The sequence below is a fragment of the Acinetobacter kookii genome (assembly GCF_900096895.1).
Lineage (GTDB): Bacteria > Pseudomonadota > Gammaproteobacteria > Pseudomonadales > Moraxellaceae > Acinetobacter > Acinetobacter kookii.
Map to the genome: position 1 here is coordinate 57,672 of NZ_FMYO01000002.1, position 230,686 is coordinate 288,357.

Sequence of the window (230,686 nt, forward strand, 5' to 3'; positions counted from 1 at the left end):
CTTCCCGATTGTTGCTGGTGCCTGACACCCTGCAACAAAAATAGCGGACATACAAATTGTTGTAATAAAAGCTAATTTATATGTGGGCTTTCTCAATTGACATCCCCTTTTATTATCCCTGAGTGCGCAGAATCTCATTTTGCTGCGCCACTTTCTTTTTCCACTGTTCCGCACGACGGGTACGGTCAGCAACTTGTCCAACCAACTGTCCACACGCGGCATCAATATCATCGCCACGTGTCTGACGAATCGTACACACAAAACCGGCATCAGACAAAGTTTTTTGGAAAGAAATAATCCGGTTACGGCTTGAACGCCCATAAGGTGCATGCGGGAACGGATTAAACGGAATCAAATTAATTTTGCTCGGTAAATTTTTAAGCAGTTTCAGCATTTGTTGAGCATGTTCTGGTTGGTCATTCACGCCATCCAGCATGACATATTCAATGGTCACATGTTTACGCGAACTTTCATTACCATCTTTGGCAATATAACGCTGACAGGCAGCAATCAGCTGTTCTAATGGATATTTTTTATTGATCGGCACCAGCTCGTTACGCAGTTCATCGTTCGGTGCATGAAGTGAAATCGCCAAAGCCACATCAATATCTTGCGCCAACTGGTCGATTTTCGGCACTACACCTGAAGTCGATAAAGTCACACGGCGTTTTGACATGCCATAGGCAAAGTCATCCAGCATAATGCGCATTGAGTTTAATACGGCATCATAGTTCAGGAGGGGTTCGCCCATGCCCATCATCACCACATTGGTCACTGAACGCTCACGCTCTGCCACAGGTACTTCTTCCATATAAGAGAAGTTTGCCATCCACAGCTGACCAATAATTTCGGCTTGAGTCAGGTCACGCTGAAAACCCTGCTTACCTGTTGAGCAAAATGAACAGTCCAGTGCACAACCTACCTGTGAAGAAATACACAAGGTTTTACGTGAACCGGTTTTATCTTCTGCAGGAATCAGGACGGTTTCCACCAGAGAACCTTCGCCATCGCCGACACGGAACACCCACTTACGGGTGCCATCTTTGGAATAGTTTTTATGCACCACTTCCGGCGCTTTAATTTCGCAGATTTTTTCCAGTTTTTCCCGCAGCTTGCCGGAAATATTGGTCATTTCGGCAAAATCTGTGACAAAAAACTGATGAATCCATTTCATCACCTGCCCGGCACGGAATTTTTTTTCTCCCATCTCTTCGAAGAATTTTTCCATTTGCGGACGTGACATGCCAAGTAAGTTCACTTTTTCCACAGAATTTTGCTGCGTCGGAGCGGATGGAGATGGTTGCTGTGCATCAGAAATTGCTGATGTAGCGACTACTTCAGTACTCATGTGTATTACCTAAACCATGCCTAAAGATGAAAGGAGAAGCTCAATATCTGAGCAGAGAATTATTCAGAGAATAAAAAAACCAGATAAGCAGTATACCACTTATCTGGCTTGAATACTGCGTATTAACGAGTACGTGGAGCAATCTCAGTTTGCGCGAAGAAATAGTTAATTTCGCGGTCAGCAGATGCTACAGAGTCAGAACCGTGAGCAGCATTTTCGTCGATGCTTACAGCAAAGTCTGCACGGATTGTACCAGGAGCCGCTTCTTTAGGATTCGTTGCACCCAAAATTTCACGGTGAGCAAGAACTGCGTTTTCGCCTTCAAGAACTGAAACAACAACTGGACCAGAAGTCATGAACGCAACTAAATCACCAAAGAAACCACGTTCTTTGTGCTCAGCGTAGAAGCCTTCAGCTTCAGCTTGAGTCAAGTGTTTCATTTTAGTTGCAACGATTTGAAGACCAGCTTTTTCGAAACGAGCAAAGATGTCGCCGATGTGGTTTTTAGCAACTGCATCTGGTTTAACGATAGATAAAGTACGTTCAATAGCCATTGATTGGCTCCTTAAGTCAATTGTTGACATGAAAATTTGCCGCATTATACCGAATAATGGGCTTTTTTCCGCTTTTGATATGTAAAAAAATTGCTTTTTTCGATGTAGCGCTTAACGCACTTCATCAATCCAGGCCATTTGAATTCCTTCCAGCAAACCTTCAGTGGATTTGGTTGGGTCATCACTAAAGTCTGGCAATGCACACACCCAGGCATGCAAGTCGGTAAAACGAATCCATTGCGGATCCACATCTGGATGTGCTTCAGAAAGCTCAATCGCAATATCAATAGTATCTGTCCAACGCAAACCCATGGCTATTCCTAATATGTTCAAATCAGTGGCAGTACTTTAGCAAATTTTGGAAAAATCGCGTGAGTTTCCTGATTCATCCGCATGCATTTTTATAACATGATATTAAAAAAGGGTGCACTCTCAATAATGCCACTGGCAATCACGACACCAATCAATGCACCGACCAGCACGTCGCTGGGATAATGTAGCCCCAATACCATCCGTGATATCGCCACCAGAATGGTAAAAGGAAGCATCAGAATCAATAACACGGGCTGAATATAACCCAGAACCGTACTGGCCATGACAGCATGCAGGGTATGACCAGAAGGAAAACTAAAATGGTCGAGCGGTTGTTCGTGTAGCCGGATGACTTGATGGACTTGATAGGGTCGTGGGCGTACAGTTTTTTGTTTTAGGATTTTATAAATGACGGTACCTATCGATCCGCTAATCAACAGATATAACAACTGGACAATATAAAACACCCCTTCCAGCACCCATAAACTGGCGAGCATAATAAACCAGAACAAACCATTGCCAAAACGGCTGATGATTTTGAAAAAGTGGGCTACCGCATGTGAATGAGAAAGATTATTCAGATACAAGCAACCTTTTAAATCCAGATCCAACATCGTTATTTTTGCTTTTTTTAAATTCATGATGATGCTCCTTTAAGCTGTTGCTTAAAATTCAGGATGTCATTTCTGTCCCCATCGCCACACTATAGAGTGCTTGTTCAAACTGTTGCACAGGGTATTGCCAGCCGATATGCTGCACCGCCTTTCGGGCTTCCAGCCCCATACGTTTCAATTGCTGATTGCCCGGCAACTGATACATTGACTGCATAAAACCGGTCTTATCTCCTAATGGACTCAACCAGCCCGTCTCGCCATTTTTGACATGCAAATGCGCACTGGCATAATTATAGGCAATCACAGGCAAACCACTTGCCATTGCTTCCAGCACCACATTGCCAAAGGTTTCAACCTGGCTGGCAAATACAAAAACATTTGCACTTGCGTAAGCCTGAGCAAGTTTCGGGCCAGATAAATTTCCTGTAAAAATGACATCCTGTCCTTGGCATAACATTTCGAGACGACCCCGCTCCGGACCACCCCCCACAATCACCAGTTTGACATCCTGGTTATTTTTCTTCATAGAGAGATAGGCTTGAACAAGAACATCTATCTCTTTTTCAGGTGACAAGCGTCCCACATACAACATAATCTGAGTGTTCGACGTTGCCTGCCATTGTTGACGCAAACCGCTGGAATAATGTTGTGGCGAAAAATGCGTAACATCCACACCACGCCCCACTACAACCAGAGGGCAACAAATGCCAAATTCTCTTAAAATATATTCCGTATCTTTACTGGGAATACAGGTCAGTTGTGTATTATTGTGAAACCAACGTAAATAGCGCTGAATCGGCTTAATTAAAAAGGCCAAATCGAAATAACGACTAAACTCTTGAAAAGGTGAATGGAAAGCACTTGAAACAGGGATGTCCTTTGTCTTAGCCGCCTGCAAAACGCTTAATCCCAACGGCCCTTCTGTAACAATATGCACGACATTTGGCGCAAACTGATCCAATGCTTGAGAGACTTTTAAAAATTGTGGCCAGCCAAATTGCAGGCTTGGATATTGAGGAATAGCTTGGGCTTTAACTAAACATTCCTGATTTGGCAAAAATTGAAAACATGTCTGTTTTTGTTCCGGCCTAATCAGTAAAATTTTATGCCCCTGTTTTTGCAAACCTTTGCAGAGTTGCAATAAAGACAGTGCCACGCCATTAATTTCTGGAGACCAGGTTTCTGTCACAATCGCAATTTTCAGCCGCGGACGAATTAAATCATTGAGTATCGCAATATCATCACAAATTTGGTCTTGCTTATTCTTTTTAAAATAAAATTGGAAATTTTCTGGAAAATTTTGTTCTTTGAGCAGGCTGGTCGCATACAAAGTTGCCATACAACACCTATATCGTTATTTTAGTTTTAGCTTAGAGGTTAATTCTTTCAGTTTGATGATTTTTAGATGACTGTTTAAATTCCCATCTCACCCCTCTATAAATTTATTAATAGATTCCTTTCATCAATCAAAAAGTGACACACTTTGCTTATTATGTATACCGTAGAATTTTAAGCATTCATACATAATTTATGCATGAAATACATCGGTTCAAAGCAGCTTTTTGAAGTACAGTGCTGAGTGTTATCGCAACCGAGGCAAAAGACTGATGTTGAGATTCCATTTAATTGCCGGAATTTACAACATGGAATTGAGCGAAAAATGATTTACAAAAGAAGCCTAATATCTTATTAATTATCCTCAACCCGACTTAATAAACCATCTTTTACTTGATAGACCTGCCCATAACCAAAATCAATTTGTTGTTTTTCTCCCTGAATAGCAGGAAATCCAGCAATATTTTCTAATTGGGGAGAACGCTGGAATTGATGGGTTTTAGGATTATACATCCAGTAGATAAAGCGCTTATCTTCAATTTTCCGTTCATTGGAAGTATCTGAAAGCACGATGTCATAGTAGCCATCAAGATTAATATCCATATAGCCAATACTTTTGGGATAAGCAGTAAACCCTGACAAACTTTGCACGACTGTATTGGTGGTTTTATTCCAGACCTCCACTTGTTTTAAGGCTCTTCCGTAAGGCTGCTGGGCATTTTCAAGACCATAAAATTTAAATATGAACAGCGGCTTTTCTACTGCTGTAAATGCAGGCCCAAATTGAATTGGAATACTTTCATTATTCTTTGCTGTAATCAAAACTGATGACATCTGTCCTGTATTGGCATTCAAGTTTCCATTTAACTGATATTGTTCAGATGCTGTCACCTCCCCATTTACACTAACAGACTTAAGATTCAGCTGATCGCCCTTTTGCAAGCCTTTAAAAGCAACCGTTTTTTGCTCGTTCAAATCATGAAGTTTACCGTGTGGATTCCAGATCCCTGCATATAAATCCAGAAAATAGCGTCCATCGTCTGAGCGTAGCATTCGCTGCATAGACACCCGAACATTTGTGAAAGGTTTAAGATGGTCCGTCCTGGTTGCAGGCACTATTTCTGCAAAACTTAAGCATGCAAAAGATAAAGTGGTAAGACATAGCAGGATTTGAGTTTTCATTGCTCAGCCACACTTAACAATAGATTATGTCTACTCTATCACACTTAAAATTACATCTAATCTATCTTCAACCGCTGTGTTTTGTTGCGAATTATTAATAGACTGGTCTTCATATAAAAACTAAAAATACTTTACGCAATAAAAAAACCTACTCAAACTGAGTGGGTTTTCGCATTCAAATCAATTGATTCAAGACATTAGTTTTTCTCTTTATCAACGATTTTGTTTGCTTGAATCCAAGGTATGAGCAAGCTCAAAACACTGTTTTGAGTGAAGCGCAAGGAGGAAAAGCATCACTTTGTATAAAAAAAGCCCCTGTATAAAACAAGGGCTCTTTTGACTTAGAAATTAGAACTTAGTTCTTTTCTTTATCTACGATCTTGTTCGCTTGGATCCAAGGCATCATTGCACGCAACTTGTTACCAGTTACTTCGATACCGTGAGCCGCGTTTTGACGACGACGAGCAGTCATAGATGGGTAGTTCAATGCACCTTCCTGGATGAACATCTTCGCATATTCACCAGACTGGATACGTTTAAGCGCATTACGCATTGCTTCGCGAGACTGTTCATTGATAACTTCAGTACCAGTTACATATTCGCCATATTCAGCATTGTTCGATACTGAATAGTTCATGTCCGCGATACCGCCTTCAAACATCAAGTCAACGATCAATTTAAGTTCGTGTAGACATTCGAAATAAGCCATTTCAGGCGCATAACCCGCTTCAACCAAAGTTTCGAAGCCCATTTTAACCAGTTCAACAGCACCACCACAAAGAACTGCTTGCTCACCAAATAAGTCAGTTTCAGTTTCTTCACGGAATGAAGTTTCGATGATACCTGTACGGCCACCACCTACGCCTGAAGCGTAAGAAAGTGCTACGTTACGCGCGTTACCAGAAGCATCTTGGTGAATCGCAATTAAGTCAGGCACACCTGAACCACGCTGGAATTCAGAACGTACAGTGTGACCTGGTGCTTTAGGCGCAATCATAATTACGTCTAAATCAGCACGTGGCACAACTTGGTTGTAAAGAACAGAGAAACCGTGAGCAAATGCTAGAGTCGCGCCTTGTTTAATGTTTGGCTCGATCACGTCACGGTAAAGTTGAGATTGGAACTCATCTGGAGTCAAAATCATGACTAAGTCAGCTTGAGCAACAGCAGCAGGAACTTCTGAAACTTTAAGACCAGCATTTTCAGCTTTTTTCCAAGAAGTCGAACCAGCACGTAAACCTACAGTTACGTCAACGCCAGAGTCTTTAAGGTTAAGCGCATGCGCGTGACCTTGTGAACCATAACCAATGATCGCTACTTTCTTAGATTGGATGATCGATAAGTCTGCGTCTTTATCGTAAAAAATTTGCATTGCTGTCTCCGCTTAAATGCTTATGTTTCCTTTTATCCAGGTCAATGATGTTATTGGTATTCATTGACCTAGATCCTCATCTCCACGATGAGTAGAATGTGTTAAAAAATTAGACTGTTAAAACTTTTTCGCCACGTGCGATGCCCGATACACCTGAACGCACCACTTCAAGAATGGTATTTTCTGCAAGTGCATCAATGAAACCATCAAGCTTTTCAGTTGTACCAGCAATCTGAATGGTATAAGTCGTCGGGGTTACATCCACAATTTGTGCACGGAAAATGTCAGCGGTACGCTTGATTTCTGCACGTGCCGATCCAAGTGATTTCACTTTAATCAGCATTAGTTCGCGCTCGATATGCGCACCCTCAGACAAATCAACCACTTTCACCACTTCAACCAGTTTATTCAGCTGTTTGGTGATTTGTTCAATTTTATGATCATCACCATACGTGGTCAGCGTCAAACGTGACATGGTTGGGTCTTCGGTTGGCGCAACGTTCAAAGTCTCAATGTTATAACCACGTTGAGAAAACAATCCCACCAAACGTGAAAGTGCACCCGCTTCGTTTTCTACGAGAACAGAGATGATATGTCTCATTGAGTGCGCTCCCCTTTTCCTAACCACATATCTTGCATAGACTGACCGGCAACCAGCATTGGATATACATGCTCGCTACGGTCAACCATTACGTTAATAAATACGCATTTATCATTAATTGCCATGGCTTCTTCAAGCTTGGACTCAAGCTCATCGGCATGGTTAATCTGGATGCCGACATGACCATAAGCTTCCATCAACTTGGCAAAGTCAGGCAAGGATTCAACATAAGAGCTTGAATGGCGACCTTCGTAGTTCATATCCTGCCACTGTTTCACCATACCCAAGGCACGGTTGTTGAGGCAAAGAATTTTCACATTTAAGCCATATTGCTTACATGTTGATAATTCCTGGATACACATCTGAATCGATGCTTCACCAGTAATACACACTACTTGCTGGTCCGGGAACGCAAGTTTTGCAGCCATGGCATAAGGCAGGCCTACACCCATGGTTCCCAAGCCACCTGAGTTAATCCATTGACGTGGACGCGTGTATTTGTAATACAACGCACCAAACATCTGATGCTGACCAACATCAGACGTAATAATGGCCTGGCTATTGGTGATTTTATCTAAAGCGGCAACGACTTGTTGTGGCTTCATAGAGCCATCAGTTGGTGCTACAACTTTTAAGCCGTGTGCTGCACGCCACTCATCAATCTGTTTCCACCATGCTGCAATATCTTCCGGATTCGGTTTTGAAACATTCATTTGTTTCAACTGTACCAGCATCTCCTGAAGTACCGGCTCAACCGCACCCACAATTGGAATGTGCGCCATGATGGTTTTAGAAATGGTTGCCGGGTCAATATCAATATGAATAACCTTGGCATTTGGACAGAACTTAGCCGGATTATTGGTCACACGGTCATCAAAACGTGCGCCTACACACAGGATCAAGTCCGCATTATGCATACTCATGTTGGCTTCATAGGTACCATGCATACCGAGCATCCCCAAAAATTGAGGATCGTTACCCGGGAATGCACCCAAGCCCATCAAGGTATTGGTTACCGGATAGCCCAACAAGTGCGCAAGTTCAGTCAATAATGCTGATGCATTACCCTGCACTACACCACCGCCCGTATAAATCACTGGACGTTTGGCACTGATCAATTCGTCAATTGCTTTACGAATCTGGCCTGAGTGACCACGATGCGGTGGCTGATAAGAGCGCATCTTCACTTTTTCAGGATATTCGTAAGCAAATTTTTCTGCAGGATTAGTCGCATCTTTAGGAATATCGACAACCACAGGACCTGGACGGCCTGAAGAAGCAATATAGAATGCCTTTTTAATAATCGCAGGAATTTCGCTGGCATGACGCACTTGGAAACTGTGTTTTACGATTGGACGAGAAATACCGACCATATCGGTTTCCTGGAACGCATCCTCACCGATTAAATGGCTTGCAACCTGACCAGACAAAATCACCATTGGGATTGAGTCCATATAAGCCGTTGCAATTGGCGTTACGGTATTTGTCGCGCCTGGACCTGAGGTGACGAGTACCACACCAGTTTTACCTGTTACACGCGAATAAGCATCTGCCATATGACCGGCAGCCTGTTCATGACGTACAAGGTAATGATTGATTTTGTCTTGTTGAAAGAGCGCATCGTAAATATGCAATACTGCGCCGCCTGGATATCCAAAAACATGTTCAACGCCTTCGTCCGCCAATGCGCGAACAAGCATTTCACCACCAGATAAAAGTTCCAACGTGATTCACCCTAATCTTTTTTCACGCACAAATGGAGGGCATTTGTGGTGATTCATTCATTCACTGTGCGCTCTGTTATAGCACACAAATTTCATAGTTTTCATAGCAATAAGAAAAAAATCTGACCTGGTTGCCGTTTAAGCAATATGAGGTCTAAAACATGTTGGGATAAACATATTTTGTTGGCTTTGTTCAGCTTCTCGGCTAGAGAAGAAGTCCATTGCTAAAAGGCTCTTATTCGAAGGGTGATCGATCTAAGGCATATAAAACTAAAGCAGCATTTTTGTGGTTTCGAGTATTAAAGTCAAGTTTAAAAATTAGCTTTTTATAGCTTAATTTTAAATTATTCATTTTTTATACATCTGTTTTGTCTTTCGCTGTGCATGCAACCCTCACAAAAAATTAAAATATTATTATTTTTCAAAAAATTAAAAATATTTTCATAAAAAATAAATATAAAAATTATAATAAAATGGAATGAATATTTATTTTATCAAAAAATGTTTTTATTAATTTCAATCTATTTTTCATCCGCTGATTTTGTATCTTGATATATTTTTATATTCAGATTCACGCTACCGCCTCGGATCTGGGAGAATTCTTTCTGATTAAATGAAGATCAAAGAGTACGATTGCCTAAATACAGTTCATTTATCTGCATTTTGGGACAGTTTATCTTTTTTCTCTGCAAAACGATCTAGATCATATAAAATACTGAAGCAATCAGGAGTTCTATTTCTCCCCACTCTATCCAACTGATTATGACAATAAGGACTTGATTATTATGGCATCATCTTTCATCAAAATTGGATTTATAGCGACTGGCTTAATCTTAAGTTTAAGTTCAACCACAAGCTTTGCCAAAGAATATTACAAATGGGTGGATGCCAAAGGGTCTACGCATTACACCACAACGCCCCCACCGAAATCGGCAAAGAAAAAAGGAAAAGTGGACACTTATGGCACGGCACGTTCTGCTAGTCTTGCATCTCAGGACAATAATAATGCCGCGAAAGAAGCCAAGGATACCGCTCAAGAAAACAAGCCTGTTAATCCAACAATTCCCGCAATTCCAGAAGGCAGCATTCCTGCAACACCTAAAGTCCAATAATATTATATTGTGAGCAAGAGTGATTACGCATCGGGTAATCACTCTATAGGAACTAAAAATCATAGAGATGAAAAAAGCGGCAACAAAGCTCATATATTCACCCTATAAAAATCGTGGCAAGTGTTTACCTTTATTCGCTATGGTAAATAAATGAATTTTTTCTTTTTATTTAGCTATCCAGTATTGAGCCTCATATTATTATCTCCCATCCAATCATGCTGAAGATATAAAGGAGTAGATACCAAGGATTCAACACATGCTAGCAACGCATCTCCGCTGAACAAGCATAGAGACCAGACTTATATCAACCTTTCAGCATAAAACTGAACAAGCTGAAAAATCAGCATTGTCCAGACGACATATAACAAAGGTTGAATTAACAACAGCAGAACGAACTGCAATTAAAGTGAAAGTTAAGCAGCAACTTCAAGAAAATAAGAAAGATCCTGTATGCAAGCATGGTTGGTGCAGGCACAGACCAAGACCTCCGCTTATCATTAGAATTAGCTTATTTACAAAACAAAGAGAAACTTACGAATTCAAAGGCATCCCAGCATTAAATGACATTTCCAAAAGTTTCATTTCTAATGACCAGGAAGATAAAATCCTGATCTGGAAACTGACATTGCATAGCATTTTGCGCTATGCTGTGTGCTAAATTTTTTAACCGTTCTCTTGTATTACGTATATGACTACTCACATTGACTCAGAATACCAAGCCAGTGCGATTGAGCCTCAAGTCCAACAGGACTGGGAATCTCGCAAAGCCTTTAAAGTTGCCGACACTGTAGAAGGTCCACATCGTTATATCCTCTCGATGTTCCCTTACCCAAGTGGCAAACTGCATATGGGTCATGTGCGTAACTATACGATTGGTGACGTGATCAGCCGTTTCCACCGTTTAAAAGGTGAAACTGTGCTACAACCGATGGGTTGGGATGCGTTCGGTCTTCCTGCTGAAAACGCAGCGATTGCGCATCAGGTTGCGCCTGCAAAATGGACCTTTGAAAACATTGATTACATGCGTAATCAGTTGAAAAAGCTTGGGCTGTCTATTGATTGGGATCGTGAATTTGCTACCTGTACACCAGAATACTATCGCTGGGAACAATGGTTATTTGTTCAGCTTTATAAAAAAGGCCTGATCTACCGTAAACTTTCAACCGTGAACTGGGATCCAGTGGATCAAACTGTACTTGCCAACGAACAGGTTGAAAATGGTCGTGGCTGGCGTTCAGGTGCATTGGTAGAAAAACGCGATATTCCAATGTACTACTTCCGCATTACCGACTATGCGCAAGAATTACTGGACGATTTAGACACGCTTAAAGACGGTTGGCCACAACAAGTATTGACCATGCAACGTAACTGGATTGGTCGCTCACAGGGTATGGAAATCACCTTCCCTTCAGCAAATCCAGACATTTATGCAGACGGTTTAACGGTATTTACCACACGTGCCGATACTTTAATGGGTGTGACCTATGTTGCAGTTGCAGCAGAACATCCTATGGCGCTGAAAGCGGCTGAAACTAACCCAGAACTTCAAGCGTTCATCGAAGAATGCCGTATGGGTTCAGTGGCAGAAGCAGACCTTGCCACTGCCGAGAAAAAAGGCATGGCAACAGGTCTTTCTGTTAAGCACCCTGTAACAGGCGAAGAAGTGCCTGTTTGGATCGCAAACTACGTGTTGATGTCTTACGGTTCTGGTGCGGTGATGGCAGTGCCTTCACACGATGAGCGTGACTTCGAATTTGCCAACAAGTATGGCTTAACCATCAAGCAAGTGATTGATGCCAAAGGCGCAGACGATGCTGACTTTAACTCAACTCAATGGCAAGAATGGTACGGTTCAAAAGAAGGTAAACTGGTTAATTCAGGTGAATTTGACGGTTTAGACTTCCAAGGCGCATTTGATGCATTCTTGGCAAAACTTGAACCACAAGGTCTTGCTAATGTAAAAGTTCAATTCCGTTTACGTGACTGGGGTGTCTCTCGTCAGCGTTATTGGGGTTGTCCAATTCCAATGATCAACTGTGATACTTGTGGTCAAGTGCCAGTGCCTGAAGATCAACTTCCTGTGGTACTTCCAACGGATGTCGTTCCAGACGGTTCAGGCAATCCATTGAACAAAATGCCTGAGTTCTATGAAACGAAATGTCCATGCTGTGGTGGCGACGCACGTCGTGAAACAGATACATTGGATACCTTCGTAGAATCTTCTTGGTACTATGCGCGTTATGCATCGCCAGACTTTACAGATGGCATGGTGAAACCTGAAGCGGGTCAAACCTGGCTGCCTGTAAACCAGTACATCGGTGGCGTTGAACACGCAATTCTGCACTTGCTCTACGCACGTTTCTTCCACAAATTGATGCGTGATGAAGGTGTGGTACAAGGCAACGAACCATTCACGAACTTGCTTACTCAAGGTATGGTACTTGCCGATACCTATTACCGTGAAGCGGAATCTGGTAAGAAAACATGGTTTAACCCTGCCGATATCGAATTAGAAAAAGACGAAAAAGGCCGTATTCTTTCTGCCAAATACAAGGAAGATGGTCAAGAAGTCACTGTTGGCGGTCAGGAGAAAATGTCGAAATCGAAGAACAACGGTATCGACCCGCAAGCGATTATTGACCAGTACGGCGCAGACACTGCACGTGTATTCATGATGTTCGCTGCGCCACCAGATCAATCACTTGAATGGTCTGATGCGGGTGTGGAAGGTGCTAACCGCTTCTTGAAACGTGTATGGCGTTTAGCAACCGGTTTCCTTGAACAAGGCAATACTGCTGCAACGATCGATAAAGCTGCACTTTCTACAGCTGCGCAAGACCTACGTCGTAAGACACACGAAACCATCCAAAAAGTGGGTGATGATATCGAACGTCGTCACGCATTTAACACTGCAATTGCAGCGATGATGGAATTGTTAAATGCAAACAACAAGTTTGAAGTGAAAGATGACAACGACGTTGCTGTTGCACGTGAGTCGATCACCACACTTCTGACTTTGTTGGCTCCATTTGCGCCACATTTAAGCCAGACTTTATTGGCTCAGTTCGGTATTGAATTGACTCAAGCTCAATTCCCACAAGTGGATGAGTCTGCGTTAACACGTAATACACAAACCATCGTGGTTCAGGTAAATGGTAAGCTTCGTGGTAAGTTAGAAGTCTCTGTAGATGCCTCTAAAGATGACATTTTGGCACAAGCCAAAGCATTGCCTGAAATTCAACAATTCTTGACTGGTTCAACCAAGAAAGAAATTGTAGTGCCGAATAAGTTGGTGAACTTGGTGGTTTAATCTCCTTTAAGCCCCCCCTTTACAAAGGGAGGTTTGGAGGGATTTCATAAAAGGAATCTCCCCTAACCCCTCTTTAAAAAAGAGGGGGACATAAGGATTTCACAATTCCCAAACAAAGCCCGTTGCCAGTCAACGGGCTTTGCACATACAATCACTACATATTTTTAGATCTTCCTTTTTTGCTTTGAAGAACAATACAGAGGACAACACATGCATTTGGGCAAACGTTTAGCAGCAATTGTTTTAACTTGTGGTCTAAGTGCAGGCCTAGTGGGCTGTGGCTTTCATTTAAAAGGCACCAATCCGGCGACGGCTCCTGTGGCTTACTCTAAAATGAAATTGGCATTGCCGGATAATGCAGGACAATTGCATGAAAAACTTGCAATTTATTTGGGTGCAACAGGCATTCAGCTGAGCAATAGTCCCGATGCTTATGTGTTGCGTGTACTGGATTACACTCCACAGCGTCATGAATTGAATGGCAAACTGGTCGAAACCTTGCTGCGCTTAACCGTGACTTTCCGTATTGACGATGCGCAAGGTAATCCTGTAACTGAACCGCGTACCATCACCGCTTCACGCAGCTATCAATATGACGTGGCCACGGTCAACACGGATGACCAGGAACAGAAGTATCTTAATCAGGTGATTGTTGATGATGTGGCACAGCAAATTGTGCGCCAGATTTCATCCAACCGTTTACCCCAAGTCGTGACCAAACCAGCGGCTTCTACAACCCAACCTTAAATATAGAAAATCGCGCGATGAAACTTGACTATCCCCAAGCACTCAAACGTGTTGATGAAGCTCGCGGTGCCTGGATTATGTATGGTCAGGAACCCCTGCTCGAACAAAATTTACTTGATGCTTTCCGGCAGAGTTGGCAAAAGCAGGAAATTGAACGTCAGCGTTATGACATAGGCAATGTCAGTGACTGGAAAAATGTGTTTAATGCTTTAAATAGCCTGTCCTTATTTTCCACGCAACTGGCTGTTGAAGTACATGGCAATATCAAGCCCGATGCCAACGGCATCAAGCAGCTGAAAAGCTATATCCAGCACAATGAACAAAACCTGCTGCTGGTGGTAATGCCCAAACAGGACAGCAGCAGTCTGAAATCCAGTTTTTTCCAGGTGGTGGATGCCAATGGGGTCACTGTGCCGCTTACGGCCAATTATCCGCAAGACCGGCAGCGGATTTTAAGCATTGAGGCAGAAAAGCTGGGCATTAAACTGGCGAATGATGCCTGGGCCTGGCTGGAACAGCACCATGAACACAACTTGCTGGCAGCCAAAAACAGTTTAATGCGTGTCAGCGATACTTTTGCCGATGTGGAAATCATCCAGATTGAACATTTGTATTCATGTCTACAAGACCAGTCGCGCTATACTACCTATGACTTAAATGATGCCCTGCTTGCAGGAAATCTGGCTCAGGCAGTTAAAATTTTCCAGTATTTAATTGCTTCGGGTGAACCGATGAGCCTGATCTTGTGGAGCATCAGCAAAGAAATGCGCTTGCTGATGCAACTGTTTGAACAGCCACAGAATGCCTTACAGCTGGGCATCTGGAAAAATAAAGTCAGCCAATATCAGCAGGCTTTAAGACGGCTCAATCCGAACTGTTTTCTTAGCTGGCCGTCACTTTTGTTACGCATTGACGCTTCAATAAAAGGTTTAGGCAAAGAAAACCCTGAACATCTGGTTCTGCAAGCCATTAGCAGCATGTGCGGTCAAACCTTATTTTTATCGCCAAGCGTTTAACTAAAGAAACGTGCAAACCAGCCTTTGCCTTTTTTCTGTTCTTGTTTACGTAGATAGCTCAACATATTGTCTCGCACTGCATCGACATAGTCCTGATCATCATGCTGAATATGGTTGATCAGCCACTTGGACAGCAGACGATACAAGTCGTTTTCAATGGCTTCACCTTTTTCAAATTTCAGGCGGTAATCATTCAGACGCTTTACAAATAATTCATGGATGCCACGATGTGATGGTAAATATTGATAACTGACCTGCTCCAGCAAATTTTCTTCAAAGCTAAAATGCGACTGGGTGTAGTCAATTAAATCCTCCAAAACCTCTTTAATTTTATCGCGCTGCCCGGTGTTTTTTACCTGCTCCAAAGCATTAATGTAATCCAAGATCTGACGATGCTGATTATCAATCACATCAATCCCAATGTTATAAGTTTCATTCCATTCCATCATTCTACCCCTTACAAATTTTCATATTAAAGTTATGATCTTTTTCGCATAATCATGGGGATTAATGCTTTTATTATTAAACCCATAATTATTTTATGGATTTAATACTACAAACTTTTTTTATTTAAATCTAGAGATAAAACAAAGATTTTTAAAATTATGTCTACCAGTTGGAAACTCAGGGGGCGGAGAAAAAAAGAAAACCACACCTCGATCATAAAAAATTATTTAAATAAAAATCATTAAATAAATCCATTATCATCAGGCTAAAATCAAATACATCTTGATAGCCCGGATCAGTGAAAAAAAGTTCTGTTTTCTCAGCAGTGTTTTGAAAACTCAAGCATCAGGCTGAAAATCATCTTTCAGAAAATTGATGGAATTAAAATTGAATAACATGTCTATCCTCTATTAAGTCATGCTAAAAAGTTTGTTAAAAATGACTTCATCCTCTGTCTAGAAAATTTTTCAAGACAACCTAAAAAGAAAATAATTCTCATTTGTTTTTAAAAAGTTCACGTTTTATCCTTATTTAGCTTTTATAATTGCTGCAATTTTCCTCATTTATCAGCTCACTATGCCAAAAATAAAACCGTCCAGAATAGTTGTCGCCATAGTCAGTATTCTTGCTATTGCAGTCACCGCCTGGTTCTTTTTAAAACCCAAAGAGCAAGCACCGCAATACATTAGCAGTGAAGTCACGCGTGGTGATATTGAAGACTCAGTTCTTGCAACTGGTGTGCTGGAAGCCACCAAAATGGTCAGCGTCGGTGCACAGGTTTCGGGTCAGGTGAAAAAGATGTATGTACAATTGGGAGACCAGGTGAAACAGGGTCAGCTGATTGCGCAAATTGATTCGATCCGTCAGGAAAATGATCTGAAAACGGCTGAAGCGAGTATTAAAAACCAGCAGGCTCAACTGGCAGTCAAGCAGGCAAACTTGGCGAAAGTCCACGCTGAATATCAACGCCAGCAAGCCATGTATGCGCAAGATGCGACTTCGCGTGCAGAACTTGAGGCTGCATTGGCCAGCTACAAAACGGCACAGGCGGAAATTTTGGCGATTAATGCCCAGATTGAACAGTCCCGTTTAACCCTGGCAACGGCCAAAGAAGATTTGGGCTATACCCGGATTGTTGCGCCTATGGATGGCACCATTGTGGCCATTGTGACTGAAGAAGGCCAAACCGTAAACGCCAACCAAAGCGCACCGACCATTGTCAAACTGGCCAAGCTCGACAACATGACCATTAAAGCTGAAATTTCAGAAGCTGACGTGATGAAAGTCGAAGAAGGTCAAACCGTGTATTTTACCACCTTGGGCAATAGCGACAAAAAACATTATGCCAAACTACGCCAGGTAGAACCGGCACCGAACTCCATCAATACGGAAAGCAATAACTCATCCACTTCGTCTTCAAGTACGGCGGTGTATTACAACGCCCTGTTTGATGTCCCCAATGAAGATGGCAAACTGCGTATTGATATGACTGCGCAGGTGTATATTGTGCTGGCTGAAGCAAAAAATGTATTGACTGTACCTGCAGCAGCCTTGCAAAGTTCAAACCGTCCGCAAGGCAAACGTGCTGATCGTAATGCAGACCAGGCAAAACAACAAAATCCGCCTGATCATGATCAGGCGCAAACTGAGCGTCCAAAACGCTTGCAACTGTCTGCCGAAGAAAAAGCACTGATTGAACAAGGCAAAGCCTCTATGTCGATGGTTCGCGTAATTCAGGCAGATGGTACAGCCAAACCGCAACCGGTCCTGGTCGGCTTGAACAATCGTGTCACTGCTCAAGTGATTAAGGGCTTAAAACAGGGTGACAAGGTGGTCATAGCCGATGCTTCGGATACCTCAAACGATGCTGCCAAACGCAGTAACCGTGTAGGTGGTGGTGCCGGTCCAGTGAGAATGTAATCATGAGCCAAGATCAACAGCCTTTGCTCAAGGTCACAGATCTGACCCGTGAATTCCCCGCCGGGGAAAGCACCATTCAGATTTTAAAGGGCATTAATCTGGAGATTTACCCGGGAGAACTGGTCGCGATTGTCGGGCAGTCCGGTTCGGGGAAATCCACCCTGATGAATATTTTGGGATGTCTGGATCAGCCAAGCTCAGGAAGCTATCAGGTCAAAGGGCGTGAAACACGTCAATTGGAAGCGGATGAACTGGCTCAACTGCGCCGTGAATATTTCGGCTTCATTTTCCAGCGCTATCACCTGTTGGGCGATTTAAGCGCGGCAGGTAACGTTGAAGTTCCGGCCATTTATGCAGGTGTCGATGCTTCCGCCCGTCAACAGCGCTCGACCCAGCTGCTCTCGGACCTGGGTTTGGCCGAAAAGACCCAGAACCGTCCCAGCCAGCTTTCCGGTGGCCAGCAGCAGCGTGTATCGATTGCCCGTGCATTGATGAACGGCGGCGACGTGATTCTGGCCGATGAACCGACCGGTGCACTGGATAAAAACAGCGGCATTGAAGTGATGCGTATCTTGCGCGAGCTGAATGCCAAAGGTCATACCATCATCCTGGTTACCCACGATCATAACGTTGCCAAAAATGCCTCGCGTATTATTGAAATTAGTGACGGCAACATTATTTCAGATAAACCGAATGTGCCTGAAGTAGCCGCAGATGAAGTTTTAGAAAAACAGACCTTGCAACAAACCGCACAGAAAAAAACGCCTTCCTGGCGCTCTGCTGCGGACCGGCTAGGCGAAGCTTTCCGTATGGCGCTGCTGGCCATGAACGCCCACCGCATGCGGACCTTCCTGACCATGCTCGGGATTATTATCGGGATTGCCTCGGTGGTGTCTGTAGTGGCTTTAGGTAACGGTTCACAGAAACAGATTCTGGAAAATATCAGCAGCCTCGGAACCAATACCATTACCGTCTATCAAGGCCGTGGCTTTGGCGACAATTCCAAAACAGCCCAGGTCAAAACACTGGTTCCTGCCGATGCGGATGCCCTGGCAGAACAGCCCTATGTTGATGGGGTCAGTCCATCGGTCACCAGCAACATCACCGCACGTTTTAAGGATACCGAAGCATCTGCAACGGTGAATGGCATCAGTGAAGACTTCTTCTATGTTCGAGGGATGAACTTTGCTTCAGGACAGCCTTTTGACAAAGAAGGCGTGACTGAACGTGCCCAAGACGTGGTCATTGATGACAATACCAAAAAGACGTTTTTTAGTGATGGTACCAACCCTGTCGGTCAGGTCATTCTGTTGGGCAGTGTTCCCAGTCGTATTATTGGCGTAGTTGAAGCACAAAAATCAATGATGGGAAATTCAGACAGCCTGAATGTTTACTTGCCCTACTCTACGGTGATGAGCCGCATGTTAGGCCAGGCGAATGTACGCAGCATCATTGTCCGGGTCAAAGACGAATACCCAAGTGCGGCAGCTGAAAATGCCATTTTAAATTTATTGGTACAACGCCACGGCGCACAAGATGTGTTTACCCAGAATGCAGACAGTATCCGTGAAACCATTCAGCAAACCACGCAAACCATGACCCTGTTAGTCTCTGCGATTGCAGTAATTTCCCTGATTGTCGGCGGTATTGGGGTCATGAACATCATGCTGGTCTCTGTGACTGAACGAACTCAGGAAATTGGCGTGCGTATGGCTGTGGGTGCCCGGCAAAGTGACATCTTGCAGCAGTTCCTGATTGAGGCGGTACTGGTCTGTATTTTAGGTGGGATCTTGGGGGTGCTTTTATCTTTAGGCATTGGACAGCTGATTAGCCAGTTTGCCAGCGGTACCTTCCAGATGGCCTATTCCACCACCTCCATTGTGGCGGCCTTCGTCTGCTCAAGCATGATCGGGATTATCTTCGGCTTTATTCCTGCCCGTAATGCAGCACAGCTTAACCCTGTGGATGCACTTTCTCGCGAATAAGGATAAATAGAATGCAAATGAATTTTACCAAGCTTATTGCTAGCCTTATTTTAACTGGTTCTCTGATCGGTTGTGCAGCGGTGGTAAAAACACCGTATGAACAGCCTGCCGTGAATATTCCAGGCAGTTTCCAGAATAGCAAAGCCATGAGCCAGCAGGTGCATGCCGATATCTATGCCGATCAATGGTGGACCTTGTTTGGCGATGCGCAGCTGAACCAGCTGGTCAATCAGGTTTTAGCCAGCAATACCGATCTGGCGGTTGCCGGCATTAATTTGCAGCAGGCACGTTTACAGGCCGGCTTGGCGAAAAACCAGCAAGGCCCTCGGGTCAGCTCCAGTGTTTCAGCTGGACATACGGTTGACCTCAATTCAGGTGATGATGCTTCGCGTGGCCTGTCTTTAAGTAGCGGCGTGAGTTATGAACTGGACTTGTTCGGAAAGCTGGCTCGACAAACTGAAGCCAGCCGATGGGAAGCCTTAGCAACTGAACAGGACTTGCAAGCCACTGCACAAAGCCTGATTGCCACTACGGCAAATTTATATTGGCAGTTGGGTTACTTGAATGAACGCTATCAAATTGCCAGTCAAAACCTGGCCAGCACACAAAAAGTCTTTGAGCTGGTCCGCAGCCAATATCGTGCCGGTGCGGTTTCCGGTCTGGACTTAACCTCAGCGGAACAATCTGTACAAAGCCAAAGAGCGACATTAAGCCAGATTGAGCAGCAGAAAGTCGAAACCCGAACAGCATTGGCAGCGCTGATGCATCAACCTGTACAGCAACTGAACATTCAGGAGCCTTCTCGTTTACCGCGTATTGCCCTGCCGGCTATTTCTGCAGGTTTACCGGCAGAGCTGTTGTCACGCCGTCCGGATTTACAGGCCAGTGAACTGCGTTTACGCAAGGCCCTTGCCACTAAAGATGCGACCAAGGCCAGTTATTATCCTTCCATTAACCTGACCGGAAACCTGGGCTCTTCCAGCACATCTTTAACCAGTCTATTGCAAAATCCGGTATTAACTTTAGGTGCCAATCTCAGCCTGCCGTTCCTGCAATATAACGACATGAAAAAAGATCTGGCGATCAGTGACCTGGATTATGAAAAAGCGATTGTGCAGTATCGTCAAAGTTTGTATCAGGCCTTTGCCGATGTGGAAAATGCCTTATCTGCCCGCACCGAATTAAACAAACAGGTGGCCCTGCAAGAACGCAATGTACAACTTGCAGAGAAAACCGAGCGTCTAACTGAAGTACGTTACCTTAACGGAGCAATTGCCCTGAAAAACCTGCTGGATGCGCAGGAAACCACGCGTAACGCCCGTTTGTCTCTGGTTCAAACCAAACAGAGCCAGTACAATGCCTATGTCACCTTGATGCAGGCTTTAGGCGGCAGTCCAGTCAAACAGCTGCATTAAGTTAAAGGTAAAATAAAAAAGATGCCATTTCGGCATCTTTTTTTATTTCAGAAAAATTCCTGAGAAAATGTTCTGTTTGGCTATTTTTAACTTTTTACAGGTTAAAAACTCGGGCGGTAATATTTATAGGTCAGTCCTTTTTCATTATAAACATCATAACTTTTTTGCTTAAAGTCAGAGACCCATTGCTTGCCGTTAAATCCGGCAATGTGGCCATACACATGCTTGCCGGTTCGATCAATAATATAAATATCACCTTCTTTAGGTGCATCGAACTTGGGATTAATTTGTCGATAACCAATTTTCGTCAGGGTATTTCCCCAGTCTGCCGCAGCAACGGGATGACTTTGAAACCTTGCACCAGCCGATTCCAAAGCAAGTCTGATACTTTTGGCACATTTTTGTGAACTGCTGGTTGAAGAAACGGCCTGCAAGAAATCGGTAAATTTACTGATATCAATTCGCTGTCCGTTCTTTGCCAGCATATTCTTTTTGGTTATGGCCTGGTCAGTCTGAAATTCCGAAGATTTTTTTGAATTTTTACCCGATTGGGAACGAATTATGATGTTTGCCTGAACAGGAGCGTGAACTTCACTCATGTTTACATTATGATCATAAACCATTCTTTAACAAACACTCCTAAGCTTAAGACTAACAGCTTTTCACTCATTTCGACGGCAAGATGGTAACCTCTAAAATGTGATTTTTCATATAACAAATGTAATTAAATATAAATAAATTATCGATAAGTGAGTTAACTGACTATTTTTTGTTGATTTTTATAACCAGCTGCGACTAAAAATTTATTTTATGCTTACCCGATCAATAAAGGTCATCATTGGTTTTCAGGCCAAACCATAATGGAATGAGGATGAGATTGAACAGCAAGGTGCAAGATCTGCTCTTGACTGCATTTTGTAAATCTTTCTTAAACCATGCTTATTTCAGCAGGATCACAACCCCTATTTTTAGTCTTTGATACTGTCAGACCTATAAAGTTTTTTGGAGCTTAGAAAAATACATTCAATAAAATGCAATCCATTTTCCTCCTCCTGATCATTTCTAACCAAACCCCATCAAGATTAAGCCTTATGATTTATATGGCTTTAAAATCATAAATATAAATCATATATTTATAAAAATTATCACCAAGATTCACACTTACTTTCCCTCTCAATGGATACAGTTCCCTCCCCGGAAAAAAAAAGCTAATATGTAAGGTTAGCCAACAGATTCTAAAATTAGAATTAGCAAACAGATTCTAATGACAGAGACATGAACCAGATTCTAATGAGAGAGACATGCGTCAGTATTTAGACCTTTTACAACATATCCTCGACAACGGTGGCGATAAAGGCGACCGTACCGGTACAGGGACGCGTTCAGTGTTCGGTCACCAAATGCGCTTTGATCTTTCCAAAGGTTTCCCTTTGTTAACCACCAAAAAAGTACACTTCCGTTCCATCGTGATTGAACTGTTGTGGTTTTTAAAAGGTGATACCAACGTTAAATATCTGCAAGACAACAAAGTTACGATTTGGGATGAGTGGTCCACTGCAGAACAAACGGCGCGTTTTGGCCGTCCTGAAGGCGAATTGGGTCCGGTTTATGGTCATCAGTGGCGTAATTTTGGCGCAACCAAAAAAGAAAATGGTTTATATGAACAGGATGGTTTTGACCAGATCACCTGGCTGATCAATGAAATTAAAACCAATCCCAATTCACGCCGTTTAATTGTGTCAGGCTGGAACCCTAAAGAAGCAGGAACGGTTGCCCTGCCACCCTGCCACACCCTGTTCCAGTTTTTTGTACAGGATGACAAACTGTCTTGCCAGCTTTATCAACGTAGTGCCGACGTGTTTTTGGGCGTTCCCTTTAACATTGCCAGCTATGCCCTGCTCACGCACATGATTGCGCAAGTTTGCGGTTTGGGTGTCGGCGACTTTGTCTGGACCGGTGGCGACACTCACTTATATGTGAACCACTTTGAACAGGCTCAATTGCAACTCAGTCGTCAGCCTCTACCTCTATGTCAGCTTAAATTAAACCCTGAAATCAAAGATATATTTGATTTTAAATTTGAAGATATTGAAATTGTCGGCTATGAATCGCATCCCGGCATTAAAGCGCCAGTAGCGGTTTAATTTTCCTTATTAGAGTTCCCTCTCCTGAAGAATTGTTTAAGCACTGCTTTAAACAATTCTGTCAGTGAGGGTTAGGGAGAGGTAAATTACCCCTCATCCTCTTACGGAATATATTCCCATCCCTGAGCCATATATGGCGCAAGAGAAGGAATTGGAAATCAAAACTTTAAATCCCTCTTCCCTCCTTTACTAAAATGGAAAAATTGTAGGAAGGATTTTGGAATTATTCACAAGGATTAAATAAATGAGCTTCCAAAATTTAGAAGTTGTGCATGTTGTGGCCATGGATCAACAGCGCTGCATTGGTAAAAATAATGACCTGCCTTGGCACATTTCAGCTGACCTGAAACACTTTAAGGAAATCACCCAAGGCGGTGTGGTGGTCATGGGACGCAAAACCCTGGAGTCTATGGGCCGCACTTTGCCAAAACGGGTCAACTGGGTGATTACCCGGGACAAGGACTGGTCGTTTGAAGGCACCAAAGTGGCCTACTCGATTGAAGATGCCTTGGCTCAAGCCATTGCCGATGTCAAGGCATCAGAAAAACCCGAAGCAATCTTTGTGATTGGCGGTGGTGAAATTTTTAAACAGACCATGAACATTGCCGACCGCCTGGAACTGACCCATGTTGAACTGGATGTTCAAGGCGATGCCTACTATCCGGAAATTCCGGCTGAATTTAAAAAGGTCGCCTCAGAACAACATATTGACGACAAAACCGGGATTGCTTTTAAGTTCGCAACTTACCGAAAATAAAGGCAATAATTACTTATAACAGTCAAATATGCATAATACTGGAACAAGAGAATTCCTTCTTGCCTTGGGCATGGTATTAGTCCATACCGTGTTCGGTTTGTTCGTTATTGTGTCCTCTATTTGGCTGTGTCTGGCCTTATGGTTTCAGGAACCTTTGGGCAGCTTTGGCACCCGCATACTGATCGGTCTCTGGATCGCTTTTGCCTTAAGCATACTTGGCATTTATCTCACCCAATTTGTCTTGAACCGTCAGACCGATGTGCTGATCTATGTTCTGTTTTTTCTTGTCGGCTTATTCTGGTATTTTAGCCTAGAAGCCCGGCAAGATCGCGAGTGGAATCCGGAAGTTGCCCAAGTGCTGTCTTATCGGCAGCACGGCGATCAAGTGACATTAAACAATGTACGCAATTTTAACTGGCATGCAGATGGCAGTTATGATGAACGTTGGGAAACCCGTCAGTTTGATTTAAACCAGATCACGGGGGTAAATATTATTACTTCCTACTGGATGGGTCCACGCATTGCACATACCCTGGTCAGTTTCGATTTTGCCAACAGTCCGCCGCTGACCTTTTCAATTGAAATTCGCAAACAAAAAAATGAAGAATTTTCAACATATGGAGGATTTTTCAGAAAATATGAACTCAGCCTGATTGCAGCAGATGAAAAGGACCTGATCTATACGCGCAGCAATATCCGTGGTGAACAGGTCTATTTCTTCCCGATTAATATGTCAAAAAGCGAAAGACGCGCCCTGTTTGAAGAATACCTGCACAAAGCCAACGAATTAAGGCAGCAGCCGAGATGGTACAACAGCCTGACCAGCAACTGTACCACGCTGGTATTTGACATGGTGCAGACCATATCAAAAAGGCCTTTTCCGGCAGATTACCGCCTGCTCGCTTCTGGCTATTTGCCGAATTATCTTTATGACTTAAATGCCATTTCACATGACTTAAGCATCACGCAATGGTACAACATTGCTTATATCAACCCGCGCGTGAGTCAATTTAAGCATCTTTCCAGTAGCCAATATTCAACATTGATTCGCCACGGCATCCCCCAGCCAATAACGGATGAATTAACTGAATTTTAAAAGTAAAAATATAAAAACATTCCATTTAATCCTAGTGAAAAGCCTATTTTTTTGTTTATATAGACTCCAAGTTAAACCAAGAATGAGAACTCAAATATGTTAAAAAAAATGTTTGCTGTCGGCATACTGGGCGCTGCAATTGCTTTTACCGGATGTCAAACCACACCGAATGCCGCATCTCCTATTGAGGCTGCAAACTTGGTACAACTGCAAAACCGTACCTGGATTGCCACCCATATTGGCAATACCGAAATCAAGACAGCACCGACTGCCCACAATATTCCAAGCTTGCAGTTTGATGCTGCCAGCAAACGGGTCAGCGGTGCCGATGGTTGCAATCGCATTATGGGCAGCTATGAAGCAGGGCGAGATACGCTCGTGCTCGGTCAAATGGCAGGCACCAAGATGGCCTGTCTGGATAGCAACGATGTAGCGTCACAATTTAATGAAGCCTTGGCGAAAGTCGCAAACTATCAGGTGTTTGGAAAAACGCTTAAACTGCTGGATCGTCATGGCAATGTAGTGCTGCAATTTACAAGCCCAGTGCAACCACGTTAATTGTTTAAATAAAAGCCTGAAATCTCAGGCTTTTGTGTTTAAAATGTATAAATTCATTGTCGCTTCATAGAAAGCCCCTATATTAAAAATAATAAGCAAATACAGGATAAGATCATGCAACAAGCGTTATTGGGTGGTGGATGTTTCTGGTGTGTCGAAGCCGTTTTTTTACAGTTAAAAGGTGTGGAAAAAGTGGTCAGCGGTTATGCCGGCGGTCATACTGAACATCCCAGTTATGAGGATATTTGCCGTGGTGACACCCAGCATGCGGAAGTGATTCTGATTGATTATGATGAAACGCAAATTAGCTTTGCCCAGCTTTTGGATGTATTTTTTACCACCCATGATCCAACGACCTTAAACCGTCAGGGTAATGACATCGGCACTCAATATCGTTCAGTCATTTATTATTTTAATGACGAACAGCAGCAGCAGGCAGAACAGGCCATTGAGCATTTAAAAGCGCAAGGTTTAAATATTGTGACCGAGCTGAGCCCTGCACCGCAGTTCTACTCTGCGGAAGAATATCACCAGAATTTTTTTGCCCGCAACCCTTCCCAAGGCTACTGCAATTTCACCATTCCACCGAAACTAATGAAATTGCGCAGCAAGTTTCAGGACTTGCTGAAATCTGAATAATCTGGTCCAGCCAATATTAGACATAAAAAAAGCGACCTTAACGGTCGCTTTTTTAAAAGATCAGATTAGTTATCGGTTGCAAAAGCAATATCGCTGAGCCCGGCTTCACTCGCACGAGACATCACTTGAGCAACAGTGTCATAACGTGATTCTTTATCTGCTTTCAGTACAATTGTCGGTTGGCGTTCTTCTTGACCAGCTTCGTTAAATTTTGTCTGTAACTCATCAAGCGTGAGCACCTTGCCATTCCAGGCAACTTCTCCACCTGCATTAATACTGATGGTGACGTTTTTAGGTGGCAAATCCATAATATCTGCCGTGGTTTTAGGTAAGGTTAATGGAATTGATGGGTTAGCAACGGTTGCTGTCACCAGGAAGATGATCATCAATACCAACATAATATCGATCAGTGGAATGAGATTCATCTCATTCATACCTACATCGTTGTCTTCGCCCAATTGAAAGCCCATTAAGCTTGACCTCCAACCAGATTGTTTGTTGTTGCTTGAGTCGCTACCTGAGCTGCACTGTCCTGTTGCAACATGGTGTCAATCAACAGACTGTGTGCCTGATCTTGTAACTCATGTGCCAAACCACGGTTCACACGGGTACAAATGTTATAAGCCAGTACTGCAGGAATCGCGACAGCCAAACCCAGACCGGTCATAATCAGGGCTTCACCCACCGGTGTTGCCACTTGCGCCAGACCAGCCTGACCACTTTTACCGACCGCAACCAGCGCGTGAAAAATACCCCAGACCGTACCAAACAAACCTACAAACGGTGCCAGTGAAGCAATGGTACCCAACACTGCAACACCTTTTTCAGCATTGGCTTTTTCAGCTGAGATTTGACGCAACAAAGCCTGTTCTGCAACAGCTTTACGCTGTTCAAAATTTAAAGGCGCAAATTTTGCCTTTAACTTGCTTAACGCTTGAGAGAGTTGAGCATAAGCTTGTTGCTTCAGTTGGCGAGTCCCCATTATACGTAAAACGAAGATGGTCCATGTCGCAATCGACATTGCCAATAACACGAAATACAGGGTTTTACTCACTGCATCTGCATGTTGCCAATAAACTGAAAAGTTCATACTCGAACTCCTGATAAATGTTAGCCGCGTGGATTCACTGTCAATTCCAATGGTAGGTTAGCCTTGATTGGATAAGCCACGCCATTTTCTTTGTACGGTTTGAATTTGGAACTACGCACTGAGCGTAAAATCTTTTCATCTAAAGCAGGAACACCGGTCGAACGGACCATACGTACTGAAGTAATTACACCTTTTTCATTCGCTTCAATATACACCATGGCAGTACGCGTTTGGCCTTCCAAGTCGCTGTTGCTATAGGATGGCTTTGGCGAACGACTCCATTGTACTCCTGAACCACCAATCGAAACATTTTTTGGTGATGGCGGCGCAGGAGGCGCTACCGGAGCTGGTGGTGCAGGCGGAGTTGGCGCAGGTGGTGGTGTCACCGGAGCAGGTTTCACCACTCTCGTTTCAGAAATCGTCGTGCTCACTGTAGGTTTAGGCGGTGCTTCCACCGGTTTGATCACGGGTTTCGGTGCTTCTGCTTTTTTAACTTGTTGAACCTTTTCTACCTTCTTCGGTGGTGGTGGAAGCTGTTTTTTTACAATTTCAACCTGTTTCACTTCTTTCGGTTTTGGTGGTTCTTTTTTGGGTTCCGCTTTAGGCTTCGGTGGTAACGGTTTTGGTGGTTCTTGAATTTTTACAAAACGTACCTTTAACGGTTCTTTTTCAATCGGTTTGAGTTCCGGGGCTTTCATTTGCCCTACCGCCCACAACACACCCATGTGACCCACCACCACCGCAAGCAAGGCAGTGATCACTTTCTTTTTCATTGGATTGGGAGTTTGCATATTTAGAGCGGAAGATTGACTCATTAAAATCAGTTACCTAATTTAAGCGATTGTAGATCTATAAAGATTTTAGCAATCAGGCTCATCGGTTAGTACAATTAAAGCACGCCAATAATAAATGAGAAGTGTTTTCATTTGCAACTATTAAAATGCCCGTTTTGATGAGTTTTTTGAATCAAAAACGAAAAAGGCATGCCTAAAACATGCCTTTTTAATCAGTATAAATGGCAATACTTATTGAAAAACAACCGTTTTGTTGCCATCCACAATAATACGGTCTTCCAGATGCCATTTCACGGCACGGGCCAAAACATTTCGTTCCACATCTTGTCCGAGTTCACGCAGCTGCTCAACGGTAAAATCATGATTCACACGTTCCACATCCTGTTCAATAATCGGTCCTTGATCAAGGTCAGCAGTCACATAATGCGCTGTTGCACCAATCAGTTTCACCCCTTTGTCATACGCCTGTTGATACGGGTTTGCACCGACAAAGGCTGGCAGGAAGGAATGATGAATGTTGATGATTTTCATTTCCCACTTTTGCACGAATTCTTCGTCCAGAATCTGCATGTAACGCGCGAGGATCAGTAAATCGTTGCCCTGCATGATTTCATCAATTTTGGCATAGGCTTCACGTTTATTTTCTTTATTCACCGGCACCACTTCAAATGGAATGCCGAAGTTTTCCACCGCTTCACGCAAAGTTTCATGGTTGGAAACCACTTTGGTAATTTCACACGGTAAACCGCCACGCGCATGACGCCATAACAGCTCAAGCAATGCATGATCCACTTTAGAAACCAGAATCCCGACTTTTTTCACATCACTGACCAGTGCCAGACGCCAGTGCATGTCATAGCGTTCTGCCACATTGCTGGCAAACGTCTGGGTTAAACTTTCTTTACGACTTTGCAAGTTGTCCAGTTCAAATTCAACACGCATGAAATAGCGCCCGCCCTGAGCTTCAGTCGCGTATTGATCAAGTGCGGTAATATTTGCTCCCTGATGATACAAAAAGCTCGAAACAGCCTGCACGATACCTGGTTTATCTTCACAAGTAATCAGTAAACGTGCTGTGTTAGCAGTGGACATATTCATGTTGGTTAATATCACTAATCAGTTAAATTGAAAAACAAGCCGAGTATTCTAACGCTTTTTTCAGGCTTTCTAAATAGGCTAGCCTGCATCGTGTTTTTTACTGGACGATAAACTTTCAAAAAGCTCTGAAGGGCCGAGCGTTTCAAGTAAATGTTCATAGGTTTGACGGCTTTCACCACGCAGGTAAGCCCCTTCCAGAAATACCATCTGGCGCAATGCCTGCCAGACCCATTTTTCTTCCAGATGGTTCGAATCGGTAATATGACCCGACATGTACAGGAAGTTGGTCCAGTTGGTCAAAACAATCCACAAGTTAATAATCAGGGCTTCAATTTCTGAATCGGTCATTTCCATTAGGCCCGCATTCACGAAAGCTTTATAGATTTTTTGCCCCTGCTGCATCACCTGCCCGGCAAAGCGCGGATACATTTTGCGAAAATCTTCATTATTTTCAACAAGATGATAAACATCACGATGCAAAAAGCGATACGCCCAAAGCTGGCTGCTCAGCACCTGAAAATAACGAATTTTATCGTTGGCATCAAGCGGACGATCATCAGGCAATGCCAGCATCTCCAGAGTTTCGCCTTGATACTGCTCCATCAACTCTTTGATGATTTCGTTCTTATTGCGAAAGTGGTAATACAAATTACCTGGACTCATATTCAGTTCAGCTGCAATATGATTGGTTGTTACAGAACGCTCACCGCGCTCATTAAATAACTGTAAGCTGAGCTGTAAAATACGTTCTTTGGTTTTCACCGTTTTGGAGTGAGACATCCTAAAGTAACCATTCATTCAATAGGTTAGCGAGCTAACACATAAAGTAACTTGACTATTTAGAGCTTTTACTCTAAAAATTAAATTAATCGCTTTTTATTTAATGGTAGCAGGTCATGAACAGTCAAACAAAAACAACTTCAATGACACCACATTCGTTTAATATTCAGCACTTATACGACGTGCTAGAACAGCAAAAGCACGCTTATCTACGTCATTCTTTTCCATCGGCAAAAGAACGTATTGACCGTTTAGCGCGTCTCAAGCGTATCTTAGTTAAATATCAAGATCAATTTGCCGAGGCAATTAATCAAGACTATGGTAACCGTTCTGTGGGTGAAACCAAAATCGGCGAACTGCTCACCTGTCTTGAACAGATTAAATATTATAGCAAGCATTTGACCGGTTGGATGAAACCATCGAAACGCCATGTTGGAATTATCCATCAGCCGGCAAAAGCCTGGGTGCAATGTCAGCCCTTGGGCGTGATCGGGATTATTGCCCCGTGGAACTATCCTTTATTATTGTCGGTGGGTCCGCTGATCTGTGCAATTGCAGCCGGTAACCATGCCATGATCAAAATCTCCAGCGCCTCTAGCCATTTTGGCCGTGCCTTGGAAAAAGCCTTAGGCGAAGCGTTTCCGACCGAACTGGTGGCCGTGATTAATGGTGGCGGACCCGTTTCCGATGCCTTTAGTCATTTAGCCTTTGATAAAATTGTTTTTACCGGTTCAACCGAAATTGGTAAAACCGTGATGGCAGCAGCCGCAGAAAACCTGGTGCCGGTAATTTTGGAGCTGGGCGGCAAATCACCGGTACTGGTTCATCCTTCTATTGATTTGCAAGATGTGGCACAGCGCCTGGCTGCAGGTAAACTCTGGAATTCAGGTCAAACCTGCGTGGCACCGGACTATATGTTCCTGCCTAAAGGTAAAACGGCCGAATTTATTGAACATTTTAAAGCCTGTGTAGAAGAGATGTATCCGAGTATTGAGTACAATCAGGATTACACCTCGATTATTAATGACAAACAATACAACCGCCTGCAGGGCTATCTGGAAGATGCTCGTACCCAAGGTGCTAAAATTATTGAATTAAATCCGGCACATGAAGATTTAAGCAAAGTTCGTAAAATTGCGCCAACCATCGTGACCGGTGTCACCACGGAAATGCGGATTATGAAAGAGGAAATTTTCGGTCCGATCCTTCCTATTCTGGAATATGATCAAATTGACGATGTAATTGACTTTATTAATAGCCGTCCTCGTCCACTTGCATTATACTATTTCGACTTTGATCAGGCGCGTGCCGACTATGTCGCACAGCATACTCATTCAGGGCATTTCGGGCAGAATATGGTATTGACCCATGTGGCACAGGATGACTTACCTTTTGGTGGAGTCGGTGCTTCAGGTATGGGCAAATATCATGGTCCAGAAGGTTTCTTCAGTTTGTCGCATGAACGGTCAGTGATGTCTAATCCAAAGCTGTATAGCTTAAAATTCATTCTCCCACCGTTTAACAAGCCGATTCACAAACTGATTTCCAAGACCCTTCTTCGATAACTGATCAAGGCATGATCTATTACACATGATCATGCCGCGTTTTTCTTAAATTCGCTTGTCTTTTAAGCGTATTTTTGGTATAAAACGCCCCTTGAATGATTTCATCCGTTTACTTTTAATGACTAGCCGCACAATCGGTGCTGTCTAGCAATGGAGTTCACCATGTCTAAGGTTTGCCAAGTTACCGGCAAGCGTCCAGTCGTTGGAAACAATGTCTCGCACGCCAATAACAAAACCAAACGCCGGTTCGAGCCGAACCTGCATCACCACCGTTTCTGGTTAGAAAGCGAAAAACGTTTCGTACGTCTTCGTTTAACCACTAAGGGTATGCGTATTATCGACAAATTGGGCATTGAAAAGGTTGTTGCTGATCTTCGTGCTCAAGGTCAAAAGATCTAAGGAGTCAGTACAATGCGTGATAAAATTCGCCTAGTTTCTTCAGCTGGTACAGGTTATTTCTATACTACGACTAAGAACAAACGTACTATGCCGGAAAAAATGGAAATCAAAAAATTTGATCCAAAAATCCGTCAACACGTAATCTTCAAAGAAGCTAAAATTAAATAATTTTGACTTCTTGAAAAAAGCGACCCTCCGGGTCGTTTTTTTTTGCATTTTTTTTATTCGACTTGCTACACTTCTTGTTATTCTTTTTTTTGGCATTTTTTATGCTTATTCTTTTTTACCCTTAACTTTGGCTCAAGCTTAAGGAGTTTTTAGTGCCTCATGATGTAGATCTGATTATATTACTTGCCGTTGGCTTTGGACTGGCACTCATTTTTGGCTATATTGCTGCGCGTATTCGTCTCCCCCCTCTGATTGGCTACTTAGTTGCTGGTATTGTGATTAGCCCGAATACCCCCGGTATCGTAGGGGATATTCATCTTGCTAACCAGCTGGCTGAACTGGGGGTCATGTTCCTGATGTTTGGTGTCGGGATGCACTTTTCCCTAACCGATCTGATGCAGGTACGGCGTATTGCCTTACCGGGTGCAGTACTGCAAATTGCGGTAGCGACCTTACTGGGCATAGGCGTTTCCATGATCTGGGGCTGGAACTTTGGCTCGGCCCTGGTGTTTGGCCTGAGCTTGTCCTGTGCCAGTACAGTGGTGTTACTCAAAGCTTTGGGTGACCGAGGCTTAATCAACTCCGTAAACGGTAAAATTGCGGTGGGCTGGTTATTGGTTGAAGATCTGGTCATGGTGCTGGTTTTGGTCCTTCTTCCTGCCACTGCTGTTTTACTGGGTGGAACAGCAATTTCCGGCTCAGACCCGAATGCCAATATCTGGATGACCTTAGCTGTCACACTATTGAAAGTGGCTGGCTTTATTGCCTTTATGCTGATTGTGGGTAAACGTCTGGTTCCCTGGATTATGCAGATCGTTGCCCGTCTGGGATCACGTGAACTGTTTACCTTGACCGTAGTGGCCGCTGCGGTTTCAATTGCCTTTGGTGCTTATAAGGTTTTTGGCGTGTCGATGGCACTTGGCGCATTTTTCGCCGGAATGGTGGTTAAAGAATCTGATTTCAGCCACCGTGCAGAGGAAGAAACGCTCCCGCTACGCGAAATTTTTTCCATTTTATTCTTTGTCTCGGTGGGCATGCTGTTTGATCCCATGATCTTAGTGCAGCAGCCTTGGCATGTCCTGGCCGTGGTGGCGATTATTATGGTGGGGAAAACCATCGCAGCAATGGCACTGGTACTGTTCTTCCGTTATCCAATTAACACCGCTTTAACCGTGGGTGCCAGCCTTGCACAAATTGGCGAGTTTTCTTTTATTTTGGCGACCTTAGGCGTTTCACTACATCTCTTGTCTTTAGAAGGACAAAACCTGATTTTGGCCGGCGCACTTATCTCGATTACGCTAAATTCATTTGTGTTCTCTGCCATTGAACCGGTACAGAACTGGATTCGTGAACGCTCGCATTTGGCCCGCTTGCTTGAACGTAGCGGTGACCCGCTGTCCATGTTGCCAGATGAAGTTTCACAAGAATATTTGCGTGATCAGGTGGTGATTGTCGGCCATGGTGAAGTCGGTCGTCGCATTACCAAAGCCTTAATGAAGCAGGATATCAAGGTAGTGATTGCCGAAGAAAACCGCGAGATCGTTGAAAGTTTGCGTGACAAAGGCATTGCAGCGGTATCGGGACGTGCAACCGAAGCTGGGGTACTCATTCAGGCCCATATCCAGCATGCCCGCCTGCTGGTGCTGTCTCCGATGGATATTCTGGATATTCATAAAATTGTCGATATTGCCAAAACATTGAATCCACAGATCCAGGTTCTCGTCTGTGCCGAAAGCAAGGAAGAAGCTGAAGTGATTCGCCGTGAAAATATCGGTCAGGTTTATTTTGCCAAAGAAGAAATGGCCATCAACATGACCAATCATATTTTAAACCAGATCCAGATTGCGCATCATCAGGCACCGACACACTAATCTTTATTGCATAAAAAAAGCGCACTTCAGTGCGCTTTTTTTAGGTTCAAATAAGCTTAGCTCATATACTTCGGCTGTTCATCCACAATTTCAGCCTGCCATTCATTGACCTGCTTTTCCATCATGGCAAACAGAGCCGCCTGCATCATGTGCTGGGCAATCACCGGCGTTTGATCACCAAGTAACGCTTTGACCTGATCATTAAACTGAATCTTAACCAGCGGTTCTTTTTCAGAGCCTGCATTTCGCAATGCCAACTCACCACCTTCAAGTTGAACAAGTTCTAAAATCGCTTCTTGACTACCAAATAATTCTTTCAAATGTTCTATAGACATATATCCTCCATGTTCAACATGGTGGCAAAGGGCTGTTGCACTTTGCATTACTTAGACTATTTATATAAGGTCAATGACAGAAACTTCAAGAGCACTGGTCGTAAAGTTTAAAATTCAACCATTTCATTGCGAAAACCGTCAATTAACTGGGTCAGGTCACGATGCCATTCACGCAGGATTTTGGTATCCGGCAACCAAGCTTGAGGGGTTTGAGTCACTTTAATAATCAGATTGGAAGAGGTTTCATCTTCAGGTTCTGGCGCACTCGGTTCCGGTGCATATTGACACATACGGTAGGCACGTTTTAGCTCGGCAATAAAACCCTGTTTCGCCAACTGCTGCATTACAGTCACTTCAGGCGAGACCTGCCCTTTTTCTGCCATATGTTCTTCAATGGATTTCAGGGTCGGAGCAAAGTCATTTAAACGGTAGTAACGCACCAACTCTTGTAAAAATGCCAATACTGCACCATGCAAATGAAATACAGCGGCTTCACGATGTGCCTGAGCCTGCTGAATGTGATCGGTCTGTTCCGCTTGTTGACATGCAAGACGTGCAAAATACAGTTTTTGATTGGTACGATCGGCATGAAAGCGAGCAACACGAGACATGGTGATTTCCTAAGTTTTGGCGTGATTACACTGTTAAGATTAAACGGTCTTTCAGAAAAATGACATTAAAAATTCTGGAAGATTAATTTCAATAAGTGAGAGATCTGCTGTCACTTCAATGATCATGGATGATTTCAGCCAGAATAATTTACGTCCTTCCAGATTAAGAGATGGGGATTCAATAGACCAATTCAACCTGATTAAAGCCTGGTCATTTTGTCCATAAAAAAAGGAGCCTTGCTCCTTTTAATCTTTAGTTTGCTGCCGGCTTGTCTTCTGCCTGTTTCACACGAATCCCTTGTCCATGCAAACGCAAAGTATTTAAGCCTTTAATCGCTTTCACCGCTTCACGGCCATGTGGCATTTCCACAAAAGCAAAGCCTTTTGATTTACCTGTTGCAGCATCTAAAACCAAAGTGCATGAATCTACCGTGCCATATTGCTTAAACAATTCCAGCAATTCAGCTTCTGTCACTGTACGTTCTAAATTACGAACTAAAATTTTCATCTGATGACCTTTAAATAGGCTAAAAAAACCAAAAAGCACTCGCCTACTTACTTTTTGCACTTCACTATTGAGATAGTTTAATCGAGATCGATACCAAAATCTAAATTAATCGCTTGCCGCTCAATCAAGGCACTTTTTACGGTTTGCTGACGCGGCTTGTAATGGGTCTCGGTCGTGCACAGGTTACGAGTCAGGTCATTCAGAAAATAACTTTCAATTTTTCGTCCCTGTTCATCGACCTGATCGCGCGCCCAGAGATTCAGATTTTGCTTGGTTAAAATCAGTTCATTTTTAGCACGGGTTAAAGCCACATAGAGCACCCGGCGCTCTTCTTCCACTTCATCAAAATTACCCTGAGAGCGTGCATGCGGATACTGTCCCGCAGACACATTCGCGACATAGCAAATCTTCTGTTCTGTCCCTTTGGCAGAATGGATGGTAATCAGCGTCACCACATCATCTTCAGACTGGCGTTCAATTTCAGAAATCGAGACCGGGTCGAGCACATATTCTTCCAGAAATTCACTCAGCTGATCATGCTTGGTGGCCAGCTGCTTAACCAGGTCAAAATCGCCCAGGCGTTTCGACCAGTCTTTCTTGGCATAATTTTCCTCAAGCTGCTCCAGCAGTGCTTCAATTCCCAAAGTCACACAAGCCTGCACCTGATTTTTTAATACCGACATCTGCTTCATGATCAGCAGCGTTTTTTCGGGAATTCGTCCGAATTTTTCCAGTTTCTCGAAAATCAGGTCCTGATCCGGCTGATGCAATAATTGCTGCGCCAGCTTGCTGGCCCCGACATCTCCCACACCGTTCCACAAGGTCAGGAAACGCATCCAGGCAATATCATCCAGCGGATTGGCAATCACCCGCAATAAACTGAGCAGATCTTTGACATGTGCGGTTTCCAGCAGTTTCATGCCACCTATAAAACGGTAAGGCACATTGGCCTGAATAAAGGCCGCTTCGATGTGGCGTGCCGCAAAACTGGAACGCACCAGCACCATATGGTCATGCCACGGCGTACCTTGCAGAAAATGCCGCTCTTTGATATCAATGGCAATCCATTTGGCTTCATCAAACTCGTTCGAGAAGATATGCAGTTTGGGTTTAATCCCCTCGCCACGATGTGCATCCAGACGCTTGTCATATTTGATTGAGCTTTGACCCAGCAGCCAGTTAGACAAGTCTAGAATTTGCTGGGTAGAACGGTAATTCTGTTCCAGTTTAAAAATCTGTGCATCCGGTACGCGTTCTTTAAAATGATGAATATTTTCAAAGTCCGCACCACGAAAACCGTAAATGGACTGGGCATCATCCCCGACACAGAACAGGCTGACTTTATCCTTTAAAGGTTCCAGCAATGCCCATTGCAGTGGATTGGTATCCTGCATTTCATCCACCAGCATATGCTGGCAAATCGAGGCCACATAATCAGTAAGACCTTCCGATTGCGTCAGTGCAGAAGCCACCACCGCCAGAATATCATCATAATCCAGAAAGCTGCGCGCACGTTTTCGTGTTTCGTATTCTTTCATGATGTCAGCAATCTGATCTTTATATTCCAAAAATTCAGGATGCTGTTTCTCTAAAGCAATACTGAGTTTTTGTCGGGTATTGCGGGCAAAGGAATACAGGTCACACAGCTGCTGCGGCTTGGGCAAGGCATTGGGATTTTTTTTATCATCCTTACCGCGAATTAAGCGAAACATCATCAACTGATCATCACGGTCGATAATTGAGAATTGCTCCAGACCAAAAGCTTTCGGAATTCGGCGCAGCAGATACATGCAAAAGGTATGAAAGGTTGAAGCACGCAAGCCTTTGGCTTGTTCACCCAACGCCAATTCGACCCGTGCCACAATTTCACTGGCTGCACGGCGGGTGAAGGTCAGAATCTGGATTTGATTGGCCGGCACGCCTTGATCAATCAAGTAAGCTGCACGAGCCACAATGGTTTTGGTTTTGCCACAGCCTGCCCCTGCAAGTACCAGACTATGCTTTGCCTCAGTAGTGGCAGCCTGTTTTTGTTGCGGGTTTAATTCATTAATCAGGGTGGCTAAACTCATGGTGTCTCATCGTGTTTAATAGACGAATAGTTTAACAGAGCTAACCATAAATCTGAGATTGATCTACTTAAAAATTAAATCTATCCCTATATTCTGCCATCCAGAAAGGCGACATGGATGTCGCCTGTTGAACAGTGAAACAGGGATGTTGAATGAGTTAAATACAGGATTTTTGTTACTTTTCATCCCTGAAAAGTAAAATTTGCCTACGCACTAGTATTTACCTATTCACATCCTTTCGGGGCCGTGATGCTCTCCGCTTTTAGAATTTAGCATGATCACTTTTCAAGTTTGTTTAACACTGTAACTACTGTATCTTCCAAATGCCTTTCAGCATTTTTCATCGCAGCTTCTAAATCAATATGAGGTGGATTAATCCCGATAATTTGACTAAAACCCAAGTCATATAGTTCCTCAATACCCTCACCAACTACACCCGCAAAAGCAATCACTGGCTTATTCAGTCGCTTCGCGACCTGCGCCACCCCAAACGGTGTTTTGCCAAATTTGGTTTGAAAATCAATTTTGCCTTCACCCGTCAACACATAATCGGCTTGGGCAATTTTTTCAGCCAGATGAGTTTCTTCTATCACCAGTTCAACGCCGGATTGAATGGAAGCACGGGCAAAAGCCATCAGACCAAAACCCAGACCACCTGCCGCACCTGCTCCTACGATATTTTGTTTACTGACGTTTAATTCTGCTTCAACCACATCGGCAAAATGTGCAAGGTTCTGATCCAATAACCTCACCATTTCAGGGGTAGCGCCTTTCTGCGGGCCAAAAATATATGATGCGCCATTTGCACCACACAAAGGATTATTCACATCAGAAGCAATCAGGATTTCAACCTGTGTTAATCTTGCATCCAAGCCTGAAAGATCAATCTTTTGAATCTGGTCAAGCTGACCACCACCTACAGCAACATCGCAGCCTGCAGCATCGAGAAATTTCACACCCAAGGCCTGTGCCATACCGGCACCGCCATCATTGGTCACGCTGCCGCCCAAACCGATCATGATTTTAGACACGCCTAAATCCAGTGCAGTTTTAATCATCTCCCCAGTACCCAAAGTACTGGTAAATAAAGGATTACGCTGTGATTTATCTAATAGATGAATGCCATTGGCTTTGGCCATTTCAATGACCGCCGTTTTACCTTGGTGCACCAGACTGAAATAGGTTTTTATTTTGTACTCTGCTAAAGGGCCACTGACTTCACAATCAACCTTTTGTCCACCTTGTGCAGCAATTAAGGCATCCACGGTACCTTCACCCCCATCTGCCATGGGCACCGAAATACACACCGCATCTGGACATACATTCTGAATGCCACGCCGCATGGCCTGACAGGCCTGCTCGGCAGTCATACTTTCTTTAAAGGAATCGGGGGCAAGGACAAAGGTTTTAGGCATAATCAACAAAAGATGAAAGCAATAAATCTTTATACAATAAAAAAGAGCGCTCTATGCGCCCTTTTCTCCCAGTTCACTGTTATACATCTGCCGAACTTTGCGGTACTTCATGTTTGATATAAGACGCCAAGGTCAGATAATTAATTCCCTGGAACAAAATATCTATAGCAAGAAACAGTCCCAATACCCAGAAGGATGCATCCGGTGACATTAAAATAATGATGCCTGTAATCAGGGTCAGCAGGCCCGAAAATAAGATCCAGCCCCAACCTTGATAGGCTTTAAAAATAATGGCACTAAAAATACGGATGATACCTGCCACAATTAATACAATGGCCAGCAGATTGGTCAGCACAACCGCGGTTTTTACAGGTGTGCTAAAAGCATAATAACCAGCGACCAGATACAGTACGCCAAACAATGCCCATAACCAGCGAGTGCCCCCTTCAAAAATTTTAAAAGCTGCAACAAAGTGCAGAATACCGCCAATCATCATCAGTATGCCGAACAGGAACACCACAGAAAGCGTGGCAAAAGGCAGCGAAGCAAGCAATACCAGACCAAACAGGGTCAGCACAATGCCCAGACCTAAATACCACTTTCGATTTTCATGCAGCTGATGTCGAACCAAATCATTTCCTACTGTTCTCATGTTTTTTCTCAAGTCTTTTGTTTAGGAATACCTGTAGTTTTAGCTGATTTTCGGTCAAAAGTCTGTTATTTCTCTGCATTTTAATCCACAGCCCCGCGTTCAGCTGTGGATAAAAGCATCGTTATCCCCAAGGATTATTTTTTCCAGCCCAATTCAATTGCGGTCATTTCATTAATTAAAGTCTGCTTCAATGAATCCGGCATTTTGCTTTTTTGTTCCGAAACCGGGATATATCCCGCCATCAACTCTGCTTTGACTTGCGGAAATAAAGGCTGCTGCTTTGGATAAGCATAACCCAGTGGATAAATGGGCTGACCTGTCGTTAAATCATATTTGTCACTTGCACCAAAAGCATGGAGCAACTCATGCACCAGTACAATCTTGTTTTGTTCAGCCTGCTTTTTCGATGCAAATAAATTCACCGAAGCAATCCGGCCTTTTTGCAAGGCAGTGGAATGTTTCAACTCTTTAATTTTTTCGGGATCATAATAATTTAAATACAGGGTCACACTGGGTGAACCGTCAGCACGTTCATGCTGTTTCCATGCATAAAAACGGAATTTCAGACTCCATAAAATATTATCCAGCATGGTTGCCTGTTGCGGCACTTTCGGGGGCAATTGTTTCAGTTCACGTCCCAACTGAAAATAAATGGCAATTGGCTGTCCGCGATACTGTGCCGACATCTGCTGGAGATATGCTTGTGCTCCATTCAGTTCAGACAAATTCAGCGATTGAATATAGCTTTGAGTCGCAGCTCGCCCATCTGCATTGACAGGATGCAGCATGACTATAATGGGTTTGGACCAGTCCTGGTTCTGGTCACGGTAGGCATTGACTGCAACAATCAACAGAATGAGTAATAAAATAAAAATTCGTATTTTTTTCCACATGTTATGCTATGCTCTGCTTTTTTATTTTTCTTAAATACATTTGACTCATTTCAATTTTAGTTTCAAACAAATTGAGTGTTTTAATGAGGCCAGATAATTTAGCTCGGCCATAATTTCGAGAATCAAAATCAGGTTTTACCGCACTAATATACTGCCCAACCATACCAAGATTTGCCCAGCCATTTTCATCAGCATTGTCTTTAACAGCTTTATAAATCAAATTTAAAGTTGCCCGATCTATAGCTTCTGGTAGAGCAATTTCTTTAGTTTGTTGAACAGCTTTAGAGTCAGTTGTCTTTATTGCTTCTGCTATTTTTTTATCCTGTACTAACGTTAATTCTTCATCTTCACCATTTTTAACTTCTGGGTCGACTACGAGGTTTTCAACATAAATAAATTTATCACATGCCTTTTTAAATGCTTCTGGAGTCGATTTTTTACCAAATCCATAAACACTCAAACCATTTTCGCGAATACGTGAAGCCAAGGGAGTAAAATCACTATCACTTGATACAATACAAAAACCGTCTAATGCACCTGCATACAGTAAATCCATAGCATCAATAATTAAGATCATATCTGTGGCATCTTTGCCTTTTGTATAAGCAAATTGCTGAACAGGAGTTATTGCATGAGGCAGTAGAACATCTCTCCATTTTTTTAACGCTTCACTACTCCAATCTCCATACACTCTTTTTACGCTTGCTATCCCAAATTTTGCAATTTCTTCCAATATGAATGAAATACTCGAAATTGAAGCATTATCTGCATCAATAAGAACTGCTAATTTTTTACCTTGATTTTCCACTATTGCCCCAAAAAAGAAATTTTTGCATTTTTATAGAAATCATTTAATCATAAAAAATGCCGACCCAAGTCAGCATTTTTTGCATTTCTTAAAACTTAAGCTTCAACCCATTTTCCATCATTGAAAACCAGTGACCATTTGGTTTGCTTGCCTTCAGGCGTTTCCGAACCAATATATTGCGCCTGATTCTTACGACTGAATTTCACCAAGGTTGGGTTGCCTTCAGGGTCGACATCCGGTGCTTGCAAAATAAACTGGTATTTTGGATCCAGCTGCTCGGCCACGGTACGGAGTTCAGCCACTTTCGGTGCGCGGGTTTCACGCACTTTCGGGAATTTGCTGGCCGCCAGGAATAAACCTGCCGCACCATCACGAAGGACAAAGAAATCATCATACTTGGTCGAACGCAGGTGTTCCATTTTAATTGGATCTACACGCGGAGGTGCAGGCTGACCATTCTTTAACACTTTACGGGTATTGTCACAGCTGGTGCAGGCAAAATAAGGACCAAAACGACCGGTCTTGAGCTGCATCTCGCCATGACATTTATCACATGGAATGGTTGGACCATCATACCCCTTGATCTTGAACTCGCCTTCTTCCAGTTCAAAACCGGCACAGTCCGGATTGTTCCCGCATATATGCAGTTTACGACCACCATCAATTACATAGCTGTCCATGGCTGTACCACAAATCGGACAGCGTTTTTTCGACATCAAGTCAGCCGTTTCTGCTGCATCGTCATCCGAGAGCGCAGCCAGAGATTCAACCGGGGTTAAATTCAGCGTGCCTTTACAGCGCTCTTTAGGCGGCAGGTTATAGCCTGAACATCCCAAAAATACGCCTGTGGTTCCAGTACGAATCTGCATTGGACGCGAACATTCAGGGCAATGCACTGCTTCCACTTCCACAGGCAGGTTACGGCGCATGCCATGTTCACCTTGAGCAGTAGTGAGACGTTTCTTAAAGTCGCCGTAGAAATTATCCAGCAACTCTTTCCAGTTCCGCTGACCATCGGCCACTTTATCCAGCTGACCTTCAAGATCTGCGGTAAAGTCATAGTTCATCAGGTTATTGAAACTTTCATCCAGACGATCGGTCACAATTTCACCCATCTTTTCGGCAAAAAGACGACGATTATCCAGCTTCACATAGCCACGATCCTGAATGGTGGAAATAATGGCGGCATAAGTCGAAGGACGACCAATACCTTTTTTCTCTAATTCTTTTACCAGTGAGGCTTCAGTGAAACGTGCCGGCGGTTTGGTGAAGTGTTGCGATGGATCCAGTTTTTCCAGTTTCAGTATTTCACCCACTTTCACGGCAGGCAACAACACATCATCATCCGACTTGTTTTGTCCGCGCACTTTGGTGAAACCATCAAAGACCAGAGTACGGCCTTTGGCTTTCAGTTCCACACCGTTGGCATCGACTAAAATGGTCGAAGACAGATATTCTGCCGGAGTCATCTGACAGGCGACAAACTGGCGCCAGATCAGGTCATACAAACGCTGTGCATCACGTTCTACGCCTGCAAGGCTGTCGCCTTTCAACGCCACATTTGAAGGGCGAATGGCTTCATGGGCTTCTTGTGCACCCGCCTTGTTGCCATAACGGTTTGGCTTGGCAGGCAGATATTTTGCACCAAACTCAGATTCAATATGACCACGCACCATATTGACTGCATCATCGCTCAGGAAAGTGGAGTCGGTACGCATGTAGGTGATAAAACCTGCTTCATACAGACGCTGCGCCAGCATCATGGTTTTCTTTACAGAAAAACCTAAACGTGTGCTTGCAGCCTGTTGCAGGGTTGAGGTGATATATGGTGCGCTTGGGTTGACCTTGGTCGGTTTATCTTCACGACTGGCAACTTTATATTCAGCATCTTTAATCAGATTCAATAAGGCATCGGTTTCAGCCTTATTGTGCAGCTTGAGGGTTTTACCGCCCTGCTTCACCGCTTCAAGACGGATATCATCTTTTTGGGATTTGGTGTCTGCAAAAACCTGCCAGTATTCTTCAGGAATGAAGGCACGAATTTCACGTTCACGTTCCACCACCAGTTTGACTGCAACCGACTGTACACGACCTGCAGACAAACCGCGGGCAATTTTTTCCCATAACAGTGGCGAGATCATGAAGCCCACAACACGGTCCAAGAATCGACGCGCTTGCTGCGCATTGACCTTATCGATATCCAGGCGTGCCGGCTGTTTAAAGGCTTCCTGAATGGCATTTTTGGTAATTTCGTTAAACACCACACGCTGATAGCGTGAATCATCTCCACCAATCACTTCTTTTAAATGCCAGGCAATGGCTTCCCCTTCACGGTCCAAATCCGTTGCGAGGTAGACTTCATCGACTTGCGATGCCAGTTTTTTCAGTTCCGCTACGACATTTTCTTTGCCCGGAAGCACTTCATAGTGTGCTTTCCAGCCATGCTCAGGGTCAACGCCCATACGGTTGACCAAAGCCTGTTGCGCTTTTTCCGCTTTTTGTTCATCGGTCAGTTTGGTACGGGTTGCCGGTTTTTTCTCTGCCGTTTTCGAACCGCCAGTCGGCAAGTCACGGACATGGCCCACCGATGATTTTACGATGTAATTTGGACCCAGATATTTGTTGATTGTTTTCGCTTTTGCAGGCGACTCCACAATCACTAAGGCACGTTTGTTCGCAGCACTCGGTGATTTTGCTGGGGTGCTTTTGGATGTGGACCGAGGAGCGTTCGCCATAGTTAACCGTTAATCCTGTTTGATGGAGTTATAAATTAAAGTTCAGCCAAAGACGTTAAATAAGCTTTGATGTCATCTAACTGAGTTGCCCGAAGGTCTGATTCTTCATCCCAATAGAGTCCTACACAGTTTGCCTGCATATCAATAGCATAAATGCCCTTTAATGCAATGGGCAAATCGTTAAACTTTTCATCGCCCTGCACAACTTTGAGTTTTTGATCTTCGACCCGTGCACGCATCAATGGCAGTCGGGCATCTGGAATTAAGACACTGTAATAGGCCACCATGCTGGCGCGTTTTTCCGTTGCCATGGGCACTTTGGTCCAATCGGGAGCGGCCACTAAACGCGGATGCAAAGCCATCTTGCGCGCTCTTTCACGCATCAGACCTAATGCTTTCTCTCTTGGGCTGACACGTAGCCCGAAAATTGAGCCGAGCACAAACAGCACGATGAAGACTGTAATCCAAATTCCAGTATTTTCCATAGTACAACCTTTTTATTCCTTTATTAGAGTTGCATAAGCTGAATATAAAACGCAAGTATCGACATACATTTAATTCGGTAACAGGATTGAACTATAGCTTATCTGACGCTTGCTATTTATTTGAATTAGATCATATTTCTTGAGTAAGCTAATAGCTTCATCCACATCTTGATCTGGAATACATTTCTTTAAAACGCTGGTGAATCCAGTTAAAGATTTGGGACGAGGATGATTTACTGTTGCTAGATAAGAGACTAATCTAATTTGAATCATAGTTAGTTTTTTTTCGATTTCTTCAGCAGTTTCAGCAGTTTCAGCAGTTTCAGCAGTTTCAGCAGTTTCAGCAGTTTCAGCAGTTTCAGCAGTTTCAGCAGTTTCAGCAGTTTCAGCAGTTTCAGCAGTTTCAGCAGTTTCAGCAGTTTCAGCAGAAAAAACTTTAACTACTTTTAAAATAGAAGCAACATTATAACTAATTTTATTCGCATCAATTTTAATCACTTTTTTCTTTTTCAGCTCTTCAACTACAACTTTTGCTACCTCTTCTTCCACTTTTAAATTAGCTTTTAAAGAATTGATTAAACTTTCTAATTTTGCAGGTTTGCTAAAATTTTGTTTTTGTAAATTTTCACAATAAAGATAAACCATTTTATCTACATTAAACTCAGCTTTTAACTCCTGTACAATATGAGGAGCGACCAGCGGTTTTTCTTGAATAATAGTCACATCAAATTGTGCAATTTTAAGTAAATCAGCAATATAATCCATTGAATGATCATTCGACATTAGCTCAAAATTGAATTCTTTTGCACTGACTTGTGTTGATAATTGACCCGCAATAAATGCTAAACCAAAATCCGCAGCATCCTTACCAACTCTCGGCATTTTAAGCACTTTCAATTTACCATTCATCACATAGGGTGAGATTTTTACTACCCCATCTAAGCTGAAATTCACTGGAGATTTTGCATAAACCAAATAAATGGAGTGATATTGGGATAAATATCGCAATAAATCTTTTTCTGTTTTATGTAAATTCTCTATATCCAATAATAATATTTTTTTCATGCTTCCCCTCATGCGATGAAATTAATTCAGGAACAGCTCATGACTATACAGGACCTCACTGCCATTCCAGTAAATATATCCCTTTTCAATCAATTCCTTAAGCAACAATCGCACATCCGACTTCGGGAAAAGCTGCTCCAGCAAATCGCGCAAGGCATAAATGTCTTTGGGTTTGTCGGATTTTAATTCGCGTAGTTTTTGCGCCACAATCACCTGCACCGGATCAATCTTGGAAAAGTTTTTAAATAACTCTTTTTGCGCCTGATGCAAGGTTTTGGCCTGTCCGTCCTGCACTTCTTCTACGTCTTGTCGTGAAGATTCAGGGGATAACTCCGCAAAAGCAGCAGAAATATTTGGAGATTTTTCTACCGATGTTTTCTGCTCCAAATCCAGTTGCATCCATTGCTTAATGACTTTTTTACGGAAACTGATTTGCTGGTCAAAACGTTTCACAATTTTTAGATTAATCAATAAGCCAGTGAGATGCTGAAGCTGATCATTTTCGACTTGCAAAATATTCGCCAGCGAGTTCTTCAGTTTCTCCAGCGTATTCGGTTTGCCCTTCATTTTCCCCAAAGCGTCACAATACTTTTTGACTAAGAGCAAATCAGGTTTTTGCAGAATGGTCTCGACACTGGGAATTTTGTATTTTGAATTTAAAGCCGGTTCTTCAGCCTGAACCTGAATCAGGCTACAGTTCAGGTTGGAAGACTGCAACATTTCCAGCAGCGTTTCACTGCTTGGCATGGCAGATATGAGTTCAATAGAGGTATCAGCATCTAGCAGCGCAAGCAATTGTCCAACCACAACTGCGTATTCAAACTCTTTATGCTCGACTTCTGCCGTTTCCAGAATGACCACTTGCCCGCTGCTGACCCAACTTGAAAACTCTGTTAAATCTTCCAGAGAATATTCAAATTTTCCCTGGCAATTAAACAGGTAAATTGCCGCGTAATGCGGAATGATGTTACGTAACAATTGCGCAGTCGGCATATTATTTTCAAGATCAAGAAGAACGACTTTATGACTCATATCTTCGAATAGACAGTTCGGCTAGGCAGATGCGGTGCATTAGAACGGGAACCATGGCAAAGGTCAAATATTTTATGCTTGAGGTTTTCTATTCTGCGCCATGACTTAACCGGAATACCCTGCGTTTAGAAGGTTATTCAATGGCGCAGCAAAGGATAAGTTAAGTTCTTTTTCAAATAAAAAAGCCCTGATCAATACCAAGGCTTTAATACACGGACGGGTCCGGCTCAATAATGCGGTGGGCGGTTGGTCATCGGGTCAAAGGCGGCAATGCCTTCCGATAAATCGGCCGATTCCACACGCTGATAAAGCAGCTGCATTTGCTTCTTTAAATCCATAATTTCAATATGTTGGCGTGTCACCTGTTCATTGAGTTGTTCAACTAAATCATCTAAAAATGTAATTCGGACTTGCAAATCTTCCAAGTGTGCGGAAAATGACGCCTGATCATTAAGATTTTTTTGTTTAGTCATTTTAAGTCCTCATTGGGGATTTCAGGAAACAGTATGGCCTATATTACTTTAAGGGATGTCCAACTTGCGTTTGGCGGACCGTCCCTGCTCGACGGCGCGAACTTTAATCTGGAACGCGGTGAACGGGTCTGTTTGATTGGCCGTAATGGTGAAGGTAAGTCTACCTTACTTAAACTCATCGAAGGAAGTTTACTGCCTGATAGCGGTGAAGTTTCGTTGCAAAATGGCATTACCATCTCCATGCTGGCTCAAGATGTCCCGATGGATTCCGGCAAAGTCGCTGATATTGTTGCCGAGGGTGCAGGTGAAGCTGCCGAAGTATTAAAAGCATATCATGAAGCCAGTGATGCCTGTGTACTGGGAGATATGGAAGCCTGCGACCGTATGGGTCATTTGCAACACAAGATGGATCAGCTGGACGGCTGGGCTTTAGAGACCAAAGTCAATTCCATTTTAAGCAAGATGGGGCTAGATCCTGAGGCAGATCTGGCTGATTTGTCCGGTGGTCGTAAACGTCGTGTACTGCTCGCCCGTGCTTTGTTGATGCAACCCGATGTGTTGCTGCTGGACGAACCGACCAACCATCTGGACGTTGAAAGTATTGAATGGCTGGAAAAATTCCTGCTCGATCAAAATAACCTGACCCTGTTATTTATTTCGCATGACCGTTCATTTGTCGACAACATTGCCACCCGTATTGTAGAACTGGATCGCGGCATTTTACGCAGCTATGAAGGTAACTATTCACGTTATCTCGACTTAAAAGCGCAGCAGATGGAAGCCGAAGAAAAACAGAATGCGCTGTTTGATAAAAAACTGGCCGAAGAAGAAGCCTGGATTCGCCAAGGCATTAAAGCGCGCCGTACCCGTAACGAAGGCCGTGTCCGTGCCTTAAAAGCCTTACGTGAAGAATCCAAGGCACGTCGCTTCCAGCAAGGCAAAGTCAGCATGGCGACTCAGGAAGCCAGCCGCTCAGGTAAAGTGGTGTTCGAAATTGAGCATCTACGTGTGGCATTTGGCAATCAGGAACCGATTATCAAGGATTTCTCAGCGCTGGTCTTACGTGGCGACCGCATTGGTTTAGTCGGTGATAACGGTGTCGGCAAAACCACCCTGATTAAAGCCATTTTAGGTGAAATTGAACATGGCGGTTCGGTGAAAACCGGTACCCAGCTTGAGGTTGCCTACTTTGACCAGCTGCGTAATGCACTGGATCTGGAAAAATCCGTGGCGGCAAACGTCTCTGAAGGTTCGGACTTTGTTGATGTCAACGGTGGGCGTCGTCATATCTATAGCTATTTACAGGACTTCCTGTTCTCACCTGAACGTGCGCGTACCCCGGTCAAAGCGCTTTCCGGTGGTGAACGTAACCGTATTCTGCTTGCCAAACTGTTGCTCAAACCATCCAACCTGATTGTGATGGACGAACCCACCAACGACCTGGATATGGTGACGCTTGAACTGCTGGAAGAAATGCTCGGCGATTATAAAGGTACCCTGTTGCTGATTTCGCATGACCGTGCCTTTATGGACAACGTCGTGACATCCACTTGGGTATTTGACGGTAAAGGCAATATCGATGAATACATCGGCGGCTATCAGGATTACTTGCAACAACGCCCTGATCAGACTGTGGTGGATCAGAAAAGTGATGTCAAAAAAGCCGTGGCCAAAGCAGAAGCCAAAGCCGCTGAACCTGCTCCAGCAAAGAAAGTGAAACTCAGCTATAAAGATCAGCGTGCTTTAGAGCAACTGCCTGCTGAAATGGAAGCGCTGGAAAAAGAGCAAGCTGAAATTAACGCTCAACTTGCCGATGGTTCCCTGTTTGTGAGCGATGCAGACAAAGCCATGAAACTTTCCAACCGCCTGACTGAAATTGATGACCTGTTACTGGAAAAATTAGAGCGTTGGGAAGAATTGGAAAATCTTGTTAACGGCAATTAATCTGGTTCATCATGCGGGCACCTGTAATTGACTTTACAGGTGCTTTTTTATTTAAAAAATAACTTCATGTTACACTTGCAAAAAACTTTTGTTCAAAATGGTCACTATGAGTAAAAAGCCAGATTACACTCCCGGAGAATTCCAATGGTCTTTCCTGCTGCCTCAATACTGGGGCATCTGGATTGGGATTGTATTTCTGATGATTTTGGCGATTTTACCCTGGGCGATTCAGTACCGTCTGGCCACTTTTCTGGGCAATTTGGCGTTCAACAAGCTGAAATCTCGGCGTAAAACCACAGTCCGTAATCTGGAAGTCTGTTTTCCTGAATGGACGCCTGAACAGGTACAGGAACATGCGCGTCAGGTTTTTATAGACCAGATGATTGGGATCTTTGAAACCTTGAATGCCTGGTACTGCCCGCACTGGTTTAAAGGCCGCGTCACGATTGAAGGTCTGGAACATATTCAAAATGCCCAAGCCGCAGGAAAAGGGGTTTTATTGCTCGGAACGCATTCCACCTTGCTTGATGCCGGTGGCTACCTGTGTGCCCAGTATTTCGAACCGGATGTGGTCTATCGTCCGCAGAACAATCCCCTGCTCGACATGCTGATTTACCGCTGTCGTGCCACCATTTATGCCCATCAAATTGACCATGACGACATGCGTGGCCTGATCCGCAATCTGAAAGAGGGACACGCGATCTGGTATAGTCCGGATCAGGATTTTGGTTTAAAGCAGGGCGTGATGGCACCGTTTTTCGGTACGCCTGCTGCCACAGTCACGGCACATCGCCGTTTACTGAAAATCTCCAAAGCCGTACCCATTCCTTTATATTTTTATCGCACGGGTGATTTAAAGGATCCGCGTTATCACGTGCTGATTGAACCCGTTGTGGATAATCTGCCAAGTGATGATGAAGTGGATGATGCGACCCGGGTCAACCAGATTATTGAACGTCAGCTGCGTATTGCCCCGACCCAATACATGTGGTTCCATCGTCGCTTTAAGACCCGTCCGGAAGGCTTTGAGGAAATCTATTGATATAGATGCAATGATTTTAAATTGGCAGTGAACACAGCCTTGATTTAAGGTGATATACAAATACTTTCGAATAGGCATACCTTACTTTTCAGGGATGAAAAGTAAGCAACAATCCTGTGTTCCGCTGATGTTACATCCTTGCAACACAGCGAAACGGCGACATCCATGTCGCTATCACGATAGTAAATTTCGAATAAAAATTTATTGTTTAAGATGATGTACCTGTGAATTATTCATCTTTATGAACATATAAGGCAAAAAACCATGAAAGTGATGCAACTTCTTCCTGAACTGAATAGCGGTGGCGTAGAACGCGGTACTTTAGAAATCGCCCGCGCCCTGGTTGCAGAGGGTCATGAATCTTTAGTGGTGTCGAATGGTGGGCGGCTGGTGGCCCAGCTTGAAGCCGAAGGCTCAAAGCATCTGACCTTGGCCATTCATAAAAAAGCCCTGTCGAGCTTATGGCAAATTCGTCCACTGCGTCAGCTGATCGAGCAGCACCAGCCCGACATCGTGCATGTGCGTTCCCGCGTGCCTGCATGGCTGACCCATTTTGCTTTAAAAGGCATTCCTGCTACGCGTCGTCCACATTTAATCAGTACCGTGCATGGCTTCTATTCGATTAACCGTTATAGCCAAATTATGACCCGGGCTGAAAAAGTCATTGCCGTATCTGACAGTGTGGTCAAATACATCACTGACAATTACAAAAACTGCCCAGCGCAGGATATTGTGCGGATTTACCGTGGCATAGACCCTGCTGCTTTTCCGCATGGTTATCAGCCGTCTGTACAATGGCTGAATCAAACCTTTAAAGATTTTCCCGAGCTGGAAAACAAGTTTCTGCTTTGCCTTCCAGGACGGATTACCCGTTTAAAAGGCCATGAAACCCTGATTGAATTGGTCGAAAAATTACAGCAACACTACCCGAATTTGCATGCAGTGGTGGTGGGCGGCGCTGACCCGAAAAAAGCCGCTTATTTGAAAGAAATGCAGGACACCATTCAAAGCAAGGGCTTAACTGACAAAATCACTTTCGTGGGTCATCGCTCAGATATTCGTGAATGGCTGGCATTTAGCGATGTGGTGCTCTCCCTTTCCAATCAGGCGGAAACCTTTGGTCGTACAGCTTTAGAAGCCCTGTCTGTCGGTACACCGGTGATTGGCTGGAACCGTGGTGGCGTGGCAGAAATTTTATCGCAGGTCTATCCACAAGGTTTAATTGCCGTGGATGATCACACTGCACTGTTCAATGCGGTCAAGCAGCATCTGGATGAACCGCAACAAGTGAAGCCGGTCACAATGTTTAGCCTGAAAGAGATGTGTGATCAGACGCTTAACTTATATAAGCAAGTCTTGAAATAGACTGCATTGATAGGGCATTTTTCAAGGGCGACACGCGGTGAGCAATACCGAAACTAAAAACAAATTTTAGTAACTATTGGATATAGGAGGATGGCAGGCATTGAGATTGCAAAAGTCATCATAGAATTAACCCCTCGATACGCTTAACCCTTCCACAGCCGAAATCGTGCCATGAGCCAAATGAGCAGCGGCCAGAAAATGGTGTTGATGATATCGTGCAGACTGGCACCAATGCGCCACAGCCCATGATTGATTAAATCATCACGGGCATCAAACAGCTCTGCAGCAATTGCAACAATGAGTACAGTCCAAATCGCCCACTTCGACTTCAACTGACGATGGTGGAAAAACGCCACGATAAAGAATAGCGTCAGCCCGGTATAAATATGTAAAGCATCACGTGATAGTTCCGTAAAATTTACGATATAAATTTTAAGTTCTTGAAATTTTGATAAATACATGACTGAAATTTTATTTTTAGGATGTTCTATAAAACCATAAACCCGAGTTCTGCGTCCTGCAAAACTCGGGTACATGAGGTTGTGCTTCCAAGTGTTATTTTTATTCTGTTATTGCTGTCCATTGCTGCATCATATCCATGATGACTTTCTCTCAGCCACCTGTTTCGTCTTCCATAATGGGATGTTCCTTTCCCGGCTCCTTGGCTGATGAGTTTAGATTAAATGAGTTTAGAAAAAAGAACTATTCGCAATTGACCTAAATCGGTGTAAGCCATTTCGTACACTTTTCTATTATTTATTCAGTCTGCTTTATCCCATTTTTATAGGCCTGGGCAATTTCATCGGTGACTGGTTTTTCTTCTTTTTCAGCTTTTTCAATACCTTCTTTTATTGTTTCGTGTGCCTCCCGCTCATCGGCATCCGTTTGCTCCAACTCCTCTTGCAGCTGTTCAAAAATCCGTCCTGTCTGTAAAACCACATATACCGGAAAATGGTCTGAACCGATATGGGACAACCTTTTCATGCGCACCAAGGCAAAATCGGTACTGTGAAAAATATGATCCAGTGACCAACGCAATAAGGGATAATCGGCATGGAAGGTGTTCACAAAGTGCCGCCCCACCCGTGGATCGAGCAGGCCACTTATCCGCTGAAACAGTCGGGTTGTTCTCGACCAGGCCACGTCATTCAAATCTCCCATCACAATGCAGCTTTCATCCAGATCCTTGATCTGGTCACCCACAATTAATAGTTCCGCATCCCTTAGCGTCGAATCTTTCGCTTCAGTGGGGCTGGGCGGTTTGGGATGCAGGCAATAAAGCTGTACCGGCTGACCTGAACGTAAAATGACTGTGGTATGAATGGAAGGGATCTCATCACTTAAGATGAACTTGACTTCGGTATCTTTCAGCTCTAAACGGCTATACAGATGCATACCGTATAAATTATCCAGAGGTACAGGCACCCGGTAGGGATAATCTTTTTCAATCACGGAAAGTGCTTTTTGCCAGACCCGGTCTGATTCCAAAGTTAATACCAAATCAGGTTGATATTTTTGAATCTGCCCAAGCAGCAACTGGTATTTGTTGTTTGTCGTCAGGACATTGGAAATAATCAGGGAAATTTGCCTGTCCAGATTCAGCTGATGTTTGCGAACATGCTTGACCTGCTTTTTCCAGATAAAGGTATAAGGCAGCACCATTTTGAGCTGGTACGCCAGTGCCGCCATCAGACCGATAAAAATAATTTTCCGTGTTAAATTCCAGGGCTGATCCCAGACCAGCAGCAGAATAAAAGCAATCACTCCTAAAAACAGAATTTGCAAACGTGGAAAATCAGCACCTCGAATCCACCATTCATTCCGTGGAATCAGTGACCAGAATGTCAGCCATATCACCAGAACTGCAATTATTTCCACCCAAATCATCAGCTTTACTCTTTTTATCTTGGTAATTTGATCTGCAGTTGAAAAACTTTATCAATTTTGTATGTAACATAAACAAGATATTTCGCTCAATAATATTGATGTTTTCATTATGTAGTACTTGCAGTCACGTCCCTTTTTGATACACTCGAATCCCTTTTGATTTTTTTAACGCACCGAGGCGAAGTGGCATGAAAGTAGGTCTGGTCGGTTGGCGCGGGATGGTGGGTTCCGTCCTTATGCAACGTATGGTTGAAGAGAATGATTTCGCTCATTTTGAGCCATTCTATTTTTCTACCAGTAATGCAGGTGGTGAAGCGCCTGCGTTTGGCGGTAAGACTGCCCCAGCACTTATGGATGCATCAGACATTAACAGTCTGAAGCAAATGGATGTCATTATTACCTGCCAGGGTGGTGATTACACCACTGAGGTTTTCCCGAAACTGAAAGCTGAAGGCTGGAATGGTTACTGGATTGATGCGGCATCTACCTTGCGTATGGCGGATGAAGCCATCATCGTGCTTGACCCTGTTAACATGAACGTGATCAAAGAAGGTTTGGTGAAAGGTACTAAAACTTTCGTTGGCGGTAACTGCACCGTTTCCTTGATGCTGATGGGCTTAGGCGGTCTGTTCCAGAACAATCTGGTGGAATGGGCAACCTCAATGACTTACCAGGCCGCTTCGGGTGCGGGCGCGCAAAACATGCGTGAACTCATCAACGGTATGGGCTATCTGTATAACAACACCAAAGACTTGTTAGACGATCCACGCTCTCCAATTTTGGATATCGATTCTAAAATTGCGGCATTACAACGCGGTGAAGGTTTCCCATCAGCAAACTTTGGCGTGCCTTTAGCAGGTTCCTTGATTCCGTATATCGACAAACAGCTTGAAAGCGGTCAGTCGAAAGAAGAGTGGAAAGGCCAGGTTGAAACCAACAAAATCCTGGGTAACTCGCAGATTGTTCCTATTGATGGCCATTGTGTACGTATTGGTGCAATGCGCTGCCATTCTCAAGCACTGACATTGAAACTGAAAAAAGATGTACCGCTTGATGAAATCGAAGATATCATCGCAAGTGCAAACGACTGGTCTAAAGTTGTGCCGAACACCCGTGAAGCATCGATGACTGATCTGACTCCGGTAGCAGTCACAGGTACCCTGTCTGTTCCAGTAGGCCGTTTACGCAAGCTGAACATGGGTAAAGAATACCTGGGTGCATTCACTGTAGGTGACCAATTGCTCTGGGGGGCTGCAGAACCTTTACGCCGCATGTTACGTATCCTGATCGATTACAAAAATGCTTAATTGCTAAATGAAAGAAAAGCCGGTCACAATTGATCGGCTTTTTTTATGTATCCTTTATGTTAAATGTTTTACAATTCTTCAACACCTCGTTAATCTATAACTTTCGCAGTGCGATAAAAAAACCGAGCTAAAGATTAAGATGACCGTATATAACAAATTAAAGATAGCCATTTTAGCCATTATTGCTTCGCAGAATATTCATGCGATTACTATTGATCCTATTCAAGTTCAATCTGCAGCAGGTGAATTACTGTATGCAGAAATGAATTTCCGCAATGCTGATCCGCAGGCACAAATTCAGGCCAGCCTGGCTGATGCGGAAGATATCGCAACTTTAGGTGTTGCCTATCAAGCTCCCGGACATCTCAATTTCTTTACCCGTCGCGATAGCTCGGGCAATGGTGTCATTACCATTACCTCGTCACGCCCATTAACGGATGCTGAACTGAACATTATTATTAAAATTCAGGAAGGCAATGCGACACGTTTACAGCATATCAGGACCCCGCTGAAACGCAGCCAGGCAAATATTCAGGCCCGACTCTCAGGCAATGAAAAACCGTTAACCCCAATCACCATTGTCAGTGAAAAGGATATTGCATTACAACTGCCTGAAAGTACACAATATCGGATTGAAAAACCACAAACGGCACTTCAGCAATCATTTGAAGCGCCATTAATGCTCCATAAAGCTGCTCCACCGAGTTTAAACAGTTCTGCTGCACCTGTGGTTATTTCTGCAATGGCAGTGCCATCTGTACAGCCGGTTCAAACTCCGCAAAATGCTCCGACTGAAAGCAAGAGTACCATTCCGGCAAAAATTTCAACAAAAAATGAAGCAAAAATTTCAAATAATTCAAATGCTTTAAACCCTAGTATCTCGGCAGATCCTTTAGTCAGACAATATGCAGCATCTGCACATCAACAAATGGCTAAACCCAAAGTAGCAGCAGAACCTGTAGCAGCTACAGCACCGAAAAGCAAACCGGAAACAGCACCTGCAACATCGCCTCAGCCTACCGTGACAGCACAGGCCAGCAAGCATGTGGTGCAGTCAAATGAGTCACTCTGGGCAATTGCATCACGTGTGGCCACTGAGCAAAATCGTCCGATTGGCGAAGTCATGAAGCAAATCAAGGCCAATAATGAGCATGCGTTTATTCAAGGTGATGTGAACCGTTTGCGTCGCGGCGCCGCTTTGAATTTAAATACTGGGGCCACCCCAAAAGAAGAGCCAAAAGCAAAAGTTGCTCATTTAGCCAAAGCACCTTCCAAACCGTCCAATCAGTCGGCTAAGGCCAAATATCGCTTGAATCAGGCAGAAATGAGCCTGGTTGCAGAGAAAGAACAAGATTCAGCCAGCGGTTCTGCCAAAAAGAACACAGAAAAAAAACAAACTTCTAATGAGTTATCATTAAAAGTTATGACATCTCGCGAAAAAACCGTTAGATTACAGAGAAACGTAACTCAATTAGAATTGGCACTAAATCAGAAGGATCACAGAATTCAATTATTAAATGCCCGTCTAGCCCAATTGCAGCAACAATTGAAAGCTCAACAGGCAGATAAGAAGCCAATACACTAACTCAATGTTACATACGATGATTTTTTGAGTAGGCACATCTCTAAAGTCCTACTCTCTAGGGGTTAAAACATGCTGATTTATGTGATTCCATTAGTAATATTAATTATTGTTTTGGTCGTTTTCAAAAAACGTCAAGACAGCCAAGAATCAGGTAAAACAACAACAGCTAAGGGCAAAACTCAAAAAGTAAGCTCAACTAAAAAAACAGTGACAAAAACAAAAGAAGTTGCTGATACTGTTGTTGCAAAGAAAAAAACAACCCCTTTAGCTGCCGATGTCCGCAGTAAAATTGAAGCCCTGATTCGCGAAAACAATTTTTTCTCTGCCGAAGCACAAATTAACCAGGCTTTAAATAAAGACAACTCACAGCATGAGTTGTATTTGCTGTTGCTGGACATTCACATCCTGCAGAAAGATGAATTTGCCATCAGCCAGCTGATTAATCACCTGCGCTCATTAGAACTGGATGATTTTCTGGAACAGGCGCTTGCTAAAAAAGCAGCCTATGATCAAGAAAGTGTCACCCCTGCCTCAAATCATGAAAGTGTAAACGCTAAAGATACGATTGAGTTTAAGCCATCATCAACTGTTACTAAAGCAGCTGAACCAGCGGTTGCAGAAACAAAAACTACGGCTGCTTTTGATGCTTTAATGAGTGATGCTGTACCCGCTGCAACAAAAAATGATCTTGCCTTTGATCAGTTACAGCAGGAATCGCTTTCGACTCAGCCGGAAGTCGTTAAGGAAATCAAACCTCTTGATTTCAATTCTGTATCTTTAGATACAGCCCCAAAAGCAGAAATAGCAGCTACTCCGGTTGAAGAAATCAAACCCCTTGATTTTAACACCCTATCTTTAGATACAGCAGCCAAAGTTGAAGCTACCCCTGCTCCTGCTGAAGAAATCAAGCCGCTAGATTTTAACAACCTCAATCTTGATCCTGCACCTGTAGCAGAAAGCCAACCAGAAGCTGCCCCGGTTCAAGAAATCCAGCCTTTGGATTTCTCATTTAGTTTAGACACTCCAACAACCGAACAACCGGCAACTGAGAAAGCTGCCAGTATTGAACCTGCGGTAGAAGAAAAACCTGAATTTAATTTTGATTTTTCCATTGCAGAAGCGCCAGCAGCTGAAACAAAAGTTGCAGCTGAAGAGACCACGCCAAGTCTGGATCTGGACTTTAATTTAGAGCCTGCAAGCACGATTAAAGAACCAGCTGCGGAAGTAGTGCCAGCAAAAGCTGCAGGCGTAAACTTTGATATTAGCAATATCAGCTCATCTGCAGCCAAAGCAGATAAAAATGATCCATTGGTTCAATCCTTCCCTGAGCTGACTGAAGTGGATGAAATCAACCTGAATCTGGAGCTGGCACAGCAATACATTCAGCTCGGCGCATTGGAATCGGCACGCGAATTACTGTCAGAGCAAGAGGCTGGCTATACGCCTGAACAACGCCAGCAGGCAGATCATTTACGCAATCAAATAGCATCTTAAGCGATTTCGATCTACTATAAAGCAGTGATCCTTGGCTGCTTTTTTTATGATGAAAAAAATAGCATTAATCTATATGGGCGGTACATTTGGCTGTATTGGTGATCCACTCAGCCCGATGCCGGCCGGGCAATTTATTCCGAAACTGCAACATGTTCTCCCTCTCGATCAGCAGATCGAATGTTTTGTTGCACCGGCCATTCAGGACAGTAGTGCCTGTACAGCCCCAGACTGGCTGAAACTGGTTCAATCTATTCAACAGCTTCAGCTACAGCATTTTGAACATTTTGTGATTATTCATGGAACGGATACCCTCAGTTATGCCAGCGCCGTCCTGTCACGCTTTTTGGGCCAATCTGCACATGTGGTCATGACCGGTAGCCAGTATCCCCTGTTAAATACGGCGGGAGACAATACCCGCGAATTTACCGATGCGATTGACAATTTGAACTTTGCATTAGACTGTGTAGTTAAATATCCGGTAGGGGTTTATCTGGCTTTTCATCATCATTTGGTTCATGCCCAGACCGCATTAAAAATTCATACCACAGAACTGGATGCCTTTAGCGGAATCAATGCAGCCGAACCTATTGCCCATAGCCCCAGCTATATCGTCCATGAGGATGATATCAGCAAGGCTGCGACCTTTAACTGTTTAAGCCTGATGATGCAGCCCCTGAATTTGTTCCAGCAGATTGCCAATCTGCAAACCATTTGTCAGGCCCCACCCAACTTCCTGATTCTGCAAGGCTTTGGCACAGGAAATCTGGCAGTGAATGATCAACTGATTGCTTGCATTCAAAAACTGCAACAAGCCGGCTGTGCGGTGATTTTAACCACTCAAGTGCCTTTTGGGGGAATTGACCAGCGTTATGCCATTAGCCAATGGACACTGCAAGCCAATATCATCCTGAGTGATTGCCTGGGACATGCAGATCTTTATGCAAAAGCACTGAAAATGTATTTACAATACGACACTGTAGACCAATGGCAGGCTCATTGGCATGATCACGTGTAATTTGAGGTAAATATGCAACGTTTTGCGGTCGGTATTGAGTTTTGTGGCGTTCGATATAGAGGCTGGCAAACTCAGCAGCCTGGCGTTCCAAGCGTGCAGGAAACCATTGAAAAAGTGCTGAGCAAAATTGCCGATGAACCGATCATTTTGCACGGTGCAGGTCGTACCGATGCTGGAGTGCATGCCACCAATATGGTGGCCCATTTCGATACCCATGCCATCCGCCCGATTCGTGGCTGGCTGATGGGTGCAAACAGCCAGCTGCCTAAAGATATCGCCTTTCAGTGGATCAAGCAGATGGACCACGATTTCCATGCCCGCTTTAAGGCTCAGGCACGTCGTTATCGTTATGTAGTCTACAACAATCCGCAGCGCCCCGCGCTTCTGCATAAACAGGTCACGCATGCCTATTATCCGCTAGATGTAGAAAAGATGATTGCAGCGGCGAAAAAGTTTGAAGGCACGCATAACTTTGAAAGTTTCCGTGCCGCAGCCTGTCAATCTAACCAGCCGGTTCGTCATGTCAAGCATTGTCGCCTGATTCAACATGGTTGCTATCTGATTTTAGATATTCAGGCAGATGGCTTCTTGCACCATATGGTACGCAACATCATGGGCTGTTTACTGGAAATTGGTCAGGGCATGTATGATGTTGATCATATTGATAGCATTTTTGCTGCTGAAGACCGCAAGGCAGCAGGAATCACAGCTCCCCCGGATGGCTTGTATTTTATCCATGCCGATTACCCTGAGCAGTTTGAGCTTCCTAAAATGCCTTTGGGCCCGCACTGGTTAAATATGCCGGAGTGATTTAATCCCTCCCCACCTCCCTTTTCCAAAGGGAGGTGCTCCATTTCGAGGCTTTAAAAACGAAAGTCCCCCTTTGAAAAAGGGGGATTTAGGGGAATTTTTTAATCAAAGAACTTAACGCTGCTTGCGCTTACGATACTCCACCGGTGTTTCATTGGTCCAGCGCTTAAAGGCACGATAAAAAGTGCTCGGCTCGGAAAATCCAGTGAGATAAACAATCCGTTCTACACTTTCCGCTGTATTGGCCAATAATTTCTTTGCCAAACGACAGCGATAATCAGACAGAATTTGCTGAAAACTGGTATTGGCTTCACTCAGCTGGGTACGTAAACGGCGCGGCGTAATATTTAAATGCGTGGCTACGGTTTCCAAAGTGGTTTCACCACTTTCTAAAGTCGAACCAATCGCGCGGCGCACTTCACCAACCAGATCATAACGCGCTAGCTCTTGCAGCTTTTCAATTGCCAGTTGCTCATGTAACTGCAACAGTTCCGGCTCTGCTTGCCATAACTGGTAATCTAAAATCGCAGGATCAAAATATAAACGGGTTTCTTTTTGCCCCAAGCTGACTGGACATTCATAGACCCGGAAATACTCATCATCGGGTGCGCCCTGACTGAAGTTAAAATCGATATAGATCGGCTGAAAACGACCTTCAGTAATAAATTTGAAAAAACGCAATACACCTGAAAGCGCACATTCCGAAAAATGACGGTTGACGATATTTTCGCCCCAAGGTTGCTCGCCATTGGTTAAATAGCAGCGGTCATCTTCAATTACCAGTGTGGCATGAAAGGCATCACTGATCAGACGCTGATAGGCCAGTGCGCGCTTCAGCCCTTCACCAAAGTTTTCACTGGAAATAAACAGGTGTTCGATCACCTGACCACGATATAAAGGCAGGTGTTCACCCAAATGCAAACCTATATCAGGATCTTTACTGACCTCTTCCGCAGCCACCCAAAACGCATATTGGGCACTGAGCGGGGTACGATCATTGGTTTCGACCTGATTTAAGGCTACACCAGCTTTCATTAAAATTTCTTCAGTTGGCAAACCTGCACGACGAATGGCTTGATAACCCAATCGTAAAACAACTGATGCATCCGTTAGCTGACCCACGCAAAGACCTTCCTTGTATGTTCTTCATTTATACTTAAAAAGATTGATTTTAGATTAACTGTGATTGACCAAACTGACAACAGAACAATGCGCTTTTTACAGAAAATCTTTATACAGAGAGTTCGCTTATTTAACTGACAGATGAACGAGCAAAGCCGCATTCCGCCTTGTTTTATGCAAAAAAATTGACTATAATTTGCGCCTTTCCAATTTATTCATTCAGGTAGGCTATGGCCAATAAAGAGGAACTCATCGAGTTCGAAGGCGTTGTCACCGAGACGCTTCCTAATACTATGTTCCGTGTACGTTTAGAGAACGGTCACGAAGTGATTGCCCACATCTCTGGTAAAATGCGTAAACACTATATTCGTATTTTAACTGGCGACAGTGTGAAAGTAGAAATGACGCCTTATGATTTGACCAAGGGTCGTATTACTTATCGTGCACGCTAAGTTTTAGCGTAAGCAAAAGCCACTTAAACAGTGGCTTTTTTTATTGCGACTCCACTTACTGACCGTGTATCAGATCACAACATTCATTCAAGTTTCTCTGTTTAAAATAAAGTTTTATTTCAATGGAGAAAAGGTAATGTCATTTCTTCATTCTCTAGGTCTTTTTGCAACTCTGGGCTTGATATATGGTTGTAGTACCACATCCTCCCTAACCAGTGCACAACAACGTGATGCCTATTTACAGCAGTTTATCGGGCAGACCAGTCAAAGCATTCAAGCCAGACTGGATTTGAACAGCATAGGTTACCAGCAGGTGTTAGCACCTGTCGCAAATGACCAGACACTCACATATACGGTGATACGTCCTGTCACCATTCCGGTACCGATAGCACAGAATCCTGCCGATATTGATGCTGGCAATATTCCGATACCCGTGACACCTCGGGCCCAAAGCTATGATGTGAACTTGCAATGCAAAATTATTTTCCGTTTAGAAAACAACATGGCCAAATCAGTTTATTACACTGGCCGTACCTGTTAACTCAGCAAACAACGCAATAAAAAACGCAGCTCAAGGCTGCGTTTTTACGGCTCAGCGAACTTAGTTCAATGCTGTTACCACCGCTTGGCCCATTTCCACTGTACCTACTTGGGTATTGCCTTCAGACATGATGTCACCAGTACGTAAACCTTGGTCCAGTACATTGCCTACTGCATCTTCAATAGCTTGTGCGGCTGTTTCTTCACGGAAGGTATAACGCAGCATCATGGCAACTGAAAGAATGGTGGCTAATGGGTTGGCAATATTCTGACCTGCGATGTCAGGTGCTGAACCATGACATGGCTCATACATGCCTTTACCGTTTTCATCCAGCGAGGCAGATGGCAACATGCCGATAGAGCCCGTCAGCATCGCTGCTTCATCAGACAGGATGTCACCGAACAGGTTACCCGTCACGATCACGTCAAACTGCTTAGGCGCACGTACCAGCTGCATCGCTGCATTGTCGACATACATATGCGACAAGTTGATTTCTGGATATTGCTCTTCTTTCAGTGCAGTTACTGTTTGCTTCCAAAGCTCGGTCACTTCAAGAACATTGGCTTTATCGACTGAACATACTTTACCGCCACGTAAGTTCGCCATTTCAAAGGCAACTTTGGCAATGCGTTTGATTTCTGACTCTGCATATACATCAGTGTTGAAACCCTGTTTTTCACCATTTTCCAGTTCACGGATGCCACGTGGCTGACCGAAGTAGATCCCCCCGGTGAGTTCACGAACAATCAGGATATCCAGGCCTGATACGATTTCAGGTTTCAAGCTTGAAGCACCGGCAAGTTGCGGGTAAAGAATTGCTGGACGCAAGTTTGCGAATAAATTGAGTTCGCTACGTAATTTTAATAAGCCACGCTCTGGACGGATTGAACGTTCAATCGTATCCCATTTTGGACCACCGACAGCACCCAATAAAATGGCATCGGCTTTTTTCGCCTGTTCAGAAGTTACTGCTGGGTACGGTTCGCCATGCGCATCAATCGCTGCACCACCCAATAACCCCTGTTCCCAAGTCAAACCCAGATTAAATTTTTCATTCACGCGTGCAAGCACCTGTTCAGCTGCTTTTACGATTTCAGGACCAATACCATCACCTGGTAAAATCAAAATATGTTTTGACATGAGTGTTTCCATTTATGAAGTCGATGCATTCCATCGACGGGATTTTAAATTTTCTTTTCCACAAACTCACCCAGACCGGTCAAGGCATTGTAGGGTCTGCAGAAACGTCGGATTGTCTTGTGTTCTTGCAGGAGATCTACACACAAGGGTTCAGGTGCAGATACATTCAGCAAGCTGCCCTGCTGTTTATTGCGTTCACGGTACATTTTAAAAATGTAACGCTGCTTCGGCTTAAACTGGTGAAAAACATGAAGGGTTTCGGCACGATCCCTGGAAATCGGATAAAAGCGGATCACCACTTCATGTTGCCCCGGAGGGATTGAAAGATATAACGCATTCGGCTGACTTAAGGAGTTTGCCTGTAAACGTAAAATACCCGATTCAACCGCGGCACTATTTACACGGCGCTGGGCTGCATCAATAATTTGAATTTTATTTAAACGTTCAAATTCACAGTTTGCAGTACCCGCACAGTAAATCAAGGCATTCGTTTTGCTACTTTCAGTTTCTTTTACATGTTTAATCCGTACTGTATCAATGCTTTGGCACGCACTTAAAAATGCGGCCACAAGACCCAGTACAGCAAGCTGACCATAAACTTTTGTCATTGTTTGAGCCCAACCCTCACCAATTAAAGCCAACTAAATATTTTTATGGATCCGATATTAGCAAGAGTTAGGCCTGGATACTACTAGCGCTGAAAATTCAAGTAATTAACCATGAATTTCCTGAAATACCCAAGGACGTGACTGTTTGGTCTTTTCTTCATAGGCACGAATATCATCCGCAGCCTGTAAAGTTAAGCCAATATCATCCAGACCATTCAACAGGCAGTGTTTGCGGAATGGATCGACTTCAAATTTAAAGCTCTCACCCGATGGCGTACGTACTTCCTGCGCTTCCAGGTCGATGGTTAACTGGTAGCCTTCAGTTGCCGCACATTCTTTAAATAACTGATCGACGATTTCTTCAGACAAGATCACCGGCAACATGCCATTTTTAAAGCTGTTATTAAAGAAAATGTCGGCATAGCTTGGTGCAATCACGGTACGGAAACCGTATTCGTTCAACGCCCATGGCGCATGCTCACGGCTTGAACCGCAACCAAAGTTGGCACGTGAAATTAAAACTGTCGCACCTTGATAACGCGGCTGGTTCAAGACGAAATCTGGATTCTTAGGACGTTTTGAGTTGTCCTGACCCGGATAGCCTTCATCCAGATAACGCAATTCATCAAATAAGTTTTCACCAAAACCGGTACGTTTGATCGATTTCAAAAACTGTTTTGGAATAATTAAATCTGTATCGACATTGGCACGGTCTAATGGTGCAACGATACCTTGTTCAACGGTATATTTTTTCATGTTTATTTCCCAATAAATCCGTAACCTCTCCCTAACCCTCTCCTACAAGGAGAGGGAACTCCTTCTCTTGCGCCATGATATGGCGCAGGAAGAAGGTTGGGATGAGGGCTTAAACTAGAACGTACGTACGTCAACGAAATGACCGGCAATCGCTGCAGCAGCTGCCATCGCAGGACTCACCAAGTGCGTACGACCGCCATTGCCCTGACGACCTTCGAAGTTACGGTTAGAAGTTGAGGCACAGTGCTCGCCCGGTTGCAATTTGTCAGCATTCATGGCCAAGCACATTGAACAGCCCGGTTCACGCCATTCAAAACCTGCATCCAAGAATACTTTATCCAGACCCTCAGCTTCAGCCTGCTGTTTTACCAAACCAGAACCCGGAACCACCATGGCCTGTTTAATTGAAGCAGCCACTTTACGGCCTTTAATCACTTCAGCAGCAGCGCGAATATCTTCAATACGCGAGTTGGTGCAAGAACCGATAAATACGCGGTCTAACTGAATGTCTGCCAATGCCTGACCGGCATTTAAACCCATATATTGATAAGCACGGGTCCAGTCATTGCGTTGCACGTCATCTTTGGCCTGTTCCAAGGTTGGCACCGCTTGGGACACCGGAATTACCATTTCAGGAGAAGTCCCCCAAGAAACTTGCGGTTCAATTTCTTCACCCTGCAACACCACCACAGTATCGAAATGCGCGCCTTCATCAGAGTGCAAGGTATTCCAGTAGGCTACAGCGGCATCCCACTGCTCACCTTTCGGTGCATAGTTACGGCCTTTCACGTATTCAATGGTTTTGTCATCAACAGCGACCATACCGACACGGGCACCGGCTTCAATCGCCATGTTACATACGGTCATACGACCTTCGATAGACATGTCACGGAACACCTGACCGCCAAATTCAATCGCGTGACCGGTACCGCCTGCAGTGCCGATTTTACCGATAATCGCCAATACCACATCTTTTGGTGTAACGCCCTGACCCAATTTGCCGTCAACACGCACCAACATGTTCTTCATTTTCTTTTGAACCAGGCACTGGGTTGCCAATACATGTTCAACTTCTGAAGTCCCGATACCGTGCGCCAAACAGCCAAATGCACCGTGAGTTGCCGTATGCGAGTCACCACACACCACAGTCATGCCCGGCAAGGTCAAACCTTGCTCAGGTCCAACCACGTGCGCGATCCCTTGGCGAATATCGTTAATATCAAATTCAACAATATTGAAGGTTTTACAGTTGTCATCCAGGGTCTGTACCTGGATACGCGAAGTGTCATCTTCAATACCGGCAATACCCTGCTCGCGCTCGGTTTTTGAGGTGGGTACGTTATGGTCTGGCGTGGCCACATTGGCACTTAAACGCCAAGGTTTACGACCTGCCAGCTGCAAACCTTCAAAAGCTTGGGGCGAAGTTACTTCATGTAATAAATGACGGTCGATATAAAGTAAGGCTGAGCCATCATCGCGTTGTTTTACTAAATGGTCATCCCACAATTTATCGTATAAAGTCTTTGCTTTTGGGGTATTGCCTGCCATGTCGACGCGCTCCATAGAACTGGGTAATGCTTTCATTAACTTCGATTATAACCACGTATTTACATAAATCTAATTTATCATTTTTATTAGTTTAAAAACTTTTTGGAATTAATTTTGACCGTATTTAAACCCTGCATTTTGGCAAAATTTCATCCCTTCAGTTTTTAAACCAGACGGCAATCTCCTTATGCTCATGCTCAACAAATGAAAGGCTTTAACGCTGCCTGCAGGGAGTACCCATGCTGAATTTAACCCGACGGTTTTTGTTTCGCTTCTATCAGCTGTTCAATTGCCCGGATGAGTTCTGCTTTCGCTGCACCGCATTGGGCAGCCGCCTGATTCTCGTCATCTTCATCATCGGCAATTTCATAGACCTGACTGCGTTTTTCTACCGCTTCTTCAAAAATATCAAGAAGGTATTTGATGTGTTTAATATCCATGATGTTCACCCTTCCAGAAAAGTATCTCTAGACATATCTCTCTAGGCGATACCGTTCCCCTGTTGTTGTATTGATTGTTCAGTTGAACCAGCCAAACAATTTATAAAACCGATTAAAAACATAAAAATGTTCGTTTTTACAAATTAAATAAGACTGATTATCATTTAGCCATATCCCGAGGCAAAGATTGAGGAACACCCCATGGCTCATATCCAAAAATTTGTGAATAACAACCAGCGTATGTTCAAGAAAACCTTTAGCTATTACATTATGCACATCACCATTGCCATGTTGGTCGGTTATTTCGTCACAGGAAGTATCTGGATGGCAGTGACCTTGAGCTTGCTTGAGCCGACCATTCAGGCAATCGCGTTCTTCTTCCATGAAAAAATCTGGGAAGCCAAACCGGTGAAAATGCAGAACAGGAACAACGCGGCCATCTAAATATTTCCGGGTTATAAAAATATCATGGGTTCCTGTTTTCCGCTTTACAAGCATCACTTCATTGGCATGAGGTGATGTTTTATTTTTACCTGTTAAGTTCACATCTGCATACATTTTTTCCGGTCTTTTTTAAGATGAAACGCCTCTTTGATATAAAAATATTTTATAATAATTTAATTTTCATATAACCAGATATCTCCTTATGAATCTTGCTGCCTTTGAAGCATTCATTAAAGTCATGGAAACCGGTTCTATTTCTATGGCTGCCGATTTATTGTTTATTACCCAGCCTGCTGTGACCAAACGCATTCATAGCCTGGAAGAATATTTTGGCGTGAAACTGTTTGAGTCTGCCGGTCGTGGCGTTCAGGCGACGCATGCTGCACATTCTTTATTGCCGAAAGTGAAAAACTGGCTCAATGAACTGGGCGATATTCACCATACCCTCAGTCACGAACAGGAACAGGTGCAAGGCAAACTGAAAATTGGCACCAGTCATCATATTGGTTTGCATCATCTACCGCAGCACCTGCGCAATTATGTGCAAAAATTTCCTGACGTCACTTTAGACGTGCATTTTGTTGACTCGGAACAGGCGCATGAACAGGTACTGGCGGGTGACCTGGAACTGGCCTTTTTAACCCTCCCGCCGAAAGGGGATGAACGCCTGAGTTATGTGACCATCTGGAATGATCCGCTGGTCTTTGTGGTGGCACCTTTTCATCCGCTGGCGCAAAAAAAGCATCTCAGTCTGGAAGATTTGATTCAATATCCGAGCCTCTTGCCCGCCTCGCAAACCTATACCACGCAAATCACCTTGGCAGAATTTGAAAAGCAAGGCGTTAAACCGAAAATCACTATGAGCAACAATCCGCTGGAATCCATCCGCATGCTGGTTTCAATTGGTTTGGGATGGTCGGTATTACCGAAAACCCTGCTAAATCAGGACCTGCAAATGCTGGATATCAATGTGCAAATGCAGCGTCAACTGGGCATGGTCTGGCATCCAGGGCGCACCCAGTCACGTGCCGTACAAGAACTGGTGGCCATGATGCAAAACTCCCATCTCAACTAAAACCGGCTTGAGCGCTGCATCTGCCTGGATGCAGCATTTTGTTACCTTAATCCTCAGCATAGCGGCACAGCTTTCGGGTACTTTTAAATAAAACACATAGAACCCGATGGCTTAAATGTGCAAAAGAATTCGAAGGAGTATGGGGCTATGCTGAGGGATTCATCACCAACCCTATCTATAACTAATTCACCTGAAACAACCCAGGCTAAAACACACCCAGTCAAAGCCGATGTCGATGCTCCAAATCTATGGCAAAGCGCTAAAATTTCTTTGTTGCCTACGCCCGATTTAAACTTTGCTGATGAAGCCACGGCACGGCATAGCTTGCGTGATTATTTTCTGAATACTTTTGACAGCTATGAACGGCTGTTTGACTGTCTGAAAAATGATGCAGCCTATTACCTTAAACCGATCTCTTTACGTCATCCTCTGATTTTTTATTTTGGTCATACGGCGACCTTTTTTATCAATAAACTGCTGCTCAGCAAGCTGATTCACGCACGTTTGAACCCAGAGCTGGAAAGTATTTTTGCTGTCGGGGTCGATGAAATGAGCTGGGACGACCTGAACGAGCAGCATTATGACTGGCCGAGTGTAGAAGAAGTCCGGGCTTATCGTGGCCAGGTACGGACACTGGTCCTGAATCTGATTGAGCATGTCCCCCTGACATTACCCTTGAACTGGAACCATCCGTGGTGGTCGATCCTCATGGGCATTGAACATGAACGGATTCATCTTGAAACCTCCTCGGTCCTGATTCGCCAGCAGCAGCTGGACTATGTATACAATCATCCGCAGTGGCGTGCCGAGGTCATCACAGACATTGCACCCGAAAATACCCTGATTGCTGTTCCTGCAGGACAGGTCAACCTAAACAAGACTTTCGACAGTAACTTCTATGGCTGGGATAATGAATATGGCCGGCATCAGGCAGATGTGGCCGCTTTTGAGGCTTCACAATATCTGGTCTCCAATCAGGAATTCTTCAGTTTTGTGGAAGATGGCGGTTATGCCACTGACCGTTACTGGACCGTAGAAGGACAGGCTTGGCTGAAATTTTCTCAAGCCCAGCATCCCAGCTTTTGGCGAAAAACACCTTCGGGCTGGTCACTGCGTTTGATGCTGGAAGAAATTTCCATGCCTTGGGACTGGCCGGTAGAAGTGAATTATCTTGAAGCCAAAGCGTTTTGCAACTGGAAAGCCGAGAAAACCGGTCAAAGCATTCGCTTGCCCACAGAAGATGAGTGGTACCGGCTGTATGATGTGGCAGGTTTAGATGCCGATCTGCCCAGTCCTGAACAGGCCAATATCGAACTGAAATACCGAACCAGTCCCTGCCCGGTGAATCATTTTCAGCAGGGTGATTTTTTTGATATTCAGGGCAATGTCTGGCAATGGACTGAAACCCCGATTTACCCTTTTGACGGTTTTCAGGTACATCCTATCTATGATGATTTCAGCACCCCAACCTTTGATGGGCAACATAATTTAATCAAAGGCGGTTCCTGGATTTCTGCCGGCAATGAGGCTTTGCACAGCGCACGCTATGCCTTCCGCCGGCATTTTTTCCAGCATGCCGGATTCCGCTATGTCGCTGCTTCTCAAGAACTTCAGCAGTTTCAGTCGCAGTATGAAACGGACCAGATGATCTCGCAATATCTGGAATTCCAGTACGGCGCAGACTATTTTAACGTGCCCAATTTTGCCCAAAGCCTGATGGATCTTGCACGGCCCTATTTTAAGGATATTGCTACCGAGAAGGCATTGGATATCGGTTGTGCCACGGGTCGGGCCAGCTTCGAACTGGCAGCTTATTTTAATCAGGTCACAGGCCTGGACTTTTCCGCACGCTTTATTCAGCTGGCGGTACAGCTGGCGCAAGGAGAAACTATACGCTATACCCTGCCGATTGAAGGGGAACTGGTGGAATATAAAGCCTGCAACTTAAAAGAGTTGGGCTTAGATCAGCTTGCGCATAAAGTCGATTTTTTCCAGGCTGATGCCTGTAATTTAAAACCTCACTTTAACGATTACAATTTTATTCTGGCTGCCAATTTAATTGACCGCCTGCATCATCCGAAAGATTTTTTAACCCACATCCATCAACGCTTAACCCTGGGCGGAATTTTAATGCTGGCCTCGCCCTACACCTGGCTAGAGGAACATACTGCACGTCATGAATGGCTCGGCGGTTTTAAAAAAGATGGCGAAAACTTCACTACGCTAGATGGCATGACTGAACTGTTAAAAGCGCATTTTGAAATGCTTGATGAACCTCAGGATGTGGCATTTGTCATTCGTGAAACCGCGCGTAAGTATCAACATACCCTGTCCCAAGTCACCTTATGGAAACGGGTCAGGTAAATTCTTTACAAAAATAAAGCCAATCTGAGAATTGGCTTTATTTCGCTTTGCTCTTTATCGGATCACTGAATCTTCATGCAACGATTCATTCAACTGGTCAACAATAATCGCCCATGAACCATCGGACTTGATTTTTTCTGCCAAAAACTGGCGCTGCGCTTCGGTCCAATATTCGGCTTCGGTAATCTGGGTCTGGGCATTGAGTTGATGCGTAGCAATAAACAGGGCAATCGCCTCTTCACTGGAATCTAATCCTAACTGCTCAAAAAGATTGGTCATTCTTGGACGTGTTTGGCTCATTTTGATCTCCTGTTCTTGTTCAATTTCAAACAATAATTTTTTGTCTTTTACCCTTGTGCTTTCATTCTAATATACGGCAAAGGCATACTCATAGTAAGGCTTATTTTATCGTCCCTTAGTCGATATAGCCCCTTCAATCCAGTTCAGCAGATCGGTAGCAACCCTCTTCCAACATGCAAGGATTTCGGTGCAATCCATTTTTTATTTTTCACGTTTAAAGTGGAGAGAACCGCCCTATTCCGTAGGCTCTCCCCTCCGTCAAAACAAATTGCCTAAATTGACCAGTCCTGAATTTCCCAGTTTTGTGCTTTGGCCAAAGCCTCTAAACGCTCATCCGGATTGACCACAATGGCATGGTCGGCATATTCCAGCAAGAAACGGTCATTGAATGAATCTGAATACGCCCATGACTCATCAATATCGCGCCCTTGCAGCCATTGTTCCAGACGGATCAATTTCCCTTTTTGATAACAGGCAGTGTTAATGACTTTACCGGTATATTTGCCATCCACCACCTCTGCATTGGTGGCAATAATTTCAGTAATGCCAAACTCGTGAAAAATCGGTGCGGTAATAAAATCCGAAGTTGCAGTAATTCCCACCAGCTCATGTCCGGCATCCTTGTGACGTTGAATGGCAGCAAAACCTTCTGGACGCATTTGCGGACGAATAATTTTTTTCATGAACAATTCATGTAATTCGGTCAAATAATCATTGTCATGCTGGGTTAAAAATTCAAAGACGAATTCGTTATAGGCAATCGGGTCAAGTTGCCCTGCTTTATAGTCCTCATAAAATTTGTCATTCATTTGACGATGTCGGATTGGATCGACTAAACCTTCGTTTACTAAAAACTCACCCCATGAATAATCTGAATCGGTATTTAATAGGGTGTGGTCGAGGTCAAATAAAGCCAATTTCATGAAAATACTCGTAAAAACTGAAATTTAAGAAAAAAATTGTAAATCTATCTCCGCTAGTCGATAGAAATTCGTTAAGATCATAGCAATTTTTAACATTTAAGCTGTGCTTTTTTTCGAGATGGATATAGAAATAACAATCCCCGAACAAAAAGCCATACATTACAGAAAATTTAGGTAGCCAAATGATCGACTCAGAAGGTTTCCGACCGAATGTCGGGATCATTTTGGCAAACGACATTGGACAAGTTTTATGGGCAAAACGCATTGGACACAATGCTTGGCAATTTCCGCAAGGAGGGATCCAGTTTGGAGAATCCCCCGAACAGGCACTTTATCGTGAGCTGAGAGAAGAAGTTGGCTTATTGCCCGAACATGTTCAAATTGTAGCGCAAACAAAAGGTTGGCTGCGTTATCGTTTGCCGCAAAGATATATACGTCCGGATTCGGACCCGGTGTGTATTGGTCAAAAACAGAAGTGGTTTTTACTCCGGCTGACAGCGCCAGCAAAGCATATTCAGCTGGACCTGTCAGACCCACCCGAGTTTGACCAGTGGCAATGGGTAAGTTATTGGTACCCATTGGGTCAGGTCGTGAATTTTAAACGCGATGTATACCGGAGGGCGATGGTGGAACTGTGTCAGCAGTTACCCTCGCTCTAGCTCGAAAAAATTGCATGAAAATGCAGATTTTTTAGTAGCATGTTGTTATAAATAAAAACAGTTTTAAACTTATTTTGGAGCAGATTTTATGTCGAATATGCAACTGGACACCTTAAGACGCATTGTGCAAGAAATCAATGCGTCCACCAGTTTGCATGAGTCACTCGACATCATGGTCAATCAGGTTGCTGAAGCCATGCACGTGGATGTCTGCTCCATTTATCTGCTGGATGAACGAAACCAGCGTTATCTGCTTATGGCTTCTAAAGGGTTAAATCCTGAAGCTGTGGGACATGTCTCCTTACATACCAGCGAAGGTCTGGTGGGACTGGTGGGACAACGCGAAGAAATCGTCAATCTGGATAATGCACCAAAGCATGAACGCTTTATGTACCTGCCGGAAACCGGAGAAGAAATTTATAATTCCTTCCTCGGTGTTCCGGTGATGTACCGCCGCAAGGTGATGGGCGTATTGGTGGTGCAAAATAAGGAACCGCAAGATTTTAGCGAAGCAGCGGAATCATTCCTGGTCACCCTGTGTGCCCAGCTGTCCGGTGTGATTGCCCATGCCCATGCCGTGGGCAATATTGATGTATTCCGCAAGCCAAGCAATTTACCTGCTTATAAAACCTTTCAGGGCGTTTCCGGTTCAGGCGGGATTGCTTTAGGGCGTGCCGTAATTCTCTATCCGCCTGCCGATCTGGCTGCTGTGCCTGATCGCGAAGCAGATGACATCAGTGAAGAACTGGCTCTTCTGGATGCCGCATTAAATGCCGTGCGTCAGGAAATTCAGGCACTGGATGAAAAAATGCAGGATGCCTTAATGGCTGAGGAACGGGCTTTATTCAGCGTGTTTTTGCGCATGCTGGATGAAAACTCCCTGCCTGCTGAAATTAAGGCTGAAATCCGCGATGGGAACTGGGCACAGGGTGCTGTACGTATTGTCATTGATAATCACATTGCCCTGTTTGCGCAAATGGAAGATGACTATTTACGCGAACGCGTGTCTGACCTGAAAGATCTAGGGCGTCGTATTCTGGCCTTTTTGCAGGAAGCCGATGCCAGCCATCGTGAACTGACCGATGAAAGCATCCTGATCGGGGAAGACATTTCAACCGCGGCACTGGTGGAACTGCCGGTGGATAAAATTGCCGCAATTGTCACCACCGAAGGTGCCATGAATTCACATATGGTGATTGTGGCACGTGCCCTGGGCATTCCAACCGTGGTCGGTGTGACTGAACTGCCAATCAATACCCTGGATGATGTCGAGATGATTGTCGATGCCCATCAGGGACGGGTGTTTATCAATCCACCACGCCGTTTGCGTACCCGCTATAAAGAAATCCAGAAAGAAGAAGAACAGCTGGCGAAAGACTTAAAGCAATACGAAACCAAAGATGCCATCACCCCGGATGGCATTGCGGTCAAACTGTTTGTCAATACGGGTTTAATGATTGATGTCGTTCGCGGCGTACAGCGTGGCGCCAAAGGCGTCGGTTTATACCGCTCTGAAATTCCGTTTATGCTGCGTGACCGCTTTCCCGGCGAAGAAGAGCAGCGTGCCATTTACCGCCAGCAACTCAGCCACTTTGCCAATAAACCTGTGGTGATGCGTACCCTCGACATTGGTGCAGATAAAGATTTACCGTATTTCTCGATTGAAGAAGAAAACTCGGCGCTGGGCTGGCGCGGTATCCGTTTTACCCTGGATCATCCAGAAATTTTTTCTGCCCAGATTCGTGCCATGCTCAAAGCCAGTATTGGATTGAATAACCTGCACATTTTACTGCCCATGATCACCAGTGTCAGTGAAGTGGAAGAAGCCCTCTATCTGCTGGACCGTGACTGGACCGCAGTGCAGGAGGAAGAACAGGTCAAAATTACCAAGCCCAAAATTGGCATTATGGTTGAAGTTCCGAGTGTGCTGTTACAGATTGAAGAGTTTTCCGAACTGGTAGATTTTTTCTCGGTCGGTTCAAATGACTTGACCCAGTATTTACTGGCGGTTGACCGCAATAACCCTCGGGTTGCCAATGTCTACTCGCACTTCCATCCGGCTATTTTACGCGCTTTAACCCGCTTGGTTCAGGAATGTCATAAATATGATAAACCGGTGAGCATTTGTGGAGAAATGGCTGGCGACCCATTGGCAGCGGTACTATTGATGGCGATGGGCTTTAATACCCTGTCGATGAGTTCAAGCAATATTTTGCGGGTGCGTAAAGCCATTTGCCATGTCCCTATGACCGATGCCCAGGAACAGCTGGAACGTGTATTAAAAATGAGTAACCCACTAATGGTGAAAAGCTGGATGGAATATTACTTCAAGACCCATGGTCTGGGGGATATGGTGAAATCTGCAACCCGTATTTTGGGTGCTTAAAATGGGGTTATAGCACAGCAAATACCGTGCAAGAAAAAGGGAGATAATCATTTGAGTATCTCCCTTTTTTGTGCTTGTCATAGCCACGTTTTGCATTTTTCTTGCGGTCTACAAAGACCTGGCTTTTATTGACCTCATGCATGTGTTTTGCCACAAAGTTATGAATCACCACCTCTGGCAGTGCTTTTTTCTTTGCCATTTTACTCACCTTTTTGAATTCACCATCCAGATGGGATAGCAAGCTGATATTACGCTTTTCCGTACAGAATTCAAGCGGTTTTTCAGGCTGGAGAAATTTATTAAAAAACGATTTATTTCATATACTTAAAATCATATCTTTAAGTGTTTACCCCGACTCAGTATTAGAATTTCTGCATATTTAAAAAATGCATGGCCAAATAGCCCAAAAAAAGCAGCCAGATTAAAATAATCACCCCTGCCGCCCAACGGTTGACCGGCCGTTCTGACAATAGCGAGGCACGAATTCTGCAATCGTCTAGAATTTCTTGTGGCGTCAGCTTGATCACCAATAACAGTCCCAAGGGCACAATAATAATATCATCCAGATAGCCCAGTACCGGAATAAAATCGGGAATCAGGTCAATCGGCGATAGCGCATATGCCGCAATAATCAGCGCCAGTATTTTGATCCAGACAGGTGTGCGCTGGTCTTTAGCCACCAGCCAAACCACCCGAACATCTTTTTTGATGGTTTTGGCCCATTGTTTAATTTTTTGGTACATACAGGTAATGAAAATCAAAATTTCATAATGACATCTTAAATAGGTTTTCTTAAATGAATATAAATTTTGCAGCTTCAACCTTATTTTTATGTAAGTGGCAGCTAAAGTAAAATTAGGGAAAAATCAAAAGATATCTGCTGAATTTATCAGTGAATCCTGAACTCGAAACGAAAATTCCCTCTCTCCTTTAAAAGATCAAACACCCTCAAATATTTTGAGTATACAAAAGAGAGATTCTTTGATTCATATTTTCATCCCTCCTTCTCCCTGAGCCATATATGGCGCGAGAGAAGGAGCTTTCGTCGCGAAATTATTTTTCTTTAGCCAACGCCCTTTCCAGCACCCGTTCCACATCAACCTGCTGCGCAGCAAGCATACCTACCACTCGGCCATGAAATTCGCTATAACGCGTTTGAATAAAAGCATCCGCCACATAGTCCGGCGCATAACGTTTCAGTAAAACCGCTTGAGCCAAAATGACCAGACGGCTGACCAGGCTGCGCCCCATAAACTGCAAGTCATCAGCAGATTGCTGCAACAGTTTGAACAGGCTTTGTAATTCATTTTTCAAGGTTTCATCTTCTAATGCAGTTGATGCCAGATCTTTAAACAATAGCTCAATCGATTCAGGTTCACGACCGATTGCACGCAATACATCGAGGCACATGACATTGCCCGAACCTTCCCAAATGGTATTCACCGGGGCTTCTTTAAAAATACGCGCCATGATGCCGTTATCGACATAGCCATTGCCGCCAAACACTTCCATCATCTCGCCAGTCAATTCAACAGCACGCTTGCAGATCCAGAACTTGGAAGCCGGGGTCATGATTCTTTTCCATGCCAAAGACAGGGCATCTTCAGTTTCATAACAATGTGCCAAATGGAAACTTAAGTGCATGGCCGCTTCGGTTTCCAGGGCTAAATCCGCGAGTACCGCACGTATTAAAGGCTGTTCGGCTAAATGTTTACCAAAGGCTTTGCGTTGACGGGTATAGGCAATGCATTGCACTAAAGCCTGACGCAGCATGGCGGTACTGCCGACGGAACAGGTCAGGCGGGTGTAATTGGCCATTTCAATAATGGTTGGAATGCCGCGTCCCGCTTCACCGATCATGATGCCCCAAGCGTCTTTAAATTCAACTTCGGAACTGGAATTACTGCGGTTGCCGACTTTTTCTTTTAGTCGCTGCACATGAATATTATTTTTTGTGCCATCTTCCAGCCAGCGCGGCACAAAGAAACAGGCCAAGCCATCCTGCTCGGTTTTTGCCACGACCAAATGTGCATCGCACATCGGCGCGGAGAAAAACCATTTATGCCCAGTCAGCAAATAGGCCTGGCCACGGCCTGATTCAGCGACAGGAACAGCTAGGGTTTCATTGGCACGCACATCGGAACCGCCCTGCTTTTCGGTCATGCCCATGCCCAGCCAGATGGATTTTTTCTGGGCAATCGGCAGGTCACGCTCATCGTATTCGGTGGATAATAATTTTTCGCCAATTTTGGCCCACAGTTCAGGTTCAAGCTGCATTAAGGGAATGCTGCCCAGCGTCATCGATGTTGGACACAGACTGCCGCATTCGACCTGTCCGCTTAAGTAAAAACGCGCTGCCCATTCCACCCATTTGGAGGAAGATGCCGCATGGTTAAATGGATGGGCATGGCTGTCGAATTTGCGGTTTAAAGCCATCCACTTGTGCCAGGCAGGATGAAACTCAATGTAATCTTTACGGCGGCCACGGGCGTCAAAGGCATGCAGAATGGGCGTGTGCTTATTGGCTAAATCGGCATATTGATAATATTCGGCTGATCCCACCACTTTGCCCATATCACACAAGGTTGCTTGGTCATGGCTGCCATAACGCTTCAATATTTCATGTAAAACCGTATCGGATGAAAATAAATTGTAATCTTGCAGTTCATCAAACTGGTTGCTGATTTGATGGGTCATCCATGTCTGATTCGATGTATTCATCGTCTATATTTCCTGCTTGTTGTTCTGGGCTTTTCATTCCAGTATAGAGAAAAATTCGCCACAGCATGTTCGGCTTTATTGAGTCTAATTTTTTTATGAAAAATCCACAGATACAGGTACGGCGTAAGCCACGCCAGTCACGGGCCAAGCTGACTCAGGAAGCCTTGCAGGACAGTTTTGTTCGGCTTTTGCATGAGCGTGCTGCACATGACATTACCATTCGGGAGATTACCGATTTAGCCGGTGTAGGCTTGGGTACGTTTTATGAATATTTTTCCAAAAAGGAAGATTTGATTGCGCTGACCATTCACCAACATGTGAAAAACAATGCTGAGGACTTAAAAACTTATGCACAAAGCCTGATCAAGTTATCCACAGATATGGCTCTGGATGATTATTTAAAGCAGGTGATTCATTACCAGCTTGAGCAGATTCAGGCACAGCAGTTTTTATGGGCGCAGACTTTTTTGCTGGAACGGCAGATTTCCAATATTGAGAGTTATCGCAAAAGCTACGACATGATGCTACAGATGTGGCAAAGCATTTTGTTACCTTTTATTGAAGATACTGAACAGCTCACGCGGATGAGTTTAAATGTACAACGGGTGTGTTATGGCTTTGTGTCGCAGACGTTGTTGGTAGAGCCTGAGTTTGGGGAATGGAAAATTTTAGAGGAGGACATTATTCAAACTTTTGCCAATATAATTTTTAATTAAAAATGTCCTTTTTTGAAGTTAAATATCCGTTTTTAATTGACAAAACACATCAAAATCGCTCACAAAAAAACCGACTTGTTTCCAAGCCGGGATTCTGCTGATCTTTTAACTTTTTATTTTGTCTTAACATGTTGATATTAAAATATTATTTAAATTTAATTTCGTATAACGGCCATTATGTTAAATGGGATACTCATCATGGATATTAGAACCAAAAACTACTCTTCTATGATGAATGTATAGTCCCCAATTTAGGCTATTATCAAAAATTGATATCTCATCAGAAGAGTAATAAAAATCATCGAAAAACTTTACGAAAATTTTCCAGTTAGTACTAACAGCAATATCAGGTTGCCAAACGACATAAATATCTTTTTGAAAAGCTAACCCTGTATGAAATAACCATTTTTTTATTGTTTTATCTTCGGCATTAATTTCTCTAAAACAATTAAAATTCTTTTTTTCTATCAAGTTTTTAGTAATTTCAGAACTATAATTCCAAAGGAAATTTGAAGCCTGTGGAGTCATAGGCTTTATTTGATCTAAATGTATCTGATTAAGCTGATTATAAGAATCATCGTCAAATCTCCAATGTATTGGAAATTGATCAAATGACATTATGAAATTGTTTAAACTTTTTAAATCCATAGTTATTAGAAAGTCTTTAACTTATTCTAAAATTAACATAATACACCTTATACGAAATTCAATATAAGTTAAATAAGATCAATATTTTAAAATCTATAAAAAGCTAAGTGAGTAGAAATTCAGCTTTTTACATGACATTTCTACGTTCATTAAAAAACCGCCCTTTCGAGCGGTTTTTTAATCTCAATGCAAATTATTTCTTCACATCAAAACGGTCTGCATTCATCACTTTGGTCCAAACGGCAACAAAGTCCTTGACGAATTTTTCTTTGTTGTCATCTTGCGCATACACTTCTGCATAAGAGCGTAGAATCGAGTTCGAACCAAACACCAGGTCCACACGTGTGGCAGTCCATTTCGCTGCGCCCGTTGCACGGTCTACAATCTCATAACGGTTTTTGCCGACTGGTTTCCAGTTATATGCCATGTCAGTCAAGTTCACAAAGAAGTCATTGCTCAACACGCCTTCACGGTCTGTGAACACGCCTTCTTTCGCACCCGCATAATTGGTTCCCAGTACACGCATACCACCGACCAGTACCGTCATTTCAGGTGCAGTTAAACCCAGTAACTGAGCACGGTCTAACAGCAATTCTTCAGGTTGAGCCGTGTAGTCTTCTTTTAGCCAGTTACGGAAACCGTCGTGTTTTGGCAACAAGTCTTCAAATGAATAGACATCGGTTTGCTCTTGAGTGGCATCCCCTCGTCCCGGCGTGAATGGAACTTGAATGTCCACACCCGCAGCCTGCGCCGCTTTTTCCACCGCAGCCGTACCGCCCAGTACAATCAGGTCGGCAATGCTGACTTTCTTCTCAAGACCAGCCTGAATTTCTTCAAGTTTCGCCAATACTTTCGCCAGACGTTCAGGTTCATTGCCCACCCAGTCTTTTTGCGGAGCGAGACGGATACGTGCACCGTTCGCACCGCCACGGTAGTCCGAACCACGGAAAGTACGCGCGCTGTCCCATGCGGTGTTGATTAACTCGGCAGTGCTTAAACCGCTGTTTAACAGTTTCGCTTTAAGTTCTTCAACTTCTGCTTCAGACAACACGTAGTTCACCGATGGAATCGGGTCTTGCCAGATCAGCTCTTCATTCGGCACATCGGCACCTAAATAACGCGATTTTGGTCCCATGTCACGGTGCGTCAGCTTGAACCAGGCACGAGCAAACACTTCCGAGAAGTACGCAGGGTCTTTGTAGAAACGCTCTGCAATTTTACGGTATTCCGGATCGACTTTCAGCGCCATATCGGCATCGGTCATCATCGGGTTACGGCGCACATTTGGGTTGTGAGCATCAACAGGTTTGTCTTCCTCTTTGATGTTGATCGGTTCCCATTGTTTCGCGCCTGCCGGGCTGATGGTTTTTTCCCACTCATAGGTGAACAATAAATAGAAGAATTCATTGTCCCATTTGGTTGGATGCGTGGTCCATGCCCCTTCCAGGCCACTGACCATGGTATTGGCGCCATTGCCCGTACCTTCAGGGTTATGCCAGCCTAGGCCCTGGAATTCGACATCCGCACCTTCAACATCTTTACCCAGCAATTCAGCCTTGCCGTTACCGTGCGCTTTACCAATGGTGTGACCACCTGCCGTCAATGCCACCGTTTCTTCGTCATTCATGCCCATGCGGTCGAAGGTCACGCGCATATCCTGTGCAGTACGCAGCGGATCCTGTACACCATCCACACCTTCAGGGTTGACGTAAATCAGGCCCATCTGCACCGCAGCAAGCGCATTGTCCAATGACTTACGGTCCTGGTCATTTTCATAACGGTTTTTGGTGGCATCCAGCCATTTCTCTTCAGCACCCCAATTGATATCTTTTTCAGGATGCCAGATATCTTCACGGCCACCGCCAAAACCAAAGGTTTTCAGGCCGGCTTCTTCATACGCCACTGTACCGGCCAGGATGATCAGATCGCCCCAGGAAATTTTATTGCCGTATTTACGTTTAATCGGCCAAAGCAGACGGCGGCCTTTATCGGTGTTCACGTTATCTGGCCAGCTGTTGAGTGGCGCAAAACGCTGGTTACCGGTATTGGCACCACCGCGACCGTCCTGCTTACGGTAAGAACCGGCCAGGTGCCAGGCCGTGCGCACGAACATGCCAATATAGCTGCCATAGTCCGATGGCCACCAGTCCTGGCTGCTGTTAATCAGTTCGCGTAAATCCTGTTTCACTGCTTCCAGGTCCAGTGAATTGAATGCCTTGGCATAATCAAAATCGGGATCTAGCGGATTGGTTTTTTTATCGTGCTGAGAAAGAATGTCGAGATTGAGCGCATTCGGCCACCAATCCCGGTTTGAGCGGGCAGCGCGGTGATCCGTACCGGATTGGTGAAAAGGACATTTTCCAGCAGCTTGTGTGTCATTATTCATATCTAAGCTCCAAATCTAATCACAAAACCATTATTGTGATGAACCGTTAAAAATTTCTAACTCATCTTCAAAATAGCTGTTTTTTATGACAATAGAAAGCAAGTTATATGAATGAAAACAATCGAAAAAGCCTATTCTAAAACGGGAATAAAAACAGGATTGATCAACCTTCACAACCAGAAGTCAAATTTTTAGAACTGCATTATCAATTTGCGATAAAGACCATCAGAATTTGAGATTTTGGACCATATTTCTGATTAAAAATAATGTGCTATATTGAGGCCATAACAAGCAAGAATCCTCCAGCATGTTGATCAAGCAGGATCGCTACTGCTGAGAACAGACCGCATATTCTGGAACCTGCCATTCGTGAATCATAAGCCCGTCTTGGAAAAACCGCTTCGACTGATTCAAATCACCCTTGCTGTTCTTTGGATTTATCAGGGATTGATACCCAAAATCCTGTTTCATTCTCATGCAGAAATCGCCATCTGGCAGAGCATGGGCGTAGAACTCCCTCTGGCAAAAATGGCGGTTAGCCTGTCGGGCGTGATTGAAATGGCATTTGGCTGTAGTTTTCTGCTTTGGCAAAGAGCCGTCATTTTGCATCAGCTGAATATTATGGGTTTAGCCGGATTATTAGGGCTGATTGCCCTCACCGATCCTATGCAACTCAGCACGGCGTTTAACCCGGTCGTGATGAATATCGCCATGCTCGTTCTTTCAATGCTTGCCATTCAACTTTTAAATGTGAGCAAACAGCAAGCTTAGCAAAAATCAAACCACCAGACGCCGTCCTTCCCGTATACAGATAAACGGTGTCATCAATTTGGAGGTATTTTTCATGGCAATCTTTAAATCAATTTCCGGTTGTTCCCGACGTTCATCGGTCAGTTGAAAGGTTCGGTAATGAATGGCCAGCGAACATTTGGAATGCAAATCCTGATGCGCCTGGAAAGACTCCTGCGGGTTCATGTGTGTATAGCCCATCAGCGCACGCGGTTCATACGCCCCTATAGGCAACAGCGCGACACGCGGTGCTCCCAAACGGTTTTGAATCTCTTTAAAATGCGGTGAGTAGCCAGTATCTCCAGCAAAGAAACAGTGATCTTTGCCATGCAGCACTGAAAAACCGCCCCAGAGTGCCCGGTTTTGATCACGCAAGCCGCGACCTGAAAAATGCTGTGCCGGCGTATAAATAATTTTTAACTCATGCAATAAAGACGATTGCCACCAGTCCATTTCCAGCACATAAAAACTTTTCGGCAAATACCACGCGTTGCCCAGCCCGGTATAAATCGGCATGGCAAATTTCTCATGCAGCCACTGCAAGCTGGCCAGGTCCATATGGTCATAATGGTTATGGCTGAGCAATACCGCATGAATGGTCGGCAATTCTTCCAGAGCAATGCCCGCCGGAATCACCCGCTTGGCCCCTTTGCCTGGTGCAGGGCCGGCATATTCGCACCAGACCGGATCGGTTAATAAATTATAAGGCCCGATCTGCAACAGTACCGTTGCATGGCCCACAAACCACACTTGCCAGTCATCCATACTGGCGTTGGGACGGTTCTGGGGAATGGCGCGTTTGCTGGCATGGAATTCGGCATGTTCTTTGTTGATATCGACATTCCAGGTCGATGACTTGCGGGTGAGCAGCCATTTGATCAGCTCGGCCCGTCCACGTCCTGCTGGACTGGGCAAGGCATTGAAGAATCGATCACCGTTATGATGATTCGAATACATAAACTTGAATGAAGGCTGACGCCAGGTATGTGACCAGCATGATTTGGTCGGGAGTTGAAAGTGTAATTGCTCAGGCTTCTGCTTCATGTCCATTCAATTTCTTAGTGTGACCTCAACCTTCAGAATCCGATATTCTGAATGCTGCGCCATATATATCACGTTTTATTCCAAACGTCCTTGCATACGTTCCAACCACACCTGTTTAGTTTGCGGTTTGATAAACAATGCCACAATTTCCGGATGAATCTGTTTGATTTTCGCTTCAATTCTGTTGACGCAGGCTTCGATGTCATCCGAACTCAAATTGTCTTCAAATTCCAGACTTAAGGAAGCAAGCACCTGATGCGCGCCCATCTGTTCGGTCAGCACACCATTGGCCGACTGTACCGCCTCATCTCCCTGCGCAATCAACAAGATGTCATTACGCAATTTTGGATCGGCCGTTTCACCCATCAATAATCCCTTGGTTTCACGGGCCAATAAAATGGCAGAAATTGCCAATACTATCCCAATCAGGATCGAAGCCACGCCATCCAGTTCAGGAATATTCAAGGTATGGGCCAGATAGATCCCGATCAGGGCAATCAGCAGACCACATAACGCGGCAGTATCTTCAAACAGTACGGTAAAGGTGGTGGGGTCTTTGCTGTGCCGAAAAGCCTCGAAATAACCTTGCTTGCCTTTCACCTTGCGGAATGCTTTTAAGGCCACCAGCCAGGAGGTGCCTTCACACAAGATGGCGATGATTAACACAATATAATTGATGGTGGGATTCAGCATTTCTTCAGGATGCAGCACATGCTGTATGCCCTGATAAATCGACACAACCGCGCCCAGTGCAAACACCATCAGCGCCACAATAAAGGCCCAAAAATACAGCTCACGGCCATAACCAAAGGGATGCCTGTAGTTTGCCGGCTGCTGGGATTTTTTCATGCCATAGAGCAGCAGAATTTCATTCAGGGTGTCCACCACCGAGTGCACGGCTTCACTGAGCATGGCCGAACTGTTGGTGATATAGGCCGCCACAAACTTGACCAGCGCAATCGCCAGATTACCTGCCAGTGCTGCATAGACCACAATCTTATTCGAATCAGACATTCAAATTTGTCCCGGGTGTTTTTGTTAAGCGTTATTGTTATCAAATAGATCTATTTGATTTTTATAGCTCTTTGCATAGTACTGAATGTGGTTGTGGTGGTGGTTTATTGTTTTGTTGTTTTTAGCGCGACTGCTGATTATTTCACCAGTGCGTATATAAATGTTCCATGTGAAACGCTGTGGTGAAATATGATGCATTTGTACGATTTGCACAGATTGCAAGCTCCTAAAAAGGAAGCCTAAACTCAGTACTGTCCCATAGTTCTGTTAAGGGCTTTTATTTTGCTGAAAACGGTTAATTTCGAATTAGAATCATATAAATGAATTTTCATGAAGTCTGTTTGTAGACATTTGTTTGTTAATCCAGTATTCGTTATTTTCTTTAATTCTTTACTGATGAGAAAGCTTAAAATTTCATAGATAAGTTAAAGTCTTTCACAGCCACAATTTTTCAATAAAATCGAAATGTATTTGTGTAGGCGATATCTTACTTTTGACAGGCCAAAAGTAAGCAAAAGCCTTTGTTACCCACACATAACATCCATGTTATGGTGGGTAACATGTGGCATCCCTGCCACATTCGTCAATCCAAAGTTTACTTAAATTAAATTATGGGACAGCAGTGGCCTAAACTTCCTTTTCAATCCTGTTGTATTAACGCAGTTTAGAAAAATACTGCTCACGCCATTCTTTCCAGAAATACATCACAATACCGAACATCACCACCACAATCCCGAAAAAGGCATTCGGACTGATATGTTCATTATTCAAGGTGGCACCCAAAACCAGGGCAATCACCGGCGTCATGACATTACTCAAGGACACGGTCGAGGCATTCAAACGCTTGATCAGCCAGAAATAACACAGCATGGCCACAATGGAAGACATGATCATGGTAAAGATAAAACCAATCATCGCCCGTCCGCCAGGCATAGCCGTTGGAAAATGCTGCCAGATAAACGGAATGATCAGCAGCGAACCCAATGCAGATACAATGAGTGAACCGGTCGCCTGGGACATCGGTTTGAGTGGAGCATTAATCTGTTTGACCCAGAAAATCGAGCTGATATAAGACACCATGCTAATCAGCATCAGCACCACACCAAGCGGATTGATTTTACTGTCGGCAGAATCGGCAAAGACAAAGGTCAGGCCGGAAACCGCTATCGCCATACCGACCCATTGCAGCCAGATCAGCCTTTGGGTTTTTAAAATCACATGTCCGATCAAGCCTGCAATCAGCGGTGAAAAACCGAAGATCAGTGCCATTAGCCCTGAAGTCAGATAATTGGCGGCCAGATAGATAAACAGCTGTGCACCAATTAAATTAAGGCTGCCTGCCACATAACTTTTCAAAGAAGTCGAATCAAAAGGCAGCGGGTCACGCATCAGCTTTAACAGGAACAGGGCAATGACCGACGCGCCAAAATAGCGGATGATCAGCACCCACATTGGATGGACTTCCTGCACGCTCCAGACAATTGCCAGTGGCGTAGTGGCCCAGATAAATACCAATAAAGCGTAAATACTTGCCATGACCGGCAGTGATGATTTCATATCATTCTCAAAAAGAATTTGAATAGAATTGATAATAAAGGCGTTCGAAATATACAGTGCCAATAGAATATCGTGACTAGCGGCAAGGATACCGCTCGCTGAACTGGGGTATAGGGATATACCCTCAGTTCAGCAAAGGATTTTTGTCACCTTGCGCCATGTATGGCTCATCCTTCAAAAGTGAAATACTACCTACGCAAAGTTTTAACAGACTATGAACGTCAATTGCGGTTGTGCTGTTTTTTAAACCACGCATAAAAAACAGACCTATGCAAGCATAGGTCTGTCCAGAAATATCTCAATAAAACTTAAGCAACTTTGCGTAAATCAAGGCTTAAATCAAGATGTTTTTCTGCTTCAAAAGCGGTATTTTTGCTGATCATTTTTTTCAAATGACGCATTTCTTTCGCGGCATTGACCGTAATACCGGCAACGATTTGACCATCGGTCACACCGTACATGACGAATGAATTGTCTGCACCTTTGGCTGCGTCCATTTCACCGCGAATATGCCATTCAGCTGCAGCCATATCACCCACGAACTGGAAGTTGATATTGAGCTGATCGGTCCAGAACCAGGCCGGATTGGCTTTCGGATGCTCTACACCCATCACGTGACGTGCGAAGATGCCTGCCTGAAGGTTGGCATTTTCCCAGGTTTCAACACGACGGTGTTGGCCATCTTCACGAAGTTGGGTCGCAACGTCACCTGCTGCATAAATGTCAGCATTTGAAGTCTGGCAGTTTTCATTGACCTGAATCGCAACATCCACGTCCAGACCGGCATCCACAGCAAGCTGTGCATTTGGCACAATTCCGATACCGTACACCACCGCGTCGGCACGAAGTTCTTCGCCACCTTCAAGAGTCACAACCACTTCTTCACCGTCTAACTTGCAGTCTGCAATCTTGGTTTCAAGACGTACATCCACACCATTTTGACGATGCTGCTCAAGCAGGAATTCGCTCAGGATACGTGGTGAACAACGACCCATGACCATAGGACCCATTTCAATCACAGTCACCTGGCAGTCTTTGTAACGTGCCGATGATGCCAGCTCAAGACCGATCACACCACCACCGATCAGAATCAAACGACGGCCCGGTTGCAGCACAGGAACCAGCGCTTGAGAATCTTCAAGGTTACGCAGGGTATAAACGTGTTTGCCCAAAGCATCGAAGTTCGGTAAACGGCGCGCTGCACCACCGGTTGCAAGAAGCAACTTGTCATAAGCAACAAGGTCACCATTTTGAAGCTCAACCGTTTTCGCCTCGGCATTGATTTTCACCACGCCATTGCCACGAATGGTTTCCACACCCAAATCTGCCAGTTTTTGTTCTGACAGAATTTCGATTTTGGTTTCCTCTGGCTTTAAGATCACGTCTTTAGACAAAGGCGGACGCTCATAAGGCAGATGTGTTTCATCACCCACCAAAATGATTTTGCCTTCGTATTTGTTGGCACGGAGTTCTAAAATGGCGCTAGCACCAGCTTGACCAGCACCGACGATAACGATGGTTTCGATAGCATTTTGGCTCATGGGTTTAATCCTTATTTCAATTCTGCAGATACAATGCCGAAGCCCGCAATCCACTCACTAATATCTTCGTAGCAGTGAGTTGTCATTTCATACTCACCGACTTCATGTAATGCAGCAAAAGCAGCCATCCAGGAACGGACTTCCTGACCACCACGGCCACCCTCGACACGAATTTCAGCTTCCGTCATCGCTTCAATGGCCGCAAAGTCTGCTTTCTTGAAGGTTTCAAGCAATGCACGATCCCACTCAGGGTTCAACGGCACTGCAACAGATTTATCACCTGCAGCCAATTTTTGACCCACTGCGATAATTTTTGCCTGACGGTTCTGGCGCGACTCTTCAGACGGGTTACGACCTGCAATCAGGAATTCTTCAACTTCAGGAGGAACCGAACCCATTTGCGGTGTTGGTGGATCATGTGACAGACCACCCGTACCCAGTACCAGTACGCGTTCATTTTCCAGGTTCAGAGACTTGATGAACTGACCTACCGCACGGCCTAAAGCCACAGTACGTTTAGTCGTTGGCATTGGTGCTGCTGCACCATTGATGAAAACTGGAATTGTTGGGTAACGGTCGAGCTGACCATCACACAAGAAATGTAAAGGCTGAGTCACCCCGTGATCGGCTTGCATACGGTATGAGTACGCAACGTCCACACCTTCATCCAATACGCGACGAACCAGGTTCAGCGCAGTTTGTTCAGGCACATTGATTTTGGCGTTGTCTTTACCATAATCCCAGTCCCCTGCAGCAGTGGCACGAATGCCGACGCAGAAACTTGGCATCAGGTCGTAGAAGAAACCATTGAAATGGTCAGGACCAAAAGTGATGATCAGGGTTGGGTCGTAAGCTTTAACTTCAGCAGCAAGTTTGTCAAACGCTTCGCGAACGGCTTGTTCTTTACGTTGTTCTTGCGGTGAAGCAAATTCCATTAACGGGCTGTGCGATGCACAAATAAGTTTAACGGCCATGAGAGACTCCAGAACGGAAGGTAGCCCAGAACAGGCTACCGAGTAAGTCCATTACATTTCAGACTGAATTTTATTCGTCAAAGAAACCTGCACGTGGCTGACGCAAACCACGAATACCCAGACCACATTCTGCGTTGATCAGAACGCCAGTCAAAGGACGGTTGTTTTGACGAGATGCCAAGAGCACGTAGGAACCTGTCATGTCTTCCGGTTCAGGTAAGAAGTTCAGTGGCATGCCACGTGCAATTTTCTCAGGATCGCGTGCATCGAGTAGACCAAGATTTTCTTGACCCAGTGACGCAGCACCTTTGATGTTCACATTCATACCTGACGGAGCAACAGCGTTCACTCGTACTTTAGGCGCAAGCTCGTATGCCAGTTCTTTCATAATCCCCACACCCGCATGCTTAGATGCTGTGTATACGGGGCCTCCGCCTGCTGAGTACAGCGCAGAGTTAGACAAAGTAAATATGATAGAACCTTCAGAAGCGATCAATGCATCCAGTGCAGCTTTGGCACCCAAGATGAGCGACTTGGTATTAATGCCCATGATTTCATCAAAGGCTTTTTCCAGCTGCTCACCAGAAGTATTGACGATATCTGCGTAATGATCCCAGATACCAGCATTACCGACGAAACAGTCAAGCTTGCCGAAGCGCTCAACTGTTGCGTTTACAGCACGGACGTTGTCTTCATAGCTGGCTACGTCACCGGCAATTGCTAAAACTCGATCACCGAAATGTTCTTTCAATGCATCAACTTTCGCTTGTGAACGCTGAAGAACCGCAACTTGTGCACCCTCTTCAAGGAAACGCTCAACCAAAGCCCAGCCTAAGCCTGAACCACCACCCGTAATAAGTGCAACTTCGCCTTGTAGCCAACCCATGATTACTCTCCTGCCATCTCTACAAATAACTGACCATCTTCAACCACTACAGGGAAGGTTTGGATTGGATCAGTTGCTGGTAAACATAATGCTTGACCAGTTTTCAAACAGAAACGTGCTGAATGAAGCGGGCACTCTACAGTACCGTCATCTTCAAGGTAACCTTCTGACATAGAAGCGTTACCATGTGAACAACGGTCGTTCATTGCGAAGAACTCACCGCCATTGTTGAAGACTGCAAGCGCTTCGATACCGTTTACGCCGCAATCCACTTTCAATGCTTCGCCTTCGTCTAATTCGTCAACTTGGCAAACAAAAATCTTATTCATTAGAAGAACACACTCAGGTTATGTGAGTTATAAGTCACCTGATCAAGGGTGATCTTACGGTTGAAGATCTGGAAGCCTTGAGCAGTATCGACTTTACGGATTTTGTCGTGACGCTTACCACAGTAGATCGTTACATCTTTCTCTTTCTGGGTGCGGTACAACAAGTAAGTAACGTACACGTCGTATTCGCCTTCAACTTCCGTTGCCTCAACAATGATGTTAGACACCATGTGAGTGGTACGTGAAGGAGGTTCTTCGGCCCATGCCATACCTGTCTCAAGACGGGCAACACGGCGTTCCAGCAGGTCTTTGGTATCGTTAAATACCCAAGTTGTAGGTGGCTCGATCGAACGGCGACGGTCACGTGTTTGAGCGTTTGGTGTGGTACGCAGTGTGTAAGAAATATCTTCTGACAGCACAGCTAACCAATCGCGGAATTTCCAGTCGTCAAGCAATTTTGCTTCACGATAGAGGAACTGACTAATTTGATATTGAAGTTCTAAACTGATCTGACTCATTTCATAAGCTCCTTCTCGTATTCGTCAGCTGCTTTTTCCACGTCTTCCCATTTTTCATGGATCAATAAATCTGCCCAGCGGCGATACATGCCACGTGCTGCAGTTTCAGAGAAAATATAGTTGGTGATACCCGGGATACCATCTTCACGAACTTTCTCGTTGCCTTTACCCATTTCCATAATCAACTGGTTCTTACGCGCTTTATAACCACGTAAAACTTTTTGGATTTCGATCCAGTTTTCAGAGTCATCTTGCTCTAGGAAACCAGCAGGACCGAAGGCACGAGTTGCAGAACGTTCAAATGCTTCTTTCACTTCTTGAGACGCTTCAGCATCGGCAATACAGAATGCCCAAACTTCAGTTTTGTTAGGACCACGTGGGTGCCATACGCGAAGTGTTGCAGTACCGTTCAACCAAGACAATGTTGGGAACATGGTGTTGTGACCTGCCAGACGCAGCGCACGAACTTCACCAAGACGTTCCTTCACTTCTTCGTAAGTTTCACGGAAGTAGTTGGCCACTTCACCATCAACCCATACGTTAGCGTCTGGTTTTTCTGTGAAGAAGAAGCCTGAACCGTGACCACGTGAACCGTACTGGATCGCGTCTTTGGCAGTTTCCCAAACTGGGCGGGCAGTTTGTGCAGCACCTAATTTCTTGGTTGAATCATCATCTGGTTTTGCACCCAACACCTGAATTGCAGATGCGTGAGAGAACAATGCGTGATATTGGTCAGATGCGAACTGTTCAGCTGCAAATTTCCAGTTACACTCGATTTCCCATTTGTGCACACCACCGATGATTTCAGTACCACCCGGACGACGGTCTAATACGCCATCGAGGTACCAAGCGATATCACCCATGTATTCTTCTAGATCTGGAGTCGTTTCATCCCAGCATCCGAAGATTAAGCCTTTATAAGATTTAACACGGTTAACTTCTACCAGACCCCATTGCTCTTTGCATGCGCCTTGCGGGAAAGCACGCTCTTCAAGCGGGATGTCTTTTAAAGAACCATCAATACCGTAAGACCAGCCGTGGTATGGGCAAGTGAATGCACGGGTATTACCACAGTCCGCGAAGCTCACACGCATAGAGCGGTGACGGCATTGGTTTAAGAATGCTTTGATTGAACCGTCTTTTTGACGTGCCACAATAATTGGATCTTCGCCCATGTAGGTATTGAAGAAGTCACCAGCCTTAGGAATCTGGCTTTCATGGCAAAGGAACAACCAGGTACGACCGAACACACGTTCAAGTTCTAGTTCGTATAGATCTGGATCTGTATAGATCGACGGCGAGATACGTCCATTTTGTGCATCGACTAAAGCGTCGATTTCGCGCACATCAATTTTTCCACTCATGAAAAGCTCTCCTGTGACCAGTAACGGCACAAAGTAAATAGACTCAACTTTTCAGCGATAATGGATTTTTAGCCAGTTTTGGTGAAATATTTTTTTTGTTTCAATTAAGATATTTTATGGATTATTTAAAACTGTGCTTTATATATTTAAACACTAATAGAAAATGCAAGATCATTTATTTTCTAAATGGCAGAATAATCTTCACCTCATAGTTGTTTATAGATTATACTGCTACAAAAATATAGTAAGACATTTTTTGGATTACTCTTTTGGACGAGTTATATGGAATTACGACACCTACGCTATTTTATCACCGTTGCAGAAGAACTTAACTTCAGTAAGGCTGCACTAAAGCTTTATACCGCTCAACCCTCTTTAAGCCAGCAAATTAAAGACCTGGAAGAAGATGTCGGGGTAAAACTGCTTTATCGTACCAAACGTAAGGTTGAGCTGACTGAAGAAGGTGCCGTATTTCTTGAGCAGGCGCGCTTAACCCTGGCACAGGCAGATAAAGCGATTGCCATGGCACGCCAGGTTTCGCAAGCCAAACAGCAAATGCTGCGTATTGGCTTTGTTCCGGTGGCGGAAATGAAAATTTTCCCTTATGTACTACCAAATCTACGGGTGCAAAACCCTGATTTAAAAATCGATTTGCTCAGCTTAAACAACAGTGAACAAATGAAGTTGCTGAAAAAAGGGGAACTGGATATCACCTTTACCCGACACAACTTTAACAGTGATGAAATTGAAAGTTTATTCGTGCTACGCGAGCCGCTGATCTTTATTTTACCGAAAGACCACCCTTTGGCTAAGTATGAACGCATTCCCGTTAAAGAATTGAATGGTATAGATTTTATTATTCCTGCTGCCGAGCAGTCCTTAACCTTGCATGATGCCATTATGGATTTTGCCCATGCCAATGGGATTGAATTCAATATTGTGCAAAAAGCCGACAACATCCTGTTTAACATCAACTCTGTAGGGATGGGTTTGGGCTGCACCATTCTGCCGGGCTATGTTGCGCCACTGACCATGGAAAATACCGTGATTCGCCCCTTGGATGTGGAACTGCCTTACCTCGACCTGTATGTGAGTTACCATAAAAACAGCAGCTCTGTTGCAGTGAAGAAATTTATTGAATTGCTGACCCATGTGTTTTATCTAAACATTAACCGCAATTAAAAAAACTTTTACACTTTTGCACTGAATTAAAGCCACCATTATTTTGCTAATAAATAATGGTGGCTTTTTTTATTACAATTTGTGTATTTTTAGACCACACTAGACTTAAGTCTTACGCTTTTTTTCTTATCGGCAATGCTGAATTGATAGGGAATAACGTACAACCTGTTGCTTTCACCCCTTATAAATGCCATTTCATCCTCGCAAATTACAACTTAAGTCTAATAAATTCCCCACAACTTTTTTAAAATGTTAAAAAACAACAATAACAATAAAGGGTTGATCATTATGCATCCGCTACGCCGTATAAAAACCGGGATTCAGCACCATCTTTATTTCTTTCTGACCTTTCCCTTTATTGCTGTGCTGTATGCTGCTTTTCAGTTGATGACTTCATGGAGCTGGTCCACCCGCCTGTTAATGAGCTGGAATATTGTCATTTATGCTTATTTATTTTTCACCCTGAAAAAACTCTGGCACATTGACCATGCGCATATCCTGCAACGTGCCAAGGAACAGGATGCCAGTAAATGGCTGATTCTTTTTCTGGTCCTGCTGACCTTAATCATCTGCTTCATCGCGCTGATTATTGAAGTGAATAATTTGCCGAGCAACACGCTCATTCAAACCGCTCATATCGTTTTATCCATGGTGACCATTACCTCTGCCTGGTTCCTGATGCATACCATTTTTGCGATTCATTATGCGCATGACTTTTATCTGGCACTCGACAGGAATAATGAAGGCGGGCTGGATTTTCCCAAAACCCCCAAGCCCACTTATCCCGACTTTTTATATTTTAGTTACATCGTCGGGACTTCCGCACAAACGGCGGATGTTTCCATTACTCACTCTTCAATGCGGGTGCTAAACACCCTGCACCTGCTGCTGGCCTACGGATTTAATACCACCATTCTGGCCATCACCATCAATGTGGCAGCGAACTTTATCAGTCCCTGAGCAGCAACAAAAAAAGGATGACCGAAGTCATCCTTTTGATTTGCCAGATGGCGGAATTAAACGCCGCGGGCAGTCAAATAGTTTTTAATTACTGTATTGAACTCTTCAGCTTTTTCCACTTGTGACCAGTGGCCACACTGGCTGAAAATGTGTGCATCAGCATTTGGTACAATGTTCAGGATATCCCAGCTACGAGAAACTGGAATCACCACGTCTTGAGTACCATGAATCAACAATACAGGCACAGTGATGTCTTTCATTTTTTCGAAATCAAGCGGGAATTCGAAACGGTCACGGTCACGTGCGCCCACGACGTCCATCAAACGGTTCGATGCATAGTCATTTGCAGCAGAAGCAAAACGTACTTTTACCAGCTCGTCTGTGATCAGGTCTTTGTTTACCACGAACATCGACAATGTTTTCTTGATGCCTTCTTCAGTCAATACCGGGTTGGCATGTGCTTTCAGCGCAGCAGTCTGTTTTGCACCGCCTGTACCCATAGATACAATACCAAGTACACGCTCAGGGTAGTCTAAAGCCAATTGGAATGCCAACCAGCCACCGAGTGAGTTACCGACCAACCAGGTTTTTTCAATGCCCAGTGCATCTAAAGTACGCACCGCATGGTCCACCCAGGCACGGATACCGTAAGCTGTACCTGGCGCTACTACAGTTTGACCATAACCAATAGTGTCGATAGCGATACAACGTGCCTGTTCACCAATTGATGGCAAGTTTAGCCACCAGTTTGCCGCAGCAGATACACCGGTACCTGAACCGTGCAAGAACAGGATAGGCGTACCCTCACCCACTTCGTGATAGTGAGTCAACTCACCTTCTGCAGTTTCAATCCATTTGTCTTCTAAGCCAAAGAATGGATCTGTTGTATATTCAGGGATTTGAACAGTGCTCATACATACTCCTCGTACAGTCTTTAGCTTGCGTTTCCATCTTGATTCAGAATTTAACGTCAAGTTGACTCGGTGAAATTTACTTTTTTACCGCCTTATATTACCTGTTCAAAGCGGTCAAACTGATACAAATTTACGATCAAATACTATAAAAAAACGATAATTTAACTATTTGTTTTTAAAGACTTTATTAAAGAACAAACCCTTATTTTTATTAAGGCATTTAATAAAAAATAGCTTTCTACACAGCAAAAAAAAGCGACTGATTTAAAGCCGCTTTTTTATGACACCGATTAATTAGAACTTATAAGTATAAGTTGTTGCCACACGGTACTCTTTTAAGTCTGATTTCCAGTCAAAATCGGTATCGATATACATCGCCTGGAAGCCTAGGCCTTTAAGTTTACCTTCTGGAACCGTGTAGTTTACAATTGCATTAAACTCTTCAGAGTCTTGATTTTTCAGTGCACCAACAGTTGCATCCTGCCCCATCATATACACAGCTGTTGCTGATAAACCTTTGGCACCCAGTTCAGAGAAATCATAGCCGTATATTAAACCAATTGATTTTTCATCAGGGTAAGTAAATGTTGCTACACCCCAGTTTACCAAGTAAGGCTGTGGTACCCAGCCACCCAATGTAGGGAACGAAGAATCACCAAACATTTGCTGGTAGCCCAAACCAACGGTATGCGCACCATAATTCACTTTAGCACCCACAGATAATGCCTGATTATCAATAGGACCATACAGCTTGTCACCAGACTCCGAGTTATCAAAGTAACGGATATGGCTGTCTAATTTGGCTTTTTCACCCAGCTTGGTTTTGTAGCTTGCACCGACATAATGCTGCTGGTAAATATCTTCAACATCTGCATACCAGTAGCTGCCGCCAATTTCTGGCGTGAATTGGTGATCAACACCTGCAATCCACATTCCATCAGTAGCTTCACCATTATCGTAATACTTTTTGCCCTTAGCAGGTGCAAACAAGGTTAAGTCACGGAACTGGTTGTCATAACGGTTATTGATCTTATCAATATAAGCCAAAGTCAGTTTGGTGTCTTTAATGTCTTTCGACTCCAACCATGCACCGCTATAAGTCGTCAACAACTGACGTGATGGATCGAATACCAGTACTGGAGATACCGGTAATAACTCACCCACTTTCAATTCAGTTTGTGAAACTTTGGCTTTTAAGGTCGCGCCAACTTTACCAAAATTGTCTTTTGACTCTTTGCCATCATGTGGCAAAATCCAGTCCGGATTTTTATCACGGCCATTTAATTTAAATGCATGCTGCACCAAAAGGTCTGCACCCACTTGAATACCGCCACCAATATCCTGATAACCCGATTTGGCATCCAGTGTAATGCCTTGAGACCATGAGCCCCAGTTGTTTTGCGGAAGATCCGCATACTGACGGTCTAAATAAAAGTTTTTAAATTTTAATTGGACATTACTGTCGTCAACAAAATCTGCATTCGATGCAGTTGTTCCTAAAGTTGCTGTCGCAGCAAGCATTGCTATCCATAAGTTTTGACGACGCATGGCTGAATTCCTTAGTAATCAAATTAAGCTATGGCGCCATCATGCTCAACAATCACAAGAAACGAAATCCGACCAGAGTATTAAGATTTATTGCCTTTATGGCTATTTCCGCTGGTTTTTATTTTAAAGATTAAGCCCACGTTAAGAACTTTAAACAATAAGTCATTTTATCTTCCTTTCATTTCACTATTGTTAAACCTTTGTTTCAGTGTTTATTTTCAAAGAATTTAGGCTTTTTAACCGCAAAAAAAAACTGATTAATCGCTTTTAAGTTTAACCCAGTCGAAAAATCACTTAAGCAATTGATTATATTAATATATTACAGCTATTTCATGATATTTTTTATCTATAAAGCCAAGTGTCAAATCAAGGTCCAGCCATAAAAAAAGCGCCCTTTCGGACGCTCTTTTTCGCTGTGACTTAAAATAAATTAAGCATTGGCTTCTTTTGCTTTAGACATGGTCAATGCCAAGTCTTCAATCATGTCTTCCTGACCGCCGACTGTGCCACGACGACCAAGTTCCATCAGGATTTCACGTGCAGACACGCCATATTTCGCTTCGGCACGTTTAGCAAATAACAGGAATGATGAGTAAACACCTGCATAACCTAGAGTTGCTGCATCACGGTCAGCACGAATCTGATGGGTCATCATTGGAATGATCAGATCTTCCGCAACGTCTTGAACCTTAAACAGGTCTACACCGGTTTCCATCTGCATACGGTTGGCAACCGCAACAAACAGTTCAAGCGGTGTATTACCCGCACCCGCGCCCAGACCGGCAGAAGCCAAATCGACACGTTTTGCACCCGCTTCAACCGCTGCAACCGAGTTTGCTACACCCATGCCCAGGTTATGGTGACCATGGAAACCGATTTCGATGTCTGAACCCAGGTTGGCACGTAAAATACCCACGCGATCCGTTACATCTTTAGGCAACATATAGCCTGCAGAGTCAGTCACATAGATACAGTTTGCACCGTAAGACACCATTTTTTGTGCTTCTTCAAGCAGTTTTTCTGGAGAAGCCATGTGCGCCATCATCAAGAAGCCCACAGTGTCCATACCGAGTTTACGCGCAGCAGTAATGTGCTGTTCAGAAACGTCAGCTTCAGTTGAATGCGTTGCAACACGAATAGTTGCAACACCAACATCATGCGCCATTTTCAAATGGTCAACGGTACCAATACCTGGCAGTAAAAGTGCAGACACTTTAGCCTGTTTCAGGTTTGGAATCACCGCCTTCAAATATTCTTCATCGGTTGCCGCAGCAAAACCGTAGTTCACAGAGTTACCGCCTAAGCCGTCACCGTGAGTCACTTCAATTAAAGGTACACCTGCATCATCCAGAGCCGTTGCAATCGCAACCATTTGCTCAGGTGTAGTTTGATGGCGCATTGGGTGCATGCCATCACGTAAAGTCATATCATTAATAATAATCTTAGACATGAAGATGCTCCTTATGCTTCAACTGCGCTTAAAACACGTTCTGCAAACATTTCTGCGGTACGCGCAGCTGCTGCAGTCATAATGTCGAGGTTACCGGCATATTTAGGCAGGTAATCGCCCAGACCTTCAACTTCCAGGAAGATAGATACACGGTTACCGTCAAATACAGGACCGTTCACCAGTTTGTAACCTGGTACATATTTTTGAACTTCCTTGATCATTGCATGCACAGATTCTGTGATTGCAGCCTGATCTGGCTCACCTTCAACCAGGCAGTGAACCGTATCACGCATCATCAGTGGTGGCTCTGCCGGGTTAATGATGATGATCGCTTTACCCGCTTTAGCACCACCAACTTTTTCAATCGCACCGGCTGTAGTACGAGTGAATTCGTCGATGTTTTTACGTGTACCTGGACCTACAGATTTAGTCGATACAGTAGCAATGATTTCACCATATTCAACTGCTTGAACACGTGAAATTGCTGCAACCATAGGAATCGTTGCCTGACCACCACAAGTTACCATGTTTACGTTTGGTACTTCGCCCGCGTCTAACAAAGCTTCCAGGTTTACTGGTGGTACACAGAATGGACCGATCGCAGCAGGCGTCAAGTCAATCATCAACACGCCAAGTTCATTCAACTTGCGGCTGTTTTCAGCGTGAACGTAGGCAGAAGTTGCATCGAATGCAATTTTGATGTCGTCTTCCAGAACGTGAGGAAGTAAACCGTCTACACCGTCAGCAGTGGTTTTTAAACCCATTTTCGCAGCACGTGCCAAACCTTCAGAAGTAGGGTCAATACCCACCATCCATACTGGCTCTAAAAATTCGCTGCGTTGTAATTTATACAGCAAGTCAGTACCAATGTTACCTGGACCGATCAATGCACATTTAATCTTTTTCATGAACAATTTCTCTTAAAAAACGCTCTTAAAATCTGGACTTATTCAGCAGCGAATGCAGCAGTTACAGAACCAAAACCTTCAATTTCAACCACGAATTCATCACCCGGGTTAGCGACAACCATAGGACCTAATGCACCCGTCAGGATGATGTCGCCTGCAAGTAAAGGACGGCCACGGCGTACCATTTCATCTGCCAGCCAAACCGCTGCGTTTAACGGGTTAGCCAGACATGCTTTACCCACACCTTGAGACACGATTTCTTCGCCGCGTTTCATGATCATTTTGCAGTTAACGAGGTTTAAATTTTCCAGTTTCACAGGACGTGAACCAAGAACATAAGCCGCAGAAGATGCGTTATCTGCCACAGTATCAATTAAACTGATTTTCCAGTTTTCGATACGGCTATCCACAACTTCTACAGCTGGCAGTGCATATTCAGTTGCACTGATAATGTCTGCATAAGTGTGTTTTTCTTGGGTTAAATCTTTGTTGATGATTAACGCGATTTCTGCTTCAACTTTAGGTTGAATCAACAGGCCGGCTGGAATCGCTTCGCCATCGCCATAAGCCATGTCAGCAAACAACATACCGAAGTCCGGCTGGTCTACACCCAGCTGTGCTTGCACAACTTTAGAGGTTAAACCGATTTTACGACCGGTTAAACGGCGGCCTTCAGCCTCTGCACGTTTGGTATTTACTTCCTGAACTGCGTATGCGATATCCACATCAGCACTTTCACCGCCAAGTTGCGGGCGAATCGGTGCAATCGCAGTTTTTGATAATTCAGCGTCACGTAATGCTTGCGCAACTGATTCAACAACAGCAGAATTCGACATCAATGTTTCCTTAAACTGCAAAAATTGGACTTATACCGTTATCGATGGAAATGCGATGAACAACGAGAAAAAAAATCTGTGAACTGATCAAAGCCATCAGCAAATGGGTGCTGCCCATCTTGGCAAACGCGTATATGTATAAACGGTTTTAGAATCGGAAAATTGCGCTTTTTATGCCAATACTTATTTTATTTATGACAATAGCTAATTCCTATAAATTGACTTGGTTTTATTTTAAAAAAACAGTCATATGAACTAAATATAAAAACCGCTTTCTCATCCAAGCTTCGGCTCAGATTGCCAGATTTCTAAAAGAGCCATCCATCTACGACTAAAAGACTAGATACTTTGCCCATTTTTAATACAGCTCATTTATTCGAGCGGGCAGATATAAATAAAATTTATTAAAGATTAATATTTTAAATTCTAGTGATTGATCAGCATCAGCTTTAGTTTATTTACTGCCAAAAACTTTTTTACACTGCCTTTTTCTATTCCCTCACGACCCATTTGAATATCAAGATAAACCTGTCCACCTGGCAACGGAACATCATGAGCCTTCATTTTTTAAGGGACTATTCGCATTAGATGAAATGAAATAAGAATAAAAAGGAGAATCTAAATCCTCCTTTTAACCGATTACACTGAGCTCAAACCGCCTGTTTTAAATTCACCTGGTTTAATAAAAGCTGATGCAAATCTGCGACATCCTCTGCAATGGCCAGCGGATGATAGCGGGCAAGGACTTCAGGCGTATGCACGCCATAACTTACTCCTATACGCGGCATGGCAATATTTTGTGCCATTTCCAGATCATAGGAAGTATCACCAACCATAATCGCATGTTCAGCCTGGACACCCGTTTGGGTCAAAATTTCTTCCAGCATTAAAGGATGGGGTTTAGATCGGGTTTCACTGGCCGCACGTGTCGCCGCAAACAGCTCCATGCTTTGTGTCTGCTTCAAGACACGATCCAGGCCTTTACGGCTTTTGCCTGTGGCGACTGCCAGTTTTACATCCGCTTGAGCCAATGCTTCCAGCATGTTGGCAACACCAGCGAACCATTGATCACCCGTTGAGTTGGCAACATAGTGCTCTGAATAAGACTGTAAAATATCGGCATGCAATTCAGGCACTGCCGGAAATAAACGCTGTGCGACTTCCGGTAAACCTAGCCCGATAATACTTTTGGCATCTTCATCGGTTAAGGGTTGCTGGAATTGTTGTGCTGCGAACTGCAAACTCGCCACGATTTGACCGACCGAATCAAATAAAGTGCCATCCCAATCGAAAATGACCAGTTTTACAGGTGTGTTCATAAATGCTTTCCTAGTATTTGATTCAGTGCATTAAAGCCCTCTCCTTTCATGAAATGAACAGCGCTGCTGTGCAAGGGAGAGGTTAAATTAATTCATAACCACAATTAGCTTCAATAACCAACTGTTTTTGCGTAGGTAATACCTACTTTTCAAGGATGAAAAGTAGCAAAAATCTTTTGTTACTCTGATGATACGTCCTGAACAAGCTTTAAGCACTGCTTTAAAGCGAAGTACAAGACAGAGTAACGGCGACATCCATGTCGCCTTTCGCGTAACCTTATAGATATTAAATTTAAATATCCCCTAGCTCCTCTTCTAAGAAAGAAGATGAATTCACCATTGAGAAGCTAGACATCATTTATTATCACAACATTCCCTCTCCAGAACGAGTTTAAAGCACTGCTTTAAACGACGTGCAAGAAAGGAGACTTGCGCAGCAATGCTGCTCAGGGAGAGGATTAAAATTACTAGTCGTCAAAAGTAACGACTGGCTTATCCTTCTTCTGTGCTCTAAGCTGCGCCACCAGACTCTGCATATCTTCCGGCAATGGCGCTTCAATCACCGGGTAGCCCGGAATTTCCAGACGCATGGCATGTAAACATAAACGACGCGGCTTTGGCCCCTTATATTCAGTCTCATGACCGTATTTATCATCTCCAATTAAAGGATGACCAATACTTAAGCCATGCACACGAATCTGATGGGTACGGCCAGACAGCGGTGAAGCATAGACCAATGTGCCATGCATGAAACGCTCAGCCACATTCCACTGGGTTTTACTGTCCTTGCCTTCTTTAGACACACGAACCCGGCGTTCGCCATTGGCCAGTTCATAACGGTGCAAAGGTGCATCAATCAGCTGTTGATCCAGGCTCACCTGCCCTTTAACAATGGCAGCATAGGTTTTTTTGATTTTATGTTCACGCAGCATATCCTGCAGCGTTTTTAAAGTGCTGCGCTTTTTACTGATCATCACCAGACCAGAGGTGTCGCGGTCAATACGGTGAATTAGCTCCAGATATTTTTTGCCGGTAGCCGCACGCAAGCCTTCAATCAGCCCATAAGCCACACCGCTACCGCCATGCACCGCAATTCCTGAAGGCTTGTTCACCACCATCAGCCCTTCATCTTCATACACCACACGGCTGAGCAGGCTTTGTGCCACCTTGTCCGAGACCGGTGCCGCCGTTTCATCTTTCGCTTCAAAACGAATCGGTGCAACGCGAATCTGGTCGCCAATATTCAGTTTGGTTTCTGCCTTGATGCGCTTTTTATTGACCCGCACCTGTCCTTCACGGATTAAACGATAAATCCGACTTTTAGGCACACCTTTCAGTCTGGAAAATAAAAAATTGTCGATGCGTTGACCCAATTGATGTTCGTCCACTTCAAACCAGGTGACACTTTGCCATTCTTGCGTAGAATTCATACAGTTACGATGACCCAAAAAATACTAAAATTGATTAAAAACTGATCACTTAGGCTATGCTTTACACAAGAAAGATAAGCTTAGCCCATAGGCAGATGATGCAAGGTTTGATATAGTCAGCGCACGGATACCGCCGTTAGTGTGAAAAAATTTAATTACTTCAATCTTTTTTGAAGCTCAATATTAAATTTCACCATTCACATTAAATACGGAAAGGTCCCTAAAGAATATGCCGACGCCGAAGGCTTATTATATCGGCAAAAAAGCAAACTGTTGCGTTTAATTGTACTTCGTACATAAATCAGTTTGCCCTAAAAAATATGTCGCCAACCTAGTTGGTTTTTAAACGTAAACTGATACACATCAGATTAGTCGCACCCTGAAGTCGCATTCAGGCTACAACGTTGATGCATTGGATCTGCACATAAAGCAAAGATACGATGATAATTCCGTATCAAGACGCCCGATCATGAATTAATGAAGGGACGATCTTCAAGCTACGTGACAGTGAAAGTTACTCACATCCAATGCACCGTTTGTCCGCCAGTGAATCGTCCAGGTGACTTTAATCGTTTATAAGATTGAAGCCGTATTGCCATCTTCAATACGTGAATCAAAAACCGAAGCCCAAAAAAAGGCCGGTAAAAAAGCTCAGACCACAATTGCGTCATTTTGAGATCTGGGTGTTGATCCGTAATGTATGATGTTCGCTACGTGTATAGCGATGTCCTGCTGTGTATCACTATTAGGTGTTACACCCATGAAACGTATGTTGATTAATGCAACACATGCCGAAGAGATTCGCGTTGCACTTGTCACTGGTCAGCGTCTTTACGATTTCGATCTAGAAAATCGTACCCGTGAACAAAAAAAATCCAATATCTATAAAGGTCACGTGACTCGCGTTGAACCTTCTTTAGAAGCTGTTTTTGTAGAGTATGGTGCAGGCCGTCAAGGCTTCCTGTCCATGCGTGAAATCGCAAACTCGTATTACAAGGCAGATCCTCGCCAAACTTCAAATATCCGTGAATTGATCACTGAAGGTACCGAACTTTTAGTACAGGTGGAAAAAGAAGAGCGTGGCAATAAAGGTGCTGCCCTTTCTACCTTCATTTCGCTTGCCGGCCGTTATTTGGTGCTTATGCCAAACAACCCGAAAGGTGGCGGTATCAGCCGTCAGATTTCCGGTTCAGTGCGTGAAGAACTGAAAGAAATGTTGGCTTCACTGAATATTCCGCGTGGCATGAGCGTGATTGTGCGTACCGCAGGTATTGGCCGCTCGCAAGAAGAACTGCAACTTGATTTACAGCACTTGATGGATCTTTGGGCGCAAATCCAGAATACGGCAAGTTCAGGTCCGTCCCCAATGCTGGTCCATCAAGAAGCCGGTGTAGTGACTCGCGCAATTCGTGACTATTTACGTGATGATGTTGCAGAAATCCTGATTGACTCGGAACAAGCCTATAACGAAGCCTATAACTTCGTGAAAGCAGTCATGCCACGTCAAATCGACAAGTTAAAAACCTATACTTTAAATGAGCCTTTATTTGCTCACTTCGGTATTGAAAGCCAGATTCAAACGGCTTATGAACGTGAAGTAAAACTTCCTTCTGGCGGTTCAATCGTGATTGACCAGACTGAAGCTTTGGTTTCAATCGACATTAACTCGGCTAAATCGACCCGTGGTCATGACGTTGAAGACACTGCTTTAAACACCAACCTGGAAGCAGCAGAAGAAATCGCACGTCAACTGCGTTTACGCGATATCGGTGGCCTGGTGGTGATCGATTTTATCGACATGACCAAAGACCGCAACCAGCGCATGGTGGAAGCCAAACTGCGTGAAGCCACCCAAAGCGACCGTGCCCGCATCCAGTTTGGTCAATTGTCCCGTTTTGGCTTGATGGAAATGAGCCGTCAACGCTTGCGTCCATCGCTGGAAGAAGCAACAGGTTACGTTTGCCCACGCTGTCATGGTACCGGTATGGTACGTGACTTGCGCTCTTTATCACTTTCAATCATGCGTAAAGTGGAAGAAATTGCACTGCGTGAACGTCACGGTGAAGTTCAGGTTGAAGTTCCGGTTGAAATTGCAGCATTCTTATTGAATGAAAAGCGTCACAGCCTGGTTTACTTAGAACAAACGTCAAATGTCCGTGTAACCGTATTGCCTCACCCGCACCTGGAAACACCACATTACGAAATTTCGTATAACCCTGAAGGTTTTGCCCCAACCAGCTATGAACGTACCGAAGCCACCCGTTCAAGTGAAAAAGAGTTAGGTTATGAAGCGTCTGAATGGCATTTAGGTGAAGAGCAACCAGCCCAGCAAGCTGCTCCACAAGCTTCAAGCCAGCCAGAGCGCAACAACAAGAAAAAACAGCAGCAACATGCTGTTCAACCACAAACTCAAGCCGCTGCCCCTGCTGCACCGTCGACCAGTCCATGTGCCTGGTTAGAAAACCTGTTTGTACAAAAACAGGCCGCAACTGTAGATCAGGCGCGTACTGCAAACAACGCTGCTGCGGCTATTGAACAAATGGTCAATGCTGGCGCCGTAAGCCGTGGTCAATTCGGTCAGGTGGTAACAGCTGCTGCACCTGCACCTGCTGCGACAACAAGCAGTAATGCTTACTTAACGCCAAATGCTCCTGCAAGCAACAAGCAGGAACCTCGTGAAGTTGCAGATAAATATTCTGACAAAGAAGAAAAATCGCAGCGTCACAATAAAAAGCGTAACAAGCCTAAAGAGCAACGCGAACAAGTTCAGCATGACAATCAGCAAAATCAGGTGCATGAAGAAATTGTTCAGGTTCCCCGTCATGAGCAACGCCAAGAACAGCGCCAGGATTCACGTGAAAACAAGCGCCCTTCTCGTCGCCAACAGGCTGATCAGCAAACCGAGCAAAATGCTGTGCCACGCCGTGACCGTCGCAACCAGCAACGTCCGGAACGCCCAAATCGCCACCGCGATCAAAGCGTATTGAACGAACAGGCAGCACAATCAGCTGCACCTACTGCAATTGTGAATGAACAGCAACCTAAAGTCGAAGTGATTGATACACCTCGTCAGGAAGTTCTTGCAACCGCATTGGTAGTTAATGTCGATCAGGCGAAAAGTGAAATTGTTGCGTTAGATTCAGCACCTGCTGTGATTGAAGCATCTATTCCTCCAGCAGCTCCGGTAGCAGCTGAAGCGCAAGCACCAATCATCGAGAAACCAGTCGTCGCGAAGGAAGAAAAACCTGCTGCAACTGAAACTCATGAGCCACACAAACCACGTCCTGCAGACAAACGTGCCAGCAACGACCCGCGTATGCGTCGTCGCCAAAAACGTGAAGCTCAGGCAAAACAGGCTCAGGCACCGAAGCTAAGCCCTTCTCAGGTTCCAACTTTGGGTCAATACACCGTGATCAGTCTCATTCGCCATGTTTATGGTGAAGATTGTTCCGTGCTGATTGAACAGTTCGGTTTAATTCCAACATTCAACCGTGCCTTGGTTAAATTTACCGAGCAGTATGCTGCAACGCTTTCTGTTCAGGCAACCGAAGCTGAAATACCAGCACAACCGGTAACACGTGATGTAGCAGTCACCAAAGCCGCCCCTGAAGCAGAACCTGCACCCGTGCTTGACTTGACGCCGCCAAAACCGGTGTCGGACAAACGCGTGGCAAATGATCCACGTGAACGTCGCCGTTTGGCAAAACAGGCTGCAGAACAGGCTTTAGAGCAAGCAAAGCAGGCGCATAACCAACCTGAAACTGCTCCAGCCGAAACTGTTGCTGTAACAGAAGCAGAAACGCCGACCGCCGAAGTGGCTGAACCTGAAGTAACTCAAGCAGTCGTTGAACCTGTAGTAACTGAGGTAGCAACTGAAGCAGTGGCTGAACCTGCTGCAGAAACGGTAGCAGCACCAGTGGAAACTGAACAGGCTGCAGAAACGGTAGCAGCACCAGTGGAAACTGAACAGGCTGCAGAACCGGTACAAGCTGAATTGGCGGTAGAAGCTGCTCAGCAGGATGTACAAACTCAGGCCGAAGCTACAGCAGAAGCTGAAAAAACCGAAGGTGAAGAAACGGATAAACCTGTCCGTCCTCGTCGTCCTCGCGGCCGTCCACCAAAGAAAGCAACCTCTGCAAATGAGTCATAATTTGTTCTAAAATTAGCTCTGATGCAGTGAAATAAAAAAACCTAGTCATTCCGGTGACTGGGTTTTTTTTGATACTTTTGTCAGATTAGGTTGATTGCACTAGACTGAAACGATTAAAAGACAAGTGTACAAATCATAGCAAGCATATTGCGAACAAATAGACTGTATTGGATTACGAAAAATAATAGGATTCATATGAACCACACTACACCGAGCGATCTTATCGGTATTGCGGATGTTGCAGCCAAAATACCTAAATTTATCAGCAAAGTCCCTCATTTATTGAGTGGTCTCAAACAGGCCTATTTGCGTACATCCAATACTCCAGCAGGCTTGGGAATTGCCTTTGAAAAAGCGGTAAGACACAATCCGCACGGCACGGCTTTATTATTTGAAGATCAGAAATTCAGTTACGAAGCACTGAATGAATGGGCCAACCAGATTGGACACTTTTATTTATCGCTCGGTGCCCAAAAAGGCGACGTGATTGCGGTGATGGTAGAAAACCGTCCAGAGCTGATTGCTACCGTTATCGCCCTGGCAAAAATTGGCGTTACCTCTGCTTTGGTCAATACCTCACAAAGCGGCAAGGCCCTGACCCATAGCATAAACCTGGTCAAGCCAATTGCCGTGATTACCGGTGAAGAATGCCGTGCAGCTGTAGAAGAGGTTCGCCAAGATCTGGAACTGGCAGCAGACCGTTTTCACTGGTTCGCCGATCAGGCCACGCAGGTGGATGCCGGCACAGCACCGCAAGGCTGGACCAATCTTGCAGAAAAAGCGGATCAATTTCCGAAATTCAATACCCCGACTACACACACCATTCAAGGTAAAGATGGTCTATTCTACATCTACACCTCAGGCACGACCGGCCTGCCTAAAGCGGTCATTTTCACCCATAGTCGCTGGACTTTGGCTTATGGCACCTATGGTCACGTGCTGGATTTAAAACCTGATGATGTCATGTATTGCACCCTGCCGCTGTATCATGCCACCGGCATTGTGGTGTGCTGGTGTGGCGTGATTGCAAGCAGTGCAACTTTTGCATTGCGCCGCAAATACTCGACCTCTGCTTTCTGGAAAGATGTCAAAAAATTTGATGCTTCAGCCATTGGTTATGTCGGTGAACTCTGCCGCTATTTAATGGATGCCCCCCCGTCTGAACTGGAAAAAGGTCACCGTGTCACTAAAATGATCGGCAACGGCATGCGCCCGAATATCTGGGACAAATTCAAGGAACGCTTCGGGATTGAAGAGGTACTTGAGCTGTATGCATCCAGTGAAGGCAATGTGGGTTTTAGTAACGTGTTTAACTTTGACAACACGGTCGGCTTCTCTCCAACCCCTTATGCGATTATTGAATTTGATAAGGAAAGCAATCAGCCGGTGAGAGATGCCAAAGGCTGGTGTAAAAAAGTCAAAAAAGGTGAAGTCGGCTTACTGGTGGGAAAAATTACCCGCCGTTCACCTTTTGACGGCTATACCGATCCGGAAAAAAACAAATCCGTGATTATGAAAGATGTTTTTAAACATGGAGATGCGTTCTTTAATACCGGTGATCTGGTACGCGATATCGGTTTCCGTCATGCCCAGTTTGTAGACCGTCTGGGCGACACTTTCCGCTGGAAAGGCGAAAATGTGTCTACCACTGAAGTTGAAAATGTGGTCAGTGAATATGAAAAAATTGCTGAAGCCGTGGTTTACGGCGTGGAAATCCCCCATACCAATGGACGTGCCGGCATGGCAGCCATTACCTTGAATGAGGGTGTAGAATTAACCGCCCAAGACTTGAAGCAGATGGCAAGCGAGTTTAAAAAATGTTTGCCGGCTTATGCAGTTCCGGTATTTTTACGTGTTCAGGCACAAGTCGAAACCACAGGCACATTTAAATATCAAAAGAACAAACTGAAAGAGCAGGCTTTTGATCCCGACAAGACCGATGAGCGTTTGCTGGTACTCCTGCCAAATGCAACAGAATATTGTGATTTAACTGCGGAGATATTCAACAATATTCAAGCCTATCAATACCGTTTTTAATTGCAGAGCCGTTGTTTTTTTACGAGATTAAGCAAATTTGTTGTATTTATAATCAAACATCAACAAGTTTGCTAATTTTTACTTGCGCTCGTTTGATAACTTGCTACAATACGCTCCATCAAAACAAAGTGGTGTTTAGAAAGCTTTTATTTTCTTGCACTGCACATTCAGACAAGCGCTGAATGTTGGTTCAGGGTCGTTAGCTCAGCTGGTAGAGCAGCGGACTTTTAATCCGTTGGTCCCGCGTTCGAATCGCGGACGACCCACCACTTATTTTGATTGATCTAGAGATGGGTCGTTAGCTCAGCTGGTAGAGCAGCGGACTTTTAATCCGTTGGTCCCGCGTTCGAATCGCGGACGACCCACCATCTTCTTGAAGGCTTCTGACATGAAGCTTTTTTAGCTTTTAAAGCACTCTTTCTGAATGGGTCGTTAGCTCAGCTGGTAGAGCAGCGGACTTTTAATCCGTTGGTCCCGCGTTCGAATCGCGGACGACCCACCATTCTTTCTTAGGGCTTCTTTCTGTACTACACTTTCCGTATTACAATTGAAACGAAACCTGCAATATTCCGACCAAGACAAACCACACCGTTTCGGTTGATTCGCCATTCTCGAAATTTTGCTACACCGATGCTGCAAAACACAATGCTTGAATGCATTTTTAAAAAATCTTCGATTTTTTTCTTGCACTCGGGTGAACCCTTAAAGTAATGCTTTAGGTTCACTAATCCTTACTCAGGGTTGTTAGCTCAGTTGGTAGAGCAGTAGACTCTTAATCTATTGGTCGAGGGTTCGAGCCCCTCACAACCCACCAAATTTCTTTATTATTCATCTTATTTCTACACGTCAATATAAAAAAAATACTGCACTTTTAAAACATTTTTTTATCCGTCTGGTTTGCTCAAACCTGCACCCCTGCTTTAACTGGCTTTCTCCTTAAGCAAACGGTAAGCCTGTTGTGGAAAAGGATTGCCCTCGGCAAAATATTGCTCGTTTAAGGCGGATGCATGTGCAATCTTGTCCAGATCCATGACCAGATTTTGATCTTTATCAATATTATAAAAAAATTCTACGCCATTTGAGCGATACAAAATCACCTGATGATTTTGCATATCATAAGACCAGCGATCTTGACGGTGATAGGGATTTGAAGCGAAGCTGATTTGCCCTGAATGGATCAGGTTGCGATGGGCAATTCCATCCTCCAGCAAATTAATCACATAATCTGCTGTACCCTCTTTACATCTGACAAAAGGGTCATCACAGCTGATCGTAGCTTGATAGCGGCCAATATAGGGCTGGGCACTTTGCGGCAGGGTATTTTTAAGCCCTGACTCGGTTTCCCCTACCGGAACAGTCGCCCGCCCCGCAACATCGGTCAGGCTTTTAGCCTGCTCACCACTCTGAGCTGACGTTTCTTTTCTGATTTGTTGTGCGACAGAATCTTCCAGGGGTTTATTGCAACCCATTAAAGCTGCACACATCACCACCAAGAAACAGCCATAATAATCCGTTTTTTGAAACACCTTTTCCCTCCTGGGCGTTAAATGCTCTTTGGCTGTCCCTAGCCATATTTGCCACTACAAAAAATAAGCTACAACGAAATGATCTTTATTTTACACTCATACATTAAAGCTTATTTATTGATTTTTATTGATATAAATCAACTTATTTAACCGAAGAACATTTTAAATCACGACATCGCAATACGCACTTACATTTACATAACTTAACTATTTTTTATGGTGTGTCCCTTTAAAAAGAATCATTCATCTCCATTTTTTATTTATAAGCGAGTTGTTTTAACTGCTTTGCTATTTTCTATTAAGGAGACCTAGATGGCCAATGTTGGTTTATATCGCTCTAAGCGTCAAAACATGATTGCAGGTGTAATGGGTGGTATTGCTGAACGTTTTGGTTGGAATGTGACTTTACTGCGCATTATTTTTATTCTTGTTTCTGTCATGAGTGCAGCATTCCCGGGAATCCTGGTGTATTTAATTTTATGGCTTGTGATCCCCAAACAGCCCAATACTATGTTTGGTCAGACACCGGCGTATAACAACCCGATCCGTACGGTAAATCCGGATCAAAATCGCTAACAACCCGTTGAACTCCATGAGTTGAGTTCGTTTTATGCTACGACTTTTACCCCAATCAGTCGTAGCTTTTTTTTGCTTTGTTTTTTGCTTTATGCCGCCACATTCAGCTGCTGGTTCAATGCCGCAATCATATCGGCACGGCTAATAATGCCCACCATTTTCTGCTTTTCCACCACAGGAATATAGTTAAACGAGCGCTCGACAAAATAAGGCACCAAATCCTGAATCGGTTGCTCCGGCTTTACGGTGATGACCTGCCGAACCATAATGTCCTTGACCTGACGCTGCCATGTGGTTCTTAAATCGGTTGCACGTTTAAACCATTCCACCACTTCGTATAAAGCCAGCGTGCCGACCAGTTGCTGCTGGGCATTAATCACCGGTAGGCTCATTAAATTCATGTGCTTGAATTTATCCAGGGCAGAATGGATATCCTCATTTTCATTCAAGCTAATCACGTCTTTGGTCATGATGTCCTGACACTTAAACTGGCTTATGCCGCGGGCATTGGCTTTCTCCTGGGCTGCCAGAATGATTTTTTGCAGGTCATATTCACTAATATCCAGCAGCTCGGTCTGCTGATCCAGCGTTGCCTGAATATCCTGCGGTTGAATGGTGACTTTTTGCGTTGGTGTCGGATCTTTAGAACGCTGGTTGATCTGGGCCATTTGCGGATATTGTTTTCCAAGCAGGCGGTTAAACACAATTGCAATCACCAGCAACAACATGGAGTTTAATAACACCGGATAAAAGATAAAATGATATCCCAGCTCATGGACTGCCTCTCCCCCCAAAACGGCAGTAATGGCCACTGCCCCACTTGGCGGATGCAATGAATCGGTAGTCATCATCAAGATAATAGACATCCCCACCGCCACGCTAAAAGCTTCGGTCAGGTTAGGAATATACATGGCGCAGGTTACCCCAATAATCCCGGCAATGATATTTCCCACCACCATATTCCATGGCTGTGCCAAAGGACTGGCAGGCACGGCAAACAGCAACACCGAAGATGCCCCCATCGGCGCGATATACCATGCATTGATATCCCCCAGCACCCACCAGCTTATGAAAGATGAAAGTGCCAGTCCAAGCAATGCACCCAGACCGCACAGCAGGCGCTCTTTGAGGGGAAGAACCTTGAAATTGGGTTTTAGGGTATTCAGCCATTCAAGTCGGGAATGAAACACAGCACGCCTTTTATTGTTTTGGGGAAGAAGCTGCAAATTATAGAAGGTTGACGATTAAAGGTGTATTTATTTTATATCTTATATTTATCAATAAATCTGTGAAGCATTTTTAAACAACTGATTTCTTATCCTGAAACCTTTGCCACACCTTTGCAAAATCCTTATACTTAGAGCCAATTTTTCTCTAATTTTAATGGATGCTACATGAGTCGCGCCATATCGCATATTGATACATTTCAAGGCTTAATTCTTGCCTTACAAAACTACTGGGCTGAACAAGGTTGTGTGGTGTTACAACCTTACGATATGGAAATGGGGGCAGGGACATTCCACACTGCCACTTTCCTGCGTGCTTTAGGGCCAGAAACATGGAACGCGGCTTACGTACAACCTTCACGTCGTCCCAAAGACGGCCGTTATGGTGAAAACCCGAACCGTTTGCAACATTACTACCAGTTCCAGGTGGTGCTTAAACCCAACCCGGACAATATCCAGCAGCTTTATCTCGATTCTTTAAAAGCCATTGGTATTGATACCCTGACTCACGACATCCGTTTCGTGGAAGACAACTGGGAATCGCCAACACTGGGTGCCTGGGGCTTAGGCTGGGAAGTTTGGCTGAACGGTATGGAAGTGACCCAGTTCACTTACTTCCAGCAAGTCGGTGGTGTGGAATGCTATCCGGTGACTGGTGAAATCACTTACGGTCTGGAACGTCTGGCGATGTACCTGCAAGGTGTAGACTCGGTGTACGATCTGGTCTGGACCAAAGGTCAGTTCGGTACGGTCACTTATGGCGACGTATTCCATCAAAACGAAGTAGAGCAATCCACTTACAACTTTGAATACGCCCCGGTCGACAAACTGTTTGAACTGTTCGACTTCTACGAAGCTGAAGCAACGCGTTTAATGGAAGCAGAACTGCCATTGCCTGCCTATGAACAGGTGGTCAAGGCATCGCATAGCTTTAACCTGCTGGATGCCCGCGGTGCGATTTCAGTCACTGAACGTCAGCGTTATATTTTGCGTGTCCGTACTTTGGCACGTTCAATTGCAACAAGCTATGTGGCAGCACGTGCGAAACTGGGTTTCCCGATGGCGGAACCGCATCTACGTGATGAAGTATTGGCGCAGTTAAAAGCACAAGTTGAAGCAGAAGCAGCTCAAGCAGAAAAAGCGGCGGAGAACAAATAATGTCTAAACATACTGTTTTATTTGAACTTGGCTGTGAAGAACTTCCACCAAAAAGCTTAAAAAAATTACGTGATGCCCTTCAGGCCGAAACCGAAAAAGGCTTAAAGGATGCTGGTCTTGCATTTGACGCAATTGAAGCCTATGCAGCACCACGCCGCCTCGCATTGAAAATTGTCAATGTTGAAGGCGCACAAGCCGATACACAAAAACGTTTTGACGGCCCTGCGAAACAAGCCGCTTTTGATGCGGAAGGCAAACCAACCAAAGCTTTGGAAGGCTTTATGCGTGGTCAGGGCATCACGGTTGATCAAGTTTCGACTTTCCAGGCCGGTAAAGTTGAAAAAGTTTGCTATTTAAAAGATGTCAAAGGTCAAAGCCTGGATGTACTTTTACCGCAAATTTTACAAAATGCGTTGGACAACCTGCCAATTGCAAAACGCATGCGTTCTGCGGCCAGCCGTACCGAATTCGTGCGTCCGGTAAAATGGGTAGTGTTGCTTAAAGACAACGATGTGATTGATGCAACGATTCAAGATCATAAAGCAGGCAAAGTGACTTATGGTCACCGTTTCCATGCGCCTGAAGCCATTACGCTGAACCATGCTGATGAATATCTGCCTAAATTAAAAGCAGCGCACGTGGTAGCGTCTTTTGAAGAGCGTCAAGCCATCATCGACCAGCAAGTAAAAGCTTTGGCTGATGAAGTCAATGCGATTGCCATTGTCCCAAGTGACCTGCGTGACGAAGTGACTGCACTGGTGGAATGGCCTGTTGCGTTACGTGCAAGCTTCGAAGAGCGTTTCCTTGCGGTGCCTCAAGAAGCACTCATCACCACCATGCAGGACAACCAGAAGTATTTCTGTTTGGTAAATAGCGACAACAAACTTCAACCTTACTTCATTACCGTGTCAAATATTGAGTCGAAAGACCCGACCCAAATTATTGAAGGTAACGAAAAGGTAGTTCGTCCGCGTTTGTCGGATGCGGAATTCTTCTTCCTGCAAGACCAGAAGCAACCGCTGGCATCACGTAAAGAAAAACTGGCCAACATGGTGTTCCAGGCAGAGCTTGGCACACTTTGGAACAAGTCTGAACGTATTGCGAAACTGGCTGTTGCACTTGCGCCAATTACAGGTGCAAACCCTGCTGATGCTGAAAAAGCAGCCCTGCTTGCAAAATGCGACTTAACCTCTGAACTGGTTGGTGAATTCCCTGAACTTCAAGGCATCGCGGGTACGTATTACGCGCGCATTGAAGGCGAAAATAATGAAGTTGCGGAAGCATTAGGCGAACAATACTTACCTAAATTTGCCGGTGACGTTTTACCGAAAACTAAAACTGGTACTACGATTGCCCTTGCCGACCGTTTAGATACCTTGACCGGTATTTTCGGTATTGGTCAGGCACCGACAGGTTCGAAAGACCCGTTTGCACTGCGTCGTTCTGCGATTGGTATTTTGCGTTTAGTGACTGAAAACGAGCTTGATGTTTCAATTGAAGCACTCATCAAGTTGGCTTTAGCGGCTTATGGCGATGTATTGAAAGATCACGATAAGACTTTAGCGGATGCTGTTGCATTCCTGGAAGGTCGTTACCGTGCCAAATACGAAGACCAGGGCGTTGCTGTTGACGTGATTCAAGCGGTTCAAGCGTTATCACCAAAATCTCCGCTTGATTTTGACAAGCGTGTAAACGCAGTAAATCACTTCCGTGCATTGCCTGAATCGGCTGCGCTTGCTGCTGCGAATAAGCGTGTTGCAAACATTCTTGCAAAAGAAGCTGCGCCTGAAGGAAGCGTCGTTGAAGCGAACTTGGTTGAAGATGCTGAAAAAGCATTATTCGCTGAACTTGCGAAAATTACGCCTGTGGTTGAGCCGTTATTTGCTGCCAAAGACTACACAGCTGCGTTGTCTGCTTTAGCTGCCCTGCGTGCGCCTGTAGATGCGTTCTTTGATGGCGTGATGGTGATGGCAGATGATGCTAACCTAAAAGCAAACCGTTTACGTATGCTTGCTCAGTTACGTGGCTTGTTTACCAAAGTGGCTGATATTTCAGTGTTGCAGCATTAAGTTCTGATTAATTCAAAAAACCCGCTTTAGAGCGGGTTTTTTATTTCATATTTTTCATCAATTTCAGCCATTAGGCTTTTGAAATAGTCATTTTTTTCATCAAGATAAAAATTATATATACGTGCCGCCTGATCATCATTCTCTAGCATTGATTTTCTCATTAACTCAATTGCGACTAGATAATCTTCAATTTCATTAAACCAATATTCGTTCTGTAATAATCTATTTTCGAGAGACTTTTTCAAGTCAACATATTGCTCTTGGATATGATTTAGAGCCGTATAAGCAAAGAGCTTATTCTGCTCATCATAAATACTATGAATTTTTTCATACCAATAAGAAATCGGCAGCAAGTCAACTAATTTTTCATTTTCAAATTTCTTTTTAACTTCATTTTCCATAACAATTATTTCTTTATTTAGTCTTTTCAACAGAACTATTACTTCATCTAGTTGCTTCTTAAGTAATTTATGAATAGAAATTTCTTCATAAACAGTATGTTCTGCCTTTTTTGAATATCTCAATAAGTCAAAACCTAATTTATTAATAGTGATACGAGAAATAAAATTGTTAAATTCATTCTTTTCTTTCTCGCTTCTTCCTCCTTCATTATTTAGAACTGTATGACCAATCGAAGCATTCCTAACCTTACGGATCTTTTTTAGCTCACTAGTTGTTTCCCACTGAACTTCGAATACTTCATATAGATGCTTCAAACTATCTTGTTGAAGAATAAAACATTGCAAAATTCCATAGCAATAAATGTATTTCAGCCCTGTTTCTTCAGGGAAATCTGTTTGCAAATAATCCTTAAAGGCTATGAAAGTATCTCCTAATACATCTAAAGCACTACATAGCATCCACCACTTGTGCTTATTATTTAATAATGTGTAATGAAGAACTCCACGATTAATATGATCACGCAGCTGATCTTCTAAATTTTCTATTTGATCTAAAGAGTCTAGTAGGTGATCCATATTTATATCTATAGGAATATAGTATTGTTTAAAAATTAGTTTTTAGATCATAGGCAATTTCATCTGAATTTCATATACTCAAACCAACAACACTCAACAAGAAAGAATCACATGAAACTTAAAATGCTTATTTTGACTGGTCTTGCGAGTATTGCTGTTACGGCGTGTACCACTGCTCCCACTATTCCCACCCTTGAAACGGGTGTCCTACAAGAAGTTCAGAATCTGGAAGTCTATCCAAACACCATTGACAACAAAGCCAAACTAACCAAATTTACCAACAAGTGCATGATCGAATTTACCGGCAACCTGCCAGCCGGCAAAGCCATAGAACACTGGTCATTTAAAGGCAATACACTCATCACGGGCAGCTCGACCGTGTTTGCTACAGATGGTACAAGTACAGCCACTAACTTTGAGCTGAATGATGCTACAGTGCAAAAAAACTTCCTTGCGCTACGCCATTATTTTCATAAAGATGCTTTAGCACAATGTAACTAATGCCTGACTCATACACCCAGAATCACTGATTCTATATGGATTCGGTGATTCTTCTTCCCCTTCAATAAAAAGTCTTTCATTCGCTTCATTTCCATTCAAATACCGCTCATCTGTATTTACTCTAAAGTGTTACATATCAATACTTTGTATCCAGGGAAATTTATTTTTTTTTTGAAATTTTTTTTAAATTCAAAAACTAAAAAAGAATAGCCAAAAATCACATTCACATATTTGTCCAGATTGTTAATTCGTTGTTGCTAAAACGTTGGAATTTATTCTTAAATTCAAAATTTAGAAATTGGACCGATTAAGATAGTGATCTTATAACTCGGTAAACACTCGAGTTTTATCATGCAAGGATAAATCGAGCTATGAAAACAATCAGAACAATGTTGATTAGCACTGCACTTTTAGCTTGTACTCCCCTTTTCGCCAACCCAACCCCCAACGCAGCTTCAGAGCTAAAAGCAAAAGACAGTGAGCAAAATACTGCTGATAAAGCGGAAAATGTTAATCAAGAGATGAATCAAACTCAAACTGCGGACGAAAACTTTGTCAGTAAAAATTCACAACAGAGCACGGATAACAACGGTTCACACCCGAGCAATATGGATATTAACGGTAAAACGCATGCAGAGCTGGGCATCTATTCAGGAAGAATATATTCAGGATTTACGATTAAAACGCCGAATCAGTATGAAGAATAAATTCATCTCTCAGATCTCGTGAAAAAAGCTCATGTCAATGGGCTTTTTTCTTGCCTCATGAATCCTAGATTGATCTTAAATGTAATAAATCTGTATTAATTTCGCCACATTTCACGTTTTCTCCTCAATTCATTCTTAAAATAAAATCAAATAGAACAGATTAAACGCATTACCAAAACAGGAATAAAACCCACAATGAAAATGATGAAAACGGTATTAGTGACCAGTGCAATTTTGCTCTCTACTCCACTTTGGGCTCAAACAGGCACAGCCACTCCTGACAGCACTTCAGAGCACAATCAGTCTGCACCCTATGGAGACAACCCTAATATCTTTAAAGTGCTCGGTCATAAGGCACAGCAGAAGGTTCAGAACACGGTGGAAAAGGTGGATACTGCTGCGCAAAAAGGGATCGCCAAGGTAAAACCGAAAGTAGAACATGCGTGGGAAGAAACCAAAGACTTTGCCACTGAAAAATCGGCCATTGCCAAAGAAAAGTCACAACACGCAGCAGCCACGGTCAATCATAAAATAAATGAAACCAAGGATAATATTATTGGCAGTCCAAATGATCAGCCCGCACCGATTATTTCTCACCCGCTAAGCGAATCTTCAACCAATAATTAATTTGCAGCTGCATATGACTGGCTGCTCAAGTACAAGTGGCATAGGTAAAACCAAGCCCAATTTATAAATCAAGCTGACTATAAGCAATCAGCCTCTCATAGAGAGGCTTTTTTAATACAGATTAATTGACCTGTCGAATCGGCTGTCCTGCTTTAAAAGCCTGCACGTTCTGCTGCATCTGCTGCACAATCCGTTGCCGTGCATCCACACTGCCCCATGCACTGTGCGGAGTAATAATCAGGTTGGGAATGTCATCGGCCAAAAGTACATTTCCGTCTTTAGGCGGTTCCACCGTAAGCACATCGGTGGCAGCACCGGCAATTTTGCCCTGGCGTAAGGCTTCGGCAAGGGCGGCTTCATCAACGATTCCACCACGTGCACAGTTAATTAGAAATGCGCTCGGTTTCATGGCATCGAAGGCGTGGGCATCAATTAAATTGTGGGTGTCTTCAGTTAAAGGACAATGCAGGCTCAGGAAATCGACTTGGGGCAATAAATCTGCAAAAGGAATTCGACTGGCATCAGCTGGACGGTTCGGCAATGACCCGACCAAGACCTTCATGCCAAAAGCATCCGCCAGCTTCGCCACAGCCTGTCCCAGTTCACCATAACCGACAATACCCAGCGTTTTGCCGGACAGTTCGATAATCGGGAAATCCAGCAGACAGAATTGCGAAGCCTTATTCCACTCGCCTTGCTTTACGGCATGGTCGTATTTGAGTAATGAGGTTGCCAAAGCCAGCATCAAGCTTAACGTATGCTGAGCCACTGCGGCAGTGCCATAACCCTGACAGTTGCACACCACAATGCCCTGCTTACGTGCCTGAACCAGATCAATATTATTGGTGCCGGTTGCGGAAATTAAAATCAGTTTGAGATTGGGACATTGCTGCATGGTCGCTGCATCGACCACGACTTTATTACTGATAATGACCTCTGCCTCCTGCACTCGCTCGAGGAGCTGTGCCGGAGTCGTCGCTGGAAAAAGTGTCAGCTCATCAAATACAGTTTCAAGCTGACTGAAATCCAGATCATTTTTATCCAGCGATTCATAATCTAAAAATACGGCTTTCATGCTGCTTTCCTTGGCTGAGTTTGATGAATATCTAAAAATTATTGCCCAGACATTAAAAGCCAGTTTTACATTCTTTTTCAACCAAATTTAGAGATTAAAAATACAAAACCCACTATTTGGTGGGTTTGTTGATATGCAGTTGAATTGACTTGCGGATTGCATAGAACACATAGATTGCCAGAACAAACACGACAAGCATGCCCCCGCCCATAATGATATAAGTCGGATATAGACTGTGTGCAAAAGTATAGGAAGGTATGGATATAGAGATGAGGGTTAAAAGTACAGCCGGTATAAAATCACGTTTCATCCTTAAGCACCCGTTATTTGTTTATTGTTTAATTTTGAGTCATGAGAACTTGCCTTACCGCTCTATCTTAGACCGATTTAAAGATAAAGCAAGTGATCAAAATTAAAACAAATCGGGCATATGCTCAACCCTGAATCTGTAGGTTATAGGGCAGATACCGGTTCAGGCTGGGTCACAAATTGCGCCGTTTGCGGAGTATCTTCCAAGAACTCATGACTGCCATATTCGTTATTGCTCAAGTTTAAATGCTTATAACTGAGCAGATAAAAATCACTATATTTTTTAATGACCAAGGGATGCATACCGGCTGTTAAGGCGTCCTGTTCCCTGAACAATTTCATCACCTGCCGGTCATTCATGGCCACAATATAACGTTCATCATTCAATGCAATTTGTACCAGTCCACTGCCTTTGGCAAAGATTGGAATCAGAAATTTATGGTTCAGGGCAATGGCACTGGCGGCATAGCTTTCAATCTTCTGGCTAATCACATTAAATACCAGTCCATGACCAAAACAGTCCAATAACTGGCTACGACTTTCCTGCGGCAAATTGACCTGTATGCCCAGTTTCAATAGATCTTGCTGACTGACCTGTTTATTGCGCAGCAATTCCCTGAGTAAATTGTTTTTGAGCTTGGCATCAAAAAACTGGCTGTCCAGCTGCAAATCATTATTGACCAGAATGGAACCCAAGGCATTGCGGTGCCGGGGCAACAAGTTTTCAATGACTTTGCGATAGTAAAACTTGCTGTTTTTTTTCACCTGACGGATTTTGCGGTAAAAATAGATGGCATCAAACTTGTGCAGCAGAAAGTCACGCAACAATTCCGAGCTGGCCAGAACTGCAATGGCATCGTGTCCGGTGAAAGGCAGGTTCAGGGTCTGAATTTTTGGCAGCACCTGTTCCAGTTTTAAATAATGCGCACGGTCTTCCGGACAATAAGGATCATAGACCACAATATATTCACGTTCAGCTGCAACATCCTGTGGCTGAATGTGCATATTGGCATTCTGTTCAGGATCAAAGAACATGTTGTAGCGCGGGTCTTCGACATCTTTAGGATTGATGGAATACTGCGGCACCAGAGCCACCACGCGTTTTAAATCCAGCAGGTTGGAATACTTGATGACCGCATATCCGCCCATGGAACCGCCATAGCCAATACGGGTTTTAAACGGCGCAATCAGTTCCTGAATCTGGGCAAACATCACGCGCATTGAACTTTCAGGAAACCAGGATTTCTGCTTGGGCATGATGCCAATTACATTAAAGTCATATTTATGCAGGGATTTTTCGGCATTAATCGATAGTCCTTTGGCCCGGGTAATTAAATCGCCAAAAGAGAAAATCAGTTCATCCGATGAGCCTTTAAGAAAGATTGCACGAATTTGTTCGTCTTCAAAAATAATGTGTTTATCCATTTCCACACCGAAGCAAATCGGCCCTTTATCAGATTCAATACTACAAATAGACACCTTGCCTATTTACGAAAAGCGACTATGTTATTTTATAGATGCCATGAAGATTAAAAAGCGCAAAATATGACACAATCACTTCATCCTGCTGCTCAAAAAGGCTTCAGTTCTGCTGCTGAACTTTATCAACAAGTTCGGCCGAGTTATCCACAAGACATCGTCCATTGGCTACGCGATCAGCTCCAACTGGATGAACAGTCGCAGGTGGTTGATCTGGGTGCGGGCACTGGCAAATTCTTACCTTATTTAAAACAGCTGACCTCACACATCATTGCCATTGAGCCAATTCAGGCCATGCTGGCACAATTGCAACATGCCTATCCCGACATTCAAACGCTGCAGGCATCGAGTGAATCTCTGCCGTTAACGGCACATAGTATAGATGCTGTGGTCTGCGCACAATCCTTTCACTGGTTTGCCAATCTTGAATCATTAAGGCAAATTCATCAAGCGCTCAAACCGTCCGGGCATCTGGCACTAATCTGGAATCAGCGCGATGTTCAGGTCGACTGGGTCAAAGCGCTGGCAGACCGCATTCAACCTCTGGAGGGCAATACGCCACGTTATCACAGCGGCCAATGGAAAAAGGTCTTTGAACAGCAAGCACTGTTTCAGTTGGCAAATACCGAAACGTTTCAGCAGCAGCATGTTGGCACTGTGGAACAGGTGGTGTCCAAACGCCTGCTCTCTACCAGTTTTATTGCCACCCTGTCCGCACAAGAACAGCAGCAGTTAAAAGCTGAATTTGAACAGATCGTTTTAGAGTATACAGGCAAGCATCCCCAAGATGAAATTGCATTCCCCTATGTGACCTATGCCTATGACTTTAAAAAAATTGATCAGAAATAAAGGAACCCATCATGATAAAACTTCAACTCAAACACTGTGGTCTTCCTGTTTTACTGTGCTCAAGTGTACTGATGAGTGCCTGTGATCGTAAGCCAGATACCGTATCTCAAGGTGACAAGATTCAGCTTGAAGATAAGGTCATGCAGGAACTGATTACCGAACCAGTAAAAACGTTCCCACAAACCCCGGATGATCAACATGATATTGCCTTACTGACCGACTTCGACCAGCGTTTCAGCCAAATGAGTGACGAGATGGAAGATGAACTGGTCAAAATGGAGGATCAGGGTACACTGACGGATGAATTTGCCTATAACCGTAAACGTGACAATATTTACTCGGCTTTAACCATGCTCAAAGAACTGGATTTGAAAACCGAGCAAGGGCGTTATATTCAAGGGCTGATGGCAGAATACTGGCAGAATCAGGCCAAATTCTATGATGAAAACAAAGAAAAAACAGCAGAGCCGATTAAAAATTCAGCAAATCAAACCAAAGGCTTGGGTGAATTTTTACATGCCCAGGAACAGCTGGAACACTGGCAATCCCAATATCCGGACATGAATCAGGCCCAAGCAAAAAAAGCTGAGGCAGCCAAATCCGAAACCACTGAATCTGGCTACTAAAATTGCGGGCATAAAAAAGGGATCTTGTAATCCCTTGATCTTTTAACCGCAGGTTTCAGCATGACTAAGGTCGTTCATTATATTGTGGCAGGCCATCACAGATGCTATCCCACTCGGCCTTGGACGCCACAAAAATATGTTGCGTTGGCTTTTGCTGCAGCGGTGTATCCAGCGTATCGATTCTCAGGCGATACAAATCAGGGGTATCGGTTTTAATGCTGATAATCGGCGAGCCACAATCGCTACAGAAACAGCGCTGCGTGGTTTCGCTGGACTGAAACTTTTTCAGTAAATGTTCACCTTGCACAATGTGAAAATCGGCTTTTCGAATCGGTGCATTGGTGGCAAAGGCGCTGCCATTGGCCTTACGGCAACGCTGGCAATGGCATTGCACGATGTCGCCAATTTCGCCCCGAATTTCATAGCGCAAACCGCCACACAAACAACTTCCTGTATATCGCTTTTGTTCAGACATAACTGCTGCATTTTTTATCAAAATTGAGTATGCAACTTAGCATGCTTTAAATAGCAGTTCAAAACCGGCCGCATGATGTACTGTTATTTTTGTGCAGCCAGATAGGCATGTACACCCTCACCTGCAGCACGACCTGTCGCAAAACAGGCCGTAAGCAAATAGCCTCCGGTCGGTGCATCCCAATCCAGCATTTCGCCGCAACAAAATACATGCGGGTTGGACTTTAATTGCAGCTGCTCGGATAACACATCGCGTTTTACCCCACCGGCACAGCTAATGGCTTCTTCTATGGGGCGAAATCCCGTTAAAGCAATCGGTAGCTGTTTAATCTGCTGGGCCAAAGCTATTGGATCGTTCCATAGAGGTTTTGCAACCAGTTCACGCACCAGGCTGGCCTTCGCTGCATCCAGTCCCGCCTTACGCCAGACAGTGCTCAATGACTGCTTTTTACCCGGCTGTAATTTTTTCACCAATTGCTCCATGCTTTGCTCGGGAAGCAAATCCAGATACAGCTGCATGGCATGACCATTTTTCACTTGCTGGCGCAGTGCACGCCCCTGCTTATAGACCAGGCCACTTTCCAGACCATAATGGGTAATCACAATATCACCCATGCTTTTGGCTTGACCCTCTACCCAGGCTTCGACACGTTTTAAAGGCTGGCCAAAGACCGGCTGCATAAACTTGGACCAGGTACGCTCCACCCCGGCATTACTGGCCTGAAAGGCTTCAATGTCATGCGGAGAAAGCCATTGCTGCCATGCACCGTCACTGCCGAGTTGCGACCACGATACTGCCCCACAAGCCATAATGATGGCATCAAAATCCTGTTCGCTGTCTTGCTGTGTGGTTAAATCCCGAATACACAGTTGCCGATCTTTTAAATTCACGACCTGATGACGATAGTGAAATATCACCCCCTGTTCAGCCAGACGTTTTAGCCAGGCACGCAGCAAAGGAGCAGCCTTCATTTCTACCGGGAACACCCGTCCTGAGGAGCCGATATAGGATGCAATCCCCAAACCCGTCATCCATTGCTGAATCCATTGGGCATCCCATTTTTTTACCCAAGGAGCCAGCCATTCCGCCTGATCATAACGCTGAATAAACTGCTCAATAGGCTCGGCATGGGAAATATTCAGTCCGGTTTTACCCGCCATCAAAAACTTGCGTGCAGCAGACGGCTTTTGTTCATAGACATGAATCTCATAGCCATCTTGGCTCAAGACTTCTGCAGCCATTAACCCTGCGGGACCTGCCCCAATAATTGCAACACGCTTTTTCATAAACCACTCATTCAGCGTTTTTAATATCAGTTTCTGATGTTACAACTTGAACCGGATTCTGGCCTTGCAAAGGCTTAAAATCATCAAAGCGCGTACTGTAGCCTTCCGGCTTGCTGATGATCAGTTGCTGGCACAACTCCCCCCGTTCCAGATACTTAATTTCAAAATGGGTACGTGCCGAGGTGCCTGGAATCACTTCTTTGACAAAAGGCAATTTCCAGACTTCAATCAACTGCTGCTGTGCTTCTGCAATATATTCAGGAATGTTGCTGGCCAAAGTGACGGTACCACCCGGCTGTAAGCGTGACAGCAGAAATTCAAAAAATGGCATGTTTAACCAGCGCTGTGCCGGATTATGCGGTTCGGGATTTGGATAGAGAATAAAAAACTGCTGTACTTGAGCAGGCAATAAGGCATGCACAATCCACGGCATGGCATCGGCATGAATCGCCTGTAAATTCGTTTGTCCTTCCAGGACATGCTGTTTTTGCATGGCCAGATATTTTTCACGCGTGCGCTCAATGGCAATCAATTTTTTTTCAGGATGTTGAGCTGAAAACAGCAAGGCATGTTTACCTTTGCCGGCACCAATTTCCACACAAACGGGATCCGGGCGAATCATTTGAAAATCACGAGGTGCATGCATACGCTGTGCTTGAAATTGACGAATTGGCATAATCAGATCAAACTAACAAAAATCCGCTCAAGTCTAGCAAGAGCGACTGTATTTGCCTAATTGAATCCTTATTTTTATTCGGAGAATAACATGCCGCGCACTTTTCCGTGTCCACGCTGTGGTAAACCCACTCACTGGGAAGGCAATGAATTTCGTCCTTTTTGTTCAGAACGTTGCAAAATGATTGATCTGGGAGCCTGGGCGAATGATGAATATAAACTGCCGACTCAAGATGCCCCCCAAGCAGATAACAGTGGCGAACAAGATGATTTTTAATCATCTTGCGTGATCCGCAGGAAAATTATCTACAGGTGAATAAAAGGGATTGATTCACCTTAGTCAAATGGATTGGAAAGCATTTTCCTATATTCCAAACCCAAAAGAATAATAAAAAAAATCAGAAGGATACCAATCGCCGTGATGAGCATATCGTGGCTATAAATCCCCAAGCCCAAACACACCAACATTAGAATAGTAAATATAAACAGTGTTATTTTTGTAAATAGTAGCTTCACAATTCATCCCTCAAAATAATAAACCATAAATCACGTGATACAAGTCAGCCTTTTATAGAGAAATGTTCATGTGCCTATAAATTTGTTTCTTATTTTCTTCATTACGTAATTCAAATTTACCCACAAAAACAACTTAAAAACAGTTTTTTACAACTGTTAAATTCATATCGTTTACCGATAAAAAGAATAACCTGTACTCACTTTTTAAACTATAATCCTTCTACAAGAATAGCAATAAAATTTTTCTTAATTGAACACTTAAAACTAAACTTAAAAACAGTACAGTTGGGCTATAACCGCCTTATAACGATAAAAAAACTAACAATGATAAATCTTAAAAATGATAAAAAAAGGAGAACTCCATGGGTCTTTGGTGCTTAAAAGTTCTATTTTTTCTGTTTGTTGGCTTCAGTATTGTGGGGCTGATTTTTGGAATTTATACCCATGATGGCATTATTATTGCGATTGGCATTTTATTCATACTGGCAGCCATTATCATTGCACTGGAATTAAAACAGCTAAGCAGTGGACCCTTTCACCGAGATTGATGCAATAATTCATCAATCTCGTACAGGAAAAACAAAAAAGAATTAACCCGCTTTACCTGCTACGAAGGGATTATGCTTTTTTTCAAAACCAATGGTACTTAAGGGACCATGACCGGAAATAAATTGCGTTTCATCCGGCAAACTAAAACATTCACGTTGAATGGAATCAAGCAGCTGCTGATGATTGCCGCGCGGGAAATCGGTCCGTCCAATAGACCCTTTAAACAGTACATCGCCTGTCCATAACAGGCCATAGTTTTTGTTATAGAACATCACATGACCCGGCGTATGACCCGGAGCAAAACGAACTTCAAATTCTTCCTCTCCCAGCTTTAAAACTTCTCCACCTTCAAGCCATTGAGTCACCTCTACCTTTTCTGGAACAGGAAAACCATAACGTTGAGATACTTCCTGAATCATGTCGAGCCAGAAGGCATCTTCCTTGTGCGGACCAATTACCGGCACATTCCAGACCTTGCTTAAAGCACCTACCGCACCGGCATGATCCAGATGCCCATGGGTCAGCCATAAGGCTTTTACTTTCAGCCCCAAAGCTTCCACCTCGGCTTGTAGTTTTTCCGCTTCACCGCCCGCATCAATCAAAATGGCTTCTTTAGATTCAGCATCCCAAACAATTGAACAGTTTTGCTGAAATGCCGTGACCGGCACAATTTTGACTTGCAGCATGATAATGAAACCTCGGAGAAATTAGTGAGCGAATGTTTGCTTTAATCCATCAAGATTAGCCCGAAGCAGTGTGCTGAGCAAGGCGATATGATCTGGACGACAATTTAAGGCCGGAATGTAGGCATATTCTCCACCACCTGCCGACTGGAATATTTCAGCATTTTGCAGCGCTAACTCTTCCAGTGTTTCCAGACAGTCTGCAGAAAAGGCAGGACTCATGACCTGAACCGATTTCACCCCTTGCTTGCCCCATTCTTCCAGCAAGGCATCGGTATAAGGTTTTACCCACTCCTGTTTTCCAAAACGCGACTGGAAACTGATGGCCCATTGCTCCCCGGATAAGCCCAATGCATCGGCCAATAATTGTGCCGTGACACGGCAGCGTTCTGCATAAGGATCGCCTTTATCGGCATAAGGCTGAGGGATGCCGTGGAATGACATCAACAGTTTTTCTGGCTGGCCATGTACGGTCTGATAGTCCCGGACACTTTGCGCCAGCGCCTGGATAAATGCGGGATGCTGATAATAATCGCGAATAATGGACAGACCGGGCAAATTGCGCTGCGTCAAAATCCATTTTGCCAGGGCATCATATAAAGGTGCTGTTGAGGTGGCTGAATACTGTGGAAATAAAGGCAATAAAATAATGTGATCTGGAATGTCCTGTGATAAGCGATTCAAGGCAGAATCAATGCCTGGATTGCCATAGGTCATGGCAGGAATAATGTTGAGTTCAAATTCAGGATATTGTCCGGTCAATGCTTTCTTTACTTCAATGACTTGATTCAATAGCACTTCACGCATGGGAGAATCTTGCTGCCACACCATTTCATAGGCATGGGCCACACGCTTGGGACGAAAAGGCAAGATAAACAGCCGTAAAATGATTTGCCAGATCGGTTTTGGGATTTCAATGACACGCTGATCGGACAGAAACTGCTTCAAAAACCGACGAACTGCAGGGACCGTGGGTTGGTCCGGCGTACCCAAATTGGCCAAAATAATCGTGACTTTCGTTTTAGGTGCAGAAGACATCAAACCCTTTTCCAATAGAAATGAACTGCTTTACTTTAACAGCTTTCTGCACTTTCTCTATATGGATTAAAACGCAGATTTAAATTGAAAAACACGATCATTATCCAGCAAATTACTTTCAAGTAGCTTTTGTCCCTTGAGGGTCAGCTGCCAGAGCATTCGTTGACGGTCATCCCGGCCTGACGGCACAATCCAGTCATTTTGACGCATTTGCAGCTTAATACTGTGTAAGGCACGAATATTAATTTGTGCACGGGCAACGGCATGGGCACGTGGCATTTCCATCCGGGCATCTGCCAGACCCGTCTCATTCAAATAATCATTGATGCATTTGGAAAAATATTCTTCTGGTGTTGGATTGACAAACATGCTGCCCAAAATAGACAGGAGCTGAGCCCAGGTGAGTTTCTTCTGAATTTTCAGTTCTTTAAAATTACCATCTTGGTAAGCATGCATACGATATTCAAATGAAAACAGTTCATTCATGGAAACTTTAGGTAAAGACAGGAACGGGTCTACTTCCCGTTTTCCGACTTCGGTTTCCAGCTGTTCAATTTTGGCTTTCAGTTGATCAATTTGATCATGTAAAGCCTGGGTGTTTTGCGGTCGAACCCATCCCGATACCGGATAGCGCTCCAGCATTTGCGACATGTTAAAACGTACGGCCATTTCCAGATCACGCAGGCTACGGTAAGTAAAAATCTGATCCACTTCTTGTTGTAATAATTTACGGAATTCTAGAAATTTTTCGCGCAATTCAGGTTTTTGATCATGTAAAGACTCATCACGTGATGCAGGATCTTCATGCATAAAGACAATAATCGGTTTCTGTTTGGTGACCGCATAAATATATTCCAGATGCATATAACCCACACCTGACACAGATTGTTCACCATACTGACTGCCTACCAGCAGGACCACATAATCGCAATCATCAATCTGACGACGTGCAAACGCGGTGCTTAATGGCGTTCGCTGTTCTAATCCCCAAGAAAAGAAACCCATGCCCACTAAAGTTTGAGCTAAAACGATGCGTTCCGGCTGCATTTCACTGCCAGAAGTAGAAATAAAAACCTGATAACGCTTATCGAGCATTGGTTATCCTCTTCCAATTGCTTATTACATCCTGACTGATACATCCTGAGCAGTCCCGATATAATTCAGCGACCCCAATATAAAAATTTTTTAATATATTTCAAAAGACTAGCCGCATTTGTTTATTTATTCAACACCAATATTACGAATATCCCAAGTCAAATCTTCTTGAATCAGGTACTGCAGCACAGTTTTTAAATGTTCTGCATTATTGCCACTCACATAGCACTCGATGCGTAAGCCATTATTTTGTTCTTGCTCAAATAACAATTGATTTTTGATCAAAATACGGGCTGTTTGTCGCGCAACTGCCAGTCCAGAGTCAATTAATGTCAGTTTCTGACCAAATATAGACTGAATTGCAGATTTTAGGAAGGGATAATGTGTGCAACCCAAAACTAAATAATCGGCTCCCTGATCAACCACAGGTTGCAAAATTGCTTTTAAGGTCGCTAAACATGCCTCGCTCATCTGTGCGCCACTTTCCACAAAAGGCACCAAATCCAGACAGGTGACAGGAATAACCTGCACATTGGCGGGAATTGCAAAACGCTGGATCACGTCTTTAATCAGCTGACCACGAAAGGTTGCAGGCGTGGCAAGCACAGCCACGGTTTTGGATTTAGTTTGCAAAACGGCCGGTTTCAGTGCCGGTACCAGACCGATAATAGGAAAATTTTCTCCATAATAATCACGTAAATAATCCAGACTGAATGCAGACGCGGTATTGCATGCAACAACTGCGACTTTACACCCCTTCCGATATAGCCACTCAATGGCATGCGCCGTAAGCTCACGAATTTCCTGATCTTTTCGTGGGCCATACGGTACATGTGCAGTATCAGCATAATAAACAATACGTTCTTTGGGCAAATGTCTGGCAATTTCTTGTGCGACAGACAAACCACCTATTCCAGAATCAAAAATCCCGATGGGTGCATCAGCATGTGCCTTAGGCATTGGATCGATTAAAGGATAAACAGGATGAATGGCTGTCATGGTTTCACTTTCAGCAGTTCAAGAAATCGGAAGATCAAAGCTTAAACCTCAGGTGCCCAATTGCAAGTAAAAATCGCCACTTTGTAAGCTTAAAATGGTTTCATTTTTGTCATTTTCAAGCAGCTGTCCCATTTCAATTAAATGAAAAAAAGCAGAACGTTGAATTAATGCATTGATGCCAAAACGCACGTGTACATATGGACGCAATTCACTTTCATATTCACGCATAAAAATCGGATGCTGCTGATCCACAATCACGATATCCTGAGTGGTCGTGGTGAATTGAATATAAGTCTTTCCATCAATCTCGACCTGATCCACCTGATTGACAAATAAAGGCTCATCTTCTACTTCAATTTCAATCTGCTCAACCGGGGTCTTTAAGTAGAATTTGCCCTGTTCTTTCCAGAGCACGGTTGAGAACAGGTCAATCAGGGCTTGTCGTTTAATCAATTGACCTTCGTGCCACCATTCTCCATTGGCTTTTACCTTTAAATCCATTGTCCCACAATGCTTTGGGTTGAATTGATCCAATGGGGGTATTGACCTTTTGTGACCGGCCTGTGCATCTTTTAAGTATTGTGCAATGCCTTTTAAATTTTTATCATCGGGAATAGCTACTTTTTTCGTCGGATTTGGTGAATTATTTTGATTAATCATGACTAAAGACCCTGCTGACGGAAAAATAATATGATTCAGCCAATTGGCTAGATCGAGGTTTAAAACTATACTAGCCCACAATATAAAAGGCACGATATTAAAATTGTGTCTGGGCACACAGAATACTCATGGCAGCACCGGAATAATGACGGTTGCCACCTTCTAATCATATGAGGAATCCTACATGGAACACATCGAACGTGAATCGATGGAGTTTGACGTCGTCATCGTAGGTGCAGGACCGGCCGGTCTTTCTGCAGCGATCAAGATCCGTCAACTTGCAATTGAAAACAACCTGAACGATCTGTCGGTTTGTGTGGTGGAAAAAGGCTCTGAAGTCGGTGCGCATATCCTGTCCGGTGCAGTACTGGAACCACGTGCCATGAATGAGCTGTTCCCGAACTGGAAGGAAGAAGGTGCCCCTTTAAATGTGCCAGTAACCGAAGACAAGACCTATTTCCTGCTCTCGGATGAAAAATCACAGGAAGCCCCGCACTGGATGGTGCCTAAAACCATGCATAACGACGGCAACTATGTCATCTCGCTGGGCAACGTGGTGCGCTGGTTGGGCCAAAAAGCGGAAGAGCTGGAAGTGTCGATCTTCCCGGGCTTTGCCGCATCGGAAATTCTCTATCATGCAGATGGTTCGGTAAAAGGCATCCAGACCGGTGACATGGGCATTGGCAAGGATGGCGAACCGACACATAACTTCACTCCAGGCTATGAACTGCATGCCAAATACACCCTGTTTGCTGAAGGCTGCCGTGGCCACCTCGGCAAGCGTTTAATTGCCAAATACAACCTCGATAAAGATTCAGATCCGCAGCACTACGGGATCGGCATTAAGGAACTGTGGGAAATCGACCCGGCGAAACACAAGCCAGGTCTGGTGATGCACGGTGCCGGCTGGCCGTTAAACGAAACCGGTTCGTCAGGCGGCTGGTGGCTGTACCACGCTGAAAACAATCAGGTGACTTTGGGCATGATCGTCGATCTGTCCTATACCAACCCGCATATGTATCCGTTTATGGAAATGCAGCGCTGGAAAACCCATCCCCTGATCAAGCAGTATCTGGAAGGTGGCAAGCGCATTTCTTATGGCGCGCGTGCCGTGACCAAAGGCGGCTTTAACTCGCTGCCGAAATTCACCTTCCCGGGCGGTAGCCTGATTGGTGATGATGCCGGCTTCCTGAACTTTGCCAAAATCAAGGGTTCGCATACCGCAATGAAATCCGGCATGCTCTGCGGTGAAGCGGTATTTGAAGCGATTGCTGCCGGTGTAGCAAAAGGCGGTGACCTGGCCGTTGCGCGTGTGACGGAAGGCGAAGACTTGTTTGCCAAAGAACTGACTGCTTACACCGACAAGTTTAACAACAGCTGGCTGAAAGAAGAATTATATAATTCGCGTAACTTTGGCCCGGCAATGCACAAGTTTGGCCAGTGGCTTGGCGGTGCGTTTAACTTTATCGACCAGAACGTGTTTAAGGTGCCATTTACCCTGCACGACCTGGTGACGGATTTCGGTGCGCTGAAAACCGTGGATGCGGTGAACTTCAAGCCGAACTATCCAAAACCGGATGGCAAGCTGACCTTTGACCGTTTATCTTCGGTGTTTGTATCCAACACGGTACATGAAGAAAACCAGCCAGCACACTTGAAGCTGACCGATGCCTCGATTCCGGTGAACGTCAACCTGCCAAAATGGGATGAACCGGCACAGCGCTACTGCCCGGCGGGGGTATACGAAATCATGGAAAATGATGACGGTTCGAAACGCTTCCAGATCAATGCAGCCAACTGTGTACACTGCAAGACCTGTGACATCAAGGATCCTTCACAGAACATCACCTGGGTAACGCCGGAAGGCGGTGGTGGTCCAAACTACCCGAATATGTAATGAGTCTCAGTTGAGATATAAAATAAACCCGCTAAAAAGCGGGTTTATTTTTAGAGATTAAAACACCTTAAAATTTAAGTCGTAAGTGATGAATCAATCTTTCAATCACACATCTCTAATCACGTATTTTAAATAAAAAAATCATTAACCCTTCTTCACCAGATAATGGAACTCTTTATTGCCGTTTTCATCTAAACATTCTTCCTGCAATAACAGCTCATGTCCCAAATGCATGCAGAATTTTGGAATATCCCAAGAAGTTGAATTATCTGTTGCAAATACTTCCACCACATCGCCAGACTTGGATTTACGAATCGCCTGATGCAACATCATCACCGGTTCAGGGCAACGTAATCCACGGGTATTTAATTGAATGCTTGGAATGACAGAGGGTTCAGACATCAGAAAACTCAGGTTTAAAATCTGCGGTTATTTTAGCATAAACATAAAGGTCCGGTGATATGCTGGAAAATGAAGGAGATAGCCTGATTTTATGACCTAATTAACTCTGATTTAGATGAAGATTAGCGATAGACAACTGTATTTTCTACGGTATGATTAAAATTACATTTTTTAGATATTAAGCGTCTTTAGGAAAGATCATGCACGAGGAATCAGGCCCGTCGTGGGGCATGCGCGGCTTACGCAAATGGCTAAGTACAGCACCCGAAACTCGCGACGAACTGTTAAAATTAGTACAAGATTCACGTCGTTTTTTAGAACCCGATACTGTTGCCATGCTTGAAGGCGTGCTTGACCTTCCGGCAACCAAGATTCGTGAGGTCATGACCCCACGAACCGCCATGATCAGCTTGCAAGAAGATGATCAGCTGCTCGATATTCTGCATGTCCTGGTAGAATCTGCACATTCACGTTTTCCTGTTTTTTCATCTGATCAACCGGATAATGTAGTCGGCATTTTATTGGCCAAAGATCTGTTGCCTTTCCTGACCGAACCTACCTCCAAAGTGGATATTCGCGCCTTAATGCGCCAACCGCTGTTTGTGCCGGAAAGCGCCCGTTCCGATCAGGTCATGCGGATGTTGAAAAACACCCAGACCCATATTGCAGTGGTGATTGATGAATATGGCACGACTTCAGGTCTGGTCACTTTAGAAGACATTCTGGAAGAAATTGTCGGTGAAATTGAAGACGAACACGACAAGGTGGATGAAGAAGCCCAGTACATTATTCCCGATAACGATCCGCACACGGCGAATACCTGGCTGGTTCAGGCACTTACACCAATTGAACACTTTAACAATGTTTTAGATGCTGATTTTTCCGATGATGAAGTAGAAACTGTCGGCGGTTTATTGCTTCAAGAAATGGGTCTAGTCAGCGATTTACAAGGTCAAGTGATTGAACTTGAAAATTGGGAATTTACCATTTTAGAAGCAGATGCACGTACTATTCATCTGATTCGAGCTGTCCGTAAATGAGAACTTACTTTGATAAGCTGTTAAATTCATCTCAACAACACAAGCAGCTCCCTTTTATTTATCCCTTTTTAATTTCGCTTTTTTCAGGGGCCGTGTTCAGTTTTGCACTGGCACCTTATTATTACTGGTGGCTGGCCATATTGTCTCCAGCTTTGCTCTATGCTTCGCTGCGTAAACGCTCTGCTCCACAGGCTTTTTTCATTGGCTGGGCTTATGGCTTTGGCTTGTGGTTTGTCGGGGCCTTCTGGCTGTATACCTCAATCCATGTTTATGGGGATACCAGTGCTTTCTTAAGCGTACTGATGATTGCCTTCATGGCCTTGGTGATGGGGCTATTTACCGCGCTGCAAACCTGGATCTATCGGCGCTTTTTCCCAGAAACACCCCTGACTTTTGCACCGCTGTGGATATTCTTCGAGTGGGCCAAAACCTGGGTATTTACCGGTTTTCCCTGGCTATTTGTCGGTTATGCCTTTACCGAACGTTTCCTGGATAGCTATGCGCCCTTATTCGGTATTTTCGGTGTATCGTTTGTGGTGATTATACTGGCCTGTGCGCTGGTGGAAATTCTGAATAAGCGAGTGTTCTGGATCATCCCCTCAGCCATCTTGCTGCTGGGTGCCTGGGGAGCTTCTTATCTTCAATTTGTTGAAAAAAAAGCTGAAAAATCGCTTTCCGTTTCCCTGATTCAGGGCAATATTCCGCAAGACCTGAAATGGCTGACCGAATACCAGATCAAAACCTTGATGATCTATGCCAATCTAAGCCGGACCGAATGGGGACGGGATCTGATCGTCTGGCCAGAGTCATCCATTCCGATGTTCCAGACGGATATTGAACCGTTTTTAGATGCCATGAAAGTTCAGGCCAATAAAACCGGAACAGCGTGGGTGACGGGTATCCCCTACTGGGATTTGAAAGAATCACAAATTGAACAACACCCGATGTACTACAACAGCATTATGGCAAGCGGTGATGAATCGAACGGCCTGTATAAAAAACAGCGTCTGGTTCCTTTTGGTGAGTATGTGCCTTTATCTGGCTGGCTCAGCTGGGTACTGCCTGCATTGCAAAATGATCCGTCCATGAGCGGTTTTTCTCGCGGAGCACGCGACCAGAAACCGTTAAATGTGAAAAATCATGCACTGGGTGCGGCCATTTGCTATGAAGTGGCTTATCCCAACCTGACCCGTCGCAATGCCAGTCAAAGTGATTACTTGGTCACTGTATCCAATGATGCCTGGTTTACTGGAACGGCGGGACCTTGGCAGCATTTGCAGATGGTACAGATGCGTGCCAAAGAAAATGGACGCTGGTTTATTCGTGCAACCAATACCGGGGTGACGGCCTTTATCGATCATCACGGACATATTGTCAAACAGGCACCGACCGATCAAAGTGCGATTCTTCGTGGGGAACTGCCTGCGATGCAGGGTGAAACCCTGTATATGCGCTTCAGTGATTGGCCAGTATTGATTGTGTCATTATTACTATTACTGCTGGGTTGGCGCTTCCGCCCACGTAAGGTGGATGTTTCGTTTAAATCACGGCGTTGAACTTCCATCTGAGCTCCCTTCTTCAAGGGAGAAACAGTCCCCCTTTCGAAAAGGTGAGCAGTACACTGCGCAAGGAGGGGGATTAAATATTTTCACAAGCCCCAACAAACCCCACCCAACCTCCCTTTTTCAAAGGGTGGAGCCTTTTAAAAGTAATAAAAAAACCGAGATATTTATCTCGGTTTTTTTATGCACTGGATTTTATAATTGTGTGACGAGATAAGAAATCATGCTTGCTAAAAACAACATGGGAATGTAACGATAAATGCTCACTATACTTTGTTCTAAAACTGAAGACTGTTCTTGTTTTAATCTTAATACAGTCGCTTTTAATGCAGACCAAAAGCACAGTACAAACAGGGCACTGAATAAACTGATGGCAAAAAATCCGACCATAATCTGGCTACTGCCTTCCGTCGCATTCCATAAGTTTAAAATGCCTTGACTGATGGGAAGTAAGCTCAAAATTAAAAGAACAGACTTGAGCATGGTCCAATGAAATTGGTTAATTTCATCCGATATTATAAATGCTTTCATTCTATTCTCCTTGGCTAAAAAATGCCTTTAAGAATATTATGCTCAGTTTTAATTAAATAAAAAGACTATGTATCTGGATACTTTACAATTATTGTAATCAATAAATATGGGAATCATTCTTATTATAACCCTTAAATCATGATTATTATATAATTTGTTTTAAATTCAATATCTTAATATATATTTTATAATTAAGATTTATTATCACTTCATCCTCTATTGAATAACCAGATGAAGTGAAGTGATATATTTTATACCCTTAAAATAATTAAGGATTTTTAATTAAGGCTGATAATAAATATCGGCATCGGTATCTTCACCGCCTTCTTTACCGTCGGCGCCAAAAGAATATAAATCGAATGCCCGACCTTCAGCACCGGGAATCACATATTGAATATCATTGTCCCAGCTGTCTTTCGGATAACCCCCTTTGACATAACCGCCCTGCATCCAGTTTTTAGCCGAAGCCGGCTGATTTACCAAGGCATCTAAACCGCCATCTTGCATGGACGGATATTTCCCATTATCCAGTTTGTATTGGTCTAAAGCCCCGGCAACGCCTTTCAAGGTAATGGAAGTGGTATCAACCTTGGCTTTTTCACCGCGCCCCATCACATTAGGAACAATCAGTGCAGCCAATACACCTAAAATTACAATCACCACCATCACTTCAATGAGGGTAAAGCCTGAGGCACGATTCATTCGAGTGCCACTCGAGCGTGCCGCAAGTCCGAAAGCTGTGCTTGAGGAGGAGATTTCATTCACAACCGGTTCAGTCTTTTTCATTCAATTTCTCTCATTCATCTTTAGAAAGTTTGATTCACTTTCGATTTTTCGTAGAATTTACTCTATTTCTATTTAAATCATATTATTCATATTCACAATTGGCAGCATCACTGCAATCACGATCACCAGCACAATACTTGCCATCAAGACCAGCATCAAAGGCTCAAGCAATGCCAGCAAAGTAGAAATCAGTGTGGTCACTTCCCGATCCTGCATGGTCGAGGCACGCTCTAACATTCGATCCAGCTCGCCCGATGCTTCGCCACTTTTGATCATTTGTACCATCATCGGTGGGAAATAACCACTACGTTCCAGTTGTGTCGCGAGGTTGCCCCCTTCGGTGACTCGCTCGGCGGCCAAATTGACCGAATCGCGGATGACCCAGTTATTACTCACCGCGGCGCCAATTTTAAGCGCATCCACCAAAGGCACGCCAGACTGGGTTAAAATGGATAAGGTGCTGGCAAAACGTGCTGCATTTATACCACGTGATAATTTACCCAATAATGGCAATTTGAGCGTTAAACGATCAAACGCATAATGCCCGGCGGATGTTCTTAAAAAACGAAGCAAAGTGATAAAACCCAGCACACTGGCTATCAGCAAAAACGGCCAAGCCACACGAATAAAATCACTGGCTTTCATCAGCACGACCGTAATCCAGGGCAATGCCTCCTTGCTCTGATCAAAAGTCTTGACGATGTCGGGCACCACATACGTCATCAGCCCCATCACAATGGCAAAGGACATCAGCATGAGAATAACCGGATAAATCATCGCACCCTGCACTTTCTTTTGCATGGCAAAGCGGTTCTCGGTGTAATCGGCCAGCTGATCCAGAATTAAATCGAGATGTCCCGAGCGTTCGCCCGCTGCAATGGTGGCAATATATAAATCTGGTAAGCGTCCGGCCTGCTGCAGGGCGTTCGCCAGTGAATGCCCCTCCATCACTTTGGAACGCACCGACATCAACAGGTTTTGCACATGGGCTTTTTCATTTTGCTTGCCTACCGCCCGCAGCGCTTCTTCTAAAGGAATTCCGGCTGCCACCAGAACTGAAAGCTGACGGGTAAACAGGGCCAGATCATAAGCCGTGATTTTTTTCTGAAACCAGCGTTTTGAGTTATGCTTATCTTTTTGCTCCACAGGATCAACCGTCACAGGAATAAGCGCTTTGTCTCTGAGCTGTTGACGGATTTGACGTGCTGAATCACCCTCTAACACGCCTTTTTGCTGCTTCCCTGAAGCATCAATGGCAGTAAATTGATATGCAGGCATTGTGATGCTCTAATTTTCTAAAATTTGCTTCAGCGCGGTTGCGTCTGACCACCAAAATCATTCATATTCTTATACATAAATGATTTGCTCACTCTAACATAACTCTATCCTTAGCACGACGAAATTTGATCAGGACCATTTGACCTTTATTTATGCCAAATACACCATCGACTCCAGCCGACATTTATCGCATTCGTGTTGCCGTACCCGTACATCTCTATGACTGTTTTGACTACACCTTAACGGCTGAACAATATCGGCAAGCTGAAGTTGGGGCACGTGTGGCCGTGTCGTTTGGACGGCAAAATCTGGTGGGCATTATTGTTGAAAAATTAACGGCCGATACCCCGATTGATCCGCGTTTTAAGCTCAAAGCCATCACTGAACTGCTGGATGACCAAGCGCTGTTGGATCAAAAAATTTTAAGCTTGCTCACCTGGTCCGCGCAATATTATCAATTTCCGGTTGGCGAAGTTTTTCAAAGCGCCCTGCCGACATTTTTACGTCAGGGCAAACCCTATAATTTATTGGCCCGCATGTGGAAAGTTCTAGATTTACATGCTGAAGACAAGCTGACACGCTCTGAAAAACAGCAACAAGCCTATAAAGTGCTGAAATTACATCCTCAAGGCACCACAGAAAATATTTTAAATTTAGCCGGAATTGAAACGGCGACACTCAAAGCGCTGGAAAAGAAGGCGGTTGTACAATGCATTCTGGAACATCAGGACTTTCGCCCTCAACCGGTCACACTGGCACAAATGCCCTTAACCGCCAATGAAGATCAGAAAAAAGCCATTCAACAGGTGTTGAAAGCCCAGAAAAAATATCAGGCCTTTTTACTGGATGGCTTGACCGGAAGCGGTAAAACCGAAGTGTATTTGCAAATCATGCAAGAGGTGCTGAAACAGGGCAAACAGGTCCTGGTTTTAGTGCCTGAAATTGGCCTGACCCCGCAGACCATCAGCCGGTTCCAGTCACGTTTTCATGGCAACATTGTACTGCTGCATTCAGGACTGAATGATTCCAAGCGCCTGCAAGCCTGGCAGGCTGCACAAACTGGCAAGGCTTCGATTATTTTAGGGACCCGTTCAGCCATTTATACGCCGCTGCCAAATCTGGGGCTGATCATTCTGGATGAAGAACACGACCTGTCGTTTAAGCAGCAGGAAGGCTTTCGTTACCATGCCCGTGATGTCGCGATGTACCGTGCCCATCTGGAAAACTGTCCGATTATTTTAGGCTCGGCGACACCGAGTATTGACAGCTATGCGCTGGTTGAAATGGGGAAAATGACCCGTTTAGAACTGAATCAGCGTGCCGGTGCGGCCGTCATGCCAAAGATTCATCTGATTGACCTGAAAATTGCGCAAAAACAGAATGGCATAAGCCAAAGCCTGATTGATGAAATTCAAAAACGTCTGGATAGAAAAGAACAGGTGCTGGTGTTTTTAAACCGTCGTGGTTATGCCCCGGTGCTGATTTGTGAAAGCTGTGCCTGGCAAGCCAAATGTCCGCATTGTGATGCCAACTTTACCGTGCATCGCCAGCCTTATCAGCATTTGCATTGTCATCACTGTGGCAGCATTCACCGTCTGCCCGAGCAATGTCCGCAGTGCAACCATAGTGAATTAAAGCCGATTGGTCTCGGTACCGCCCAAGTGGAAGAAAACCTGCAACAGCTGTTCCCCCATTTCGACGTGATTCGGGTCGACCGCGATTCTACCAGCCGGGTCGGCAGCTGGCAAAAAATTTATGACAAGATTCAAAAAAGTGAACCGGTTGTTCTGCTTGGGACGCAAATGCTGGCCAAAGGACATCATTTTCCCTATGTCACTTTAGTGGCCATTTTAGATATTGATTCCGGCCTGCTCAGTGTCGATTTCCGTGCCACCGAACGCACGGCACAGCTGATCGTACAGGTTGCAGGGCGTGCCGGACGCGGTGAACGCAAAGGTGAAGTCTATTTGCAAACCCTGAGACCGGATCACCCCCTATTAAATACCTTAATTGACAAGGATTACCGACATTTTGCCAGACAGACTTTAAAAGAACGTCAGGCTGCCTTATTGCCCCCTTTTCGTTATGCCGCTTTAATTCGCTGTGAATCGAAAAGTCAGGAACAGAACCAGGAATTTTTACAGCAGCATGCCCAGGCTTTAAGACAGGCTTCGGAAAACCTGATTGATGTCTGGGGGCCGATTCCTGCCCCGATGGAACGTAAGGCCGGACGTTATCAGGCACATATGGTGCTGTTGTCACAGGACCGGGCCCGATTACACTTTTATATCCGTGGCTGGTGGCAAAATATGTTGCATCAAAAGCCCTCAGCCATGAAACTTACCCTCGATATAGATCCTCAGGAATTAAGCTAAGTCAACGTTCATGCTTTGCTTAAATTTTTTGACATTAAAATAAAATCCAGGATGAACCGATGTCGCTACTGTTACAAATTACGATTTTTCTGGGTGCTTCGCTACTTTTAGTGCCGCTCGCCAAGCGTTTTGGCATTGCCACGGTACTCGGCTATTTGTTTACAGGCATTCTGCTCGGTCCCAGCGTATTCAATATTGCCAGTGATCCGGAAGCGATTCAGGAACTGGCCGAATTTGGCGTGATTTTGCTGATGTTCATTATTGGTCTGGAGCTGCGTCCACAACGGCTGTGGGAAATGCGCAAATCCATCTTCCTGATGGGCAGCCTGCAAGTCGGGATTACCGGGGTGATTCTGGCCATCCTGACTTTTTTTGTCTTAAACCAAAGCCTTTCTGCCAGCTTTGTCATTGGTATGGCGCTGGCACTGTCCTCCACAGCCTTTGTGTTACAGCTGCTTTCAGAAAAGCAGCAACTCAACACCACCTTCGGGCAACAATCTTTTTCAATTTTATTGTTCCAGGATATTGCGGCCATTCCGCTCTTGGCGATTATTCCCTTATTGGCGGGTACCGAATCGACCCATCATGGGGTGGCGTATTTTGCTGCAATTATTGCAACTTTTAGCGGCCTGTTCCTGTTTAGCCGCTACATGATGCGTCCTTTTTTCCGCTTTGTGGCCAAAAGTGGCGCACATGAACTGATTACCGCCGTCGGTTTATTTATTGTGCTGGGCGTGGTGGCATTGATGGATGTGCTCGGCATCAGCACGACCCTCGGCGCTTTCTTAACCGGGGTGTTGCTGGCCGACTCTGAATTCCGACATGAGCTTGAAGCCAGTATTGCACCGTTTAAAGGGCTGCTGCTGGGCTTATTCTTCATGACGGTGGGCATGACCACACAATTGTCACTGCTGGTGGATATGCCCTGGCTGATTATTGGCGGTGCACTCATTTTAATGCTGGTCAAAAGCGTGACCCTGACGACCATTGCCCGCTATCTAAACTATTCATGGCGCAACAGCTTGCTGCTTGCGACCTGTCTGGCTCAAGGCGGTGAATTTGCCTTTGTGGTGCTGAAAGTCGCAATGAGTGAAAAATTACTCACTCAAGCCATGCTTGAGCCGTTGACCTTGATTGTGACCCTTTCCATGGTACTCACCCCAATGTTGTACTGGATCATCAGCAGCTGGATTATTCCTTTAATAGATAAAGAAAAAGCCCCGGTCTATGATGAAATTCCAGACATCCACAACCCGATGATCATTGCCGGCTTTGGCCGTTTCGGACAGATCATTGCCCGTATTGCCCATTTACAGCACCAGTCTTTTACTGCCATTGACAGTAATCTGGAAAAAGTCGATTTCGTGCGCAACTATGGCGGCACGGTATACTATGGTGATGCCACACAACCCGATATTTTACGTTCCGCAGGCATTGAACACGCCAAAGTTTTTGTCCTGGCGATTGATGATATTGAAGACTCCATGAATGTGGCGCGCCATATTCGTTTAAACTATCCCAATCTGAAACTTTTGGTACGCGCCCGAGACCGCCATCATGTGCATTTACTGCGGGATTTGGGGGTCGAACAGATCTGGCGTGAAACCTATTTATCCTCGCTGGGCATGGCTTATCGCGCTTTACGTGAATTAGAGATCAGCGAAGAAGATGCGTATAAGAGTATTGAACTGTTCCGTGATTACGATGAGAAATTATTGCTTCAACAGCAACGGGTTTATACTGATGAACAGAAAATTTATGAAACCCATCGTAATGCACTGGCAGAACTGGAACATCTATTTGAAAGTGATGCGCAAATTCGTCAAGAACCCACTGGCGTCAATTTACAACGCGGTCTAGAACATCAGCGTATTGATGTCACAAGAGATGATAGTAACTAGCTTGTGTTTTACAATATAGACACCATTAACACGGGCTATTGGAGAAATTTATGTCTGAATTACGTCAACGCTTTTATATTGAAAATTGCCCGATTCGTGGTGAAGTCGTCCATCTGGAAAGCGTTTTGCAAACAATTCTCGCGCAGCGTGATTATCCGCAAGCCATTCAAATTCTTTTGGGGGAAATGCTCAGCGCTACCGCCTTGTTAGCGAGCACCCTGAAAATTAAAGGCCGGATCAGCCTGCAAATTCAGGCAGCGGGCACCTTCAAATGGGCAATGGCGGAATGTAATCATTTAGGCCAGTTACGCGCATCAGCCGATTATGAAGAAGATCCGCGTTTTTTTCAGGCGGAAAACAGCAGCACGGTGTTTAATGCCCTGGTCAATCCGGTACTGTTTATTAATATCGAGCCTGAATTTGGTGAACGCTATCAGGGTATTATTGCGCTTGAGCATGATACCTTGGCCGGCTGTTTAATGCAGTATTATGATTTATCAGCACAAATTCCAACAAAAATTGTGTTGGCGAGTACAACTGAACGCTCTGGCGGTCTGCTGATTCAACTCTTGCCACGCAATAGTGAAGAAGAGCAGCAACGTGTGGATGAAGACCTTTGGCCACGTCTCACCATGCTGACCGAAACCTTAAAAGCCGAAGAACTCACAGATCTTGAACCGACTGAAATTCTTTACCGTTTATATAATGAAGAAGATGTGCGTTTACCCGAAGCTGAACGATTAAGCTTTGGCTGTACCTGTTCTAAAGAACGCTGTGCCAATGCCCTGATTCAAATTGGTGTAGAGGCAGTGCGTGAAACTTTAGAGTTCCAGAATCCGATTACCATGGATTGCCAGTTCTGCAGCACTCGCTACACATTTACTGCCGAAGAAGCTTTTGGTTTATTTGGTAAACACCTCAGTTGATTTTATTCAAGTGAACAACATCAGGACAGCTATAATCGCTGTCCTTTTTTTATCTTCGCAAAAAATTAAAAATAAAATCCATTATTTTCTTATCCTTTTTTACCTCATTTTTTTACACTTGTATTTTAAATATTTTAGCGTAAAATTTCATTTCAAAATAAAGCAGAACAATCTCAAATAATGCTTTATTTTTAATGCATAAAAATAAATTAATAATTGGAAATATTGACCACATGAACACAAAAATAATGCTTAGTCTATTATTACTGCTGACCTGTCCTTTTATTCATGCAAAAGCCCTTGATTTAGTGGGTACATGGAAAGCGATTGATGATAAAACAGGATATGCCCGTGCTGACGTTCTGATCACCAAGAAAGAAAATGGAGGGTATCTGGGAACAATTATCCAGGTCCATGCCATTCCAAACCGTACCGCCATTGATCATTGTGAAAAATGCAAAGGTGCACTCAAAAATGCCCCTCTGATTGGCTTACCGATCTTGTCAGGATTTAGGCAAAATCCTAAAAAGACAGATGAATTTATTGATGGTCAGGTACTTGATCCCCTTTCAGGTCATGTCTATCAAGGTAAGGGACGTCTCAATACACGAGGCAATGTCCTGACCTTACGCGGCTTTATTGGAGCCAGTTTGCTCGGCCGGACCGTTTCCTGGATTAGAGTGGATTAACATGCTATTCATTCAGCACAAGTTTTTATCTCTGTCCTGTTAGAAACTTGTGCATCCTCCACATTTACAATCCCAAAATCCAGTGCAACATTCATCTCTATAGCCAATCCATAAATTATTCTTTTTTATTCACTTAGATATATCAAAAGATAAATTTCATGATTAAAACCCATAAAAGTAATAATTTTTTCTCATGAAAAGCCATATTCTGCATTCCGGTAAAATATTAATTGAATAAAATTTTAAATCTTTAATATCAAGTTCGGGTGTTTTTTAATCAAAAGGAAATTAAAAAATAAAACACACAACACTCCCCTTTATTTATGTGACTTATTTAGCAATTTAATCATTTGATTTTATAGATACTTATCGCTATAAATTAGGCGTTTTACTCTAAAAATATAAAACATTCATTTCAACAGGGGGAATTAGTGAAGAATTTATATAAAGGGATTTTGACCGGGGTAATTTTAGCTGCTGTTTCATCTTTCAGTTTTGCTGAAAATGATCCATTGGTGGGCAAATGGAAAACCATTGATGATCGTACTGGTTATTCACGTGCCGATGTAGAAATCAGTAAAAAACCGGATGGCACCTATGAAGGTATCATCGTCGAAACCCGGAATGTGCCGGGTACAGAAAAGATGGTCATCTGTACAAACTGTCCGGGCAACTTAAAAAATAAACCATTTATTGGCTTACCTTTTATTTGGGGATTTAAACAAAATCCAGATAATCCACGCGAATTTAATAATGGTCGCGTACTTGATCCGATTGGCGGCAAAGTTTACAAAGGCAAGGCTCGTTTAAGCAGCAATGGTAAGCGTTTAACCATTCGTGGTTTTGTCGGCGTTTCCGTCATTGGTCGTAGCGTGACCTGGATTAAACATTGATCTTATTCATAATTTTCGAAGGTCCCTATTGAGGGGCCTTTTTTGTCATGATTTGAAACAATAAGGTACAGATCTATACTGTTTCAAATTTATGAAAGGCATAATAATGATTAAAACATAATCAATTTTATCTTCTTATTTATGTCTAAAAGTCATTACGAAGTTCTTGGCATTAGTCGCAATGCCACACAGGATCAAATAAAGAAAGCTTACCGGAAACTGGCCCGAAAATACCATCCTGATGTTAGCAAAGAGAGTGATGCTGAAGAAAAGATGCAAAGCATTAATGTTGCCTATGACACCTTAAGCAACGAAGAAAAAAAAGCCGAATATGATTTTCAGCTGGATCATCCTGAAGCTTTTTATCAATCCGGGGCACAGACAGGAACCGGTGGTTTTGACAATACCCAGTTCTATCGGCAGGGCTTTAATCAGCAACATTCCGGTTTTAGTGGCTTTGAAGATCTGTTTGGACGTTTTGGTTCGGGTTTTGGTGGTAGTAACTATCAATACCAGAACCAGCAAAGACAGCAACAGCGCAGTTATCAAGGCGAAGATCAGCATGCCAGTATAGAAATTGATCCTGAAATTGCTTATCACGGTACAACCCAACGGATTACCTTGCAGATTCCCACTTTAAATGCCTATGGAGAACCTGAAGTTCAACGCAAGACCTTGCAGGTGAAAATCCCCAAAGGCATGAAAGAAGGTCAACACATTCGTCTGAATGGCCAAGGTCAGAGTGGCATTAATGGCGGCAAAAATGGGGATTTGTACATTGAAATTCACTATAAGGATACTGCTCAAATTCGAGTAGAAGGTGCCGATATTTATTACAGCGTGAATATTGCCCCCTGGGAAGCTGCACTGGGGCAAAGTATCGAAATCTCTACGCCCGAAGGTAAAAAAATTCAGGTAAATGTGCCTAAAAATGCCAAAACCGGTCAACAGTTAAGGCTTAAGGACCAAGGGATTCCTAGCAAAGTCCCCGGCCATCTCTACCTGGTTTTAAATATTGTGTATCCAGCTGCACAAACTGAACATGAACAGCAGGCTTATCAAGCTTTTTCCGAAGCTTTTGCAACATTTAAGCCGCGCAATGATTAAGGAGAACATCATGACGACTATTCATTATCGTGAAATTATATCTGATGAGTTTAATCCTGCAGATGTCATTGATGAACATTACAGTTTTGATTTAAAGCATTTTGCTGATGCGTGCGGGCAAAGTCCGGAATGGGTTTTACAACTCCTTGAATACGATATTCTGGACACGCGTCCAGAAGAAAGAATTCATCAATTTTTTGGTGATGATGTTTCGCGTGCACGTCGGGCCTACCGTTTGCAGCGCGACTTCGATGCCAGCTTTTCTGCGGTGGCAATGATGCTCGATTTGATTGATGAAGTGCAACAATTACGTAAACAGGTCAAGCACTTAAATGTAAAAGGCAATTAAGGCTACTTTGCTGTCTCCACCGTACCTTTTATAGATCAGGTATGTGGTGGTTATTTTATTCTGAAATTCAACGCTGGAGAATAATCTAGGCTTATGAAAACCAAAGAATGCAATAAGAAAGTGAAGAGAATGTTTCCTGAACATCAGGAATTGATCCATAAACTACGGCATGATGATCCTCATTTCGCAAAAATATTTGAGAGTCATCAGGAACTCGATAAGGAGATCGCCCAGCTGGAGCTTAATCCGGTGAATTTAATTAATGATGATATTGATTCATTAAAGCGCAAGAAACTTAAAATGAAAGATGAAATTTATAAAATTCTGTCCCAGAATGCTCAAGCAGGGTAATCTTGTCGCAAACAGCCAATGGCCAAGACCATTCTGGATTTAATTGAGCTGTACTGATGGCACAGCAAACACAGTAAGTCTGGATAAAAATATGATAAAAACTGACCTACTATTTAAACTTGGTCAGTTTTTCCACTTCTTTCATGGTTTCTTTGACCGATTGCTTAATCGGCTGATAGTTTAAAAACCAGAACAGGTTCACGTGTTGATCCTGATGCTGTTGGGCCAGTAAATCGATGACGCTCTTTTCCCCACGCCCCACCAGATGGCGACGATAAAAATAATAAACCAGCAGTAGTGTAGTAAGCAGCATCACAATCAGCATGCTCCAGAACCCGGTTGGAGATTTTAAGCCTGGAATAAACTCAAAATTCATTCCATACACCCCAGTCAATAAGGTTAAAGGGGCAAATATTGCGGTAATAATGGCCAGAATACGCATATTTTCGTTGGTCTGGTTGGCAATTGCAGAGAAATGCAAATCGATGGCTGCCTGAATGGAAGCACGCAGTCGAACTGTATGCTTTTGAATTCGTTCAACATGGCTAACTAAATCATTCATCCGCACCAGCATAATGTCTTGCCGTTCAGATTTTTTCTTGCCTTTTAAATGGGGGTAATTATCGACAATTTCATCGCGTAGCTCTTGTAAGGTATCAATCTGTTCTTCGCAGAGATTCTCCACTTGTTGAAAAGACATGCTTTCCTGTAATAACTGATCCCATTTGGTAAATCTGCGATGGCCCTGCAGTAATTCTTGCTGCCAAAACTCTACACGTCGGGTCAAAGGTACACGCAAATCTAAATAGCCATCTACAATGCTATTCAGTAAGCGTAAAGCCAAATCTAAAGGTGTAGTAGAAACTTTACGTGATTTGTTTTGCTCTTGCACAGAACGGGTAAAATTCATTTCTATCCGTGAGATATAATTCTCAACTGCCCTATTGCCTTGTTCACGTACCGTAATCAGCACCTGAGGCGTCATGATAAAACTCACCGGTGTGGTGGCTAGACCAAACATCTTTTCATGCTGTTCCAGCGCTTGTGCTCCGGTTTTTATATCGTCATCCGGAGTGATCAGTTTACGGAAAATCAGCAGGTCATAATCTTCCAGAGTATCGAAGCTGCAGGGATGCTCCAGATTTAAAATATCTTTCACATGAAATTCATTTAATATCAGCTGAGTATATTGATAGATTTCTTTTTGCCACTCATCCGCACGATTTACCACATCTTCCCGAGTGCAATCAATCCACAGGAAGACCGGTTCAGCAGTAGCATTTTGGTCTTTTTGTACAAAAATATGCTGTTCGGTGGGATGTTGGTAGAAATAATAAACCTGCATATCAACAATTCTCTAGGGTGCTTTCTTATTGTCTAATTGATGGAAATTTCACCAATTCAATCTGCCATAAAATTATCAGCGGTGCGAAAGTGTTAAGCAATAACATACAATTGAATTGGCATATTTGAAATCAAATTTTATGACTGCCCACAAAAAAGCCCTGAGCCAACCAAAGGAATTCCTTTGGCAAAGCTCAAGGCTTTTCATCGTTTTGATTCACATGAGCTTAGTCATGTGAAACTCAAACACTTATGCTTGTTCGATGTCTTTCATGGTCAGTTTGATACGACCACGGTTGTCGACATCAGCAACCTGAACCTTGATTTCCTGACCTTCAGACAATACGTCTGAAACATTGGCAATGCGTTCGTTCGAGATTTGAGAGATGTGAAGCAAACCGTCAGTACCTGGAAGGATGTTCACAAACGCACCGAATTCAACGATACGGATCACTTTACCGGTATAGATTGTACCTGGTTCGATTTCAGCAGTAAGCGCCTGGATTTTTGCAACCGCAGCCATCGCAGCAGCTTTAGTTTCACCAAATACGCGAACTGTACCGTTGTCTTCAATGTCGATTGCCGCTTTGGTTTCTTCAGTGATTTGACGAATCGTCGCGCCACCTTTACCAATCACGTCACGGATCTTGTCAGGGTTGATGCTGATCACCTGGAATGTAGGCGCGTGCATCGAAATTTCAGGACGGGCACGTGAAATCACCTGGTTCATCGCATTCAGGATATGCATACGACCTGCATATGCCTGGTTTAATGCAACTTCCATGATCTCTTCAGTGATACCTTCAATCTTGATATCCATTTGAAGTGCAGTAATACCGTTTGCAGAACCTGCAACTTTAAAGTCCATGTCGCCAAGGTGGTCTTCATCACCCAGGATGTCAGAAAGCACTGCGAAACGCTCGCCTTCTTTGACCAGACCCATTGCAATACCGGCAACTGGTGCTTTAAGTGGAACACCTGCATCCATCAGTGACAAAGAAGCGCCACATACAGAAGCCATTGAAGATGAACCGTTCGATTCCGTAATGTCAGATACAATACGGATCACGTACGGGAAGCGGTCAGCTGCAGGAAGAACTGCTTGAACACCACGACGCGCCAGACGACCGTGACCAATCTCACGACGTTTAGGACCAGATTCACGACCTGTTTCACCTACAGAGTATGCAGGGAAGTTGTAGTGCAACATGAAGTTGTCAGTTTTTGTACCTGCAAGAGTATCAACCATCAACGCATCACGTGTATTACCCAGAGTCGTTGTTACCAAGGCCTGAGTTTCACCACGTGTGAACAATGCAGAACCGTGTGCACGGTCTAGAACGCCAACCTGTACGTCAAGGGCACGAACGGTTTTGGTATCACGACCGTCAATACGTGGTTTACCTGACAAGATGTTGTCACGTACGGTACGGTATTTAAGATCTTCGAACAGTTCGTTCAAGTCATCTGCAATACCAGTTTCGTCATTTTCTGGCACGAACTGAGCAACTGCTTCAGCTTGAAGCGCATCCAATGCTGCATAACGGTCTTGTTTAATTGCAATTGTATACGCTTCAGAAATTTTTGCTTCGAACGCTTCTTTAAGTTTCGCGCGAAGGTCTTCGTTTTTAGTAGGAGCAGTCCAAGTCGATTCTGTTGCACCGGCAGCCGCAGCAAATTCTTTAATGGCTTGGATGGCAATTTGCATTTCGTCATGACCGAAAAGCACAGCGCCCAACATTTGGTCTTCAGAAAGTTCTTTCGCTTCAGATTCAACCATCAATACTGCAGATTCTGTACCCGCAACCACCAGGTCAAGGTCAGATTCTTTTAGCTGTTCATTGTTCGGGTTAAGAACGTATTCACCGTTGATTAAACCAACGCGCGCACCACCGATTGGACCACGGAAAGGCGTACCTGCAATGGCAAGCGCAGCAGAAGTACCAAGCATTGCAGCGATGTCAGCTTCCATTGTCTTGTCAGAAGATACAACAGTCGCAGTGACCTGGATTTCGTTGTAGTAACCTTCTGGGAACAATGGACGGATTGGACGGTCGATCAAGCGTGAAATTAAAGTTTCAGATTCAGACGCACGGCCTTCACGTTTACCGTAACCACCCGGAATACGACCAGCAGCATATTGTTTTTCTTGATAGTTAACAGTCAGTGGGAAAAAGTCCTGACCTGCTTTAGCAGTCGGTTGAGCAACCACGGCAACCAGTACGGTTACACCGCCCATAGTAATCAGAACGGTGTTGGCTTGACGCGCAACACGACCTGTTTCTAGTACAACTTGATGTTGACCAAATTGAAATTCTTTACGAACAATATTAAACATTGACATGTATTTTTCTTTCCTAGTTCTTTTGAACAGTTATTCTAGTGGAGACCCCTAAGGTTTGGCATTCACATCAACTGCATAAATGACAAAGCTTAGAAGCCGACCTCACTAGACTATAAAAATGTATGAATACACTATTTTTAAACACAAAGAAGGAGCGAAACAATCGCCCCTTCCCCATTACCTAACCAAAGCCAGGTATATTCTTAATTTTCAGTAATACGGCATTTAACATGCAATAGTCCGAAAAAATAAGTTTAATCGAATTAACGACGTAAACCTAAAGCAGCGATCAAAGCGCTGTAACGAGTAGCATCTTTACCTTTAAGGTAGTCAAGAAGCTTACGACGTTGGTTAACCATACGGATAAGACCGCGACGGCTATGGTGGTCGTGTTTGTGTTCTTTAAAGTGACCTTGCAAATCATTGATTTGGGCAGTTAAAAGAGCTACTTGAACTTCAGGTGAACCAGTGTCGTTTTCAGCGCGAGCAAATTTAGCAACGATCTCTGCGCGATCTGCGTTTGTTAAAGCCATTCGATTTCTCCGAGATGCTTAAAAATTACATTTGATAGAAATCAATTGATTTCTCAATTGACTGCCGTGCATCACTACAGCAAGTGCGTTATTTTAAGGGAAAATCCGGGGGATTGCAAAAAGAGAAACCGCTTTTCATCTTTTTATATCAATCGATTGAAAAAGCTTTATTTTTTTCCTTTCTTTGATTCTACTTTGAATTTATACCTAGCCTGTTAACGTTCATTCAAAAAACCGGGAAAACTGTGTTACAGATGAAAAACACCTATTTTGATTTTTTCTTATGGATGGATGATAGAAAAAAGCCCAAGCTGGGCTTGGGCTTTTTTTTGCGCTGTAGTTTCTTATGTTTTAATTATTATTCTTTTATTTATAGTCATAATTTACGCTTTTCGCGTTTATCGTTATAAACATTCCGTGTGTAAAGCTTTACTTCCTTATGTGGTAGATTCTGCCACAAAACATTGTGTAAAAAAGTCGACTTTCTCGTATCTACTTGTAAGTATTTTCGTACACTAATTATTATTTTTTATATTCCACACAACCCCAAAAACCTGCCTTATGCAATTAAATCAAACACTTAAAATAAAACAAAAATTTAACTTATACAAAAGCGCACCTGTCTGCCATATTTTATTTTGACTTATACCACAATCATTTAATAGTGTTCATTTCAGCCAATCATTTTTGTAATAAATCACCTAATTATGCATATAAAAAAGCCCTGTAGTCTCTCCCAAAACTACAAGGCTTAGCGGCTGTAAGTTTCCTCTTTATCCTTACTTCATTGTAAGTTCGCTGTCTTTCGACATTATTATTATATGATGGCGATTTTACTCAACTTTCCGTGTTGAGCTTTTTATGTGCAGCAATCATCTCAAAAACATTCCTAAAGCTCTATGCGCCAATTTCTCGAATCGTTGTAAGTAATTTCGTACAAAAAACCGGATTATTCATTTATGATTAACAATTTAGTGAATTGTTAATTTTATCTAACACACCACTTTTTCTTATGGTTTTAATGGTTAAGGCTTGTACAAAAGTCTCTTGATCAGCCAGCACACTCACCACTTTTTTGGCACGGGTAATTGCGGTATACAGCAATTCTTTACTGAGCAAATTTTTCGCAGCCTCATCCAACACCACTGCGGTATGAGTAAATTCCGAACCTTGTGATTTATGAATGGTCAGTACAAATGCCGTTTCAATACTTTTCGGTAAGCGGGTTGCAGGCACCCATTTTTCCAGACTCGGGAAATAAACCTCAAACTGTGACTGTCCATCTCGGCTACGCTTAAAACAGATCCCGATGTCTCCGTTCGACAAGCCCAGTTGATAATCGTTATAGGTCATCATGACCGGACGACCGACATACCAGTCGCCTTGCTTGCTCATCAGTAGCGATAAAGCCTCCAGTAAACGCTGTTCAATTTGCTGGTTCAATTGGCCTAAACCGAAGGCACCATGGCGAATAGCCGCCAAAATCCGGTAATCATCAAAGGTCTTGACCACCTGAGCGACCCAAAGCTCAGGTTCATCAGCGGTTAAATAGCTTTTCAGCACTTCAATATAAGGCTGGTAGCCCAACATCAGTTTGTCGTAATACGCTGTCCGGTCAAATTGCCTGGACAAATGAGCAGGAAGATATTCCAGCTGGATCTGATCGGCCATTTCAGCCTGCAAGGACACCGCCCGGATTTCACCCGGAGCAACCACTTGCTTGGCAAACTGCTCGAGTAATGCTGCAGCGTTTAGTCTGGATTCTTGCTCTTGAATAAATTTGGCCATTTGCCCAATCAATGCCCCCGCTTTAAAACGGCGACTGTTCACCAGATGAACACGATTTTCAGCCAGAACCGGGACATTTTGTAAGTCGGCCAACACGGCTCCCACGTCCACTGCGGCCAGCTGGTCAGCATCGCCCAGTAAAATCAGGCGAGCCTGATCCGGTAAGGCCGACAGCAACATATTGGCCAAACTCAAGTCCAGCATGGAGGCTTCATCCACCACAATCACGTCATAGGGCAAAGGCTGCTGGGCATGAAAACGTGGCTGATAACTGTTTCCCAACCCCAATAAACGGTGAATGGTAATGGGGTTCAGCTGCTTGAGCTCATCCGTCACCAGGTCTTGCAGTTTTTCATCATTGAGTGAGTTTTGCAGTGCTTCTTTCATGCGCTGTGCAGCCTTACCGGTCGGTGCTGCCATGGCAATGCGAATATTTGGCATGGCCTGATTCAGCACGGCAATAATTCGCGCCAGGGTATAGGTTTTTCCGGTTCCGGGTCCACCGGTAATGATATTCAGTGCCTGCTTCGCCACCATCTGCAAGGCCTGAACCTGATATTCATCCGTCAATAAATCTGGATAAGCGGCAAGATCAACAGCGGGAATAGTTTGCTGTTTGAGACGGAGCACTTGCTGAGCCAGGGACTGTTCCATCGCCCAGTAACGGTACAGATACAAATGCTGCTGATCGAACACAAAGGGGGCGATATTTTGCTCGACATTTTCAGCCAAAACCACTAAATCATGCAGTGTATCCGCCTGCTGCTGAGTTGCAGAAATACAACTGTCGCCTTGTTGAACTGCTTCCAGAACCTGTTGAATAATGTCGCTACTATTTTCGTCCTGTGGCGCATAACTAAACGGCTGCTGGCGAATAAACCGACTCCAAGTGCTGATCCATTCAGCGCTTTGATCATCTTTATATTGTTTATTTTCCACACAGTTATCCTCAAAGTTATCCACAACTTAATCTATTGTTTACAAGCCATTAAATTTGACAAATCAGGCAATTTTGCTGCTTTTATCTTCAGCAAAACAGCCTAAAATCGCATCAAGCCGCAGTATAAATTCGGCCTCCGGCTTCCAGTGATAAAAGCCCTGTTCCGCCTGTCCGTTCATGCCGCGCAAATACAGATAACTTGCGCCGCCCAAATGTTTTTCAATGTCATAGTCCTGCATGTGGACTGTTAAATAGCGGTGCAACGCGACCAGATACAAACCGGCCTGTAACCAGTAGCTGGCCTGCGACATGCTCTGCCGAATTTCCACCTCCAGATAATGCGACTGATCGGTGCCTAAAAAGTTACTTTTATAATCGGCAATATGATAGTGCTGGCCATCAAAATACACCAAATCGATGGAGCCGGTGAGATAGCGTGCCGAATTGGCCGGGTTAAAATCCAGCATGTCAATGCCATGTTCCGCATACAATTGATGGATACGCTGGATGGCCAGGACATGGTCCGACAGGGACAGATAAAAGGGAAATTCGGCCAGATATTCATGTTCATTCAGCTGATTGAGCTGAAAATCCTGATGCAGAGGCGTTGTTAACACCTCGGCTAGCCATTCACCCATCCAGCCAATCAGCTGTTCTTCATCCACCTGCTGAAACTCCTGCTCATATTTTGCCAAAAGTTCTTGCCATAAAGCGGGATAATCATTTTTAAAACGACGGCGAATTTCTAAAGGCCAATCCTGCTGGTCCTGGAAATCGATATGTTCAAAAATTTCATGCAGAAATGTTCCCGCCACGGTGCCCATCGGGAAATTGCGTTTGATCCAGGACAGCGGTTGGTGGGCAACAGTTTCAAGCAGCTCAACGACATGAATTTCATCTGCTGCACTCGGCATTTGTTCGGTATTCACCGCCAAGGCATCCATGGCCTGCTTACGGCTTAAATGCTGGGCCAAGGCACTGAAACTGGTTTTGGAACGTGGATAAAAGCGCTGACTAGGAAATTGCAAAGCCTGTAAAGGCAAAAGCTCCTGCTGCCTGGCTTGCAGTTTGGGCGGTCTTTCATGGAGCAAGGCTTCTTCAGCACTGGCAGGATGCGCAAAGTCTTGCCCACGCCAGAAAGCCAGACCATGACTGGACTTGCCTTCCTGATCCTGCAGCAGGGCATAGACCCGATGGCTGGCCCGGGTCAGGGCCACATACCACAGCCGATGCTGCTCTGCCACGGCACGGGCATTGTGCTGTTCAATCGCGGCCTGTTCCAGCAGATTCTTGTCATTCACCGCCACCACACGCTGTATGTCCACTTTACCCGTTACCGGATGGACATGTTCGACCGTGGAAAAGTTCAGGGTCTTGTTCATTTCCCGAAAATCTTTATCCGCCCCGAGCAGGAACACAATTTTAAACTCCAGTCCTTTGGACTGGTGGATGGTCATCAGCTGCACCCCGGCCTCGTTGGACAGTTTGCGTTCAAGTTCCCACTCGCGTTCCGCCGGAGATTGCAGCTGTTTCAGATACCAGTGATAGAGCTTTTGCGCGCCCTGATACTGTTCGCTGTGCTGACACAATAATTCGGTCAGATGACGCAGATTGACCACGCTGCGTTCATTATCACGGCTTTGGGTAGCGACCAGATTTTTCCAGACCTGAAATAAATTCAGACAATACTGCCACGCGGTTAAAAAGCCTTTTTGCAGCCACATTTCCCGAATGCAGTCAAAGTCGTAAATGAACTGGCTCAAGCCATCGGCCTGGGCTTCCAGCTGTATCAATTGCTGCAAATTGAAACCCAATAGACGGCTGAGCAAGGCGCGCTTGATTTTGCCTTCGTCATACGGATGCATGATGGCTGCCAGTACCGCCCCCACATCCTTGGCAACTGCATGGTCAAACACACTGCGCTTGGAAGGACGGTTAACCCGAATACCGAGACGTTCCAGTTCATACTGGGCTTTATCCAGACCGTCATGGTTTTTCGATAAAATCGCGATGTCATTTTCAGTCAGGTATCTGGGACCGGTTTTTTCTGCCAGATAGAGTTTTTCTGCAATGCCCTGATTAAGTAAGTCGCGAATTTTCCAGGCCACCTGCAGCGGCTCATGCTTTTTATCATTCAATAATAACCAGCGCAGCGGCTGATGATTTTCACCCTGTGCATCGATGAGTGCCGGATGGGGACGCGAACCGGCTTCAACCGGGCTATAAATCACCTCTTCACCAAAGTCCATTTGTCGCTGAAACAGGGCATCCACAGCCTGCACCAGCACTTTAACCGAACGGTGATTGTGGCGCAGGCTGTATTGCCGTCCCTGTTTGGACAGCACATCGGCACGGGCTTTGTTATAGGTGAGCATGTCGCCGCCACGGAAACCGTAAATCGCCTGTTTCGGGTCACCGACCATGATCATGCAGCCTTGCATATAGCGTTTCTGGTCGCGCCAGATCCGGGCCAGCATATTGTCTTGATCCTGATTGGTATCCTGAAATTCATCCACCAGAATCAAGGGATAACGCGCCTGCACAAACTTGGCAAAGCGTAGCCCCTGCTCGCCTTGCAAGGCTTCTGAAAGGGTACGGATTTGCTGGGCAAAAGTGGTTTCGCTTTTCTGCTGCAGCACTTGCGGCAAGCGTTTTTTGACTTCGCGACTTAAATAAAATTTCAAATAGGCATCCAGCAGGTCCAGATCCAGATTAAGCTGGGACAAAGCCTCGCAAAAACTTTTTAGCGCTTGCATCACCGGATGCTGTTCAAACTGATGCAACACCTCTTCTGCACATTTATTCAGAACCTTTTTGGTTGCCAGATCGGTCAGATTTTTCAGGGTGGTTTCAAAATGCGGGGCAAATAAGGCATAGCAGCGCTGTTCAGCCAAAGCCTGAATAAAAGCCGGTAAATCGTCACACAAGCTGCGTTGCATCAAGCCATCGGTACGCCATTTTTTGCCAATAATGGAATGATATTGTCCCTCTGCCGAATAATAATCGCTCAGGCCAGCAATCAGGCTTAAATCCAGCTGAATAAATTCATCCACCAGTTGCTCAAACCGGTTTAAATCCAGCTCTGGCGGCATGACTTCCTGGAACTGTGCCGAGGCAAAGTTCAGGCTATTTTCCACCACCGGCACATAGGCCTCCTGCGACTTCAGCTTCTGATTCAGCAGCAGATAATCCACCACATTCTGCGGCTGCAACTGAATCCATTCACGCAGCACATCATGAATCAGCTGATAGGTATAGCTTTTGGCATCATCGGTAATATCGGCCCGTTCAATCTTGCCACTTTCAAAGGAAAATTCGCGCAACAGTTTCTGGCTAAAACTGTCCAATGTGCCGACAAACAGTTCATCCAGCTGGTCAATCACCAGTTTTAAACGTTCCCGGGCAAAATCCACTCGCGTGACATACTCGCTTAAAACTTTCTGGAATAAAGGATCGGATTCAGCTGCTAATTTGGCCTGAAGCTCCGCTTGGGTCAGGGTTTGACAGCTGTCGAAATAACGCAGGGTTTCCACCAGACGTGCCCGAATGCGGTTTTTCAGCTCTGCGGCGGCGGCACGGGTAAAGGTGGTGGCAATAACCTGATTGGGCAGATACGGGTCAAGAAAAATCCGCACCATCAGACTGGACAGGGTAAAAGTTTTGCCTGTACCGGCTGAAGCCTCAATCCAGTGCAAGCCCTTGAATTGCATGTCCACAATCGGGTTAAACGACATTGGGTGTATTGTTTGAGGATGGTTCATATTCTTTTTTATTCTTTAATGGCCTGTTGATGCATAAACACCGGTTGATAGAGCTGATAGGAAAATTGTGCGCAGGCATCTTCCAGCAAGGCGGTGGCATCCTGTTCCTGTAAAATAAACTGCCAGTCGCGGTGCATTTGGGTGGCTTCGTTATCCGTCACCGAAAAACCGCTAAACTTGCCATCTTCATGCCAGTCTTTATAGATCACATCCATATCGTCAATGCACATCTGGTTGTGTTCATTCGGCTGCCAGTCATGTTCTTTATCTTTTTCAGCAATTTTCAGCAGCAAGGCGGCTGGCAACACCAACGGCTGGCTTTGCCCATATTTCCAGGCGGCCAGCCAGTGATTCAGCCATTCACGGGCTTTATTCGAGGTCACGCCATGACATAAAATGGTCCGGTCACTGAACACCACAATCCGCGCCAGTTTTTCACCGCCATTCCCTAAATTCAGATAGGCCAGCCAGAGCAGATATTCCAGCCAGACTTTGGCACGACGCTTGGCACGCGCGCTTGAAGCATCCAGGCTGACCCATTTTTCTGCACTGTTTTTCGGTAAATGAATGTTCATATACACATGATCATTCACCTTCCACACTTGCTGTGTGGTCGGGGTCACTTCAGGGGCATATTTCAGCAAGCGGTCTTTTAAACGCTGCTGTTCAACCACACTCATTTGCCAGCTGCTTTGTTGCAGTTTGCCTATCGGCAGCTGATCCATCAGCAATTCAGGCTGTGCCGTACCCTGCTGTTTTTGCAGGAACTGGCGCACGGTATAACGCCCCAAACCATCCAGCAACAAGGGTTCCTGTACGGCAGGCAGATCTTCAGGATGCAGATTTTCCACGCCCAAGGTTTTTAAATATAAACGTGCCGGGAAAGTGACGTCCTGAATCCACTGATGACTGTCCAGCACCAAGACATCCTGCTGCAGATGCTGATAAGGCGTATTCACCCATGACGAACGCTGTCCGCTGGCATGCCGAATCTGTCCCGCCACACAGAACCATTGGTCCTGATAACGCACCGGTCGGGCCGATTCAAATCCCACCGGATCAAAAGGCAATAAAGGGTGCACATGATACAGTGAGCGCAGTTGCTCTGGCACTTCCACGCCATTGATCTCTACAGTGGCATCAGTTTGGTTGTCCGCTTGTTTGCTCTGAACGATAAAAGCCAGATGCTGCACCAGTTCCTGCACCACGGTGGAGGGATCACGCACTTCTCCATCGTTAATGTCAAAGCCGTTATAAAACAGCCACAGGTTGTCCTGAGCCAGCAGCAGATGGTCTAAAAATGCGCCCTGATCATCTTCCAGACGGGAACGGTCGCCGAGCTGGGGCTTCAGCAAATCCATCAAATCGAAAGGCAAATGCTGGCTACGATTGGGAAACTTGCCGCTGTCCAGTCCAAGCATCACAATCAATTTATATGGTACAGGACGAATCTGTCCGATCTGGCTAAAGGTAATCTGCCCGGTCGGTTCGGCATGGTCCAGCCGCATTTCTAAAGTGTTGTTAATTTCTGCCAGCAAATAAGGCAGAGGCAAACTTAAACTGCGCAAGGCATGATGATCGTGCTCATCATAGAAACTGGCCAGGGTCAGCATTCGCTCCTGTTTTTTGATGATTTTATACACGCTCGATAAAGACTCGACACCGCTTTCTTCAAATTCGGCAATATCCTGCATCAGGCGCTTGAGCCATTGCTCCACTGCTACATTCTGGCCTTGCTCATGCGCAATCATCCAGTCCCGGCGTGCATCAAAATCCTGATAAATCTGGATCAGCTTGCCAATCAGCTCAAAATCGCTGGGCAGAACCTGGGCAAAACTCAGCGTGCCCTGAAACAGGCGATGCTCAGGAATGGCAATTCCCAAGGCCAGGCGATCCAGCGCAAATTTAAAACTGAAACGATAATCTTCATCGCCTTCGCACAGGCTACGCTTTAAATGCTGCGCATCCAGTCCGCGTTTAAAGCCGGCAGCAATCAGCAACTCCGTGATGCGTTCAATGGCATTGACCTCTAAGCCATAGCACTGCTGGGTCGCATTCAGGCTCAGCCAGTCGGCAAAATCTTCAATGCTGAAACGCCCCTGAACCAGTTCAATCCGGCCCAGTACCGCTCGCCAGGCATTCAACGCATCCAGCTGGGCCACGCCGGCAATTTGAATCGGCAGATACACACTGTCTCTGGACAGTTGATGACTACTGCCCGCTTTTTGCTGAATCAAGTCGCGTTCACTCGGCGGCGGGGCAAATACGCTGCGGATCAGCGGTTCCAGCTCGCTTAGACTTGGACTGAGGACCAGAATATCACTTGGTCGACGCGGTGCATCTTTCGTGCCCTGTGCCAGCCAGTGAATCAGCTGTTCTTTTAAAACTTCCAGTTGGCGTAAGCTGGAATGACAGACATGAATCTGAATCGAATCATCCTGTTCATCCAGTACATATTGATGCTGCTCTGGTTCTACCAGATATAGAATATCGGACTGGATTTTACCAAGTAAATTCGCTTTATATTCATCAATAAAGGCATCTGCCCAGACCCCATCTTCCCCCGACGACAAGTTTGATAACAGGGAGAAGTGGTCACGCGCCTGCTTGCCAAAACGGGTCAACAAAGGATGACGCGACTCGCGCTGTTCTGCATTGAAATTTAAAGTAAATTCCTGGAAAAACTGTTCAATATCGGCATCACTGGCCTTAGGATTTTTGGCAATAAAGCGCTCTTTTACCCGCAGGTCATAGCGTGCTTTCCAGTTCGGATCGACACTGTCGGCCCAATATTCCTGTGACGGGTTATAGTGCAAAATATAGATATCAAGATACTGTCCCAGACGGCGTAAAAACGCCAGCTGCATGGGAGGCAAATCCAGCAAGGTAAAAATCACCAGCTGTTGCGGCAATCTTTTTAATGCCGCCTTGCGTGTCTCGGAATTATCCAGAACCTCCCAGAACATGGCATCAATACTTTGCATCTGTTCAAAGTCATGATGAAACACTTCCTGCCACAACCAGCGCTGCCAGGCTTCCAGTTCACGAGCCTGATTCAGGGTAAATTCAGAAATGTCGCTATTGGTTTTAAAGAACATGTCCTCAATTGGAAGTTCCTTATTTTGTCCCCAAGCCTGTAACCAGTTAGTTGGACAGCTGCACATCTGCGCGGGACAGTTTTTCTGGCAATGTCCGCGATATTCCATGTAATGGCTAAACAGGCGCGAAACCTGCTCTGCCACCCAATACAGCATGCCCTGCTTTTTCAGCTGTTTTTCGATGCCCTGTTCCAGGCGGTCAGCGCTGTCATAAATGCGCTGGACGATGGAATGCAAAGGATGATCGAGTTGTAAAGGATTCTGTTCACTCTGGATAAAGGCTTTCAGCGCCTGAAACACGCGCCACTTGATAATAATTCGCGGAATATTGGCTTTACGTACCTGTTCTTTTTGATCGACCAGTACCCATTGATAGGCGGACCACTGGAAACCGCGAATCCGGTGATGAAACTGGGTATTGGCACTGATGCCTTTTTGTTCGGCCAGTTTCTGGGTCAGCCAGGCTTCAACCGCATGCGAAGGCACAATAAAATGTTGGGTTTGCAGCACCTGAAAAGGCGTGGTGGCAGGCTTATTCACGGTCGTCAGCATGGCGTGCACCAGCACATCAATACGCTGACTTTGAATCACATGAATGGCCATTATTGAATTACCCCAATATTTTTTAAAAATGAAACGCCTACAAAAGCATAAAGATTATTTACTATACAATGGCATCTGTCTATGTCACTTTTAGGTGGATGCTGAATTTAAAAATGCTTTGAAATTCACACCTTAATGATGGTTGAATAGAACAAATAACACGAAATTTAAGGTATTTACATGATGAAAACAGACAAAACTCCAGACACAATCGACCCTAATTTAAACTTGGAAAGCATTCGGGCAGAATGCCTAGAACTTGTCAAAAAACGTGCTTACTGCTCTGCAGGAGCAGCCGTCATTCCGGTTCCATTTCTGGATGTGGTCATCGATGTCGGAATTTTGTCACAACTCATTCCGGAAGTGAATGCACGTTTTGGTTTGGCTCCGGAACAAATCAGTGTCTATGATCCCAAAACCAAACAAGTGCACTGGCAGGAACTGCGTAAACGTGGGGTAGAATTTTCCGGCCTGGTGGTGGCCCGTACCGCAGTGAAAAAATCCCTCAACAATGTGGTAGCCAAGGTCATCACCAAACAGGTGACCAAATTTATTCCTCTGGGCGGTCAGATTGTGGCTGCAAGTTTAGGCTATATTGTGATGAAAAAAGTCGCAGGCGCTCACGTAGAAGACTGTTACAAAATTGCCAAAGGCATTCAACAAAAACAGCAAGCCCAGATGGCGAGTTAATCCCCCTCTCGATTTCATAAAAAATTCATCCTGCAGCTGAGAGCCTAATTGGCTCTCAGCTGTTTTAAAATGGCTCTTAATATTTCTAAGCGTGCGGTATTTTTGTCATCGTTGGCAATAATATGCCACGGTGCATAATCGGTGCTGGTACGTTCAAACATGTCGGCGGCTGCATCCAAATAAGCATCCCATTTTTCCCGATTGCGCCAATCCTCCGGAGTGATTTTAAAGCGCTTGTTTGGCGTCTCTTCACGGGCTTTAAAACGGGTGGCCTGTTCGTCCTTGCTAATCGCCAGCCAGAATTTGATCACCACGGTTTGACTATTGACCAGATCCTTTTCAAAACGGTTAATTTCCTCATAAGCCCGCTGCCACGCATGCTCGCTGATCAGCCCTTCTACTCGCTCTACCAGCACCCGCCCATACCAGGAACGGTCAAAAATCCGGATGTCTTCATTGGTCTGCAACTTGGTCCAGAAACGCCATAAATACGGATGGCGCTTCTCATACCGTTCTGGGGCTGCAATACTGTGAATATCATATTCACGCGGATCCAGGTTTTTCACCAGCCGTTTAATGGCTCCACCCTTTCCTGCCGCATCCATGCCTTCAAATACAATAATGGCTTTGCGGTCATCAAAACGTAGCGCCTCGGCTACTTTTACCGACAGTTCTTTCAGTTCTTTTTTATAGTCTTCCTTGGTCGTGGGCTGATTTTCAGGATGCAAAAGCAGCTCTGGAACAGCCGCCGGTTTCCATTTGCTTTTCACTTCGCTCACATGCTCTGGACAGTTTTTCATCGCCGCCAAAATGATCTGTGCAAATTGTTGATTACGGGCTTTTTCATCCTCACAATCAATGATGTTCCAATCCTTGATAAAACGCTGGCTGAGCTTTTGCAAACTGTCGTACTGCTTTTTATTACGCCAGTCCAGACCATGTAATTTATGCCAGCGCACTTCATGGGGATCCAGGTTATCCATTCGCTTCTGCAAGGACTTCCAGGACAGGTCAAACCAGACTTTTACCACATCGACATGATTATTTTTTAAGTCCTGCTCAAAGGCCTGCATATCGGCAATATAAGCATCAAACTGCGATTCATCCAGAGGCTTGGACACATGCAAAGCCGTGGCCAGCAAATCGCTATACCAGTTGCCAAATAACACCATGAGCTGGCCTTCGGCAGGAATAGAATTTGCATACGGCTGCCAGTAGGTCTGTTGATTGTTGAACATGTTGGCTGCATCGGCCTTGACCAGCAAATAACGCGGATCGACCCATTCACGCAGCTGCTTCACTGCCTCGCCCTTTCCAGCCAGCTCGATGCCATTGACCAGCACCAGCACACTTTTGGCATTATTCTGACCCCGAGTATTTCTTAGCAGGTATTGGGCTTCAATCAGATTCAGGGAAAGCTCATCTTCATCCAGCAGCGGATTTGTTGTTTTTTTCAGTGTCATCTGTTCCCCGTCCTTTATTCTAAATCTCAGTCTATTCAACCATAATCCAAGGCTGAATTTGAACACATAGTGTTTATGTTGCTCATAATTGCTGCATTTTCTAGCAAACTGACTTAATTTAAATCATTTTTCTGGCTGTTTGTCATAGCGACTTTGTCCGTCTCGCTCTAATATTTAGCCATCTAAAAAATAATAGAGACACAGCATGTCTAAACTGGCTGCATTAGATGATCTTTTAGAGTTGTATTATCAATTGAATTATCATCAAAACCCTGAGATTTTTCGGCGTCTGCAAGATGTACAGGCCTGGCAAAAACAGCGCATGCAGGCCACCCATAGCAAACAGTTTGCTGAAAAGCAGAATGTGTTGATGGCGGAGTATTTCCTGAACCGTCTGTATGGCGGTCCGGATTTTGATGCACTGGCTGAGCAGATTGCCCGTTTGATGAAATATGCGCACAAGGCTGAAAAGCTGATTCCTGAAAATGCAGTGAAAACAGGCACATCAGGCGTATCTTTGGCCATTTTGGCGGTGCAGCTGGATGAACAGGTGGCGATGCAGCTCCTTGAAGATTATCATCCGCACGAAACTTTAAACGATGAAATGATGCGTTTGACTTATCTTAAACTTGATCAGGGGCAATCCCGTTTAAGACAGCTGGATTTACTCGACCAGCTGGGTTTTAGCCTGGATAAGTACATGCGCTCTTTTATGGTTCAGACTGCATTTAAAATGTGTAAAGGTGCAGCCAGCAAATATAATTTCGACATTATGTATGAATTTATGCAGGATGGCTTTTTGGCCATGAAACCGTTAAAGTCAGCTGAGAAATTCGTGAAGGATTTTACCGCGGTTGAACGTCAGATTATCCATAAAGTTCATGCCGGCGATCCTCACCCGTTTTAGTCAATTATGTTGTGATGGAAATAACAAATTGAGCAGTGAATAAAAAATACAGAGCAGATTTCTGTATATTATTCATAACAATTGCATGCTGATTGCTGTACAACGTCCTAGAATCTGTCATCATGCAAGCACTGCAACATTAACCCTATTTTTATGTTAGGAGTGACTCTAATGTCTAACGAAAAGCAAACGCCTACCTCTGCCTCTGAGCTGGCACAAAATACAGACAAAGTGAGTCCTTTCTTAACTGAGCCTCTTCCGCAAGGCACTGCCCAAGGTCAGCAACAATCTTTACAACAACAGTTGACCGATACGCCAGTGACCGGTTCAGTACCCAAATACAATCTGCCGCGTGGCGCCAATACCGGGAATGTCGGTCCGACCACCCACTTCGGTTACCAGACTGTCAGCAGTGAAGATAAAGCCCAGAAAGTCGCTGAAGTATTCCACTCGGTTGCCAGCAAATACGACATCATGAATGACCTGATGTCCTTCGGTATTCACCGTTTATGGAAACGCTTTGCCATTAATATGTCAGGCGTACGCCGTGGTCAGCACGTACTCGATATTGCCGGCGGTACTGGTGACCTGGCCAAAGTCTTTAGCCGTGAAGTCGGACCGACCGGCCATGTGGTTCTTTCAGACATCAATGAATCGATGCTGAATGTCGGCCGTGACCGCTTAATTGATGCCGGCTGTACCAATGTGGACTTCGTTTTGGCCAATGCTGAAACACTGGAGCCATTTGCAGACAACAGTTTTGACCTGGTGACGATCAGTTTCGGTTTACGTAACGTGACCGATAAAGATGCTGCGCTGGCTGCCATGTATCGTGTACTTAAGCCAGGTGGCCGTTTATTGGTGCTTGAATTCTCTAAACCTGTATTCGAGCCATTTTCTAAACTGTATGACCTGTATTCGTTCACAGCTTTACCGATCATGGGTAAAATTATTGCCAACGATTCTGAAAGTTACAAATACTTGGCCGAATCCATCCGTATGCATCCTGACCAGCGTACGCTTAAAGGAATGATGGAAAATGCCGGCTTCCAGAACTGTGATTACCACAACCTGACGGGTGGTATCGTTGCCGTTCACCGTGGTTTTAAACTTTAAGGTTCCCATTCATGTGGTCAATTCTGGCACTGGGTGCCGTTGAACGTGTGATTCACCATTTGATTGATCTGGATGTGATTACCCGTATCCAGTTAAATGCATTGGCTGGCAAAATGCTGCGTGTGGTGATTGCCTCACCGCAGCTTTCTGTAGATGTATTCTTTGATGATGGCAAGGTTCGCCTAGAGCCAACAGCCACTGGACATACTGAAGCTGCTTCGATTTTTGAACAGCGGCCTTATGAAGCCAACAGCTCACAGATTTCTGAAGCCACTGCGACTTTACAAGTCGGCAATGTCGTTGAACTGCTGAAACTGCTGGTTTCAGATGAAATCGGCAATATTCCGCTGCAAGGGGACTACAAGTTATTACAGGAAATCCAACGTATCATGCAACAGGCTGAACCGGATTTGGCTTCGCATTTAAGTCCGTGGGTTGGCCCTGCCCTTGCCCATGAACTGGGCAAAATCCAGCTGGCACCGAAACATTTAAAACGTTCTTTAGAAAGTTATTTATTCTTTGCTGAAGATGCGTTAAAAGAAGATACAGGCTTATTTGCTGCACGTTGGCAAATGGATGATCTGCAACAAGATACCCGAATTTTCAATCAAAATTTAGACCGTGCTGAAGCCAAAATTCAACAGCTTCAGGCACAGATTGATGCTTTAGATACACCTCCTGCTTCACCTCAAGATTAGGTAATTAGATTTATGATTCCGCACGTTTCACGTTTACTCGAACTTTGGCGCATCGCCGCGCACTATAGACTCGACACGTTGTTTCCTGCGGAAGAATTACCGGAAAAAGCCCGTCATGCTTTAAATTTTATTCGCATGCACCCTGCGGCATGGTCAAGCCGTGAACGTAAAAATCCGCTCAAGCTGAAAGAAGCTCTGGAAGAAATGGGGCCGCTGGCGATTAAATTGGGACAGCTGCTTTCAACCCGCCGTGACCTGATGCCACCTGAAGTCTTACAGCAGCTGGTCTTATTGCAAGACCGGGTCAAACCCTTTGACAGCAATGTGGCTAAAACACGAATTCAGCAATCGCTAAAAGCCGATGTCAATACGCTGTTTGCCCGCTTCGATGCCCAACCGCTGGCCGCTGCTTCAATTGCGCAGGTGCATACTGCGGCACTGCATGATGGTCGCGAAGTGGTGGTGAAAGTTACGCGTCCCGACATTCGCACGCAAATTCTGCAAGATTTTAAAATTCTGGAATGGCTGGGTGCAGCGTTGGAAAAACGCCTGGAAGCCGCACGTGCCCTGCATTTATCGGAGATTATTCAGGACTATCGCCAGATCATTCTGAATGAACTGGATTTGACCCTGGAAGCCGACAACACCCGTCGTATGCGCCATTATTTCACCGGCTCAAGCATGATGTATGTGCCTGAAGTCTACATGGACAGCAAAGATGTGATGGTGGCTGAACGCATCACGGGGGTTCCGATTTCCGATACGGCGACTTTTGACCAGATGGGCATGAATCGTGCGGATCTGGCGGAAAAAGGCCTGACCATTTTCTTCACCCAGGTGTTCCGTGACAACTTTTTCCATGCCGACATGCATCCGGGTAACGTATTTGTCGAAACCATCAACCCGGCCAATCCGCGCTTTATTGCGCTGGACTGCGCGATCATGGGTGAGCTCTCCAAGCATGACCAGATGACTGTCGCGCGCATGTTACTTGCGGTCATGAACAGCAACTTTATGCAGCTGATTCAGATTGTGCACCAAGCTGGCTGGATTCCACCAGGCACCGACCAGGATGCCCTGGCACGTGAAATGCGTCGTACCGTAGGTCCAATGGTATCAAAACCCATGAGTGAGCTGGATTTTGCTGGCATTCTGATTCAGGTGATGGATATCGCCCGCCGTTTCCATCTGGAAATTCCTCCGCAGCTGATGTTATTGCTGAAAACTCTGGTGCATGTAGAAGGTTTGGGTACCGACCTTTACCCGGATCTTGATATCTGGAAACTGGCGAAACCGATTTTAACTGACTGGATCAAGGCCAACATGAATCCAGTGAAAAACATGAAGGAAATCGGCCAGCAGATTCCTGACCTTCTGCTGGGTGCACAGGATTTACCAAGTTTGATGATTGACAGCCTGAATGGTTTAAAAAACCAGTCCGCCTGGCATTCCAAACAATTGCATGAACTGCAAAGCATGCGTCTGCAAATGGAACATCAGCAAAAACGCAGCTGGATTTTTGGCAGCATTATGGCCATTTTGCTATCGATTGCGATTATTGCACCGTGGTATGTGTCTATTATTCTGATCATGCTGGCGAGCTTGCTGGCCGTCTGGCGAATTGCGAAATAAGATTCCCTATTCAAAAATAATATCAGCCCGTTTATGATGGGCTGATTTTTTCATAATATCTAAAGTGATTATTCAATTATTATTTATAATGATTTGTTGCATTTAGTTCAATTTAGATGTTTTTTTCACTTATTTTTTAACCATTTTTTTGTTATAAAGTTAAGCATCACTCATAACTAAAACTTAGGCTTTAGGGAATACTATGTTCAATCAGACTTTTAAACTAACAACATTAGCAATTGCAACTTCATTATTAGCGGCTTGTGGTGGGGGCGGTGGTGGTGGGAGTTCTGAAGCACCTTTTGCGCCGAAAACTATTTCTGGTACAGCTGTGGATTTTTATGTAGCTGGCGCAGATGTTGATTTTACTAACCCTGCTTGTCAAGAAGCCTATCCAGATCTGAAAACAGATGAAAACGGTAAATTTACTTTCAACACAACAGAAAACTGTCAGGAAACGGGTTTCATTATCACTGGCGGTATTGATACGGTTACCAAACTTCCATTTGATGGTCAATTGAAAGTTAAAGAAATCAATTATCAAGCTAATTCAACTAATGAAATTGTGGCGAGCCCACTTACCACCTTACAAGCTGAATTACCCGATGCAGAATTTAAAGCCATTCTTACAAATTTGGGTTTTGCTAACGATAAAAACGGACAGGGAATTACAGATATAACGACATTTGATCCAATTACCGAAGGATCGAATCAACAAAAAGCCGCTGTATTTATCTTGCAACAAATCTTAACTCAGCTTGAGAATGCCGGTTTAACTACAACTGAAGCAGCTAAGTCCGTTCAAACCACCATCGCGACAACTCCTCTACTGACTGGTTCAGGCGTAGACTCTGCTGTTATTACAACTATCTTTAATAATGCAGCAACTTCTTCACCTAGTCTTCAAGCAGAAATTCAAGCTAATCAAACCAAAGTAGAAAATGTAACAACCACTATTAATACCAGTTTGACTACAGCAGGCTCTTCTACTCTAGAACAATACTTAGCAGGCAATCCTACGATTGTGAGTGAAATTCAAGAGCAAGTTACTCCTGCCCTGTATAACAACTTTGAAATAGCAGGCTATAACATTACAAGTATTATCAATTCCGATAATACTCAACGTCTGGCGATTAATAAGACTTCAATTGATTCATTAGCACAAGTGAAATTCAATTTAAATAAAGCAGCTACAGGTACCGATTCTATTAAATTAGGCTTCCAGGCTACTGCTGCAATTGGTCAAAATGGCCAGCCTGAAACCTTGACCGCGTATATTAGCGAGGTAAATGTTTCGTTTGATAATACTACTGCTATTAACAAAATCATTATCCCTGCAGGCACTATTATTGAAATTGAAACTACGCTAGCAAATGCACCGAAAGGCTCATTTGAAGTTGCGGAAGATACAGAATTCCTAGGTGATTCAATTGCCCTAACAGATCTGGTCGCAGCTTTCCCGATTTTAAGTCAGCCGTATAATAATTATAAAAACTTGATCGTCTCAAGCAACCAGGTAAACGCTGAGGTATCTGTTTTTGTAGCTCCAACTACTTATCCAGTCTCTGCAACCTTAGGGTTGAACCTGGGTACATTTGGTCTTCCAAATAAAGCTGCAACTGTCTTTAGTGGATTTACTTCTACAGGCTACTTTGTCATCCAATAATCATAATTAAAAAAGCCAGTGATCATCACTGGCTTTTCTCTCACTTCCTATTGGGTAATTCAAGTTGAAAAATCAATCATTACTTTTTATTTCTGCAGCATTCATTATTTCTCATACTTATGCCGCACCCGATGATTTGTTTTTACAAGCCACGCCTGCTAAAAATAAGCTTACGACCAATGCAAGCCTTGATTTGGTTAACGATACTGTCGACTTTTTAGATTTACGAGAAAGCGAAGGTGTTCAAGGAGACGCAGGAGATTATATCGGTGCGCATATAAGTGCCCAATATCAATTTCATCCTGAATGGTCTATCAGTGCTAGCTATTGGCGTCGAGAAATTGAGTTTAGAAAAGATACCAATACGTTAGATTCTGGAGCCTTAGGTATTACCTACTTTCCGGAAAGTCTTTCGACTGATCGATCTAATCTTGCTTTTAAACTGTCTTTCTGGGGCAACCAAGCGGATGAATTAGCAAAAACCTCCCCTACCAATGTGAATGGCCGTACAATTAATGAGGTCGTTGTTTCCAATCCTCGTGACACTCAAATTCAGCTAGATACTATTTATACCCATAAAATTGACTTTATGAATCAAGTGAATTTATTTGGTTCTTTAGGATATAGCAAAGTCAAAGTGGATGAATTGGACTTGATGGTTCATTTGACCGGCAATGGACGCGATTGTAAGGCCAATATCAATATTGACTCGAACAATCAATTAACCGGAACACCCAGTGGTCGCTGCCTGATTGACGGTCTAATCGTACGGGATATTGATATTGCAAACTATGCTGATCGATTTGATCTTGATGTCCAAAAAGATCTTAACTATGATGCTTATTATGCAGGCTTGGGCGGTTCATGGAACTGGCGCTATAAACAATTTGAAAGCCAGCTTGCCTATCACTACCAACGCCTGTGGCGCGACAATATTGATGACCGTGTTGCTAATTTTGGCAATCAGGCGATTAAAGACAATCATACCATTGGGGCCAAGTTCAGTTATGACTTTACCCCTAAATTGACAGCTTACCTACAAGGTCAGATTTTCCAAAATAACTTAATTGGCTATGTACCCTTCTTATATAATGGGGTCACTGCTTCCCGTTTAGACAAACGCTATGGATTGGCTTCTATTGGCATTCAATACCGCGCCTTCTAAGCCTCAAAAAAAGCCTGAGCCCTTCAGGCTTTTTTATTGCCTATATGACTCCAAAGTCACCTTTGGACACTTCTCGCCATTGGGATCACTTGGTTTTCGCTTAAAATGAGTAGACATTTGTATATTTTAATGAGAAGCCATGACGCAAATCTTGCATAAACGCCCTGCTTCATTAAATATCCGTGCTGGCAAATTGGTACGTCAACTGATTGAAAAAGAAGGCTTGCAGGCAAATTTTGTCGATATTGTTCCCGGTGCTGCAGGTGGTCCCAAAGGCATAGGCATTCAAGGCCTCGATCAAGCCATTTTTGGCAATTTCCTGGCACAAGCACCACAGCGCAGAACCCTGATTGGCTCATCCATTGGCAGCTGGCGTTTTGCCAGTATTACGGCCTGGGGCGCAAAAGAAGGGACGGAGCGCCTTGCAGAGCTTTATACCAACCTGTATTTCCATAAAAAAATGTCTCGTCAGGAAGTCGGTAAGATTTGTCGCGACATGCTGCTCAATCTGGTGCAAGGCAAAGAACAGCAACTGGTTGAGCATCCCGACTATCACCTGACCGTCATCTCGGTCAAAGCCCAGCACATTTTCCAGAGTGACAAATCCCTGCCGTTAATGGCATCGGTGGCCGGAATCATCAGCAGCAATGCTTTGGCACGCAAACACAACCGTCTGTTTATGCAACGGGTGATCAGCCAGCCGGAGATGGGAACACAATTTAAAGTCAATGATGAATTTACCACGCATTATCAGCCCCTAAATCTCAGCAATGTTACCTCCTGGCTAATGGCTTCCGCTTCTATTCCCGGCGTGATGGCAGCCATCCGCGATATTCCCGATGCCCCGAAAGGCAGTTACCGTGATGGAGGGTTAATTGACTATCACCTTGACCTGCCGTTTCAGAGCCAAGGCATTGTGCTGTATCCGCATTTTAGCGACAGCATTACTCCGGGCTGGTTTGACAAGATGTTGAAAAAACGCAAGGCCAATCCGGAAAATCAGGCACGCACCTTATTGCTTTCCCCTTCTGCCGAGTATTTAGCGTCCCTACCGCTCGGTCGCTTGCCGGATCGTAAAGATTTCACTTTAAAAGGGCTGGACCAGAAACAGCGAATTCAGATGTGGAATCAGTCGGTAGCAGAAAGCCAGCGCTTGGGAGACGAGTTTTTGGAAATGGTGGAGAAACAGAATTTTCCGCAGTTTATGCAGGACTTATAAAATCAAGTAGAGGAAAAGCGATAGATGATGAGGCTTCACTTGGTGCTTGATGAATGAAGCAGCTGATTTTCCTAGGGTTGGCATATTATAAAACTCTTGGTGAATAAAGCACATGAACCTTTTCAGTCAGAAATCAAAAGGTTCATGCGTATATTTTTTTCTCAAACAGCCGCTAATCACGTACACTATACAGCTGCGATTTTTTATTCGCTGTTTTCCATTTTGAACATATTTTTGGTGAAATTCTCATGAACAACGCGCAATGGCTCGATGAAGTAAAATTTAACGAACAAGGTCTGATCCCTGCCATTGCCCAGCATCATCAAAGCGGCCGTGTGCTAATGGTGGCCTGGATGAACCGTGAGGCTTTGGCGCTCACTGCCGAGAAAAATCAGGCGGTATATTTCTCCCGTTCACGCAACAAGTTATGGCACAAAGGTGAAGAATCCGGTCATTTCCAGACTGTGCATGAAATCCGTCTGGACTGTGATGCCGACGTGATTATTTTGCAGATTGAACAGCATGGCGGTATTGCCTGCCACACCGGTCGTGAATCGTGTTTCTATCGTAAATTGACTGCAAATGGCTGGGAAATTGTCGATGCACAGTTAAAAGATCCAAGCCAGATTTATGCTGAAAAATCAACCAACCCGCATACCCTGGCCATGAATGCCTCGACTGCCCGTTCGGAACAGGTTGAAGTACTGGACTATTTGGGCCAGATGATGGCAGAGCGCAAGAAAGCCGACCCGGATTCATCTTATGTCGCCAAGCTGTATCACAAAGGCTTGAACAAAATTCTGGAAAAAATTGGTGAAGAAAGCGTTGAAACCATTATCGCAGCCAAAGACTTTAAGTCTGAAGCCAATGCAGACAATAAAAACGACCTGATCTACGAAGTTGCCGATTTGTGGTTCCACACCATTGTGATGCTGGGTTATTTTGACCTTGACCCACAACTGGTATTAAACGAGCTGGCTCGTCGCCAAGGCTTATCCGGATTGGTTGAAAAAGCCAATCGTCAGCATTAATTCAGTCTTTTTACCGTGTTAGTAGCTAAAAAGCCCAATCCCACCTATGAGCAAGCACTTGCCATAGATAATGCGCGTCTGGGCAATTCCTTCAAGGTGATTGCCTATGCTGGCACAGGTAAAACCACCACCCTGCAAATGATCAGTGATGCCATGCCCGAGCGCCGTGGCATGTATCTGGCGTTTAACAAGGCCATTGCAGCAGAAGCACAAAGCAAGTTTCATCGCAACATCGACTGCCGAACCTTTCACTCGCTGGCTTTTCGCAGTGTGCCACGCGGCGTCACCGACAAACTTCGCCTGCCACGTTTAAGTCCGAGTTTTATCGCCAAGGAATATCGGCTGCAACCGATTACCCTGCGCCGGATGATGGGCGGCCGTTATGAAAAATATGTCATGATGCCGTCGCGTCTTGCCAGTCTGGTGGCCAATGCGGTCAGCTATTTCTGCTCGACCAGTTCGCAATATCCGGCACCGCGACACCTTCAGGCACCGAGCTGGTTACATCCAGATGATATTGAAGAATTACAGAAACATTTATATCCCGCCATTGAACGGCGCTGGCTGGAATCGATTGATCCCAATCATCAGGCCGGTATTGGGCATGATATTTATCTGAAACTCTGGGCGCTGTCTGAACCCAATATTCCAGCAGACTATGTACTGTTTGATGAAGCACAAGATGCCGATCCATTGATGCTCGGAATTTTGCTGCGTCAAAGAAATACCCAGGTGATTTATGTCGGCGATGCCCATCAACAGATTTATGCCTGGCGTGGTGCGGTCAATGCCATGCAACAGCTGCCGCTGCCGGAATCGCGCCTGACCACCTCGTTCCGTTTTGGTGAAGAAATTGCCTTGAATGCCAACGCCATTTTGGGTGCATTAAATGAAACCGTGCCCTTGCTTGGCAATCCGCAGCTGAATTCTAAAGTGGTGAATAAACCGCATACCAAACAGCGCGATGCAATTTTGTGCCGTACCAATGCCCGTGCCATGGAACTGCTGCTGTCCGGACTGGTGCATGGCGACAAGGTCAGCTTGCAGGCCGATCATGTCAAATTAAACCGTTTTGTCGATGCCGCCAGCATGCTGAAACAGGGTCGCCGCGTGACTGATGTGCCGGAACTGGCCTGGTTTAATTCATGGCACGATGTACATGAATACTGTGAAACCAATGATGGCAGTGACATCAAACCCTTGGTGAAACTGGTGGATGATCACGGAACCGATCCCCTCAAAAGAGCCTTGGCCAAAATCACCCCGATTGAACAGGCTGACTACATTATTTCGACCGCACATAAAGCCAAAGGACTGGAATGGGATCGTGTGCATATCGAAGATGACTATCAATTTAAGGTCAATGAAAAAGACCATAAAATTAGTGACGAAGAGTTAAGATTGCTTTACGTGGCCTGTACACGTGCTAAAGTGAGTTTAAATATTCACCACATTTACGATCTGGTACAACAGCTGAAAAAGCAGATGCCGGTATCGCTGCGTAAAGCTGTGGGAGAATAATTTTCGCTTCGGATGCAAGGCAGGTGTTTTATGAAAATTGACTCCATTCAACTCAAACACGCGCTTCATTTTGCCGATCTCAAGCTGAACTTTAATGACAAGCCCATCACCCTGATTCTGGGCGATCAAAGCTCCGGCAAGACCGGCATTTTAAAATTTACCTATCAGGCACTGACCTGGTTTGCAGCCCGCTATAAAGACCTGCGTTCTGCCGGTGTGGTGATGCTGGATCAGGACATCATGTTTACCCGCCTGCAGTCCAAAATTGATATTCGGGTTCATATTCCTCCCGATATCGGGACTTTAAATGCCGCTAGCGAAGCTGGCGACAAGACCCTGACAACCTGTGACTGGCAAATTTATAAAACTTTAAACAGTCATGGCATTGGCACCAGCAAAGCCGAAACCCAGCAATTAGACAATCTGGTGGAGCTCTATCATAACGCGCTGAAGCACGATCAACAGCAAGGCTTGCCCCTGATTGCCTATTACCCGGCAGAACGCTTTGTCCATGAAATGAATATTCAGAGCAAAAATAATCCGGTGGTGTTTCAGACTTCACATGCCTATGAAATTTCCACCATTCCCTATACCACCTTTAGCCGTTTCTTTGAGTGGTTTCGTGAAATCAGCGATATTGAAAATGCCCAGATTGCGCAGCTGTTTCAGCAGCTCATTACCAATTCGTCCATCCAGAAAAATAAAGACAAAGATTTTTTACAGCACTTGGTCAATGCCCAGAAGCAAATGAATGCGCCAAGTCTGGATGCCTTAAAACAGGCTCTCAGCACCGTTCTTCCCAATTTTGAAGATATTTATGTGCAGTATCAGCCCAAATTGCAGCTGATGGTGAGTTATGCGGGAAAAAGCATGCTTTATCAGCAACTTTCCAATAGTGTTAAAAACTGGATCGCCCTGGTGGGCGATATTGTACGGCGTTTGTGCCTGCTCAATCCCAAAAGTTTATATCCCTGTCTGGAAGGCGATGGCATTTTGCTGATTGACGCGATTGATCACCAGCTCGATCAAAATACTTCGCAAGTGATTTTACAGCGCCTGCATCAGGCGTTTCCGCGCCTGCAAATTGTTGCCACCGGCAACCGCATGGAATTACTGGAACATGCAGCCGAATATCAGTGTTTAAAACTGGAACATAAGCAGCTGTTTGATATGCAATTGCAACCGCTCAAGGAAGAATTTGATTCAATTTATGAAAATCTTGTGTTTAATGAGGAAGTGATTGAAGCCGATGCCTTAAATGAGCCTGCATCAGAAAGTATTACCCCGCAAAGCCTGCTAGAGCAGATCCAGCAGCATTTAACGCCAGAACAACAAGCAGAATTATTGCACTTAATCCAACAACCGGATGACACCTCTTCCTCTCATCCTATTTCCTGACACAAAAGATTGAAAGGTGTTAAAAATACCCGGTATGTTTAAAAAATTCAGTTTCAGCATTGCATCTGGCTAAACACGCTACGCCCCTCAAGCATAGAGGGGCGTATAATAAGTCAGGCAAGTATTTATGAAATGTCAACCAACCCGGGTGTGTGCGCAAAAATAATCGATGTTGTTTTACTCATGCAATAAGATCATGTATATTTAAAGTTTAATAGTAAAATCCGATTCTACTATGACTTTTTTTACAGGTTGCGCAACACAGCTTGTTTTTCATTTTTTAACTCAAACCGGCTTTCAAGATTGAGAAGTTTGGATTGTTCTTTGCAGTCCTGTAATCCTTGAAAGATAAGATTCACGCTTAGGTGTTTATAGCCTAACTCACGACTTTGGATATGAGTGTGCTACCGATTATTATCTTGTTACCGTTAGTACTAGGCACAACCCTTGTCTCGTGGCTGAAATTTTCACGCGGGGTAACTGCTTTAGCGGCTCTAGGGGTCAGCCTGAGTAGTCTGACCCTGTTACTGCTGCAAGCTAAAGAGGTGTTTAATGGCGGAACAGTCACACAAACCTGGGCCTGGTTACCCCAGTTAGGCATCGATTTAAGCTTTCGTCTGGATGCCTTGGGCCTGTTATTTTGCTTGCTGATTAGCGGGATCGGAACGCTGATTTATATTTATGCCTATTATTATTTAAATCCTAGAAACTCCCTAAGCAAACTCTATCTTCTGCTGATGCTGTTCATGGCTTCCATGCTCGGTATCTCTCTTTCTAACAATTTAATTTTATTACTTATTTTTTGGGAACTCACCAGTATTTCCTCTTTCCTGCTGGTCGGTTACTGGAGCAATTATGAGGCTGCGCAGCGCGGTTCGCGTATGGCTCTGACCATTACCGGCATGGGCGGTCTGGCCATGCTGGGCGGCTTCATTCTGCTCGGTCAAATCACCGGAACCTATCAGATTGACCAGATTTTGACGATGAAGGATCAAATTCAAAGTCACTCGCTCTTTGTTCCAAGCTTGTTGCTGATTTTACTTGGTGCCTTCACCAAAAGTGCACAGTTTCCGTTTCATTTCTGGCTGCCGAATGCCATGGCAGCACCAACGCCGGTCTCTGCCTATTTGCACTCCGCCACCATGGTCAAAGCCGGTATTTTCCTGCTGGCACGTTTTACGCCAATTTTTGTCGGTGCGGCGCTGTATCACAATATTGTGACTTTTGTGGGCCTGTTCACCCTGTGTATGGCTGCCTTCTTTGCCATTTTCAAGGAAGACTTAAAAGGCTTGCTGGCGTATTCCACCATCAGTCATTTGGGCCTGATTGTGTGCTTACTGGGGATCGGATCACCCCTGGCCGTTGCAGCAGCCATTTTCCATATTATTAATCACGCGACCTTTAAAGCCGCCCTGTTCATGCTGGCCGGGATCATCGACCATGAAACCGGAACCCGGGATTTGCGTAAGCTTAGCGGCATCTGGCAACTCCTGCCCTTTACAGCCACCCTGACCATGATCACCGCCGCCTCTATGGCCGGTGTGCCCCTGACCAATGGCTTCCTGTCCAAGGAAATGTTCTTTACCGAACTTTTGGCCAACCTCTCTGGTCCGGTGCTCATTGTTTCCGCCATTATGGCAACGCTGGCCGGAATTTTTGCCGTGGCTTATTCGGTGCGTTTGGTGCATGGGGTATTTTTCGATGGTCCGATTGGCTTAGAGGTACCCAACCGACAAGCCCATGAACCGCCGCTGGGCATGCGCGTACCTGCAATCCTGCTGGCAGTTTTATGTATTTTGGTTGGCCTGTTACCGGCGCTGCTGGTGGAAAATATTGTCAATGCAACTGCACGTGCCAGCACTCAAATGCCTGACTTTGCCGGTAGCCATTTAGCCATCTGGCATGGTTTTAACCTGCCTTTGCTGATGAGTATTGTTGCACTCTTGGGTGGGGTAATTTTCTATTTTTCTTTGGCCAAAGGCGGTCGCATCCGGGAAATTGATCTTGATCCTATCTTGGGCAAATTCCAGGGCAGAGTGCTGTTCGATTTATTTTTAAAACATCTGTTACTGAGTTCACGCAAGTTCAAACGGCAAACTGAAAATGGTTCACTGCAAAGCTATCTGATGTGGATTGTGCTGTTCAGTGGCGCTTTGCTGAGCATCCCCTTTATCAATCAGGGCCTGACTACAGGCACACGTGAACTTGTCCATGCTCCCGCGATTGCCATTGTGTTGTGGCTGCTGTTGTTCTCAGCCTGCTGGATGATGCTGTGGTTTCACCATGAACGGATCAAGGCCGTGCTGATTAGCGGTGCGGTTGGCCTTGTCGTGACTCTGGTGTTTGTGACCTTATCGGCACCCGATCTGGCCCTCACCCAAATTACGGTCGATGTGGTCACGACAGTATTGCTGCTGATGAGCCTTTCCCTGCTGCCACAGCTTACCCCTTATGAATCCAGTGTTTCACGGCGCTGGCGCGATGCCCTGATTGCCATTGGCGGTGGTCTGGGCATCGGCTGGATTAGCTGGCTGATGCTGACCCGTGACCACAACTCGATTTCATGGTTTTTCATGCAGCAGTCGCTTCCACTCGGTGGCGGTTCCAATGTGGTCAACGTGATTCTGGTCGACTTCCGGGGTTTCGATACCTTTGGGGAAATTACCGTCTTGGGTATTGCTGCGATTGGCGCACTGTGTCTGATGGATGGCATGCGTGCACACGGCACCACCATCACCCAGGGACTGACCTACCGCTTTAATCCCTCTCCGCTGATGTTCCGTATTACCGCATCCTGGGTATTGCCTCTGGCACTGGTGGTGAGCCTGTATATCTTCCTGCGTGGCCATAACCTGCCCGGCGGTGGTTTCATTGCCGGCCTCATTACCTCTTTGGCCCTGGTGATCCAGTACATTGCCTTGGGACAAGATCAGGCTGAACAGATGCTGAGAGCCAAATCAGGCCGTTTATATGAAATCTGGATTGGTTCAGGTCTAAGCATTGCGGGGCTGACCGGACTGGCTGCCTGGTTCTGGGGACGTCCATTCCTGACCAGTGCCCATGTGCATATCGCTCCGCCCCTGTTGGGGGATATCCATTTGGCCTCTGCAGCATTATTTGATGTCGGTGTCTATGTCACAGTCGTGGGTGCCACCATGTTGATGATTTCAGTTCTGGGTGACTCGCGCCACTCCAGCATGTCCGGTCCTGTATTGAAGGGGGAATAAAATGATTAGTCTAGAATTTTTACTTGCCTCTGCCATTGGTCTACTGGTTGCCACGGGAATTTACCTGATCCTGCGTGCACGTACTTTCCCTGTGGTTTTAGGGCTGGCCATGATTGGCTATGCAGTCAATTTATTCCTGTTTGCCACGGGACGAATTCAGGTCAATGCACCCGCTGTCCTCACGGAAACCAGCAAAGTGACCGATCCTCTACCTCAGGCTCTGGTCTTGACGGCCATTGTGATTGGCTTTGCCACCACGGCCTTTATTGTCCAGCTGGCTTTACGCAGCCGTTATGAAAGCGGTACCGACCATGTCGACTCAAAAGAAGAAATCAACCCGATTGACCCGCGTGAGGATGAGCCTTAATGAATGCCATCATCCAGTTCTGGACTGAACACACCCCAATATTCAGCATTTTAATTCCGGCATTTACCGGTTTTTTACTGGTGCTTTTGGGCAATCCCGGCAAAGGTTCATTAGCCCATGACTGGCGGCAGCCTTGGCGTCGTGGCATCAGTTATGTTTCTTCAATCCTGGGTTTAGGCACTGCCGTACTGTATTTAATTTTGGCCAGCAGCGGGCAAATCACGACCTACAACCTCAGTGAATGGGCGGCACCGTTCGGTATTGTGCTGGTTCTGGACCAGCTTTCCGCACTGATGCTGGTGCTGACCTATGCCCTGGCAACACCCATCTTATGGTTTGCCAGTCACGCATGGGATACCCAAGGGCGTTATTTCCATGCCATGTTCCATTTTTTGCTCATGGGCTTGTGCGGTGCCTTCCTGACAGGCGATTTATTTAATTTATTCGTATTCTTTGAAATCCTGTTGATGGCCTCTTATGTCCTGCTGCTACACGGACAAGGCAAGGCCCGTTTCCAGCTCGGCATTCACTATGTCACCATCAACCTGCTGGCCTCTGCGCTGTTTCTGATTGGTCTGGGCATGATCTACGGCAGTGTCGGCAGTTTAAACATGGCCGATGTCGCACGTTTAATTCCGCTGTTAGAACCGGACCAGCATATCCTGGCCGTTGCAGGCGGCCTGTTGTTATTTGTGGTCTTTGGCATCAAGGCAGCCATGTTGCCGGTCGGCTTTTGGCTACCGAAAACCTATGCTGTTGCCACCACTCCGGTGGCTGCCATTTTCACCATTATGACCAAAGTGGGGATCTATGCCATTCTTCGCGTCAATGGCACGATTTTTGATGACCGCTTAAGTCAGGGCATTCTGGCAAACTGGCTGCTTCCGATCGGTTTGATCACCTCGGTGTATGGGGTGATTGGTGCCATTGGCGCCGAGCGTTTACGCCGTTTTGTCGGTTTTATGATTTTATCTTCCATTGGTACCCTGCTGATTGCCATTTCATTATTCAATACCTTGGCCTGGGCTGCAGGACTGTACTATCTGGTACATAGCACTATTATTGGCGCCGCATTTTATCTGCTCTGCGGCTGGATTACCTCGCAACGCGGTACATTCAAAGACCATTTCAACATCGCCCCGCAAATGAAACAGCACAAAGCGGTGTCACTCACCTTTTTTTTCATTGCCTTGATGATGGCGGGCTTACCGCCTTTTAGTGGCTTTTTAGGCAAGGTTTTTATCTTGCAGGCCACATCACATTCCCCTTATCAGGGTGTGATTATTGCGGTGGTGCTGCTGGTGAGTTTACTCAGCATTCTCGCCTTTACCCGGGTGGGGTTCATTCTGTTCTGGCGTGCCAGCAAACCTGAAAGCCAACCGGAAACCGAAGCCTTCAAAGCGTATCAAGCCATACCCAATCATGCACCAACACGCAATGACCAAACCATTTATCTGCTGTTGTCAGGCCTGGTGCTGTATATGGTTTGCGCAAATCCAATTCAGCAGTACATGTTCAAGACGGCGGAACAGATCCAAAATAATGCTGTGTATGAAGACGCGATTTTGCACCGGGATGACTTGAATCAGGTGATTAGCGTACAGCCCTTCAATCCTGAAAATTTACCTGAAACCAAATATGGTGGTGAAACCGTCGATCCGAATGCGCATCTGATTCCTTACATCATCTCTAAAGAAACTTTAGAAGGTGAGCACATTTCAGAATATAAGCAACGCCAGATCAGGCAGCAGCAAGATCAGCAAGCTGCTGATCCGGATGATGCCAAACTCAAGCCTATGGAGCCTTAAGCATGCAAAAAACATCGTTTTTGGACCGCTGGCTGCCGCATCCCTTCGTCTCCGTGATTGTGGCCTTAAGCTGGATCATGCTGGCACATAGTCTTGATCCGGCAACCTTGCTGATGGCCTTATTGCTGGGCATTACCATTCCACGTCTAGTCAAACCGTTTATTGGCAACACACCCAATATTCACTGGATTCTGGCCATAAAATTATTCTTTGTAGTGTTATGGGACATTATTGTTTGTAATATTAAAGTGGCCAAACAGGTGCTTGGTCCCACCCATAAACTGCATCCGAAATGGTTTCGCGTGCCTTTGGAAACCCAGCATGAACAGGTCAATGTATTGCTGGCCCTGATCATTACCACTACGCCGGGTACCGTGACTGCCGGGATCGATCATGATCGTGGCGATATTCTGGTTCATGCCCTGAGTACCGATAATGCCGAAATCGATATTATCGAAATTAAAAACCGCTATGAAAAAGCGCTGATCGAAATTTTTGATGTGGAATTAGGAGAAGATTCATGACTATTTTGCCTTATGCACTGGGTCTGTGTATGGTCGCAATCACCATTTCCATGTTTCTTTGCCTGATCCGCATGGTGATCGGCCCTTCCATCGTGGACCGGCTTTTAGCCCTCGATACCCTGTTCCTGAATGCGACCTGTCTGGTGGTCATTCTGGGCATCTACTGGACCAGCACCTCCTTGTTTGAAGGCGCGTTACTGGTTGCCATGCTTGGATTTGTTTCCACCGCAGCCTTGGCACGCTACTTTACCACTGGCCATGTGGTCGATTAGGAGCAACAGCAATGCAACTTCTCATGGAAATCCTGGTCTCGATATTTTTGTTGATTGGCTCATTCTTCATGCTGGTGGGCGGCATTGGTATGGTTCGTCTGCCCGATTTATTTATGCGCCTGCATGCTCCGACCAAGTCCAGTACCTTGGGGCTGGGGAGCTTCCTGATTGCTGCCATGATCTTTTCAGCCTTTCAGGGACGCTTCGGTTTTGCCGAACTGTTATTGACCTTGCTGGCGTTCATTACTGCGCCCGTATCGGCAAACCTCATGGCACAGGCAGCACTGCATTTACGTTTACGCTCAACCAGTGGCGAGGTACCTGAAGCACTTGAACGCCCCTTGCCCTGGCAACGAAGTCGTCGTCGCCCTCCGTCTAAAGACCCTCACAACAACTCCCATGATGATCTCGGCTAAACGAAAACTAGAGTCTTTCTTATTTTTAGTGGTTGGGCTATTTTCAATGAAGTCTACGGTAATATGCTGAAATCCAGCTTATTCCAATCAAAATTTCAGCCCATAAAAAAAGCCACCCGAAGGTGGCTTTTCTTTTTAGCGATTATTCATCATCTTTTTTTGCATCATCAGCTGGAGGCAAATCCTTCACTGCTTCTGCAATCAGACCAAACATATAGTTGCCATATGCGTTGGTTTTGTCGTAATGGAAACGCAAGCGAGGCGTTATACGTGTCTTGATACGACGACTCAGTTCGTGGCGCAAGAACCCGGATGCCTTGTTTAAGACTTCCAAAGTATCTTTGTTTGCCGCTTCACTCTGCTCATCGCCCAGCTCACGCCCCATCACGGTCACATAAACTTCGGCATATCCTAAATCTGGGCTAACTTTCACCGCAGAAATGGTCACCAGACCACCCAAGCGTGGATCTTTCAGCTCTTGGCGAATCAGTTCAGACAACTCGCGCTGAACTGAATCTCCCATACGCTTCAGACGTTGACTACCCGCCATTAAAGACTCCGTTTAATCAATTGAACATCATACACTTCGATCTTGTCTTGTGCTTTGATGTCTTTATAGCCTTTCACTGCAAGACCACATTCCATACCGGCACGAACTTCTTCCACCACATCTTTATAGCGACGAAGAGATTCAAGCTCACCTTGGAACACCACCACATCATCACGAAGAACGCGGATTGGCTTATTACGGTGCAACACACCTTCAAGCACCATACAGCCTGCAGCTGCACCGAATTTGCTTGAGTGGAACACTTCACGTACTTCAGCAACACCCAGAATTGTCTCACGGTGTTCAGGAGCAAGTTTACCGCTCATTGCTGCTTTCACGTCATCAATCAATTGATAGATGATGCTGTAGTAACGAATGTCGATACCGTCTTCATCGGCTTTTTGACGCGCAGTATTGTCCGCACGCACGTTAAAGCCAAGCAGTACCGCTTCAGATGATTCAGCCAGCGTTACGTCAGACTCGGTAATTGCACCGACACCTGAACCAATAATACGTACTTTCACTTCATCGGTTGCCAATTCAGCAAGTGCCACGTGCAATGCTTCCAAAGTACCGCGTACGTCAGTTTTGAGTACCACGTTGACAATAGGCACATCTTTTTTGCCCATTGATGCCATGATGTTCTCAAGACGCATTGCACTTTGACGTTCAAGACGTTTTTGACGTTCACGATCCATACGCGCATCGGCAACTTCACGTGCTTTTTTCTCGTCATTCACTACAAGAACTTCGTCACCTGCCATTGGTGCTTCTGGAAGACCCAGAATTTCTACAGGAATTGATGGACCCGCAGATTTGATACGCTGACCATTTTCATCCACCATCGCACGAACACGACCGTAAGATGCACCTGCAAGAACAAGATCACCCACTTTCAATGTACCGTTTTGAACCAGGATAGAGGCAACCGCACCACGACCTTTGTCCACGCGAGCTTCAATGACCACACCTTGTGCAGCACCTTCTTCAGATGCTTTCAACTCTAGCAATTCTGCTTGAATTGAGATCAGGTCTAGAAGTTCATCAATACCTTGACCTGAGTGTGCTGAAACCATGGCAACCGGTACATCACCGCCCCATTGTTCAGGTACGATTTCTTTGGTGGTCAATTCATTCAATACGCGGTCCGGATCGGCAGACTCTTTATCCATCTTGTTGATTGCAACAATGATTGGAGTCCCGGCAGCACGTGCATGGTCAATGGCTTCTGCAGTCTGTGGCATTACACCATCATCCGCTGCAACAACCAGCACCACGATATCTGTCGCTTTGGCACCGCGTGAACGCATTGAAGTGAACGCTGCGTGTCCCGGGGTATCAAGGAAAGTAATAATGCCCTTATCCGTTTTAACGTGATATGCACCGATATGCTGGGTAATACCACCCGCTTCGCCTGCAGCCACTTTGGTACGACGGATACGGTCAAGCAGCGATGTTTTACCATGGTCAACGTGACCCATGATGGTTACGACAGGAGCACGAGTGGTTTGAGCACCACGCGCTTCTTCAGCCGCTTCAAGTAAATTGTCTTCAGCCTGGGTATCAGAAACCAATACCGGATTATGACCCATTTCTTCAACAACAAGCGCTGCAATCTCTTGATCAATCGCCTGGTTCTGAGTAACCAATTCACCCATTTTCATGAGTGCCTTGATCACTTCACGCACCTTCACCGCCATTTTCGCAGCCAGGTCAGCTACGATAATGGTTGAACCGATTTCAACATCATAAATTTGTTTTTTAACTGGTTTTTCAAAGCCATGCTTGTTCGCCTGACTTGATTTTAAACCGCGTTTATGCGAGTTATCACGGAAAGACTGCTCTTCACCACGACGGCCACCTTTTTTCGGTGCACGCGCATTGGTGGTGTTGCCACCACGTTTAATTTCACGGTCTTCTTTAGCAAAAGAGTCTTCATAAGCCTGACCGACAAGACCGGCAGCCAGTGGAGAATCATCAATCACGCGAATTGTTGCCGTGGTATCTTCAGAAGAGTACTTGGAAGCCATTTGACGCATTTGTTCAAGCGTACGTTGTTGTGCTTCTTCAGCCGATTTACGACGTGCCGCTTCTTCAACTGCTTTTAACTGGGCAGCTTGTGCTTCACGTGCTTTCTTCTGTTCTGGTGTTTCAGTCACTTTAACCGGCTGTTTTACAATCGGCTTGTTGTTTGACTTGCGTTTTACCACAACAGCGGCTTTCGGTGCTTCTTGCTTCGCAGTTTCTTGCTTCGCTGCTGCACGCATTGCTTCTAAAGCCTGTTTTGCTTTAGATTCAGGTTGTTGCTTAGGTTCTTCAGCTTTCGCTGCTGGCTTTTGCTCAGCTTCACGCGAATTCTGTTCAGCTTGCGCCTTCGCTAAAGCTTCAGCTTTAATCTGTTCCGGATCTGGCTTAACAAATGTATGCTTCTTGCGAACTTCTACATTAATTGTTTTCGCCTTACCTGATGTACTTGCCACTTTAGCAGTACTGGTTGTTTTACGTTTCAACGTGATTTTTCCTGCATTCCCATCGTCTTGACCATGAACTTTCTTCAAATGGTTAACGAGGGTATTTTGTTGTTCAGTGGAAATAATATCTTCAGCTTTACGTTGCGGTAAACCTGCGTCACGAACCTGCTCTAGGAGCTTCTCAACGGGGCGATCCACGCTGAGAGCCAACTCTTTAATCGACTTGTCCGTCATATATTTCCTCCTAGTTAAACCATGATTCGCGCGCTTTCATAATAAGCTGACCCGCTTTTTCCGCACCTAAACCTTCAATATCTGCGATATCGTCAGTGGCTTGGTCAGCTAAATCATCTACAGTCACCACACCGCGAGCCGCAAGGGCATATGCGATTTCCTGCGTCATCCCTTGCATTGCAACAAGTTCTGCACTTGGCTCTTGGATGTTTTCTTGTTGTTTTAATGCGTCTGCCAATGTAATTTCTTTCGCACGGCTTTGCAATAATTCAACAGTTTCTGCATCCAGTTCAATTTCATCAAATGTTTCAGCTGGTACATAGGCAATTTCTTCAAGCGAAGTAAAGCCCATCTCAACCAAAGCCATTGCCAAGTCTTCTTCAATATCCAGACGGGTGACAAACATGTCGAGATATTGTTGAGCTTCATTTTGTTGACGTGCGTAGAATTCCTCTTCGAGCATCATATCCAGTTTGTAGCCAGTCAATTCAGAGGCTAAACGGACATTCTGACCTTGCGAACCAATGGCACGTGCCAACTGGTCGCTCGCCGCAAAAATGATATCTGCACTGTGAACATCTTCATCAATCACAATACTGGATACATCTGCAGGCTCTAGCGCACTAGCGATGTACTGTGCCGGATCGTCCGACCACACCACCACATCAATACGTTCACCATTGAGTTCTGACTGTACCGCCTGGATACGTGTACCACGCATACCAATACAAGCGCCTACAGGATCAATACGGTGATCGTTGGTTTTCACAGCAATTTTAGCACGAACGCCCGGCTGGCGTGCAGCTGCTTTAATTTCGATGATTTCTTCAGAAATTTCAGGAATTTCTTTCTTCATCAATGCAATCAGCATTTCAGGACGTGAACGTGATAATAACAGTTGTGCACCGCGACCTTCACGGTTCACGCTATACAAAATCGCGTTTACACGTTGCTTCGGACGAAGAATCTCTTTAGGAATCATCTCTTCACGGGCAAGATAAGCTTCCGCATTGTCACCCAAGTCAATAATAAAGCCATCTTTGGTTTGCTTTTTCACTTCACCGTAGATGAGTTCACCGACTTTAGATTCATAGGCATCAGCAACCAGAGCACGTTCAGCTTCACGAATTTTTTGCACAATCACCTGTTTGGCAATTTGCGCAGCAATTCGGCCGAAGTCGATCGATTCCACTTCGAGTTCACGAATGTCACCAATCGACCATTTAGCAGGATCCACATCCGAAATCGCATCCTGACATGCCGGCATTTCGTGATCTTCATCCGCCACCACTTCCCATTGACGGAAAGTACGGTAATCACCAGTTTTACGATCGATTTCCACACGTAAACGTGCTTCTTCCGAGTTTGTGCCTTCATAAAATTTCTTTTTAGTCGCAGCAACAAGCGCTTGTTCTAGCGCTTCAAAGATCGCTTCACGAGGTACACCTTTTTCGTTACTAACCGTTTCTACTACGGTAAGAATTTCACGTGCCATAAGTCACCTATTCGTTCAGATTCTTATTTATTTGGATAAATTAATCTTGGTAAATCAAATTTGCTTTGTCGATATTATGACTGTCAATCTCAAGGACCTGTTGCTTTTCAACTTCCACTTGAATGAGTTCATTTTCAAGATCAACGGCAATCAGTTTGGCTTGAAATTTACGACGGTTATCTACAGCACTGATCAGACGCAGCGCAACGGTTTGTCCGATATAACCCGCCATCTGTTCGAGCTGGAAAAATGGACGATCCCAACCCGGAGAAGAAACTTCAAGTGAATACTCACCAGAAATTGGATCATGTACATCAAGCATGGCACCCACTTGCTGTGTTACGCGAACACAGTCTTGTACGCCGATACCTCGACCCTGCTCAAGCTCGCCATCTTCATTCAGGACAGGTTGCTCGTTATTTTCATCTGCTTTATCGATATAGATACGCAATAAAGAACGTTTACCTTGAGGAAGAAATTCAATTCCCCAAAGATCGACATTGCATGCTTGCACTGCAGGAGCGATTAGGTCTTGGAGTGCTTGAGTTTTATTTGATAGCTTCATTTACTCTCGTCATTATGCTGCGATTTAATGGTCGCGGTGACCGGTTCAGACTAACTCAACTATATTAGTAGTGAAACATGACGATTTGACCAATAAATGTCGGACACTACACGATAGCCAATAAAAAAGGGCGTAATCGCCCCTATTTACACAGAAAAACCAAAGTCCACTGTGCAAAAAGGCCCACCTTTTTGTGAGCCTTTTAGAAACTTGGTAGCGGGAGCTGGATTTGAACCAACGACCTTCGGGTTATGAGCCCGACGAGCTACCAGACTGCTCCATCCCGCATCAACGTGCAAAAATTATATACAATCTGCTGATCATTTTCAATCAAAACTGTTCAGTGATTGCTTGATTAAGTTGCACCTTAATCAAAAACGGTAGCAGGAGCAGGATTAAACCAACAGCCTTCGCCAGTTTATAAAGAGTTGAGCCCGAGGAGCAATCAACTGTTTAATAAACAGCATTTCTACACATTCTAAAAACTTGGTAGCGGGAGCTGGATTTGAACCAACGACCTTCGGGTTATGAGCCCGACGAGCTACCAGACTGCTCCATCCCGCAACAACATTACAAAAATTTTATCTCACCTTAAATAAACAAGGTGCCTATTTCAGTTTGCATCTAAAATAAGATTGATTGGTAGCGGGAGCTGGATTTGAGCCAACAACCTTCGCCAGTTTATGAAGAGTTGAGCCCGATGAGCAATCAACCAATTCTATAAATAGCATTACCAAACCATTAAAAAATGGTAGCGGGAGCTGGATTTGAACCAACGACCTTCGGGTTATGAGCCCGACGAGCTACCAGACTGCTCCATCCCGCATCAACAGATTTGCTGCTTACACCAACTTATGTTCTGGATTATAAGTTGGTGCGGAAGGGGGGACTTGAACCCCCACGCCCGAAAGCACTACCACCTCAAGGTAGCGTGTCTACCAATTCCACCACCACCGCAGCTGTGACGCATTCTAGTCGGATCACACCCAAAAAGAAAGAACTAAATAAATTTATTCGCCAGTTTTTGGTGCAACTGGTGAAGTTTCACTCGAATTTGCCGGAGCTGTGGTTGTTGTTTGTACCGATTTTAAGCTATAGGCATCAGTGGTTTGCTTTTTGGCAAACACAGCTAAACTTAGGCTCGTGACAAAAAATAAAGCGGTTAAAATTGCGGTTAAACGGGTTAAAAAATTAGCCGAACCCGAAGCACCAAAAACGGTTGCCGCGCCACCACCACCAAAGGATGCACCTGCATCGGCACCCTTACCATGTTGTACCAGAATCAATACAATCATTAAAATGGCTAAGATAATATGTACTACCAGCACAAATGCATGCATGCTGAACTCCTAATTATTTTGTATTTGCAAAAGCCTGAGCAATTTTATAGAAAGACTCTGCATTTAAAGATGCACCACCAACCAGCGCACCATTAATATCTGGACAGGCAGCCAACTCTACTGCATTTTCCGGCTTAACACTACCACCATATAAAATTGCCATGCTGGCACCCAAAGGGGTAATTTGGGTTAAACCTGCACGAATTTTGGCATGCATCGCCTGTGCATCTTCAGGTGAAGCGGTTTTACCCGTACCAATCGCCCAAATGGGTTCATAAGCCACCACTATATTTTTCCACTGCTCAGCCTGAACAACTGTGGCAATATCACAGATTTGTTGCAATACCACCTGCTCTGCCTGACCATTTTCACGCTGTTCCAGACTTTCACCTACGCAATAAATAATGGTTAATCCTGCATTTAAGGCATTTTTAACTTTTTCATTCAGGATTGAGGCAGTTTCAGCAAAAAATTCCCGACGTTCTGAATGACCAATCAGTACAAAATCAATTTGCTGGTCTTTCAGCAGTTCGGCACTCACTTCACCGGTATATGCTCCTGTACCGGCAATACGGGAAACATCCTGCGCAACGGGATAAACAGGACGTACTGAACTTGCCAATTCTGACTGAACACTACCCAAGGCCAGCATGGTCGGTGCAATACCTAAATAACAATCTTGTTCTTTAATTTCATTGTTCTGCAATAATTTTTTAAAATCTTGCAGCAACGCTTTTGCATCTGCCTGCATTGGGTTCATTTTCCAATTGCCGACAACCCAAGGAGTAATAGCCGAACCCGACATACAGTAACCTATTAAAAACAATTCATTAAACCGCGCATATTCTACACGGAATTCAGCATTTTTTAGAAAATTTTCATATGGCTTTTTTATACTCTTCTTATTTTTGCAATCGATCTTCTTTTACTCTCCGGAAAAACTTCTCCCTGTAATTACGACTGGTTCAAAGTTTTATCTGATATTAAGTAGATGACAACATTTTAAGATATGGTATTTTTATATAACAAAAGTATAATTCAATGATACCAATTATAAACAGATTGATTAAGCAGGCATATTAAAGCATGGCAGCATTACAAGGATCACCAAGATTTACGGGTTTTATTCGGCGTTTAGTCGAAGATGGCTTAGTTTCTGCTGAAAATATGCAGAGTGCAATATTGAATGCGAAAAAAGCCAATCAAGATATTGTCCCTTTTTTAATTTATCAGTTGAAAATTTCCTCTCTGGATATTGCAGAAAAAATCTCTCAAGAATTTGGAGAACCTCTTTTTGATTTGAGCGCCTATGACTCTGCTCAAATTATCCGGGAAGGGCTGGATGAAAAACTCATTAGCAAACATTGCGTTTTGCCCATTTTTAAACGCGGGAATTTACTCTACGTCGCAACCAGCAATCCCACCAATATAGATGCCATGGATGCGATTCGCTTCAGCAGTAAAATGAATATTGAAGCGATTATTGTAGAACACCAGAAATTACACAAACTCATTGAACAGAACTTTACCCAGGCGGACAGTTTTGAATTTTCTGATGAAGATATCGATCTAGATCTAGAACAAGAAGACCTGAACAAACCAGCTGATGAAGATGATGGTCCCCAAGGGGATGAAGCTCCCATCGTTAAATATATTAATAAACTGTTAATTGATGCCATTCGTATGGGGGCTTCGGATTTACATTTCGAGCCGTATGAAAAGTCATATCGGGTCCGTTATCGTATTGATGGTGTGCTCCGCCAGATTGCCAATCCGCCGTTGCAGCTGTCCACACGCCTGGCATCACGTTTAAAAGTCATGTCGCAAATGGATATTTCTGAAAAGCGCTTGCCCCAGGATGGGCGGATTAAACTTAAGCTTTCAAAAACCAAGGCCATCGACTTCCGTGTCAACTCATTACCTACCCTATTTGGTGAAAAACTGGTCCTACGTATTCTGGATCCTTCCAGTGCCATGCTGGGCATTGATGCATTGGGCTATGAACCCGATCAAAAAGAACTGTTTATGCAAGCGCTGGAAAAACCTCAAGGCATGCTGCTGATTACAGGTCCAACCGGTTCCGGTAAAACCGTATCGCTCTATACGGGCTTGAATATTCTGAATCGTGAAGATACCAATATTTCAACGGCCGAAGACCCGGTAGAAATCAACCTGGAAGGGATTAATCAGGTCAATGTCAACGCTAAAGTCGGTTTAACCTTCTCTGCTGCGCTTAAATCATTTTTACGTCAGGATCCTGATATTGTCATGGTCGGTGAGATTCGAGACCTGGAAACCGCTGAAATTGCCGTTAAAGCAGCACAAACCGGTCATATGGTGATGTCTACACTGCATACCAACAGTGCACCCGAGACCTTGACACGTTTACGCAACATGGGCGTTCCTTCCTTTAACATTGCCACCTCGGTCAACCTGGTGATTGCACAACGTTTAGCCCGTCGTTTATGCTCTCAATGTAAAGTGCCTGCAGATATTCCAGAGCCCAGCTTATTAGAAATGGGTTTTACCGAAGAAGATCTTAAACATCCAGAATTTCAGGTATATCAACCTGTAGGCTGTTCCGAGTGTCGTGAAGGTTATAAAGGTCGTGTCGGTATTTATGAAGTCATGAAAGTAACCCCTGAAATTTCGAAAATTATTATGGAAGATGGCAATGCACTGGAAATTGCAGCAGCATCTGAAAGATCGGGGTTTAATAATTTACGCCGTTCAGGATTAATTAAGGTTATGCAGGGGGTGACTTCCCTTCAGGAAGTCAATCGTGTAACCAGTGAATAAATGAAATTTAAAATAAGGATAAACGCATGGCTGTCAAAAAAGCACAGATGATGCCCGTCTTCAGTTATGAAGGCATTGATCGCAAAGGGGAAAAACTTAAAGGGGAATTACCTGCACGTAATATGGCACTTGCCAAAGTGACCTTACGCAAGCAAGGCATTACCATTAAACATATTCGGGAAAAACGTAAAAATATTCTCGAAGGGTTAATGAAAAAGAAAGTCACCACCCTGGATATCACGATTTTTACCCGCCAGCTGGCCACCATGATGAAAGCCGGTGTACCACTTGTACAAAGCTTTGAAATTGTCGCAGAAGGTCTGGAAAATCCAGCGATGCGTGAGGTGGTACTGGGTATTAAAGGTGAAGTGGAAGGCGGGAATACCTTTGCAGGTGCACTTAAAAAGTATCCACAATATTTTGACAACTTATTCTGCTCACTGGTTGAATCTGGTGAACAGTCCGGTGCCCTGGAAACTATGCTGGACCGTGTCGCGATTTATAAAGAGAAAAGCGAACTCTTAAAACAAAAAATTAAAAAAGCCATGAAATATCCAGCAACCGTTATTGTGGTTGCTGTGATTGTGACCATCATCTTGATGGTTAAAGTGGTTCCGGTATTCCAAGATCTGTTCAGTTCTTTTGGTGCTGACCTGCCAGCTTTTACCAAAATGGTGGTAAATATGTCTGAATGGATGCAGAAATACTGGTTTATTCTGATTATTGCGATTGGTGCCATTATTGCAGGCTTTCTGGAAGCTAAAAAGCGGAGTAAAAAATTTCGGGATTTTCTCGATAAAGCCGCACTCAAAGCCCCTATTTTCGGTGACCTGGTTTATAAAGCCATTATTGCGCGTTACAGTCGTACTCTAGCCACTACCTTTGCTGCCGGTGTTCCCTTGATTGATGCCTTGGAATCCACTGCAGGTGCAACCAATAATGTGGTTTATGAAACTGCCGTAATGAAAATTCGTGATGACGTGGCCACCGGACAACAATTACAATTTGCCATGCGGGTTACCAACAAATTTCCCTCTATGGCGGTACAGATGGTCGCGATTGGTGAAGAATCTGGTGCGCTGGATGCCATGCTGGATAAAGTCGCAACGCATTTCGAAAATGAAGTCGACAATGCTGTGGATGGCTTAACCTCGATGATGGAACCCTTGATTATGGCCATACTGGGTGTATTAGTCGGTGGTCTGGTAATTGCCATGTATCTTCCAATTTTCCAAATGGGTTCTGTGGTTTAATGCAAGATTTCATTTCTTATTTTATGATTAACCCAACTGCTTTATATATTGCAGTTGGGCTTTTTAGTCTGTGTATCGGCAGTTTTCTCAATGTCGTGATTTATCGAACGCCGAAAATGATGGAGCAAGAGTGGCGGCAGGATTGTCAAATATTGCTGCATCCTGAGCAGGCCATTATTGACGAAACAAAAATCACCCTCAGCAAGCCTGTTTCAACCTGTCCGAAATGCCAGACTCCCATTCGCTGGTATCAGAATATTCCTGTCATCAGCTGGCTGGTTTTACAGGGCAAATGCGGTTCTTGCAAAAATCCGATCAGCATTCGCTATCCACTCATTGAATTGTTAACTGCACTCTGTTCCCTGATCATTGTGGCAGTATTCGGCCCTACCCTACAGATGCTGTTTGGTCTAGTTCTCACTTGGGTACTGATTGCGCTGACTTTTATCGACTTTGACACCCAGCTTTTACCTGACCGTTATACTTTACCTCTGGCAGCGCTGGGTTTAGCAGTAAATAGCTATAGTCTCTATACCAGTCCAACTTCTGCCATCTGGGGCTATATTATTGGCTTCCTGTGTTTGTGGATTGTCTATTATCTGTTTAAGATCATTACCGGCAAAGAAGGTATGGGCTATGGCGATTTTAAACTTCTGGCTGCCTTAGGTGCCTGGATGGGGCCATTTCTGCTGCCCCTGATTGTATTGCTCTCTTCCTTTGTCGGCGCTGTGATTGGCATTATTCTGCTCAAAATACGCAAAAAAAATCAGCCTTTTGCATTTGGCCCTTATATTGCGATTGCCGGTTGGATTGCATTCATTTGGGGTGAGCAAATCATGAAAATCTATTTGGGACAGTAATTTTTAGGGATTTATATGACGTTTATCTTGGGTTTAACTGGCGGAATTGGCAGTGGAAAATCAGCCGCCAGTCATTGGTTTGAAACCCAGGGCATTACTGTCGTTGATGCCGATATTGTCGCGCGAGAGATTGTAGCCAAGGGACAGTCCGCCTTACAACAGATTCATGCGGCTTTTGGCGATTGGGTTCTATTAGACAATGGCGAGCTGAATCGTCGGGCTTTACGCGAACATATTTTCAAATATCCTGAAGCACGTAAAACGCTGGAAAGTATTACCCATCCTGCGATTCGAGAGTCTATTATTCAACAGCTGCAGGCTGCGACCAGCCCTTATGTAATCTTGGTCTCTCCCCTGCTGTTTGAAACCAACCAGCATGAACTGACTGATCATACCCTGCTGATTGATGCATCAATTGATTTGCAGATTCAGCGGGCTGCTATGCGTGATCACCAATCAATTGAACAAATTGAACAAATTATTCAGTCCCAGATGCCACGTGAACAAAAGCGTCGTTTGGCTGATGATATTGTGCTGAATGACGGTCATCTTGACCATTTATACAGCCATTTAAGACCGCTGCATGAAGCGTATTTAAAACGCTGAAATTAAAAAAAGCAGTCGATTAGGACTGCTTTTTTTGTTGATCAAGTTGCTGCTGCAAACTGTCTTGATGACCTATCCAGCGCCATGGCTGTAATGCACCGATCGCCATTCCGATCAAGCCACAAATAATGGCTAGACTTAAAGGCTCTCCCAATAGCGGTACCGCTAAAATTGCCGCCATAAACGGGGCCAAAGTCACGATACTTCCCGTTTTGAATGCACCCAGACGCTTAATCGCTTCTACATAAGTCAGTGTGGCCACAATAACCACAAAGATACCGTGAAAAATCACCTGTAGCATTAAATGTGCAGGTTCAGGTGCCGTTAAATTTTTCGGCAAAAACAGCAGATAGATCGGTACATAAACAATTGCCGACCAGATGGCAACACCTGCCATAGAATGCCAGGCAGAAAGTTTCCATTGGCGTAACAATACGGTGAATACACCCCACCAGATCGCACTCAGGAAAAATAGCATGTCACCAAAACCAAAGGCCACACCGGTTTCCTGATACATCAAGAAGCTCATTGCAGTGATCGCACTCAGCATAATCACCAAACTAATCCAGATGTGTTTACCTAAAGGCTGTTTAAATAATACCAATCCAGCTAAAGCTGTACACAGCGGAATACAGCCATTCAGGAAAATGGCTGCATGCGCTGCTGGTACATAATGAAAGGCACTATAAGAGGTCAGGCAATACGCTACCCCGCCAATCATCGCCAAAATAAAAGGTTGTTTTTTCCATAAAAAAGCGGTGTCTTTTTTATAGAGTAAAATGGGCATGAGAATACAAAATGCCAAGGCAAAACGTAAGGCGGTAATATCCCAGGCACTAATTCCCCACTGGGCATTCAGGCGAGAAGTAATGGTAAATCCGCCCCAAATACACATGGTAATGGCGACATAAAGATAACCTTGAGACCGGGGAGACATAGCAAACAACTTTTAAATAGCAAAGAAAAATTACAGGTTACGTTGACGACAGGCTTCATACAGTGCCATACCGGTGGCAACACTGACATTTAAGCTTTGCAAGTTTCCGGCCATTGGAATATAGACCTTCTGATCACATTGTGACTGGGTAATTGGACGCAAACCTGTATCTTCAGCCCCCATCACGACACACACTGCCGTACCGGTAAAATCAAATTGATCAATCGGTAAGGCTTTTTCATCCAGCATGGTTCCAACTACACGTACATTAAATTCATCTTTGATATGGCCCAAAGTACGCGCCAGATTGGTCACCTGAATAAACTTCACTTTTTCTGCGCCACCGGCAGCAACCTTACGTGCAGTTGGCGTTAGGCTTGCAGAACGGTCACGCGAAACCACTACGGCTTCAACCCCCATGGCAGCAGCTGTACGAATACATGCGCCCAAATTATGCGGATCGGTGACCTGGTCCAGTGCCAGCAAAAGTGCTTGAGGATTTTGCTTCAGCACGGCATCCAGATCCTGTTCATTCAATACCGGATGCGGACGCACTGCCGCGACTACGCCCTGATGAAAAGGTTGGCCTGCGAGTTTTTCCAGTTTGTCACGGCTGGCTTGTTGCACGCTAATACCAAAAGGTTCAGCCAGAGCCAAGACGTTTTTCAAACGCTGGTCATCACGGCCTTTCAAGGTAAATAAAGTCAGTACGCGCTCAGGCTCGAGTTCCAATAATGACTCCACCGAGTGAACGCCATAATAATATTCTGGTTTTGCCATGAACAGCCTCTAAAATCTATGGTGACTATGGGTAATTATACAAAAAGAAAAATCCTGCAAAGCAGGCTTTACAGGATTGATGCTTGAATCTAGTTTAACCGATTCAGGTTAAAATTTCTTTGTCTTATCCGGGACGAATGCTTAGCCTTCGAAATGACAGACATAATCGAGCACTTCATCGGTCTCGATTTTAAAACGGCTATTGCCTGGTACATAGAAAGACTGACCGGCACGGAACAGTTCACTTTCTGTTTTGTCGCCAATTTGGACACGACATTCACCTGAAATGATTTCCATACGTTCAGGTACATGTGTTTGAAAGGTCAAAGCCTGTTCTGTTGGCAAAATTACCCCTAAGGTTTTTTTGGTGCCATCTTCAAACTGCACGGTATGACTGATACACAACCCGTCGAAATAAACATTCGACTTTTTGACAACCGAAACGTGATCAAACTGATTTGACATGCGTATTCTCCAGATAATGCGCATTTATAATTTTTGCCCGAGCTAGTTTAAAGCCGAGTATTAAACTAATCAATCGCTGTTTCCTACCGCCAAATCAATATTTTTCAATTTTTTACAAATATTTTTTGCAGGCTGAAAAGAACAACTGGCGATTTGTGCACGAACCTCTGCATGAATGAAATTATAAGCATAAATTGCTGCTGATGTTGCCCCGACCAAAGGCGAATAGCATTCTCCAGCATGGATTAGGTCTTCAAATCATCAACAGTATAGAGTCTCCTATCTGGTCCAGGTTTTGCGCAGCCGGATAAATTTGGACTCCAATTTTCTCTTTTTCTTAAAATAAGCTGCAATTTATTGATGGAAAATTTTATCGGCTATTTTCACACACAGGTTTCATTTTCAGCGCCGAGATAAGGTAAGATATTGATGTTTTAAACCCTTTTAAAATAAAAGCTGTCTTGTGACCAAAACAAAATTTCACTATCTTAGACTAAAACTTTTCGCAGCTTGGATGCGTTTATGCTGACACATTTAACTCTGATCAATTTTGCTTTAGCCGATCACTTAGCCATTGATATTGAAAAAGGTTTCAATGTCCTGACGGGTGAAACCGGGGCGGGTAAGTCGTTATTACTGGATGCCCTGTCTGCCTGCCTGGGTGAACGTACCGACACCAATTATGTACGTTTCGGTTCGGATAAAGCCGATGTGACGGCCATTTTTAGCTATCAGGAACACAGCCCTGAAGCCGAATGGTTAAAAGCACATGAGTTGGATGACGAATCAGGCGAAATTCATTTAAGACGGGTGATTTTTGCCACGGGTCGTAGCAAAGCCTGGATTAATGGTCGTCCAAGTAGTCTCTCTGAACTGAAAGAGATTGGCCGCTTATTGGTACAACTGTATAGTCAGCACAGTCAGCAACAACTGTTAGAGCCGCCCTATCCCAAGCACTGGCTGGATCGTTACAGCAACTTTTATCAGCCTGCGCAAGAGGTCCGTAATGCCTATAGCACCTGGCAAAAAGACATTCGTCAGCATCAAGCGGCTTTAGATGCACAAGCCACCCGCAAACAGCGCATTGAAACTTTAGAGTTGCAACTGGAAGAACTCGAAGACATCACCCAGATTGACTATAAAGAGATTGAACAGGAATTTGACCGTTTAAGCCATCATGAACATATCATGCTGGACTGCGGTTATAGCTTAAATGTGCTGGATGAAGCCGAACAAAACCTGACCCAGGAACTGTCTTCAATTATTCGTCGACTGGAATCGCATGCCGGCCGTAGTGAACAGCTTGCTGAAATCTATAATTCACTGATCAATGCACAAAGTGAAATTGATGATGCAACGGCAAACTTGCGTCAGTTTATCGACCGGCAAAGCTTCGATCCAGAACGGATGGAAGAATTGAACTCACAACTGGAAATTTTCCACCGTTTAGCACGTAAGTACCGCACTCAACCGGAAACATTAAAAGAAGAATATCAGGCCTGGCAGACTGAACTGGAACAGTTGCATCAGCTGGAAGACCCGGAAACCCTTGCTGAACAGGTAGAAGTGTCTCATCAGGAATTTTTAGCCAAAGCGCAATATCTGGATGAAATTCGCCGTGAAGCCGCAATCCCCTTAGCCAAGCAACTGACTGAGCAGGTCAAGCAGCTGGCTTTGCCGGAAGCCTATTTTGAATTCAAGTTTGAACCTTTGGAGCAGGCAGGTGCTGAAGGTTTGAGCTTTATTCAGCTGCTGTTTACTGCGAACAAGGGTATTCCGCCGCAGCCTTTGGCACGTGTCGCTTCCGGAGGTGAACTGTCGCGTATTGCCTTAGTCATGCAAGTCATGAATGCTGAAAAAACCGAAGCAGAAGTGCTGGTCTTCGATGAAATCGACGTCGGGATTAGTGGCGGTACTGCAGAAATGGTCGGCCGTTTGCTGGCTGATTTGGCCCAGCATGTACAGATTTTATGTATTACCCATCAAGCTCAGGTGGCGGCACAATCGGATCAGCATCTGCTGGTGAAAAAGCGTCAAACCGATCCGGCCAGCAGTACCATCATCAATCTTGCCGAAGAACAGCGCATTGATGAACTGGCACGTATGACCGGCGGCGTCGAAATTAATGACACCACACTGCAACATGCCAAGCAGTTACGTCAACTTAAGTTTCAACAGGTATAAAAAACCAGTACAGCATGTACCGGTTTTGAACTTCAATGCAAATAACGTTGCTTTGAGGCCAACTTACCATTTGATCGGTTTTTCACTCGATCCTGGGGTCATGTCATAGGTTGGAGTAAAACCGGCATCTTGATTCTGATAGGAGGCAGGTTTTAGCTTCATCCCCACCAACACCTCTCGGCTCAAGCTTTGCGCAATTTTATCTGTACTGGAATCATTCAATGAATTATTCAGCATGTTTTGAATTGCATTGTCTGCAATAATGCGGTTGAAGGTACCTGCTGCAACAACTTTGCTGGTATTCGCCTCAATCACCCGCCAGGTTAGACGCACTTGATCTGCACCTTGATTCAGACCATACATCTGTTGGCCATTGGCAACCGAGACATCATTGATACGCCCCACCAACAAATAGTCTGCACCCACTTTCTGACCTATACGTGCCAATTCTTGCGGTGCACCATCCCAGTATAAAAACTCATTCTCGGACTGCATTTCGCTTAAATAATGACGATCCACCAAGCTCAATTGACCCGTTTGAGCCAAATAGACACCTAATTGATCAGACAATTCTGATGCAAAATCTTCTGCTGAATCCACCTTGGCAGAACGGTTATTTTTTTCATAAAATTGAAATGGCAGTACAGCAATGCGGCGTAAATGCTGATCTTGAACAGATGACTGGTACTGCACAACATGCGCACGCACTTTCGCACGGTAGTTGTTTTTTGATCCAGTCACGCTGAGCACCTGGAATTTAGTGACAGATCCTGAGCCAGTATTATCTACGCTAAAGACTGGAGAAACTTTACCCGAATAACTCCATTTATTATTGGAAACTGACATATTGACAGTTGTTTCATAATCTACACGTGAGGAAACAGTTGCACCATTCACCGATTGAACCGCAACCAACAAGGCTTCTGAAATCGCTTGATGCTGGGTAGCACCACTACCCGATGCTTCCTTAACCACTTCTTTTAATGCTGCAAATGCAGAAGTGGTCGCAGAACCAGCAAGCAATAAAGCTAAAAATATTTTATTCATCATTATTATCTTCTTAAGCAACTGTGCAATCGCACAGTTGCATATTTGAATTATAAACCGAAGGTCGAACGTTTCGACGATTTACGAATTTCTTTCTCGCTGGTCCATTCCACAATGCCGGTTTGTACATTTTGAAGTTTTAAAGTGAACTTGTAATACACATCACTTTTACCCCCTGCATTTTTTACAATGCTCGACAGGTTGCCGTTTAACATGTATTCAGCGCCAATATGACCACCGGCTTTTACCGAAGTTGCCTGGTTCACCAATCCGCTTTGCTTTTGGTATGCCAACTGCTGCGCTAATGCATTGGCAGAAGTCATATCTACAAAACGGAATTTGCCTGAATTGATGAGTTTGTTTTGAATGGTGTCAGTGATTGATTCGGTATCAATATGTTCTTGCGTTTTATTGCGGATGCGGTCTACAAACATCACTGGGCGGCGGTTTTGGGTCAATTGAACAATCACGGGAAAGGTCAACATGTCATCCACCATTTTGTCCGCAATCATCTGCAAATCGGTAGAACCGAAATCTTTAGTCAGGGTTTCAACTGACTGGGCATCTCCATAACTCACGTTATTCGAAGCACAACCGCCCAAGACCAAAGTAGCCAAAACAGTAGTAGCCAAAGTTAATTTTAATTTCATGGAAAACTTATCCTTAATCTTTTCTCAGATAGACAACAACATCAACAGCAGATGGGTTAGGTGCAATGGATTGAACGGTCTTTATTTCGCGGCCTGTTAACTGAATAGGCTTCCAGCGTGAACCTTCTGGATTCACTTCAAAGCCATTTGCATCTACCCAAACAATTTTGTATTCAAAATTACGGCTCACAAACCAGCGGTCCTTGATTGCAATCGAAGCTTTTTTCAAATCGCCAGCGTATCCCATACTGATCCGATCAACCGCAATTTGCGTGACCAGTTTTGGGTTATTGCTGACGGTTTTTACGCTATAGGTGCCATCGGCTGCAGTTTGGGTTGAGAGTGAGTTGGGTGCGGTACAACCAATAAGTGCAGCAGCCAAAAGGCTTGCCGCCCCCAGTTTTAAACATATTTTCATCATTACACTCTTTTAAAATTAACGAGTTACAGCACTTACACTGGCTGAAATTTTATTATTTATATCACTGACATAAACAAAAACGGTTTGGTTTGGATTTGCCTCAACATTAAGTGTTGTGCTAGAGGATTGTGGTCCGATAATTTTCAGATTATGTTTTCCTGGGCTCACCTCAAAACGTGCCACCTGTGTGTTACTTGGTAGCGTCGACCATGCTCTTAAATCGGCACGTTCAGTGGCAACATTCATTAAGTTTCCAGCCAGCTGCCCTAAAGATCCCAATTGCTGACCTAATTGCTGTTGCATCACGTATTTTGTCGTTGCCCGTACAATCTGACTGGTAACGGTACTGATGGTTTGTTCTTTCAGGTTTTTTACTGCCAATGCACCAATATCACTAACCAGAGCACTTTGCTGTACTTGTCGATCACCCAGCTTAATTTTTAAGCTTTTCGGCGGCATATAAGTACTCGGTTCATAGGTGGCAAATGCAATATTAACCAGCCCATTTGGCATGGGAAAAGCAAGTTTATTTTCAATCTTTTTCGGTACTGTACCCTGCTCAATAAACACAATGACGGGTACTGATTTCTGATTGTTACTTGATACTGTATCAACCCGGGTCACATCTTTGGCAACATTTGAATCACCATGTAATTCATAAGCTTTTTTAAAGTCCACCAAAGCATTATTATAGTCGCCTGTGGCTTCCCACAAATTAGCTGCCATGTAAAAAGCATAACCATTTTGATAGGTATTTTTAATTCGACCTGCAATCGGATCTAAACCAGCAAAAGCTTCATCTAAAGTTGAATAATCAATTTGTTTATCTGTCTTCTGCTTATCTTTTTTCTTAGCAAACTCTTTCTCGTGCGCCAGTTCAATTTCACGCTGAATTTGTTGTGCAACACGCATTTCTACCCCTGCAGCTTCAGCATTATTCAGCAGAATATAATTTTTTGCCTGAGAAATATGCGCTAAAACCTGTTCATAAGGAGGAACCAAATAAGGTACAACGGACTCATTACTCACCATCGAAAGGGCTTTGAACCCCATCCGGGTTACACTCACTTTACTTCTGTTGTTCTGCTGATCGATCAGCTCAAATGCCTTTTTATAAATATCCAGACTTTCTTGATATTGTTGATTGACCTGTAAAATTCTTGCTTGCTCTAAATAATATAAAACCGCATCTTTAGAATTTTTCTTGCTGTCAAACTTCGCTGCTACAGATGAACTGAGTTCTGCATTTAAAGAACTTCTAAAAAGTGATCCCTCTTCTTCATAAGTTCCAAATACCGCTGCATGTGTTTGTACAGCAAACAATGAAGTAAAGCATAAAGTGATAACTTTCTTGTTTATTTGAACCGACATAATAATATTCAACTTACTTTTTATTACATACATCATACAAATCAAAACAATATGGATCAAATCAATATTTTTCTATAAAACATATAATTATTTGACCAAATTAAGATATTTTAAATATTGATCATAAAAATTGTAAAAAATAAATAATAAATCAATATTTTATTAAGTTTTGTTAAATCAAAATAGTTATTTGAATGTGACTTTAATCTCAAAATAAAATCTTAAGCGTGAGAAAAACATAAATTTATATATTCAGCCTATAATTCCTTATAGAAATTTGTAAGGTCAATGTTATAGTCAAGAAAGCTCTAGATAGATTGACAGCTACACCAAATTTCAAACTATTTTTTTCAAATGATAGACTAAAACCCGGAGATGCTTAGATGACTAAACAATATCTGACACATCGCTGTCTCATTGCACCTCCTGATTTAGCCGATGATTTTTTTGCCAATACGGTAATTTATTTGGCACGCCATGATGAAGATGGTGCACAAGGCATTATCATTAACCGTCCATCCGGTCTTTCAATCAAGGAATTGTTGAATGACCTGGAAATTGAAGCGGACAATGTCAATCCCCATGCAGTCTTGCAAGGTGGGCCTTTGCGTCCCGAAGCCGGATTTGTACTGCATACCGGTCAACCGACCTGGCATTCATCCATTGCTGTGGGTGAAAATGTCTGTATCACCACGTCTAAAGATATCCTCGATGCCATTGCCCACAATGAAGGCGTTGGACGCTACCAAATTGCTTTGGGTTATGCCAGCTGGAGCAAAAACCAGCTGGAACAGGAAATTGCACGTGGTGACTGGCTGATCTGTGATGCTGATATGGATTTGATTTTTAACTTACCTTATGACGACCGCTGGGATGCTGCCTATAAAAAAATGGGCTTGGACCGCACCTGGCTGTCATCAGAGATTGGACATGCCTGACTTATCACAACCACACATGATTATGGCATTTGATTTCGGTACCCAAAAAATGGGCATGGCGGTGGGTCAATCCTTGATTGAAAGTGCCAATCCGCTTGCCCTGTTTCCGATGAAAGATGGCATTCCGAACTGGGATGCCTTACTGAAAATTATCAAACAGTATCAACCGACTCTATTCTTAGTCGGTTTACCGCTGAATATGGATGATACTGAATCTGAACTTTCCGCGCGTTCGCGCAAATTTGCCCGACGCTTACGCCATCAGACCAATATTGAAACCTTGATGGTGGATGAGCGTCTGACCACCCGTGAAGCACGTGATGAACTGGATCAATACCAGTCTCAAGGTCGTGGCAAGAAACTGGCGGCTGACAGCATTGCAGCTGCGCTGTTTATAGAAAGCTGGTATCGCAATCCGGTAGGTTTAACGCCTTAAAGATAAAAAAAGCATCTTTCAGGATAGTTAACAAATACCGCATTGCCGCAACAAAAGCCCTGCTCTGCCTAATTTTTTGTTATAAAGTAAGACTTATTCGTTTCTCTTTTATATGCTTTGACCAAGCAGGTACTTATGGCACTTTCTAGTTTTGGTAAGATTCTTACCGTTTTGGATCTCTTTTCAGTGTCTCGCCCAATCATTAATGTCGATATCATTAGTGAGGAATTAGGACTCTCTAAACCCACAAGTTACCGTTATTTAAAAGAATTGGTTTCGGCAGAATTATTACAACGCCTGAGTGGAACTTCAGGTGACTATACTCTCGGCTCTAAAATTGCCGTACTGGATTACATTTCCCGTACCACGGATCCTTTGGTACAGATCAGCATTCCCTTTATGCAGCAAATTGTAGAACGTACCGAATTCGGCTGTCTGCTCACGCATTTAAATTACGATTCATGTATCGATATTCATCACGAACTGTATAAAGACCTGACCACGCTTATTTATGGTCGCGGTTGTCCTCGCCCAATCTATAAAGGCTCTTCTGCCAAGGTGATTCTGGCCCATTTACCCAAACAGCGTATCTTGGATTATTACCAGCGTTTTGCGACGGAACTGTCTGAAGTCGGCTTTGCACAGAGCGAAGAAGAATTTCTGTTGCAAATGAAACAGATTAAAAAACAGGGCTATTATTTCTCGAGTGGAGAGGTCGATCCAAATCTGGCCAGTCTTTCTATTCCAGTGAAATTTTCTGCTAAGGAACCGCCTTTGGCCTTGACCCTGTTAGGCTCCAGAAACCGCTTTGAATTTACCAATTTCCAGAAGTTGATCGAAATATTGCGCGACAATGCCGATTTAATTGAAAAGAAATTTACCACCTTGACCCATCAGGAAGATACATTTTAATTTGAGGAACAGTAATATATTTTAATCTAAAAATGTTGAATTAAACATTATATTCTCATAATATGATTATCGTTCTTCAGCATCCCTTGTTCCATGATAACGTGATGCGATCTTAAAAACTCTCCTCAAGTTAAAAAAGCTCATCACAAGATGGGCTTTTTTATGCGCTTATTTCCAATACCTTACTGCTTCTGATGCGGATAAAAATAACGGAAAGTCAGGTTTATCCGTGGCTCAATAATTTTCACCGATTTTCTTAAAGTATGCTTCCAGTACTGCTGAGTCTTGCCACGCATCACCATCAGCTGACCGCCATGTAACAGCATATCGACTTTGTCTGGCTTTTGCTTGTGCTTAAAACTGAATTTTCGGGTAACCCCGAAACTTAAGGAGGCAATTACGGTTTCCCGATCTGCCTCAGAATATAATGCCGGCTCGTCATCGCTATGCCAGCCCACAGCTTGACTGCCATTTTCATATAAATTGGCAAGGCAGGAATTAAAAGAATGGTCAACCAACTTTTCAATGTGTTGCTTTAAACGAAATAATCCGGGAGTCCAGACATGGGCCTGCTTGAAGGTGCCTGAATAATGATATTGGTAATTTTCATCGCCATACCAGGCCACTTTGCGTGCCGTTTTATAATGTTGCCCATACAGCACCACTTCATCATGCTGCCAGGCCAGATGAGTTAAAAAATACTGTAAATATTGCTCGCTCTGCCCAGCCGTCAAAATCAGGCCAAAGTCTTCTACCACCCCATCACAAGGTAACAGATTGGTCCGGGCTTCTGGCTCAAACAATTCAAAGTTCATCGGCAAAAATGCATCGTCTAAAATAAATGTAAAATTCACTTTATTTTAGCGGATGATTTCTGTTCACAATTCAAAACATTGTATGCGCTTGTGACAGGGGCAGATCGGGCTTAGACTCAAATCAAAATTGAAAATAAAAATTGCATATGAATATATGGCACTTATTTCAAAAACTTCGTCCTTTTGTCCAGCCTTATCGCTCACTGGTCGTCGCCACCCTAATTTTAACCCTGATTGGCTCCCTCACAGCTCAGGTCAATGCACTTACTTTACGCTATGCAGTCGACAGCATTAACCGGCTGATTGAATCCGGTTTGGGACTGGCTGAGGGCTGGCATATTCTGCTCACCATCTCCGCGATTTTATTGGCTAAGGAAGTCATCAATGCCTTGGTGCAGTTTGGACAAAAATTTTATGGCGAAAAGCTGCGTATTTTTGTTTCACAGGACTTGGCTCAAGGCATTATTGAAAAATTCCTGACTTATCGGCTGGCTTTTTTTAATGCAGACAATAACCAGGCCGGTAAATTGCAAACCCGGATTGACCGCGGGATTGGCTCCCTCACCCGGCTGGTTCAGATCTTCTTTATTGATATTTTACCGTTATTTAGCAGCGCAATTGTGGCATTAGGCCTGATGTTTTATGCCAATGCCTATGTCGGTCTGGTTGCGCTGTGTATTGTGCCGATTTACTTTTGGCTGACCTATAAACAGGCACAAAAACTCGGCGGGTGGCGGCGTAATTTACGTGATGGCCGCGAGAAAAAGAGCCAGGGAATCTTAAGTATTATTAACTCGATTACCGTCATTAAATCCTTTAACCGCGAGTCCATCGAGTCAGACAAACAGCTTAAATTACAAAAAGAACTGACCCAGAATCAGATGCAGACCCGGCAAACCAGTTTTTGTTTGATGGCTTAAAAACCTTTATTGAACAGATTGGCATCGTGCTGATTATTATCCTGACCGCTTATTTTGTGCTGAATGGGCAAATGAGTATCGGCATGATCATGTATCACGTGCTGCTATTCAACAATGTTTCTGCCCCAATTCGCTCGTTGCATCGCATTTATGATGAAGTGAATGACGCCATGATTTACTCGGAAAGCTTTTTCAGGATTCTGGAAGCCGATCATGAAATTGAGCCAAGCGGCACTCTAAAGCCCGCCATTCATGGACTATTTGAACTGAAAAATGTCGAGTTTTATTATCCCAATGGTCACCATGCTTTAAAAAATATCAACATGCTGATTCAGCCGAATAAAATCACTGCCTTGGTGGGATTGTCCGGTGCAGGAAAATCCACGCTGATCAGTTTACTGGATAAATTTTACCAGCCAGCTTCTGGACAGATCAAACTGGATGGTATCCATCTGGAACAGATCGATACCCAATATCTGCGCGATCACATTGGTTTGGTGCTACAAAAAAACCATATTTTTCAGGGAAGTATTTTTGAAAATATCCGTTATGGCAAGACCGATGCAAGTCTGGAACAAGTGATGGATGCTGCCAAAAAAGCGTCTATCCATGAACAGATTTTACAGCTTCCGCAAGGCTATGATGCAGATGCCTTGCAGCTTTCCGGTGGACAGCAGCAGCGCATTGCGCTTGCCCGCATGTTCCTGAAAAATCCGCCGATTATTTTTCTGGATGAACCCACGGCCAGTCTGGATGCGATTGCCTCGGAGCAAATCAAGCACAGTCTGGACCAAATCAAGCAAGGCCGTACCGTCATTATTATTTCGCATAGTTTATCGCAGATTATTGATGCCGATTACACCTATGTGATGAAAGAAGGTCATATTGCCGAGCACGGCGAACATGAGGCGCTCTACCATCAGGACGGGGTGTATAAGCAAATTTTTGATGCGATGGCCAAAAGCCTGAATATTGAAAAGATTGCCAAGACCTTTGAAGAAGATGCCGAGGAAGAAACCCATAGCTAAATACCTAAGACGAAAAGCCTTTTCATCTCCAGTATGATCCCTATGGAAAGGTCTTCTCCAAAAATAACTTTCCGCTAGTCAAAACAAGGGAAGCTGGTAAATCGATGACATTCATATCCTGGGCCTGGATTAAAAACGCATAATCCATTCCCCTTTGATATAGCGATAATTGTAATCTGGACCGTAGAAAGAAGCACTGCGGTTGTAACCGGCATTCATACGAAGAAACTGTGACCCGTGAACAGGGCTTTGCAGGTTCAGTTCAAATAACCGGGTAGATTGGCTTGATTCCTGATTGATTTTTTCACGCCCAAAGCCTGCCGTTAAACCTGCTGACCATCCGGCAAAACGCTGACGCCAACCGAGGGCCAGCATTGATTCTTCATAATCCTGAGGGTTGAAATATTGCCTGCCCACATCTTCTTCAGTACTCCGGTAGGTGCGATATCGCGCCTGAAGCGTCAGTCCCAAGTCCAGTGAAGGCTGATAGATCAATCGAAGACGGCCATGATCACGGCGGTTATCATCTGAGAAGAATTGTGTCCCTGCAACACCAACCAGGGTGACATGCTCACCGATTCCCTGATCCAGTGCAGCACCCACAAAGGTAAAATTCGTTCCAGCATCGAGAGCGGCTTGGGTTTCAACCCAGTCACGATTGGCAAAAAGCTCTAATGCCGTCTTTTCTGCAAGCGCTGTACGGTAACTGCCATCAAAGGTAAACAAGGTATGATCCCCTTGGTCAAATACCCCTGCTTCCACTGCCCAGCCATTCGCTGTAGCGGATTCAATGTGACGTCCAATAAATGAAATTTTCTGGCCATCTCGCTGCCATTCATCCGCCCTATACTGATAAGCACTTCCCCGGACACCTAAATAATGGTCAGCATCTTCATATCGAGGCAAAAATTCAGCTGATAATTTACGGGTTTGGAAGCCTTCGCTATCATCACTGAAAAAGAATTCCGTTCCGGCCGCACGTTCACTTGGGGCCTGCTCTTGCTCTAATTCGCTTGCCAGGCTGGGTGTCGTGATGCTGATAAGCAAAGGAACAAGCATATAGATGGTAATTTTTGTGTTTTTCATTTTGTTCCCCATGTTTTTCGTGTTCTTAATAATTCATCCAGATACCCTAAAATACTGGCAGGCTGTAGCAAGAAACTATACATGAGTACATACAGCAAAAAGCCACTGAAGTTTTTCCGTACCTTGAGTTCGAGATCGTCAAACATTCTGCGTTCAATCGAGTAATTTAATAAGCCGAGCAAAAATGCCATAGGTAACAATGCCAGGGTCATAATACCCACAATCCAGTAATGTCCAAAACAGGCCAGAATGATTCCGGGTATGAAGCCAAAGGTAAAAGCAATATCTAACCAGGGGAAAACCAGGTTCCAGTAAATAAAAAACGTGGATAATCTCGGTTTGATTAAAATGGTGGGATGTTTGATAAAGGCTTCAATCATGCCACGTGCCCAACGCTGACGCTGTTTAATAAACACTTTAAGTGTTGTGGGCGCATTGGTAAACATACAGGCATCCTCACAATGCCCCACACGATAGCCGGCCTTCAACAAGGCCCAGGTGAGTACAATATCTTCACCGACACATTCGGGCCATCCACCGACCTCAATCAAGGCATTGCGGTCATAAATAGAGAAAGCCCCTTGAGCCACCAGGGTCCCCTGATACAGGGACTGCATACGCTTGGTCGCCGCAATCCCCAGAAAATAGTCCCATTCCTGAGTTTTGGTCAGCAAATTCTCACGCGAGTTGCGCACCAGAATCTTGCCCGCGACCGCACGTGTGTTGGGTGGATCGGCCTTATAACGTTCGACAATATTGATTAATGCGACTCGATGTAAATAAGAATCGGCATCTACGGTAATCACCAAGTCATGTTCCGCAAGTTTCAGACCTTCATTTAATGCATGCGCCTTACCTGCATTTTTCTTTAAATCAAGTAAAGTCAGCCAGGGATATTTTTGCTGTGCCTTTCGGACAATGGCTGCGGTTTCATCCTGAGAACCGTCATTAATCACAATGACTTGCAGGGGACCCGGGTATTTTTGGAGACCAATACTCACTAAAGTATCTTGTATTGAGGCGGCTTCATTATAAGCAGCGACCAGCATGGTAATACCCGGATAAGTAGACAATGGCTGTCTTTTGGGTCTTCGATCCATCATCAAGCTTAAAGCCGCAAATGAATTCATAAAGCCCGGAATAATGGCAATGCCATAAATCAGGAAAACAGCTGCAAAATGGCCTATATGTCGGCTGAGATCATACATCCAGTTCTGGGCAATCCATATGGAAAAGACTGTCCAAAAACAGGCACCGATGAGAGCGACAATAAACTTTAACTGCACAGAAAAGTAAATTTGAGAAGCTTCTCTTTTACTTTCATCAATGATCATGAATATTCTCTAAATATTTCACCCAATAAAATTTGTGCAGAATTATTTTTAGTAAAGTCCGGAAGTGTTGCAACAGATCATGACTTTAGGTGCCTATAGGGAGTTTTAGATACCCATGAAATCATTATTTCGCCAAGAGCAAATTTTGCTTTCTATTAAAAACAACCTGCATTTTGTATAATAATATATCACTTTGTATATTTTTTGATAAATAAGTCACACTTTTTTAAGATAATTTGTATTGCCTATTTCAAGTTATTGTTTTCTATACACTCTATTAATAAAGATTTTTAAGCTAGGGAGTTATTAAGCCCCCCCCCTGCTGATAAAGAAATTTTTGAAACAAAAAAGCCTGCAAATTGCAGGCTTTTTATTTAATTATTCTAGTAATTAACGCTGAACTTTTTGTTCAATCTCTTCTACGCTGGTATGGCGTACATCTAAACCCTTGACCATATAAATGACTTGTTCAGAAATATTGCGGGCATGGTCGCCAATCCGTTCCAGAGAACGCAGCACCCACATCACATTGATGACCCGGGAAATATGCCGCGGATCTTCAATCATATACGTCATTAAAGTACGGGTCGCAGACTGGTATTCACGGTCAATATCGGCATCGGCCAGCAGCACACGCAAAGCCTGATCGACATCCAGACGGGCAAAGGCATCCAGGGCGTCATGAATCATCACCCGAACCTGATTGCCAATATGACGGGTTTCCATATAACCACGCGGTGAACTGCCCTCTTCACATAAATTTTGTGCAATACGGGCAATTTTTGCCGCTTCATCACCAATACGTTCCAGGTCAGTATTGGCCTTGGACATGGCAATGACCATACGCAAATCAATTGCAGCAGGATGACGGCGTGCCAGAATCAGGGTCAAGGCTTCATCAATCTCGGTTTCCATACGATTGACCACATTGTCCTGAAATTGCACCTCAATCGCTAAAGTGGCATCGGTATCCAACAAGGCATGAATACTGTTGGCCACTTGCTGTTCGACCAGGCCCCCCATGGTCATGAATTTGGTATTTACATCTTGCAAATCTTCATTAAATTGCGAAGAAATATGGTGATTTAACACCGGATTATTTGGCAAGGGACGTACTCCACAACAGCGATTTTAAAATGAATGATTGTGTTCAATATTAAAGCATATCAACTATGAAGTTTTTATGACAAAAACTGCAAGATTAGCCGGCCGGCTTGAACGACTTGTCAACCAGCCAGGCATTCATTTCTTCAAGGTCTTTTTCGGTCAATTTACCGACCGATGCTTTTAAACGCAGCACATTAATCAAATAATCATATTTTGCGTTTAAATAATCCTGTTTGGCAGAAAAAGCATTGCGTTGGGCCAGCAGCACATCGACCATGGTTTTTAAGCCTTCCTGATATTGTGCCTGAGAGGCCCGGGAAACCACTTCCGAGGAATCCATGGCAGCTTTTCGTGCCTGCAATTTGGCTTGATCGGTTTCTACCTGCATATAAGATTTTTTCACATCGGTATTGGCCTTGCGAATCGCAGCATCCAGTTGAGATTCGCTTTTTTTCACGTTCACCGCGGCTTTTTGAATGGATTTCTGTGTTCTGCCCCCGGTATAAACGTTCCAGTTCATCTCTACGCCAATCTGGTCAAACTTGCCATCGCTGGACACCACATTTTGCGGGGACTGCTTGATATAACCATACGTCCCTACCGCCTCAATTTGTGGATATAAGGCGGCTTTTTCTACCCGCTTCTGGTCTTCTGCATAATGCTGCTGTATGCGTGCCTGCTGAACAGAAAGATTCTGGCTGAGTGCCAGCGCTGTCCAGGCATCCAGATCTGCTGGATAAGGCTTCTGAAATTGAAAATCGTCCCGGAGTACGGCTAGACTTTCTTGATAGGGTCCGATTAACTGGGACAGTTGTTCCTGTGCCAAAACCAGTTGCACATGCGTGGCAATTCGGTTGGCCCGGGCACTTTCATATTGTGCATTGGCCTCACTGACATCGCTTTTTGCCACTAGGCCTTCTTTCAGTTTGGCATTCATGACATTCAGCTGTTCGAACAGAGCTTTTTCTTCCTGAAGATTGGCTACGGTTAAACTCTGCTGACGCAATACATTAAAATAACTTTCAGAAACATTTAAAATGTGTTCCTGGCGCTGCAATTGTAAAGTGATTTCACTCAGGCTGACGGACGTTTTGACCTGTTTTAAACCTTCCCAGACATCCCAGCGGAAGATCGGCTGGCGTGCAGTAATGGCAATTTGTCGAGTGGTGGACGATGAAGCCGCAAATGCATCGGAAGGAAAACCCGGTATAGTGCTGTCACTGGTCTGCTGGCTTTTACGCGCCACATTTCCAGAAATAGTCACCGTTGGCAGTAAATTCCCTTTGGCAATGCCGAAATTGAGTTGATCTGCTTCATACTGTAAAAGATTGGCTTGCCAATTGGGATCGCTGTTTTTTGCCCGCTGATAGGCTTCCACCAAATCTAAAGCATGACTCCATGAGCTGAACAACAACGCCCATGCACCAATGAGTATTTTAATATCCATTTTTTATAGTAAATCCCTACTAGCGACCCGCGACCATCCATAGACACGCATATTTATAATAAAAACTATGCAATATTAAAATGATCTTCTCAATTTTCCGTATGATTTTTATTAATTTTTACCTTCTGTACATGCTTGATCCATCGGCCTTCATCGAACTTGTCCATCATCACAGCGCGTAACCAAAACCCTCCACAACACTACAAAAACAAAGACTTTTTCAGTTATACAATACCCGCATACCCTACAAATCATTGCCGCATATACCCGATATAGAATGACTGTGCCTTTAAAAACAAATTTTTCTGTTAAGCAATGCTTTCCTTTGTTTATTTTTATCCTTCTCATCGGGTGTCAAAAACCCGAGCCTCAACCTATCCCAGAACAGGTACAAAAACAATCACAACAAGATGAAACGGTAGATTTAACGTTATTATGCAAAAATCTTGAAAAAAACATGCTGGCCATTAATGCCGAACGCACCACTTTTGCACTGGAACAGATTAATCAGGATCTCAAGTTATGCTTGCCGCTGTCGACATTAGCGGAACAACAACATTTATTAAAACTGTCCAATCAAATGTACGACAGCTTTCTCAGCGTGGATAGAACCGCGTCACAACAAGTCGCTTTTGAAGCATATGCTTTTGATTTATCGCAGCATCCGACCATTCAACAACACCATTTTGAACAACTGAATTTACGTGATCAATATCTATTAAAACATAAAGGGCAAGCCTATATAGAGTTATATGATCGCGGTAAAGGCCAGATTAATTATCGCCGCAGTCCTGAATATTTAGCCAGAATTTTTGCGCCTTATATGCCGCCAGCCGAACAGGTCTTTATCGAAAATTTGGCTAGCCAAAATATGCTACCGGTATTTTCAGATCAAATCCTAATTATTGAACCGCACGAAATTGTGTCCCGAGCTTTATTTTGGGAAGATTATTTAAATCAATATCCAAAGAGCAGCTATCGCAAAGATGCTGAGTATCTTTTACAGATGTATACCCTGTTTTTATTTAAAGGCATGAGTGATTCACCTGTCTCGGATACTTATCTGGATCAATATGCCATCCAAAGTAGTTCGCTGGATGAAATTGAAAAATTAGCCCAGGTCAAAAATTCACATTTAGCCGTTCAAGCGAACAAGTTTCTGCAATTTCTGCAATTATCTGAACAGCAGCGTTTAAAAGAAATTCCAGTCCAGCTCAGCCCTAAAGAACAACAGTCGATGTCTGAAAAGCAGCTTGCACTCAAACAGTTAGATGAATATTTAGGTCTACAAAATCTAAGCCTTTCCAACCCGCGCGACTGTTTTAGTGATGCGGTTTGTCTTTAAGCCTGGGTCGCTCTCCCTGTTCAATACCCCAGGCAAAAGCGATATTTTATGTGAATGTTTTTTTGTGGTTCGGCATGTTAAGATGACGCATAGCTTGACGGAGCGCGAGTAATAACTTGCTGAGATCACCTAAATTCTATATGCAGCTATGGCATTTGATGGTGAGTACCGTTGAACCTGATCAGGTTAAGACCTGCGTAGGAATCAAGCCATCAAAAAACCTAAGCCTTCAATTTATCCATGCTGATTTTTACAATCAATCTATCCGGATAAAACAGCCACGTTTTTGGTCGTGCTTGATTCGTTGATGTCATTCACAAGGATCATTACCATGGACCAATTAACGAATCGCTCTGCAACAGATATTTCCGCTCAACATGAGCAAGATGCCAAAGATCTCACCCGAATTTTACCCGCTTCCAGAAAAGTCTACATTCAAGGTTCACGTAGCGACATTCAGGTTCCCATGCGTGAAATTTCCCTGACCGAGACCCCAACCGGTCTGGGTGGCGAACACAATCCGGCCATTATGGTCTATGACACGTCAGGCGTTTATACCGACCCGAACGTGGCCATTAACCTGAATAAAGGTTTGCCCAATGTGCGTGAAACATGGATTGAGGAACGCCAGGATACGGAACGCTTAGATACACTGAGCTCTGCTTTTGGACAGGAACGCCTGAAAGATATTCGCACGGCAGACATCCGCTTTGCCCATATTCAAAAACCGCGCCGTGCCAAAGCGGGTAAAAATGTGACCCAGATGCACTATGCACGTCAGGGCATCATTACCCCGGAAATGGAATATATCGCCATTCGTGAAAATCAGCGCCAGCAGGAAGGTGTGGATGCACGCCAGCATGCCGGGCAAAACTTCGGGGCCAAAAACCTGACCGAAATTACCCCTGAATTCGTGCGTCAGGAAGTCGCGGAAGGCCGTGCCATTATTCCGGCCAATATTAACCATCCTGAAATTGAGCCGATGATTATCGGGCGTAATTTCCTGGTGAAAATCAATGCCAACATTGGCAACTCTGCCCTCGGTTCAAGCATTGATGAAGAAGTGGCGAAAATGACCTGGGCAACCCGCTGGGGCGCAGACACCATTATGGATTTGTCGACCGGCAAAAATATTCATGAAACCCGTGAATGGATTATCCGCAACTCTCCGGTACCAATTGGTACAGTCCCGATTTATCAGGCGCTGGAAAAAGTAAATGGTGTGGCCGAAGACCTGACTTGGGAAATCTTTAAAGACACCCTGATTGAACAGGCCGAACAGGGCGTGGACTATTTCACCATTCATGCCGGTGTGCTTTTAAGATATGTACCTTTAACTGCCAATCGCTTAACCGGAATTGTCTCCCGCGGCGGTTCCATCATGGCACAGTGGTGTCTGGCGCATCATCAGGAAAATTTCCTCTATACGCATTTTGATGAAATCTGCGAAATTATGAAAGCCTATGATGTGTCCTTCAGCCTGGGGGATGGCTTGCGTCCGGGCTGTATTCAGGATGCCAATGACGAAGCACAGTTTAGTGAACTGCGTACTTTGGGCGAACTGACTCATCGTGCCTGGGAGCATGATGTACAGGTGATGATTGAAGGTCCCGGGCATGTACCGATGCACATGATCAAGGAAAATATGGATCTGCAACTGGAAGTGTGCAAGGAAGCGCCTTTCTATACTCTGGGCCCTTTAACCACCGATATTGCTCCGGGCTATGACCATATTACTTCAGCGATTGGTGCTGCCATGATTGGCTGGTACGGTACGGCCATGCTGTGCTATGTCACACCTAAAGAGCATTTAGGCCTGCCGAACAAGAAAGATGTCAAAGATGGCATCATCACCTATAAAATTGCCGCCCATGCCGCCGATCTGGCTAAGGGACATCCGGGTTCGCAGGTGCGTGATAATGCCTTATCCAAAGCGCGTTTCGAATTCCGCTGGGAAGATCAGTTCAATTTGAGTCTGGACCCGGATACTGCACGCAGTATGCATGATGAAACCATGCCGAAAGAAGCGCACAAATCGGCACATTTCTGTTCCATGTGTGGTCCTAAATTCTGTTCCATGAAAATCACTCAAAATGTGAGAGATTATGCGAAAAATCAAAGTAACGAGGGACAGCGCCAAGAACAGGATACAGAGATTGAAGCAGGTTTGAATGCCATGAAAACCAGCTATCATGAACATGGTCAAAAATTATACCACAAGCTGTAATTCTGAAAAAAAAATCTTTTATTTTCATGAAATTCTCAGTTAGGATGAGTGTATGATTTTCATCCTGACTGAGCTATATGAATATTATTAAACAAGCGACCTATCATCGCGACCAAGTCCAAGTTCAGTCCCGTGAATATCTTTTTCGTGGCTTCATTCAGGTTGAAAAAGTGAATCTCTGTCATCGCTTATTTAACCAGAGCGAATTCACTCCAGTCATGCAGCGCGAACTGATTCACCGACCCGAAGCCGCAGGTGTCCTGATTTATGATGATGCCCAGCAAAAATTTGCCCTGATTGAGCAATTCCGTGTCGGTGCGCTGGATGATCCAGAATCCCCCTGGCAATTGGAAATTATTGCCGGTGTTCTCGATGGCAATGAATCACCAGAGAACTGCTTACGCCGTGAAAGTCTAGAGGAATCGGGCTGCGAGATTGATCAGTTACAGCATTTATTCAGCTTTTATCCTTCAGCTGGGGCCTGCTCTGAACTGTTCCACTTATATAGTGCCCAGGCACATCTTCCGCAGCAAGGCGGAATCTTTGGCATGCCGGATGAAGGAGAAAACATTCAGCTGCATATCATTGATTATGATCAGATCACGATTTTACTGAGTAATGGCCGTTTAAAGAATGCACCGGTCATAATGGCCTTGCAATGGCTGCAACAACATATTAAAACAACAAGGAATGTCTAAGGAGCCAGACATGACTTTATCCAACAATAATCAAGACCAGCAAGACTGGACCATTATTCAAATTTCAGATACACACTTGATGAATCAGGAAGATTTAGAATTTGTGCACATGAATCCAGAACACAGCTTTCAATCGGTTATGCAGCAAATTCGACAGCAATATCCAAATGTCGATGCCATTATCAATACGGGTGACCTGGCTCAAGTCCCGGTTGCAGAAACCTATAGCCGTTATCTGTCTTTTATGCAGCGGCTAGGGATTCCGTTTTATCAGATTCCGGGTAATCATGACAATATTGATATCTTCCCGTTCTACCAAAATAAAGACGAAGCACAGGCCATTCATTTTGGCAGATGGAGCTTTGTGCTATTAAACAGTGCAGTACAAGACAGAATCGACGGCTGGATTAAACAAGAGCAACTGCAACAACTGGAGGTACTTTTAGCAAAACTGCAACAGCAATTCGTCATCGTGGCATGTCATCACCATCCTTTTGAAATGCGATCAACATGGATCGATCAGCACATCTTGAAAAATACTGAAAATTTAACCGATATTCTGGCCAAGCACAGCAATGTCAAAGCGGTTATTTTTGGTCATGTGCATCAGGATTCGTGCCATGAATGGCAGCACATCCAGTTTATTTCTACCCCATCCACCTGTATTCAGTTCAAACCCTTAAGTGAAGATTTTGCCCTGGATGATGAAGCTCCAGGTTTTCGTGTCCTGCATCTGAAAGCCAATGGTGAGCTTGAAACCCAAATTCACCGAGTTCTAACAGCACGACAACAAATTAATCGTGAAATTTCAGGTTATTAACTTTTCATTTTGTTTTTTTTCTATTACTTTATGCCTTCTAAAGGAAGCATGCTCGGTAGAATCCAAGCATCAAAGACTATCAAAAAGCACAAAAAGTCTATATGATGACGACCCTCGAAGGAAAATCTCCTTAGGGTTGGATAAAAACACTTGCATATCACCATATTTTTTGCGTATAGATAGTACGCATATGATGAGGAATGCCCTATATGGCGAATGACAACCAAAATCAAGTCTTGGACGAACAAACTGATGTTGTAGATGAAAAATCTACCAAACGCGTGCGTAAAACAAAGCCAAAAGCGTCAGAAAGTGGTTCTACTGCTAGCTTATTTGGTATTGCACCTTATCAGCCTAAAAAAAATGAAGAATACATGTCTGAAGGACAGCTTGAGCATTTCCGCCAGATCTTGATGGCATGGAAAGCAGAGTTGATGTCTGAAGTAGACCGCACCCTAAACACCATGCAAGACGAAAATACCGCATTGCCTGACGTGAATGACCGTGCCACACAAGAAGAAGAGTTTGCCATCGAACTCCGTACCCGTGACCGTGAACGCAAGCTGATCCGCAAGATTGAGCAATCTATCGAAGCGATTAAAAACGACGATTACGGTTTCTGTGAAACATGTGGTATTGAAATTGGCCTGCGTCGTCTTGAAGCACGTCCAACGGCTACCCTTTGTATTGACTGCAAAACCCTGGCAGAAATCAAAGAGAAGCAAAATAACGGTTAATACTGTGTTAAGTAATCCCTCCCTGACCCTCCCTTTAAGAAAGGGAGGGAAAGCAGAAGAGAATTACGTGGGTCGGTTTGCGCCATCGCCAACCGGCCCTTTGCATTTTGGTTCACTCATTACAGCGGTGGCCAGTTATTGCGATGCCCGTGCCCATCAGGGTCAATGGCTGGTGCGGATTGAAGATACCGACATTCCCCGGATTTACCCAGGTAGTGAAGAGCATATCCTGCGTTCAATCGATGCATTCCAGTTTGAGCCTGATGCCGAGATCATTTTCCAGAAAGACCGCCTCGATATTTATGAATATGTCATAGAACATCTGCATCAGCAAGGCTGGGTCTATGCCTGCCAGTGCACCCGTAAAATGCTCGGTTCCAATCATATCTACGCCGGAACCTGCCGCGATTTAAACCTGCCTTTCGAGCAGCAAGCCATTCGTCTGAAAGTATCAGATCAGACCATTTGTTTCACTGATCGCCTGCAAGGTACACACTGTTCCAATCTGCAATACGACCTGGGTGATTTTGTGTTGAAGCGCCGTGATGGCATTATCAATTACCAGCTGGCAGTGGTGGTCGATGATTATCTGCAAGGCATGACCCATGTGGTTCGCGGCGCAGATCTGCTGGATAATACCGAACGGCAAATCTGGCTCGGTTCGCTGCTGGGTTATCCGCAACTTGAATATATGCATCTGCCTTTAGCAATGAACGCTCAGGGACAAAAACTCTCTAAACAGAATCTGGCCCAAGCACTCGATCTGAAGCGTGCTCCCGAATTATTGCAGCAAGCCATTCGCGCCTTGCACCAGCCGGAAGTTGATTTAGACATACCGGAAAATATGCTGAAACAGGCCATTGCCCAGTGGAATACAGACTTCATTCCACATACAACTGAGCTACACGGCAGCTATTTATAAACCTCGGATTATCGTTAAGCTAAAAACACCTACACCAGTCATGGCAGAATCACGATGTTTTTTATATTTGGCATTGGCCCTAAAACCAAAGTGGTCGAGAAAAATCAGTTTTTATGTCCGGTATGCAGAACCAGAAGTGCCTATGAATTAAAACAGCAGCGTAATTATTTTTCTTTATTTTTTATCCCACTGATTCCCCTCTCAAAAGCCAAAGGAGAATTTGTGAAATGTTTACACTGTGGAACCGAAATGCCGAGCACAGTGTTAAACCATGCTCGGCCAGATTGATCGTCCGAATCAACGCTAGAAGCTTGACTCTTCTTTGCTTGGATTGGCTTTTTGTGTAGTGGCATCAATTTTCAAAATCAGGCTGATCATCACTGCACACATAATTAACGATGAACCGCCATAACTGATAAACGGCAAGGTCAAACCTTTGGTCGGCAACATGCCCATATTCATTCCGGCATTCACCAGAATTTGCAGCAGGAAGATGATACTGATGCCATAGGCCAGATAACCTGCACGCAAGTATTGATACTGCAAGGCACGATGTCCGATCTTGATACAGCACACCACCATCATGAAGGACAGGATCAATACGGTGCTGATGCCGAAAAAGCCGAATTCCTCACCCAGAATCGCCAGCATAAAGTCCGTATGCGCTTCAGGCAGATAAGACATTTTCTGGATACTATGACCCAGCCCTACCCCAGTCCATTCACCCCGGCCAAAAGCCATCAATGCATTGGAAAGCTGATAGCCAGTACCTAAGGGATCCGCCCAGGGATTGGTAAAAGACAAGGCACGCTGTAAACGGTAAGGCTCGAAAATAATCGCCGCAGCCAAAGCGCATACAATCGCGATCAGGAAGAAAATAAACTGGATCGGCGGTGCCCCCGCCAGGAAGAACACACCTAAAATCATCAGGACGATCACCGCAGTCGCACCCAGATCGGGCTCCAGCAGGATCAAGCCTACCGTGATGATCATCACGCCGACCAGTCGGTACAGGCCGGAAGCGCTGTTTCTCACTTCTTTCGCCCGTCGTACTACATAATCCGCAGTAAAGATGGCCATCATGACCTTGGCCACTTCGGAAGCCTGCAAGGTAAAGCCAGCCACCTTAATCCATCGGGTGGAGCCGTTGACCTCGGTACCGGCAACCAAGACCACTGCCAGCAGCAGAATGGTCATGATCCACAGCGGGAAGGTATTATTAAACCAGACATTCAGCGACACTTTATAAGCCAGAAATGCAGCTACGCCTGCCGCAAAAATGGAAATGCCGTGTCGAATTACAAAATGAAATGGATTTTCATGTAAGCGGTCGGCATAGGGCATCGATGCCGATGCCACCATGATGGAGCCAATACACAGCAAGGCAATTACACAGAAAATCAGTACATTACGTGGCGTTACTTCCGCAGGAATTTTCGATCCCCACTCATTGTAGACCTGATTAATTTTATTTATGGTCGTCTGAGCTAACCCAGCCATACAACTTTCCTTATCGTTCTTCTAAGCAAGTGTGTTCACACATTCAACAAACTGGTGTCCACGTTCACTATAACCCTTAAACATATCAAAACTTGCACATGCAGGTGACAATAACACCACATCATTGGCTTGGGTATGTTGTTGGCATAATTCCACCGCTTCTTTTAAAGATTCGGCATGAAGTAATGTCGTGGTGCCTTGAATGGCTGCTTCAATAATCGGACGATCTTCACCAATTAAAACCGCGACTTTGGCATATTTGCTTAAAGACTCGCGTAATGCAGTGAAATCCTGACCTTTACCCTGCCCACCCAGAATGATCGCGACTTTACCCTGTTTCGGCTCAATCGCTGCACCCAAACCATCAATGGCCGCCAGTGTTGCGCCAATATTGGTCCCTTTGGAGTCATTATAATAACGAACGCCATGTACTTCTTTGACAAATTCACAGCGGTGTTCCAAACCTTTAAAGGTTTTCAGCGTTTCCAGCATGCTGTCCAGCGGTAAACCAATCGCTTCACCCAAAGCCAGACATGCCAAGGCATTGGCTACGTTATGCGTCCCTTGAATGTACATGTCTGCACTTTTCAACAGGCGCTCACGGCCACGTGCCAACCACATCGTGCCATTATCTTCTTTCAATATGCCGTATTGATTTAAATCCGGTGCATTTAGGCCAAAGCTCTGCATGGGTGTCGTATCGGGAACCAGCGGACGAGTAAGTGAATCATCACGGTTAAACACGACTTTTTTCACGCCTTGGAAAATACGATGTTTTGCAGTGTGATAACCAAACATATCGCCATGACGATCAAGATGATCTTCACTCATGTTGAGTACCACGGCCACTTCCGCATTCAAATTCGAGGTGGTTTCCAACTGGAAGCTGGACAATTCCAGAATATACAGTTCAGGATCATCTTTGGTTAAATCCAGTGCCGGACGACCTAAATTACCGCCTACCGCCACTTTCTTGCCGGCATCTTTGGCCATTAGGCCAATCAGGGTCGTTACGGTACTTTTGGCATTTGAACCGGTAATCGCCACAATCGGTTTATCGGTGGCACGTCGCAAAATCTGAATTTCACTGACCACCGGAATACCTTGGGCAATCGCCGCCTGAATTTCCGGAATCTTTGGATCAAGCCCCGGACTGATCACAATTTCTTCTGCTTGCAATAAGAGCTCTTGATCAAGCTGACCAAAACTGGTCTGAACATCGGCAGGAATCTGCTCATGCCCGGGAGGTGTCTTTCGAGAATCTGTTACTGCAACGCGGTAGCTATGTTCATGTAAGAAATTGACTGCAGCAACACCTGAAATTCCGAGTCCTGCAACAACTTTTAATCCACCACGCTGTATTAACATTTTTGCCCCATTTTATGGTCTGTTTTTAAAACTGACAAAATGTTAGCACTTTGCTGTTTTGAATGCTTTTTCTGTTTTGACTTTATCTCGGCTTTTTTGTGTCAGCGCGTAAAAAAACCGTCATAAAAATGACGGTTTTGCAAAATTCTTATTGAACAGGGAAATATAACTTGAAAGTTATTTCCATTTTACTGCCTGGACTTCAGGTTTTTTCGGAACCTGTTCTTCATTTGCAGCACAGCCACAGCTCCCTCCGCAACCTGAAACCATCGCCGGCTTTAACCACTTCGCCAACGCTGTCCAGCCTTGCTTTGCACAGTACTGGGACAGTGCCGTGAAGACCGAGTTTGATGTTCGGGAAAAAACTTTCTTGAACACCACGACAGCACTCCAAAGGACCAAAGCAGCCACTATCAGAATTTCAATCATTTCAGTCTCCTTTCACAGCCTTAAATAAGCTTATCCAAAGTAATGTGAAGCAATTTGATAGGTCAGGAATGACATCAGATATGCCAGACCAAACAGGTAAAGAGTCATAAAAGACATGGTTTTCCACGACCCTGTTTCACGGCGTACCGTGGCCAGCGTCGCCAAACAATGCGGCGCATAGATAAACCAGACCAGCAGGGACAAACCGGTCGCCAATGACCAGCCCAGTTCACCTGTACTACCAATAATAGAGGCCAGACCCTGTGACATGGCATCCTCATCTACCGCAGAAAGTGCATATACGGTACCCAGTGCAGCCACCACCACTTCACGAGCCGCCATCGCCGGAATTAAAGCAATGCAGATTTGCCAGTTAAAGCCCAGTGGGGCAAAAATTGGCTGCATCAAATGTCCCAGCATCCCTGCAAAGGAATAGTCAATTGCCGGGGCAGTCGCACCTTCCGGAGCTTGCGGGAAGGTACACAGAAACCACAGTAAAATAGACAGGGCAAAGATGATGCCACCGACACGTTTCAGGAAGATCTTGGCGCGATCCAGCAAGCCAATCCAGACGCTTCTGATATCGGGGAAACGGTAGCTTGGCAATTCCATTAACAACATATGCTGTGATTTGTCTTTCTGGAAAAATTTCAGCACGGTTGCCACAACCAAGGCACTGACAATCCCGGCCATATATAGGCCAAACAGCACCAAACCTTGTAAATTGAATATGCCCCAGACCATTTTTTCAGGGATAAAAGCCGCAATCAGCAAGGCATACACCGGCAAACGGGCCGAACAGGTCATCAGCGGTGCCACAAAAATCGTGGTTAAACGGTCACGCGGATCACTGATGCTGCGGGTGGCCATAATGCCCGGCACCGCGCAGGCAAAGCTGGACAGTAATGGAATAAAAGCACGACCTGACAGACCGGCTTTAAACATCAGCTTATCCAGCAAAAATGCTGCACGTGGCAGGTAACCCGATTCTTCCAGCACCAAAATGAAAAAGAACAGGATTAAAATCTGCGGCAGAAACACCACAACACCACCGGCACCGGCAATGATTCCATCCACCACCAGACTATTTAGCAATGGATGAGCTATATACTCACCCACGGTCTCTCCCAACCATCCGAAGGCTGCTTCAATACCATCCATAAAGGGGGCTGCCCAGGCAAATACCGCCTGGAACACAACAAACATCATCAAGGCCAGACTGACCAGACCTAAAACAGGATGCAAAAATATTTTATCGAGGAAATCTGAACGTTTATCTTCCTGCTCTACCGAATGCACTACATCATGCAAAATGGTTTCAATCTTATGATGGCTGCTGCCGCTTAAACCGCTGAGTTCGGTATGTGGCGTTGAATATTTACCTTGATCCAGCGCATTCATCAGGTTTTCAATGCCTGCATTACGGACGGCCACGGTTTCCACGACTGGAATGCCAAGACGCTCTGACAATTTCTGGGTATTAATTTGCATACCACGACGGCGCGCTTCGTCCATCATGTTCAATACCAGTAAAATCGGACGGCCCAGCTCAATCATTTCCAGAACCAGACCCAGATGCAGTTTCAGGTTAGTCGCATCGACCACACACAGGAATGCATCTTGCTGGCCTTCTTCTGCAATTTTGCCTTGTACCACATCGCGGGTAATCGCTTCATCCGGACTGGTTGCATCCAGACTATAAGTTCCCGGCAAATCCAGCACGCGTACAGCTCGCGCTGAAGGTAAAGTAAACTGACCCACTTTACGTTCAACCGTGACCCCGGCATAGTTGGCTACTTTTTGTCTTGTTCCGGTTAAATGGTTGAATAATGATGTTTTACCACAGTTAGGGTTACCTACAAGGGCAATACGTAGCGCATCACTCATGCAGTGATCCCCTCTTCAATTTCAATCTTTTCAGCTTCAACTTTGCGCAGTGCGAAACGGGTAAATCCCACCTGAATCAGGATAGGATCACCCCCAAAAATACCTTTGGTAATGACCTGAACTTTTGTTCCCGGTACAAAACCTAAAGTTTCTAAACGACTCGCCACTAGATCAGTCTGAGCTGTATCATCATCCAAAGTACGATTCACTTTGCGAATGATGGCCGTTTGTTTCACTTTCAAATCAGATAATCGCACCGCATCTAATCCTAAAATATTTGCTACAGTATACAAACAAATGAGAATAATTACCAAGTAAGGTTTATTCCAATTCTCATCTTGTGTGCCGTGTTCGACATTGCAAAAAAATTGGTCTACATTGATGCAGGCCAAGAAAAACTTGGATTTTTCATTCAATGTAGAAGTGACATGCTCAATAAAAAGCCGCGTATTCCTGCACCCGTCAACATTCCGGAACATTTAAGTTTTTTACAGGGCTTTCGGGATTACTTAATTGCCCAAACTGTCAGTCCGCATACTCGCAATGCTTATCTGTCTGATTTAATTCAATGTAGTGAATGCAAGGTAATCTCGATGCAGGACTGGAACAGTGATGACATCGCCGATGTGTTACTGAGCCTGACCAAACAGGGCAAAAGCCCGCGCTCGATTGCCCGCTCGCTGTCTGCACTGCGCTCCTTTTATAAATTTTTGCGTGAACAGAAATTACGTAGCGATAATCCGGTCACGACCCATAAAACCCCTAAAATTGGTCGGGCCTTGCCTAAAGATTTATCTGAAGCCGATGTTGAAGCCCTGATTAACGCACCCGACATTAATACGGCACTGGGCTTACGTGACCGGGCGATGTTTGAAGTGCTGTATGCCTGCGGGCTGCGGGTATCTGAATTACTGAATTTAAGACTGGAACTGATTAATTTAAAACAGGGTTATTTGCGTATTGTAGGCAAAGGCAATAAGGAACGTCTGGTGCCTTTGGGACAGGTCGCTTGCGAATGGATTGAAAAGTATCTGCATGAAGCACGTGCCAGCCTTTATAAGTCCGCCACCGACTATGTGTTTTTAACCCAGCATGGCGGCATCATGAGCCGGCAAAATTTCTGGTACGCCATTAAGCGCTATGCACTGCAAGCCGGAATTCAGGCCGAACTTTCGCCGCATACCTTGCGTCATGCTTTTGCCACCCATTTGCTCAATCATGGTGCCGACTTGCGTGTGGTCCAGATGCTGCTTGGGCATAGTGATCTGTCCACCACGCAAATTTATACCCACGTGGCTCAGGTTCGCATGCAACAGTTACATGCCACTTATCACCCACGCGCTTAACGGCAGCAAATATCAGACCAAGAAATTTTATCGCAGGCATTTTTTTTTGTTATGCTTACTCACCTGTTTTTTATACCTACAAGAAAGGGTTGTTTATGTTATTTACCCGTTCAAAAATTTTTCTCGCATGTACACTTGCTGCAGGCTTGGGATTAACGGCCTGCTCCAATTCGAATAATGATGAAAAAAAACAAAGTACTTTAACCGCTAGTGCACCTGCAACCGGGGAAGCATCCAACCTTTCAGAACGCAATGCGCAGCAGAGGCTGATCAATACGCTGCAGCAGCACTTCAAGAAAGCCAATATCAATGCCAAAATTTTAAACATTAAGGCGACCGAGGTTCCCAATCTGTATTGGGTCAACCTGGAAGGCATGTCCTCTGTCTATGCCACTGCCGATGGCAAATACATTATTCAGGGTGACGTGCTGCGTCTAGGCGACAGTAAAATTCACAATGTCAGTGAAAGCCTGCAATCCGAAGCCAATAAAAAGCTGCTGGCCAACTTAAAAGCCGAAGACTTGCTGATTTATAAAGCGCAAGGTAAAACCAAACATGTCGTGTATGTGTTTACCGATGTCAGCTGTCCGTATTGCCATAAACTGCATGAGCATATGAGCGAAATTAATGCCAAGGGCATCGAAGTACGCTATATCGCCTGGCCACGTGGTGAGCAGTTCATGCCAGCCATGGAAAGCGTGTGGTGTAGTGAAGACCGTCAGGCGGCTTTTGACCAGGCCATTGCCGGTACACCGCTTGCTCCAGCGACCTGTAAGAATCCGGTCAGAGATCAATATCAGCTGGGGCTGAATATGGGCGTCAATGGCACTCCTGCGATTTATAATAGCGAGGGTGTTTATCTGGGTGGATATCTATCGCCTGAAGAATTGGTAGAGCGTTTAAATAACTAATTTTTATAAGTTCGTTTACTAAATTTAATAGGTAGAGATAAAGTGATTTCTACCCTAGAGTCTGGCCGTTTTTTTAGCTATGATCTAGATTCGCTTAAAGTTGAATACATATTTGGAGTGTGACGTGAAACCAGTTCGTCTGGCAATCCTCGGTCTAGGTACTGTGGGTGGTGGTGCCCTTAAACTACTAAAAGAAAATGCTGCTGAGATTAAACGTCGCACCGGTCGTGAAATTGAGATTACCCATGTCGGTACTCGTCGCCCTCGTCCTGATCTGGATTTGCCTGCTTCAGCGAAGCAAAGTGCTGATCTGCTCGATATCGTTCGTCAACCGGATGTCGATGTTGTGGTAGAAGTCATGGGCGGCATTCACCCTGCTTATGAAGTCATCATGGAAGCGATGAAACACGGCAAGCACATTGTGACGGCCAACAAGGCCCTGCTTGCTGAACATGGCAATGAGCTGTTTAAAGCAGCTGAAGACCATGCCGTGCAAATTGCCTATGAAGCAGCCGTTGCCGGCGGTATTCCAATTATTAAAGTGATTCGTGAAGGCTTGGCGGCCAACAAGATTGACTGGCTGGCTGGCATTATTAATGGTACAGGCAACTTCATTTTAAGTGAAATGCGTGAAAAAGGTCGTGCTTTTGCAGACGTGCTGAAAGAAGCACAGGAACTGGGTTATGCTGAAGCCGATCCAACCTTTGACGTGGAAGGCATTGATGCCGCACATAAACTGACCATTCTGGCTTCATGTGCTTTTGGTATTCCGCTACAGTTCGACAAGGTCTTCACTGAAGGCATCAGCAAAGTGACTGCTCAAGATGTAAAATATGCAGAAGACTTGGGCTTCCGTATCAAACATTTGGGTATTGCAAGACGCACCGATACCGGGATTGAATTACGTGTCCACCCGACCCTGATTCCGGAAGACCAATTGATTGCTAATGTTAATGGCGTGAAAAATGCTGTGCTGGTTCAAGCCAATGCAGTCGGCCCAACACTGTATTACGGTGCGGGTGCAGGTGCAGGACCAACAGCTTCTGCTGTGGTCGCTGATGTGGTCGATATTGTCCGTGACATCATCTATACAGAAGATGGTGCCGGCACCATTCCACAGCTTGCGTTTGAAGCCCTGACCGATTTACCCATTCTGCCACGTGAAGAAATGACCACGGGCTATTACATCCGCATTAATGCCGAAGATCAAACCGGCGTTCTGGCCGATGTCACCACCATTTTAAGCCGTGCCGGCATTAGCATTGACGCGATCATGCAGCAGCCGCGCTTAAAAGACCTTATTCCTATCGTGATTCTGACTGATCCAGTCAAGGAATCAAAAATGGATGAAGCCCTTCAGCAAATTCAAGCATTGCCCGTCATTCATGGCGAAATTGTACGAATTCGTTTAGAATCGCTTGATAATTAATCGGGTCGAGGGGAGTATTTCAACTCCTCTCGCCAAGCTCTACACACAATTGGAACATCATCATGTCTAATGCCAATCGTTATACTGGTTTAGTTGACCGCTATCGCGACCGTTTACCAGTGTCTGCAACAACTCGCGCAATCTCTTTAGGCGAAGGCAACACGCCACTGATCAAGCTTGAGAATATTCCTCGCATTATTGGCAAAAATGTTGAAATTTATGTGAAGTACGAGGGCTTAAACCCGACTGGTTCATTTAAAGACCGTGGTATGACCATGGCGGTAACGAAAGCGGTTGAAGAAGGCTCTAAAGCCATTATCTGCGCGTCTACGGGTAACACTTCTGCGGCTGCAGCTGCTTATGCTGCACGTGCAGGCATCAAGGCGTTCGTACTTATTCCTGAAGGCAAAATTGCCATGGGTAAAATGGCACAAGCGATGATGTACGGTGCAGTCACCATGCAAATCCGCGGTAACTTCGATGACGGTATGCGTCTGGTTAAAGAAGTTGCTGACCAAGCGCCTGTGACCATCGTGAACTCCATCAACCCTTACCGTTTGCAAGGTCAAAAAACCATTGCTTATGAAATCGTGGATGAGTTAGGCCGTGCGCCTGATTATCACTGCTTGCCTGTGGGTAACGCAGGTAACATCACTGCACACTGGATGGGTTATACCGAAGCGGTTGCCAACCAGCCTAAAGAGCAGTTTGAGCAAGTGGTTTATGATGCTGAAACTGATCAGTTCACCGGCCCTAAACCTGAAGGCTTGCCAACCATGGTCGGTTACCAGGCATCTGGCGCTGCGCCGTTCCTGCGTGGTGCACCGGTTGAAAACCCTGAAACAGTGGCAACTGCTATTCGTATTGGTAACCCGCAAAGCTGGAACCATGCCAAAGCAGTGGTACGTGATTCAAATGGCTGGTTCGATGAACTTCAAGATGCTGAAATTCTGGAAGCGCAGCGCATACTTTCGATGTACGAAGGTGTATTCGTAGAACCTGCTTCTGCAGCGTCTATCGGTGGTGCGATTCGTGACATTAAAGCAGGTAAAATTGCTGAAGGTTCTGTCATTGTATGTACAGTAACCGGTAATGGTTTGAAAGACCCTGACACTGCCATCAAACAGTGCCAAGATGCTGTAATGCTGTCTATCGATGCCACCATGGATCAAGTTAAAGACTCTATTCTTTCTAATATGTAATGCATATTTAGACAGAATAAAAAAACCCTGCAATTGCAGGGTTTTTTTATTTAGAAGCATTCAAACGTTGAGTAGATTTGAAAACTTCCCCAAATTCAGCTTTAAATACGCTTGGGTAACTGGCTGACCCAGGTCATTAAACGGGTTGCATCATTGGTACGTGCCGCAGAAGAATCTGCTCCAAGAAGTACAACCACCGCTGGACGGTTATTTAAAGTGGTATGCATTGCGACACAACGTCCTGCTTCATTGATATAACCGGTTTTTGAAATATTGATATTCCAGCCACCATTACGCACTAAGGCATTGGTATTATTCGATTTCAATACCCGGTAACCGAGGTTAAAGTCATAGCTTGGAGTGGTCGAGAACTGACGAATTAGACCGTATTGCGATGCCGTATTGACCAGAATACCGAGGTCACGCGCTGAAGATACATTACCTGGATGTAAACCAGTTGACTCTAGATAATGAGTGGAATGCATACCTAAGGCTTTAGCTTTGGCATTCATTGCAGAAATAAAAGCTGCACGGCCACCCGGGAAAGTGCGTGCCAATGCAGAAGCAGCAGGATTCTCAGACTTCATCAATGCAAATAACAGCGCCTCGGCTCGATTCATGCTGTCACCAGCACGCAGCGTCGAGCTTGAACTCTTGCAACCTGAACAAGAAAAGTCCGTCTGTTGTAAAGTAATTTTCTCGGACATGTTTAAACGGGCATCTGCAATCACAACAGCAGTCATGAGCTTGGTCAGGGAAGCAATCGGAAAGGCAGTATTACTGTTTTTACTGTATAAAACCTCGCCTGTCTGGCCATCCATTACCAAAGCAGCACGGGCATTTATAGAAGGCTGATTGCCATAATTGGAATTGTTTAAAACCTGTACCGTTTTAGGTGCAGAATGAGTGACCCCAGCATTGGAACTACGGACAGAAGTCGTGACTTTTGTTGAACCTTGCGGAGAGACTTCTTCAGCCGAAGCATCACCGTTTAATAATTGACTCACATCTTCAGAGGACCAGTTCAACGTCGCTTGTCCCGTCCCTTTAGAAGTGTCCATCACCAGCTCTGCAAAACTGGTTGAACTCATGCTTAGCAGCATTGACATGCCTAGCACATGCATTAAAAACTTTTTCGAATTTTTCACGGTGATTTACTCAACTCAAGGAGGCAATATACGTTTGTATATTTCCTCAAAAATGCTTACATTTAGACACAAAGACCAACACTTTTAGTTGCTCACAACATTGTGTATAACATTTAATTGAAACATATAGAATAGGATTGCTAATTTTGTCATTTCATTGCAAGCTTATTTTGCTTTATGTAACAAAAAAATGCTTTTTTTGGATATGAGGGAGAACCCGGTGATCACAGTTTTAGTGGTAGATGACCATGAATTGGTACGTACTGGAATTTGCCGTATGCTCGAAGATCATGCGGATGTTCAAGTGATTGGTCAGGCTGAATCTGGTGAAGAAGCGATTAACTTGGTTCGTCATCATCATCCTAATGTCGTTTTGCTTGATGTCAACATGCCGGGAATTGGCGGGGTGGAAACAACCCGACGGCTATTGCAAACAGCACCTGAAACCAAAGTACTGGCCGTCAGTGGCCTGGCGGAAGAACCCTATCCTTCATTATTACTGAAAGCCGGGGCTAAAGGCTATATCACCAAAGGAGCGCCAGTCTCTGAAATGGTTCGTGCCATCAACAAGGTCATGCAGGGTGGAAAATATTTCAGCGCGGACATTGCTGAACAACTAGCCAGTTCCTATCTGTCCGACACCCAGCAGTCTCCTTTCGATGCCTTGTCGGAACGTGAAATGCAGGTCGCGATGATGGTGGTGAATTGTATTAGTGCCCAGGAAATTGCCGATAAACTTTTTGTCAGTGTCAAAACGGTAAACACTTACCGTTACCGCATCTTCGAAAAGCTGAATCTGGATAGTGATGTCAAATTGACCCATCTGGCTATCCGTTATGGACTGATTAAACCTTGATGCCCTTAGGCTTGCTAGAAGACCTGCATGACGCAACCGACCCAGACCTTTGAGTTTAACCAATATCATTTAGGCATTTGGTATAGTACTTATAGACTCATTATTGCGACCAGTCTTCTGCTGATTTTTTTGTTAACTTATCAGCGTTTAAATACCGATTATCACTATCCACAGCTTTATCTTTACGCCCTGATAGGTTACGTATCAATCAGCTGTATCCAGTTAATCACGCTGAAAAGCATACGTTTAAAAATTACTCAGCAACTCCCCCTGTTATTTGTTGTCGATGTTATTGCTTTAAGCTTGCTCACCCTGGCGGTAGACGGCCCGAACCTGCAATTGAGTTTGCTGTTTGTGATTACTATCTTCGCAGCCTCGTTATTACTCAACGCCAAAAAGGCCTTGATTATTACCTTGATTGCCGTGATCAGCGTGATTTATCAGCTTTTTATAGGTAGTATTTTTGATTTTTCTTCACTGAATAATATTGGCAATAGTGCAGTATTGGCCTTTCTGTTTTTAGTGGTGTATGGCAGTGGGCAAATTGCAGTAAAACGCTTTCAAATCCTTGAAAATTTAAATTTTTCCCAATCGCTAGAATTAAATCGACTGCAAAACCTGAATCGCTATATTCTGGAACAGATCGAACTCGGCTATCTGGTTTTAGATGAAAACTGCCATATTGTGCTGAGCAACCCTGCTGCCTGTCTGCTTTTAGGCATTCCTCCACTGTATGCCTATGACAAATATCCCTTATATAAGGCACAGCCCGATTTATTTGAATTACTTAAATTTGATCAATTGCAGGACGGAGAAAAATTTCAGTTTGAATCGCAGCTCAGCCATTATCATATGCATATTGAAGTGCAAAAGCTTATGGTGCCACAACAAACCCTGACGCTACTGGTATTGCAGGATGCCACCAAGCTCAATCAACGTGTCCAACAATTAAAACTTGCGGCACTCGGGCAACTGTCCGCCAGTATTGCTCATGAAATTCGCAATCCTCTAGCTGCCATTGTACAAGCCAATGAACTTTTGAGTGATAG

At 44.4% G+C, this 230,686-nt stretch carries 205 protein-coding genes, 8 tRNA genes, 1 pseudogene and 1 riboswitch (2 of these 215 only partly in view); of the genes and pseudogenes, 101 read left to right on the forward strand and 113 right to left on the reverse strand.

Features of this window, described 5'->3' with window-relative positions:
* The 10 genes from pilW to BLP85_RS04945 all read right to left on the reverse strand — a co-directional run.
* Nucleotides 1-51, reverse strand: the start of a protein-coding gene (gene pilW, locus BLP85_RS04900) for a type IV pilus biogenesis/stability protein PilW (RefSeq protein WP_171259654.1). Its footprint begins 711 nt before the window's first position; the window shows 51 of its 762 coding nt (coding positions 1-51); the start codon lies at nucleotides 49-51; the stop codon falls past the left edge of the window.
* Nucleotides 52-112: 61 nt separating this feature from the next.
* Nucleotides 113-1,348 (reverse strand): 23S rRNA (adenine(2503)-C(2))-methyltransferase RlmN, encoded by a 1,236-nt coding sequence (gene rlmN / locus BLP85_RS04905; protein WP_092819024.1) that lies wholly within the window; start codon nucleotides 1,346-1,348, stop codon nucleotides 113-115.
* Between the two features lie 122 nt (nucleotides 1,349-1,470).
* A complete protein-coding gene (gene ndk / locus BLP85_RS04910) occupies nucleotides 1,471-1,902 on the reverse strand; it encodes a nucleoside-diphosphate kinase (protein WP_086195365.1) in 432 nt (143 codons plus the stop codon).
* A 111-nt stretch (nucleotides 1,903-2,013) separates the two neighbouring features.
* Nucleotides 2,014-2,214 (reverse strand): Fe-S cluster assembly protein IscX, encoded by a 201-nt coding sequence (gene iscX, locus BLP85_RS04915; protein ID WP_092819025.1) that lies wholly within the window; start codon nucleotides 2,212-2,214, stop codon nucleotides 2,014-2,016.
* An 89-nt stretch (nucleotides 2,215-2,303) separates the two neighbouring features.
* Nucleotides 2,304-2,855: a phosphatase PAP2 family protein gene (locus BLP85_RS04920; protein ID WP_092819026.1), complete on the reverse strand. Its 552-nt coding sequence runs from the start codon at nucleotides 2,853-2,855 to the stop codon at nucleotides 2,304-2,306.
* A 31-nt stretch (nucleotides 2,856-2,886) separates the two neighbouring features.
* Complete coding sequence (locus tag BLP85_RS04925; RefSeq protein WP_092819027.1) at nucleotides 2,887-4,167, reverse strand: glycosyltransferase family 4 protein; 1,281 nt, start codon at nucleotides 4,165-4,167, stop codon at nucleotides 2,887-2,889.
* Between the two features lie 350 nt (nucleotides 4,168-4,517).
* The gene (locus BLP85_RS04930; RefSeq protein ID WP_092819028.1) at nucleotides 4,518-5,345 is read right to left on the reverse strand and encodes an XAC2610-related protein; all 828 of its coding nucleotides are present in this window, start codon (nucleotides 5,343-5,345) and stop codon (nucleotides 4,518-4,520) included.
* Nucleotides 5,346-5,700: 355 nt separating this feature from the next.
* Nucleotides 5,701-6,717 carry a ketol-acid reductoisomerase gene (gene ilvC, locus BLP85_RS04935; RefSeq protein ID WP_092819029.1) on the reverse strand — a complete coding sequence of 339 codons (1,017 nt, stop codon included), beginning with the start codon at nucleotides 6,715-6,717 and terminating at the stop codon, nucleotides 5,701-5,703.
* A gap of 109 nt (nucleotides 6,718-6,826) precedes the next feature.
* Complete coding sequence (ilvN, locus tag BLP85_RS04940) at nucleotides 6,827-7,318, reverse strand: acetolactate synthase small subunit (protein ID WP_086195356.1); 492 nt, start codon at nucleotides 7,316-7,318, stop codon at nucleotides 6,827-6,829.
* Nucleotides 7,315-9,042 carry an acetolactate synthase 3 large subunit gene (locus BLP85_RS04945; RefSeq protein ID WP_092819030.1) on the reverse strand — a complete coding sequence of 576 codons (1,728 nt, stop codon included), beginning with the start codon at nucleotides 9,040-9,042 and terminating at the stop codon, nucleotides 7,315-7,317. Before BLP85_RS04945 ends, ilvN begins: the two co-directional genes overlap by 4 nt.
* 785 nt (nucleotides 9,043-9,827) lie before the next feature.
* Here BLP85_RS04945 and BLP85_RS04950 point away from each other — a divergent pair.
* From BLP85_RS04950 to holA, 4 genes are all read left to right on the forward strand, one after another.
* Nucleotides 9,828-10,154 carry a DUF4124 domain-containing protein gene (locus BLP85_RS04950; RefSeq protein WP_092819031.1) on the forward strand — a complete coding sequence of 109 codons (327 nt, stop codon included), beginning with the start codon at nucleotides 9,828-9,830 and terminating at the stop codon, nucleotides 10,152-10,154.
* A 688-nt stretch (nucleotides 10,155-10,842) separates the two neighbouring features.
* Nucleotides 10,843-13,464: a leucine--tRNA ligase gene (leuS, locus tag BLP85_RS04955; protein WP_092819032.1), complete on the forward strand. Its 2,622-nt coding sequence runs from the start codon at nucleotides 10,843-10,845 to the stop codon at nucleotides 13,462-13,464.
* A 210-nt stretch (nucleotides 13,465-13,674) separates the two neighbouring features.
* Nucleotides 13,675-14,211: an LPS-assembly lipoprotein LptE gene (locus tag BLP85_RS04960; protein ID WP_092819033.1), complete on the forward strand. Its 537-nt coding sequence runs from the start codon at nucleotides 13,675-13,677 to the stop codon at nucleotides 14,209-14,211.
* 17 nt (nucleotides 14,212-14,228) lie between these two features.
* Nucleotides 14,229-15,227 carry a DNA polymerase III subunit delta gene (gene holA / locus BLP85_RS04965; protein ID WP_092819034.1) on the forward strand — a complete coding sequence of 333 codons (999 nt, stop codon included), beginning with the start codon at nucleotides 14,229-14,231 and terminating at the stop codon, nucleotides 15,225-15,227.
* On the opposite strand, the gene BLP85_RS04970 is transcribed toward holA, so the two are convergent.
* Nucleotides 15,224-15,673 carry a bacteriohemerythrin gene (locus BLP85_RS04970; RefSeq protein WP_092819035.1) on the reverse strand — a complete coding sequence of 150 codons (450 nt, stop codon included), beginning with the start codon at nucleotides 15,671-15,673 and terminating at the stop codon, nucleotides 15,224-15,226. The two genes, holA and BLP85_RS04970, sit on opposite strands and share 4 nt — an antisense overlap.
* Nucleotides 15,674-16,250: 577 nt before the next feature.
* Here BLP85_RS04970 and BLP85_RS04975 point away from each other — a divergent pair.
* From BLP85_RS04975 to BLP85_RS04985, 3 genes are read left to right on the forward strand one after another with little or no spacing between them, the layout of a single operon-like run.
* Nucleotides 16,251-17,594 carry a MacA family efflux pump subunit gene (locus tag BLP85_RS04975; RefSeq protein WP_092819036.1) on the forward strand — a complete coding sequence of 448 codons (1,344 nt, stop codon included), beginning with the start codon at nucleotides 16,251-16,253 and terminating at the stop codon, nucleotides 17,592-17,594.
* Between the two features lie 2 nt (nucleotides 17,595-17,596).
* Nucleotides 17,597-19,579 (forward strand): MacB family efflux pump subunit, encoded by a 1,983-nt coding sequence (locus tag BLP85_RS04980; RefSeq protein WP_092819037.1) that lies wholly within the window; start codon nucleotides 17,597-17,599, stop codon nucleotides 19,577-19,579.
* A gap of 11 nt (nucleotides 19,580-19,590) precedes the next feature.
* Complete coding sequence (locus tag BLP85_RS04985; RefSeq protein ID WP_092819038.1) at nucleotides 19,591-20,994, forward strand: efflux transporter outer membrane subunit; 1,404 nt, start codon at nucleotides 19,591-19,593, stop codon at nucleotides 20,992-20,994.
* Nucleotides 20,995-21,095: 101 nt separating this feature from the next.
* Here BLP85_RS04985 and BLP85_RS04990 read toward each other — a convergent pair whose 3' ends face one another.
* Nucleotides 21,096-21,617, reverse strand: coding sequence for a CHAP domain-containing protein (locus tag BLP85_RS04990; RefSeq protein WP_092819039.1), 522 nt, complete (start codon nucleotides 21,615-21,617; stop codon nucleotides 21,096-21,098).
* A 678-nt stretch (nucleotides 21,618-22,295) separates the two neighbouring features.
* Here BLP85_RS04990 and thyA point away from each other — a divergent pair.
* The 5 genes from thyA (at nucleotide 22,296) to msrA (ending at nucleotide 26,188) form a co-directional block, all read left to right on the forward strand.
* Nucleotides 22,296-23,138 carry a thymidylate synthase gene (thyA, locus tag BLP85_RS04995; protein ID WP_092819040.1) on the forward strand — a complete coding sequence of 281 codons (843 nt, stop codon included), beginning with the start codon at nucleotides 22,296-22,298 and terminating at the stop codon, nucleotides 23,136-23,138.
* Nucleotides 23,139-23,382: 244 nt separating this feature from the next.
* A complete protein-coding gene (locus BLP85_RS05000; protein WP_092819041.1) occupies nucleotides 23,383-23,895 on the forward strand; it encodes a dihydrofolate reductase in 513 nt (170 codons plus the stop codon).
* A gap of 28 nt (nucleotides 23,896-23,923) precedes the next feature.
* On the forward strand, nucleotides 23,924-24,991 hold the full coding sequence (locus BLP85_RS05005; protein ID WP_092819042.1) for an Lnb N-terminal periplasmic domain-containing protein: 1,068 nt from the start codon (nucleotides 23,924-23,926) through the stop codon (nucleotides 24,989-24,991).
* Between the two features lie 96 nt (nucleotides 24,992-25,087).
* A complete protein-coding gene (locus tag BLP85_RS05010) occupies nucleotides 25,088-25,549 on the forward strand; it encodes an META domain-containing protein (protein ID WP_092819043.1) in 462 nt (153 codons plus the stop codon).
* Nucleotides 25,550-25,663: 114 nt separating this feature from the next.
* Nucleotides 25,664-26,188 (forward strand): peptide-methionine (S)-S-oxide reductase MsrA, encoded by a 525-nt coding sequence (gene msrA, locus BLP85_RS05015; protein WP_092819044.1) that lies wholly within the window; start codon nucleotides 25,664-25,666, stop codon nucleotides 26,186-26,188.
* 65 nt (nucleotides 26,189-26,253) lie between these two features.
* On the opposite strand, the gene BLP85_RS05020 is transcribed toward msrA, so the two are convergent.
* The 5 genes from BLP85_RS05020 to BLP85_RS05040 form a co-directional block, all read right to left on the reverse strand.
* Nucleotides 26,254-26,658 (reverse strand): ExbD/TolR family protein, encoded by a 405-nt coding sequence (locus BLP85_RS05020; protein WP_092819045.1) that lies wholly within the window; start codon nucleotides 26,656-26,658, stop codon nucleotides 26,254-26,256.
* Nucleotides 26,658-27,278 carry a MotA/TolQ/ExbB proton channel family protein gene (locus tag BLP85_RS05025; RefSeq protein ID WP_092819046.1) on the reverse strand — a complete coding sequence of 207 codons (621 nt, stop codon included), beginning with the start codon at nucleotides 27,276-27,278 and terminating at the stop codon, nucleotides 26,658-26,660. The genes BLP85_RS05020 and BLP85_RS05025 overlap by 1 nt, the downstream gene beginning before the upstream one ends.
* A gap of 20 nt (nucleotides 27,279-27,298) precedes the next feature.
* Complete coding sequence (locus tag BLP85_RS05030; RefSeq protein ID WP_092819047.1) at nucleotides 27,299-28,093, reverse strand: energy transducer TonB; 795 nt, start codon at nucleotides 28,091-28,093, stop codon at nucleotides 27,299-27,301.
* A gap of 210 nt (nucleotides 28,094-28,303) precedes the next feature.
* Nucleotides 28,304-29,170, reverse strand: coding sequence for a formyltetrahydrofolate deformylase (gene purU, locus BLP85_RS05035; RefSeq protein WP_092819048.1), 867 nt, complete (start codon nucleotides 29,168-29,170; stop codon nucleotides 28,304-28,306).
* A gap of 78 nt (nucleotides 29,171-29,248) precedes the next feature.
* Nucleotides 29,249-29,950 carry a TetR/AcrR family transcriptional regulator gene (locus tag BLP85_RS05040; protein ID WP_086195336.1) on the reverse strand — a complete coding sequence of 234 codons (702 nt, stop codon included), beginning with the start codon at nucleotides 29,948-29,950 and terminating at the stop codon, nucleotides 29,249-29,251.
* A gap of 116 nt (nucleotides 29,951-30,066) precedes the next feature.
* Between BLP85_RS05040 and BLP85_RS05045 the strand changes: the two genes are divergently transcribed.
* The 4 genes from BLP85_RS05045 to BLP85_RS05060 all read left to right on the forward strand — a co-directional run bounded on the left by BLP85_RS05045 (nucleotide 30,067) and on the right by BLP85_RS05060 (nucleotide 33,953).
* Complete coding sequence (locus BLP85_RS05045; protein WP_092819049.1) at nucleotides 30,067-31,515, forward strand: coniferyl aldehyde dehydrogenase; 1,449 nt, start codon at nucleotides 30,067-30,069, stop codon at nucleotides 31,513-31,515.
* 162 nt (nucleotides 31,516-31,677) lie between these two features.
* Nucleotides 31,678-31,914, forward strand: a complete 237-nt coding sequence (gene rpmB, locus BLP85_RS05050) for a 50S ribosomal protein L28 (protein ID WP_000048256.1) — start codon at nucleotides 31,678-31,680, stop codon at nucleotides 31,912-31,914.
* A 12-nt stretch (nucleotides 31,915-31,926) separates the two neighbouring features.
* Nucleotides 31,927-32,082 (forward strand): 50S ribosomal protein L33, encoded by a 156-nt coding sequence (gene rpmG / locus BLP85_RS05055; protein ID WP_001205031.1) that lies wholly within the window; start codon nucleotides 31,927-31,929, stop codon nucleotides 32,080-32,082.
* A gap of 152 nt (nucleotides 32,083-32,234) precedes the next feature.
* Nucleotides 32,235-33,953, forward strand: a complete 1,719-nt coding sequence (locus tag BLP85_RS05060; RefSeq protein ID WP_092819050.1) for a cation:proton antiporter — start codon at nucleotides 32,235-32,237, stop codon at nucleotides 33,951-33,953.
* 56 nt (nucleotides 33,954-34,009) lie between these two features.
* Here BLP85_RS05060 and BLP85_RS05065 read toward each other — a convergent pair whose 3' ends face one another.
* The 13 genes from BLP85_RS05065 to BLP85_RS05125 form a co-directional block, all read right to left on the reverse strand.
* Nucleotides 34,010-34,288, reverse strand: coding sequence for a hypothetical protein (locus BLP85_RS05065; protein ID WP_092819051.1), 279 nt, complete (start codon nucleotides 34,286-34,288; stop codon nucleotides 34,010-34,012).
* 107 nt (nucleotides 34,289-34,395) lie between these two features.
* Nucleotides 34,396-34,899, reverse strand: a complete 504-nt coding sequence (locus BLP85_RS05070; RefSeq protein WP_092819052.1) for a DUF6586 family protein — start codon at nucleotides 34,897-34,899, stop codon at nucleotides 34,396-34,398.
* A 253-nt stretch (nucleotides 34,900-35,152) separates the two neighbouring features.
* Entirely contained in the window at nucleotides 35,153-35,407 is a 255-nt protein-coding gene (locus tag BLP85_RS05075) for an RNA recognition motif domain-containing protein (protein WP_092819240.1), read from the reverse strand.
* Between the two features lie 77 nt (nucleotides 35,408-35,484).
* A complete protein-coding gene (locus BLP85_RS05080; protein WP_092819053.1) occupies nucleotides 35,485-37,476 on the reverse strand; it encodes an ATP-dependent helicase in 1,992 nt (663 codons plus the stop codon).
* 278 nt (nucleotides 37,477-37,754) lie between these two features.
* Nucleotides 37,755-38,891 carry a glycerate kinase family protein gene (locus BLP85_RS05085; RefSeq protein ID WP_092819054.1) on the reverse strand — a complete coding sequence of 379 codons (1,137 nt, stop codon included), beginning with the start codon at nucleotides 38,889-38,891 and terminating at the stop codon, nucleotides 37,755-37,757.
* Between the two features lie 79 nt (nucleotides 38,892-38,970).
* Entirely contained in the window at nucleotides 38,971-39,543 is a 573-nt protein-coding gene (locus BLP85_RS05090) for an HdeD family acid-resistance protein (RefSeq protein WP_092819055.1), read from the reverse strand.
* Between the two features lie 134 nt (nucleotides 39,544-39,677).
* Nucleotides 39,678-40,436, reverse strand: a complete 759-nt coding sequence (locus BLP85_RS05095) for a hypothetical protein (protein WP_092819056.1) — start codon at nucleotides 40,434-40,436, stop codon at nucleotides 39,678-39,680.
* Between the two features lies 1 nt (nucleotide 40,437).
* Nucleotides 40,438-41,244, reverse strand: coding sequence for an NYN domain-containing protein (locus tag BLP85_RS05100; protein WP_092819057.1), 807 nt, complete (start codon nucleotides 41,242-41,244; stop codon nucleotides 40,438-40,440).
* Nucleotides 41,245-41,339: 95 nt separating this feature from the next.
* A complete protein-coding gene (gene topA, locus BLP85_RS05105) occupies nucleotides 41,340-43,979 on the reverse strand; it encodes a type I DNA topoisomerase (protein ID WP_092819058.1) in 2,640 nt (879 codons plus the stop codon).
* 35 nt (nucleotides 43,980-44,014) lie between these two features.
* Nucleotides 44,015-44,464, reverse strand: a complete 450-nt coding sequence (locus tag BLP85_RS05110; protein ID WP_092819059.1) for an ammonium transporter — start codon at nucleotides 44,462-44,464, stop codon at nucleotides 44,015-44,017.
* A gap of 69 nt (nucleotides 44,465-44,533) precedes the next feature.
* A complete protein-coding gene (locus tag BLP85_RS14995) occupies nucleotides 44,534-45,529 on the reverse strand; it encodes a PIN domain-containing protein (RefSeq protein ID WP_092819060.1) in 996 nt (331 codons plus the stop codon).
* 21 nt (nucleotides 45,530-45,550) lie between these two features.
* Nucleotides 45,551-46,561: a hypothetical protein gene (locus BLP85_RS05120; protein ID WP_092819061.1), complete on the reverse strand. Its 1,011-nt coding sequence runs from the start codon at nucleotides 46,559-46,561 to the stop codon at nucleotides 45,551-45,553.
* A gap of 227 nt (nucleotides 46,562-46,788) precedes the next feature.
* On the reverse strand, nucleotides 46,789-47,034 hold the full coding sequence (locus BLP85_RS05125; RefSeq protein WP_092819062.1) for a SlyX family protein: 246 nt from the start codon (nucleotides 47,032-47,034) through the stop codon (nucleotides 46,789-46,791).
* A 33-nt stretch (nucleotides 47,035-47,067) separates the two neighbouring features.
* Between BLP85_RS05125 and BLP85_RS05130 the strand changes: the two genes are divergently transcribed.
* The 3 genes from BLP85_RS05130 (at nucleotide 47,068) to BLP85_RS05140 (ending at nucleotide 51,385) form a co-directional block, all read left to right on the forward strand.
* Nucleotides 47,068-48,978 (forward strand): ATP-binding cassette domain-containing protein, encoded by a 1,911-nt coding sequence (locus BLP85_RS05130; RefSeq protein WP_092819063.1) that lies wholly within the window; start codon nucleotides 47,068-47,070, stop codon nucleotides 48,976-48,978.
* Nucleotides 48,979-49,084: 106 nt separating this feature from the next.
* Nucleotides 49,085-50,020 carry an LpxL/LpxP family acyltransferase gene (locus BLP85_RS05135; RefSeq protein ID WP_092819064.1) on the forward strand — a complete coding sequence of 312 codons (936 nt, stop codon included), beginning with the start codon at nucleotides 49,085-49,087 and terminating at the stop codon, nucleotides 50,018-50,020.
* Between the two features lie 264 nt (nucleotides 50,021-50,284).
* On the forward strand, nucleotides 50,285-51,385 hold the full coding sequence (locus BLP85_RS05140) for a glycosyltransferase family 4 protein (protein WP_092819065.1): 1,101 nt from the start codon (nucleotides 50,285-50,287) through the stop codon (nucleotides 51,383-51,385).
* Between the two features lie 143 nt (nucleotides 51,386-51,528).
* Here the strand turns inward: BLP85_RS05140 and BLP85_RS05145 are convergent, their stop codons facing one another.
* Together BLP85_RS05145 and BLP85_RS05150 are read right to left on the reverse strand one after the other, a co-directional pair.
* Complete coding sequence (locus BLP85_RS05145; protein WP_228143246.1) at nucleotides 51,529-51,921, reverse strand: hypothetical protein; 393 nt, start codon at nucleotides 51,919-51,921, stop codon at nucleotides 51,529-51,531.
* 220 nt (nucleotides 51,922-52,141) lie between these two features.
* The gene (locus BLP85_RS05150) at nucleotides 52,142-53,272 is read right to left on the reverse strand and encodes an endonuclease/exonuclease/phosphatase family protein (RefSeq protein WP_092819066.1); all 1,131 of its coding nucleotides are present in this window, start codon (nucleotides 53,270-53,272) and stop codon (nucleotides 52,142-52,144) included.
* A 188-nt stretch (nucleotides 53,273-53,460) separates the two neighbouring features.
* On the opposite strand from BLP85_RS05150, the gene asd reads away from it, so the two are divergent.
* The 5 genes from asd to truA all read left to right on the forward strand — a co-directional run bounded on the left by asd (nucleotide 53,461) and on the right by truA (nucleotide 59,483).
* Nucleotides 53,461-54,579: an aspartate-semialdehyde dehydrogenase gene (gene asd, locus BLP85_RS05155; RefSeq protein WP_092819067.1), complete on the forward strand. Its 1,119-nt coding sequence runs from the start codon at nucleotides 53,461-53,463 to the stop codon at nucleotides 54,577-54,579.
* Nucleotides 54,580-54,718: 139 nt separating this feature from the next.
* Nucleotides 54,719-56,164 (forward strand): type IV pilus assembly protein FimV, encoded by a 1,446-nt coding sequence (locus tag BLP85_RS05160; RefSeq protein ID WP_092819068.1) that lies wholly within the window; start codon nucleotides 54,719-54,721, stop codon nucleotides 56,162-56,164.
* Between the two features lie 69 nt (nucleotides 56,165-56,233).
* Complete coding sequence (locus BLP85_RS05165; protein ID WP_092819069.1) at nucleotides 56,234-57,658, forward strand: hypothetical protein; 1,425 nt, start codon at nucleotides 56,234-56,236, stop codon at nucleotides 57,656-57,658.
* 46 nt (nucleotides 57,659-57,704) lie between these two features.
* The gene (locus BLP85_RS05170) at nucleotides 57,705-58,673 is read left to right on the forward strand and encodes an asparaginase (protein WP_092819070.1); all 969 of its coding nucleotides are present in this window, start codon (nucleotides 57,705-57,707) and stop codon (nucleotides 58,671-58,673) included.
* A gap of 12 nt (nucleotides 58,674-58,685) precedes the next feature.
* Nucleotides 58,686-59,483, forward strand: coding sequence for a tRNA pseudouridine(38-40) synthase TruA (truA, locus tag BLP85_RS05175; protein WP_092819071.1), 798 nt, complete (start codon nucleotides 58,686-58,688; stop codon nucleotides 59,481-59,483).
* 114 nt (nucleotides 59,484-59,597) lie between these two features.
* Here the strand turns inward: truA and BLP85_RS05180 are convergent, their stop codons facing one another.
* Entirely contained in the window at nucleotides 59,598-60,605 is a 1,008-nt protein-coding gene (locus BLP85_RS05180; protein ID WP_086198426.1) for an AraC family transcriptional regulator, read from the reverse strand.
* Nucleotides 60,606-60,835: 230 nt separating this feature from the next.
* Between BLP85_RS05180 and infA the strand changes: the two genes are divergently transcribed.
* Both infA and BLP85_RS05190 read left to right on the forward strand, forming a co-directional pair.
* Nucleotides 60,836-61,057 carry a translation initiation factor IF-1 gene (gene infA / locus BLP85_RS05185; protein ID WP_001284370.1) on the forward strand — a complete coding sequence of 74 codons (222 nt, stop codon included), beginning with the start codon at nucleotides 60,836-60,838 and terminating at the stop codon, nucleotides 61,055-61,057.
* Nucleotides 61,058-61,193: 136 nt separating this feature from the next.
* Nucleotides 61,194-61,598, forward strand: a complete 405-nt coding sequence (locus BLP85_RS05190; RefSeq protein WP_092819072.1) for a hypothetical protein — start codon at nucleotides 61,194-61,196, stop codon at nucleotides 61,596-61,598.
* A 60-nt stretch (nucleotides 61,599-61,658) separates the two neighbouring features.
* Here the strand turns inward: BLP85_RS05190 and leuB are convergent, their stop codons facing one another.
* The 5 genes from leuB to BLP85_RS05215 all read right to left on the reverse strand — a co-directional run bounded on the left by leuB (nucleotide 61,659) and on the right by BLP85_RS05215 (nucleotide 66,090).
* Entirely contained in the window at nucleotides 61,659-62,738 is a 1,080-nt protein-coding gene (gene leuB, locus BLP85_RS05195) for a 3-isopropylmalate dehydrogenase (protein WP_092819073.1), read from the reverse strand.
* A gap of 44 nt (nucleotides 62,739-62,782) precedes the next feature.
* Nucleotides 62,783-63,346, reverse strand: a complete 564-nt coding sequence (locus tag BLP85_RS05200) for a hypothetical protein (RefSeq protein WP_092819074.1) — start codon at nucleotides 63,344-63,346, stop codon at nucleotides 62,783-62,785.
* A 105-nt stretch (nucleotides 63,347-63,451) separates the two neighbouring features.
* Entirely contained in the window at nucleotides 63,452-64,102 is a 651-nt protein-coding gene (gene leuD, locus BLP85_RS05205) for a 3-isopropylmalate dehydratase small subunit (RefSeq protein ID WP_092819075.1), read from the reverse strand.
* A gap of 114 nt (nucleotides 64,103-64,216) precedes the next feature.
* Entirely contained in the window at nucleotides 64,217-65,650 is a 1,434-nt protein-coding gene (gene leuC / locus BLP85_RS05210; protein WP_092819076.1) for a 3-isopropylmalate dehydratase large subunit, read from the reverse strand.
* 248 nt (nucleotides 65,651-65,898) lie between these two features.
* Nucleotides 65,899-66,090 (reverse strand): hypothetical protein, encoded by a 192-nt coding sequence (locus BLP85_RS05215; protein ID WP_092819077.1) that lies wholly within the window; start codon nucleotides 66,088-66,090, stop codon nucleotides 65,899-65,901.
* 201 nt (nucleotides 66,091-66,291) lie between these two features.
* On the opposite strand from BLP85_RS05215, the gene BLP85_RS05220 reads away from it, so the two are divergent.
* From BLP85_RS05220 to ovoA, 3 genes are all read left to right on the forward strand, one after another.
* On the forward strand, nucleotides 66,292-66,534 hold the full coding sequence (locus tag BLP85_RS05220; protein WP_092819078.1) for a DUF2061 domain-containing protein: 243 nt from the start codon (nucleotides 66,292-66,294) through the stop codon (nucleotides 66,532-66,534).
* 202 nt (nucleotides 66,535-66,736) lie between these two features.
* Nucleotides 66,737-67,609: a LysR family transcriptional regulator gene (locus BLP85_RS05225; RefSeq protein WP_092819079.1), complete on the forward strand. Its 873-nt coding sequence runs from the start codon at nucleotides 66,737-66,739 to the stop codon at nucleotides 67,607-67,609.
* Between the two features lie 147 nt (nucleotides 67,610-67,756).
* Nucleotides 67,757-69,973: a 5-histidylcysteine sulfoxide synthase gene (ovoA, locus tag BLP85_RS05230; protein WP_092819080.1), complete on the forward strand. Its 2,217-nt coding sequence runs from the start codon at nucleotides 67,757-67,759 to the stop codon at nucleotides 69,971-69,973.
* A 54-nt stretch (nucleotides 69,974-70,027) separates the two neighbouring features.
* Here the strand turns inward: ovoA and BLP85_RS05235 are convergent, their stop codons facing one another.
* Both BLP85_RS05235 and BLP85_RS05240 read right to left on the reverse strand, forming a co-directional pair.
* A complete protein-coding gene (locus tag BLP85_RS05235) occupies nucleotides 70,028-70,273 on the reverse strand; it encodes a DUF2789 family protein (protein ID WP_092819081.1) in 246 nt (81 codons plus the stop codon).
* A gap of 272 nt (nucleotides 70,274-70,545) precedes the next feature.
* The gene (locus BLP85_RS05240; protein WP_092819082.1) at nucleotides 70,546-71,196 is read right to left on the reverse strand and encodes an HAD family hydrolase; all 651 of its coding nucleotides are present in this window, start codon (nucleotides 71,194-71,196) and stop codon (nucleotides 70,546-70,548) included.
* Between the two features lie 182 nt (nucleotides 71,197-71,378).
* Between BLP85_RS05240 and BLP85_RS05245 the strand changes: the two genes are divergently transcribed.
* On the forward strand, nucleotides 71,379-71,855 hold the full coding sequence (locus BLP85_RS05245) for an RNA pyrophosphohydrolase (RefSeq protein ID WP_086195300.1): 477 nt from the start codon (nucleotides 71,379-71,381) through the stop codon (nucleotides 71,853-71,855).
* A gap of 88 nt (nucleotides 71,856-71,943) precedes the next feature.
* Nucleotides 71,944-74,241 (forward strand): phosphoenolpyruvate--protein phosphotransferase, encoded by a 2,298-nt coding sequence (gene ptsP / locus BLP85_RS05250; protein WP_092819083.1) that lies wholly within the window; start codon nucleotides 71,944-71,946, stop codon nucleotides 74,239-74,241.
* Between the two features lie 7 nt (nucleotides 74,242-74,248).
* On the opposite strand, the gene BLP85_RS05255 is transcribed toward ptsP, so the two are convergent.
* The 3 genes from BLP85_RS05255 to BLP85_RS05265 form a co-directional block, all read right to left on the reverse strand.
* The gene (locus tag BLP85_RS05255) at nucleotides 74,249-74,440 is read right to left on the reverse strand and encodes a DUF7230 family protein (RefSeq protein ID WP_092819084.1); all 192 of its coding nucleotides are present in this window, start codon (nucleotides 74,438-74,440) and stop codon (nucleotides 74,249-74,251) included.
* Nucleotides 74,441-74,603: 163 nt separating this feature from the next.
* Nucleotides 74,604-74,984 carry a YkvA family protein gene (locus tag BLP85_RS05260; protein WP_092819085.1) on the reverse strand — a complete coding sequence of 127 codons (381 nt, stop codon included), beginning with the start codon at nucleotides 74,982-74,984 and terminating at the stop codon, nucleotides 74,604-74,606.
* Nucleotides 74,985-75,294: 310 nt separating this feature from the next.
* Nucleotides 75,295-76,962, reverse strand: a complete 1,668-nt coding sequence (locus BLP85_RS05265) for an acyl-CoA dehydrogenase family protein (protein WP_092819086.1) — start codon at nucleotides 76,960-76,962, stop codon at nucleotides 75,295-75,297.
* A gap of 95 nt (nucleotides 76,963-77,057) precedes the next feature.
* On the opposite strand from BLP85_RS05265, the gene BLP85_RS05270 reads away from it, so the two are divergent.
* The gene (locus tag BLP85_RS05270) at nucleotides 77,058-77,678 is read left to right on the forward strand and encodes a TetR/AcrR family transcriptional regulator (RefSeq protein ID WP_092819242.1); all 621 of its coding nucleotides are present in this window, start codon (nucleotides 77,058-77,060) and stop codon (nucleotides 77,676-77,678) included.
* 180 nt (nucleotides 77,679-77,858) lie between these two features.
* Here BLP85_RS05270 and BLP85_RS05275 read toward each other — a convergent pair whose 3' ends face one another.
* Nucleotides 77,859-78,296 carry a hypothetical protein gene (locus tag BLP85_RS05275; protein WP_092819087.1) on the reverse strand — a complete coding sequence of 146 codons (438 nt, stop codon included), beginning with the start codon at nucleotides 78,294-78,296 and terminating at the stop codon, nucleotides 77,859-77,861.
* A gap of 223 nt (nucleotides 78,297-78,519) precedes the next feature.
* Nucleotides 78,520-80,712: a catalase/peroxidase HPI gene (gene katG, locus BLP85_RS05280; protein WP_092819088.1), complete on the reverse strand. Its 2,193-nt coding sequence runs from the start codon at nucleotides 80,710-80,712 to the stop codon at nucleotides 78,520-78,522.
* 369 nt (nucleotides 80,713-81,081) lie between these two features.
* Between katG and BLP85_RS05285 the strand changes: the two genes are divergently transcribed.
* On the forward strand, nucleotides 81,082-81,483 hold the full coding sequence (locus BLP85_RS05285; protein WP_092819089.1) for a DoxX-like family protein: 402 nt from the start codon (nucleotides 81,082-81,084) through the stop codon (nucleotides 81,481-81,483).
* 6 nt (nucleotides 81,484-81,489) lie between these two features.
* Here the strand turns inward: BLP85_RS05285 and BLP85_RS05290 are convergent, their stop codons facing one another.
* From BLP85_RS05290 to hcaE, 9 genes are all read right to left on the reverse strand, one after another.
* On the reverse strand, nucleotides 81,490-82,545 hold the full coding sequence (locus BLP85_RS05290) for an MBL fold metallo-hydrolase (protein WP_092819243.1): 1,056 nt from the start codon (nucleotides 82,543-82,545) through the stop codon (nucleotides 81,490-81,492).
* A gap of 75 nt (nucleotides 82,546-82,620) precedes the next feature.
* A complete protein-coding gene (locus BLP85_RS05295) occupies nucleotides 82,621-83,559 on the reverse strand; it encodes a cation diffusion facilitator family transporter (RefSeq protein WP_092819090.1) in 939 nt (312 codons plus the stop codon).
* A 654-nt stretch (nucleotides 83,560-84,213) separates the two neighbouring features.
* A complete protein-coding gene (locus BLP85_RS05300) occupies nucleotides 84,214-85,116 on the reverse strand; it encodes a DMT family transporter (protein ID WP_092819091.1) in 903 nt (300 codons plus the stop codon).
* Between the two features lie 308 nt (nucleotides 85,117-85,424).
* Nucleotides 85,425-86,657: a 3-phenylpropionate/cinnamic acid dioxygenase ferredoxin--NAD(+) reductase subunit gene (gene hcaD / locus BLP85_RS05305; protein ID WP_092819092.1), complete on the reverse strand. Its 1,233-nt coding sequence runs from the start codon at nucleotides 86,655-86,657 to the stop codon at nucleotides 85,425-85,427.
* Nucleotides 86,658-86,668: 11 nt separating this feature from the next.
* Nucleotides 86,669-87,631: a 3-carboxyethylcatechol 2,3-dioxygenase gene (locus BLP85_RS05310; protein ID WP_092819093.1), complete on the reverse strand. Its 963-nt coding sequence runs from the start codon at nucleotides 87,629-87,631 to the stop codon at nucleotides 86,669-86,671.
* Between the two features lie 70 nt (nucleotides 87,632-87,701).
* A complete protein-coding gene (hcaB, locus tag BLP85_RS05315; protein ID WP_092819094.1) occupies nucleotides 87,702-88,517 on the reverse strand; it encodes a 3-phenylpropionate-dihydrodiol/cinnamic acid-dihydrodiol dehydrogenase in 816 nt (271 codons plus the stop codon).
* Nucleotides 88,518-88,519: 2 nt separating this feature from the next.
* The gene (gene hcaC / locus BLP85_RS05320) at nucleotides 88,520-88,846 is read right to left on the reverse strand and encodes a 3-phenylpropionate/cinnamic acid dioxygenase ferredoxin subunit (protein ID WP_092819095.1); all 327 of its coding nucleotides are present in this window, start codon (nucleotides 88,844-88,846) and stop codon (nucleotides 88,520-88,522) included.
* Complete coding sequence (hcaF, locus tag BLP85_RS05325) at nucleotides 88,846-89,364, reverse strand: 3-phenylpropionate/cinnamic acid dioxygenase subunit beta (protein ID WP_092819096.1); 519 nt, start codon at nucleotides 89,362-89,364, stop codon at nucleotides 88,846-88,848. The genes hcaC and hcaF overlap by 1 nt, the downstream gene beginning before the upstream one ends.
* Nucleotides 89,361-90,728, reverse strand: a complete 1,368-nt coding sequence (gene hcaE / locus BLP85_RS05330; protein ID WP_092819097.1) for a 3-phenylpropionate/cinnamic acid dioxygenase subunit alpha — start codon at nucleotides 90,726-90,728, stop codon at nucleotides 89,361-89,363. Before hcaE ends, hcaF begins: the two co-directional genes overlap by 4 nt.
* Nucleotides 90,729-91,010: 282 nt before the next feature.
* On the opposite strand from hcaE, the gene hcaR reads away from it, so the two are divergent.
* A complete protein-coding gene (gene hcaR, locus BLP85_RS05335; protein ID WP_092819098.1) occupies nucleotides 91,011-91,910 on the forward strand; it encodes a DNA-binding transcriptional regulator HcaR in 900 nt (299 codons plus the stop codon).
* 288 nt (nucleotides 91,911-92,198) lie between these two features.
* Nucleotides 92,199-92,870, forward strand: a complete 672-nt coding sequence (locus BLP85_RS05340; protein WP_092819099.1) for a DUF1345 domain-containing protein — start codon at nucleotides 92,199-92,201, stop codon at nucleotides 92,868-92,870.
* Between the two features lie 56 nt (nucleotides 92,871-92,926).
* On the opposite strand, the gene BLP85_RS05345 is transcribed toward BLP85_RS05340, so the two are convergent.
* The 7 genes from BLP85_RS05345 to BLP85_RS05375 form a co-directional block, all read right to left on the reverse strand.
* Complete coding sequence (locus BLP85_RS05345; RefSeq protein WP_092819100.1) at nucleotides 92,927-93,784, reverse strand: alpha/beta fold hydrolase; 858 nt, start codon at nucleotides 93,782-93,784, stop codon at nucleotides 92,927-92,929.
* Nucleotides 93,785-94,078: 294 nt separating this feature from the next.
* A complete protein-coding gene (locus BLP85_RS05350; protein ID WP_092819101.1) occupies nucleotides 94,079-95,332 on the reverse strand; it encodes an OprD family outer membrane porin in 1,254 nt (417 codons plus the stop codon).
* A 430-nt stretch (nucleotides 95,333-95,762) separates the two neighbouring features.
* Entirely contained in the window at nucleotides 95,763-96,782 is a 1,020-nt protein-coding gene (dmpG, locus tag BLP85_RS05355) for a 4-hydroxy-2-oxovalerate aldolase (protein ID WP_092819102.1), read from the reverse strand.
* Between the two features lie 11 nt (nucleotides 96,783-96,793).
* Nucleotides 96,794-97,690, reverse strand: coding sequence for an acetaldehyde dehydrogenase (acetylating) (locus tag BLP85_RS05360; protein ID WP_092819103.1), 897 nt, complete (start codon nucleotides 97,688-97,690; stop codon nucleotides 96,794-96,796).
* Between the two features lie 38 nt (nucleotides 97,691-97,728).
* Entirely contained in the window at nucleotides 97,729-98,526 is a 798-nt protein-coding gene (locus BLP85_RS05365) for a 2-keto-4-pentenoate hydratase (protein WP_092819104.1), read from the reverse strand.
* Between the two features lie 650 nt (nucleotides 98,527-99,176).
* Nucleotides 99,177-99,845: an HAD-IA family hydrolase gene (locus tag BLP85_RS05370; protein ID WP_092819105.1), complete on the reverse strand. Its 669-nt coding sequence runs from the start codon at nucleotides 99,843-99,845 to the stop codon at nucleotides 99,177-99,179.
* Between the two features lie 467 nt (nucleotides 99,846-100,312).
* On the reverse strand, nucleotides 100,313-101,275 hold the full coding sequence (locus BLP85_RS05375; protein ID WP_092819106.1) for an RluA family pseudouridine synthase: 963 nt from the start codon (nucleotides 101,273-101,275) through the stop codon (nucleotides 100,313-100,315).
* Nucleotides 101,276-102,035: 760 nt separating this feature from the next.
* Here BLP85_RS05375 and BLP85_RS05380 point away from each other — a divergent pair.
* The 6 genes from BLP85_RS05380 to BLP85_RS05405 all read left to right on the forward strand — a co-directional run bounded on the left by BLP85_RS05380 (nucleotide 102,036) and on the right by BLP85_RS05405 (nucleotide 108,276).
* Nucleotides 102,036-105,425, forward strand: coding sequence for an Rne/Rng family ribonuclease (locus BLP85_RS05380; protein ID WP_092819107.1), 3,390 nt, complete (start codon nucleotides 102,036-102,038; stop codon nucleotides 105,423-105,425).
* Between the two features lie 195 nt (nucleotides 105,426-105,620).
* The gene (locus BLP85_RS05385) at nucleotides 105,621-107,462 is read left to right on the forward strand and encodes a long-chain-acyl-CoA synthetase (RefSeq protein WP_092819108.1); all 1,842 of its coding nucleotides are present in this window, start codon (nucleotides 105,621-105,623) and stop codon (nucleotides 107,460-107,462) included.
* A gap of 193 nt (nucleotides 107,463-107,655) precedes the next feature.
* Nucleotides 107,656-107,731, forward strand: a tRNA-Lys gene (locus tag BLP85_RS05390).
* Between the two features lie 23 nt (nucleotides 107,732-107,754).
* Nucleotides 107,755-107,830 (forward strand) — tRNA-Lys (locus BLP85_RS05395).
* A gap of 58 nt (nucleotides 107,831-107,888) precedes the next feature.
* Nucleotides 107,889-107,964, forward strand: a tRNA-Lys gene (locus BLP85_RS05400).
* 236 nt (nucleotides 107,965-108,200) lie between these two features.
* Nucleotides 108,201-108,276 (forward strand) — tRNA-Lys (locus BLP85_RS05405).
* Between the two features lie 106 nt (nucleotides 108,277-108,382).
* Here BLP85_RS05405 and BLP85_RS05410 read toward each other — a convergent pair.
* On the reverse strand, nucleotides 108,383-108,988 hold the full coding sequence (locus BLP85_RS05410) for a hypothetical protein (RefSeq protein WP_092819109.1): 606 nt from the start codon (nucleotides 108,986-108,988) through the stop codon (nucleotides 108,383-108,385).
* Between the two features lie 312 nt (nucleotides 108,989-109,300).
* Between BLP85_RS05410 and BLP85_RS05415 the strand changes: the two genes are divergently transcribed.
* Nucleotides 109,301-109,564: a PspC domain-containing protein gene (locus BLP85_RS05415; RefSeq protein ID WP_092819110.1), complete on the forward strand. Its 264-nt coding sequence runs from the start codon at nucleotides 109,301-109,303 to the stop codon at nucleotides 109,562-109,564.
* Between the two features lie 89 nt (nucleotides 109,565-109,653).
* Here the strand turns inward: BLP85_RS05415 and BLP85_RS05420 are convergent, their stop codons facing one another.
* Nucleotides 109,654-110,754 (reverse strand): HPP family protein, encoded by a 1,101-nt coding sequence (locus BLP85_RS05420; RefSeq protein ID WP_092819111.1) that lies wholly within the window; start codon nucleotides 110,752-110,754, stop codon nucleotides 109,654-109,656.
* A gap of 204 nt (nucleotides 110,755-110,958) precedes the next feature.
* Between BLP85_RS05420 and glyQ the strand changes: the two genes are divergently transcribed.
* Complete coding sequence (glyQ, locus tag BLP85_RS05425) at nucleotides 110,959-111,948, forward strand: glycine--tRNA ligase subunit alpha (protein ID WP_092819112.1); 990 nt, start codon at nucleotides 110,959-110,961, stop codon at nucleotides 111,946-111,948.
* Nucleotides 111,948-114,017: a glycine--tRNA ligase subunit beta gene (glyS, locus tag BLP85_RS05430; protein WP_092819113.1), complete on the forward strand. Its 2,070-nt coding sequence runs from the start codon at nucleotides 111,948-111,950 to the stop codon at nucleotides 114,015-114,017. The genes glyQ and glyS overlap by 1 nt, the downstream gene beginning before the upstream one ends.
* 26 nt (nucleotides 114,018-114,043) lie before the next feature.
* On the opposite strand, the gene BLP85_RS05435 is transcribed toward glyS, so the two are convergent.
* On the reverse strand, nucleotides 114,044-114,994 hold the full coding sequence (locus tag BLP85_RS05435) for a hypothetical protein (protein ID WP_092819114.1): 951 nt from the start codon (nucleotides 114,992-114,994) through the stop codon (nucleotides 114,044-114,046).
* Between the two features lie 111 nt (nucleotides 114,995-115,105).
* On the opposite strand from BLP85_RS05435, the gene BLP85_RS05440 reads away from it, so the two are divergent.
* The 3 genes from BLP85_RS05440 to BLP85_RS05450 all read left to right on the forward strand — a co-directional run bounded on the left by BLP85_RS05440 (nucleotide 115,106) and on the right by BLP85_RS05450 (nucleotide 116,829).
* Nucleotides 115,106-115,495 (forward strand): hypothetical protein, encoded by a 390-nt coding sequence (locus BLP85_RS05440; protein WP_092819115.1) that lies wholly within the window; start codon nucleotides 115,106-115,108, stop codon nucleotides 115,493-115,495.
* Between the two features lie 371 nt (nucleotides 115,496-115,866).
* Nucleotides 115,867-116,202, forward strand: a complete 336-nt coding sequence (locus tag BLP85_RS05445; RefSeq protein WP_092819116.1) for a hypothetical protein — start codon at nucleotides 115,867-115,869, stop codon at nucleotides 116,200-116,202.
* 195 nt (nucleotides 116,203-116,397) lie between these two features.
* Entirely contained in the window at nucleotides 116,398-116,829 is a 432-nt protein-coding gene (locus BLP85_RS05450) for a hypothetical protein (RefSeq protein WP_092819117.1), read from the forward strand.
* Nucleotides 116,830-116,950: 121 nt separating this feature from the next.
* Here the strand turns inward: BLP85_RS05450 and BLP85_RS05455 are convergent, their stop codons facing one another.
* Nucleotides 116,951-117,904, reverse strand: a complete 954-nt coding sequence (locus BLP85_RS05455; RefSeq protein WP_092819118.1) for a 2-hydroxyacid dehydrogenase — start codon at nucleotides 117,902-117,904, stop codon at nucleotides 116,951-116,953.
* Nucleotides 117,905-118,357: 453 nt separating this feature from the next.
* Nucleotides 118,358-119,638 carry a hypothetical protein gene (locus BLP85_RS05460; protein ID WP_092819119.1) on the reverse strand — a complete coding sequence of 427 codons (1,281 nt, stop codon included), beginning with the start codon at nucleotides 119,636-119,638 and terminating at the stop codon, nucleotides 118,358-118,360.
* Between the two features lie 120 nt (nucleotides 119,639-119,758).
* Here BLP85_RS05460 and BLP85_RS05465 point away from each other — a divergent pair, with 120 nt between their 5' ends.
* Complete coding sequence (locus tag BLP85_RS05465; protein WP_092819120.1) at nucleotides 119,759-120,541, forward strand: class I SAM-dependent methyltransferase; 783 nt, start codon at nucleotides 119,759-119,761, stop codon at nucleotides 120,539-120,541.
* 11 nt (nucleotides 120,542-120,552) lie between these two features.
* The gene (locus BLP85_RS05470) at nucleotides 120,553-121,167 is read left to right on the forward strand and encodes a hypothetical protein (protein ID WP_092819121.1); all 615 of its coding nucleotides are present in this window, start codon (nucleotides 120,553-120,555) and stop codon (nucleotides 121,165-121,167) included.
* Nucleotides 121,168-121,231: 64 nt separating this feature from the next.
* On the opposite strand, the gene BLP85_RS05475 is transcribed toward BLP85_RS05470, so the two are convergent.
* The 3 genes from BLP85_RS05475 to BLP85_RS05485 form a co-directional block, all read right to left on the reverse strand.
* A complete protein-coding gene (locus tag BLP85_RS05475; protein ID WP_092819122.1) occupies nucleotides 121,232-121,642 on the reverse strand; it encodes a GFA family protein in 411 nt (136 codons plus the stop codon).
* Between the two features lie 83 nt (nucleotides 121,643-121,725).
* Nucleotides 121,726-122,928, reverse strand: coding sequence for a TIGR03862 family flavoprotein (locus BLP85_RS05480; protein WP_092819123.1), 1,203 nt, complete (start codon nucleotides 122,926-122,928; stop codon nucleotides 121,726-121,728).
* Nucleotides 122,929-122,935: 7 nt separating this feature from the next.
* Nucleotides 122,936-123,610 carry a class I SAM-dependent methyltransferase gene (locus tag BLP85_RS05485; protein WP_171259663.1) on the reverse strand — a complete coding sequence of 225 codons (675 nt, stop codon included), beginning with the start codon at nucleotides 123,608-123,610 and terminating at the stop codon, nucleotides 122,936-122,938.
* A gap of 84 nt (nucleotides 123,611-123,694) precedes the next feature.
* Between BLP85_RS05485 and BLP85_RS05490 the strand changes: the two genes are divergently transcribed.
* Together BLP85_RS05490 and BLP85_RS05495 are read left to right on the forward strand one after the other, a co-directional pair.
* Complete coding sequence (locus BLP85_RS05490) at nucleotides 123,695-123,880, forward strand: DNA gyrase inhibitor YacG (protein ID WP_092819125.1); 186 nt, start codon at nucleotides 123,695-123,697, stop codon at nucleotides 123,878-123,880.
* A gap of 601 nt (nucleotides 123,881-124,481) precedes the next feature.
* Nucleotides 124,482-124,667 (forward strand): hypothetical protein, encoded by a 186-nt coding sequence (locus tag BLP85_RS05495; RefSeq protein WP_092819126.1) that lies wholly within the window; start codon nucleotides 124,482-124,484, stop codon nucleotides 124,665-124,667.
* 42 nt (nucleotides 124,668-124,709) lie between these two features.
* Here BLP85_RS05495 and BLP85_RS05500 read toward each other — a convergent pair whose 3' ends face one another.
* The 5 genes from BLP85_RS05500 to BLP85_RS05520 form a co-directional block, all read right to left on the reverse strand.
* Nucleotides 124,710-125,354: an MBL fold metallo-hydrolase gene (locus BLP85_RS05500; protein WP_092819127.1), complete on the reverse strand. Its 645-nt coding sequence runs from the start codon at nucleotides 125,352-125,354 to the stop codon at nucleotides 124,710-124,712.
* Between the two features lie 21 nt (nucleotides 125,355-125,375).
* The gene (gene hemH, locus BLP85_RS05505; protein ID WP_092819128.1) at nucleotides 125,376-126,389 is read right to left on the reverse strand and encodes a ferrochelatase; all 1,014 of its coding nucleotides are present in this window, start codon (nucleotides 126,387-126,389) and stop codon (nucleotides 125,376-125,378) included.
* 66 nt (nucleotides 126,390-126,455) lie between these two features.
* Nucleotides 126,456-127,484: a DUF4062 domain-containing protein gene (locus BLP85_RS05510; protein WP_092819129.1), complete on the reverse strand. Its 1,029-nt coding sequence runs from the start codon at nucleotides 127,482-127,484 to the stop codon at nucleotides 126,456-126,458.
* A gap of 126 nt (nucleotides 127,485-127,610) precedes the next feature.
* On the reverse strand, nucleotides 127,611-128,483 hold the full coding sequence (gene murI, locus BLP85_RS05515) for a glutamate racemase (RefSeq protein WP_092819130.1): 873 nt from the start codon (nucleotides 128,481-128,483) through the stop codon (nucleotides 127,611-127,613).
* Between the two features lie 48 nt (nucleotides 128,484-128,531).
* Complete coding sequence (locus tag BLP85_RS05520; RefSeq protein ID WP_092819131.1) at nucleotides 128,532-129,143, reverse strand: DUF1285 domain-containing protein; 612 nt, start codon at nucleotides 129,141-129,143, stop codon at nucleotides 128,532-128,534.
* Nucleotides 129,144-129,327: 184 nt separating this feature from the next.
* Here BLP85_RS05520 and BLP85_RS05525 point away from each other — a divergent pair, with 184 nt between their 5' ends.
* Complete coding sequence (locus BLP85_RS05525) at nucleotides 129,328-131,040, forward strand: electron transfer flavoprotein-ubiquinone oxidoreductase (RefSeq protein WP_092819132.1); 1,713 nt, start codon at nucleotides 129,328-129,330, stop codon at nucleotides 131,038-131,040.
* Between the two features lie 144 nt (nucleotides 131,041-131,184).
* Here the strand turns inward: BLP85_RS05525 and tusA are convergent, their stop codons facing one another.
* Nucleotides 131,185-131,442 carry a sulfurtransferase TusA gene (gene tusA, locus BLP85_RS05530; protein ID WP_092819133.1) on the reverse strand — a complete coding sequence of 86 codons (258 nt, stop codon included), beginning with the start codon at nucleotides 131,440-131,442 and terminating at the stop codon, nucleotides 131,185-131,187.
* A 200-nt stretch (nucleotides 131,443-131,642) separates the two neighbouring features.
* Here tusA and BLP85_RS05535 point away from each other — a divergent pair, with 200 nt between their 5' ends.
* The gene (locus tag BLP85_RS05535) at nucleotides 131,643-132,482 is read left to right on the forward strand and encodes an HlyC/CorC family transporter (protein WP_092819134.1); all 840 of its coding nucleotides are present in this window, start codon (nucleotides 131,643-131,645) and stop codon (nucleotides 132,480-132,482) included.
* Nucleotides 132,479-134,038 (forward strand): apolipoprotein N-acyltransferase, encoded by a 1,560-nt coding sequence (gene lnt, locus BLP85_RS05540; protein ID WP_092819135.1) that lies wholly within the window; start codon nucleotides 132,479-132,481, stop codon nucleotides 134,036-134,038. The genes BLP85_RS05535 and lnt overlap by 4 nt, the downstream gene beginning before the upstream one ends.
* Nucleotides 134,039-134,239: 201 nt before the next feature.
* On the opposite strand, the gene BLP85_RS05545 is transcribed toward lnt, so the two are convergent.
* The 3 genes from BLP85_RS05545 to gspF all read right to left on the reverse strand — a co-directional run bounded on the left by BLP85_RS05545 (nucleotide 134,240) and on the right by gspF (nucleotide 136,639).
* The gene (locus BLP85_RS05545) at nucleotides 134,240-134,575 is read right to left on the reverse strand and encodes a hypothetical protein (RefSeq protein ID WP_092819136.1); all 336 of its coding nucleotides are present in this window, start codon (nucleotides 134,573-134,575) and stop codon (nucleotides 134,240-134,242) included.
* Nucleotides 134,576-134,857: 282 nt separating this feature from the next.
* Nucleotides 134,858-135,361 carry a type II secretion system major pseudopilin GspG gene (gene gspG, locus BLP85_RS05550; RefSeq protein WP_092819137.1) on the reverse strand — a complete coding sequence of 168 codons (504 nt, stop codon included), beginning with the start codon at nucleotides 135,359-135,361 and terminating at the stop codon, nucleotides 134,858-134,860.
* 72 nt (nucleotides 135,362-135,433) lie between these two features.
* On the reverse strand, nucleotides 135,434-136,639 hold the full coding sequence (gene gspF / locus BLP85_RS05555; RefSeq protein ID WP_092819138.1) for a type II secretion system inner membrane protein GspF: 1,206 nt from the start codon (nucleotides 136,637-136,639) through the stop codon (nucleotides 135,434-135,436).
* A gap of 152 nt (nucleotides 136,640-136,791) precedes the next feature.
* Here gspF and BLP85_RS05560 point away from each other — a divergent pair, with 152 nt between their 5' ends.
* From BLP85_RS05560 to BLP85_RS05595, 8 genes are all read left to right on the forward strand, one after another.
* Nucleotides 136,792-139,014 carry a primosomal protein N' gene (locus BLP85_RS05560; RefSeq protein WP_092819139.1) on the forward strand — a complete coding sequence of 741 codons (2,223 nt, stop codon included), beginning with the start codon at nucleotides 136,792-136,794 and terminating at the stop codon, nucleotides 139,012-139,014.
* Between the two features lie 59 nt (nucleotides 139,015-139,073).
* Entirely contained in the window at nucleotides 139,074-140,915 is a 1,842-nt protein-coding gene (locus tag BLP85_RS05565) for a monovalent cation:proton antiporter-2 (CPA2) family protein (protein WP_092819140.1), read from the forward strand.
* A 50-nt stretch (nucleotides 140,916-140,965) separates the two neighbouring features.
* Complete coding sequence (gene hslO, locus BLP85_RS05570; protein WP_092819141.1) at nucleotides 140,966-141,841, forward strand: Hsp33 family molecular chaperone HslO; 876 nt, start codon at nucleotides 140,966-140,968, stop codon at nucleotides 141,839-141,841.
* 248 nt (nucleotides 141,842-142,089) lie between these two features.
* A complete protein-coding gene (locus BLP85_RS05575) occupies nucleotides 142,090-142,530 on the forward strand; it encodes a DUF2147 domain-containing protein (RefSeq protein WP_228143247.1) in 441 nt (146 codons plus the stop codon).
* 431 nt (nucleotides 142,531-142,961) lie between these two features.
* Nucleotides 142,962-143,423 carry a DUF2147 domain-containing protein gene (locus BLP85_RS05580; RefSeq protein WP_092819143.1) on the forward strand — a complete coding sequence of 154 codons (462 nt, stop codon included), beginning with the start codon at nucleotides 142,962-142,964 and terminating at the stop codon, nucleotides 143,421-143,423.
* 141 nt (nucleotides 143,424-143,564) lie between these two features.
* On the forward strand, nucleotides 143,565-144,530 hold the full coding sequence (locus BLP85_RS05585) for a DnaJ C-terminal domain-containing protein (protein ID WP_092819144.1): 966 nt from the start codon (nucleotides 143,565-143,567) through the stop codon (nucleotides 144,528-144,530).
* 10 nt (nucleotides 144,531-144,540) lie between these two features.
* On the forward strand, nucleotides 144,541-144,879 hold the full coding sequence (locus tag BLP85_RS05590) for a chaperone modulator CbpM (RefSeq protein WP_092819145.1): 339 nt from the start codon (nucleotides 144,541-144,543) through the stop codon (nucleotides 144,877-144,879).
* A 93-nt stretch (nucleotides 144,880-144,972) separates the two neighbouring features.
* Nucleotides 144,973-145,230, forward strand: coding sequence for a YdcH family protein (locus BLP85_RS05595; RefSeq protein WP_092819146.1), 258 nt, complete (start codon nucleotides 144,973-144,975; stop codon nucleotides 145,228-145,230).
* 109 nt (nucleotides 145,231-145,339) lie between these two features.
* Here BLP85_RS05595 and BLP85_RS05600 read toward each other — a convergent pair whose 3' ends face one another.
* From BLP85_RS05600 to BLP85_RS05625, 6 genes are all read right to left on the reverse strand, one after another.
* Entirely contained in the window at nucleotides 145,340-146,575 is a 1,236-nt protein-coding gene (locus BLP85_RS05600; RefSeq protein ID WP_092819147.1) for a magnesium transporter CorA family protein, read from the reverse strand.
* A gap of 249 nt (nucleotides 146,576-146,824) precedes the next feature.
* Complete coding sequence (pnp, locus tag BLP85_RS05605) at nucleotides 146,825-148,912, reverse strand: polyribonucleotide nucleotidyltransferase (RefSeq protein WP_171259666.1); 2,088 nt, start codon at nucleotides 148,910-148,912, stop codon at nucleotides 146,825-146,827.
* 269 nt (nucleotides 148,913-149,181) lie between these two features.
* Entirely contained in the window at nucleotides 149,182-149,451 is a 270-nt protein-coding gene (rpsO, locus tag BLP85_RS05610) for a 30S ribosomal protein S15 (protein ID WP_005007057.1), read from the reverse strand.
* A gap of 963 nt (nucleotides 149,452-150,414) precedes the next feature.
* Nucleotides 150,415-152,178, reverse strand: coding sequence for an exodeoxyribonuclease V subunit alpha (gene recD / locus BLP85_RS05615; RefSeq protein ID WP_171259656.1), 1,764 nt, complete (start codon nucleotides 152,176-152,178; stop codon nucleotides 150,415-150,417).
* A gap of 63 nt (nucleotides 152,179-152,241) precedes the next feature.
* The gene (locus tag BLP85_RS05620) at nucleotides 152,242-155,940 is read right to left on the reverse strand and encodes a UvrD-helicase domain-containing protein (protein WP_092819150.1); all 3,699 of its coding nucleotides are present in this window, start codon (nucleotides 155,938-155,940) and stop codon (nucleotides 152,242-152,244) included.
* 8 nt (nucleotides 155,941-155,948) lie between these two features.
* Nucleotides 155,949-159,641: an exodeoxyribonuclease V subunit gamma gene (locus BLP85_RS05625; RefSeq protein WP_092819151.1), complete on the reverse strand. Its 3,693-nt coding sequence runs from the start codon at nucleotides 159,639-159,641 to the stop codon at nucleotides 155,949-155,951.
* A gap of 183 nt (nucleotides 159,642-159,824) precedes the next feature.
* Here BLP85_RS05625 and BLP85_RS05630 point away from each other — a divergent pair, with 183 nt between their 5' ends.
* A complete protein-coding gene (locus BLP85_RS05630) occupies nucleotides 159,825-160,331 on the forward strand; it encodes a hypothetical protein (RefSeq protein ID WP_092819152.1) in 507 nt (168 codons plus the stop codon).
* Between the two features lie 44 nt (nucleotides 160,332-160,375).
* On the opposite strand, the gene pap is transcribed toward BLP85_RS05630, so the two are convergent.
* Nucleotides 160,376-161,794, reverse strand: a complete 1,419-nt coding sequence (pap, locus tag BLP85_RS05635) for a polyphosphate:AMP phosphotransferase (RefSeq protein ID WP_092819153.1) — start codon at nucleotides 161,792-161,794, stop codon at nucleotides 160,376-160,378.
* 205 nt (nucleotides 161,795-161,999) lie between these two features.
* Here pap and BLP85_RS05640 point away from each other — a divergent pair, with 205 nt between their 5' ends.
* From BLP85_RS05640 to BLP85_RS05715, 16 genes are all read left to right on the forward strand, one after another.
* Nucleotides 162,000-162,701 carry an FFLEELY motif protein gene (locus BLP85_RS05640; RefSeq protein ID WP_092819154.1) on the forward strand — a complete coding sequence of 234 codons (702 nt, stop codon included), beginning with the start codon at nucleotides 162,000-162,002 and terminating at the stop codon, nucleotides 162,699-162,701.
* A gap of 171 nt (nucleotides 162,702-162,872) precedes the next feature.
* On the forward strand, nucleotides 162,873-163,817 hold the full coding sequence (gene ubiE, locus BLP85_RS05645) for a bifunctional demethylmenaquinone methyltransferase/2-methoxy-6-polyprenyl-1,4-benzoquinol methylase UbiE (RefSeq protein ID WP_092819155.1): 945 nt from the start codon (nucleotides 162,873-162,875) through the stop codon (nucleotides 163,815-163,817).
* An 11-nt stretch (nucleotides 163,818-163,828) separates the two neighbouring features.
* The gene (locus tag BLP85_RS05650; protein WP_092819156.1) at nucleotides 163,829-164,515 is read left to right on the forward strand and encodes a ubiquinone biosynthesis accessory factor UbiJ; all 687 of its coding nucleotides are present in this window, start codon (nucleotides 163,829-163,831) and stop codon (nucleotides 164,513-164,515) included.
* Between the two features lie 12 nt (nucleotides 164,516-164,527).
* Entirely contained in the window at nucleotides 164,528-166,147 is a 1,620-nt protein-coding gene (locus tag BLP85_RS05655; protein ID WP_092819157.1) for an ABC1 kinase family protein, read from the forward strand.
* Nucleotides 166,148-166,349: 202 nt separating this feature from the next.
* Nucleotides 166,350-167,813, forward strand: coding sequence for a hypothetical protein (locus tag BLP85_RS05660; RefSeq protein WP_092819158.1), 1,464 nt, complete (start codon nucleotides 166,350-166,352; stop codon nucleotides 167,811-167,813).
* A 64-nt stretch (nucleotides 167,814-167,877) separates the two neighbouring features.
* Complete coding sequence (locus tag BLP85_RS05665) at nucleotides 167,878-168,978, forward strand: hypothetical protein (protein WP_092819159.1); 1,101 nt, start codon at nucleotides 167,878-167,880, stop codon at nucleotides 168,976-168,978.
* Between the two features lie 139 nt (nucleotides 168,979-169,117).
* Nucleotides 169,118-170,197, forward strand: a complete 1,080-nt coding sequence (locus tag BLP85_RS05670; protein WP_092819160.1) for a patatin-like phospholipase domain-containing protein — start codon at nucleotides 169,118-169,120, stop codon at nucleotides 170,195-170,197.
* A gap of 248 nt (nucleotides 170,198-170,445) precedes the next feature.
* Nucleotides 170,446-171,228: a bifunctional phosphoribosyl-AMP cyclohydrolase/phosphoribosyl-ATP diphosphatase HisIE gene (gene hisIE / locus BLP85_RS05675; RefSeq protein WP_092819161.1), complete on the forward strand. Its 783-nt coding sequence runs from the start codon at nucleotides 170,446-170,448 to the stop codon at nucleotides 171,226-171,228.
* A gap of 15 nt (nucleotides 171,229-171,243) precedes the next feature.
* The gene (locus BLP85_RS05680; RefSeq protein WP_092819162.1) at nucleotides 171,244-172,749 is read left to right on the forward strand and encodes a UvrD-helicase domain-containing protein; all 1,506 of its coding nucleotides are present in this window, start codon (nucleotides 171,244-171,246) and stop codon (nucleotides 172,747-172,749) included.
* A gap of 30 nt (nucleotides 172,750-172,779) precedes the next feature.
* Nucleotides 172,780-174,147 (forward strand): ATP-binding protein, encoded by a 1,368-nt coding sequence (locus BLP85_RS05685; protein ID WP_092819163.1) that lies wholly within the window; start codon nucleotides 172,780-172,782, stop codon nucleotides 174,145-174,147.
* 389 nt (nucleotides 174,148-174,536) lie between these two features.
* Entirely contained in the window at nucleotides 174,537-177,374 is a 2,838-nt protein-coding gene (locus BLP85_RS05690) for a monovalent cation/H+ antiporter subunit A (RefSeq protein WP_092819164.1), read from the forward strand.
* Between the two features lies 1 nt (nucleotide 177,375).
* Nucleotides 177,376-177,741: a Na+/H+ antiporter subunit C gene (locus BLP85_RS05695; protein WP_092819165.1), complete on the forward strand. Its 366-nt coding sequence runs from the start codon at nucleotides 177,376-177,378 to the stop codon at nucleotides 177,739-177,741.
* Entirely contained in the window at nucleotides 177,741-179,549 is a 1,809-nt protein-coding gene (locus tag BLP85_RS05700) for a monovalent cation/H+ antiporter subunit D (RefSeq protein WP_092819166.1), read from the forward strand. The genes BLP85_RS05695 and BLP85_RS05700 overlap by 1 nt, the downstream gene beginning before the upstream one ends.
* 2 nt (nucleotides 179,550-179,551) lie before the next feature.
* Nucleotides 179,552-180,073, forward strand: coding sequence for a Na+/H+ antiporter subunit E (locus tag BLP85_RS05705; RefSeq protein WP_092819167.1), 522 nt, complete (start codon nucleotides 179,552-179,554; stop codon nucleotides 180,071-180,073).
* A complete protein-coding gene (locus tag BLP85_RS05710) occupies nucleotides 180,070-180,345 on the forward strand; it encodes a monovalent cation/H+ antiporter subunit F (protein WP_092819168.1) in 276 nt (91 codons plus the stop codon). The genes BLP85_RS05705 and BLP85_RS05710 overlap by 4 nt, the downstream gene beginning before the upstream one ends.
* A gap of 11 nt (nucleotides 180,346-180,356) precedes the next feature.
* Nucleotides 180,357-180,761, forward strand: a complete 405-nt coding sequence (locus BLP85_RS05715; protein WP_092819169.1) for a Na+/H+ antiporter subunit G — start codon at nucleotides 180,357-180,359, stop codon at nucleotides 180,759-180,761.
* Between the two features lie 142 nt (nucleotides 180,762-180,903).
* Here the strand turns inward: BLP85_RS05715 and BLP85_RS05720 are convergent, their stop codons facing one another.
* The 10 genes from BLP85_RS05720 to tpiA all read right to left on the reverse strand — a co-directional run bounded on the left by BLP85_RS05720 (nucleotide 180,904) and on the right by tpiA (nucleotide 188,221).
* Entirely contained in the window at nucleotides 180,904-181,311 is a 408-nt protein-coding gene (locus BLP85_RS05720; protein ID WP_092819170.1) for a ribosome-binding factor A, read from the reverse strand.
* Entirely contained in the window at nucleotides 181,311-184,016 is a 2,706-nt protein-coding gene (gene infB, locus BLP85_RS05725) for a translation initiation factor IF-2 (protein WP_092819171.1), read from the reverse strand. Before infB ends, BLP85_RS05720 begins: the two co-directional genes overlap by 1 nt.
* Before the next feature lie 10 nt (nucleotides 184,017-184,026).
* Complete coding sequence (gene nusA / locus BLP85_RS05730; RefSeq protein WP_092819172.1) at nucleotides 184,027-185,511, reverse strand: transcription termination factor NusA; 1,485 nt, start codon at nucleotides 185,509-185,511, stop codon at nucleotides 184,027-184,029.
* Between the two features lie 40 nt (nucleotides 185,512-185,551).
* A complete protein-coding gene (gene rimP, locus BLP85_RS05735; protein WP_092819173.1) occupies nucleotides 185,552-186,076 on the reverse strand; it encodes a ribosome maturation factor RimP in 525 nt (174 codons plus the stop codon).
* 211 nt (nucleotides 186,077-186,287) lie between these two features.
* Nucleotides 186,288-186,364, reverse strand: a tRNA-Met gene (locus tag BLP85_RS05740).
* A gap of 199 nt (nucleotides 186,365-186,563) precedes the next feature.
* Nucleotides 186,564-186,640 (reverse strand) — tRNA-Met (locus tag BLP85_RS05745).
* A 185-nt stretch (nucleotides 186,641-186,825) separates the two neighbouring features.
* Nucleotides 186,826-186,902: transfer RNA gene (locus BLP85_RS05750), tRNA-Met, on the reverse strand.
* A 46-nt stretch (nucleotides 186,903-186,948) separates the two neighbouring features.
* A tRNA-Leu gene (locus tag BLP85_RS05755) sits at nucleotides 186,949-187,033 on the reverse strand.
* 53 nt (nucleotides 187,034-187,086) lie between these two features.
* Nucleotides 187,087-187,416 carry a preprotein translocase subunit SecG gene (gene secG / locus BLP85_RS05760; RefSeq protein WP_092819174.1) on the reverse strand — a complete coding sequence of 110 codons (330 nt, stop codon included), beginning with the start codon at nucleotides 187,414-187,416 and terminating at the stop codon, nucleotides 187,087-187,089.
* A gap of 13 nt (nucleotides 187,417-187,429) precedes the next feature.
* Entirely contained in the window at nucleotides 187,430-188,221 is a 792-nt protein-coding gene (tpiA, locus tag BLP85_RS05765) for a triose-phosphate isomerase (protein ID WP_092819175.1), read from the reverse strand.
* Nucleotides 188,222-188,502: 281 nt separating this feature from the next.
* Here tpiA and pilB point away from each other — a divergent pair, with 281 nt between their 5' ends.
* From pilB to coaE, 4 genes are read left to right on the forward strand one after another with little or no spacing between them, the layout of a single operon-like run.
* Complete coding sequence (gene pilB, locus BLP85_RS05770; RefSeq protein ID WP_092819176.1) at nucleotides 188,503-190,215, forward strand: type IV-A pilus assembly ATPase PilB; 1,713 nt, start codon at nucleotides 188,503-188,505, stop codon at nucleotides 190,213-190,215.
* 26 nt (nucleotides 190,216-190,241) lie between these two features.
* Nucleotides 190,242-191,468 carry a type II secretion system F family protein gene (locus BLP85_RS05775; RefSeq protein ID WP_092819177.1) on the forward strand — a complete coding sequence of 409 codons (1,227 nt, stop codon included), beginning with the start codon at nucleotides 190,242-190,244 and terminating at the stop codon, nucleotides 191,466-191,468.
* Nucleotides 191,468-192,328, forward strand: coding sequence for a prepilin peptidase (locus BLP85_RS15120; RefSeq protein WP_092819178.1), 861 nt, complete (start codon nucleotides 191,468-191,470; stop codon nucleotides 192,326-192,328). Before BLP85_RS05775 ends, BLP85_RS15120 begins: the two co-directional genes overlap by 1 nt.
* Before the next feature lie 15 nt (nucleotides 192,329-192,343).
* Nucleotides 192,344-192,934, forward strand: a complete 591-nt coding sequence (gene coaE, locus BLP85_RS05785; RefSeq protein ID WP_092819179.1) for a dephospho-CoA kinase — start codon at nucleotides 192,344-192,346, stop codon at nucleotides 192,932-192,934.
* A 19-nt stretch (nucleotides 192,935-192,953) separates the two neighbouring features.
* Here coaE and BLP85_RS05790 read toward each other — a convergent pair whose 3' ends face one another.
* The 3 genes from BLP85_RS05790 to ppnP all read right to left on the reverse strand — a co-directional run bounded on the left by BLP85_RS05790 (nucleotide 192,954) and on the right by ppnP (nucleotide 195,116).
* Nucleotides 192,954-193,871, reverse strand: coding sequence for a DMT family transporter (locus tag BLP85_RS05790; protein ID WP_092819180.1), 918 nt, complete (start codon nucleotides 193,869-193,871; stop codon nucleotides 192,954-192,956).
* A gap of 30 nt (nucleotides 193,872-193,901) precedes the next feature.
* Nucleotides 193,902-194,651, reverse strand: coding sequence for a 23S rRNA (guanosine(2251)-2'-O)-methyltransferase RlmB (gene rlmB / locus BLP85_RS05795; RefSeq protein WP_086195202.1), 750 nt, complete (start codon nucleotides 194,649-194,651; stop codon nucleotides 193,902-193,904).
* 141 nt (nucleotides 194,652-194,792) lie between these two features.
* Nucleotides 194,793-195,116: a pyrimidine/purine nucleoside phosphorylase gene (gene ppnP / locus BLP85_RS05800; protein WP_086195201.1), complete on the reverse strand. Its 324-nt coding sequence runs from the start codon at nucleotides 195,114-195,116 to the stop codon at nucleotides 194,793-194,795.
* A 522-nt stretch (nucleotides 195,117-195,638) separates the two neighbouring features.
* Between ppnP and recN the strand changes: the two genes are divergently transcribed.
* Nucleotides 195,639-197,300, forward strand: a complete 1,662-nt coding sequence (gene recN / locus BLP85_RS05805) for a DNA repair protein RecN (RefSeq protein ID WP_092819181.1) — start codon at nucleotides 195,639-195,641, stop codon at nucleotides 197,298-197,300.
* Nucleotides 197,301-197,363: 63 nt separating this feature from the next.
* Here the strand turns inward: recN and BLP85_RS05810 are convergent, their stop codons facing one another.
* From BLP85_RS05810 to BLP85_RS05825, 4 genes are read right to left on the reverse strand one after another with little or no spacing between them, the layout of a single operon-like run.
* Nucleotides 197,364-198,347, reverse strand: a complete 984-nt coding sequence (locus BLP85_RS05810) for a CsgG/HfaB family protein (RefSeq protein ID WP_092819244.1) — start codon at nucleotides 198,345-198,347, stop codon at nucleotides 197,364-197,366.
* A gap of 50 nt (nucleotides 198,348-198,397) precedes the next feature.
* Complete coding sequence (lpoB, locus tag BLP85_RS05815; RefSeq protein WP_086174116.1) at nucleotides 198,398-198,997, reverse strand: penicillin-binding protein activator LpoB; 600 nt, start codon at nucleotides 198,995-198,997, stop codon at nucleotides 198,398-198,400.
* A gap of 13 nt (nucleotides 198,998-199,010) precedes the next feature.
* Nucleotides 199,011-199,418, reverse strand: coding sequence for a DUF1425 domain-containing protein (locus BLP85_RS05820; RefSeq protein ID WP_228143249.1), 408 nt, complete (start codon nucleotides 199,416-199,418; stop codon nucleotides 199,011-199,013).
* 15 nt (nucleotides 199,419-199,433) lie between these two features.
* The gene (locus tag BLP85_RS05825) at nucleotides 199,434-200,849 is read right to left on the reverse strand and encodes a hypothetical protein (protein ID WP_228143250.1); all 1,416 of its coding nucleotides are present in this window, start codon (nucleotides 200,847-200,849) and stop codon (nucleotides 199,434-199,436) included.
* A 323-nt stretch (nucleotides 200,850-201,172) separates the two neighbouring features.
* On the opposite strand from BLP85_RS05825, the gene BLP85_RS05830 reads away from it, so the two are divergent.
* The 3 genes from BLP85_RS05830 (at nucleotide 201,173) to BLP85_RS05840 (ending at nucleotide 203,075) form a co-directional block, all read left to right on the forward strand.
* Nucleotides 201,173-201,727, forward strand: a complete 555-nt coding sequence (locus tag BLP85_RS05830) for a YqgE/AlgH family protein (RefSeq protein WP_092819184.1) — start codon at nucleotides 201,173-201,175, stop codon at nucleotides 201,725-201,727.
* On the forward strand, nucleotides 201,720-202,163 hold the full coding sequence (ruvX, locus tag BLP85_RS05835) for a Holliday junction resolvase RuvX (RefSeq protein WP_092819185.1): 444 nt from the start codon (nucleotides 201,720-201,722) through the stop codon (nucleotides 202,161-202,163). The genes BLP85_RS05830 and ruvX overlap by 8 nt, the downstream gene beginning before the upstream one ends.
* Nucleotides 202,164-202,298: 135 nt before the next feature.
* Complete coding sequence (locus BLP85_RS05840; protein WP_092819186.1) at nucleotides 202,299-203,075, forward strand: IclR family transcriptional regulator; 777 nt, start codon at nucleotides 202,299-202,301, stop codon at nucleotides 203,073-203,075.
* Nucleotides 203,076-203,257: 182 nt separating this feature from the next.
* Here BLP85_RS05840 and BLP85_RS05845 read toward each other — a convergent pair whose 3' ends face one another.
* On the reverse strand, nucleotides 203,258-203,890 hold the full coding sequence (locus BLP85_RS05845; RefSeq protein ID WP_092819245.1) for an alpha-ketoglutarate-dependent dioxygenase AlkB family protein: 633 nt from the start codon (nucleotides 203,888-203,890) through the stop codon (nucleotides 203,258-203,260).
* A 146-nt stretch (nucleotides 203,891-204,036) separates the two neighbouring features.
* Between BLP85_RS05845 and BLP85_RS05850 the strand changes: the two are divergent.
* A pseudogene (locus BLP85_RS05850) lies at nucleotides 204,037-205,838 on the forward strand (ABC transporter ATP-binding protein).
* Nucleotides 205,839-205,967: 129 nt separating this feature from the next.
* Here BLP85_RS05850 and BLP85_RS05855 read toward each other — a convergent pair.
* The 4 genes from BLP85_RS05855 to abuO all read right to left on the reverse strand — a co-directional run bounded on the left by BLP85_RS05855 (nucleotide 205,968) and on the right by abuO (nucleotide 210,812).
* Complete coding sequence (locus BLP85_RS05855; RefSeq protein WP_171259657.1) at nucleotides 205,968-206,924, reverse strand: hypothetical protein; 957 nt, start codon at nucleotides 206,922-206,924, stop codon at nucleotides 205,968-205,970.
* Nucleotides 206,921-208,258 carry a glycosyltransferase family 2 protein gene (locus BLP85_RS05860; RefSeq protein WP_228143251.1) on the reverse strand — a complete coding sequence of 446 codons (1,338 nt, stop codon included), beginning with the start codon at nucleotides 208,256-208,258 and terminating at the stop codon, nucleotides 206,921-206,923. Before BLP85_RS05860 ends, BLP85_RS05855 begins: the two co-directional genes overlap by 4 nt.
* Nucleotides 208,259-208,648: 390 nt before the next feature.
* The gene (gene phoU, locus BLP85_RS05865; protein ID WP_092819188.1) at nucleotides 208,649-209,365 is read right to left on the reverse strand and encodes a phosphate signaling complex protein PhoU; all 717 of its coding nucleotides are present in this window, start codon (nucleotides 209,363-209,365) and stop codon (nucleotides 208,649-208,651) included.
* A 94-nt stretch (nucleotides 209,366-209,459) separates the two neighbouring features.
* Complete coding sequence (abuO, locus tag BLP85_RS05870; RefSeq protein ID WP_092819189.1) at nucleotides 209,460-210,812, reverse strand: multidrug efflux outer membrane protein AbuO; 1,353 nt, start codon at nucleotides 210,810-210,812, stop codon at nucleotides 209,460-209,462.
* A gap of 277 nt (nucleotides 210,813-211,089) precedes the next feature.
* On the opposite strand from abuO, the gene BLP85_RS05875 reads away from it, so the two are divergent.
* The 7 genes from BLP85_RS05875 (at nucleotide 211,090) to BLP85_RS05905 (ending at nucleotide 217,849) form a co-directional block, all read left to right on the forward strand.
* Nucleotides 211,090-212,157 (forward strand): hypothetical protein, encoded by a 1,068-nt coding sequence (locus BLP85_RS05875; RefSeq protein ID WP_171259658.1) that lies wholly within the window; start codon nucleotides 211,090-211,092, stop codon nucleotides 212,155-212,157.
* Between the two features lie 88 nt (nucleotides 212,158-212,245).
* Nucleotides 212,246-212,378: riboswitch (TPP riboswitch) on the forward strand.
* 110 nt (nucleotides 212,379-212,488) lie between these two features.
* Nucleotides 212,489-214,384, forward strand: coding sequence for a phosphomethylpyrimidine synthase ThiC (gene thiC, locus BLP85_RS05880; protein ID WP_092819190.1), 1,896 nt, complete (start codon nucleotides 212,489-212,491; stop codon nucleotides 214,382-214,384).
* 77 nt (nucleotides 214,385-214,461) lie between these two features.
* Nucleotides 214,462-215,082, forward strand: coding sequence for an NUDIX domain-containing protein (locus tag BLP85_RS05885; protein ID WP_092819191.1), 621 nt, complete (start codon nucleotides 214,462-214,464; stop codon nucleotides 215,080-215,082).
* A gap of 10 nt (nucleotides 215,083-215,092) precedes the next feature.
* Nucleotides 215,093-215,902, forward strand: coding sequence for a 3',5'-cyclic-AMP phosphodiesterase (cpdA, locus tag BLP85_RS05890; RefSeq protein ID WP_092819192.1), 810 nt, complete (start codon nucleotides 215,093-215,095; stop codon nucleotides 215,900-215,902).
* Nucleotides 215,903-216,111: 209 nt separating this feature from the next.
* The gene (gene dksA, locus BLP85_RS05895) at nucleotides 216,112-216,639 is read left to right on the forward strand and encodes an RNA polymerase-binding protein DksA (protein ID WP_092819193.1); all 528 of its coding nucleotides are present in this window, start codon (nucleotides 216,112-216,114) and stop codon (nucleotides 216,637-216,639) included.
* Nucleotides 216,640-216,643: 4 nt separating this feature from the next.
* Entirely contained in the window at nucleotides 216,644-217,561 is a 918-nt protein-coding gene (gene gluQRS / locus BLP85_RS05900) for a tRNA glutamyl-Q(34) synthetase GluQRS (RefSeq protein WP_092819194.1), read from the forward strand.
* A gap of 54 nt (nucleotides 217,562-217,615) precedes the next feature.
* Nucleotides 217,616-217,849: a zinc-ribbon domain-containing protein gene (locus tag BLP85_RS05905; RefSeq protein WP_092819195.1), complete on the forward strand. Its 234-nt coding sequence runs from the start codon at nucleotides 217,616-217,618 to the stop codon at nucleotides 217,847-217,849.
* 15 nt (nucleotides 217,850-217,864) lie between these two features.
* Here the strand turns inward: BLP85_RS05905 and ftsW are convergent, their stop codons facing one another.
* The 5 genes from ftsW to BLP85_RS05930 form a co-directional block, all read right to left on the reverse strand.
* Nucleotides 217,865-219,061, reverse strand: coding sequence for a putative lipid II flippase FtsW (gene ftsW / locus BLP85_RS05910; RefSeq protein ID WP_092819196.1), 1,197 nt, complete (start codon nucleotides 219,059-219,061; stop codon nucleotides 217,865-217,867).
* A gap of 21 nt (nucleotides 219,062-219,082) precedes the next feature.
* Nucleotides 219,083-220,429 carry a UDP-N-acetylmuramoyl-L-alanine--D-glutamate ligase gene (gene murD / locus BLP85_RS05915; RefSeq protein WP_092819197.1) on the reverse strand — a complete coding sequence of 449 codons (1,347 nt, stop codon included), beginning with the start codon at nucleotides 220,427-220,429 and terminating at the stop codon, nucleotides 219,083-219,085.
* Nucleotides 220,430-220,606: 177 nt separating this feature from the next.
* Nucleotides 220,607-220,858 carry a DUF6587 family protein gene (locus tag BLP85_RS05920; protein WP_092819198.1) on the reverse strand — a complete coding sequence of 84 codons (252 nt, stop codon included), beginning with the start codon at nucleotides 220,856-220,858 and terminating at the stop codon, nucleotides 220,607-220,609.
* A gap of 30 nt (nucleotides 220,859-220,888) precedes the next feature.
* Complete coding sequence (gene feoB, locus BLP85_RS05925) at nucleotides 220,889-222,745, reverse strand: ferrous iron transporter B (protein WP_092819199.1); 1,857 nt, start codon at nucleotides 222,743-222,745, stop codon at nucleotides 220,889-220,891.
* On the reverse strand, nucleotides 222,742-223,002 hold the full coding sequence (locus BLP85_RS05930; protein WP_092819248.1) for a FeoA family protein: 261 nt from the start codon (nucleotides 223,000-223,002) through the stop codon (nucleotides 222,742-222,744). Before BLP85_RS05930 ends, feoB begins: the two co-directional genes overlap by 4 nt.
* Before the next feature lie 171 nt (nucleotides 223,003-223,173).
* Here BLP85_RS05930 and xerD point away from each other — a divergent pair, with 171 nt between their 5' ends.
* The 4 genes from xerD (at nucleotide 223,174) to thrC (ending at nucleotide 227,633) form a co-directional block, all read left to right on the forward strand.
* The gene (gene xerD / locus BLP85_RS05935) at nucleotides 223,174-224,091 is read left to right on the forward strand and encodes a site-specific tyrosine recombinase XerD (protein ID WP_092819200.1); all 918 of its coding nucleotides are present in this window, start codon (nucleotides 223,174-223,176) and stop codon (nucleotides 224,089-224,091) included.
* Nucleotides 224,092-224,186: 95 nt separating this feature from the next.
* Nucleotides 224,187-225,002 carry a DsbC family protein gene (locus tag BLP85_RS05940; protein ID WP_092819201.1) on the forward strand — a complete coding sequence of 272 codons (816 nt, stop codon included), beginning with the start codon at nucleotides 224,187-224,189 and terminating at the stop codon, nucleotides 225,000-225,002.
* Nucleotides 225,003-225,126: 124 nt separating this feature from the next.
* Entirely contained in the window at nucleotides 225,127-226,431 is a 1,305-nt protein-coding gene (locus tag BLP85_RS05945) for a homoserine dehydrogenase (RefSeq protein ID WP_092819202.1), read from the forward strand.
* A 62-nt stretch (nucleotides 226,432-226,493) separates the two neighbouring features.
* Nucleotides 226,494-227,633: a threonine synthase gene (gene thrC, locus BLP85_RS05950; RefSeq protein WP_092819203.1), complete on the forward strand. Its 1,140-nt coding sequence runs from the start codon at nucleotides 226,494-226,496 to the stop codon at nucleotides 227,631-227,633.
* A gap of 101 nt (nucleotides 227,634-227,734) precedes the next feature.
* Here the strand turns inward: thrC and BLP85_RS05955 are convergent, their stop codons facing one another.
* The gene (locus tag BLP85_RS05955; protein WP_131272983.1) at nucleotides 227,735-228,781 is read right to left on the reverse strand and encodes a serine hydrolase; all 1,047 of its coding nucleotides are present in this window, start codon (nucleotides 228,779-228,781) and stop codon (nucleotides 227,735-227,737) included.
* Nucleotides 228,782-229,001: 220 nt separating this feature from the next.
* Between BLP85_RS05955 and gacA the strand changes: the two genes are divergently transcribed.
* Both gacA and BLP85_RS05965 read left to right on the forward strand, forming a co-directional pair.
* Complete coding sequence (gene gacA / locus BLP85_RS05960; RefSeq protein WP_092819249.1) at nucleotides 229,002-229,637, forward strand: response regulator transcription factor GacA; 636 nt, start codon at nucleotides 229,002-229,004, stop codon at nucleotides 229,635-229,637.
* 27 nt (nucleotides 229,638-229,664) lie between these two features.
* Nucleotides 229,665-230,686 carry the 5' portion of a sensor histidine kinase gene (locus tag BLP85_RS05965; RefSeq protein ID WP_092819205.1) on the forward strand. Its footprint extends 544 nt past the window's final position, so the window shows 1,022 of its 1,566 coding nt (coding positions 1-1,022); the start codon lies at nucleotides 229,665-229,667; its stop codon lies beyond the right edge, outside the window.

Bases quoted from the DNA above. Each gene is read 5' to 3' on its own strand.
- rlmN (WP_092819024.1), bottom strand. From the start codon at position 1,348: ATGAGTACTGAAGTAGTCGCTACATCAGCAATTTCTGATGCACAGCAA.
- ndk (WP_086195365.1), bottom strand. From the start codon at position 1,902: ATGGCTATTGAACGTACTTTATCTATCGTTAAACCAGATGCAGTTGCT.
- iscX (WP_092819025.1), bottom strand. From the start codon at position 2,214: ATGGGTTTGCGTTGGACAGATACTATTGATATTGCGATTGAGCTTTCT.
- BLP85_RS04920 (WP_092819026.1), bottom strand. From the start codon at position 2,855: ATGAATTTAAAAAAAGCAAAAATAACGATGTTGGATCTGGATTTAAAA.
- BLP85_RS04925 (WP_092819027.1), bottom strand. From the start codon at position 4,167: ATGGCAACTTTGTATGCGACCAGCCTGCTCAAAGAACAAAATTTTCCA.
- BLP85_RS04930 (WP_092819028.1), bottom strand. From the start codon at position 5,345: ATGAAAACTCAAATCCTGCTATGTCTTACCACTTTATCTTTTGCATGC.
- ilvC (WP_092819029.1), bottom strand. From the start codon at position 6,717: ATGCAAATTTTTTACGATAAAGACGCAGACTTATCGATCATCCAATCT.
- ilvN (WP_086195356.1), bottom strand. From the start codon at position 7,318: ATGAGACATATCATCTCTGTTCTCGTAGAAAACGAAGCGGGTGCACTT.
- BLP85_RS04950 (WP_092819031.1), top strand. From the start codon at position 9,828: ATGGCATCATCTTTCATCAAAATTGGATTTATAGCGACTGGCTTAATC.
- leuS (WP_092819032.1), top strand. From the start codon at position 10,843: ATGACTACTCACATTGACTCAGAATACCAAGCCAGTGCGATTGAGCCT.
- BLP85_RS04960 (WP_092819033.1), top strand. From the start codon at position 13,675: ATGCATTTGGGCAAACGTTTAGCAGCAATTGTTTTAACTTGTGGTCTA.
- holA (WP_092819034.1), top strand. From the start codon at position 14,229: ATGAAACTTGACTATCCCCAAGCACTCAAACGTGTTGATGAAGCTCGC.
- BLP85_RS04970 (WP_092819035.1), bottom strand. From the start codon at position 15,673: ATGGAATGGAATGAAACTTATAACATTGGGATTGATGTGATTGATAAT.
- BLP85_RS04975 (WP_092819036.1), top strand. From the start codon at position 16,251: ATGCCAAAAATAAAACCGTCCAGAATAGTTGTCGCCATAGTCAGTATT.
- BLP85_RS04980 (WP_092819037.1), top strand. From the start codon at position 17,597: ATGAGCCAAGATCAACAGCCTTTGCTCAAGGTCACAGATCTGACCCGT.
- BLP85_RS04985 (WP_092819038.1), top strand. From the start codon at position 19,591: ATGCAAATGAATTTTACCAAGCTTATTGCTAGCCTTATTTTAACTGGT.
- BLP85_RS04990 (WP_092819039.1), bottom strand. From the start codon at position 21,617: ATGGTTTATGATCATAATGTAAACATGAGTGAAGTTCACGCTCCTGTT.
- thyA (WP_092819040.1), top strand. From the start codon at position 22,296: ATGCGTCAGTATTTAGACCTTTTACAACATATCCTCGACAACGGTGGC.
- BLP85_RS05000 (WP_092819041.1), top strand. From the start codon at position 23,383: ATGAGCTTCCAAAATTTAGAAGTTGTGCATGTTGTGGCCATGGATCAA.
- BLP85_RS05005 (WP_092819042.1), top strand. From the start codon at position 23,924: ATGCATAATACTGGAACAAGAGAATTCCTTCTTGCCTTGGGCATGGTA.
- BLP85_RS05010 (WP_092819043.1), top strand. From the start codon at position 25,088: ATGTTAAAAAAAATGTTTGCTGTCGGCATACTGGGCGCTGCAATTGCT.
- msrA (WP_092819044.1), top strand. From the start codon at position 25,664: ATGCAACAAGCGTTATTGGGTGGTGGATGTTTCTGGTGTGTCGAAGCC.
- BLP85_RS05020 (WP_092819045.1), bottom strand. From the start codon at position 26,658: ATGGGCTTTCAATTGGGCGAAGACAACGATGTAGGTATGAATGAGATG.
- BLP85_RS05025 (WP_092819046.1), bottom strand. From the start codon at position 27,278: ATGAACTTTTCAGTTTATTGGCAACATGCAGATGCAGTGAGTAAAACC.
- BLP85_RS05030 (WP_092819047.1), bottom strand. From the start codon at position 28,093: ATGAGTCAATCTTCCGCTCTAAATATGCAAACTCCCAATCCAATGAAA.
- purU (WP_092819048.1), bottom strand. From the start codon at position 29,170: ATGAATATGTCCACTGCTAACACAGCACGTTTACTGATTACTTGTGAA.
- BLP85_RS05040 (WP_086195336.1), bottom strand. From the start codon at position 29,950: ATGTCTCACTCCAAAACGGTGAAAACCAAAGAACGTATTTTACAGCTC.
- BLP85_RS05045 (WP_092819049.1), top strand. From the start codon at position 30,067: ATGAACAGTCAAACAAAAACAACTTCAATGACACCACATTCGTTTAAT.
- rpmB (WP_000048256.1), top strand. From the start codon at position 31,678: ATGTCTAAGGTTTGCCAAGTTACCGGCAAGCGTCCAGTCGTTGGAAAC.
- rpmG (WP_001205031.1), top strand. From the start codon at position 31,927: ATGCGTGATAAAATTCGCCTAGTTTCTTCAGCTGGTACAGGTTATTTC.
- BLP85_RS05065 (WP_092819051.1), bottom strand. From the start codon at position 34,288: ATGTCTATAGAACATTTGAAAGAATTATTTGGTAGTCAAGAAGCGATT.
- BLP85_RS05070 (WP_092819052.1), bottom strand. From the start codon at position 34,899: ATGTCTCGTGTTGCTCGCTTTCATGCCGATCGTACCAATCAAAAACTG.
- BLP85_RS05075 (WP_092819240.1), bottom strand. From the start codon at position 35,407: ATGAAAATTTTAGTTCGTAATTTAGAACGTACAGTGACAGAAGCTGAA.
- BLP85_RS05080 (WP_092819053.1), bottom strand. From the start codon at position 37,476: ATGAGTTTAGCCACCCTGATTAATGAATTAAACCCGCAACAAAAACAG.
- BLP85_RS05085 (WP_092819054.1), bottom strand. From the start codon at position 38,891: ATGCCTAAAACCTTTGTCCTTGCCCCCGATTCCTTTAAAGAAAGTATG.
- BLP85_RS05090 (WP_092819055.1), bottom strand. From the start codon at position 39,543: ATGAGAACAGTAGGAAATGATTTGGTTCGACATCAGCTGCATGAAAAT.
- BLP85_RS05095 (WP_092819056.1), bottom strand. From the start codon at position 40,436: ATGTGGAAAAAAATACGAATTTTTATTTTATTACTCATTCTGTTGATT.
- topA (WP_092819058.1), bottom strand. From the start codon at position 43,979: ATGGCGAACGCTCCTCGGTCCACATCCAAAAGCACCCCAGCAAAATCA.
- BLP85_RS05110 (WP_092819059.1), bottom strand. From the start codon at position 44,464: ATGGAAAATACTGGAATTTGGATTACAGTCTTCATCGTGCTGTTTGTG.
- BLP85_RS14995 (WP_092819060.1), bottom strand. From the start codon at position 45,529: ATGAAAAAAATATTATTATTGGATATAGAGAATTTACATAAAACAGAA.
- BLP85_RS05120 (WP_092819061.1), bottom strand. From the start codon at position 46,561: ATGAGTCATAAAGTCGTTCTTCTTGATCTTGAAAATAATATGCCGACT.
- BLP85_RS05125 (WP_092819062.1), bottom strand. From the start codon at position 47,034: ATGACTAAACAAAAAAATCTTAATGATCAGGCGTCATTTTCCGCACAC.
- BLP85_RS05130 (WP_092819063.1), top strand. From the start codon at position 47,068: ATGGCCTATATTACTTTAAGGGATGTCCAACTTGCGTTTGGCGGACCG.
- BLP85_RS05135 (WP_092819064.1), top strand. From the start codon at position 49,085: ATGAGTAAAAAGCCAGATTACACTCCCGGAGAATTCCAATGGTCTTTC.
- BLP85_RS05140 (WP_092819065.1), top strand. From the start codon at position 50,285: ATGAAAGTGATGCAACTTCTTCCTGAACTGAATAGCGGTGGCGTAGAA.
- BLP85_RS05145 (WP_228143246.1), bottom strand. From the start codon at position 51,921: ATGTACCCGAGTTTTGCAGGACGCAGAACTCGGGTTTATGGTTTTATA.
- BLP85_RS05150 (WP_092819066.1), bottom strand. From the start codon at position 53,272: ATGATTTGGGTGGAAATAATTGCAGTTCTGGTGATATGGCTGACATTC.
- asd (WP_092819067.1), top strand. From the start codon at position 53,461: ATGAAAGTAGGTCTGGTCGGTTGGCGCGGGATGGTGGGTTCCGTCCTT.
- BLP85_RS05160 (WP_092819068.1), top strand. From the start codon at position 54,719: ATGACCGTATATAACAAATTAAAGATAGCCATTTTAGCCATTATTGCT.
- BLP85_RS05165 (WP_092819069.1), top strand. From the start codon at position 56,234: ATGCTGATTTATGTGATTCCATTAGTAATATTAATTATTGTTTTGGTC.
- BLP85_RS05170 (WP_092819070.1), top strand. From the start codon at position 57,705: ATGATGAAAAAAATAGCATTAATCTATATGGGCGGTACATTTGGCTGT.
- truA (WP_092819071.1), top strand. From the start codon at position 58,686: ATGCAACGTTTTGCGGTCGGTATTGAGTTTTGTGGCGTTCGATATAGA.
- infA (WP_001284370.1), top strand. From the start codon at position 60,836: ATGGCCAATAAAGAGGAACTCATCGAGTTCGAAGGCGTTGTCACCGAG.
- BLP85_RS05190 (WP_092819072.1), top strand. From the start codon at position 61,194: ATGTCATTTCTTCATTCTCTAGGTCTTTTTGCAACTCTGGGCTTGATA.
- leuB (WP_092819073.1), bottom strand. From the start codon at position 62,738: ATGTCAAAACATATTTTGATTTTACCAGGTGATGGTATTGGTCCTGAA.
- BLP85_RS05200 (WP_092819074.1), bottom strand. From the start codon at position 63,346: ATGACAAAAGTTTATGGTCAGCTTGCTGTACTGGGTCTTGTGGCCGCA.
- leuD (WP_092819075.1), bottom strand. From the start codon at position 64,102: ATGAAAAAATATACCGTTGAACAAGGTATCGTTGCACCATTAGACCGT.
- leuC (WP_092819076.1), bottom strand. From the start codon at position 65,650: ATGGCAGGCAATACCCCAAAAGCAAAGACTTTATACGATAAATTGTGG.
- BLP85_RS05215 (WP_092819077.1), bottom strand. From the start codon at position 66,090: ATGGATATTAAACACATCAAATACCTTCTTGATATTTTTGAAGAAGCG.
- BLP85_RS05220 (WP_092819078.1), top strand. From the start codon at position 66,292: ATGGCTCATATCCAAAAATTTGTGAATAACAACCAGCGTATGTTCAAG.
- BLP85_RS05225 (WP_092819079.1), top strand. From the start codon at position 66,737: ATGAATCTTGCTGCCTTTGAAGCATTCATTAAAGTCATGGAAACCGGT.
- ovoA (WP_092819080.1), top strand. From the start codon at position 67,757: ATGCTGAGGGATTCATCACCAACCCTATCTATAACTAATTCACCTGAA.
- BLP85_RS05235 (WP_092819081.1), bottom strand. From the start codon at position 70,273: ATGAGCCAAACACGTCCAAGAATGACCAATCTTTTTGAGCAGTTAGGA.
- BLP85_RS05240 (WP_092819082.1), bottom strand. From the start codon at position 71,196: ATGAAATTGGCTTTATTTGACCTCGACCACACCCTATTAAATACCGAT.
- BLP85_RS05245 (WP_086195300.1), top strand. From the start codon at position 71,379: ATGATCGACTCAGAAGGTTTCCGACCGAATGTCGGGATCATTTTGGCA.
- ptsP (WP_092819083.1), top strand. From the start codon at position 71,944: ATGTCGAATATGCAACTGGACACCTTAAGACGCATTGTGCAAGAAATC.
- BLP85_RS05255 (WP_092819084.1), bottom strand. From the start codon at position 74,440: ATGGCAAAGAAAAAAGCACTGCCAGAGGTGGTGATTCATAACTTTGTG.
- BLP85_RS05260 (WP_092819085.1), bottom strand. From the start codon at position 74,984: ATGTACCAAAAAATTAAACAATGGGCCAAAACCATCAAAAAAGATGTT.
- BLP85_RS05265 (WP_092819086.1), bottom strand. From the start codon at position 76,962: ATGAATACATCGAATCAGACATGGATGACCCATCAAATCAGCAACCAG.
- BLP85_RS05270 (WP_092819242.1), top strand. From the start codon at position 77,058: ATGAAAAATCCACAGATACAGGTACGGCGTAAGCCACGCCAGTCACGG.
- BLP85_RS05275 (WP_092819087.1), bottom strand. From the start codon at position 78,296: ATGTCATTTGATCAATTTCCAATACATTGGAGATTTGACGATGATTCT.
- katG (WP_092819088.1), bottom strand. From the start codon at position 80,712: ATGAATAATGACACACAAGCTGCTGGAAAATGTCCTTTTCACCAATCC.
- BLP85_RS05290 (WP_092819243.1), bottom strand. From the start codon at position 82,545: ATGAAGCAGAAGCCTGAGCAATTACACTTTCAACTCCCGACCAAATCA.
- BLP85_RS05295 (WP_092819090.1), bottom strand. From the start codon at position 83,559: ATGTCTGATTCGAATAAGATTGTGGTCTATGCAGCACTGGCAGGTAAT.
- BLP85_RS05300 (WP_092819091.1), bottom strand. From the start codon at position 85,116: ATGAAATCATCACTGCCGGTCATGGCAAGTATTTACGCTTTATTGGTA.
- hcaD (WP_092819092.1), bottom strand. From the start codon at position 86,657: ATGAGCCAAAATGCTATCGAAACCATCGTTATCGTCGGTGCTGGTCAA.
- BLP85_RS05310 (WP_092819093.1), bottom strand. From the start codon at position 87,631: ATGGCCGTTAAACTTATTTGTGCATCGCACAGCCCGTTAATGGAATTT.
- hcaB (WP_092819094.1), bottom strand. From the start codon at position 88,517: ATGGGTTGGCTACAAGGCGAAGTTGCACTTATTACGGGTGGTGGTTCA.
- hcaC (WP_092819095.1), bottom strand. From the start codon at position 88,846: ATGAATAAGATTTTTGTTTGCCAAGTTGACGAATTAGACGAAGGCGAA.
- hcaF (WP_092819096.1), bottom strand. From the start codon at position 89,364: ATGAGTCAGATCAGTTTAGAACTTCAATATCAAATTAGTCAGTTCCTC.
- hcaE (WP_092819097.1), bottom strand. From the start codon at position 90,728: ATGAGTGGAAAAATTGATGTGCGCGAAATCGACGCTTTAGTCGATGCA.
- hcaR (WP_092819098.1), top strand. From the start codon at position 91,011: ATGGAATTACGACACCTACGCTATTTTATCACCGTTGCAGAAGAACTT.
- BLP85_RS05340 (WP_092819099.1), top strand. From the start codon at position 92,199: ATGCATCCGCTACGCCGTATAAAAACCGGGATTCAGCACCATCTTTAT.
- BLP85_RS05345 (WP_092819100.1), bottom strand. From the start codon at position 93,784: ATGAGCACTGTTCAAATCCCTGAATATACAACAGATCCATTCTTTGGC.
- BLP85_RS05350 (WP_092819101.1), bottom strand. From the start codon at position 95,332: ATGCGTCGTCAAAACTTATGGATAGCAATGCTTGCTGCGACAGCAACT.
- dmpG (WP_092819102.1), bottom strand. From the start codon at position 96,782: ATGTCTAAGATTATTATTAATGATATGACTTTACGTGATGGCATGCAC.
- BLP85_RS05360 (WP_092819103.1), bottom strand. From the start codon at position 97,690: ATGAAAAAGATTAAATGTGCATTGATCGGTCCAGGTAACATTGGTACT.
- BLP85_RS05365 (WP_092819104.1), bottom strand. From the start codon at position 98,526: ATGTCGAATTCTGCTGTTGTTGAATCAGTTGCGCAAGCATTACGTGAC.
- BLP85_RS05370 (WP_092819105.1), bottom strand. From the start codon at position 99,845: ATGAACACACCTGTAAAACTGGTCATTTTCGATTGGGATGGCACTTTA.
- BLP85_RS05375 (WP_092819106.1), bottom strand. From the start codon at position 101,275: ATGAATTCTACGCAAGAATGGCAAAGTGTCACCTGGTTTGAAGTGGAC.
- BLP85_RS05380 (WP_092819107.1), top strand. From the start codon at position 102,036: ATGAAACGTATGTTGATTAATGCAACACATGCCGAAGAGATTCGCGTT.
- BLP85_RS05385 (WP_092819108.1), top strand. From the start codon at position 105,621: ATGAACCACACTACACCGAGCGATCTTATCGGTATTGCGGATGTTGCA.
- BLP85_RS05415 (WP_092819110.1), top strand. From the start codon at position 109,301: ATGGCCAATGTTGGTTTATATCGCTCTAAGCGTCAAAACATGATTGCA.
- glyQ (WP_092819112.1), top strand. From the start codon at position 110,959: ATGAGTCGCGCCATATCGCATATTGATACATTTCAAGGCTTAATTCTT.
- glyS (WP_092819113.1), top strand. From the start codon at position 111,948: ATGTCTAAACATACTGTTTTATTTGAACTTGGCTGTGAAGAACTTCCA.
- BLP85_RS05435 (WP_092819114.1), bottom strand. From the start codon at position 114,994: ATGGATCACCTACTAGACTCTTTAGATCAAATAGAAAATTTAGAAGAT.
- BLP85_RS05440 (WP_092819115.1), top strand. From the start codon at position 115,106: ATGAAACTTAAAATGCTTATTTTGACTGGTCTTGCGAGTATTGCTGTT.
- BLP85_RS05445 (WP_092819116.1), top strand. From the start codon at position 115,867: ATGAAAACAATCAGAACAATGTTGATTAGCACTGCACTTTTAGCTTGT.
- BLP85_RS05450 (WP_092819117.1), top strand. From the start codon at position 116,398: ATGAAAATGATGAAAACGGTATTAGTGACCAGTGCAATTTTGCTCTCT.
- BLP85_RS05455 (WP_092819118.1), bottom strand. From the start codon at position 117,904: ATGAAAGCCGTATTTTTAGATTATGAATCGCTGGATAAAAATGATCTG.
- BLP85_RS05460 (WP_092819119.1), bottom strand. From the start codon at position 119,638: ATGGATAAACACATTATTTTTGAAGACGAACAAATTCGTGCAATCTTT.
- BLP85_RS05465 (WP_092819120.1), top strand. From the start codon at position 119,759: ATGACACAATCACTTCATCCTGCTGCTCAAAAAGGCTTCAGTTCTGCT.
- BLP85_RS05470 (WP_092819121.1), top strand. From the start codon at position 120,553: ATGATAAAACTTCAACTCAAACACTGTGGTCTTCCTGTTTTACTGTGC.
- BLP85_RS05475 (WP_092819122.1), bottom strand. From the start codon at position 121,642: ATGTCTGAACAAAAGCGATATACAGGAAGTTGTTTGTGTGGCGGTTTG.
- BLP85_RS05480 (WP_092819123.1), bottom strand. From the start codon at position 122,928: ATGAAAAAGCGTGTTGCAATTATTGGGGCAGGTCCCGCAGGGTTAATG.
- BLP85_RS05490 (WP_092819125.1), top strand. From the start codon at position 123,695: ATGCCGCGCACTTTTCCGTGTCCACGCTGTGGTAAACCCACTCACTGG.
- BLP85_RS05495 (WP_092819126.1), top strand. From the start codon at position 124,482: ATGGGTCTTTGGTGCTTAAAAGTTCTATTTTTTCTGTTTGTTGGCTTC.
- BLP85_RS05500 (WP_092819127.1), bottom strand. From the start codon at position 125,354: ATGCTGCAAGTCAAAATTGTGCCGGTCACGGCATTTCAGCAAAACTGT.
- hemH (WP_092819128.1), bottom strand. From the start codon at position 126,389: ATGTCTTCTGCACCTAAAACGAAAGTCACGATTATTTTGGCCAATTTG.
- BLP85_RS05510 (WP_092819129.1), bottom strand. From the start codon at position 127,484: ATGCTCGATAAGCGTTATCAGGTTTTTATTTCTACTTCTGGCAGTGAA.
- murI (WP_092819130.1), bottom strand. From the start codon at position 128,483: ATGACAGCCATTCATCCTGTTTATCCTTTAATCGATCCAATGCCTAAG.
- BLP85_RS05520 (WP_092819131.1), bottom strand. From the start codon at position 129,143: ATGATTAATCAAAATAATTCACCAAATCCGACGAAAAAAGTAGCTATT.
- BLP85_RS05525 (WP_092819132.1), top strand. From the start codon at position 129,328: ATGGAACACATCGAACGTGAATCGATGGAGTTTGACGTCGTCATCGTA.
- tusA (WP_092819133.1), bottom strand. From the start codon at position 131,442: ATGTCTGAACCCTCTGTCATTCCAAGCATTCAATTAAATACCCGTGGA.
- BLP85_RS05535 (WP_092819134.1), top strand. From the start codon at position 131,643: ATGCACGAGGAATCAGGCCCGTCGTGGGGCATGCGCGGCTTACGCAAA.
- lnt (WP_092819135.1), top strand. From the start codon at position 132,479: ATGAGAACTTACTTTGATAAGCTGTTAAATTCATCTCAACAACACAAG.
- BLP85_RS05545 (WP_092819136.1), bottom strand. From the start codon at position 134,575: ATGAAAGCATTTATAATATCGGATGAAATTAACCAATTTCATTGGACC.
- gspG (WP_092819137.1), bottom strand. From the start codon at position 135,361: ATGAAAAAGACTGAACCGGTTGTGAATGAAATCTCCTCCTCAAGCACA.
- gspF (WP_092819138.1), bottom strand. From the start codon at position 136,639: ATGCCTGCATATCAATTTACTGCCATTGATGCTTCAGGGAAGCAGCAA.
- BLP85_RS05560 (WP_092819139.1), top strand. From the start codon at position 136,792: ATGCCAAATACACCATCGACTCCAGCCGACATTTATCGCATTCGTGTT.
- BLP85_RS05565 (WP_092819140.1), top strand. From the start codon at position 139,074: ATGTCGCTACTGTTACAAATTACGATTTTTCTGGGTGCTTCGCTACTT.
- hslO (WP_092819141.1), top strand. From the start codon at position 140,966: ATGTCTGAATTACGTCAACGCTTTTATATTGAAAATTGCCCGATTCGT.
- BLP85_RS05575 (WP_228143247.1), top strand. From the start codon at position 142,090: ATGCTTAGTCTATTATTACTGCTGACCTGTCCTTTTATTCATGCAAAA.
- BLP85_RS05585 (WP_092819144.1), top strand. From the start codon at position 143,565: ATGTCTAAAAGTCATTACGAAGTTCTTGGCATTAGTCGCAATGCCACA.
- BLP85_RS05590 (WP_092819145.1), top strand. From the start codon at position 144,541: ATGACGACTATTCATTATCGTGAAATTATATCTGATGAGTTTAATCCT.
- BLP85_RS05595 (WP_092819146.1), top strand. From the start codon at position 144,973: ATGAAAACCAAAGAATGCAATAAGAAAGTGAAGAGAATGTTTCCTGAA.
- BLP85_RS05600 (WP_092819147.1), bottom strand. From the start codon at position 146,575: ATGCAGGTTTATTATTTCTACCAACATCCCACCGAACAGCATATTTTT.
- pnp (WP_171259666.1), bottom strand. From the start codon at position 148,912: ATGTTTAATATTGTTCGTAAAGAATTTCAATTTGGTCAACATCAAGTT.
- rpsO (WP_005007057.1), bottom strand. From the start codon at position 149,451: ATGGCTTTAACAAACGCAGATCGCGCAGAGATCGTTGCTAAATTTGCT.
- BLP85_RS05620 (WP_092819150.1), bottom strand. From the start codon at position 155,940: ATGAACCATCCTCAAACAATACACCCAATGTCGTTTAACCCGATTGTG.
- BLP85_RS05625 (WP_092819151.1), bottom strand. From the start codon at position 159,641: ATGGCCATTCATGTGATTCAAAGTCAGCGTATTGATGTGCTGGTGCAC.
- BLP85_RS05630 (WP_092819152.1), top strand. From the start codon at position 159,825: ATGAAAACAGACAAAACTCCAGACACAATCGACCCTAATTTAAACTTG.
- pap (WP_092819153.1), bottom strand. From the start codon at position 161,794: ATGACACTGAAAAAAACAACAAATCCGCTGCTGGATGAAGATGAGCTT.
- BLP85_RS05640 (WP_092819154.1), top strand. From the start codon at position 162,000: ATGTCTAAACTGGCTGCATTAGATGATCTTTTAGAGTTGTATTATCAA.
- ubiE (WP_092819155.1), top strand. From the start codon at position 162,873: ATGTCTAACGAAAAGCAAACGCCTACCTCTGCCTCTGAGCTGGCACAA.
- BLP85_RS05650 (WP_092819156.1), top strand. From the start codon at position 163,829: ATGTGGTCAATTCTGGCACTGGGTGCCGTTGAACGTGTGATTCACCAT.
- BLP85_RS05655 (WP_092819157.1), top strand. From the start codon at position 164,528: ATGATTCCGCACGTTTCACGTTTACTCGAACTTTGGCGCATCGCCGCG.
- BLP85_RS05660 (WP_092819158.1), top strand. From the start codon at position 166,350: ATGTTCAATCAGACTTTTAAACTAACAACATTAGCAATTGCAACTTCA.
- BLP85_RS05670 (WP_092819160.1), top strand. From the start codon at position 169,118: ATGACGCAAATCTTGCATAAACGCCCTGCTTCATTAAATATCCGTGCT.
- hisIE (WP_092819161.1), top strand. From the start codon at position 170,446: ATGAACAACGCGCAATGGCTCGATGAAGTAAAATTTAACGAACAAGGT.
- BLP85_RS05685 (WP_092819163.1), top strand. From the start codon at position 172,780: ATGAAAATTGACTCCATTCAACTCAAACACGCGCTTCATTTTGCCGAT.
- BLP85_RS05695 (WP_092819165.1), top strand. From the start codon at position 177,376: ATGATTAGTCTAGAATTTTTACTTGCCTCTGCCATTGGTCTACTGGTT.
- BLP85_RS05700 (WP_092819166.1), top strand. From the start codon at position 177,741: ATGAATGCCATCATCCAGTTCTGGACTGAACACACCCCAATATTCAGC.
- BLP85_RS05705 (WP_092819167.1), top strand. From the start codon at position 179,552: ATGCAAAAAACATCGTTTTTGGACCGCTGGCTGCCGCATCCCTTCGTC.
- BLP85_RS05710 (WP_092819168.1), top strand. From the start codon at position 180,070: ATGACTATTTTGCCTTATGCACTGGGTCTGTGTATGGTCGCAATCACC.
- BLP85_RS05715 (WP_092819169.1), top strand. From the start codon at position 180,357: ATGCAACTTCTCATGGAAATCCTGGTCTCGATATTTTTGTTGATTGGC.
- BLP85_RS05720 (WP_092819170.1), bottom strand. From the start codon at position 181,311: ATGGCGGGTAGTCAACGTCTGAAGCGTATGGGAGATTCAGTTCAGCGC.
- infB (WP_092819171.1), bottom strand. From the start codon at position 184,016: ATGACGGACAAGTCGATTAAAGAGTTGGCTCTCAGCGTGGATCGCCCC.
- nusA (WP_092819172.1), bottom strand. From the start codon at position 185,511: ATGGCACGTGAAATTCTTACCGTAGTAGAAACGGTTAGTAACGAAAAA.
- rimP (WP_092819173.1), bottom strand. From the start codon at position 186,076: ATGAAGCTATCAAATAAAACTCAAGCACTCCAAGACCTAATCGCTCCT.
- secG (WP_092819174.1), bottom strand. From the start codon at position 187,416: ATGCATGCATTTGTGCTGGTAGTACATATTATCTTAGCCATTTTAATG.
- tpiA (WP_092819175.1), bottom strand. From the start codon at position 188,221: ATGTCGGGTTCGGCTATTACTCCTTGGGTTGTCGGCAATTGGAAAATG.
- pilB (WP_092819176.1), top strand. From the start codon at position 188,503: ATGGCAGCATTACAAGGATCACCAAGATTTACGGGTTTTATTCGGCGT.
- BLP85_RS05775 (WP_092819177.1), top strand. From the start codon at position 190,242: ATGGCTGTCAAAAAAGCACAGATGATGCCCGTCTTCAGTTATGAAGGC.
- BLP85_RS15120 (WP_092819178.1), top strand. From the start codon at position 191,468: ATGCAAGATTTCATTTCTTATTTTATGATTAACCCAACTGCTTTATAT.
- coaE (WP_092819179.1), top strand. From the start codon at position 192,344: ATGACGTTTATCTTGGGTTTAACTGGCGGAATTGGCAGTGGAAAATCA.
- BLP85_RS05790 (WP_092819180.1), bottom strand. From the start codon at position 193,871: ATGTCTCCCCGGTCTCAAGGTTATCTTTATGTCGCCATTACCATGTGT.
- rlmB (WP_086195202.1), bottom strand. From the start codon at position 194,651: ATGGCAAAACCAGAATATTATTATGGCGTTCACTCGGTGGAGTCATTA.
- ppnP (WP_086195201.1), bottom strand. From the start codon at position 195,116: ATGTCAAATCAGTTTGATCACGTTTCGGTTGTCAAAAAGTCGAATGTT.
- recN (WP_092819181.1), top strand. From the start codon at position 195,639: ATGCTGACACATTTAACTCTGATCAATTTTGCTTTAGCCGATCACTTA.
- BLP85_RS05810 (WP_092819244.1), bottom strand. From the start codon at position 198,347: ATGAATAAAATATTTTTAGCTTTATTGCTTGCTGGTTCTGCGACCACT.
- lpoB (WP_086174116.1), bottom strand. From the start codon at position 198,997: ATGAAATTAAAATTAACTTTGGCTACTACTGTTTTGGCTACTTTGGTC.
- BLP85_RS05820 (WP_228143249.1), bottom strand. From the start codon at position 199,418: ATGATGAAAATATGTTTAAAACTGGGGGCGGCAAGCCTTTTGGCTGCT.
- BLP85_RS05830 (WP_092819184.1), top strand. From the start codon at position 201,173: ATGACTAAACAATATCTGACACATCGCTGTCTCATTGCACCTCCTGAT.
- ruvX (WP_092819185.1), top strand. From the start codon at position 201,720: ATGCCTGACTTATCACAACCACACATGATTATGGCATTTGATTTCGGT.
- BLP85_RS05840 (WP_092819186.1), top strand. From the start codon at position 202,299: ATGGCACTTTCTAGTTTTGGTAAGATTCTTACCGTTTTGGATCTCTTT.
- BLP85_RS05845 (WP_092819245.1), bottom strand. From the start codon at position 203,890: ATGAACTTTGAATTGTTTGAGCCAGAAGCCCGGACCAATCTGTTACCT.
- BLP85_RS05855 (WP_171259657.1), bottom strand. From the start codon at position 206,924: ATGAAAAACACAAAAATTACCATCTATATGCTTGTTCCTTTGCTTATC.
- BLP85_RS05860 (WP_228143251.1), bottom strand. From the start codon at position 208,258: ATGATCATTGATGAAAGTAAAAGAGAAGCTTCTCAAATTTACTTTTCT.
- abuO (WP_092819189.1), bottom strand. From the start codon at position 210,812: ATGGATATTAAAATACTCATTGGTGCATGGGCGTTGTTGTTCAGCTCA.
- BLP85_RS05875 (WP_171259658.1), top strand. From the start codon at position 211,090: ATGACTGTGCCTTTAAAAACAAATTTTTCTGTTAAGCAATGCTTTCCT.
- thiC (WP_092819190.1), top strand. From the start codon at position 212,489: ATGGACCAATTAACGAATCGCTCTGCAACAGATATTTCCGCTCAACAT.
- BLP85_RS05885 (WP_092819191.1), top strand. From the start codon at position 214,462: ATGAATATTATTAAACAAGCGACCTATCATCGCGACCAAGTCCAAGTT.
- cpdA (WP_092819192.1), top strand. From the start codon at position 215,093: ATGACTTTATCCAACAATAATCAAGACCAGCAAGACTGGACCATTATT.
- dksA (WP_092819193.1), top strand. From the start codon at position 216,112: ATGGCGAATGACAACCAAAATCAAGTCTTGGACGAACAAACTGATGTT.
- BLP85_RS05905 (WP_092819195.1), top strand. From the start codon at position 217,616: ATGTTTTTTATATTTGGCATTGGCCCTAAAACCAAAGTGGTCGAGAAA.
- ftsW (WP_092819196.1), bottom strand. From the start codon at position 219,061: ATGGCTGGGTTAGCTCAGACGACCATAAATAAAATTAATCAGGTCTAC.
- murD (WP_092819197.1), bottom strand. From the start codon at position 220,429: ATGTTAATACAGCGTGGTGGATTAAAAGTTGTTGCAGGACTCGGAATT.
- BLP85_RS05920 (WP_092819198.1), bottom strand. From the start codon at position 220,858: ATGATTGAAATTCTGATAGTGGCTGCTTTGGTCCTTTGGAGTGCTGTC.
- feoB (WP_092819199.1), bottom strand. From the start codon at position 222,745: ATGAGTGATGCGCTACGTATTGCCCTTGTAGGTAACCCTAACTGTGGT.
- xerD (WP_092819200.1), top strand. From the start codon at position 223,174: ATGCTCAATAAAAAGCCGCGTATTCCTGCACCCGTCAACATTCCGGAA.
- BLP85_RS05940 (WP_092819201.1), top strand. From the start codon at position 224,187: ATGTTATTTACCCGTTCAAAAATTTTTCTCGCATGTACACTTGCTGCA.
- thrC (WP_092819203.1), top strand. From the start codon at position 226,494: ATGTCTAATGCCAATCGTTATACTGGTTTAGTTGACCGCTATCGCGAC.